Here is a 228,636-nt window from a genome sequence, read left to right as displayed (position 1 = left end):
CCGCGGCCGGGCCGCGCCACTGCGCATCGCTGAGCATGATGCGGCCGGGGCAGGGCGGATAGCCGAAGTCGGCCAGCGCGTCCGAGAAGCGCTGGCACAGCGCCGGCAGGTCGTCCGGTGCAGGCCAGCCATCGGCCAGCAGCAGGCCGTTGTCCTGGTCGGTCTTGAGCAGCTGTTCGCCACGGCCTTCGCTGCCCATCACGAACAGGCAGCTGTGGTCCACCAGCGCGTCCGGCGCGATGAGCCGCCAGGCGCGGTCGAACAGCCGGGCGCTCAAGGCCTGCACCTGCAGCGCGATGCCGCCCACCGGCTGGCCGGCGTCGTGCAGCCGTTCCACCAGCAGGTCGATGCCCGCGGCCGCCTGCGCCAGTTCACCCAGCGTGGTGGCCCGCGCCATGGCCTGCGCCAGGGCCGGCCCGGAGCCGGGCGCCGGGGTGGAGGGCGGGCCGCCGGACGCGGCATCGGTGCTGCTGGACATGGCGTCGTGGCGCGTATGCAGCCGATTCTGTGGCGCGGTATCGAGGTGAGTCTTGTCCTGCCTCAGAAAGCATGCAGGGCGCGGCCAGAATGCCGGCCGCGGGCACCGGGCCCGCGCCACGACGAGGAGAACACCGCATGACCGCACGCACCCTGAACCGCGCGCCGGCCGCCATCGCCCTGCTGGCCGCCGGCCTGGCAGCACTGGCCACGCCGGCCCGTGCCGAGCTGTACTGGGACTTCGCCTACAGCGGCACCGGGGTATCGGCCAGCGGCATCCTAATCACGCAGGACGTGCCCGACGGCAGCGGCTACTACCTAGCCACCGGCATCCTGGGCCAGCGCAACGGCAGCACCATCACCGGCCTGCAGCCCACGGGTACCGCCATCCCGTTGAACGATCCTTTCGAGGTCGACAACCTGGTGCGCGCCGACGGCCGGCTGAGCAGCCACGGCCTGGGCTTTGCCACCGCGTCGGGCGAGTACGCCAACCTGTTCCGTGCCAGCTGGCTTTCGCCCGCGCGCACGGTGGAGTTCGCCTCACGGCCGGCGCTGAACCGCACCACCGAGGAGGTGGTGAGCTGGCAGTTCAGTGCCCGCACCGAGCCGCTGCCGGCGGTGCCGGAGCCGGCCTCCGCCGCGCTGCTGCTGGCCGGCGTGGCCCTGGTGGGCACCATGGCCGCACGCCGCCGCGCCGGCTAGGATCGGCCATGCGCCCCGGCTTCAACTACAAGCACCTGCACTACTTCTGGGTGGTCGCCAAGGAAGGCGGCATGGCCCGGGCGGCCGACCGGCTGGACGTGGCGGTGCAGACGGTGAGTGCGCAGGTGCGCGAGCTGGAGCAGGCGCTGGGCCATGCGCTGCTGAAGCCCGCCGGCCGCGGCCTGGCATTGACGGAGGCCGGCGAGGCCGCGCTGCGCCATGCCGACCAGATCTTCCAGCTCGGCGAGCAGCTGCCCGACGTGGTGCGCGATGCCGCCACGCAGCCGGCGCTGCGGCTGGCGGTGGGCATCAGCGACGGCTTGCCCAAGCTGGTGGTGCACCGGCTGATGACGCCGGTGCTGGCCGAGCCCGGCCTGCGGCTGCTGTGCCATGAAGGCGGCTTCGACGAACTGCTGGCCGAGCTGGCGTTGCACAAGCTGGACCTGGTGCTCGCCGACCGGCCGGCGCCGGTGAGCGCCAACCTGAAGCTCTACAGCCATGCGCTGGGCGGCTCCGACCTGGGCTGGTATGCGCCGCCCGCGCTGCTGGCCGCGGCCCGCAAGGGCTTTCCGCAATCACTGGCCAGGGTGCCGGTGCTGCTGCCCACCGCGCATGCCATCGTGCGCATCCAGATCGATGCCTGGTTCGCGCGGCACGAGGTGCGGCCCAACGTGGTGGGCGAATTCGAGGACAGCGCCCTGCTCAAGACCTTCGGGGCCCACGGCATGGGCGTGTTCCCGGCCGCGCTGCTGGTGCATGACGACCTGCTGGAGCACTACCGGGTGCGGCCGGTCGGCAGCTGTGACGGCGTGCGGGAACCGTTCTACGCCATCGGCACCGAGCGGCGGGTACAGCATCCCCTGATCCGCCGCGTGGTGGACGGCGCGGCCACGACCTGAGGCGGCCGCTGCCGGTCAATGCACGTCGTCGTCGTGGCGCGGTGACTCCACCCCCAGCAGCTCATGCAGGCGCGGGCTGGTGGTGGTGTATTGCAGGTGCACCGGCTTGTCGGGGAACACATGCCGCACCGCACCGAAGGCGGCCAGCGTGGCCTCGTGGAAGCCGCACAGGATCAGCTTCTTCTTGCCGGGATAGGTGTTGACGTCACCCACCGCGAAGATGCCGGGCTCGCTGGTCTCGAACTTCTCGGTGTCAACCACCACCTGCTTGCGCTCGATGGCCAGGCCCCATTCGGCGATCGGGCCCAGCCGCGGGCTCAGGCCCTGGAACACCAATAGGTGGTCCAGCGGCATCAGCCGGGTGACGCCGTCGCCGCCCAGCACCTTGATGGCGGACAGCATGCCGTCGGCCGACTGCCCGATGCCACTGACCTGGCCGGCCGCGAAGTGCAGGCGGTGCGCCGCGCACAGCGCGCGCATGCGGGCCACCTCGGCGGCCGGCGCCTGGAAGGCATCGCGCCGGTGCAGCAGGGTGACGCTGGCTGCGGCCAGTGGTCCGGCTGCTTCGGCAAAGTGGTTGGCCCAGTGCAGAGCGGCATCGCCGCCGCCCACCACCACGAGGTGGCGGCCGGCGAAGCGCGATGGCTGGTCCACGCGGTAGTGCAGCTGCGTGCCTTCGAAGGCGGCCAGGCCCTCCACCCGCAGCGGCTTGGGCTGGAAGGCGCCCACGCCGCCGGCGATGAACACCGTCCTGGCGAGGAAGCGCAGCCCGCGCCGCGTCTCGACCAAGAAGCGGCCGTCGGGCTGGCGCTGCACCGCGCTCACTTCCTGGTCGAGGTGCAGCGGCGCGTTGAAGGGCTGGATCTGCTGCAGCAGCCGGTCCACCAGCTCGCGCCCGCTGGTCGCGGGGATGCCGGGGATGTCGTAGATCGGCTTGTCGGGGTACAGCTCGATGCACTGGCCGCCGGGCTGGGGCAGCGAATCGACGACATGCGCGCCGATTTCCAGCAGGCCCAGCTCGAACACCTGGAACAGCCCGACAGGGCCCGCACCGACGATCAGCGCGTCGGTCTCGATCATGGGTTCAGCGGATCAGCTCGGACAGCTTGTCCGTGCGGTCCTTCCACTCTTCGGCGTCGGGCAGCGAGGCCTTGCGCTTGGTGATGCTGGGCCACTTCTTGGCCAGGTCGGCATTCAGCTGGATGAAGTGCTGCTGGTCGCCCGGCACGTCTTCTTCCGGCAGGATGGCATTGACCGGGCACTCGGGGATGCACACGGCGCAGTCGATGCACTCGTCGGGGTCGATCGTCAGGAAGTTCGGGCCCTCGCGGAAACAATCAACGGGGCAGACGTCGACGCAATCGGTGTACTTGCAGCGAATGCATGCTTCGGTGACGACGTGGGTCATGGGGCTTCAGCCTGAAGGAAATGTTGAGTGCGGCCGCGCCGGGGATTCATGTGGCGGCCGCTCCATGAAGAACGCGGGATTCTAAGGCGTGGGGGTTTCCACGGACGCTGTGCGGCCAGAGGGCACCGCCAGCACCTCCGTCGCGGCCTCGGCCGACACCGGCCGGGCGCCCGCGCCGACGGTGACGATGGCCGGCCGGCCCGCATGCAGCATGCTGGCCGCGGCCAGCGTGTCCAGGCGGTGGTCGCTGGCGCGCTGGTCGGGCGTGCCGGCCTGCGAGACCACCATCACCGGCGTGTCCGTGGGCCAGCCCGCGGCCAGCAACCGCCGGCCCAAAGCGGCCAGTTGGCGGCCGGCCATGTAGAACACCTCGGTGTCGGCGCTGGGCGGCGTGGCCTCGGCCAGGCTGCCTTCCTTCGTCATCGCGGTGGACAGGCTCACGCTGCGGCCGCGACCGCGGCGGGTGAGCGGGCGCTGGGTGGCGGCCGCGGCGGCGATGGCGGCGGTGACGCCGGGCACCACCTCGCAGCCGATGCCGGCTTCGGCCAGCGCCAGCAGCTCTTCCTCCAGCCGGCCGAAGATGCTGGGGTCGCCACCCTTGAGCCGCACCACGCGGCGGTACTCGTGGGCGCAGCGCACCAGCACCGCATTGATCTCGGTCTGCTTGGGTGCATGGCAAAAGCCGCGCTTGCCCACGTCGATCCAGCGGGCGTTCGGGGCCAGCTCGCGCAGCGCGGGGTCGGTCAGCGCGTCGAACAGCACCACCTCGGCCTCGGTCAGGCGGCGGGCGCCGCGCACCGTGATCAGGTCGGCCGCGCCCGGGCCGGCGCCGATGAACACCACGTGGCCGAGTGCGGGTGCCGAATTCACGCCGCTTCCTTGACCAGCAGCGCGCCGCTGGTGCGGTTGCTGGTGGCGTCGACCACGATCAGCGCGCCGCCCACTCGGTTGCTGCCGTAGGGCTCCACCGGCAGCGGCTGCTGGGTCTCTACCGTCACCTCGCCGATCTCGTTGACGGCCAGTTCATGCGCCTCGCTGGCGGCCAGGGTGTGGATGTCCAGCCGGTGCTCGATGCTGCTGATGCGCGCCTGCACCCAGCGGTTGCCGTGGCGCACCCAGTACTTGCGGCCGACGACGGCGGGCTCGGTGTCCAGCCAGGCCAGCGTGGCGCTGAACTTCTGCGTGGCTTGCAGGCTCCTGGGCGTGGCGATCCAGTCGCCACGCGAGACGTCGAGCTGGCGGTCCAGGACGATGCCGGCCGACTGGCCCGCGCGCGCCGCCGCCACCACCTCGCCGGCCAGGCGCACCTGGGCCACGACGGCGGTTTCGCCGCTCGGGAAGACCTGCACCGTGTCGCCGGCCTTCACGCCGCCGTGGGCGATGCGGCCCCACAGCGTGCGCGGCTGGTGGCCCACGCCTTCGCCGTCGTCGCGGGCGACGTACTGCACCGGCTGCAGCAGCTCGCCTTCGGTGCGCTCCTGCGTGGTGGGCAGGCTTTCCAGCACCTGCAGCAGCGAGGGGCCGCCGTACCAGGCGCAGGCCAGCGGCTGCGTCACGTTGTCGCCGCGCAGGGCCGAGACGGGGATGATGCCCGCCACCTCCACGCCGGCTTCCTGCGCGAAGGCGCGCAGCGCCTGGCTCACCGCCTCGAAGGCGGGGCGGATGTCGTCGATGGCGTCGATCTTGTTCACCGCGAACACGATGCTCGGCACGCGCAGCAGTTTGGCCAGCAGCGTGTGGCGGCGCGTCTGCGGCAGCAGCTGCACCGGCTGCGCCTGCCAGTCGATCTTGGTGATGTCGACCAGCACCACCGCGGCGTCGCTGCCGGCGGCGGCCGTCACCATGTTGCGGGTGTACTGCTCATGGCCCGGGGCGTCGGCGATGATGAACTTGCGCTGCTTGGTCGCGAAGTAGCGGTAGGCCACGTCGATGGTGATGCCCTGCTCGCGCTCGGCCTCCAGGCCGTCGGTCAGCAGCGAGAGGTCGATCGGCTGGCCGGCGGCGCGCTTTTCCAGCGTGTCGAGCTGGTCGGCCAGGATGGCGCGGCTGTCGTACAGCAGGCGGCCGATCAGCGTGCTCTTGCCGTCGTCCACGCTGCCGGCGGTCAGGAAGCGCAGGGCGCGGTGGTCGGCGCAGACGGTGGTGGCCGCGGTGGTGTCCACGGTCGTTGCGGTGCTCATCAGAAGTAGCCCTCTTTCTTGCGGCGCTCCATCGAAGCGTCCGAGGTGCGGTCGTCCATGCGGGTGGCGCCGCGTTCGCTCACGGTGACGGTCAGCGTCTCGGCCACGATGTCGGTGGCGTTGGCGGCCGGGCTTTCCACCGGGCAGGTGCAGGTCATGTCGCCCACGGTGCGGAAGCGCACCTGCGCGGTCTCCACCGTCTCGCCGGCTTCCGGCGGCGTCACCTCGGTCACCGGCACCAGCAGGCCCTTGCGGCGGATCACCTGGCGGTCGTGCGCGAAGTACAGGTTGGGCAGCGGAATCTGCTCGCGGGCGATGTACAGCCACACGTCCAGCTCGGTCCAGTTGCTGATCGGGAAGGCGCGGAAGTGCTCGCCCGGCTTGTGGCGGGTGTTGAACAGCGTCCACAGCTCGGGCCGCTGCTCCTTCGGCTGCCATTGGCCGAAGCTGTCGCGGTGGCTGAAGATGCGTTCCTTGGCGCGGGCCTTCTCTTCATCGCGCCGGGCGCCGCCGATCAGGCAGTCGAAGCGGTGCTCCTCGATGGCTTCCAGCAGCGTCACGGTCTGGTGGCCATTGCGCGACTCCAGCGGATGGGCCAGGCGGATGGTGCCGCGCTTGATGCTGTCTTCCAGGTGCCCCACCACCAGCCGCTCGCCCATCTCGGCCACGCGGCGGTCGCGGAACTCGATCACCTCGGGGAAGTTGTGGCCGGTGTCCACATGCAGCAGCGGAAAGGGCAGCTTGCCCTTGAACTCATTGGGCTGGCTGGCATCGGGGCGCAGCTTGAAGGCCTTTTCGGCCAGCCGCAGCACCACGCAGGAGTCCTTGCCGCCGGAGAACAGCAGGGCGGGCCGCTCGAAGCTGGCCGCCACCTCGCGCAGGATGAAGATGGCCTCTTCCTCGAGGTGGTCGAGGTGGGCGTTGTCGAGCTGCGGCAGCAACTGGTCGACGGAGAGCGGGGCGTTCATCGGTGTAGGGCTCATCGGTTCAACAGGGTCGACACCTCGCCGGGCGAAGCATCCTCGTGCACGTGCAGGCCGCATTCCTTGGCGCCGTCCTGCTCCCACCACCAGCGGCCGGCGCGGAAGTCCTCGCCGAGCGCCACGGCGCGGGTGCAGGGCGCGCAGCCGATGCTGGGGTAGAACTGGTCGTGCAGCGGGTTGTAGGGCACGGCGTGCAGGCCGATGTAGTGCCACACGTCACCCCACGTCCATTCGGCCAGCGGGCTGTACTTGGTGCGGCCGTTGGGCTCGTGCTCGACGAACTCCACCGCCGCGCGGTCGTTGGACTGCTCGCGGCGCAGGCCGGTGATCCAGGCGTCGCGCCCGGCCATCATGCGCCCCAGCGGTTCCAGCTTGCGCACGGCGCAGCAGGCCTTGCGCAGCTCGATGCTCTCGTACATGGCCTTCGGGCCATGCAGGGCGACGAAATGGATCACCGCCTCCTGCGGCGGGCTGAACACCTCCACCGGCACGCCGTAGTGCTGCTCGATGCGGCCGATCAGCGCCACCGTCTCGTCGTGCAGCGCCTTGGTGTCCAGCGTGGCCAGCGCGATGGGCAGCTGGTGGCGGGCGATCAGGTCGGTGATGACCATGTCCTCGGCGCCCAGGCTGGTGCCCTGCACCACCCGGCCCGGATGGTCGGCCGCGGCCTGCCGCAGCACGGCCAGCGTGCGGGCCAGCTTGCCTTCGAAGTCGGCGCTGGCGCGGGCGTTGAGGTCGATCGCGCCCATCAGGCCACCTGCGGCTTGTGCGTGCGGGCGAACAGCGGCTGGTGCTCCACCACGTCGCCCTGGTAGTGCTGCGGGAAGAAGGACAGCGCGCGCTGCGCATGCTCGATCTTCTGGTCGCCACGCAGCACCACGGCGTCGAAGCCGGTGCGCTGCAGCAGCGGCAGCATGTCCACCACCACGTCGCCGGTGGCGCGCACCTCGCCGGCAAAGCGGTAGCGGCGGCGCAGGATGCGGGCCTGGCTGTAGGCGCGGCCGTCCACCCATTTGGGGAACTGCAGCACCACCAGGCCCAGGCGCGGCAGGCAGGCTTCCAGCTGCTCGATGTCGGCGTCGTTGGGCACGATCACGCCGGCCTTCACGTCGGCGGGCCAATGCTCGCGCACGGCGTGCCACTGCTCCAGCGTCAGCAGGCGGTTGGGGGCGGGGTTGGGGTGCGGCATCGGGCCGTCCTCGCCGACGACGGTGTGCCAGGCATCGCGATGGGGATCGATGAATTTCATGGTCTTGATCCTCCGGGGGTCAGGCCGCGCGGGCGGTGCTGCGGCGCACGGCATCGGCCGCGGCGCGGAAGGGCGGCACGCCCAGGCGGCGGGCGGTGTCGATGAAGCGCTCGCCGGGGGCGCGCTCGCGCTTGTAGGTGGTGATCACGGCTTCCACCGCGTCGGCGATCTCGTCGGCCGCGAAGGAGGGGCCGATCACCTTGCCCGGCGTGGCGGCGCCGCTCAGCGTGCTGCCGTCGGAGCCGGCCACGGTCAGCTGGTACCACTCGGCACCGTCCTTGTCCACGCCCAGCACGCCGATGTGGCCGCTGTGGTGGTGGCCGCAGCTGTTGATGCAGCCGCTGATGTGCAGGTCGATGTCGCCGATGTCGTGCAGCTCGTCCAGGTCCTGGTAGCGCTCGGTCAGCTCCTCGGCCAGCGGGATGGAGCGCGCATTGGCCAGCGCGCAGAAGTCGCCGCCCGGGCAGGCGATCATGTCGGTCAGGTAGCCGATGTTGGGCGAGGCGAAGCCGGCCGCCTTGGCGGCCTGGAACAGCGCCGGCAGCTCGCTCTGGCGCACCCAGGGCAGCAGCAGGTTCTGGTCGTGCGTGACGCGCAGCTCGCCGTGGCTGAAGCGGTCGGCCAGGTCGGCGGCCAGGTCCATCTGGCTGCCGGTGGCATCCCCCGGCGCCTGGCCGGGGCGCTTGAGCGACAGCTGCACCGCGCGGTAGCCCGGCACCCGGTGCGCCACCACGTTGCGCTGCAGCCAGCGGTCGAACCCCGGGGCCGCATCAGCCGGCAGCGCGACCTCGTCGGCCGGGGCCACGCCGGCCGGCACCACGAAGTTGGCGGCCACGCGGTCGAACTCGGCCTGGGGAATGATCTGCGCGTCGCCATCGGTGTCGCGGTCCAGGATGGCCTGGAACTCGGCATTCACCGCATCGAAGAACTTCTGGCCCTCGGCCTTCACCAGGATCTTGATGCGGGCCTTGTACATGTTGTCCCGGCGGCCGTAGCGGTTGTAGACCCGCACGATGGCCTCCAGGTACACCAGGATCTGCTGCCAGGGCACGAAGGTGTTGATCAGGCTGCCGATCACGGGCGTGCGGCCCATGCCGCCGCCGACGAACACCTTGAAGCCGACCTCGCCGGCCTCGTTCTTCAGCACGTGCAGGCCAACGTCGTGCCACAGCGTGGCGGCGCGGTCCTCCACCGCGCCGGTGACGGCGATCTTGAACTTGCGCGGCAGGAAGGCGAACTCGGGGTGCAGCGTGCTCCACTGGCGCAGCAGCTCGCAGTAGGGGCGCGGGTCGACGATCTCGTCCTGCGCGATGCCGGCCAGCGCGTCGCTGGTGATGTTGCGGATGCAGTTGCCGCTGGTCTGGATGCCGTGCATGTCGACCTCGGCCAGCAGGTCCATCACGTCGGCGCCCTTGTCCAGAGGAATCCAGTTGTATTGCAGGTTCTGCCGGGTGGTGAAGTGGCCGTAGTCGCGGTCGTATTCGCGCGCGATGCGGGCCAGCTGGCGCAGCTGGCGGCTGGCCAGCTCGCCGTAGGGCACGGCCACCCGCAGCATCGGCGCGTGGCGCTGGATGTACCAGCCGTTCTGCAGCCGCAGCGGGCGGAACTCGTCGTCGCCCAGCTCGCCGCGCAGGTTGCGCTCGAGCTGGTCGCGGAACTGCGCGGCACGCGCGTGGACGAACTGGCGATCGAAGTCGGTGTACTGGTACATGCTGGGTTCAATGAATCACTTGGAAGCCCGCGGTGCCGCACGCTGCAGGCCGCTGCGTGCGCACCCGGCGTTCGGGCATGGAGGTGATGAGCCTGGCGCCGGGCCCGGAGGCCGGCAGGAAGCCGATGAGCGTGGCGGCCGTCCGCGCCGCATCGACCGGGCCGGGTGCCGGACGGCCGCCGCCGGCTGCCCGGACGGCTGCCACCGCCTGGGCGATGCCGGTGCCCGCCAGCCGATGCGCGGGGAGGGAAGGATAAGCCAGGGGCGCCGCGAGCACGGCGCGGCCCGCGCTGGCCCGTCCGTCGAGGGCGCCGGCGCCGAAGCCGCTGAGCACTGCCATCCCGTCCATCGAGTCCTTGCGCCTTGCGCGTGTCCAATAGCATGCACGGGCCCCTCCCGTGCACCAGTGGGCACTTTATGGACCGCATATATATTTGAGAAGAACGAATAAGTTGCTTGCTAATGCCCATCCAGAATTAAGCGGCCGTCGCCGGCTGCTGGCGTTGCTGGCCGCCAGTGCCCTCGCCGGCTGTGCCACCGCACCGCCACCGTCGCCACCCGCGCCGCCACCGCCGCCGGCCGCACCCCCGCCGCCACCGCGCCCGCCGCGCATCGGCCTGGCGCTGGGTGGCGGGGCCACCCGGGGCTTCGCCCACATCGGCGTGATCCAGGTGCTGGAGGAAGCCGGCATCAAGCCCGACCTGGTGGCCGGCACCTCCGCGGGCAGCCTGGTGGCGACCATGTATGCGGCCGGCCGCAGCGGCGCCGAGCTGGCCAAGGTGGCGCTGGCGATGGACGAATCGGCCATCACCGACTGGGCCTTCCCCGGCCGTGGGCTGATCCGCGGCGAGGCGCTGGCCCGCTACGTGCGCCAGCAGGCGTCCAACCGGCCGATCGAGCAGCTGCCCATGCCACTGGGCGTGGTGGCCACTGACCTGGACAGCGGGGAGCCGGTGCTGTTCCGCCGCGGCGATGCCGGCACGGCGGTGCGGGCCTCCAGCGCGGTGCCGGCCGTGTTCCAGCCGGTGACGATCAACGGCCGCGAGTACGTGGACGGCGGCCTGGCCTCTCCGGTGCCCGTGCGCTTTGCCCGTCAGATGGGCGCGGAGCTGGTGATCGCGGTGGACATCTCGATGCCGCCCGATGGCAACCCCACCGGCGACCCGATGCGCATGCTGCTGCAGACCTTCGCCATCATGAGCCGCAGCATCAATACTTTCGAGCTGCGCGATGCCGACGTGGTGGTGCGGCCGCGCCTGGTGGGCGTGTCGAGCGCCGACTTCACCGTGCGCCGCCAGGCCATCGCGGCCGGGCGCGAGGCGGCGCTGGCGGCCCTGCCGGCGCTGCGGCAGAAGATCGCGCTGGCCACGCGCTGAGCGCTTCGTGCGCCCCAAAAGAAAGAGGCCCGGCAGAGCCGGGCCTTTTGAACGGTACGCCGGCCTGCGCCGGAAGGTACCGAGGAGACATCCAGAAGATCAGGCGGTCGCGCGCTTGGCCTTGGTGGCGGTGGTGGAAGCGGCCTTGACGGCGGTGTTGGTCAGCGCGGTCAGGTTGGCTTCGGCCACGTCGGCGGCTTGCTTGGCGGCCTTGTGCACGCTTTCGAAGGCGTTGTTGGCGGCGGCCACGGCCGACTTCACCAGGGCCACGGCGTTTTCGCTGCCGGCGGGGGCGTTCTTGGCGGCGGTGTCGACCACGGTCATGAACTTGCGCTGGGCATCGGCCATCTGCGTCTCGGCGACCTTGGTCACTTCGGCGCTGGTGGCGGCAGCGATGTCGTACACATGGCGGCTGTAGGCAGCGGCCTTCTCGGCGACCGGTTGCAGCAGCGAGGTCTGCAGGGCGATCAGCTCCTGGGCGTCCTTCACCGACAGGGCGGCGGAGGTGGTCTCGGCGGCTTCGCCCAGGGCGGTCTTGGCCACTTGCAGGTTCAGCTCGACCAGCTTCTCGACGCCTTCGAAGGCCTTGTTGGTCAGGCCGAACAGGGTTTCCAGGTTGGCCTTGTGGGCGGCGAGCATTTGTTCAGGGGTCAGCATGTGAAATCTCCGTCTTGATAAGGGAACTTGCTGGTGCCCGGGAAGCGTTTGCTGCACTGCACCATGAACCGAAGTATAGGGACGTGAGCCTCCATTGCAAGCCATTTTGTTGCGCTGCAACAATTCTAGGGAGCGCTTCCTAGAAGGCCGCCGGGGCGCTTGGCGGCCGGGTCCCCGCCACAATGGGTCGCGATGCAGGCGTATTACTCCGACCACTTCGTGCTGCCGTTGCCCAGCGGCCACCGGTTCCCGATGCCCAAGTACCGGCTGCTGCGCAATCGCGTGGAGGCCGAGGCAGCCGGGGTGGTGCTGGCGGAGGCCATTGCCGCCACCGACGGCGAGCTGGCGCTGGCGCACACGCCGCACTACGTGACCTCGGTGGTCGAGGGCCTGCTGTCCGCTGCCGAGCAGCGGGAGATCGGCTTTCCCTGGTCGCCGGCGATGGTGGAGCGGGCCCGCCGCTCGGTGGGCGCCACCATCTGCGCCGCCCGCACCGCGCTGCGCGAAGGCGTGGCCGCGCAGCTGGCCGGCGGCACCCACCATGCCTATGCGCACAAGGGCAGCGGCTTCTGCGTGTTCAACGATGCGGCGGTGGCCGCCCGGCTGATGCAGGCCGAGGAGCACCGCCACCACCGGCGGCTGCTGCGCGTGGCGGTGATCGACCTGGACGTGCACCAGGGCAACGGCACTGCGTCCATCTTTGCCGACGACGACAGCGTGTTCACCCTGTCGCTGCACGGCGCGCGCAACTTCCCCTTCCGCAAGGAGGCCAGCGACCTGGACGTGGAACTGCCCGACGGCTGCGCCGACGACGAATACCTCGCCGCGCTGGACAGTGCGCTGGCCACGCTGTGGCAGCGCCACCAGGCCGCCCTGCCGGGCCTGGTGTTTTACCTGGCCGGCGCCGACCCGCACGAAGGCGACCGCCTGGGCCGCCTGAAGATCAGCGCCGCCGGCCTGGCCGAGCGGGACCGCCGGGTGCTCACCGCCTGTCGTGAACGTGGCGTGCCGGTGGCCATCAGCATGGCGGGCGGCTACGGCCGGGTGATCGACGACTCGGTGGCGGTGCACCTGCAGACGCTGCGCGAAGCCCAGCGCCAGTGGCAGGCCTGGCAGGCCGACCGCCGGGCCGAGCCGATGGAAGAATGCACCGGATGAGCGAAACAGCCCGCCCCCAGCCGCAGCCGCGCGGCGCCTACCGCCACTTCACCGAGGTGCCCACCCGCTGGATGGACAACGACGTGTACGGCCACGTCAACAACGTCGTGTACTACAGCTACTTCGACACCGCGGTGAACCGCTACCTCATCGAGGCCGGCGCGCTCGATCCGCAGGCCGGCGAGTCGATCGGGCTGGTGATCGAGACGCACTGCAACTACTTCGCCTCGCTCAGCTTTCCGCAGGTGGTGGAAGCCGGCATGCGGGTGGCCAGCGTGGGCCGCAGCAGCGTGCGCTACGAGATCGGCCTGTTCGGCCAGGGGGAGCCGTTGTGCGCCGCCGCCGGCCACTTCGTGCATGTGTACGTCGACCGATTGAACCGCCGGCCGATGGCCTTGCCGCCCGCGCTGCTGGCCGCGCTGCAGCCGCTGCGGGTGGACGCATGACGGCCGACGAGGCCATCACCAGCCGGCGTTCGATCCGCCGCTTCCTGCCCACGCCGGTGCCACGCCCGGTGATCGAGGACATCCTGCAGGTGGCCGCGCAGGCGCCCTCCGGCTCCAATGTGCAGCCCTGGAAGGTGTACGTGCTGACCGGCGAGCCGCTGGCCACGTTGTGCGGCAAGCTGGTCGCCGCCCACGATGACCCGCAGGCCCGCGCCGAGCACCAGGCCGAATACGCCTACTACCCCACCGACTGGTTCCCGCCCTACATCGAGCGGCGCCGCGCCACCGGCTGGGGCCTGTACGGCCTGCTGGGCATTGGCAAGGCCGACCGCGAGCGCATGCACCAGCAGCATGGCCGCAACTACCTGTTCTTCGATGCGCCGGTGGGCCTGATCTTCACCATCGACCGCCGCATGGAGCAGGGCAGCTGGCTGGACTACGGCATGTTCCTGCAGAACATCATGATCGCCGCCCGCGCCCGCGGCCTGGACACCTGCCCGCAGGCCGCCTTCATCGAGTGGCACCGCCTCATCCTGCCGCATGTGGGCGCACCCGCCAACGAGGCACTGGTGTGCGGCATGGCGCTGGGCCATGCCGATCCTGCGGCCATCGAGAACAGCCTGCGCACCGCCCGCGAGCCGGTGGCGGGCTTCACCCGTTTCCTTGATTGATCGAACCTCACCAGAAAGGCGCAGCCATGCAGTCCGTGCTCGTCACCCGAGAGATCTTCCCCGAGACCCTGCAGCGCCTGGCGCAGCACTTCCAGGTCACGCCCAACGAGGGCGACGTGCAGCATCCACCCGGTGCGCTGGCGGGCCAGCTCGCCGGCCACGAGGGCGTGCTGGTGGCCGGCGGCGAGCGCATCGACGCCGCGCTGTTGGACGCCAATCCGCAGCTCAAGGCGGTGTGCAACATGGCCGTGGGCTACAACAACATCGACGTGCCGGCCTGCACCGCGCGCGGCGTGCTGGTGACCAACACGCCCGACGTGCTCACCGAGACCACCGCCGACTTCGGCTTCGCGCTGATGATGGCCACCGCCCGCCGCATCGCCGAGGGCGAGCACTACCTGCGCGACGGCCGCTGGACGCGCTGGTCCTACAACCTGCTGACCGGCAGCGACGTGCACGGCGCGACGCTGGGCATCCTCGGCATGGGCCGCATCGGCCAGGGCATTGCCAGGCGCGGCGCGCTGGGCTTCGGCATGAACGTGATCTATCACAACCGCAGCCGCCTGCCGGCCGAGCAGGAAGCGCCGATCAACGCCCGCTACGTGAGCAAGGAGGAACTGCTGCGCGAGGCCGACCACCTGGTGCTGGTGCTGCCGTATTCGGCGGCCAGCCACCATGCCATCGGTGCTGCCGAGCTGGCGCTGATGAAGCCCACCGCCACGCTGACCAACATCGCCCGCGGCGGCATCGTGGACGACGAGGCGCTGGCCGAGGCGCTGAAGCGCGGCACCCTCGCCGCCGCCGGGCTGGACGTTTTCGAGGGCGAGCCCAACGTGCACCCCGCGCTGCTGACCGTGCCCAACGTGGTGCTCACGCCGCACATCGCCAGCGCCACCGTGCGCACCCGGCGTGCGATGGCCGACCTGGCGGCCGACAACCTGATCGCCGCGCTGACGGGCCAGCGCGCGCCCACGCCCGTCAACCCCGAGGTGATCCGGTGAGCCGCAGCGGCGCATCCGAGCACCGCGCCGAGGTGCGCTGGCAGCGCGGCGAGGCCGATGCCTTCACCGACAACCGCTACAGCCGCCGCCATGCCTGGCGCTTCGATGGCGGGGCCGAGGTGGCGGCGTCGTCGTCGCCGCATGCGGTGCGCGTGCCGTTCTCCGATCCATCGGCGGTCGATCCGGAGGAGGCCTTCGTCGCCTCGCTGTCCAGCTGCCACATGCTGTGGTTCCTGTCCATCGCGGCGCAGCGCGGCTTCCGCGTGGACAGCTACCGCGACGACGCGGTGGGCACCATGCAGCAGAACGCAGCGGGCAAGGTGTCCATCACCCAGGTCACGCTGAAGCCCGAGGTGCGCTTTTCCGGTGATCGCCTGCCCAGCGCGCAGGAGCTGGCGGAGATGCACCACGAGGCGCATGAGCAATGCTTCATCGCCAACTCGGTGACCTCGGAAGTGATCTGCGAGCCGGTGCAGCCCAACCAACCGGACTGAAGCGCTGGCCGAGAATGGCGGCATGCCCGCCATCGAAACGCTTGTCCTCGCGCTGCTCGTCGTCACCCTCGTCGTGCTGATCCTGCTGGTGGTGCTGCTGCTGCGCGGCGATGGCCGACGGCTGGTGAGCGATCTGCGCGACGAGGTGGACCGCAGCGCCAGCAGCACCCGCCAGGAGTTGAGCCGCGCCTTGCTGGCCGGCCGCGAGGCGCAGGACACCGCGCTGCGCCGCTTCGGCGACACCCTGGGCGCGCAGCTGCGGCTGATGTCCGAGGCCACCGACAAGCGCTTGCTGGACGTTCGGCAGACGGTGGACGCCCGCCTGGCCACGATCCAGCAGGACAACGAACGCAAGCTGGAGCAGATGCGCGCCACGGTCGACGAGAAGCTGCACGCCACGCTGGAGCAGCGCCTGGGCGAGAGCTTCAAGCAGGTGGCCGAGCGGCTGGAGCAGGTGCACAAGGGCCTGGGCGAGATGCAGGCGCTGGCGCGCGACGTGGGCTCGCTGCACCGGGTGCTCACCAACGTGAAGACCCGCGGCATCTTCGGCGAGGTGCAGCTGGCCGGCCTGCTGGAGCAGGTGTTCACGCCCGAGCAGTACGCCACCAACGTGGAGACCATCGCCGGCAGCGGCGCGCGGGTGGAGTTCGCGATCCGACTGCCCGGCCGCCGCGACGACGGCGCGCCCCTGTGGCTGCCCATCGACGCCAAGTTCCCGCGCGAGGACTACGAGCGCCTGCTGCAGGCCCAGGAGCGGGCCGACCCGGTGGCGGTGGAAGCTGCGGCCAAGGGCATCGAGCTGCAACTGCGTCGCGAGGCCCGCAGCATCCGCGAGAAGTACGTGGCGCCGCCGCACACCACCGACTTCGGCATCCTCTTCGTGCCCACCGAAGGCCTGTATGCCGAGGCGCTGCGCCGGCCGGGCCTGGTGGAGGCGCTGCAGCGCGACCACCGGGTGATGCTGGCCGGCCCCACCACGCTGCTGGCCACGCTGAGCAGCCTGCAGATGGGCTTCCGCACCATGGCGCTGGAAAAGCGCAGTGCCGAGGTGTGGGAGGTGCTGGGCGCGGTGAAGACCGAGTTCACCAAGTTCGGCGACGTGCTGGCCAAGACCAAGAAGAAGCTGGACGAAGCCAGCAGCACCATCGACCAGGCCCATGTGCGTACCCGCGCGATGGCGCGCCAACTCAAGAGCGTGGAGGCGATGCCCGAGGCGCTGGCACGGCAGCTGCTGCCCGGCACGCTGGAGTTCGACGACGAAGCCACGCCCAATGCCTGAGGCGGCGCAGGCATCGTCCACCGACCAGCCCGCCGGCCTGCCGCCGCGGGCGCTGCTGGCCCTGATCGGCGGCCAGATCGGCCTGCACGGCGCGATGGCCGGCGTGCGGCTGGCCGCGCCGCTGCAGCTGCTGCAGCAAGGCGGCAGCGCGCTGTCCGTGGGCCTGCTGATGGCGCTCTTCGCCGTCTCGGCGGTGCTGCTGGCGCTGGCGGCCGGGCGCATGGCCGACCGCCATGGCTACCACCGGCCGATGCGGGCGGCGGTGGCCATGACCGCGCTGGGTGCCGGCCTGCCGGTGCTGGGCACCTGGCTAGCGCCCGGCGCACTCCAGTGGTTGCTGCTGGGGCTGGCGGCGGTGCTGTGCGGCGGCGGCGCCAACGTCGGGCTGATCACCATCCAGCGCACCGCCGGGCGCAATGCCGGCAATGCGGTGGAGCGCATGCGGGTGTTCAGCTGGCTGGGCCTGGCGCCGGCCTTGTCGAACGTGGTGGGCGCGGTCTCGGCCGGGGCCCTGATCGACCTGGCCGGCTTCCGCGCGGCCTACCTGTTCCTGTTTGCGCTGCCGCTGTGCGCCGCGGTGCTGGCCCGCAGCGTGCCGCGCGAGACGCCGCCGCCGCGGCCCCGCGATGCAGGCCGCCGCAAGGCCTGGGACCTGCTGCGACTGCCCGGCATCGGCAGCCTGCTGGGTATCAACTGGCTGCTGTCGGCATGCTGGGACGTGCACAGCTTCGCGGTGCCCATCCTGGGCCATGAACGCGGGTTCAGCGCTTCGACCATCGGGCTGATCCTGGGCGTGTTCCCGCTGGCCGTCACCGGCGTGCGGGTGCTCATCCCCTTGATGGCGGCGCGGCTGCAGCCGGCGGTGGTGCTGCGCGCGGCCATGCTGTCCACGGGCGCGGTGTTCATGCTGTACCCGTTCATCCACTCGCCCTGGCTGATGGGCGCCTGCGCCACCGTGCTGGGGCTGACGCTGGGCTGCGTGCAGCCGATGATCATGTCGACCCTGCATGCGCTGACGCCGCACGACCGCCACGGCGAAGCCCTGGCGTTGCGCTCGATGACCATCAATGCCGCCAGCACGCTGATGCCGCTGCTGTTCGGCGCCACCGGCGCCGCGCTGGGCGTGGCGCCGGTGTTCTGGGTGATGGGGGCGGCGGTGGGCCTGGGCGCGCGGTTGACGCGGCGGCTTTGACCGCCCGCTGAATACCCCTGATGGGGTAAGTCCGCCATGTGGCGGCGGGTGTCGTGACGTCCTGCAGCGTTGGTGGCGTTGGCTTTCATGGCAACGCGCCATGGGGCGGATGCGGCCTCCATCGCAGGATCGTTCGGCCGATTTCATCCATGCCTTTGATGCTGTGTCGGTGAAGTCGGACATCTGTCCGCTTGCAGGGCGACGCCATCGGCACGCCGGCTCTATCCGGCGACCTATCGACCGTGTGCACATTCAGATGTGGCGCCTCCGTCATGCAGAAAGCCTGTGGCTCGAGATGGTCTGGAAGGCGAGCATTCGGCTGGCTAATCTCAACGCAACAATTCATGAAAGCAAGGCGGGCGTCATGTACATCTACCAGCAAGTAGAACTTTTGCAGAAGATCACTCAGGTCATGAGCCAGTCCGCAGAATTTGATTATGAGGAGATGACGTGCGAATTCGATTACTACATTGAAGACGGTGACTGGTCCGTGGGTTCAACATTTTCTTTTGTTCGTGGTGGTCGTTTGTGCCAATCGGTGCTGGAAGATCCAGCGAGAGATGTATCCCGACTCGTGCGCCGGCTGCACGATTTGATGCTGGACCACACAGGTGGTAACTGGAAGACTTTCGAGATTGTTGTGGATCGAAGCGGGAAAGCGAAGACCCATTTTGGCTACTAGGCCATCAAGCGCCAGCGATCCGAGTGCATTGCAATTGACACAATTCGACAGCAGAAGATAGCCGCTCCTGGTCGCCTCTGAATTGGATCGTGCAATTGTTCCAGATTGCCATTGCTTGACGTCAGGTGGAGCATGCGCACTCCGCATCGGTTGCATATCATTTCAATCGATCAAACGCCACCCGCGATCGAGTGATCGATCGACAGGGCGTGCAATTCGCGAGTGTTGGTGCGACCTGCGTCGCACGTCCTGCCGCCCACGCAGCACGCCCATGGCCGCACGTCAGGCCGCTTTCGGTGCGTCGTCCTTGTGCGCATGGTCCGGCGCTGCATTCGCCTGAGCCGTACGCGGCTGTCCTCCGAAGTTAATCACCCGCTGGTCGCCGTCGTTGCCCATGTCCGTTGGCATATCCCCGGCTGCAGCCATCGTCCACGCCGCCTTGGTCACTGAACTCCACACGAAAGGGGGTCGCAGATGTCATGGAACAACGCGCAGCCATCGGAGCGTTCCGCGTCGGCAGCGTCCGCCAGCGCAAGGGCGCGGACAACCCCGGGCTGGTGGGTCGTCCTGTTGGTGGTGGGTTGGCCGGCCATGGGCCTGTGTGCGCAGGACGTGGGTGCCAGCGTCGACGAAGGCTTGCGCCGCCAGGCGGAGCGCGACCGGGCCCAGCAGGCGTCGCAGGTGCCGAAGGCCGATGTGCTCAGGCCCGCTGGCAGCAGCCTGTCGCCACCGGACCTGCCCGTCGAGCAACCCTGCTTCCCCATCACGAACTTCAAACTCGACGGCCCGGATTCCGACCGCCTGCGCTGGCTGCTGGCGGCCACCGAGCGCTATCGGGGCCTGTGCATCGGTGCGGCCGGCCTGGGCTTGATCGCCGGCCACCTGGATGCGCTGTTGATCGAGCAGGGTTACGTGACGAGCCGCGTCTCGTTGGGGCCGCAGACGCTGCAGCATGGCGAGGTCCGGTTCACGCTGCATGCCGGGCGCATCGCCGAGATCCGGTTCGTGGATGCGGACAGCCCCGAGGGCGGCCCCGACATGCGTTGGGGGAGCTGGCGCAACGCATTTCCCACCGGCCACGGCCGCCTGCTCGACAGCCGCGACCTGGAGCAGGGTGTCGAGCAGATGAAGCGGCTGCCCAGCCAGACGGTGACCACCACGCTGGCGCCGGGTGAGCAGCCCGATACCAGCGTGGTCACCATCCTGCGGCGCGTCGGGCCCTGGCGTGATCGGCTGCGGGGCGGGCTGACGCTGGACAACGCCGGTGGGCGGCCCATGGGGCGTACCCAGCTCTCCGTCAATACGGCGCTCGACAATCCGACGGGCTTGAACGACGTGCTCAGCCTCGGCTTCAACAGCAATGCCGAATCCCCCGGGCCGAGCCGCCGCAGCATGGGCAGCAGCATCAGCTACAGCCTGCCGTGGGGCTACAACACCTTCAGCCTGAGCCTGTCGCGCAGCCGCTTCGCGCAGCGCATCCGGCTCACGTCTGCCGCGCCACTGTCGCGTGGTGAATCGCGGTCCGCGGAACTGCGCTGGCAGCACACGGTGTGGCGCACGGCGGCCAGCAAGACGGGGCTACATGCAGCGCTGTCGAGCCGCCGTGCGCACAGCCATCTGGACGACGTCGAATTGGTCACCGCCCAGCGTCGCACCACGGCCCTGGAAACCGGTTTGAGCTGGCAGTTGCTATTCGGCCAAACCGGTCGCGTCGAGCTGGAACTTGGCTACCGGCGCGGCATGCCCTGGCTGCGGGCCCAACCCGACCTGATCCACTTGGCACGCGACGCTGACGGGCTGCCGATACCCACGCTGCGCCCGCGCATCTGGCTGCTGAACGCCAGCGCGGCGCTGCCGGAGCTACAGGCCGGCGGCGCGGCCGACTCGCCCCGCCGGTGGCAGCTGCACACCAGCATGAAGGCGCAGTTCAACCGCGACTACAGCACCAGCATCGACCAGTTCGCCATCGGCAACCGGGCCAGCGTGCGGGGCTTCGATGGGGATGCGGTGCTGATGGCTGAGAGCGGCTGGGTGTGGCGCAACGAACTGACGACCCCGGTGCAGGCTTGGGGCCGTGACTTCCAGGCTGTCGCCGCCCTGGACATGGGGCGCGTCTGGGGCCCCAGCGATGCCAGCCTGCCGGGGCACCGACTGACGGGCGCGGCCCTCGGCGTGCGCGCGCGGCTGAGCCAATGGCAGTTCGACTTCACGTTGGCAAAGCCGCTCAAGCGCCCCGAGGGCTTCAAGACGGCGCGCACCAGCGCTTACGCCAGCGCGACTTACGCCTTCTGAGTCAGGCAGTTCCATCCGCGCGCGGCGCCAGTGCCCGCGCATCCCTACGCCGCTGCATTGCCGGGCGGACCTGTCCACGCCCAAGGGGGTGTCATGAACAGCCAGCTGCACCGCGTCGTCTTTAACCGTACCCGTGGCAACTACATGGTCGTGCAGGAAACGGCGGCCAGCGCGTCGGGTCGCACCGGCCAGACGCGCCGCCGGCGCGCTGTGCAACCGCCCGCCCTGACCAACGCGCTGCGCGCCGTGACTTGCGCGGCGGCTCTGTTCGTCGGGTCGATCGGCTCCCTGCACGACGCCCAGGCCCAGACGCTGCCGCTCACCCCACACGCAGGCGCGCCCGCAGGTCAGCGGCCCCTGATGGACGCGGCGGCCAATGGCGTGCCCATCGTGCACATCGCGCCGCCCAGCGCGGCAGGTGTCAGCCGCAACCTCTACACCGACTTCAATGTCGAGCGCCGCGGCCTGATCTTCAACAACTCGGCCGGCAGTACCCAGACGCAGCTTGGCGGCTGGGTGGCCGGCAATCCGCAGCTGGGTTACGTGCCCGCGAAGGTCATCGTCAACGAAGTCCTGGGCACACAGCGCAGCCAGTTGCTGGGGGCCATCGAGGTGGCGGGGCGCAAGGCCGATCTGGTGATCGCAAACCCCAACGGCCTGGTCGTCGACGGGCTGGCTTTCATCAACACCGACCGGGCCGTGCTCGGCACGGGGGTGCCGCAGTACGGGGCGCAAGGAGCCCTGCAGGGCATCAAGATCCGCACCGGCCTGATCGAGGTCGGCGCCCAGGGCCTGGATGCCACGTCGCTGGAACAGCTGGACCTTCTTGCGCGCGGCTTAGCCATCGGCGGCGAGGTGTGGGCGCGCCGGCTGCACGTGGTCGCCGGGGGCAACGACGTCGGTTATGCGAGGCTGGGCCAGGCACCCGAGGTCACGCCGAGCAGCGCGGCCGACGGCAGCGCCGCGCCGATGTTCGCGGTCGACGTCAAGCAGCTCGGGGCCATGTTCGCAGGGCAGGTGTACCTGCTGGCCACCGAGCGCGGGCTGGGTGTCAATTCCACCGGCCGGCTGGCCGCCTTGCAGGGCAACCTGACGCTGTCGGTCGATGGCCAGCTGAGCCTGGCGGACAGCCACGGCGCGCTCGGCGTGAACCTGGCGAGCACGGGCGACATGGTGCTCGGCGGCAGCGTGTCGACGGCCATGCAGGTGGATGGCAGTCGGCCCGGCGACATCGTGCTGAACAGCGGCGGTGTGCTGCGCCAGGCGGGCAAGCTGGACGCGGCGGGCACCCTCAGCCTGGAGGCCGCCGAACTGCACCATACGGGATCCACCGTCCAGCGGGACCCTATGGGTTCCTTGAGCCTGACCGTTGCCGGTGCGGCCCACACCAGCGGGGTGCTGCACAGCACGGGCTCGCTGAACATGGTTGCTGGTCATCTGCACGATACGTCGGGGCGGTGGCAGGCGCAGCGCAGTTTGCGGATCGAAGCCGGCGAGCTCCAGCTCGATGGCAGTGAGATCACTTCGGCTGCCGATGCCCGGCTGGTGGCTCGCGACGGTGAGCTTCATTCAAAGACAGTTCAGGTCGTGGCGCAGGGGCCGCTGAACGTCGTTGCCGCCGGACGTTGGACCAACATGGCCGGCGCATGGCAAGCCCGTGCGGGCATCACAGCCCGAGCCGCTGACATACGCAATGCAGGCGGCACGGTGGTCACGAGCGGACTGCTTGACCTGGCCGCAACAGGGCAACTTGACAACAGCGAGGGTCAGCTTCTGGGGGCTGCCGGGGTGAGCATCCGGGCCGGCCTGCTGCGCAATGAAGGCACCGCCGGTCGGCCAGCAGAAGTCTCTAGCGACGCCGACGTGCGCCTATCGCTGGATGGCGCGATGAGCAACCGCGATGGTCTGGTGTCAGCCAAGCGCTCGATCGACGTGGTGTTGACCGATGGCCTGCTCGACAACAGCGGCGGGGCACTCCTGTCCGACGGCACGCTGTCCCTGCAGGCGGCGTCGGTCGTCAACCGCAGTGGGCAGATCGTGTCGACGCTGACGCCTGCTGCAGCAGCAGCGGCCGGCATTGCGACAGGGGTGACGTTGCAGGCAGGCAGCTTGGACAACAGCCAGGGCCTCGTCTCGTCCGCATCGGACGTGACGGTGCTGGCGCGGCAAGGCTTGATCAACACACAAGGTCTCGTCGTGGGTGACGGTGCCGTCAGCGTGGATGCGGCCGCGGGGCGGCTGGACAACGCCGGGGGCACGATTGCCGCCGGGAGGGCCCTGCGGCTCAACGCTGACGAGTTGCTGAATCGGCGTGACGCTGCAGGACGAAGTGCGATGCTGTCGGCGGGAACGGATCTTCTGGCCACGGCTGGGCGGATCGAAAACGACGGTTCGGGCATGACCGCGCAGCACTCGCTGCAGTTGCAAGGCAGCTCACAAGGCCTGTCGAATCTGGATGGCACGCTCGCGGCAGGTGGTGCGCTGAGCTTGCTTGCGACGCAGATCGACAACCAGCGCGGCAACATCCTCAGCAACCAGGCGGTCAGCCTCACCGCCGCTGGCCTGGGCAACCAGGCGGGCCGGATCAGCGCACCGCAGGTGCGGATTGCACTGGGCCAAGGTCTCCTCGACAACGAACAGGGCAGTCTCATCGCGGGTGGGGACCTGACGCCAGCCGAGCCGCGCAGCCTCTGGCTGACGCAGGGCCGAGTGAACAACCGTGGCGGCGTCATCACCACCGGCGGGGCGCTCAGCCTCGACACACAAGGTCGCGAGTTCGACAACGCTGGTGGCCTCGTGCGAGCAGCGGGCATGCTAGATGTGGTTGTCGGAACCCTGATCAACAGCGGCGGGCTGATCGACGGCCGTAGCGATGTCCGCGTCAACGCCATTCGATTGCAAGGAGCGGGCGGCAGGGTTCAAGCGGGTGCCGATGGGGATGTGACTGTTCAGGGCGATCTGTTGCTCGACGGCGGATCCCTCCAGGCGGGCCGCGATCTGCGGGTGGAGGGCGCCAGCCTGCGTCAATCCAAGTCAGGGCTCATCGTGGCTGGCCGCGAAGTTAGGGTGAGTGCCCGGCAACTGGTTAACCACGGTGCAGACATCATCGGCGGCGGCAGCGTCACGCTGGCAGGCTTGGAGGGCCCCAGTGCCGTGGCGTTGGTGCTGGACAACCGAGAAGGCAGGGTCTTCGCGCGGGAGTCGTTGAGGATCGATGCCGCATCGCTGGTCAACGACTTTGGGCGCATTGAAGCCGGCACAACCCTGCGCCTGGATAGCGGCTCGCTCAGCAACCTAGGCGGCACGATCACGGCCGCGGGGCCGACCGATGTGGTCTCGCGCGGGGTGGTCTCCAATGCGGGGGGCGAAATCTCCAGCGCCAGCACGCTCAGGCTCGACACGGGCGGCGCAGCATTGGACAACCGCGCTGGTCGGCTGATCGCCGACCAAGCTCTGCAGTTGGCCGCCGGCATGGTGGACAACACGCAGGGTGCCATTGCCAGCACCGAGGGCGCATTGCACTTGCGCGCTACCCGGATGTCCAACACTGCAGGCGTGGTGAGCGCTGGTCAGGCGCTCGACCTCGGCCTTGCCCAAGCGCTCGACAACCGGGGCGGCATGATCGGTGCGGGCGGTGATCTGCGCGTGGATGCGGGTGCCGGTGGCGTCGACAACACCAGCGGGCGACTTCAGGCAGGGGTGGGGCGTGAGGAGGCCACGGGCTCGCTGGTGCTCGATACCCGCGGACTGCTGCTGAACGTTGACACCGGCCGCATTGTGGCTGGTCGCGATGCCCGCATCCAGGCCGCCAGCATACGCAACAGCGGCGTGGTGAGCTCGAGTGGCCGAACCCACCTTATGACCGGCGACCTTGCCAACAGCGGTCTGTTTCAGGCCGTCGGCTCGCTGACGTTGGCCCTGTCGGGCGCGCTGGACAACCAGGGCTTGCTGCAAAGCGGCGACGCTCTAGGCATCAGTGCATCAGCGCTACGCAACCACCGGCCACCGTCTGCTGCGCCGGCAGGCAGTGCGACGTTCGCTCAGGGCCTGATCGCGTCGAACGGGGCAATGGAGCTGGGCATTCGTGGCGAGCTCCTGAACGAGGGAGCAGAAGTCGCGGCCCAGGCGGCGCTGACCCTGCGGGCCGATGCCGTGCGAAACGAGGCCGGCAGCATTGGCGCCAATGGGCCGCTGCTTGTCAGTACGGTGCACGCGATCGTCAATACCCATCGTGCCGACCTGCAGAGCCTGGCTGACGTGCGAATCGAGGCGGGACGTGTCGAGAACATCGGCGCGAGCCGCATGCTTGCAGGAGGTGCCCTGCAGTTGCAGGCCTCAGGCGAATGGGTCAACGACCAGAGCACGCTGGCGTCGGTGGGGGCTTTGTCAGCCCGTGGCAGCGCCATCAGCAATCGCACAGGCGAAATCGTCGGGCAGGGTGGGGTCGATCTCCGTTCGGCACGCCTGGACAATGCTGCAGGCCGCATTGCTGCCGGCCGCTCGGGTGACGTACCGCAGCTTGCCGATCTGCGCATCGACACCGCTGGCCAGGCGCTGGTCAACGACGGCGGTACCTTGCGCGCTACGGGCAACGTGCGGTTGCTGGCCGGTCCGCTGATCAACCGCGGTGGTCATGTGCTGGCCGGGCGTGCACTGGAAATCGATGCCTCAGGTACTGACAACGACGTCGGCGTGCTGGTAGCCGGCGGCGCAGCCATGCTGCGCAGCGGCGCTTTGCGCAATGAAGGCGGCGAAATTCATGCCGAGCGTCTGCTGATCGACACGCTCGGCCCGGCGCCTGCGCAGTCCGGGGCAGGCGTTCTGGACAACACCCGAGGCCGCATCGTCGGCAGCGGCGCGCTGAGCCTGTCCGCTGGCGAGCTGATCAACGTCCAAGGCCTGGTCACGAGCCATGGCCGCACGGTGCTGCGCACCGGCGTCTTTACCAACGACGACGGTGCACTCGCCGCTCAGGCGCTTGACCTTCATGCGAGCGGGCAGCTCGTCAATGCAGGCGGGCTCATTCAAAGCGGCAGCGATCTCACGCTGCGCGCAGAAGGTTTGAGCAACCGGCGCAGCACCAAGCGGAAGAGCTCGGAGGCCGGCAAGACGCCGGGCTTGATCAAGGCGACGGGTGATGCCGACATCGTGGTCAGCCAGACTGCGACCAATCACGGTGGGCAGATCCTGGCAGGCGGCACGCTGCACTTGCAGGCAGAACGCCTGAGCAACGATGCTGGCGTGTTGCAGGCCGAAGGCGCGACGGATGCTCGGCTCATCCTGGCGGTGCGCGATGCCGTCAGCAACCAAGCAGGCGGGCTGATTCAGGCGCAGCATGGGCTGCAGCTGCAGACCGGGATCGTCAGCAACGCTGGCGGATCAGTGGCCAGCCCGGGCACCGCAACGCTGGTGGTGGGCAGCTGGTTCAACGGCGACGGTGCATTGCAGGCGGCCGATGTCAGCCTCGGCGCCAGCGGCGTCGTCGCCAATGCCGGCGGCAGCATCGGCGCCAGCCGCGACCTGACGCTGACGGCGCAATCGTTGTACAGCACTGCCTCCGATCTGGGCGTGCAATCTCAAGTGCTGGCTGGGCGCGACCTTACCTTGACGGTGGCAGACCAGATGACCACCGTGCAGACACTCGTGCGCGGCGAACGGACTGTGAAGATCGAAGCCGGCGGGCTGGTCAACGACCAGGGCCAGATCGAGAGCATGGGCAGCCTGAACGTCGCGGTGCAGGGCACCCTCAGCAATCGCGAGGGAATCATCCGCACCGAGGTGCCCCAGTCATCCGCAGCATCGCTCTCCGGTGCGCCGTCGAGCACGTTGGCAATGCGTGCCGGCAAGGTCGACAACGCAGGCGGGCTGCTCGATGCGGCGACCGACTTGGACATGCACACGGGGCAGCTCGTCAATACGGGTGGGCGCATGCAGGCCCGCGGGGCTTCGTTCGTGCTGGATGCGGGGCACACCTCGAACGTGGGCGGCGCCATGGTCAGCGCTGGCCACCTGCGCGCCACGACATTGAGCTTCGACAACAGCGGCGGCAGCCTCAGTGCGTCGCAGGCGCTCCACCTCGACACGCAGGCGCACACCTTGACGAACCGAGCAACGGCGGGTGGTTCAGCGACCATCGTGGCCGGTGGCGACGCGTTGCTGTCAGTCGCCACGTTGGACAACCTGCAGGATGCCGGCGCGCAGGCGACGGTCGCGGCGCAGGCGCTGAGTCTGCGCGCAATTGCCCTCAACAACACCGGCTCGATTTTGGCGGGCCGCATCGGCCGCGACGGTACGCTGGACCTGCAGACGGCAGGCACGCTCGATAACGACGGCGGCTTGTTGTCCGCCTTCGGCCAGCTCAACGTCAGTGCAGGCGAGCTGCTCAATCGCGGCGGGGCATTGCTCGCGGCCACTGGCAACGGCGGCTCCCGGCCTTCGCTGGTGCTGAGCGCGGCACGTGTGGACAACGGTGCAGGCGGCCGCATCTCGGCGCTGCATGGCAACGCCTCGATCGTGACCGGCACGGGCGACTACCTCAACCGTGCAGGCCTCACGTCGGCGGCCGGTGATCTTGATTTGCTCGTCGGTCTGCTGGACAACACTGCCTCTGCGACCCTGCAGGCCGGCGGTGTGCTGCATGCCACGACGATGGCACTGCACAACGGCGAGGGCGGCTGGATCCACGGCAACGACGTCACGCTTGACACCCGCGGTTGGACGCTTCGCAACGCGTCCGGAGCATTGGGCTCCGCGGGCGGCCTCACGATGCTTGCAGGCGGGCTGGACAACCGCGGTGGCTCGGTTGCAGCGCTCGGGCAGCTCGCGCTGACGATCGGCGGCACCGTCGACAACACCCGCGGAATGCTGTCCGGCGCGCAGGGCCTGCGGATCGATGCCGCCGCGCAGCAGGTGCTCAACACCGGCGGCACCGTCAAGAGTGCAGCGGGCTCGGTGGCCGTGGCGGCCGCGCGCATCGACAACGACGCTGGCGCGCTGGTGGCCGCACACGACATGACGCTGGCTGCGACGCAGTCGATCAGCAACCGGGCGACCGTGCTGGACGGCAGCAGTGTTGCAGGCCGCATTGCAGGCCGTGACCTTGAAGTCGCCAGCCCCTTGCTGGACAACCACGGTGGCAGGATGGCCGCCGACCGCGATGCAGTGCTGCACACGCAGGCCACCGACAACACCGGCGGCGACATCTCCGCCCGCCGCAACCTGAGCCTGTCGGCTCCCACGCTGATCAACACAGGCGGCACGGTCACCGCCGATGGCCTGCTGGCGCTGAGCACGGCCAGCGGCAACCCGGGGGGCACGATCAGCGGCACCAGCTTGTCCGTCGATCTCGACGGCGACTACAGCAATGGGGGCACGCTCAGCGCGCGCCAGGATCTCACGCTTCGTGCGCACCACATCGTCAACACGGGTGTCTTGAACGCCGCAGGCACCTTGCGTGCGCAAAGCACCGCCGCCATCACCAACACCGGTGAGATCAGTGGCGGTAACGTGGTCCTCGATGCCGGCGCTCACCTGAGCAACGTCGGGCTGATCAGCAGCGCAGCACCGGGTGGCCATACGCGGCTGTCCTCTCCAGTGATCGCCAATACCGGGCGGATCTATGGCGACTTCATCGCACTGCAGGCCGGCAGCGTGAGCAACAGCGCAGCGGGCACCATGGCGGCGCGGCAGCGGCTGGACATCGGCGCGGGCAACATTAGCAACAGTGGTGTCGACGCGCTGCTCTACAGCCTGGGCGGCCTGTCCATCGGTGGCCTGCTGGATACGAGTGCTTGGCAGGCGACGGCTCGGGCGCAGAGCCTGAACAACACCGCGGGGCGCATCGAAGCGGCAGGCGACATGACGCTGCGGTCCGACGCGATCTTGAATGCCAACAGCGGCGTCAGCACCGTCATGGGGGCGGTGACGGCAGGACCGGCCAGCGCTTATCTCGTGCCCGATGGCAGCACCCGGCGCTATGACCTGGCGCAGTGTTCCGGCGTCGAAAACCGCTCCATGTATGCAACCTGCATCGTGCGGCCGGAGCTGTACGGCAGGCGTCAGAACATGCTGCCGATCTTCAGCCGGTCGAGCAACTGCGACTACAGCGAAGCCGGCGGCAACTGCGTCGATGTCATCACATGGAACTACACGTGGGATTCCGACGCCTACCAGCGCTTCGGCATCGCGCGGATGGATCGGCCGCGGCCAGCAGAGCCCGGTGCGGGCTGCACGGTGTCGCAGGAGACGGAAAGCGCTGGCATGTCCGTCGCCGACGTGCAGTCGCCCGAGTGCAACCACTGGCGAGCCCTGACACAGGCGTGGGATGCGGAATACCACGTCAAACGCGACCAGCTTGGCGCAGCCCTTAACGAATACAACGCGGAAGTCGACTACGAGAACGAAGTCGACTCGGTCGGGGACTACACCGTCTTCAGAGTGACGTCGTCGGTCCAGCGCGAGCAGATTGTGAACAGCGAGCCGGGGCGCATCCTGTCGGGCGGCAGCATGACGATCGACGGCGTCGATATCACCAACCGTGACAGCCGGATCGTCGCCGGCGGCGATCTGATGGTGAACGGCTTGGCCGACGACGACGGGATTCGCGCAGCCGTGCGCAACCTGGCGACCCAGGGCCAGCAGATCACCACGTATGCCGGCACGTCGCAGCATTCGAATCTGACGGAGGGTGGATTCGGTTCCGGCCGCCGCCGCCGCCTGGACCCGGAGCAGCCGTTCAATCCGGCACCCACCGTCATCACGGTGGATGTCGAAACCAGCGTCGTGGTGCGGCATGCTGCCGCCTTGCAGGGCGGCGCCACCACCGCCATCGGTAGCGGATACGGTGGCGCTGCGGCCTCGGGCGCAGGCAGCGTGGTCGGCCAGCCCGTTGACCCACGGGCTGTGTCAGGTGCGCTGCCTGCAGGCGTCGAGCGACCGGGCGCGGCGCCGGTCGGCGCTGGAGCGTCCAGGATCGGGACGACGCACGTGCCGGCATGGTCATCGATCGAGTCGCTGAGCAATGACGGCGCAGACGAAGCACAGGAACGTCCGTCCCCGCCGGCAGAGGGCGCGGCACAGATGGCGCAGTCGCAGCCCGCCCCTTTGTTGCAGCAGCAGCAGGCCTGGACTGTCAGCCGCGTGGATCGCCGGGCCGGCAGCGTGTCGGAACGCGCGCCCGGTATTCGGCAAGGCATGCCGCCGGGCGCCTCGGCCGCCGCCGTGCGGGCGGAGGGCGCTGCACAGGTGCCCGTGGCCCTGCGGTACGAGGTGCGCGACGCTTCGGCCAGGCCGCAGGCTGTGGTGCTGACGCTGGCGCCGCGCCTGAGCGCGCCAGCTGGCAGCCTGTTCGTGCTGAACACAAGACCTGCCGCGAGCTACCTGGTCGAGACGGATCCGGCCTTCACGAACTACCGCAGCTTCCTTTCCAGTGAGCACTTCCAGCGGCAGTTGGCGCTCGATCCGCAGCGCCAGCACAAGCGTTACGGGGACGGCTTCAGCGAGCAGCAGCTGGTCAACGACCAGATCCTCGCGTTGACCGGGCGACGCTTCCTCGCCGGCTATGGCGATACCGAGTCGGAATATCTATCGCTGATGAATGCCGGGGCCGCCTTCGGCCATCGGTATCAACTGACCCCCGGCATTGCGCTGACCGGCGAACAGATGGCGCTGCTGAGCACCGACATCGTGTGGCTGGTGGAGCAGGACGTGCGGCTGCCCGACGGGAGCACGCAGCGCGTGTTGGTGCCCCAGGTCTATCTTCGCCGGTCTTTGTCCGGCGACCTGCTGCCCACCGGGACGCTGATGGCGGGCGGCAGCGTGAGCGTCGTCACGCCGGGAAGCTTGACCAACAGCGGCACGCTGTCCGGTGACTGGATCGAAGCCTCTTCCGGCAACGACCTGGAAAATAGCGGCCGCATCCAGGCGACGCAGAGCGTGCTGCTGAGCGCCGAGCGCGACCTGGTGAACACCTCCGGCAGCGTGGCCGCGCTCGCCGGGAGCGTTGACCTCTCGGCGGGCCGGGATGTCGTACTGCAGACGCGCACGGTGCAGACGCACCAGAGCGCCGCCAACCGCCGCGGCGTGGTGCAGAGCGAACGCATGGCGGCGGACCGCATCGCGACGATCCAGGCCGGCCAGGATCTGCTGGTGTCTGCTGGCCGGGACCTCACCGTGACGGGTGCTTCACTGCGGAGCGCCGAAGGTGACCTGCAGGCGCTGGCGGGCCGCAGCATCACGGTCAGCGCCGTGCAAGGCGAGTACCGGCTTGAAAGCCATGTGACCCAGGGGCGCAGCGTTCGTGGCCGCACCGGCTTCGTGGAAGAAGCCCACACCACGCAGGTCGCCAGCGAACTCGACGCTGCTGGCAACCTGGTGCTCTTGGCCGGACGCAATTCCGCGCAAGCCGCAGGCTCGGGCGGACGCCTGCACCTGAGTGGCAGCACGCTGGCCGCCCAGGGCGACATCCGATTGCAGGGCGACCAGGTCAGCATCGCTGCGGCCACGGCGTCGGAGAGCACGGACATCCAGGCGGTGGGGCGTCGCGCCTTCAACCGTGCCAGTAGCCGCAGCGAGTCGGTGGTCGGCGGCAGCGTGTCGGCCCAGGGCAGCCTGCTGGTGCGCGCGACCGGGCCGGCCGATCAGGGAGAGGGGGACGTGCATTTGGTCGGCGCCCACCTCAGCGCCCAGCAAGGCGCCACGGTGATCGAAGCAGACAGGGATGTCCGCGTCGAATCCATGTCGACCGCCCAGAACAGCTTCACGGAGGGCTACCGCAAGTCGAGTTCGCTGCTCAGCAGCACGACCCGCACGCGCACCAGCCGCGAAGAGACGACCCACGTCGAGGGCAGCGTGATCGAGGGGCAGTCGGTGCTGGTGCGCGCCGGGCAGGACGTCGTCGTCCAGGGCAGCCAGGTGGTGGCGGATCAAGGCTTGAGGATCGACGCAGGCCGCGACCTGAAGGTGATTGCCGCGCAGGAGCACAGCGAAGGCCAAGCCGCCAGCAGCCGCACCAAGAGCGGCATCTTCGGCACGGGTGGCGGCCTGACGGCGGGCAAGCAGCAGCTGCAGCAGGCGTCCCGCTCCGACGCGACCATCCCGGTAGGCAGCCAGATTGGCAGCTTGTCCGGCAACGTCGCGCTCGTCGCAGGTGGCGCGTACTTGCAGACCGGGAGTGACGTCGTCAGCCCGGCAGGCGACATTGACATCCAGGCTGAGCAGGTCCTGATCCAGGAAGCGCGGGAGACGACGGCTCAGAGCGCCGTGTCCAGGTCCAGGCAAAGCGGCGTCAGCTTTACGATCAGCAGCCCGGTGCTCAGCGCCTTGCAGGCCGCGCAAGGCCAACTCCAAGCCGCCAGCAACACCCGCAGCAGCCGCCTTCAGGCCCTTGCAGGCGCCAACGCTGCACTGCAGGTCAACGCGGCGCTCGATGCACTGGCTGCAGGGCAGGGCGACGCACAGGGCCGGGTGCCTACTGACCAGACGAGCGCGGACGGCTCGGCGGTACGGGTCGATGGCAACGCAGCAGACAAGGTCGGCGGCCTCAGCGTCAGCCTCAGCGTGGGCGGCACCAGCAGCCGCAGCCAGCAGCACAGCCAGGCCGATACGAGCCGGGGCAGCACGGTCGTGGCCGGCGGCGACGTGCGCATCCGGGCCACTGGCGGCGGCGCGGCCAGCGACGCAGTGGTCCAGGGCAGCGATGTCGTGGCCGGGGGCCGGGTGGCGATCAGTGCCGACGACGCCGTGCGGCTGCTGGCTTCGCAGAACACCAGCACCGAGCGCAGCAGCAACAGCAGCAAGAGCGGCAGCATCGGCCTGGGGATGAGCCTGGGCAACGCAGGCAGTGGCAGCAGCGTAGGCATCACGGTAAGCGCCAGCACCGGCAAGGGCGAGGGCGCGGGCAACAGCACTACCTTCGACAACAGCCGCGTCGTTGGCGCTTCGGTGCACATCGAATCGGGTGGTAACACCGAGCTCATGGGCGCGGTGGTGCGGGGCGATCAGGTGTCGGCGCAGGTGGGCGGCGACCTGGTCATCGAGAGCCTGCAGGACCAGGCGCGCTACCGGGAGCGCAGCCGCAGCGCAGGTGGCAGCGTCACCTTCGGCCCAGCGCCCGGGGGCAGCGTACAGATCGGCGCCACCCGCATCCGCAGCGACTTCCTCAGCGTCGGCGAACAGAGTGCCTTGCGTGCGGGGGACGGCGGCTTCCAGGTGGAGGTGGCGGGCCAGGTCGATCTCACAGGGGCGCAGATCACCAGCACGCAGGCGGCCATCGACGCGGGCAAGAACCGCTATGAAGCCCAAGGCGGCACCACCACCACCGACCTGCAGAACAGTGCGAGCTACAGCGCGAAGAGCGTGAGCGTCGGCATGGGGGCGGGCGGCGGCTCATCCGGCGGCCGGCCCGGCGCGGGCTTGGGTGCCGTTGGCATCGGCACCGATGCCGACTCGGCCCGCTCCGAAAGCAAGGCCGCCATTTCCGGGGTAGCAGGCGATGTCGACGCGCGCACCGGCGATCGCGAAGTAGGGCTGGCGCAGCTCTTCAACAAGGAGAAAGTCAAGGCCGAGGTCGCGGCGCAAGTGGCGATCACGGCGGAGTTCGGCCGGCAGGCGATCAAGGTGGTGGGGAAGTTTGCCGACGACAAGCTGGCCGAGGCCAACCGCAAGGACGTGCAGTCGCTGGACGAGGCGCTCGCCAGCGGGCTGACTGCACTGGTCAGCACTGCTGCGGGCGCGGCGGTGGGTGGTGGGGCCGGCGGCGCAGCGGCATTCAACGAGGTGGTCAACAACTACCTGAGCAAGCCCGATGCCGTCCGCAACCCACAAGTGCGCCAGCGAATCGTCAATGCAGGCAAAGACTGCCGGGGCGTAGCCAGCTGCGAAAGCATGGTGGCGGGCATGGAAGCCCAGGTCGCGCTGTTGAGCGACGACAGGATCGCGGCCATGTGCGGCGCTGACGTGCAGTGCGTGGCGGACCGCAAGGATGAACGCAGCTTGTATGCGCAAGTGCGCGATGAAGCAGCCAGCAAGCTCACACCAGAGGCGGCGGCAACCGCCTATCTGATTCGCCAGGCTGATTCGCCCTTCAGCAAGCAGGACTTGGCTGCAGCGGTGACTCGCCTGCAGTCGAACGAGTCCGACCCCGGCAAGCCTGTTGACCAATACGTCCGCGACACGTTGCTGGCGGACCCGGCGATGTTCGCTGCTGTTATGGGTGTGGGGCTGTTGGACTCTGATTCGGGTGGGGGCGGCAAAGGGGGTGGGCGGCTTGGGCAAACAGGCTCTCGAGCAGGCGGGGCCAAGGTGCATGGCTCTGCCACCCCAGAAGCACAGCGGACTATTATTGAGCTCGACGCGTCGGGTGTGACGCGAGGCGATGCTGCATACAAAATACTAAATGACCCACCCCCGAACTCAATCGTTAGACTAAGCAACGGGATCGAGTTTAGGACAAACGAAGGCGGTTTGGTCGATGAGCTTAGCTACATTCCTTCCCTGTCAAGGGGAGTACGTGATGCGCGGCAGACTGCAGTCGGAAAGGAGGGGCTTCCGACTGATGTCGGGGGTCATATTCAGGCTTGCCAGTTTGGTGGGACGTGTGATCGGTTTAATATTTTTCCTCAGGATGGGAATTTTAACAATTCTGCTTTCAAGCGCTGGGAGAACGAGATTAAGGCGGCGTTGGTTAACGGGGACGAGGTCGGCCGAGTGATCGTAAGATTCAATAGAATTGATGCTTTTTCACCTCGCCCGGACAGTGTCAGGATTGACTATGAAATCAATGGCATAATAATGAGGAAGTTTTTTAGGAATGAGGCGGGACAATGAGTGTAGAACAGCAGGTTCTAGTTCTGAATCAGATTCTTGAGATGATGCACCGGTCTGCAGGGAGCAAATACGATACGATGCGCTGCGAGTTCAAATACGAGACTTACGACGGGGGGTGGTCGGTCGATCTGAAGTACTCTCTAGTGCGGAATGGCGTATTTGTCAGTAAGTTCCTGGACGATCCTGAAGATAGGGTTCCACAATTGGTACATGAATTGCACGAATTAATGGAGGCTCACACCGGCGGTCGCTGGCATGGATTTGTTCTCGCTTTGGATGAGAATGGAAGGGCAAACAGTAGCTTTGATTATTAGGCTATTCGTCGCAGTTGTCTCTCACGTTATTTTTCCGGCAGAGCGAAACGGGATACAGCTGTTTTGACTGTTGATAGGTATCTTGGTGTATCAATGAGCCGCCAAGAACACTCGGCGCGGTATTGAACATTTGGTCAGTTGGATGCAAACCGACGACCCACTACGCTTTCGAGCGTTGAATTCAGTTGCGGTAAGCGGCATAGGCTCGCGCTCTGGCCCTTGATGGCGTTTCCAGGGACTGCGTGATTCCTGCCATGAGTTCTGGCTTTCAAGACGATGACCTCGGGGGCATGAACCAGTTTGCCTACTTGTTGGTCAAGTGCGGATCACGCTCGACCGTGGCAGGAAGACCATCGTCACCACGCATGAGTTTGCGCGCCTGCAGATGCACCGTGCGCTGACGCAGCAATGGCCAGCGCTTGCTGAGGACTGCGAGCGTGCCCTGGCGCAGCCGGATCTGTTCAAGCGTCATTTGCGCCCCCGGCTGGTGATCTTCGAGTTCTTGCTGGCGCTGGCCCGCGGTGACGAGGCCACGATGCGCAGCAAGCTGCTCGACCGCTACAGCCCGCGGCAGCGGGCCCGCAGCTTCCAGTTCGAGTCAGGCTTGACCAACCATTTCATCGTGGCGTACGCGACCCTGTACGCAAAGATGGCCTGGCGCGCGGGCTACGAACTCGACCTCGACACGCCGTGGATCCCGCGGGACTGGCTCCCGGTGCGGCCACTGCCGCATGACGACGAGCCTTGGCCCTTCATGAAGGACTTCGACATCTGGCAGCCCTTCAAGGGCGAGTACGCCGCCTGGTCGCCCCGGGGGCCCGCTCCCTAGAACCTGATCGCGGGCACCGGCACGCCGGTGTCCGTGGCCGCGGGCGCAGGCGCCGCGGGCACCGGCGCTGGTGTGGCCGGGGGTGTCGCGGGTTCACCCGCCGTCGTCCCGCTCGACCCCGGCCGCGCCACTGCCACCGGCCCCACCGGCGGTGCCTGGTAGTTCGGCGGCAGCCTGCTGTCGCGCGGGTAGCCGGCCACGTCCAGGTACTCGCCCCAGGTGTCCGGCGCGAAGCCGCGCAGCATCTGCGTGCCGATGCTGACGGCCGGTGCCTCGGGCGCGCCCACCACGCGCTGCCAGGCTTCGCGGTCGGCGTCGGTGCTGGCCAGGCGTTCGCGGAAGGGGATGCCGCGCTGGCGCAGGTACTCCCGGCCGCGGTCGCAGGGTACGCAGTCGGTGGCGGTGAACAGCGTCACCGGAAATCTTGTGGCCACGCCGCGCAGGGCCACCGGCAGGGTGGCGATGCTGTCGTCGATGGGGGCGCCGGCCACGCCGTTGCCGCCCACCGGCGACACGCGGCCGGTGCTGTTGGTGATCGGCCGGTCGGTGTAGGTGATGCGGCCGTCGGGCTCGACGATCTTGTAGAGCGTGGGCTGCGCGCCCGCGCTGCCGGCCAGCAGGGCAGCGCTGGCCAGCAGGCAGGGCAGGGCGCGAGGACGTGCGGCAGGGCGGGGGCTCATGCGGCGCAATCTACCGCATGCAGCCCGGGGCTCACACCATGCCCTGATGGCGCATCAGCGCGTCGATCGACGGCTCACGGCCGCGGAAGGCCTTGAAGTTGTCCATCGCCGGGCGGCTGCCGCCGACTTCCAGCACCTCGCGGCGCAGGCGGCGCCCCGTCTCGACGTCCAGCGGGCCGGTTTCCTCGAAGGCGCCCCAGGCGTCGGCCGACAGCACCTCGGCCCACTTGTAGCTGTAGTAGCCCGCCGCATAACCGCCTGCGAAGATGTGCGAGAAGGTGTGCTGCGAGCGGTTGAAGGGCGTGGCCTCCAGGACCGCCACCTCGCGCCGCACTTCATCCAGCACCTGCTGCACCTGGGTGGCTGCGCCGGGCTCGTGGTGCAGGCGCATGTCGAACAGCGCGAACTCGATCTGCCGCAGCGTGGCCATGCCGCTCTGGAAGTTCTTGGCCGCGATCATCTTGTCGAACAGCGCGCGCGGCAGCGGCTCGCCGGTGTCCACGTGGGCGGTCAGGCGCTGCAGCACCTCCCATTCCCAGGTGAAGTTCTCCATGAACTGGCTGGGCAGCTCCACCGCGTCCCATTCCACGCCCGACAGGCCCGACACGCCGATGTCGGCCACCTGCGTGAGCATCAGGTGCAGGCCGTGGCCGAACTCGTGGAACAGGGTGATGACGTCGTCGTGCGTGAGCAGCGCGGGCCGGCCCGGCTGCGGCGACGGGAAGTTGCACACCAGGTGCGCCACCGGCGTCTGCAGCGTGCCCTCGGGCCGCGCCCAGCGCACGCGCACGTCGTCCATCCAGGCGCCGCCCTGCTTGCCCTGGCGGGCATAGGGGTCGAGGTAGAACTGCGCCAGCAGCGTGCCCTCGCGCTCCACGCGGAAAAAGCGCACATGCTCGTGCCACACCGGCGCGGTGTCGGGGCGGATCTGCACCTCGAACACGGTCTCGATGATGCGGAACAGGCCGTCCAGCACCTTGGGTTCGGTGAAGTACTGCTTCACCTCGTTGTCGCTGAAGGCGTAGCGCGCCTGCTTCAGCCGCTCGCTGGCGAAGGCGGTGTCCCAGGGCTTGAGGTCGGTCAGGCCCAGCTCGTCGGCCGCGAACCGGCGCAGTTCGGCCAGGTCGCGCTCGGCATAGGGGCGGGCGCGGGCGGCCAGGTCGGCCAGGAAGCCGCGCACCTGGTCCGGCGATTCGGCCATCTTGGGCACGAGGGACACGTCGGCATAGCTGCCGTAGCCCAGCAGCTGCGCTTCCTCTTGGCGCAGCTGCAGCAGCTCGGTCATCACCGCGCTGTTGTCGCGCTCGGGCGGGCCCAGTTCGCTGGCGCGGGTGACGTAGGCGGTGTAGATCTTCTCGCGCAGCGAACGGTCGCTGGCGTACTGCATCACCGGGTAGTAGCTCGGGAACTGCAGCGTGATCTTGTAGCCTTCCTTCTCGTCGGCCGCGGCGGCGTTGCGTGCGGCCTCGCGCACGTCTTCCGGCACGCCGGCCATCTCGGCGTCGCTGGCGTAGTAGCTGAAGGCGTCGGTGGCATCCAGCACATGCTCGCGGTACTGCTGGCTCAGCTCCGACAGCCGCTCCTGGATCTTGGCGAAGCGGGCCTTGGCCTCGCCCTGCAGCTCGGCGCCCGACAGCACGAAGTCGCGCATCGCATTGGCCAGCGCCTTGCGGCGTGGCGCGCTCAGCTGCGCGGCCTCGGGCGCGTTGGCGATGGCCTTGTACTTGGCGTAGAGCCGCTCGTCGGCGCCCAGCCGGGTGTAGAACTCGCTGATCTTGGGCAGGTTCTCGGTGTAGGCCGCGCGCAGAGCGGGCGTGTCCATCACATGGCTCAGGTGGCTGACGGCGCCCCAGCTGGTGCCCAGGCGCTCGGTGGCCACGTCCAGCACCGCGGACATCGCCTCGTAGGTGGCAGGCACCTCGTCGCTCACCGCGCGTTCCAGCGCGGCGGAGGCATCGGCCAGCAGCTGGTCCACGGCCGGGCCCACATGCTCGGGCTGGATGGCGTCGAAGGCGGGCAGGCCGCCGGTCTTGAGCAGGGGATTGGTCGAGAGGTCGGTCATGCGAGTTCCTTGTGGATGGCCCGTTTTACCGCGCCGCGGCGGCCCGTGCGGCTTCCAGGGTGTTCACCAGCAGCATCGCGATCGTCATCGGCCCCACGCCGCCCGGCACCGGGCTGATGAAACCGGCCACTTCCTTGACCGCCGCGAAGTCGACGTCGCCGCAGAGCTTGCCTTCCTCGTTGCGGTTGATGCCCACGTCGATGACGATGGCGCCGGGCTTGACCATGTCGGCCGTCAGCGTGTTGCGGCGGCCGGTGGCGGCCACCACGATGTCGGCCAGCCGGGTGTGCGCGCCCAGGTCGGGCGTGCCGCTGTGGCAGATGGTGACGGTGGCATGCGCCTGCAGCAGCAGCAGCGCCATCGGCTTGCCCACCGTGTTGCTGCGGCCGATGACGACCGCATGCTTGCCCTTGATCGGCACGCCGGTGCTTTCGATCAGCTTCATGCAGCCGTAGGGCGTGGCCGGGCGCAGGCCGGGCAGCCCGCTCATCAGCTCACCCGCGCTACGCACCGAGAAGCCGTCCACGTCCTTCTCGGGCGCGATGGCCTCGATCACCTTGTGCGGGTCGATGTGCCGGGGCACGGGCATCTGCACCAGGATGCCGTGGATGGCCTCGTCCGCGTTCAGCGCGGCGATGCGCGCCAGCAGCTCGGCCTCGGTCAGCGAGGCGGGGTACTGCTCCAGCACCGAATGCAGGCCGTTGTCGTTGCAGGCCTTGACCTTGTTGCGCACGTACACGGCGCTGGCCGGGTCGTCGCCCACCAGGATGACGGCCAGCCCCGGCTTGCGGCCCTGCTGCTGTGCCAGCGCGGCGGCTTCCACCGCCACCTGGGCGCGAACTTGGTTGGAGAGGGCGGTGCCGTCGATGATCTGGGCGGTCATGGGTGGGGTCCGGAAAGTAAACAGGCCGCTGGAGGGCGGCCTGGTGGGTGGCGAGTGATCGTTGGGCGCCGCCGGCGCCGCCAAGCCGTGCGCTGCCTAGGCCTTCGATTGCGCGCCGAGCGCGATCTTCAGCAGGTCGGCCACGGTGTTGGCATTGAGCTTTTCCATGATGTTGGCGCGGTGCGCCTCCACCGTCTTGATGCTGATGCCCAGGTCGTCGGCGATCTGCTTGTTCAGGCGGCCGGCCACGATGCGTTCCAGCACCTGGGCCTCGCGCGTGGTCAGGCGGGCCAGCAGCGCGCCGCGGCTGGCTTCTTCCTGGTGCTGCGAGAAGGCAGCACGGGCCGAATCGAGCATGCGCTCCACCAGGTTCAGCAGTTCCTCTTCCTTGAACGGCTTCTCGATGAAGTCCATCGCGCCCTTCTTCATCGTGGTGACGGCCATGGGCACGTCGCCATGGCCGGTGATGAAGGTGATGGGCAGCGGCGAGCGGCGTTCCTTCAGGCGGTCCTGCAGCTCCAGGCCGCTCATGCCGTCCATGCGGATGTCGGCGATCAGGCAGGCCACTTCGCGCGGATCGAAGCGCGAGAGGAACGACTCGGCGGAGTCGAAGCACTTCACGCGGTAGTCCTTGCCCTCGAGCAGCCACTGCAGCGAATCGCGCACGGCCTCGTCGTCATCGACGACATACACGGTACCCTTTTTGGGAATCAAACTCATGAGGCAACGGTGTTGTTGGCAGGGGCTGAGGGCGCCGCCGCAGGGGGGAATTCACTGCGGGGCAGGGCGGTGTCGACAGGGAGCGTGAAGACGAATCTGCAGCCCACGACCGACTCTCCATTGTAGAGGTTCTGCGCCTTGATCCGCCCCCGGTGGCTCTCGACGATGGACCGGCACAGACCGAGGCCGATGCCCAGTCCGTCGGCCTTGGTGGAGAAGAAGGCCTCGTACATGCGCGACAGCACGTCCTCCTTCATGCCCGGGCCCATGTCGGTCACGCTGAATTCGATCACACCGCCTTCCTCGGGCGTGTGGCGCGGCACCACGCGCAGCTCGATGTGGCGGCGCTGCGGCGGCATCTGCGCCACGTCGATGGCCTCGGCCGCGTTCTTCACCAGGTTGAGCACCACCTGCTCGATCAGGATGGGGTCGCACATCAGCGGCGGCAGGCGCTGCGCCACGTAGGTGTGCAGCTCCACGTTGCGGCGGCGCAGCTCGATGTTGGCCAGCTCCACCGCCTCGTCGATGATGGTGCGGGCCTCGGCACGCTGGCGCTGCGGCTCGCTGCGTTTCACGAAGCTGCGGATGCGGTGGATGATCTGCCCGGCCCGCTGCGCCTGGCGCGATGTCTTCTCCAGCGCGGCGATCAGGTCGTCCTTCTGGATGGCGTCATTCTTCACCCGGCTGACCATGCCGTTGCAGTAGTTGGCGATGGCGGTCAGCGGCTGGTTCAGCTCATGCGCCACCGATGAAGCCATCTCGCCCATGGTCACCAGCCGGCTGGTCACCTGCGCCTTCTCGGCCTGGCGCGAGGCCTGTTCCTCCGCCCGGCGGCGGGCGGTGATGTCGGTGGCGATCAGCATCTGCGCCAGCCGGCCGTCGGTCCACTGCAGGTAGCGGCTGCGCACGTCGAACCACTTGTTGAGCGACTCGACGTACACCTCGCGTGGGTCGGAGCCGGCTTCGGTCAGCTCCTCGGTGGGCAGGCCCGAGAGGCTGTCCACCATGTCGTCCTGGTCGGCCAGGAAGCGCAGCGCGGCGTTGGGCCCGGCCAGCAGGTCGTGGCCGCGCGCCTCGGCGCCGAACCACAGCCGGTACGAGCGGTTGGCGAACAGCAGCTCGCTCTGCTGCACCGACAGCACCGACACCGCGGCGTCCAGGCCTTCCAGCACGGTGGTGAAGCGCTCGTGCGAGGCCGAGAGCTGGTCGCGGATGCGCTTGGCCTCGGTGATGTTGGTCATCGAGGTCATCCAGCCGGTCTGGTGGCCCTTGCTGTCGATCAGCGGCGAGACGTACATGCGCGCATCGAACTGCGTGCCGTCCTTGCGCATCACCTTCACCTCGATGCCGCCGGCCGGGCTGCGGCCCTGCAGTTCCTGCTGCAGCAGCCGCATGTTCTCGTCGATCAGCGTGGGCGGCCAGTGCGGGAAGGGCGGGCGCGCGCCGATCAGGTCGGCCTCGGAGAAGCCGGTCATCGCGCAGAACGCGGGGTTCACGTAGGTGATGCGGCCTTCCATGTCGAGTGCGCGCATGCCGGTGAGCATGGAGTTCTCCATCGCGCGGCGGAAGTTGGTCTCCTGCACCAGCGCGCCCTGGATCTGCCCGCGGCGGCGCATGTGGCGCCAGGTGGCCAGCAGCATCCACACCGTCAGGCCCGACAGCGCCACCACCATCCAGAACAGCGTGTTGCTGATCAGGCCGATGGAAGTGCGCCAGCCCTGGCCACGTACCACCAGGCCGTTGGCGGTGGGCGCCAGCGGCGCGTCGTGCACGATGGGCGCGCGCGGAATGATCTGGCTGCGGCGCGATGACTCGCTGCTGGCCACCTCGCGCGCCTGGTCGTCCAGCACGGCGATGGTGTGGCGCTTGATCACCACGTCCGGCACGGCCAGGCGCAGCAGCGTCTCCACCGAATACTCGGCCAGCAGCACGCCCGCGAAGCGGCTGCCGTCGAACAGCGGCACCTGCAGCTGGAACACCGGCGCGGCCGCGGGGTTCACGAACGCGCGCGAGTACACCGGCTGGCGCAGGTCGCGCGCCACGCCGAAGGCACGCTCGGGCTCGCTGGCGCGGCCCAGCGCGGGCAGCGAGGGATCGAGCGCCGGATTGGCCTCCACCGGATAGCCGGAGACCGAGTGGCTGGCCTTGCGCTCACGCTCGGCGGTCACCCACGCGATCTGCGTGATCTCGGGCCGTTCGCGGCCCAGCGTGGCGGCCTGGTCGATGAAGTCGGCGGCGTCGATCGGGCGGCGGGTCATCTGCCCGGCCAGCCGGATCATCTGCTCCTGGCTCTCGATCAGGCGCAGGCGGATCTGCTGCTGGACGATCTCGGTGTCGCGCCGCACCGACTCGATCTCGCGCTCGATCTCTTCGTTGCGCAGGTACCAGAAGGCCGAGATGATGGCCGCGAGGAAGAGCAGCACCGACACCAGCGGCCCGATGGTGACGAAGCGGTCCTGCCGCGCTGGCGACTGCCGCCGCCACCAGCGGTTGAGCAAGCGCTGCCCCCGGGTGAACGAAGTACTTCCTGAGGCAAACAGATCGTGGCGGGGCTGCATCGGCGGATTATCGGAGCGCGGGAAGCAGGATTTCGCGGCACGGACTCCCTCCTAAACCCTCTGAAATTTCACATTACAAAACGAACTCTCACTGTTTGAAAATTGGTGGAGTTGTGCGAAACTGCCGCCCGTTTTACCCCCGCCCCATCGACCACCTCGGTAAAAAACCAGGAGACAACGCATGTCTGCAGTGCCCGAATCCTTCTCCGGCGGCGCGGCCGCCAACGATTCCGACAGCCAGGAAACCCGCGAGTGGCTGGACGCCCTCTCTGCAGTCATCGGCGCCGAAGGCGGTGAGCGAGCGCATTTCCTGCTCGAGCAGCTGATCGACCACGCGCGTCAGGCCGGCATCGACGTGCCGTTCTCGGCCACCACCGCCTACGTCAACACCATTCCCACCGACCAGGAAGAGCGCTGCGGCGGCAACCTGGAGATCGAGGAGCGCCTGCGCGCGTACATGCGCTGGAATGCCATGGCGATGGTGGTCAAGGCCAACCGCCTGCATCCGGTGGACGGTGGCGACCTGGGCGGCCACATCTCCAGCTTCGCCTCGCTGGCCACGATGTTCGGCGCGGGCTTCAACCACTTCTGGCACGGCGACGACGGCGTGCACGGCGGCGACCTGCTCTACATCCAGGGCCACTCGGCGCCCGGCATCTATGCCCGCGCCTTCCTGGAAGGCCGCATCACCGAGGAGCAGCTGCTCAACTTCCGCCAGGAAGTGGACGGCAAGGGCATCTCCAGCTATCCGCATCCGAAGCTGATGCCGGAGTTCTGGCAGTTCCCCACGGTGTCGATGGGTCTGGGCCCGCTGATGGGCATCTACCAGGCGCGTTTCCTGAAGTACCTGCATGCCCGCGGCATCGCCGACACGAGCCAGCGCAAGGTGTGGGTGTTCTGCGGCGACGGCGAAATGGACGAGCCGGAAAGCCTGGGCGCCATCGGCCTGGCCGCGCGCGAGAAGCTCGACAACCTGATCTTCGTCATCAACTGCAACCTGCAGCGGCTGGACGGCCCGGTGCGCGGCAACGGCAAGATCATCCAGGAGCTGGAGGGCGAGTTCCGCGGCTCGGGCTGGAACGTCATCAAGCTGCTGTGGGGCAGCTACTGGGATCCGCTGCTGGCCCGCGACAAGGACGGTGCGCTGCGCAAGGTGATGATGGACACCGTCGACGGCGACTACCAGGCCATGAAGGCCAACGACGGTGCCTTCGTGCGCAAGAACTTCTTCGGCCGCGACCCCAAGCTGCTTGAGATGGTCGCCAAGATGAGCGACGACGACATCTGGCGCCTGCAGCGCGGCGGCCATGACCCGCAGAAGGTGTACGCCGCCTACCACCGCGCCGTGAACCACAAGGGCCAGCCGACCCTGCTGCTGATCAAGACCGTCAAGGGCTTCGGCATGGGCAAGATCGGCGAGGGCAAGAACACCGCCCACCAGACCAAGAAGCTGGTGGACGAGGACGTGAAGGCCTTCCGCGACCGCTTCAACATCCCCATCCCCGACGACAAGCTGGCGGAGATTCCGTTCTACAAGCCGGCCGACGACACGCCGGAGATGAAGTACCTGCACGAGCGCCGCCAGGCCCTCGGCGGCTACCTGCCGCAGCGCCGCACCAAGGCCGAAGAGTCGTTCGCCATTCCGCCGATCGAAACCTTCAAGGCCGTGCTCGAGCCGACGGCCGAAGGCCGCGAGATCAGCACCACGCAAGCCTTCGTGCGCTTCCTGACGCAGCTGCTGCGCGACAAGGACCTGGGCCCGCGCACCGTGCCCATCCTGGTGGACGAGGCGCGCACCTTCGGCATGGAAGGCCTGTTCCGCCAGATCGGCATCTACAACCCCGCGGGGCAGCAGTACACGCCGGTCGACAAGGACCAGGTCATGTATTACAAGGAAGACAAGGCCGGCCAGATCCTGCAGGAAGGCATCAACGAGGCCGGCGGCATGGCCAGCTGGATCGCCGCGGCGACGTCGTATTCGACGAACAACCGCATCATGGTGCCGTTCTACATCTACTACTCGATGTTCGGCTTCCAGCGCATCGGCGACCTGGCCTGGGCCGCCGGCGACATGCAGGCCCGTGGCTTCCTGCTGGGCGGCACCTCGGGCCGCACCACGCTGAACGGCGAAGGCCTGCAGCACGAGGACGGCCACAGCCACATCCTGGCCGGCACCATCCCCAACTGCATCAGCTACGACCCGACCTTCGCGCACGAGGTGGGCGTGATCCTGCACCATGGCCTGAAGCGCATGGTCGAGAAGCAGGACAACGTCTACTTCTACCTGACGCTGCTCAACGAGAACTACCCGATGCCGGGCCTGAAGGCCGGCACCGAGGAGCAGATCATCAAGGGCATGTACCTGCTGGAAGAAGGCGCCGCACCGGCCGCCGGTGCGCCGCGGGTCAACCTGCTGGGCAGCGGCACCATCCTGCGCGAGAGCATCGCCGCCAAGGAACTGCTGGCCGCCGACTGGGGCGTGGCGGCCAACATCTGGAGCTGCCCGAGCTTCAACGAGCTCACCCGCGACGGCCAGGACGCCGAGCGCTGGAACCTGCTGCACCCGACCGAGACGCCGCGCGTGCCCTACGTGACGGAGCAGCTGGGCGCGCATGCGGGCCCGGTGATCGCCAGCACCGACTACATGAAGAACTACGCGGAGCAGATCCGCGCCTTCATTCCCAAGGGCCGCAGCTACAAGGTGCTGGGCACCGACGGCTTCGGCCGCAGCGACTTCCGCAGCAAGCTGCGCGAGCACTTCGAGGTGAACCGCCACTACGTGGTGGTGGCGGCGCTCAAGGCGCTTGCCGACGACGGCGCGGTGCCCGTGAGCAAGGTGGCCGAGGCCATCCAGAAGTACGGCATCAACCCCGACAAGATCAACCCGCTGTACGCATAAAAGGCAGACGGAGACAACCTCATGGCATTGATCGAAGTGAAGGTCCCCGACATCGGGGACTTCAAGGAAGTCGAGATCATCGAGCTGATGGTTCAGCCCGGCGACACCATCAAGGCGGAACAGAGCCTCATCACCGTCGAGAGCGACAAGGCCTCGATGGAGATCCCCTCGTCGCACGGCGGCGTGGTGAAGGAGCTCAAGGTCAAGGTGGGCGACAAGGTCAGCGAAGGCACGCTGGTGCTGATGCTGGAATCGGCCGACGCAGGCGCTGCGGCGCCGGCCCCGGCTCCCGCAGCAGCGCCCGCGGCCGCTGCGGCGCCGGCGTCTGCTGCTGCCGCTCCGGCCCCGGCGCCCGCGCCGGCTCCGGCCCCGGCGCCCGCGCCGGCTGCGGCCGCCGGCCCGATCGAGGTCACCGTGCCCGACATCGGCGACTTTGACGAAGTGGCCGTGATCGAGGTGATGGTCAAGCCCGGCGACAGCGTGAAGGTGGAGCAGAGCCTCATCACCGTCGAGAGCGACAAGGCCTCGATGGAGATCCCGTCGTCGCATGCCGGCGTGGTGAAGGACCTGAAGGTGAAGGTGGGCGACAAGGTGTCCAAGGGCACGCTGATCGCGGTGCTGGAAGGCGCCGCCGGTGCTGCGGCGCCGGCCGCTGCCCCGTCGCCTGCCGCCGCCGCCCCGGCACCCGCAGCGGCTGCGCCCGCCCCGACGCCGGCCGCCGCTTCGGCGCCCGCGCCCGAGCGCACTTCGCCCACCGCGGCGCTGCCGGCCCACGAGCCCGGCACGCCCAAGGGCAACCTGCCGCATGCGTCGCCCTCCATCCGCCGCTTTGCCCGCGAACTGGGCGTGCCGCTGGAAGAAGTGAAGGGCTCCGGCCCCAAGGGCCGCATCACGCAGGAGGACGTGCAGTCCTTCGTCAAGAGCGTGATGAACGGCAGCGCGCAGACGAAGGCGGCCGCCGCCGCCAAGCCGGCAGCCGCTGCTGCGGCGGGCGGCGGTGCCTTCCCGGGCTTGCTGCCCTGGCCGACGGTGGACTTCACCAAGTTCGGCCCGGTCGAGCGCAAGGACCTCTCGCGCATCAAGAAGATCAGCGGTGCCAACCTGCATCGCAACTGGGTGGTGATCCCGCACGTCACCAACCACGACGATGCTGACATCACCGAGCTGGAGGCCTTCCGCGTGGCCACCAACAAGGAGAACGAGAAGTCGGGCATCAAGGTCACGATGCTGGCCTTCATGATCAAGGCGGCCGTGGCGGCGCTGAAGAAGTTCCCCGAGTTCAACAGCTCGCTCGACGGCGACCAGCTGGTGCTGAAGAACTACTTCCACATCGGCTTCGCGGCGGACACGCCCAATGGCCTGGTGGTGCCGGTGATCAAGGACGCCGACAAGAAGGGCATCTTCCAGATCAGCCAGGAGATGGGCGATCTGGCCAAGAAGGCGCGCGACGGCAAGCTGGGCCCGGCCGACATGAGCGGCGGCTGCTTCTCGATCAGCTCGCTGGGCGGCATCGGCGGCAAGTACTTCACGCCGATCATCAACGCGCCCGAGGTGGCCATCATGGGCGTGTGCAAGAGCACCATGGAGCCGCGCTGGGATGGCAAGCAGTTCGTGCCGCGGCTCATCCTGCCGCTGAGCCTGAGCTGGGACCACCGCGTGATCGACGGCGCGGCCGCGGCCCGCTTCAACGTGTATTTCGCTTCGCTGCTGGCTGATTTCCGCCGCATCGTCCTCTGACCGGAAGGATCACGACATGGCATTGATCGAAGTGAAGGTTCCGGACATCGGCGACTTCAGCGAAGTGGCGGTGATCGAGTTGCTGGTCAAGCCCGGCGACACGGTGAAGGCCGAGCAGAGCCTGGTGACGGTGGAGAGCGACAAGGCCTCGATGGAGATTCCGTCGTCGGCCGCCGGCGTGGTCAAGGAGCTGAAGGTGGCCATCGGCGACAAGGTCAGCGAAGGCAGCCTGCTGCTGATGCTGGAAGCCGAAGGCGCTGCGGCGCCGGCCGCTGCCGCGCCCGCACCGGCCCCGACCCCGGCCCCTGCGCCGGCCGCGGCACCTGCTGCCGCCGCAGCCCCGGCCCCCGCCGCCGGCAGCTATGCCGGCGGTGCCGACATCGAGTGCGACATGCTCGTGCTCGGCGCCGGCCCCGGCGGTTATTCGGCCGCCTTCCGCGCCGCCGACCTGGGCATGAAGACGGTGATCGTCGAGCGCTATCCCACCCTGGGCGGCGTGTGCCTGAACGTGGGCTGCATCCCCAGCAAGGCGCTGCTGCACGTGGCTTCGGTGATGGACGAGGTCAAGCACTTTGCCGACCTCGGCGTCACCTATGCCGAGCCGCAGGTGGACCCGGCCAAGCTGCTGGCGCACAAGAATAAGGTGGTGGGCAAGCTCACCGGCGGCCTCACCGCCATGGCCAAGATGCGCAAGGTGACGGTGGTCCGCGGCAACGGCCAGTTCGTCGACCCGCACCATCTGCAGGTCGAGGAAACGACCGGCACCGGCCGTGAAGGCACGGGCAAGACGCAGACCATCAGGTTCAAGCAGTGCATCATCGCCGCCGGCTCGCAGGCGGTGCACCTGCCCTTCTTCCCGAAGGACCCGCGCATCGTCGACTCCACCGGCGCGCTGGAGCTGCGCCAGACGCCCAAGCGCATGCTGCTGGTGGGCGGCGGCATCATCGGCCTGGAAATGGGCACGGTGTACTCCGCCACTGTCGGCGCGCGGCTGGACGTGGTCGAGATGCTCGACGGCCTGATGCAGGGCGCCGACCGCGACTTGGTCAAGGTGTGGCAGAAGATGAATGCCAAGCGCTTCGACAACATCATGCTCAAGACCAAGACCGTGGGCGCCGAGGCCACGGCCGAGGGCATCCGCGTGAGCTTCGAAGGCGAGGGCGCGCCCAAGGAACCGCAGCTCTATGACCTGGTGCTGCAGGCCGTGGGCCGCACGCCCAACGGCAAGAAGATCGGCGCCGAGAAGGCCGGCGTGATCGTGGGCGAGCGTGGCTACATCCCGGTGGACGTGCAGATGCGCACCAACGTGCCCCACATCTTCGCCATCGGCGACATCGTCGGCCAGCCGATGCTGGCGCACAAGGCGGTGCATGAGGGTCATGTGGCGGCGGAAGTCGCCTCCGGCGACACCAAGGTGCAGTTCGACGCCCGGGTGATCCCCAGCGTGGCCTACACCGACCCCGAGGTGGCCTGGGTGGGCCTGACCGAGGACGAGGCCAAGGCCAAGGGCATCAAGGTCAAGAAGGGCCTGTTCCCGTGGACGGCCTCGGGCCGCGCCATCGCCAACGGCCGCGACGAGGGCTTCACCAAGCTGCTGTTCGATGCCGAGACGCACCGCATCCTAGGCGGCGGCATCGTCGGCACGCATGCCGGCGACATGATCGGCGAGGTGGCCCTGGCCATCGAGATGGGCGCCGACGAGGTGGACATCGGCAAGACCATCCACCCGCACCCCACGCTGGGCGAGAGCATCGGCATGGCCGCCGAAGTGGCCCACGGCAGCTGCACCGACCTGCCGCCGCAGAAGCGCTGACCGGCCTCACCGCCGCGCGGGCCGCCCTTGGGCGGCCTTTTTCATGCCGCCGCGCGAAGTGGCCGCGGCTCAAGTCGGCGGGGTGGATGACGAAACAGAAGGCACGAGCCGCCCGCGTCGGGCTGGCGCCCGCGTTGTCTGCCGCCACCCGTGCCTTCCGCCTTCCGCTCCTGCGTGCCCGCAGCGTGTCCGGCGCCGCTGCTGCGACGCGGGGCCCGCTGGCTGCTGGCCGCGCTGCTGGCCGGCGCGGCGCTCGTGGCCGGCACGCTGCACGCCGCGCCGTGGGACGACGACCGCATGGCCATCGCCGCCCAGCTGCTGGGCCCGGCGGCCGTGGCCGCGTTGCCCGCGCTGCGGCCGGCGCTGGTGCAGGCCGCGGAGATGCAGGAGGAGGACCGCCTGCGCTTCGTCAACGACTTCTTCAACCGCCGTATCCGCTTCCGGGAGGACACCGTGGTGTGGAACCAGATCGACTACTGGGCCAGCCCGCTGGAAACGCTGGCGCGTGGCGAGGGCGATTGCGAGGACTTCGCCATCGCCAAGTACTTCAGCCTGGTGGCCGCAGGCACGCCCGTGTCCCGATTGCGATTGGTGTATGTCCGGGCCCAACTCGGGGGAGGCGGGCCGCCGCAAGCGCACATGGTGCTTGCCTACCATGCCTCGCCACAGGCCGATCCGCTGATCCTCGACAACCTGGTGCCCGATGTGCGCCCGGCCACACGGCGCCCGGATCTGGTGCCTGTTTTCAGCTTCAACGGCGAGGGCTTGTGGCAGGGTGTCGGGGCGGAACGTGCCGGTGATCCGGTGGCGCGCCTGTCGCGCTGGCGCGAGGTGCTGGGCAAGGCCCGCGCCGAAGGTTTTTGAGAGAAGGATCCGTTTTCCATGTCGTTGATACGCCAACTCTGGTTGTTGCTGGCCGCGGTGCTGCTGCTCGCGATCGGCGGCGCCGTGAGCGTCAACCTGCTGTCCACCCGGGCCGTGCTGCAGACGCAGCTGGCCATGAAGAACAACGACACCGCCCAGGCGCTGGCGCTGGTGCTGTCGCAGCAGGGCGGCGACGACGAACTGATGAAGCTGGTGGTGGCCGCGCAGGCCGACACGGGCTTCTACCGGCGCATCGCGCTGGCGCGTGCCGATGGCGGCACCGGCATCGTCAGCGAGACGCCGGCCGGGCCGCTGCGGGCGCCGGGCTGGTTCACGGCACTGCTGCCCATCAGCTCCTCGCCGGGCGTCGCGCAGGTGTCGGACGGCTGGCGTTCGCTGGGGACGGTCACCGTGGTGTCGCACGACAGCTATGCCTACGACGAGCTGTGGCGCGGCGGCGTGCGGGCCAGCCTGGTGATGCTGGGCGTGGGCCTGGTGGCGGCGCTGCTGTCGCTGATGGTGGTGCGGCGCATCCGCGCGCCGCTGGAAGCCACCGTGCGGCAGGCGCAGGCGCTGGAGGACGGTCGCTACGTCATCGTGGACGAACCCAGCATGCCCGACCTGCGCCGCGTGGCCTCGGCCATGAACGGCATGGTGGTGCGGATGAAGGCGCTGTTCGAGGCGCAGGCCGCACGGGCGGAGGCGCTGCGCCGCCAGGCCCATTGCGACCCGCTGACCGGCCTGCCGCACCGCTCGCATTTTCTCGGCCAGCTCGGCGCGCTGCAGCAGCGCGAGGACGGCGCCGACGGCGGTGGCCTGGTGCTGGTGCGGCTGGCCGACGTCACCGGCCTGAACCGGGCGGTGGGCCGCGACACCACCGACCGGGTGCTGGAGACCATCGCCCAGGTGCTGAGCACCTATCCCGAGCGGGTGGACGGCTGCCTGGCCGGCCGGCTGAACGGGTCGGACTTCGCGCTGGCGCTGCCCACGCCCGGCCTGGCGGCCGAGACGGCGGAATCCATCGCCGCGGCACTGCGCAGCAGCCTGCCCACCTACAGCGGCGCGGTGCGGGCTTTCATCGGCGCGGTGGAATGGCCGCGCGAAGCCAGCCCGGGCGCCCTGATGTCGCAGGCCGACCTGGCGCTGGCCCGGGCCGAGGCCGGCAAGCCCTACCACGCCGAGGTGCTGGACGGCAGCGCCGGCGCCGGCGGCCTGGGCGAGGGCGAACGGGCCTGGCGCGTGCAGCTGCTGTCCGCCATCGAGGACAAGGCCGGCCGCCTGCGCCTGGTGGCTTTCCCGGTGGTGGACCGCATGGGCCGGCGCCTGCACCTGGAGTGCCCGCTGCGGGTGCAGCTGCAGCCCGGTGGTGCTTACGAGCCGGCCGCGCGCTGGCTGCCGCTGGCGATGCGCAACCGGCTCACCGCGCTGTTCGATGCGGAGGCGGTGTCGCTGGCGCTGGCCGGCATCCAGGAAGACGGCGCGGCGCGGGCGGTCAACATCGCACCGGCCTCGGTGGCCGACAGCGGCTTCGTCGCCCACCTGCGCCAGCTGCTGGAAGACCGGCCACGCTCGGCCGGCCAGCTGTGGCTGGAGCTGCCGGAGGCGGCGGCCGCCGACCAGTTCGATGCGGTGCAGGCCTTCGGCCGCACCGTGCGGCCGCTGGGCGTGCGGCTGGGGCTGGAGCATGCCGGCGAGCGGCTGCACCGCATCGACCGGCTGTACGAGCTGGGGCTGGACTATGTGAAGCTGGATGCCTCGGTGTGCGCCGGCGTGGCCCACAGCGAGGCGGCGCAGGAGTTCCTGCGCAGCACCGTCGCGCTGCTGCATGCGATGTCGATGCAGGTGCAGGCCGAAGGCGTGGCCGACGACGCCGACGTGCGCACGCTGTGGCAATGCGGCGTGGACGGCGTCACCGGCCCTTGGGCGAGCCAGCAGGCCCCGGTCTAGATGTCGGCCGTGTGCAGGCCGAAGGCACCGGCGCGGCGGTCCTCGAAGTAGCGCTTGAGCGTCTCCCGCACGGTGCGGAAGGCGATCTCGTCCCAGGGGATCTCATCCTCGCGGAACAGCCGGGCCTCGATGCTTTCCGGGCCCGGGTTGAAAACCGTGTCGGTCAGCCGCGCCAGGTAGTACATGTGCACCTGGCCCACCCGCATCACGTTCATCACGCTGAACAGCGGGCCCATCTCGATGTGGGCGCCGGCCTCTTCGTCCGTCTCCCGGGCGGCGCCTTGGGCGGTGGTCTCGCCCAGCTCCATGAAGCCGGCCGGCAGCGTCCAGAAGCCGTAGCGCGGCTCGATGTTGCGCTTGCACAGCAGCACCTGGTCGGCCCAGTAGGGCACGGTGCCCACCACGTTCAGCGGGTTCTCGTAGTGAACCGTGCCGCAGGACGGGCACACCGCGCGTTCGCGGTTGTCGTCGGGCGGAATGAGGTAGTTCACCGCGCTGCCGCAGGCGCGGCAGTGCTTGATCTTGTCGCGCTCGGTCAGCAGCATGGCGGCGGAGTTTAGCCGTGGGCAGTGGCATCATCCGGCGCTTCCCTTCGCAGCATCACAGCAAGGACATCATGGACTTTGTCGTACCTGCACCGGCCATCGCGGCCGTGCCCGTGGCCGGTGGCGGCCTGTTTCCGGTGCACCGCATCTACTGCGTGGGCCGCAACTATGCCGAGCATGCCCAGGAGATGGGCTTCAGCGGCCGCGAGCCGCCGTTCTTCTTCATGAAGCCCGCCGACGCCGTGGTGCCGGTGGCCGACGGCGAGACCGGCCAGGTCGAGTACCCCACGCTCACCGGCAACCTGCACCATGAGATCGAGTTGGTGGTGGCCATCGGCACCGGCGGGCGCGACATCGCCGCGGCCGATGCGGTCAAGCACATCTACGGCTATGCGGTGGGCCTGGACATGACCCGGCGCGACCTGCAGAACGAGATGAAGAAGCAGGGCCGGCCCTGGAGCATCGGCAAGGGCTTCGAGCAGTCGGCGCCCATCGGCCCCATCCATCCCATCGCCCGCACCGGCGAACTGCTGAAGGGCGCGATCACCCTGCAGGTGAACGGCCAGCCGCGGCAGAAGGGCGACCTCACCGAGCTGATCTGGAGCGTGGCCGAGACCATCGAGACGCTGTCCAAGGCCTGGACCCTGCAGCCCGGCGACCTGATCTTCACCGGCACGCCTGCCGGCGTGGGCGCCGTGGTGCGCGGCGACCTGATCGAGGGCAGCGTCGAGGGCCTGGGCAGCCTGCGGGTGCAGATCCGATGAGCGACGCGGCGCGTCCGGTCGACCTGGCGCTCTACGGCTACTTCCGCTCTTCGGCCTCGTACCGGGTGCGCATCGCGCTGGGGCTCAAGGGCCTGCCCTACGACTACCGGGCGGTGCACCTGGTGCGCAACGAGCAGCAAGGCCCCGCCTATGCAGCCCTGGCGCCCTCGCGCCTGGTGCCGGCGCTGTGCGCGGGCGACGCCACGCTCACCCAGTCGCTGGCCATTATCGAGTACCTGGACGAGACGCATCCGGAGCCGCCGCTGCTGCCGCGCGATGCGCTGGGCCGCGCGCGGGTGCGCTCGCTGGCGTTGGACGTGGCCTGCGAGATCCACCCCATCAACAACCTGAAGGTGCTGCGCTACCTGGTGCACGAGCTGAAGGTATCGGAGGACGACAAGCTGCGCTGGATCCGCCACTGGGTGGAAACCGGCCTGCAGGCGGTGGAGCAGCAGCTGGCCGGCCACCCGGCCACCGGCCGCTTCTGCCACGGCGACACCCCCACGATGGCCGACTGCACCCTGGTGCCCCAGATCTTCAATGCGCAGCGCTTCGGCTGCCGGCTGGACCACGTGCCCACGGTGATGCGGGTGCACGAGGCCTGCATGCAGCTGCCCGCCTTCGACCAGGCGCAGCCGGGAAACTGCCCCGATGCGGAGTGACCTGCTGGCCACCGGCCTGACGCCGGACTGGCCGGTGCCGCCCGGCGTCGGCGCCTGGATGAGCAGCCGCGAGGGCGGCGTCAGCCACGGGCCGTGGCAGGGCCTGAACCTGGGCATGGCGGTGGGCGACGACCCGGCGGCGGTGGCCGAGAACCGCCGCCGCTTCGCCGAGGCCATCGGCGCGGCGCCGGTGTTCCTGCGCCAGGTGCATGGCCGCACCGTGCTGCGGCTGACCGCCGCGGACGCCCGGCGCAGCGAGCCGCTGGAAGCCGATGCCGCCTTCACAACGGAACCCGGCGTGGCCTGCACGGTGCAGGTGGCCGATTGCCTGCCGGTGCTGTTCGCCGCACCGCACGGCCGCGGCGTGGCGGCCGCGCATGCCGGCTGGCGCGGCCTGGCCGGCGGGGTGCTCGATGCCACCGTGGCCGCCTTGTGCGACGCTGCCGGGTGCGGGCCGGACGCGCTTCAGGCCTGGCTGGGCCCGTGCATCGGGCCGCGGCAGTTCGAGGTGGGCGCGGAGGTGCTGCAGGCCTTCGGCGGCGACCCCGCCGGCGACCGCCGCTTCATCCCGCGCCGCCGGCCCGACGGCGAGCTGCGCTGGCTGGCCGACCTGCCCGCCCTGGCGCGGGAGCGACTGGCGGCATGTGGCGTCGCCGCCACGACCGGCGGTGCCTGGTGCACTGTCGAAACACCGTTAAGGTTCTTTTCGTACCGGCGGGACGGCGTCACCGGCCGCCTGGCCGCGGCCATCTGGCTGCGCTGACGGCGCCCCGCCGTCGGTCCCTGCCGCTGCGGGCGGCACCTCTTCCTGCAACGCAGTCTCCTGCAACGCCGCCTCCTGCGCGGCGGCCTGCGCCTCCCGCGCCAGCCGGGCCTGGCGCCGCATCGGCGTGCCCATCAGGTACATGACGATGGACAGTGGCAGCGCGCCGTAGAGCACGAAGGTGACCAGCGCGCCGAGCACCGTGCCCTGACTGCTGGTGGCCTCGGCGACCGCCATCATCAAGACGACGTACATCCAGGCAATCGCGACGAGGTACATATTAAGTAAACCTGCGTATTTCAGTAAGTGAAAAGTAAGCTCATCATGCAGAATTCTGAGGGTTCTGGAAGGGTGCGTTCGGTCACGAACCACCGGCCCCAACCCCCACAATCCAGCGATTGCAGTCGCTTCCCGACGGGTGGAGTCGTCGGGCCACCATGACGGAGACAAGACGATGGCAAAGCCTACCCCGACCCTGCCCCAACCCGTGGAGGGCGCGCAGGCGTTCGGGCACGCCCTGGGCGAGATCTGGAAGTCGATGTCCGGCCTCAAGCTGCCGGCCGACCGCATCAACCAGGTGCAGTCCGACTACCTGAAGCAGGCCACCGAGCTGTGGAACGACACGCTCACCCGCATGAACAGCGGCCTGGCCACCGCGGCGGCCGCCGCTGGGGATGCCGCGGCCAACCCGGCCGGCACGCTGGCCGCGCTGCGCGACCGCCGCTTCGCCGCCACCGAATGGGCCAAGAGCCCCGCGGCCGCCTACATCGCCCAGACCTACCTGCTGAATGCCCGCACGCTGATGCAGATGGCCGAGGCGGTGGAAGGCGACGCCAAGACCAAGGCCCGCCTGCGCTTCGCCGTGCAGCAGTGGATCGACGCGGCCGCGCCCAGCAACTGCCTGCCGCTGAATCCGGAGGCGCTGCGCAAGGCCATCGACTCGCAGGGCGAGAGCATCGCCACCGGCCTGCGGCAGCTGTGGAACGACGTGCGCCAGGGGCATGTGTCGCAGACGGATGAAAGTGCTTTCGAGGTGGGCCGCAACGTGGCCACCAGCGAGGGCGCCGTCGTCTACGAGAACGAGTTCTTCCAGCTGCTCGAGTACAAGCCGCTGACGGCCAAGGTGTATGAGCGGCCGATGCTGTTCGTGCCGCCGTGCATCAACAAGTTCTACATCCTGGACCTGCAGCCCGAGAATTCGCTGATCCGCTACTCGGTGGAGCAGGGCCACCGCACCTTCGTGATGAGCTGGCGCAATCCGGATGCGTCGCTGGCCGCCAAGACCTGGGACGACTACATCGAGCATGGCGCGCTGGCCGCCATCGCCGCGGTGCAGGACATCACCGGCGCCGACACCTTCGACATGCTGGGCTTCTGCGTCGGCGGCACCATCCTCAGCACCGCGCTGGCGGTGCTCGCCGCGCGGGGCGAGCAACCCGCCGCCAGCCTCACGCTGCTGACCACGCTGCTGGACTTCAGCGACACCGGCGTGCTCGACCTCTTCGTCGACGAGGCCGCGGTGCAGCTGCGCGAGCTGACGCTGGGCGAGGCCGCACCCGCCGGCCCCAAGCTCCTGAAGGGCCAGGAGCTGGCCACCACCTTCAGCTTCCTGCGGCCGAACGACCTGGTATGGAACTACGTGGTGGGCAACTACCTCAAGGGAGAAGCCCCGCCGCCGTTCGACCTGCTGTACTGGAACAGCGACTCCACCAACCTGCCCGGCCCGATGTACTGCTGGTACCTGCGCCACACCTACCTGCAGGACGAGCTGAAGGTGCCCGGCAAGCTCACCGTGTGTGGCGAGCAGATCGACCTCGGCCGCATCGAGGCGCCGGTGTACGTCTACGGCTCTCGCGAGGACCACATCGTGCCGTGGACCTCCGCCTTCCAGTCCCTCAAGATCCTTTCCGGCCCGAAGCGATTCGTCCTTGGCGCATCGGGCCACATCGCCGGCGTCATCAACCCGCCGGCCAAGAAGAAGCGCAGCCACTGGATCGGCAGTACGGATCCGGTGCCCGCCAGCGCGGACGACTGGTTCGCCGACGCCCAGGAGCACCCGGGCAGCTGGTGGACCGACTGGTCCGCCTGGCTCGCGCAGCACGCTGGCAAACAAGTTGCAGCACCGAAGTCCTACGGCAGCCGCACCCACAAGGTCATCGAACCTGCCCCCGGCCGCTACGTCAAGCAAAAGGCCTGACGGCGCCCGGTTCCAGCATTCCATCCACACCGGTCCATACAGGAGACATCCCATGACCGACATCGTCATCGTCGCCGCCGCCCGAACTGCCGTGGGCAAGTTCGGTGGTTCCCTCTCGAAGATCGCCGCGCCCGAACTCGGCGCCACGGTGATCGCCGCCCTGCTGGAGCGTGCGCGCCTGGCCGGCGACCAGATCAACGAAGTGATCCTCGGCCAGGTGCTGACCGCCGGCTCGGGGCAGAACCCGGCGCGCCAGAGCGTGATCAAGGGCGGCCTGCCGCAGAGCGTGCCGGCCCTCACCATCAACGCCGTGTGCGGCTCCGGCCTGAAGGCCGTGATGCTGGGCGCGCAGGCCATCCGCGACGGTGATTCCGAGATCGTCATCGCCGGCGGCCAGGAGAACATGAGCGCGTCGCCGCACGTGCTGATGGGCTCGCGCGACGGCCAGCGCATGGGCGACTGGAAGATGGTCGACACCATGATCAACGATGGCCTGTTCGACGTGTACAACCGGTACCACATGGGCATCACCGCCGAGAACGTGGCCAAGAAGTATGAGATCAGCCGCGAGAAGCAGGACGCCTTCGCCCTGGCCTCGCAGCAGAAGGCCGTGGCCGCGCAGGAAGCCGGCAAGTTCAAGGACGAGATCGTGCCGGTGAGCATCCCGCAGAAGAAGGGCGACCCGGTGCTGTTCGATGCCGACGAGTTCATCAACAAGAAGACCACCGCCGAAGCCCTGGCCGGCCTGCGTCCCGCCTTCGACAAGGCCGGCTCGGTGACCGCCGGCAATGCCTCGGGCATCAACGACGGCGCCGCCGGCGTGGTGCTGATGACGGCCAAGAAGGCCGAGCAGCTGGGCCTGACGCCGCTGGCCCGCCTGGCCAGCTACGCCACCGTGGCGCTGGACCCGGCCTACATGGGCATGGGCCCGGTGCCCGCCTCGCAGAAGGCGCTGCAGCGCGCCGGCTGGAAGGCCCAGGACCTCGACCTGCTGGAGATCAACGAAGCCTTCGCTGCACAGGCCTGCGCCGTCAACAATGAGATGGGCTGGGACCTGAGCAAGGTCAACGTCAATGGCGGCGCCATCGCCATCGGCCACCCGATCGGTGCGTCAGGCTGCCGCATCCTGGTGACGCTACTGCACGAGATGCAGCGCCGCAACGCGAAGAAGGGCATCGCCAGCCTGTGCATCGGCGGCGGCATGGGCGTGGCCCTGACGGTCGAGCGCTGAAACACGGGTAAGCCCGGGATGTCGCCCGGGCGACAACGGACATAGTGATGCATCGGCGGACGATGCAAGAGGAGATATCGAATGGCAGCACAGAAAGTGGCGTACGTGACGGGTGGCATGGGTGGCATCGGCACCTCGATGTGCCAGCGCCTGCACAAGGACGGCTTCAAGGTCATCGCCGGCTGCGGCCCGAGCCGTGACTTCAAGAAGTGGCTCGATGAGCAGGCCGCGCTGGGCTACACCTTCTACGCCTCGGTGGGCAACGTGGCCGACTGGGATTCCACCGTCGCCGCATTCGACAAGGTGAAGGCCGAGCACGGCCAGATCAGCGTGCTGGTGAACAACGCCGGCATCACCCGCGACGGCCAGTTCCGCAAGATGAGCCTGGCCGACTGGCAGGCGGTGATGTCCACCAACCTCGACAGCATGTTCAACGTCACCAAGCAGGTGATCGACGGCATGCTGGACCAGGGCTGGGGCCGCATCATCAACATCTCGTCGGTCAATGGCGAGAAGGGCCAGTTCGGCCAGACCAATTACTCGGCGGCCAAGGCCGGCATGCACGGCTTCACCATGGCGCTGGCGCAGGAGGTGGCTTCCAAGGGCGTAACGGTGAACACCGTGAGCCCGGGCTACATCGCCACCGACATGGTCAAGGCCATCCGCCAGGACGTGCTGGACAAGATCATCAGCACCATCCCCATCAAGCGCCTGGGCACGCCGGAGGAAATCGCCTCCATCGTGGCCTGGCTGGCGGGCGAGGAGTCCGGCTTTGCCACCGGCGCCGACTTCAGCTGCAACGGCGGCCTGCACATGGGCTGAGCCATTGACAAGGCGCGGGCGCCAGGGCCCGCGGTTTGCCAAGCAAGCCCGCCAAGTGCGGGCTTTTTCAATGGCGCCTGCCAGCTCATTCAACCAGGAGTACCGCGATGAAGCCCCGCCCGCATGAAGAACAGGACGTGCCGCCGAACCAGCCTGGCTCACCCCCGGTGGAGCCCGACGACGGCCAGGTGCCGATGCCCAACGACCCGGCCGAACCGGAGTTCGACCCGCAGCACCCGGAGCCCTGAGCTTCAGGCGATCAACCGCCGCGGTGCGAGGTAGGCCTGTCGGTAGATCTCGAACGGCATCGTGTCGGCCGCCTCGATGGCCTTCTGCTCCTCCACCGACTGCTCGGCCAGGGCGCGGAAGTGCGCCGCCATCTCCGGCGGATAGGGCAGGGCCAGCATGGCCCGCTGCGTCCGCAGCGACTGGGCGCGGGCGAAGCCGATGAACGAGCCGTCGTGCTCCTGGCGCAGGGCCTGCAGCACCCGGGCCGAAGGCAGTGAATCGGGCTGCGACCAGGCGGTGACGGCGGCAGCCACCGCATCCCGGTAGGCGCTGCCGGCGCCGGTGGCAGCGTCCAGCGCCTGGGCGATGGGGCCGCACTCGGCCAGCACCTCGTCGCCCCAGTCGGCCAGTTTCACCTCGCGGCCGCCGCGCTCCAGCGTCAGCCCCGGCTCGCGGCCGCGGGCCGCCGTGCGGTGCTGGTTGCGCGCCAGCGCGGCGATCTCGTCGGGCGTGTCGTTCGGGCTGTCCTGCAGCAGGCAGTGCATCAGGAACACGTCCAGGAAGCGCGCGGTGGCCGCATCGATGCCGGCGGGCAAGAACGGATCGAGGTCCATGCAGCGCACTTCCACGTACTCCACGCCGCGCTCGCGCAGCGCATGCAGCGGTCGCTCGCCCGGGAAGATCACGCGCTTGGGCCGGATGGTGCCGTAGAACTCGTTCTCGATCTGCAGCAGCGTAGTGGCCAGCTGGTTGTAGTCGCCGCCCGGGTTGCGGATGCCCACCGCCTCGTACGCAGGGTAGGGCTTGGTCAGCGCCTCCTGCAGGCTGGCGCCGTAGCCTTCCAGCGAGTTGTAGCTCACCGACAGCGACGCCTGCGCGTCGCTCTGGTAGCCCAGCCGGCCCATGCGCAGCGAGGTGCCATGGGGCATGTGCAGCGTGCGCTCGGTCAGCGGCTGCAGCTCGTGCTGGCGGCCTTCCACGAAGCTGGCGCACACCGCGGGCGAGGCGCCGAACAGCACCAGCAGCACGAAGGACTGGCGGCGGAAGTTGCGGATCAGCGCGAAGTACTCGTCGTTGCTCAGGCCCGGCAGCGACCAGTTGTAGTGGATGCCCGAGATGGTCTGCATGCGCCGGCCGTAGCGGTGGCCCAGGCCCATGCGGTAGACGCTCTTGGCACGGCCGACGTTGCTGCTGCCGTAGCGGCCCAGCGGAATCGTCTCGTCGGTGGGCAGGCCGCAGGGCATGCTGGAGACCCACATCATCTCGTCGCCCGCCTCCGCCATCACGTGGTAGGTGAACTGGTGGATGCGGGTGAGCTCGTCGATGGCGGCCTGGGCGTCCTGGTGCACGCCGGTCACCAGCTCCAGTTGCGACTCGCTGAAGTCGGTGGTGATGTGCGGATTGGTCAGCGCCGAACCCAGCCCGGCCGGGTGGGGCGTGAGCGCCAGGGCCCCGTCGGGCTGCGCGCGCAGGCTCTCTTTTTCGATGCCGCGCTTGATGGCCGCCAGGCGGGCAGGCGCGATGTCCTGCAGGCGTTGTTGCAGTCGGTTCATGGGCGGTCCGTTGTTGTTCGTGGGCTGGCGCGGTGGCCCGGCTCAGGTCGGCAGGGGCGCCACCGCATCGAGCAGTTCGCTTTCGATCTGCAACTGTGCCTTGGATCGCTGCAACGCGCTGCCGTCCACCAGAAAGGTGTCTTCCACGCGCTCGCCCAGGGTGCTGATCTTGGCCAGCTGCAGGTTGATCTGGTGGCGCGCCAGCACCCGGGCGATGGCATACAGCAGGCCCGAGCGGTCGCTGGTGCTGACGGACAGCAGCCAGCGCTGCGCGCGCTCGTCGGGCCGCAGCGAGACCCGCGGCACGATGGGAAAGCTCTTGACCCGGCGCGACACCCGGCCGCGGCTGGGCTCGGGCAGCTGGCCGGTGCTCTGCAGCGCCTTCATCAGCTGCACCTCCACCAGCGAGATCAGGTCGCGGTAGCTGGAAGGCGTGTTGTCCATCTGCGGATGCACCACCTGGAAGGTGTCCAGCGCATAGCCGCTGCGCGTGGTGTGCACCTTGGCGTCCTGGATGTTGAAGCCGGCGCCGTCGAAGTAGCCGCAGATGCGGGCGAAGAGGTCGGCCCGGTCGGGGGCGTACACCAGCACCTGCAGGCCTTCGCCCACCGACGAGGCCCTGGCCCGCACCACCGGATCGGTGGCGGCCAGGTGGCGCCACAGCATGCGCGCATGCCAGGCGATGTCGATGGCGTCGTGGCGGGTGAAGTAGCCGAGGTCCAGCGTGGCCCACAGCGGTGCCTCGGTCTCGGGCAGCTGCGAGGCCAGGGCCAGCAGCGCGCGGGCCTCCGCCTTGCGCGCCTCGATCTCCGCGTCCACGTTGGGCTTGGCGCCGCCCAGCGCCCGCAGCGTGAAGCGGTAGCAGTCCTCCAGCAGCTTGCCCTTCCAGGCGTTCCACACCTTGGGGCTGGTGCCGCGGATGTCGGCCACCGTCAGCAGGTACAGCGCGGTGAGGGTGCGCTCGTCGCGCACCAGCGCCGCGAAGCGCTGGATCACGTCGGGGTCGGACAGGTCTTCCTTCTGCGCGGTGCGGCTGAGTGTCAGGTGGTGCTTGACCAGGAACTCGATCAGCTGGGCGTCATGGCGCTCGATGCCGTGGTCGCGGCAGAAGCGCCGCACCTCCACCGCGCCCAGGTCGGAGTGGTCGCCGCCGCGGCCCTTGGCCACGTCGTGGAACAGCGCGGCCACGTACAGCACCCAGGGCCGGTCGAACTGCGAGGCCAGCTGCGAGCAGAACGGGTACTCGTGGGCATGCTCGGGGATGAAGAAGCGCCGCACGTTGCGCAGCACCATCAGGATGTGCTGGTCGACCGTGTACACATGGAACAGGTCGTGCTGCATCTGGCCGACGATGCGGCGGAACACCCACAGGTAGCGGCCCAGCACCGAGGTCTGGTTCATCAGCCGGAAGGCATGCGTCTGGCCGCCCGGCTCGCGCAGGATCTGCATGAAGCGCGTGCGGTTCACCGGGTCGTGCCGGAAGGCCGTGTTCATCACGTTGCGCGCGTTGTACAGCGCCCGCAGCGTGCGGGCCGACAGGCCCTTGACGCCCACCGTCTGCTGGTAGACCAGGAAGGTCTCCAGCACCGCATGCGGGTCGCGCAGGTAGAGGTCGTCGCTGGCCACTTCCAGCATGCCGGCGCGGTCGAAGAAGCGGCCGTTGATCGGTCGCATCGGCAGGTCTTCCGAGCCGTTGATGCGCTCCTCGATGTTCAGCATCAGGATCTGGCTGAGCTGGCTCACCGCCTTGGCCGCCCAGTAGTAGCGGCGCATCAGCACTTCCGAGGCGCGCTGCCCGCCCGAGGAGCGATAGCCGAAGCTCTCGGCCACGGCCGTCTGCAGGTCGAACACCAGCCGGTCCTCGCGCCGGCCCGCCACCACGTGCAGCCGCGCGCGGATCAGCTTGAGCAGGCCTTCGTTGCGCTGCAGCTGCTTCACCTCGAAGGGCGTGATCAGGCCGTTGGCCGCCAGCTCGCTCCAGGTGCGGCCCAGGCCGGCCGCGCGGGCCACCCACACCACCATCTGCAGGTCCCGCAGGCCGCCCGGGCTTTCCTTGCAGTTGGGCTCCAGCGAGTAGGGCGTGTCCTCGTACTTCACATGCCGCTGCTGCATCTCCAGCGACTTGGCGCGCAGGAAGGCCTTGGGCTCCATCGCCGTGCCGATGTCGGTGCGGAAGGCCTGGAACAGCCGCTTGGCGCCGCACACGTAGCGCGACTCCAGCAGCGCCGTCTGCACCGTCACGTCGCGCGCGGCCTCGGCCACGCATTCCGCCACCGTGCGCACCGACGAGCCGATCTCCAGCCCGATGTCCCAGCAGGCGGTGATGAAGCCTTCCACCGACGAGCGCAGCGCATCGTTGGCGCCCAGTGCACTGTCGGCCGGCAGCAGCACCAGCACGTCCACGTCGGAGTAGGGGAACAGCTCGCCGCGGCCATAGCCGCCCACGGCCACCAGCGTGGCGCCCGGCGGCATGCCGGCATGCAGCCACAGGTCGGCCAGCGTGGCATCGGCATGGCGGGTGAGGCCGCGGATCAACCGCATGGCCGCGGGCGTGGTGGCCCGCGACTGGCGGAAGTGCTCGATCAACTGCTGCTTGGTGTCGCGGAAGCGTTGCCGCAGTGCGCCGACCCCGCCCGGCGCCGGCGCTGCGTTCAAGCGGGCGGACATGCGGTCAGGCCGAGACGGCCTTGGCTTCCGTGATGAAGGCCGGCGGCGGCGGCGTGCCGGCGGACTGCGTGAGGATCTCGTAGCCGGTCTCGGTGACCAGCACCGTGTGCTCCCACTGCGCGGACAGCGAGCGGTCCTTGGTGACGATGGTCCAGCCGTCGCCCATCTCGCGGATCTCGCGCTTGCCGGCGTTGATCATCGGCTCGATGGTGAAGATCATGCCGGCCTTCAGCTCTTCCAGCGTGCCCGGGCGGCCATAGTGCAGCACCTGCGGCTCCTCGTGGAACTTGCTGCCGATGCCGTGGCCGCAGAACTCGCGCACGATGGAGAAGCCCTGGTTCTCGGCGAAGGTCTGGATGGCGTGGCCGATGTCGCCCAGCCGCGCGCCGGGCCTGACCTTGGCGATGCCCTTCCACATGGCGTCGAAGGTGATGCTGCACAGCCGCTTGGCCGCGATGGAGCCTTCGCCCACGATGAACATGCGGCTGGTGTCGCCGTGCCAGCCGTCCTTGATGACGGTGACGTCGATGTTGACGATGTCCCCGTTCTTCAGCGGCCGGTCGTTCGGGATGCCGTGGCACACCTGGTGGTTGATCGAGGTGCAGATCGACTTCGGGTAGGGCGTGTAGCCCGGCGGCGCATAGTTCAGCGGCGCGGGGATGGCCCCCTGCACGTTCACGATGTGGTCGTGCGCCAGCTTGTCCAGGTGTTCGGTGGACACGCCCGGCTTGACGTGCTCGGTGAGCATGTCCAGCACCTCGGAGGCCAGGCGCCCGGCGATGCGCATGCCTTCGATGTCGGCGCCGGTTTTGAGGGTGATCGTCATGGCGCGGGATTATCCCATCGAGCTTCTAGAATCGCCGGCTCGCTTCCAGTCCCCCTGCCGCCGCCCCTGGCGCACTCACATGGCTGCCGTCTTGCCCACTTCTTCCAAGCATCTTTTGCATTTCGAGGGCGGCAACGCCTTGTCGCCCTTCCGTGCACAAGCGTTGCTGGCCCGGCTTTCGGCCATCAGCCCGCGCATCACCGGCGTGGCCGCGCGCCATGTGCACTGGGTGTGGAGCGATGCGCCGCTGGACGCCGCCACGCAGGACAAGCTGGCCGCGCTGCTGACCTATGGCGATGCCTACGCCGGCCCGGCAGACCGCGGCAGCGAGGGCCCGGCCATCGTGGTGATGCCGCGGCTGGGCACCGTCAGCCCCTGGGCCAGCAAGGCCACCGACATCGCGCACAACTGCGGCATCGCCATCCACCGGGTGGAGCGTGTCACCGAATACCGGCTGACGCTGAAGACCGGCCTGCTCGGCGGCAGCAAGCCGCTGACCGAGGCCGAACTGCAGTCCGCTGCCGCGCTGCTGCACGACCGCATGACCGAGAACGTGGCCTTCGAGCGTGAGGCCGCCGCCCACCTGTTCGACGAGCAGCCGGCCAAGCCGCTGGTGCACGTGGACGTGCTGGGCGCCGGGCGCGGCGCGCTGGTGCAGGCCAACGGCGAGTTCGGCCTGGCGCTGTCGGACGACGAGATCGACTACCTGGTCAACGCCTTCCAGAACCTCGGCCGCAACCCCAGCGACGTCGAGCTGATGATGTTCGCGCAGGCCAACTCCGAGCACTGCCGCCACAAGATCTTCAATGCCGACTTCACCATCGACGGCGAGCGCCAGCCGGTGTCGATGTTCGGCATGATCCGCCACACCGAGAAGACCAGCCCGCAGGCCACCGTCATCGCCTACAACGACAACGCGGCGGTGATGGAAGGCGGCGAGATCGAGCGCTGGGCGCCCGAGGGCTACACCAACGCACCGCAGTACACCGCACGCCGCGAGCTGTCGCATGTGCTGATGAAGGTGGAGACGCACAACCATCCGACGGCCATCTCGCCCTTCCCGGGTGCGTCCACCGGCGCCGGCGGCGAGATCCGCGACGAAGGCGCCACCGGCCGCGGCGCCAAGCCCAAGGCCGGCCTCACCGGCTTCTCGGTCAGCAACCTGAACCTGCCCGAGACCGACGAGCCCTGGGAACGCCAGCCCTACGGCAAGCCCGAGCACATCGCCAGCGCACTCGACATCATGATCGAGGGTCCGCTGGGCGGCGCCGCCTTCAACAACGAGTTCGGCCGGCCCGCGCTGGGCGGCTACTTCCGTGTGTACGAGCAGACGGTGGACGGCCTGCGCCGCGGCTACCACAAGCCCATCATGATCGCCGGCGGCCTGGGCGCCATCCGCGCCGACCAGACGAAGAAGCTGCCCTTCGGCCCCGGCACGCTGCTGATCCAGCTGGGCGGCCCGGGCATGCGCATCGGCATGGGCGGCGGTGCCGCCAGCTCGATGGCGGCGGGCACCAACGTGGCCGCGCTGGACTTCGATTCGGTGCAGCGCGGCAACCCGGAGATCGAGCGCCGCGCGCAGGAAGTGATCAACCATTGCTGGGCCCTGGGCGACAGCAACCCGATCATGGCCATCCACGACGTGGGCGCGGGCGGCATCAGCAATGCCTTCCCCGAGCTGGTGGACGGCGCGGGCCAGGGCGCCACCTTCGACCTGCGCAAGGTGCCGCTGGAAGAAACCGGCCTGGCGCCCAAGGAAGTGTGGTGCAACGAGAGCCAGGAGCGCTACGTCATCGCGCTGGACCCCGCCGGCCTGCCGCTGTTCGAGGCGATGGCCGAGCGTGAGCGCTGCCCGTTCGCCGTGGTGGGCGTGGCCACCAGCGACCGCGAACTGGTGCTGGAAGACGGCCCCGGCGGCGAGCGTGTGATCGACATGCCGATGGACGTGCTGCTGGGCAAGCCGCCCAAGATGCACCGCGACGTGCAGCGCGTGGCGCGCACGCTCGCCCCGCTGGACCTGGGCGCCGTGACGCTGGAACAGGCCGCGCTGGACGTGTTGCGTCACCCCACCGTGGCCAGCAAGCGCTTCCTCATCACCATCGGCGACCGCACGGTCGGCGGCCTGAGCCATCGCGACCAGATGGTCGGCCCCTGGCAGGTGCCGGTGGCCGACTGCGCGGTGACGCTGGCCGACTACGCCGGCTTCCGCGGCGAGGCGATGGCCATGGGCGAGCGCACGCCGCTGGCCGCGCTGGACGCACCGGCCTCCGGCCGCATGGCGGTGGCCGAGGCCATCACCAACCTGCTGGCCGCGCCGCTCGACCTGCCGCGCGTCAAGCTGAGCTGCAACTGGATGGCCGCCTGCGGCGAGCCGGGCGAAGACGCCGCGCTGTACGACACCGTCAAGGCCGTGGGCCTGGAGTTGTGCCCCGCGCTGGGCATCGGCGTGCCGGTGGGCAAGGATTCGCTGTCGATGCGCACCCGCTGGAGCGAGGGCGGGCAGGGCAAGCAGGTGGTGGCGCCGGTGTCGCTGGTGGTCACCGCCTTCGCCACGCTGGACGACGTGCGGGGCACGCTCACGCCGCAGCTGCAGCCGGGCGACACCACCCTGATCCTGGTCGACCTGGGCCAGGGCCGGCGCCGCATGGGCGGCAGCATCCTGGCGCAGACGCTGCAGCAGTTCGGCGATGCGGTGCCCGACGTGGACGACCCGGCCCAGCTCAAGGCGCTGGTGGCTGCCATCAATGCGCTGCGGGCCGACGGCAAGCTGCTGGCCTACCACGACCGCAGCGACGGCGGCCTGTGGGCCGCGGCCTGCGAGATGGCCTTCGCCGGCCACCTGGGCCTGAGCCTGAACGTCGACCTGCTGGTGACCGAAGGCGACGGCATCTCCGACAGCCGCGCCGAATACGGCGACTCGAAGAACTGGGCCACGCAGGTCAGCGCGCGCCGCACCGAGCTGACGCTGCAGGCGCTGTTCAACGAGGAGCTGGGCGCCGTCATCCAGGTGAAGACCGAGGACCGCGACGCGGTGATGGCCACGCTGCGCGCCCACGGCCTGAGCCGCCACAGCCATGTGATCGGCAAGCCCAACACCAAGGGCGTGGTGGAGGTGTACCGCGATGCCAAGGCGGTGTTCAGCGCGCCGCTGCAGCAGCTGCACCAGGCCTGGGACGAGGTGAGCTGGCGCATCGCCCGCCTGCGCGACAACCCGGCCTGCGCCGATGCCGAGCATGCGGCTGTTGGCGCGCCCGACGACGCCGGCCTGAGCCAGCACCTGACCTTCGACCCGGTCGAGGCCGTGACGCAGATGGCGCCGCTGGTGGGCATCGGCGGCGCGAAGCCGAAGATGGCCATCCTGCGCGAGCAGGGCGTCAACAGCCACGTCGAGATGAGCTATGCGATGTCGCTGGCCGGCTTCGATACCTTCGACGTGCACATGAGCGACCTGCAGTCCGGCCGCGCGCGGCTCGACCAGTTCCAGGGCTTCGTGGCCTGCGGCGGCTTCAGCTACGGCGACACGCTGGGTGCCGGCGAAGGCTGGGCACGCTCCATCCTGTTCAATCCGCAGCTGGCCGAGGCCTTCGCGGCCTTCTTCGGCCGCACCGACACGCTGGCGCTGGGCGTGTGCAACGGCTGCCAGATGCTGGCGGCGCTGTCGTCCATCATCCCAGGCGCCGATGCCTGGCCCAAGTTCACCCGCAACAAGAGCGAGCAGTTCGAGGCGCGGCTGTCGATGGTGGAGGTGCTGCAGAGCCCCAGCGTGTTCTTCACCGGCATGGCCGGCAGCAAGCTGCCGATCGTGGTGTCGCACGGCGAGGGATTTGCCGACTTCTCGCAGCGCGGCGACGCGGCGCGGGTGCAGCGCGCGATGCGCTTCATCGATGCCCAGGGCCAGCCGACCGAGGCCTACCCGGCCAACCCCAATGGCAGCCCCGACGGCCTGACCTCGGTGACCACGCCGGACGGCCGCTTCACCGCGCTGATGCCGCATCCGGAGCGGGTGTTCCGCAACGTGCAGATGAGCTGGACGCCCGGCGACGTGTCGGCGCACAGCCCGTGGCTGCGGATGTTCCACAACGCGCGCAGGGCGCTCGGCTAGACGGCGGCCCGCAAAGCGCGCTGCGCTTGCGGGCCCCTCGGGCGGGCAGTCAGCCCTTGGCCACGGCCTCGAAGCGGCCGCTGGCCGCCGAGGCGAACAGGGCGTCGATGATGCGCATGCCGGCCTCGGCTTCGTCCAGGCCGGCGGCGGTGGGCGCCTCGGCCTGCACCGCGCGGGAGAAGGCCTCCATCTGCAGCAGGTACTGGTCGGCCGGCGGCAGGTCGATCGTGCGCAGGCCGGCCGCATCCTCCAGCCAGTAGCGGGTGGGCGCGCCCTGCGCCGCGTTGAACGGCATCTCCACCTCCAGCCGGCCGGCGCTGCCCACCAGGTGCAGCCGCTGGTAGCGGTGGGCCTGGGTGCTGACGCTGAACACCATCTGCCCGCCTGGGCCGAAGTCGAGCACGCCGCTGGACAGGCGATCGGTGCCGAAGGCGGGGTCGCGTTCCATGGCGCACACCACACGCTCGGGCTCGCGCTCGAAGCACCAGCGCGCCGCGGCGATCGCATAGCAGCCGATGTCGTACAGCGCGCCGCCGCCGGTGGCCGCGATGTTGCGGATGTTGGCCGCGTCGTCGTTGAAGTAGGCGAAGGGCACCTGCATGAAGCGCAGGGTGCCGATGGCACCGCCGCGCAGCGCCTGCCGCACTGCCGTCCATTGGGGATGGTGGCGCACCATGAAGGCTTCTCGGATGTGCACCCGGCTGGCATGGGGGCGCAGCACCGCCAGCTCGGCGGCGTTCATCGAGAACGGCTTCTCGCACAGCACATGCTTGCCGGCCTGCACCGCGGCCAGGGTCAGCGGCACATGCAGGTGGTTGGGCAGCGGGTTGTAGATCGCGTCGACCTGCGGGTCGGCCAGCAGGTCCTCATAGCTGCCGTGGGCCACCGGAATGCCGTGCGCCTGGGCCGCCGCGTCGGCAGCGGCCTGGCTGCGCGAGGCGATGGCCTGCAGCTGCATCAGCCCGGGGTTCTGCCGCAGCACCGGCACGATGCGCCGCAGGCCGATGCTGGCCGTGGAGAGGATGCCCCAGCGCACCGGGCGTGGTTCAGTCGGTAAATGAGTCGATGCCATGTCAGGCGCCTCCGAACATGCCCACCAGCGCGCCCAGGGCCACCATCCAGATGGGGCTCAGCCGGGTACGCCACATCACCAGCACGGTGACGGCCACCAGCGCCATCGCGCCCGCGCTGCCGCGTGAGGGCTCGGTGAGCACCCAGCCGGTGGACAACAGCAGGCCGAGCGTCACCGGCGACATGCCGGCCACGAAGGCGCGCACGCCGCGGCTTTCACGTCGGCGTGCGCCCCAGCGGGTGGCGGTGAGGGCCAGCGTGGTGCTGGGAATCAGGCTGCCCAGCAGCATCACCGCCGCGCCCAGCAGGCCGCCCACGCCGTAGCCCAGCACCGGAATGAACAGCACGTTGGGACCCGGCGCCGCCTGCGCCAGGGCGATGGACGAGGTGAACTGCGCGTCGGTCAGCCAGCCGTGCTCGTTGACCAGGTAGCGGTGCATTTCCGGCGCGGTGGCGATGGCACCGCCGATGGCCAGCATCGACAGCAGCAGGAATTGCGTGAACAGGCCCAGCCAGTCGGCCCAGGCCAGCGCGTGCGGTCCGATCAGGAAGGTCATGGTGCGCGCCGCCCCAGCACCCACCAGGCCCAGGCGCAGGCGCCGCCGCCGATGAGCGCGATGACCCAGACCATCGGCACCCGCCAGCCGGCGATGGCGGCCACCGTGGCCACCGCCACCAGGCCGCAGGCGGTGCGGCCCATCGGGTTCTTCTTCAGCGCCGGAAGCAGCTTGACCGCGGTGGACAGCACCAGCCCGGCCGACACCGCGCCCATGCCGCGCAGCGCCCCGGCCACCATCGGCTGGCTGGCGAAGCCCACATACAGCACCGCCAGGGTCATGACCAGCAGCAAGGGCACGCCCAGCATGCCGCCGACCGCGGCGGCGGCGCCGCGCCAGCCAAAGAAGCGGTCGCCCACCATCAGCGCCACGTTGACGACGTTGGGGCCGGGCAGCACCTGGCCGATGGACAGCATCTCGACGAACTCCTCCCGCGTCAGCCAGCCCAGGCGCTCCACCAGCTCATGCTGGGCGATGGGCAGCACGCCGCCGAAGCCCATCAGGCTCATCCGGGTGAAGGCGCGGAACAGGTCGCGCGGGCTGGCAGGCTCAGCCATCGCGGCGCATCCGGTGCGTGGCCCAGGCGCTCAGCGCCAGCGCCGCCAGCAGCCACGCCAGCCCGATGCGGTGGAAGCCGCCGAAGGCAGCGGCGCCGGCCTGGCCCGCATGCGCGGCCACCAGCGCGCCGCCACCGGCCGCGCCCACCGCCTGACCCAGGTAGATGGCGGAGGTGTTGAGCGCCATCAGCGCGCCGGCCCAGGCCGGCGCGGCCTGGCCCAGCCGGGCCTGCTGCGCCGAGTTGCTGGAGAAGCAGCCCAGCGCCCACGGCACCAGCAGCGCGGCCATGGTCCCCAGGCTGGTGCCCAGCGGCCACAGCAGCATGGACAGCGCCATCAGCCCCAGGGCCAGGGCCACCGCGCGCGAGGCGCCGAAACGGTCCACATGGCGCGACAGCAGCACGTTGCCCAGCAGCCCGAAGGCGCCGAACCAGAGGAACAGCAGGCTGGTCTGCGCGCCGGTGGCGCCCAGCACCTGCCGGTAGTAGGGCGCGAAGTAGGAGAACACGGTGAACTGGCCGGCCGCCGAGAGCGCCGTCACCAGCACCATGGCCATCAGCGCCGGATGGGTGAACACCTCGCGCCAGGAGCGCAGGCTCATCGCCGGCGGGCGCACGCCGTCGGGCACCACGCGCCACACCCAGGCCGCGGCCACCAGCGCCAGCAGCGCCACCACGCCGAAGGCATAGCGCCAGCCGAAGGTCTCGCCGATGTAGCTGTGCACTGGCATGCCCACCACGCTGGCCACCGACCAACCCAGGAAGATGAAGGTGATGAGCCGCCCGCGCTCGGCCGGCGTGGCCAGCCAGGCGGCGGTGGCCGCGGCCTGCGGGGTGAACACCGCCGCGGCCAGCACACTGGCAGCACGCACCGGCACCAGGGCGGCGTAGCCCGGCATCAGCGCGGACAGCGCATGGCCGATCGCGTACCAGGCCAGCGCGAAGGTCAGCAGGCGGCGGCGGTCGAAGCCGCCCACGGCGGCGGCCAGCAGCGGCGCGCCGAAGGCCATGACCACCGCGGCGATGGTGATCAGCTGCCCGCCCACCGCCACGCTCACCTGCAGCGACCGGGTGAGGTCGTTCAGCGAGCCGGCGGTGACCATCACGCCGCAGCCGATCGCGAAGTTGCCGAACAACAGGGCCCACCGCAGCGCCGCCGTGGCCTGGACTGCGCCTGCGGCCTGCGGCACGGCCGTCACCGGTGCACCCGCAGCGCTTCAGGGTTCAGCAGGTTGGTGGGCTGCTGGTTGACGAAGTTGACGACGTTCTGGAAAGCGGCGCCGAAGTACAGCTCGTAGCTGTCCTGTTCCACGTAACCGATGTGCGGCGTGCATACCGCGTTCTCCAGTCGCAGCAGCGGATGGCCCTGCAGGATGGGCTCGCTCTCGAACACGTCCACCGCGGCCAGGCCCGGCCGGCCCTTGTTCAGGCCGGACACCAGCGCGTTCTCCTCCACCAGCTCGGCGCGCGAGGTGTTGACGAACAGCGAGGTGGGCTTCATGCGCGACAGGTCTTCCAGCGTGACGATGCCGCGGGTGGCGTCGTTCAGCCGCAGGTGCACCGTCAGCACGTCGCAGGTCTCGAAGAAGAATTCCTTGCTGACGGCGGTGGCCAGGCCGTCGGCCCGGGCGCGCTCCAGCGAAGGCTCGCGGCCCCACACCAGCACCTGCATGCCGAAGGCGCGGCCGAAGCCCGCCACCAGCTGCCCGATGCGGCCATAGCCCCAGATGCCCAGCGTCTTGCCGCGCAGCACCTGGCCGACGCCGAAGTTGGGCGGCATGCCCGCCGCCTTCAGGCCCGACTGCTGCCACGCGCCGTGCTTCAGGTTGCCGATGTACTGCGGCAGCCGGCGCATGGCGGCCATGATCAGCGCCCAGGTCAGCTCGGCCGGGGCCACCGGCGAGCCCGTGCCTTCCGCCACCGCGATGCCCAGCCGGGTGCAGGCTTCCACGTCGATGTGCGAGCCCACCTTGCCGGTCTGCGAGATCAGCTTCAGTTTGGGCAGTTTTTCCAGCAGTTGGCGCGGGAAGGCGGTGCGTTCGCGGATGAGCACCAGCACATCGGCGTCACGCAGGCGCACCGACAGCTGGCCGATGCCCTTGACCGTGTTGGTGAACACCTTCGCATTGAGCGGTTCGAGCAGCGACGCGCACTTGAGCTTGCGCACCGCATCCTGGTAGTCGTCGAGGATGATGATGTTCATGTGGCCGGGCATTGTGCCTCGGCCGCCCGCACGGCTTCAGAGCGTGGTGAAGCTGCTGGCCATGTAGGTGCCGGGCAGCACGCCGTCCAGGCTGCGGCGCAGGGCTTCGCGCAGGCGGGCGCCGTTGTGCGGGTCGCTGCGAAGCGCGTCGAATACCGCGGAGCGCAACAGCCACAGATCTTCCGGCATCTGCGCGCTGCGGACCTGTTTGCGCAGCCATTCCACGTTGGCGTCGGTGCTCTCGATGCCGGCCAGCACCTGCATGAACACCAGCTTGGTATCGACGAAGGCCTTGCGCGCGGTGATGCGGGCGTTCTGCTCGCTGGCCACGCCGCGCAGGCCGGCCACGGTGTAGTTGCGCGGCTGGCCCGGGGCCGCCGGCGTGAAGCGTCGGTCGCTCATGCGTCCAGCGCGCCGAAGCCCGAGCGCGGCGAGCGCGTGGGAAAGTGGTGGTTCAGGCGTTCCAGCCGGCGCTGGGCCTCGCTCTGGCTGTGGTGCAGCGACACCAGCTGGAACACCGCCGAACGCAGGTGCCACAGCTCGCGAGGCGAGCGCGCCACATGCACCCGGTCGATCAGCGTGGAGGCCTGCGGCGTGCCGATGTCCTTCAGGCTGGCCACGAAGTCGTCCTTGGTGCGCTGCAGCCGGCGGCCGCCGGGCGGCGTGAGGGCCGCCTGCCATGGCGCGGGTGCGGACACCCAGCGCATCAGCCGCGACCACACCGGATCGACCGGGCTGAGCACGGCCGGAGGGCAGACCTCCACCCGCGCGCTGCCGCTCGCCCGCAGGCGCCGCACTTGGAACAGGAGGTCGTTCAACATGGTCTCCGGGATATCGGCGCATGGCTTCGTGAATGAAGTCATTCTTTGCGGGTGCACGCACACGCAAAACGCCGATAAGGCGCGGGGAACCGGGCTTGTTGGGCCTTGGCCGAGAGGCCTGGGCGGCCGTGTCAGTGCGCGTCGATCTGCCCGTACAGCAGCTTGCGTTGGGCGGTGTAGGTCCACCACGGCGCCGCCGCGGCGCCGCGCATGAAGTCGGTGGCCGCCATGAAGGTGTCCAGCACGCAGGGATCCTGGCGCTTGCCGGTCTTGGCGCACAGCGCCTGGTACAGCACGAAGGCGTCGCGGCCCACGAGATCGCGCGGCGCATGGATGCCGATCAGCCGCAGGTCGGCCGCCAGGGCGGGGCCGATGTTGGGCAGCTGTTCCAGCGTCTGGCAGGCCGCGGCGCAGTCGGCCTTCGGCGCCTTGACCAGCGACTTGACCTGCGTGCGGGGCATCACATCAGCATCGTGTTGCGCACCAGGCCCACGGCCAGGCCTTCGAGCGTGAAGCTCTCGTCGGCCGACACGTCGATCGGTGCGAAATCGGGGTTTTCGGGCAGCAGGCGGATGCTGCTGCCCTTGCGCTCGAAGCGCTTGACGGTCACTTCGTCGCCCAGCCGGGCCACGACGATCTGGCCGTTGCGGGCTTCGCTGGCTTTCTGCACCGCCAGCAGGTCGCCGTCAAGGATGCCGATGTCGCGCATGCTCATGCCGCGCACGCGCAGCAGGTAGTCGGGCCGCCTGGCGAAGAGGCTGGCCTCCATCACGTAGGTCTGGTCGATGTGTTCCTGCGCCAGGATGGGGCTGCCGGCGGCCACGCGGCCGATCAGCGGGAGCGTGAGCTGGGCCAGGCTAGCCAGCGGCAGGCTGAACTGCCGGCCGCGGGCTTCGCGGGCCTCGTTCACTGCCTGCAGCATGCCGGTGGGCAGGCGGATGCCGCGCGAAGTACCGCCCACCAGCTCGATCACGCCCTTGCGCGCCAGGGCCTGCAGATGCTCTTCCGCGGCGTTGGCCGACTTGAAGCCGAGCTGCCGGGCAATTTCCGCCCGCGTGGGCGGCGCACCGGTGGTTTCGATGGCCGTGCGGACAAGATCGAAAATCTGCTGCTGGCGTTCGGTGAGCTTCGGGCGATCGGCCATCGGGGTTCCTGTGAATTCGTCCAGTGCCTGTATTCTTATCCAGCTTCCAAACAAATGCAAAACGCGCAAAACGCACTCGACACCGTCGTGATCCTCGGTACTGGCGGCACCATCGCCGGCACGGCGGCGCATGCAGCCGACACGGTGGGCTACACCGCCGGGCAGATCGGCGTCGAGCAGCTGGTGGCGGCGGTGCCGGACCTTGCCGGTCAGCCGCTGGAGGCCGAGCAGGTGGCCCAGCTGGACAGCAAGGACATGGGCTACGAGGTTTGGCTGCAGCTGGCCGCGCGCCTGGCGCACCACCTGTCACGGCCGGAGGTGGCCGGCGTGGTGGTCACCCACGGCACCGACACGCTGGAGGAAACCGCGTTCTTCCTGCAGCAAGTGCTGTCGCCGTCCAAGCCGGTGGTGCTGGTGGCGGCGATGCGGCCCGCCACCGCGCTCATGGCCGACGGCCCGCAGAACCTGCTGGATGCGGTGCTGCTGGCGCGAACGCCCGGCTGCCATGGCGTGCTGGCGCTGCTGGCCGGCACCGTGCATGCGGGTCACGAGGTGCGCAAGACGCACACCTATCGGCTGGACGCCTTCGGCTCCGGCGATGCCGGCCCGCTGGCCTATGTGGAAGCGGGTCAGGTGAGGGCGCTGCGGCCCTGGCCGGCGCCGCGAGAGGGCGCTGCCGAGCGCCTGGCCGCGCTGCAGGCGGTGCCGCAACCATGGCCCTGGATCGAGATCCTGACCAGTGCGGCCGGCGTCGACGGCCGGGCGGTGCAGGCGCTGAGCGCCGCCGGCGTGGCCGGCCTGGTGGTGGCCGGCACCGGCAACGGCACGCTGCACGAGGCGCTGGAAGCAGCGCTGCGCACCGCCGTGGCCGATGGCGTGCCGGTGCTGCGCTGCAGCCGCTGCCTGGCCGGCGGCGTGATCGAGGTGACCGGCGCGTTGCCCTCGGCCGGCCTGCTCACCCCGGCGCAGGCCCGGGTGCGCATGCTGCTGGGCCTGCTCGGCGTCGATTGACCGACGCCGTGTCGGCTCAGACCGCTACGTTCAGCGTGACGTCGATGTTGCCGCGGGTGGCGTTGGAGTACGGGCACACCTGGTGCGCCGCGTCCACCAGTTCCTGCGCCTTGGCCTGTTCCCAGCCGGGGATGGTGATGTTGAGCACGGCGCTGATGCCGAAGCCCACCTTGCCACCGGCCAGCGGGCCGATGCCCACTTCGGCGGCGATCTGCGTGTCGGCCGGCAGCGAGGCCTTCTGTTGCCCGGCGACGAACTTCATGGCGCCCAGGAAGCAGGCCGAATAGCCGGCGGCGAACAGCTGCTCCGGGTTGGTGCCTTCGCCGTTGCCGCCCATTTCCTTCGGCGGGGCCAGCTTCACTTCCAGCTTGCCGTCGTCGCTCTTGGACTTGCCGTCGCGGCCGCCGGTGGAGGTGGCACGTGCGGTGTACAGGGTCTTCTCGATCGCCATGGTGTGTTGCCTTTCTGTGGTTCGTGCGGATCAGGCCGCCGCACGTTCGGCTTCTTGGTTCAGGCTGTCGCGCAGCGCCTGCAGGCGCCGGGTGAGCGACACCAGTTCTTCCAGCGCGCAGCCGCTGGCGCAAGCCACCGCCTGCGGCACCTGCAGTGCCCGCTCGCGCATCGCACGGCCGGTGGTGGTGAGTTGCACGCGCACGCGGCGCTCGTCTTCGCGGTCGCGCAGGCGGTGGACGAAGCCGGACGCCTCCAGCCGCTTGAGCAGCGGCGTGAGCGTGCCGGAATCCAGCGACAGCCGCTGCCCCAGCTCGCCCACGCTGGCGCCATCGGCCTCCCACAGCGCCAGCATCACCAGGTACTGCGGATAGGTGAGGCCCAGCGGCTCCAGCAGCGGCTTGTACAGCTTGGTCATCGCCAGCGAGGACGAGTACAACGCGAAGCACAGCTGCCGGTCCAAGGCCAGCCAGCCGGCATCGGCCGTCGGGGCGGCGGTGGAGGCGGGACGGTTGGAGCGCATGGGATTAATGTAGCGCGCAATTCAATTGCACACAATGAAAGTGGATTTGGAAAGGGCCGCGCATGAGCATGTCATGGGCGGCCCGGTGCGTCGCGGTCGTGCGGATCAACCCGCCGCGGCTTGCAGGCTCTCGATCTCGCTGCTCAGCTCCAGCCAGCGTTCCTCCAGCATCGTCACCTCGGCGTTGATGTGGTTGAGCTTGCGGCCCAGCTCGGCGATCTCACTACCCGGCAGCGTGCCGGCGGCCAGTTGCGCCTCGCACTGCGTACGCTCCTTGGCCAGGGCGGCCATGCGCTTGTCGATCTGCTCGATCTCGATGCGCAGCGGCCGCGTGCGCTCCGCCACTTTGGCGCGGGCCTGCGCCTGGGCCTTCTTGTCTTCACGGCGGGCGGGGCCCTGCTGCACGGCCGGTGCGGGCGCGGCGCCCGGCTTGCCCGCAGGCTTACCGGTCGCCGCCGCAGGCGCCGCGGGTGCCGCCTTCGGCTCCTCCGGCCGCGGCGATGCGGTGTACTTCTCGCCCTTGGCGGCCGCCCGCTGCACCGCGCGCGACTGCTCCAGCAGCCAGCGCTGGTAGTCGTCCAGGTCGCCGTCGAATTCCTGCAGGCCACCGGCGGTGACCAGCCAGAACTCGTCGCACACCTCGCGCAGCAGTGCGCGGTCGTGGCTGACCAGCATCACCGAGCCTTCGAACTCGTTGAGCGCCATGGACAGCGCCTCGCGCGTCGTCAGGTCCAGGTGGTTGGTGGGTTCGTCCAGCAGCAGCAGGTTGGGCCGCTGCCACACCAGGCTGGCCAGCACCAGCCGCGCCTTCTCGCCGCCCGACAGCGAGCCGATGCGCTGCTGCACCATGTCGCCGGTGAAGCGGAACTTGCCGAGGAAGTCGCGCAGCTCCTGCTCGCGTGCCTCGGGCCCGACGGTGCGCGCCAGCCGCACCATGTGCTGCAGCGGCGCGTCGTCGGCATGCAGCAGGTCCATCTCCTGCTGCGCGAAGTAGCCGATGGCCAGGCCCTTGCCCTCGGTGATCTCGCCAGCCAGCGCCGGATGCTCCCGCGCGATGGTCTTGACCACGGTCGACTTGCCCTGGCCGTTGGCGCCCAGGATGCCGATGCGCTGACCGGCCAGCACCGTGCGCGTCACGTTGTGGACGATGGGCTTGGGCACCAGCGCTGCCTCGTCCTCGGCGGGGCCGCCGCCGGGCCGCCCCAAGGCGGCTCCGCCAGCCCCCTCGGGGGGCGGGCCGCCGTACTCGGCGGACGGGGGCACCATGTACCCACACACGACCTCGCGCATCGCCAGCATGGGGTTCGGCAGGCTCACCGGCTCCTTGAACTCGAAGCTGAAGTCGCTGGCCGTGAGCACCGGGGCCAGCTTTTCCATGCGGTCGAGCGCCTTCACGCGGCTTTGCGCTTGCTTGGCCTTGCTGGCCTTGGCCTTGAAGCGGTCGATGAAGCGCTGCAGGTGCGCGATGCGTTCCTGCTGCTTGACGAAGGCCGTGGCCTGCTGGCTCATGCGCTCGGCGCGCATCTCCTCGAAGGTGGTGTAGTTGCCGCCATAACGCGTGAGCTTGGCTTCGTCCAGGTGCAGCGTCACCTTGGTGATCGCGTCGAGGAATTCGCGGTCGTGGCTGATGACGATCATCGTGCCGGTGAAGCGCTGCAGCCAGCCTTCCAGCCACACCAGCGCGTCCAGGTCCAGGTGGTTGGTGGGCTCGTCCAGCAGCATCAGGTCGGCCGGGCACATCAGCGCGCGGGCGAGCTGCAGCCGCATGCGCCAGCCACCCGAGAAGCTGTTCACCGGCGCGTCCAGCTGCTGCACCTTGAAGCCCAGGCCCAGCAGCAGCGCCTGCGCCCGCGATCGCGCGTCGAAGCCGCCGGCCTCCTCGATGCCCATGTGCGCATCGGCAATCGCGTTGCCGTCGTCGCTGGCCTCGGCCGCGGCCAGCACGGCCTGCGCCTCCATCAGCGGGATGTCGCCCTGCAGCACGAAGTCGGTGGCGCCGTCGCTGGTCTCGGGCATGTTCTGCGCGACTTCGCCCAGCCGCCAGCGCGGCGGGATCTCGGCGTCGCCGCCGTCGGCCTGCAGCCGGCCGGCCAGCAGCGCGAACAGGCTGGACTTGCCGGCGCCGTTGCGCCCGACCAGGCCGATCTTCTCGCCCGGGTTGAGCGTGACGCTGGCACTGTCGAGCACGACCTTGGTGCCGCGGCGGAGGGTGAGGTTGCGAAGGGTGATCATGGGCAAGCAGCTGAAAGCGGGGCCCGGCCGCGATACGCGGCGGGCAGGGCGCGGGCAGGGAAGCCGTCGCGCGCAACCGGTGATTGTCGTCGGCCCGGCGCAAGGCCGTGCCGCCGTGGCCGATCAGCCGAGCGAGGCCAGCGCTTCGCGGTCCAGAAGCAGCACCTGGTCGTCGCCGGCGCTGGTGGGCAACCACACGGCTTCCAGCGTGGGGAAGGCGGCTTCAAAGTGCTCGCGCTCGTGGCCGATCTCGAGCACCAGCACGCCGCTGGGCGACAGCCGCTGCGGCAGATCGGCCAGCAGGCGCCGGATGAAGTCCATGCCGTCGGCGCCGCCGGCCAGCGCCAGTTCGGGCTCGGCGCGGTACTCGGCGGGCAATGCCGCCATCGAGGCACTGTTGACGTAGGGCGGGTTGCACAGCACCAGGTCATACGGCCCGGGCAGCGCCGCCAGTCCGTCGCTCTCCACCAGCCGGATGCGTTCGGCCAGGCCATGCCGGTCCACGTTGATGCGGGCCACGGCCAGCGCGTCGGTGCTGATGTCGGCGGCGTCCACCGCCACCTCGGGCCAGGCCATCGCGGCCAGCACCGCCAGGCTGCCGTTGCCGGTGCACAGGTCCAGCACGCGGGTGGTGGCGTCGCTCAGCCAGGCGTCCAGCGTGCCGTCGGCCAGGGCCTCGGCGATCAGCGAGCGCGGCACGATGGCGCGCTCGTCCACGTAGAAGCTCACGCCCTGCAGCCAGGCTTCCTTCGTCAGGTAGGCGGCCGGGCGGCGGGTGGCGATGCGCTCGCCCACCAGCGCGTCGATGGCGGCCTGCTCGTCGGCGGACAGCGCGCGCCCGGCCACCGCGTCCAGCTCGTCCAGCGGCAGGCCCAGGCGCCACAGCACCAGCCACACGGCCTCGTCGAAGGCGTTGGTGGTGCCGTGGCCGAAGCTCACGCCGGCGGCCTCCAGCCGCGCGGCCGCAGCCTCGATGGCCTGCATCAGCGTCATGCCAGCACCTTGTGCAGCAGGCCGCGGTAGATGTTCTTCAGCCGCTCGATGTCGGCGGCGATCACGTGTTCGTCGATCTTGTGGATGCTGGCGTTGATCGGGCCGAACTCCATCACCTGCGGGCAGTGCCTGGCGATGAAGCGGCCGTCGGAGGTGCCGCCGGTGGTGGACAGCGCCGCGGTGACGCCGGTTTCCTCGCGGATGGCCGCGCCCAGCGCCTCGGTGAGCGTGCCCACCGGCGTGAGGAAGGGCTCGCCGCCCAGCGTCCAGTCCAGCGTGTACTGCAGGCCGTGGCGGTCCAGCACCTCGGCCACGCGGGCCTTCAGGCCTTCGGGCGTGCTCTCGGTGCTGAAGCGGAAGTTGAAGTCGACCACCACCTCGCCCGGAATCACGTTGGTGGCGCCGGTGCCGCCGTGGATGTTCGACACCTGCCAACTGGTGGGCGGGAAGTACTCGTTGCCACGGTCCCACTCGATGGTGGCCAGCTCGGCCAATGCCGGCGCGAACTGGTGGATCGGGTTGCGCGCCAGCTGCGGATAGGCGATGTGGCCCTGCACGCCGGCCACCCGCAGCTTGCCCGAAAGCGACCCGCGGCGGCCGTTCTTCACCATGTCGCCCAGGGTGTCCACGCAGGTGGGCTCGCCCACGATGCACATGTCCAGCCGCTCGCCGCGGGCGGCCAGCAGGTCGACCACCTTCACCGTGCCGTCCAGCGCCGGGCCTTCCTCGTCGCTGGTCAGCAGCAGCGCGATGGCGCCGGCATGCTGCGGCTGCGCGGCGACGAATTCCTCGGCGGCCACCACCATGGCGGCGATGCTGCTCTTCATGTCGGCGGCGCCGCGGCCGTAGAGCTTGCCGTCGCGGTGGGTGGGCATGAACGGGTCGCTCGACCACTGCTCCAGCGGGCCGGTGGGCACCACGTCGGTGTGGCCGGCCAGCACCAGCGTGGGCCCGGGCCGGGTGCCGCTGCGCTTGGCCCACAGGTTGGTGACGCGGAAGTCGGCCGGGCCGCTTTCGATCGTCTCGCAGGTGAAGCCGATGGCGGCCAGCCGGCCGGCGATGAGCGCCTGGCAGCCGGCGTCCGCGGGCGTGGTGGAGTTGCGCGCGATCAGCGCTTCGGCCAGGTGCAGGGCGGCGGTCATCAGGTGCGGGGCAGGGTGGGGAAGGTGGCCGGTGCACTGCCCGCGCCAAAGGGCGAGGGTGGCGGTGGCGCCAGCGTGGGGGCGGGCACGTCCATCGTCACCTCGGTGTACACGGCCACGTCGGACTCCTCGGCCCGGGCCACCGGCCGCGCGGCCTGCACGGCGGCGTTCTGCAGCCGCCACAGCAGGTTGGTGGGCGAGTCGGCATTGGCCAGCGCCTCGTCGCGGGTGACGGTACCTTCGTTCACCAGCCGGGCCAGGTCCTGCTCGAAGGTCTGCGAGCCTTCGGCCAGCGACTTCTCCATCGCCTCCTTCACGCCGTGCATGTCGCCCTTCTCGATCAGCTCGGCCACCAGCTGGGTGTTGAGCATCACCTCGATGGCCGGCACACGGCCGCCCGACGTGGCGCGCAGCAGCCGCTGCGACACCACCGCGCGCAGCCCGGCGGCCAGGTCGGCCAGCAGCGAGCCGCGCGACTCCGGCGTGAACAGCGACAGGATGCGGCCCAGCGCGTGGTAGCTGTTGTTGGCATGCAGCGTGGCCAGCACCAGGTGGCCCGACAGCGCATACGACAGCGCCAGCGACATCGTCTCGCGGTCGCGTATCTCGCCGATCAGGATGCAGTCGGGCGCCTGCCGCAGCGCATTGCGCAGCGCCACCTGCAGGCTTTGCGTGTCGCGGCCGATCTCGCGCTGGTTGATGACCGACTTCTTGTTGTTGAACAGGAACTCGATCGGGTCCTCGATGGTGAGGATGTGGCCCGTCATGCGCTGGTTGCGCAGCTCCAGCATCGAGGCCAGCGTGGTGCTCTTGCCGCTGCCGGTGGCGCCCACCATCAGGATCAGGCCGCGCTTTTCCAGCACGATCTGCGACAGCACGTCGGGCACACCCAGGGTGTCGATCGGCGGGATGTTGAACGGGATGCAGCGGAATACCGCCGCCACCGAGCCGCGCTGCTTGAAGGCCGACAGCCGGAAGCTGCCGACCCCGGGCACGGCCACCGCGGCATTCAGCTCGCTGGTGGCGTCCAGCTCGGCCAGCTGCTCGTCGGTGAGCATCTCGGCCAGCAGCTGGCGCGGCTGCGCGGGGGTGAGCGGCTGGTCGGACAGCTGCATCATCTGCCCGTTCACCTTGATCAGGATCGGCGTCTTGGCCGAGATGTACACGTCCGACGCCGACCGCTCGGCCATCAGCCGCAGCACGCGCTCCAGGTTGCCGCCGCTCATCTTGGCTGGGCGCTGCGGGTCAGGCGCGCAGCAGGTCGTTCAAGCTGGTCTTGGCGCGCGTCTGCGCATCGACCTTCTTGACGATGACCGCGCAGTACAGGCTGTACTTGCCGTCGGCGCTGGGCAGGTTGCCGCTGACGACCACCGAGCCGGCCGGCACGCGGCCATAGTGGATCTCGCCCGTCTCGCGGTCGTAGATCTTGGTGCTCTGGCCGATGTACACGCCCATGGAGATGACCGAGTTCTCCTCGACGATCACGCCTTCCACCACTTCGGAGCGGGCGCCGATGAAGCAGTTGTCCTCGATGATGGTGGGATTGGCCTGCAGCGGCTCCAGCACGCCGCCGATGCCCACGCCGCCCGAGAGGTGCACGTTCTTGCCGATCTGCGCGCAGCTGCCGACGGTGGCCCAGGTGTCCACCATCGTGCCTTCGTCGACGTAGGCGCCGATGTTCACGTAGCTGGGCATCAGCACCACGTTCCTGGCCATGTAGCTGCCGCGGCGGGCCACGGCGGGCGGCACCACGCGAACGCCGGTGGCGCGCATTTCCTCTTCGGTCAGGTGCGTGAACTTGGTGGGCACCTTGTCGAAGAAGGCCAGCTCGCCGGCATGCATCGGCTTGTTGTCGTTCAGGCGGAAGCTCAGCAGCACCGCCTTCTTCACCCACTGGTTCACCGTCCACTGACCCACGGCCTGGCGCTCAGCCACGCGCAGGCGGCCGGTGTTGAGCTGGCCGATCACCTCCTCCACGGCTTCACGCACCGCGGGCGCGTTCAGCGCCGTGATGTCGGAGCGGGCTTCCCACGCGAGTTCGATGGTGGATTGCAGTTCTGCTGTCATGGGGGGTCTCACAAGGACTTGACGTAGGAGGCGATGCGTTGCGCCGCCTCGAGGCATTCGGCCACTTCGGCCACCAGCGCCAGGCGCACCCGCCCGGCGCCGGGGTTGCTGCCATGCGCGCTGCGTGCGAGCAGGCTGCCCGGCAGCACCGAAACATTGTATTGAGCGAGCAGCCCGCGGGCGAAGGCCACGTCGTCGCCGTTGAAAGCCGACGGCACGCCGGCCCACAGGTAGAAGCTGGCATCGGGCAGGGCCACGTCCAGCACTTCTTCCAGCACCGGCGTGACCTGGGCGAACTTGGTGCGGTACAGCTCGCGGTTGGCCACCACATGCGCCTCGTCGCCCCAGGCGGCCAGGCTGGCGGACTGCACGATGGGGCTCATCGCGCTGCCGTGGTAGGTGCGGTAGAGCAGGAACTGCTTCATCACCTCGGCATCGCCGGCCACGAAGCCCGAGCGCATGCCCGGCACGTTGCTGCGCTTGCTCAGGCTGGTCAGCATCACCAGGCGGCGGAAGTCACTGCGGCCCAGCGCCTGCGCGGCCTGCAGGCCGCCCAGCGGAGGCTCGTCGCGGAAGTAGATCTCGGAATAACACTCGTCGCTGGCGATGACGAAGCCATGGCGGTCCGACAACTCGAACAGCGTGCGCCACTCGTCCAGCGGCATCACCGCGCCGGTGGGGTTGCCCGGCGAACATACATAGACAAGCTGCGTGCGGGCCCAGGTGGCCTCGTCGATCTGCGACCAGTCGGGTGCGAAGTTGCGCGCGGGATCGCTGTTGGCGAAGGCCACCTCGGCGCCCGACAGCAGGGCCGCGCCTTCGTAGATCTGGTAGAACGGATTCGGGCACACCACAGTGGCGCCCGGCCGCGTGGGGTCGATCACCGATTGCGCCAGCGAGAACAGCGCCTCGCGCGAGCCGTTGACCGGCAGCACCTGCGTGGCCGCATCCACCGCCACGCCATAACGCCGGCGCAGCCAGCCGGCCATCGCCTCGCGCAGCTTCGGGTCGCCCGCGGTGGCGGGGTAGCTCGACAAGCCCTTCAGCGACGAGGTCAGCGCATCCTCGATCAGCTTGGGCGTGGCATGGCGCGGCTCCCCCAGCCCCAGGCTGATCGGCCGCAGCGCCGGGTTCGGCACGATGTCTCGGGTGAGTTGCCGCAGGCGCTCGAACGGGTAGGGCTGCAGGCGGTTCAGCAAAGGGTTCATCGGGCGATTATCGCGAAGCAGTCTGCCGCGCATCCGTGCGGCCAGCGACCGGATGAACTGCCGATGCCGAACGGCCGGGCCGCCAGGGTGCGCCTAAAGTCGCAGCCTCCAGCAGTCATCGGAAAGCCCACCGCCATGAGCCTGTACGCCGGATACCAGGAACTCCGCATTCCCACCGCCGACGGCGTGCAGATCGCCTGCGTGACCGGCGGCAAGGGCCCGCCGCTGCTGCTGCTGCACGGCCATCCGCAGACCCGCGCCATCTGGCACAAGGTGGCGCCGGCGCTGGCCGAGCGCTTCACGCTGGTGGTCGCCGACCTGCGCGGCTATGGCGATTCATCCAAGCCCGCGGGCGATGCCGAGCACCGGCTGTATGCCAAGCGCACGATGGCCCAGGACATGCTGGCCGTGATGCGGCATCTTGGCCATAAGCGCTTCGGCGTGCTGGCCCACGACCGCGGCGCCCGCGTGGCGCACCGGCTGGCCGCCGACCATCCGCAGGCGGTGCAGCGCCTGGTGGTGCTGGACATCGCGCCCACGCTGGCCATGTACGAGCAGACCAACGAGGCCTTCGCCCGCGCCTACTGGCACTGGTTCTTCCTCATCCAGCCGTCAACGCTGCCCGAGCGCCTGATCGAGGCCGACCCCGCCGCCTACCTGCATGATGTGATGGGCCGCCGCAGCGCCGGCCTGTCGCCCTTCGCGCCCGAGGCCTGGGCCGAATACGAGCGCTGCATCGCGCTGCCCGGTGCCGCCCATGCGATGTGCGAGGACTACCGCGCCGCCGCGTGCATCGACCTGCAGCACGACCGCGAGGACCGCGACGCCGGCCGCAGGCTGGCGATGCCGCTGCTGGCGCTCTGGGGCGCGCAGGGCATCGTGCAGCGCTGCTTCGATCCGCTGGCCGAATGGCGGCGTGTCGCCACCGACGTGCAGGGCAGCGCATTGCCCTGCGGCCACTACATCGCCGAAGAGGCGCCCGAACGGCTGCTGGAAGCAGCGCTGCCGTTTCTCAACCAAGCAGGAGATTGAACCCATGAGCATGAAGCACCGCATCGCCGTGATGGCCGGCGACGGCATCGGCAAGGAAGTGATGCCCGAAGGCCTGCGCGTGATGGACGCCGCGGCCACCCGCTTCGGCATCGAGTGGCAGTGGGACGAGTTCGACTGGAGCTGCGAGCGCTACCTGAAGGAGGGCGCGATGATGCCCCCCGACTGGAAGGCGCAGATCGGCGGCCACGACGCCATCTTCTTCGGCGCGGTGGGCTGGCCGGCGACGGTGCCCGACCATGTGTCGCTGTGGGGCTCGCTGCTGCTGTTCCGCCGCGAGTTCGACCAGTACGTGAACCTGCGTCCTGCGCGGCTGATGCCCGGCGTGAAGAGCCCGCTGGCCGGCCGCCAGGTGGGCGACATCGACTTCTACATCGTGCGCGAGAACACCGAGGGCGAGTACAGCAGCGTCGGCGGCAAGATGTTCGAGGGCACCGACCGCGAGATCGTGCTGCAGGAAAGCGTGTTCAGCCGCCAGGGCACCGACCGCATCATGAAGTTCGCGTTCGAGCTGGCGATGAAGCGGCCCAAGCGCCACCTCACCTCGGCCACCAAGAGCAACGGCATCTCGATCTCGATGCCCTACTGGGACGAGCGCTTCGCCGAGATCGCCAAGGCCTACCCCGGCGTGCGCACCGACAAGTACCACATCGACATCCTGACCGCGCACTTCGTGCAGCACCCGGACTGGTTCGACGTGGTGGTGGCCAGCAACCTGTTCGGCGACATCCTGTCCGACCTGGGCCCGGCCTGCACCGGCACCATCGGCATTGCGCCCTCGGCCAACCTCAACCCGGAGCGCAAGTTCCCGTCGCTGTTCGAGCCGGTGCACGGCTCGGCGCCCGACATCTACGGCAAGGGCATCGCCAACCCGATCGGCCAGATCTGGGCCGGCTCGATGATGCTGGAGCACCTGGGCCACCCGGAAGCCGGCGCCGCGGTGCTGCAGGCGATCGAGACGGTGCTGCAGGACGGCGGGCCCCGCACGCCCGACCTGGGCGGCAAGGCCACGACGGCCGAGGTGGGCAAGGCGATCGCGGAGGTGGTGGCGGCGCAGGGGCAGTGAGCTACAGCCGCCCCACGCACCCCACCGCGCCGCAGCGGCATTCCAGCTTGCCTTCGTGGTGCGTCTCGCCGTAGTTCACCGTCACCTCGTCGCCCACGGCGATGGGCTTGACGGCATAGAACTCGATGCGGCCGTCGCGGATCACCAGGCGGGCATTGGGCTGGCAGGAGTGGTTGGTGAAGCGCATCGGGTCGGTGCTCTTGGAGGCATCGATCGCCGTCTTGTGCGACACCTCCACGATCATGATGCGCTGCTGGCCTTCGGCCCGGCGGCGCGCCTCGGCCACGCTGATGGCCTCGCCCCGGATTTCGCCGATCTTCAGCCGCGGCGGGATCGGCTCGGCCGCGAAGCAGCCGAAGCCGTCGATGCGGCTGCGCGCCACGCGCACGTCGAACTTCTGGTATGGCGGGCGTTCGGCCAGCGGCATCGTCAGAGCAGCCCGGATTCGGCGGCGTGCTTCGGCAGCTCCACCACCGGCTGCGGCTGCCAGCCCTTTTGCCGGTGCTCGGCCACCACGTTGGTGTAGATGCCGCCGCGCACGTACCACTTGGCGGTGATGCGCACGAAGCGCGGGTCGGTGGCCTTCACGATGTCGTCGAGGATGGTGTTGGTCACCTTCTCGTGGAACGCGCCTTCGTTGCGATAGCTCCAGAAGTACATCTTGAGGCTCTTGAGCTCGATGCACTGCTGGTCAGCAATCATGTCGATCGTGAAGTGGGCGAAGTCGGGCTGGCCTGTCAGCGGGCAGTGGCAGGTGAACTCGGGCACCTGGAACTGGATGACGTAGTCGCGCTCGGGCGCCGGATTGGGGAACACATGCAGTTCCTTGCTCGGCGCGCTGGGCGGGTTGGGCGGCATCTGGCGCTGGGGCGCGGCGGTGGCGACGGGCGCCGTGGCCACGGGTTCGGACTTCGATTTCTTGGCGTTCTTGGCCATGGCAGCAGGAGGCGGCGCCGTGCGCGCCGCGGGTGCAACAAGGGGTTGCGCGCCCGGGAAGGGGCCCGGGAACGAGGGGGCGCGATGGTATCATCCGGCCCCGTTCCTGCCCCCGCGCACGAACAAAAAACCCTTCTGAATCAACACCTTGGCGCGCTCCAGGGCACGCGCTCATGCGGCTCAACCAGATCAAGCTCTCGGGCTTCAAGTCCTTCGCGGAACCCACCACCTTCCAGTTGCCCGGCCAGTTGGTCGGCGTCGTCGGGCCCAATGGCTGCGGCAAGTCCAACATCATGGATGCGGTGCGCTGGGTGCTCGGTGAAAGCAAGGCCAGCGAGCTGCGCGGCGAGTCGATGCAGGACGTGATCTTCAACGGCTCCGGCAACCGCAAGCCGGCCAGCCGCGCCAGCGTGGAGCTGGTGTTCAGCAACGAGGATGCACGCGCCGGCGGCCAGTGGAACCAGTTCGCCGAGATCGCCGTCAAGCGCGTGCTCACGCGCGACGGCACCAGCAGCTACTACATCAACAACCAGCCGGTGCGCCGCCGCGACGTGCAGGACGTGTTCCTGGGCACCGGGCTGGGCCCGCGGGCCTACGCCATCATCGGCCAGGGCACCATCAGCCGCATCATCGAGAGCAAGCCCGAAGAGCTGCGCATGTTCCTCGAGGAAGCGGCCGGCGTCAGCAAGTACAAGGAACGCCGGCGCGAGACCGAGAACCGGCTGAAGGACACGCGCGAGAACCTCACGCGGGTGGAAGACATCCTGCGCGAGCTGAACGCCAACCTCGAGAAGCTGGAGAAGCAGGCCGAGGTGGCCACCCAGTACCACGGCCTGCAGGAGCGCGGCACGCTGCGGCTGCACCAGCTCTGGTTCCTGAAGCACCGCGACGCGGCCACGGAAGAGCAGCGCATCAAGACCGCCGCCGCCGAGGCCACCAACGCCCTGGAAGCCCGCCTGGCCGAGCTGCGCCACCTGGAAGCCGGGCTGGAAACCATCCGCCAGGCGCACTACGCCGCCAGCGATGGCCTGCACATCGCGCAAGGTGCGCTGGCCGAGGCCTCGCTGGAGGTCAGCCGGCTGGAGGAGCGCATCCGCTACGTGGTGGAAGGCCGCAACCGCGCGCAGCAGCGGCTGGCCGAGCTGCAGGCGCAAATCGCGCAATGGGCCGACCGCGGCGCGCAGGCCGAGGCCGAGCTGGAGACCATCGCCGGGCAGATCGCCGCCGCCGACGAGCAGGCCGAGGTGCTTGCGGCGCAGGCCGAGGAGCAGGCCGGCGCGCTGCCCACGCTGGAAGATGCGGTGCGCGCCGCGCAGGCGCGGGCCAACGAGCAGCGCGGGCTGGTCACGCAGGTGCAGCAGCAGATCCAGCTGCTGGCCGCCGACAGCCGCAACATCGAGGAGCAGACCCGCGCGCTGCGCGGCCGCCGCGAACGCCTGTCCGCCGAGCGCCAGGGCCTGGCCGCGCCGGATGCCGGCCGCCTGGAAGAGCTGCGCGCGCAAAGCGAGGACGCGGCCGAGGCCCAGGCCATCGCCGACGAGCGCCTGCATGAGCTCACCGAGCAGGTGCCGCAGCTCGACGAGCAGCGCCGCGCCCAGCAGGCCACCGTCAACCGCGAGACGGCGCACCATGCCGAGCTGTCGGCCCGCCTGGAAGCGCTGCGCACGCTGCAGGAGAAGGTGCAGACCGAAGGCAAGCTCAAGCCCTGGCTGGCCAAGCATGGGCTGGACGGCCTGCCCGGCCTGTGGACGCAGGTGCACATCGAGACCGGCTGGGAGACCGCGCTGGAATCGGTGCTGCGCGAGCGGCTGAGCGCGCTGGAAGTCGGCCGGGTCGACACGGTGAAGGCCTTCGCCGCCGATGCACCGCCGGCCAAGCTGGCCTTCTTCACCAAGCCGTCGGCTGCGGTGCAGGACCTGCACCGCACGCTGCCGCGGCTGTCCGACCTGCTGCGGCTGCAGGACACCGGCCTCAAGGCACTGATGACCGATTGGCTGGAAGGCGTGTACACCGCGCCTTCGCTGGACGAGGCGCTGGCCTCGCGCGGCCAGCTCACCCATGGCGAGATCATCGTCACGCGCGAGGGCCATGCGGTGTCGCAGTTCGCGGTGGCCTTCTATGCGCCGGATTCGGAGCAGGCCGGCATGCTGGCCCGCGCGCAGGAGATCGAGAACCTGGCGCTGGAGCTGCGCGCGCAGTCGCTGATCACCGAGGAAAGCAAGACCGCCGCGGTGCGCAGCGAAGCCGCGTACGCCGAGGCCGCCAGCCGCCTGGCCGCGGTGCGTCGCGAGGCCGCCGAGGCGCAGACCCGCGCCCACCAGCTGCAGGTGGAGCTGATGCGGCTGCAGCAGCAGAGCGAAGCCGCCCAGTCGCGCCGCAGCCAGCTGCAGGAAGAGCTGGCCGAGATCGACGGCCAGATGGAAGAGCTGGCCGAGCGCCGCGTGACCGGCGAGGCCCGCTTCGAGGAACTGGACCTGCAACTGGCCAACACCCAGGAGCGCCATGCCGAGCTGGACGAAGCGGTGATCGGTGCCGAGCGCAAGCTGGCGGATGCCCGCGAGCAGTTGCGCGCGCTGGAACGCCAGGCCCAGGAGGCGCAGTTCTCGGCCCGCTCGCTGGCTGCGCGCCGGGGCGAGCTGCAGCGTGCGATCGAGACCGCCGCGCAGCAGGCCGCCAGCAATGAGCAGGCGGCCGGACAACTGCAGCAGGAGCTGGCCGGCTTCGACGATGCGGCTGCGCAGGCCGGCCTGCAGGATGCCTTGGCGCTGCGGGTGGAACGCGAGAAGGCGCTGGCCGCCCAGCGCAGCGAATATGACGAGTTGTCCATGCAGCTGCGCCGGTCGGACGAGCAGCGGCTGACGCTGGAACGCAGCCTGGAGCCGCTGCGGGAGAGCATCAACAAGCTGCAGCTGGAGCAGCAGGCCGCCTCGCTGGGCGGCGCCCAGTACATGGAGCAGCTCACGGCCGCGGCGGTCGACCTGGCGCAACTGGCCGCCGGCATCGAGGCCGATGGCGTGAAGCTGCACGGCCTGCAGAGCGAGATCGACCGCATCAACCGCGAGATCGCTGCACTGGGCGCGGTGAACCTGGCCGCACTGGACGAGCTGGCCAGCGCGCGTGAGCGCAAGAGCTTCCTGGATGCGCAGAACGCCGACCTGCTGGAGGCCATCGGCACGCTGGAAGGCGCGATCCACAAGATCGACCTGGAAACCCGCGACCTGCTGAACAACACCTTCAACCAGGTGAACGAAGGCTTCGGACGCATGTTCCCCAGCCTGTTCGGCGGCGGCAATGCGCGGCTGGTGATGACGGGCGACGAGATCCTGGACGCGGGCGTGCAGGTGATGGCGCAGCCGCCGGGCAAGAAGAACAGCACCATCCACCTGCTGTCGGGCGGCGAGAAGGCGCTCACCGCCATCGCGCTGGTCTTCGCCATCTTCCAGCTCAACCCGGCTCCCTTCTGCCTGCTGGACGAGGTGGACGCACCGCTGGACGACGCCAACACCGAGCGCTACGCCAAGCTGGTGACGCAGATGAGCGAGGGCACGCAGTTCCTCTTCATCAGCCACAACAAGATCGCGATGGAAATGGCACGGCAGCTCATCGGCGTGACGATGCAGGAGCAGGGCGTGTCGCGCATCGTCGCGGTGGACATGGAAACCGCGGTCGGCATGGTCGAAGCGGCTTGAGGACGGGACGACGATGACCTTGACGATGGCTTTGACGATCGTGGCGGTGCTGGTGGTGCTGGCCCTGGTGGCCCACAGCATCTGGACCGCGCGCCATGCGGGCCCGCGCCGCGCCGATGGCGAACTGCCCGGCCATGCGCGGGTGGAACCCGGCCTGGAAGGCGCCGCCGCGGCCGAGCCCGCGGTGCCTTCGGTCGAGCCGGACCCGGCCATCGAGGTGTTGCCCGAGCTGCGGGTGCCGCCGGTGGGCGGACGCCGGCTGGCGCGCATCGATCCGCTGATCGACGCCATCGTGCCGCTGACGCTGGAGTCGCCGGTCAGCGGCGACATGGTGCTGGCCCACATGCCGCCTTCGCGCCGCGCCGGCACCAAGCCCTTCCACATCGAGGGCCTGAACGTCGAGACCGGCGACTGGGAAGCGCCCGCGCCGGGCCGCCGCTACAACGAGCTGCAGGCCGGCGTGCAGCTGGCCAACCGAAGCGGCGCGCTCAACGAGATCGAGTATTCGGAGTTCGTGCAGAAGGTGCAGGCCTTTGCCGAGGCGGTGGGCGCGATGCCCGACTTCCCCGACATGCTGGAAGTGGCCGCCCGCGCCCGCGAGCTGGACGGCTTTGCCAGTCCGCACGATGCGCAGCTGAGCATGGTGCTGCGCGCCAACAGCGCGGCCTGGTCGGTGGGCTTCATCCAGCAAAGCGCGGCACGCCAGGGCTTCGTGCCCGGCAGCCTGCCGGGCCGGCTGGTACTGCCGTCGCCCGAGCCGGGCGCGCCGCCGGTGCTGGTGCTGGGCTTCGACCCCCAGGCCGCGCTGGCCGAAGACCCGGCCGCCGCCGCGCTGCGCGACGTCACCCTCAGCCTGGACGTGCCGCAGACACCCGAATCGGCCGAGCCCTTCGCCGCCTGGCAGGAAGTGGCCCGCGCCCTGGCCACCAGCATGGACGGCACGCTGGTGGACGACCGCGGCTGGCCGATCACGCTGCAGCATTTCACCGGCATCGCCGGCGACCTGAAGACGCTGTACGCGCAGCTTGCCCAACGCGACCTCACCGCCGGCTCGGCGGCGGCGCGGCGGTTGTTCAGCTGAACAACCTGCCAGCGGCTTCCTAGGCGCCCGGCTTCACCACCCGCGCCGGCTGCCTCATCAGCACGAACTCTTCGGCCGACGTCGGGTGCACCGCCACCGTGCGGTCGAACTGGGCCTTGGTGGCGCCGCAGGTGAGGGCCACGGCCAGGCTCTGCACGATCTCCGGTGCGTCGGCGCCCAGCATGTGCACCGCCAGCACGCGGTCGGTGTCGGCGTCCACCAGCAGCTTCATGTAGCTGCGCTCGGCGCCGCCGATGAAGGTCTGCTTCATCGGCCGGAAATCGGCCTCGAACACCTTCAGCGTGTGGCCGGCCGCCAGCGCGTCGGCCTCGCTGGGGCCGATGGTGCCCAGCGGCGGCAGGGTGAACACCGCGGTGGCGATCTGGCTGAAGTCGGGCAGGCGGGCGGCGCCCGCCTCGCCGCCGAACAGCGCTTCGGCCCAGGCGCGGCCTTCGGCGATGGCCACCGGCGTCAGGTTGAGCTTGTTGGTCACGTCGCCGATGGCATGCACGCCCGGCACCGGCGTCTCGAAGCGCTCGTTCACCGGCACCGCGCCCGCCGCGTCGGTCTGCAGGCCGATGGTCTCCAGGCCCAGGCCCGCGGTGTGTGGCCGGCGGCCGGTGGCGTTCAGCACGAAGGGAAAGCGGTGCGTCATGCCGCTGGCCATGTGCAGCTGGTAGCAGTCGTCCTGCTTGTCCACGCGCTGCGGCGCCTGGCCTGCATGCAGCACGATGCCGGCGGCCTCCAGCGCCTGGGCCACGCGGGTGCGCAAGTCCTCGTCGAAGCCGCGCAGCGGCTGGCGGTCGCGGTAGAACAGCTGCACCTTGGCGCCCAGCCGCGCCAGGATGCTGGCGAACTCCACCGCGATGTAGCCGCCACCGACGATGCCGACCTCGGCCGGCAGGTGCTGCAGGTCGAGCACGTCGTCCGAGGTGGGCCAGTCGCCGATGCCCTCGATACTGTCGCGCACCGGCCGGCCGCCGGTGGCGATCAGCAGGTGCCGGGCGGTGATGCGGCGCTGGCCCACCACCACGGTGTTCGGGCCGTCGATGCGGCCCCAGCCGTCCAGCACCTCCACGCCCGATCCGTTGAGCAGCTGGCGGTACAAGCCTTCCAGCCGGCGGATCTCGGAGGCCTTTTGCGCGGCCCAGGGCGCCATGTCGAACGTCGCCGCCTCCACCGCCCACCCGTAGCCGCGGGCCTCGTGGATGGCGTCGCCCAGCTGCGCCGCATACATCATCAGCTTCTTGGGCACGCAGCCGCGGATCACGCAGGTGCCGCCCACGCGGCTGCCTTCGATGATGGCCACCTTGGCGCCGAGCGCCGCGGCGCGGCGGGAAGCGGCCACGCCGCCGGAGCCGGCGCCGAGGGTGATGAGGTCGTAGTCGAATGAGGTCATGGGGCGAAAGGGCTGCAGCGCGGAGGAATGCACTGTGTCACAGCCTGCCTACACTGGCGCCATGCCCCGAACGGAAGACCCCGCCCACCGCGCCGCCGAACTGCGTGGCCTGCTCGAAGCGCATGCCCATGCCTACTATGTGCTGGACGCGCCGACGATTCCCGATGCCGAGTACGACAAGCTGTTCCAGGAACTGCAGGCCATCGAGGCCGCGCATCCCGAACTGCTGACGCCCGATTCGCCCACGCAGCGCGTGATCGGCGCGGTGCTGGAAGGCCTGATGCCAGTGCGGCACACGGTGCCGATGCTGTCGATCAAGACCGAGACCGACACCACGCCGGCCGGCGCGCTGAAGTTCGACACCTCGGTGCGCAATGCGCTCAAGCTCGCCGAGGCCGACCCGCCGGTGCGCTACAACGCCGAGCTGAAGTTCGACGGCCTGGCCGTGAACCTGCGCTACGAAGGCGGCACGCTGGTGCAGGCCGCCACCCGCGGCGACGGCGAGACGGGCGAGGACGTGACCCACACCATCCGCACCATCGGCGTCATCCCCAAGCGGCTCAAGCGCTGCAATGCGCCTGTGCTGGAAGTGCGCGGCGAGGTGTTCATGCGCCGCGACGCGTTCGAGGCACTGAACGAGCGCCAGCGCGAGGCCGGCGGCAAGACCTTCGTCAACCCGCGCAATGCCGCGGCCGGCGTGGTGCGCCAGCTGGACGCCAACATCGCCAAGCAGCGGCCGCTGGACTTCTTCGCCTATGGCCTGGGCGACGTGCAGGGCTGGGACGTGCCGCCCAGCCATTCGGCCACGCTGGATGCGCTGGCCAGGATGGGCCTGCCGGTCAACGCCGACCGCGCGGTGGTGGAGGGGGCCGACGGCCTGGCCGGCTTCCATGAACGCATCGCGGCGCAGCGGGATGCATTGCCCTTCGACATCGACGGCGTGGTCTACAAGGTGGACGACCGCGCGCTGCAGCAGCAGCTGGGCTTCAAGACCCGCGAGCCGCGCTGGGCGGTGGCGCACAAGTACCCGGCGCAGGAGCAGGTGACGGTGCTGCGCGCCATCGACATCCAGGTGGGCCGCACCGGCAAGCTCACGCCGGTGGCCAAGCTGGAGCCGGTGTTCGTCGGCGGCACGACGGTGAGCAATGCGACGCTGCACAACGTGTTCGAGCTGCGCCGCAAGGGCGTGCGCATCGGCGACAAGGTGATCGTGCGCCGCGCCGGCGACGTGATCCCGGAGGTGGTGGGCCGCGTGCCCGGCCCGCGCGCGGGCTACGTGCCCAACTTCCGCATGCCGCGCCATTGCCCGGTGTGCGGCAGCGACGTGCTGCGGGAGCGCGGCGGCATCGACCACCGCTGCACCGGCGGCCTCTTCTGCGCGGCGCAGCGCAAGCAGGCGCTGCTGCACTTTGCCGGCCGCCGCGCGATGGACATCGAAGGCCTGGGCGACAAGCTGGTGGACCAGCTGGTGGACGGCGGTTTGATCCGCACCCTGCCCGAGCTGTACACCCTGGGCATCGCCAAGCTGTCGGCACTCGAGCGCATGGCCGACAAGAGCGCCGCCAACCTGGTGCAGGCGCTGGACAAGAGCAAGCACACCACGCTGCCGCGCTTCCTGTACGCGCTCGGCATCCGCCACGTGGGTGAAACCACCGCCAAGGACCTGGCCCGGCACTTCGGCCAGCTCGACGCGGTGATGGACGCCACCTGCGAGCAGCTGCTGGAGGTGCCCGACGTGGGCCCGGTGGTGGCGCAGAGCATCCGCGCCTTCTTCGAGCAGCCGCACAACCGCGAGGTGGCCGAGCAGCTGCGTGCCGCCGGCGTCACCTGGCCCGAGCATGAAGGCGCCGAGCGCGCCGCGCCCAAGCCGCTGGCCGGCCAGACCTTCGTGCTCACCGGCACGCTGCCCACCATGAGCCGCGACGAGGCCAAGGACCTGCTGGAAGCGGCCGGCGCCAAGGTGGCGGGCTCGGTGTCGAAGAAGACGAACTACGTGGTGGCCGGCGCCGAGGCGGGCAGCAAGCTGGAGAAGGCCCAGCAGCTGGGCATCACCATCCTGGACGAAGCCGGCCTGCAGGCCCTGCTGGCCGGGGCCGGCGCATCCGCAACCTGAACGAGACGAACCGATGGCAGTACGAGAAATCCTGAAGATGGGCGACCCCCGCCTGCTGCGCGTGGCGCCGCCCGTGACCGAGTTCGACACGCCGGAGCTGCATGCGCTGATCGCCGACATGTTCGACACCATGGCAGCGGCCAACGGCGCCGGCCTGGCCGCGCCGCAGATCGGCGTCGACCTGCAGCTGGTGATCTTTGGCTTCGACCGCAACGAGCGCTACCCCGAGGCGCCGCCGGTGCCCAAGACGGTGCTCATCAACCCGGTGATCACGCCGCTGGACGACGTGATGGTCGAAGGCTGGGAAGGCTGCCTGTCGGTGCCCGGGCTGCGCGGCGTGGTGCCGCGCGCCCAGCGCATCCGTTACACCGGTGTCGACCCGCAAGGGCGGCCGATCGAGCGCGAGGCCGAGGGCTTCCACGCCCGCGTGGTGCAGCATGAATGCGACCATCTGATCGGCCGGCTGTATCCCACCCGCATGACGGACCTGACGCGGCTGGGCTTCACCAGCGTGCTGTTCCCCGAGATGGATCCGAACGCGGACGATTGAACGCGGCGCAAGAGCTGGCAGCAGTTGTAAGCCGGGGTGAACCAAGTCGGCCGCCGGGGGCCGAAAAGCGTTGAACAGGGCAGGAGACTGCTGCATGAGAACCATTGCTTCACCGCTGGCCGGCTGGCTGCTGGCCGGGCTGATGTGCCTGGCAGGCCCGGCACAGGCCCAGGAAGACGCACCCGGCCGGGTGGGCCGCGTGGGCGACACCCAGGGCACCGTGTGGCTGCTGGACCGCCAGGACAACGAATGGGTGGCCGCCGAGCGCAATCGCCCGCTGACCCGTGGCGACCGCCTGGCCACCGACGCCGGCGGCCGCGCCGAGCTGCAGATCGGCTCCACCACGCTGCGCCTGGACGGCCAGACCGAGGTGACCCTGCGCGAGCTGGACGATGCGCAGGTGCAGGTGGCCGTCGACCGCGGCACGCTGGCGCTGCGCGTGCGCTCCAGCGAGGTGGCGCGCGAGCTGCAGGTGGTGTCCGATGCCGGCCGCGTGCTGCCGCAGGTGGCCGGCCATTACCGGGTGGACGTGGACGCGCCCAGCATGGTGCTGGGCGTGTGGTCCGGCAGCGCCCGCTTCGACGCACCCGACAGCGCGCTGGACGTGCGCGCCGGCCAGCGCGCCGAGTTCTGGCGCGAGGGCGGGGCGACGCACTACACCTGGTCCTCTCCCGCGCAGGACCCGTTCAGCGACTGGGTGCTGGCGCAGGACCGCGCCGACGACCAGCGCCTGGCCGCACTGGACCGCGAGGTGTCGCCGGAGATGACCGGCGTGGACGACCTGGCCCGCTATGGCCGCTGGGACAACCATCCCGAATACGGCGCCATCTGGGCACCCACCAGCGTGGCCGCGGGCTGGGCGCCGTACCGCTACGGCCGCTGGAGCTGGATCTCGCCCTGGGGCTGGACCTGGGTGGACGATGCGCCCTGGGGCTTCGCGCCCTTCCATTACGGCCGCTGGGTGCAGTGGAACGGCCGCTGGGGCTGGGCGCCGGGGCGCTATGCAGTGCGGCCGGTGTATTCGCCCGGCCTGGTGGCATGGATCGGCGGCGGCAACGTGAGCGTGGGCGTGACCGTCGGCGGGCCGCCCTATGTGGGCTGGGTGCCGCTGTCGCCGCGTGAGCGTTACGTGCCGGGTTACCGCATCGCGCCGCGCTGGCGCGACCACCTCGACCCGTACTACGGCCCCGGTCCGCGGCCGCCCGGCTGGCGCCTGCCCGACCGCGGCCACGGCACGCCCTGGGTGAACGAGCGCCTGCCGGGCGGCATCACCGTCGTGCCGTCGGACATCCTGCGCCGGCGCGAGCGCATCGGCGACCGCGTGATCACCGACCCGCGTGGCAACCGCGACTTCTGGGACCACCGCCGCGACGGCTGGCGCCCGCCACCGCCCACCGCCGGCCTGCTGCCGCGGCCCGATGACCGCAATCCGCGTCCGTGGCCCGACCGCCGGCGCGACGATGCGCCGCCTTCCCGCGTGATCGACAGCGGCAACCCGCCCGGCTCGATCGGCAGGCCCTGGCCCGGCCGCACGGTGGACACCGGCCGCGACTTCGACCGCGACCGCGACAACAACGGGCGCGACGACCGCATCGACCGGGAACTGCTGGAACGCCAGCGCGGCAACGACCGCAACGCCGACGGCGTGCCCGACCACTGGCGTGGCGTCAATCCCGGCGGCGGCCTGCGCAACCGCGACGGCAGCCCCGCGGCGCCGGTGGTGCGCCCGCCTTCGGAGCGGGTGGTGCCGGTGCAGCCGCAGTGGCAGCGTCCGCCGCAGGGCGGGGGCCAGCCGCAGCCCCAGCCACGAGGCATGCCAGAGCAGCGGGCCGTGCCCGTGCCGCGGCCGATGCCGGCCCAGCCCGCGCCGGCCCCGCGCATGGAAGCCCCGCGCATGGAAGCCCCGCGCATGCCGATGGGCGGCCCCGGCCGCGACAAGTCGGGTGCCGAACGGGCCGAGCGGGCCGACCGCGGCCCGCGCCAGAACGAGCGCTGACGCCGCGGCGGGCGGCAGCCTGCTACTTGAGCAGCGGCCGCAGCACCGGCCAGACGTTGTCCAGCATCGTCGGGTGCGCGGCCTCGCGCGGGTGGATGCGGTCGGGCTGGAACAGCGCCTCGGCATTCGGCACGTCGGCCACGCCCTTCAGCAGGAAGGGCACCAGCGCCGTGCCCTCGGCCTTGGCCACGGTGGCGAACAGCGCGGCGAAGTCGTCGCTGTACTTGCGGCCGTAGTTGGGCGGCACCTGCATGCCGGCCACCAGCACCTGGGCGCCGGCAGCCTTGCTGGCGCGTGCCATCTCGGCCAGGTTGGCCTGCGTCATCGCCAGCGGCAGGCCGCGCAGCGCGTCGTTGCCGCCCAGCTCCAGGATCACGTGCGTGGGCTTGTGCTGGGCCAGCAGCGCCGGCAGGCGGGAGCGCCCGCCGGAAGTGGTGTCGCCGCTGATGCTGGCATTCACCACCCGCGCCTGCACACGCTGCTGGGCCAGCCGGCGCTCCAGCAGCGCCACCCAGCCGCTGCCGCGCGGCAGGCCGTATTCGGCGGAAAGGCTGTCGCCCACCACCAGGATCACCGGCGTGGCGGGCGCTGCCAGCGCCGCCACGGGCAGCATCCCGCCCAGCCCGAAGGCCAGCCCCAGCGCGCTACAGTGCAACAGCACCTGCCGCCGTTGCGCGGTCAGCCTTCCACCCGTCCGTTCCAAGCTCGACTCCATCTTCATGCAGCAACCCATCATCGAAGTCGACCGCGTCAGCAAAGAGGTACGCGACTCGACCGGTGTTCTGACGATTCTCCATGGCATCGAGTTCACTCTGCGTGCGCAGGAATCGGTGGCCATCGTCGGCGCGTCCGGTTCCGGCAAGAGCACGCTGCTGTCCATCCTGGCCGGGCTGGACGTGCCCACGCAGGGCACGGTGCGCCTGGCCGGCACCGACCTCTTCGCGCTGGACGAGGACGCCCGCGCCGCGGTGCGGGCGCAGAAGGTGGGCTTCGTGTTCCAGAGCTTCCAGCTGCTGGGCAACCTCACGGCGCTGGAGAACGTGATGCTGCCGCTGGAGCTGATGGGCCGCAACGACGCCCGCGCCGCGGCCACCGAGATGCTCGGCCGCGTCGGCCTGGGCGCCCGGCTGGGCCACTATCCGCGGGTGCTGTCGGGCGGCGAGCAGCAGCGCGTGGCGCTGGCCCGGGCCTTCGTGGTGCGGCCGGCCGTGCTGCTGGCCGACGAGCCCACCGGCAGCCTGGATTTCGCCACCGGCGAAACCGTGATGCAGCTGATCTTCGAGCTGAACCGCGAGGCCGGCACCACGCTCGTGCTGGTCACGCACGACCGGGCCATCGCCCGTCGCTGCGACCGCCAGCTGGTCATCGAGGCCGGGCGCCTGGTGGCTTCGGCGGAGCCGGCCGAAGCCGGCTGACCGCCTGCGCGGGCCGGGCGGGCGGCGCCGCCCGGCATCTCAAGTCCGCTGCCGCTTGTTCCGATATGTGACCCAGACCCGGGTCAAGAGCTGTACGAACCGTGGGCCTATTCGTCGAAGTGTCTTGGAGCACGCGAGATGTCAGGTCAGTACAGCCTTGCCGGCGCCGCCACGGGTGCCAAGCGCGCCTTCCCCGGCCTTGACCGGGGCGCGGCCCGGTGCCCGCTGCGCGCGCCGCGCCGGCCGGCCGCCCATCCCCGCGCGCTCTGGCCACCGCCCTCCGGCGCCCCGCGCCCATTCCCGAACCGCAGCCCGCGCGCCCGTCTTCCCGGCGTGATGGCGCTGCCGCATGCACCGCAGCCGGCGGCCACGCCGGCCGCATCCATGCCGTTTCCTTCTTGAACGCCGTCACGCACGGCAGGAAGCCAACCATGTTCAACAACCTCAAAGTGGCCACCCGGCTGGGCCTGGGCTTTGGCGCCGTCGTGGCGCTGATGCTGGCGCTGGCCGCGCTCGGCATCAGCCGGCTGTCGGAGATGAACGAGCGCACCTCGCTCATCGTCGACGACCGCGTGGCCAAGGCCATGATGGCCAAGGAGATGCAGACCCTCACCGTGGACAACGGGCGGCAGCTGCGGGCCATCCTGCTGGCGCCGGCCGGCTTCAACGTCGAGCCCTTCAAGGCCCGGGTGGCGGCCAACCGTGCGCGCGACGAGACGCTGGTGAGCCAGTTCGATGCCATGGTCAACACCGACCGCGGCCGCGAACTGATGGCCGCGGTGAAGGACCGGCGGGCCACGCTGGCCGCCAAGTACCCGTCGCTGTACGCGCTGATGGACGGCGACCGCGAGCAGGCCGCCGCCTTCGTGCGCGACGACTTCGCGCCTGCCAATGCGCGGCTGGAGGCCGCGCTGGACGAGATGGCCGACTTCCAGGTGCAGCTGATGCAGTCGACGGTGAAGGAGGCCGCCGCCGGCTACCTGCACACCCGCGACCTGATGCTGGGCCTGTCGGCCGGCGCGGTGCTCATCGCGGCGGTGATGGGCGTGCTCATCACCCGCGGCCTGCTGCGGCTGCTGGGCGGCGAGCCGGCCTATGCGGCCGAGGTCATCCGGCGCGTGGCGCAGGGCGACCTGACGGTGGAGGTGCGCACCCGCGCCGGCGACGAGCGCAGCATGCTGGCCGCGGTGCGCGACATGGTGGCCCGCCTGACCAACGTGGTGCGCGAGGTGAACGACGGTGCCGAGAGCCTGGCCACCGCTTCGGAGCAGGTGAGCGCCACCTCGCAGGTGCTGTCGCAGGCCGCCAGCGAACAGGCCGCCAGCGTGGAGCAGACCAGCGCCTCCATCGAGGAGATGACGGCCTCCATCGCGCAGAACACCGACAACGCCAAGGTCACCGATGGCATGGCCGGCAAGGCCGCCGGCGAGGCGAGGGAGGGCGGCGAGGCGGTGTCGGCCACGGTCTCGGCCATGAAGCAGATCGCCCGCAAGATCGTCATCATCGATGACATCGCCTACCAGACCAACCTGCTGGCGCTGAATGCGGCCATCGAGGCTGCACGCGCCGGCGAGCACGGCAAGGGTTTCGCGGTGGTGGCCGCCGAGGTGCGCAAGCTGGCCGAGCGCAGCCAGGTGGCGGCCGAGGAGATCGGCAACGTGGCCAGCGAGAGCGTGCAGCTGGCCGAGCGCGCGGGCGAGCTGCTCACCGCCATGGTGCCCAGCATCAGCAAGACCTCCGACCTGGTGCAGGAGATCACCGCGGCCAGCGAGGAGCAGTCGGCCGGCGTGGCGCAGATCAATGCCGCGGTGGGCCAGCTCAGCCAGGCGATGCAGCAGAACGCCTCCAGCTCCGAGGAACTGGCCGCCACCTCGGCCGAGATGAGCGCGCAGGCCGAGGCGCTGCAGCAGACCATGGGCTTCTTCCGCCTGGCCACCGGCGGCGTCGCCGAACCCGAGGCGGCCGGCCCCGCCCGCCGTGCGCTGGGCCTGGCGCGCTCGGCCGCGCGGCATGGCTCGCCTTCCGCCAAGCGGCCAGCGGCCGCACCAGCCCGCCAGCGGGCGGACGACACCGTCGATGAGTCCTCCTTCACTTCCTTCTGATCGACCGCAGGCCGCGCGCGACGTGGTGCTGGTGGTCGACGACAGCCTGGTGCAGCGGCAGCATGCGGTGTCGCTGTGCCGCGCCCTGGGCGTGAGCGAAGTGCACGAGGCGCAGGACGGCGAGGATGCGCTGCGCCGGCTGGCCGGGCTGCCGCTGCCGCCCACGCTGATGGTCATCGACCTGGAGATGCCGGTGATGGACGGCTTCGAGCTGATCCAGCACCTGGGGCGCCACGGCGTGCGCTCGCCCTTCGTGGTGGCCAGCAGCCGCGAAGGCGCCTTGATGCGGGCGGTGGAGGCCATGGCCGCCACCTTGTCGATGCGGCTGCTGGCCGGCGTGGCCAAGCCGCTGACCTCGGAAGTGATGGCCGCCGCGCTGGAAGCGAGCCAGCAGATGCAGGCCAGCGGCGAAGCGCCCAGCCTGCCCAGCGTGCCGCAGCCCATCGCTCCCGATGTGCTGGCGCTGGCGGTGGCGCAGGGGCGGGTGACGCCGCAGTTCCAGCCCAAGGTGGACATCCGCACCGGGCTGGTCCGCGGCGTGGAGGCGCTGGCGCGCTGGACCGATCCGGTGCTGGGCATGGTGCCGCCGGACCGCTTCATCGCCACCGCCGAGCAGCACGGGATCATCGGCGACCTGACTCGCTCCGTGATGGACCAGAGCCTCGCGCAGCTGGCGCGCTGGAGTGCGCGCGGCCTGCGGCTGTCCATGGCGGTGAACCTGTCGCCGCTGTCGCTGCAGACGCCCGGGCTGGTGGAGGGGGTCACCGCGCTGCTGGCACGGCATGGGGTGGCGCCTTCGCAGCTGGTGCTGGAAATCACCGAGAGCGCGGCGGTGGCCTCCGATGCCGCCACGCTGAGCGTGCTGGCCCGGCTGCGCATGCGCGGCGTGGGGCTGTCGATCGACGACTACGGCACCGGCTTCTCGTCGATGCAGCAGCTGGCGCGGGTGCCCTGCACCGAGCTGAAGATCGACCGTTCCTTCGTGCACGGCGCGCACCGCAGCCCGCACCTGAAGACGCTGCTGCAGTCGGCGCTGGAGATGGCGGGCCGGCTCGGCCTGGTGTCGGTGGCCGAGGGCGTGGAGACGATGGAGGACTGGCGGCTGCTGCAGCAATCAGGCTGCAACGTGGGGCAGGGCTACCTGGTGGCCCGGCCGATGCCCGGCGATGCCGTGGCCCGCTGGCTGGGCAGCCACGAGGCGCGGCTGCCCGATCTGCGCCGCCCGGAGTGAGCGGCGCGTGTCGCTCACTCCTGGAACTTGTAGTCCGTCTTGGCCTTGGCGCGCAGGTCCTGCTGGAACTGCTGCAGCTTGACCTGCGTCAGGCGCTGCTGGATCTGCGGCTTCACTTCCTCGAAGGCCGGGAACTGCGCCTCGCGCGTGTCTTCCAGCTTGATGATGTGGTAGCCGAACTGGGTCTTCACCGGCGTCTCGGTCATCTCGCCCTTCTTCAGCGCGGCCAGGGCCTGGCCGAACTCCGGCACGTAGGCGTCGGGCTTGGCGAAGTCCAGGTCGCCGCCGTTCTCGCCGGAGCCCGGGTCCTTGGAGTTCTTCTTGGCGATTTCCTCGAAGTTGCCGCCGGCCTTGATCTCGGCGATCAGCGCCTTGGCCTGGTCCTCGGTCTCCACCAGGATGTGGCGGGCGCGGAATTCCTGGCCGGCCGACTGGGCCTTGAACTTGTCGTACTCGGCCTTGGCATCGGCGTCGGACACCACGTTCTTCTTCTGGAAGTCGGTGAACAGCTCGCGGATCAGGATGCTCTGGCGCGCCAGTTCCATCTGGCTCTTGTAGTCGGCCGTCTGCGCCATGCCGCGCTTCTCGGCTTCCTGCGCGAAGATCTCGCGCAGCACCACTTCCTCCTTCACCCGCGCTTCCAGCTCGGGCGTGCGCGGCTGTTCACCGCCGCGGGTGGCCTGGGTCATCAGGGCTTCGACGCGGGCCTTGGGCACGGCCTTGCCGTTGACGATGGCGACGTTCTGCGCGCCGGCCACCATCGGCAGGGCGACCAGTGCGGCGGCAAGCAGGGAAAGCTGGGTCTTCATGGGCAAGGGCCTCTCGGGATGCTGCGGTAGGTGCAGGCTGGGGGTGAAGGGCGTGGCCACGGGGGGGCAATCCAGGGCCGCGTGAAGGGGGTTGGGGCGTCAGCCGGCCTCTTCGGGCGTGCGGGCCTCGATGGCCAGCGCATGGATGCCCTGCGGGATCAGGGCCTGCAGGGCACTGTACACGAGGCGGTGCCGCGCCACCCGGCTGGTGCCGGCGAAGCGGGCGCTGGTGATGCGCACGGTGAAATGCCGGCCCTCGCGGGCGCCGGCATGCCCGGCATGCAGGTGGCTGTCGTCCTGCACCTGCAGCGCGGTGGGCGCCAGCGCCTCGCGCAGGCAGGCTTCGATGTCGGTGGCGGAAACGCTCATGGCGGCTACTTGCCCGGTGCCTCGGCCTCGGCCACGGGTTCTTCCTGCACATGGCGGCTCAGGTACACGCCCTGGGCCAGCGTGAACAGCAGCATCAGGCCGATGCCGCCGAAGAGCTTGAAGTTGACCCAGGCGTCGGTGGAGAAGCTGTAGGCCACCCACAGGTTGAGCACGCCCATCACCGCGAAGAAGGCCACCCAGGCCAGGTTCAGCCGCTGCCAGGCGTAGTCCGGCAGTTTCAGCTGCTCACCCAGCAGCAGGCGCAGCAGGTTCTTGCGCAGCAGCAGCTCGCTCAGCAGGAAGGAGGCACCCATCACCCAGTACAGCACGCTGGGCTTCCACTTGATGAAGGTCTCGTTGTGGAACCAGATGGTTGCGCCGCCGAGCACCACCACCAGCACCAGGCTGACCCACAGCATGGTGTCCACCTTCTTGCCGCGGGCCATGACCCAGGCCACCTGGGCCAGCGTGGCCACGATCACCACCACGGTGGACAGCAGCACCGGCGCCTCGGCCGTGCCCACCACCCCGCCGGAGACCATGAAGCCGAAGTGCTCGGAAGCGAAGGCGGCGGCCCATTCCTTGTGGTTCTCGGCGTACTTGAAGGCGCCGAAGAACAGGATGATCGGCAGGAAATCGAACAACAGCTTCATTTGGGCGCGAAGTCTATCGCTGCCGAATTGATGCAGAAGCGTTCGCCGGTGGGCTCGGGTCCGTCCTCGAACACATGGCCCAGGTGGGAGCCGCAGTTGTTGCAGCGCACCTCCACCCGCAGCATGCCGTGCGAGCGGTCGATCACGCGTTCCACCACCTCGCTGTTGATCGGCTCGTAGTAGCTCGGCCAGCCGCAGCCGGCGTCGAACTTGGTGCTGGAATCGAACAGCGGCGTGCCGCAGCCCACGCAGTTGTACTGGCCGCGGTCGGTGTGGTCCCAGTACTTGCCGGTGAAGGCGCGCTCGGTGGCCGCATGCCGCGCCACCTGGTACTGCATCGGGTCCAGCTCGGCACGCCATTGCGCGTCGGTCTTGTGGACGGGGTACTTCGGGTCGTCGTGGTCGTGGCTCATGCGCGGGAGTCTAGCCACCGGCCCGGCCGCTTGCCGGTGGCTGCCCCAATGGCCCTGTGTTCAGTTGTAGCGCGTCAGGCTGTCCTTGAAGCTGCCGTCCGGCATCCGGTAGCGCAGCTGGATGCTGCGCCCGGCGCTGCCGTCGGCGGCCAGCGGCATGAAGCGTTCACCCGCCTCGCAGGTCAGGCCGGTGGTGGGCGCGGTCGCGGTCACCGTGGTGATGCGGTGTGCCACCGGCACCGTGCCCTGGTTGACGCTGCGCCCGCCGGCGAAGCTGTACACGCCCACGCTGCGCACCGGCTCAGCATAGGGGTCGGCCTGCCAGCCGATCTGCAGGCTGGCCTGGGCGCCGCCGGCCGGTTGCGCCGGGTCCAGCGCCTGCAGGGTGGCCGCATCCAGCGCATGCCAGCGCAGCGAGGCCCCGGCCGTGGCCGGCATCACCGGCGTGAGCGTGGTGCGGGTGAGCGTGTGGCGGGCCGCTGTTTCGCCTTCGTAAAAAACTTCGAAGGTGTACGCCGCATGGGCGCGCAGTTGGCCGAAGTCCACATAGGCGGTGCTGCCGGGCGGCTGGCCGTAGTCCAGCGGATGGGCCCAGATCACGTTGCTGTTGTCGGCCGTGCCGGCATTCGGGTTGGCCCGCACCGTGGTGGCCTGCGCGCCTGCCAGCCCTTGGGTGCGCTGCAGCCGGAAGATGTTGCCGTTGTCCGGCGCGGGCAGGGCCACGGCGGGATCGACGTTGCCGTCCTTGCTGAACAGGTTGAGCCAGTTCTGGCTGGTACAGATGCTGGCGCGCGGCGGCGTGTACACCAGGCCGGCGGTGGGCAGGCCGGGTCCCTTGACCCGGGCCGCGCGCATGCCCCGGCTGCCCGGGCCCTTCATGTTGATGAAGATGTTGAGCCCGCTCTCGTAGCGGCTGGCGCCCGCATTGGCGAACGGCGGCGTGCCGGGGCTGGGCGCCAGCTGTTCGTTGCGGCGGATGGACGCCGTGATGCTGGCCTCCACCGGCGCCTGGTTGCCATGCAGCCACCAGTCGGTGGCATGGCCGGCGGTGGCGGTGCCGGCCAGCCGCCGCGCCACGGTGATGAAGTTGCCGGCCACGCCGGCGGCGTCCCGGTAGTGCATGTTGACGACCGCGGCGTCGCGGTCGGCCGCGCTGGTGTCGTCGATGTAGCGCAGCACCTGCGGCGGGTCGAAGGTGGCGCCGGTCATGTCTGCGCGCGTCATCAGGCCGTGGAAGGCTTGCTGGGCGGTGTAGCCCTGGTGCAGGTAGTCGTCGGCCGCGATGTCCTCGCAGGCTGGCGCCACCGACAGCAGCCACGGGCCGCCGTCGGCGGGATCGACGTTCTCTTCGGTGGCCAGCACCCGCTGGGCCAGCGGCAGCGCGAAGCAGCGAGTGAACGCCTGGCTGGAGAGCTTGAGCGCGCTGGCCAGGTCCAGTGCCGCGGCCGGCGGCGCGGCCAGCGTGGGCGCCGGCTGCACGCCATCGGCCATCGCCACCGGCGCGTCGGACCGGTCGACGGTGCTGATCATCGGCACGCCGTTGACCTGGGTGATGCGCAGCACGTCGATCAGCTGGTCGGCCGCATTGCCCGCGGTGCTGGCGGTGGCGGCCACCAGCGGCGTGCTGAAGGGGTTGAAGCCCGCCGGCAGCTGCAGGCTGGCCAGCACCGGGCCCAGCTGCGCCACCACGGCCTGGGTGACGGCTTCCAGCCGCGCGGTGTCGACCAGCGACGGCGTGGCCACCACCGACAGCGCACTGCGGTCGGGCGCCAGCTGGCCGACGATGGCCGTGGTCAGCGGCGTCACGTTGGTGACCGCCTCGCTGCCCGGGGCCGGCAGCGTGGGCAGCACCGCCACCATCGGCGCATGGCCGCCGGCCGGGTCGGTGGCCACCACCAGCAGCGGCGCCTGGGCAGCGGGCGCCAGGCTGCAGCTGTATTCGCCGCCGGCAGTGGTGGGCGCCAGCTCGCCGCTGCAGGCGGCGGCACCGGCGCGGTCGCTGATGGTGAGCTGCGCGCCGGCGAGTGCGGCACCCACGGCGACCGTGCCACGCAGCACGGCGGCAGCCGGCTCGTCCGGCGTGTTGTCGTCATCGCCATCACCGCCGCAGCCGGCGGCCATCAATGCGGCCGCCAGCGCGGCCAGGAGCGGCGTGGCGGCCGTCGGCGGGCGGCGGCGCAAGGTCGGGCTGCGGCTGGCGGCGGGCCGGGGTTGCGAAGGGGCGTGATGCATGGGGCACTCCTCGTTGTGGCGGCCGCAGCATCGCCAGCCCGGCCCGCGCCCACATCCCACAACTTCAGGAGCCGCCCGGTGCGGCGGCATCAGGGAAAACCGCCAGCCGGCGCCCGGTGCCCCCATTCCTATCATCCAGCGTGAATCCCGACCATCCCGGTTGGTGCGAGAGAGGAAACCACCATGTCCCTGATGGGCCAGATGATGCACATGCCCCTGCTGATCTCGTCGCTGCTGACGCATGCGGCGCGGCACAGCGGCGATACCGAGATCGTCAGCAAGCGGGTGGAGGGCGACATCCACCGCACCACCTGGGGCGAGGTGGCGCTGCGCGCGCGCAAGGTGGCGCAGGCGCTGGCGCGGCTGGGCTGCCAGCCGGGCGACCGCGTCGGCACGCTGGCCTGGAACGGCTACCGCCACCTAGAGCTGTACTACGGCACCTCGGGCTCGCAGCTGGTGTGCCACACCATCAACCCGCGGCTGTTCCCGGAGCAGATCGCCTGGATCGTGGGCGATGCGCAGGACAAGGTGCTGTGCTTCGAGATCAACTTCCTGCCGCTGGTGGAGAAGCTGCTGCCGCACCTGGGCGCGGTGCAGCACTTCGTGCTGCTGGCCGGGCGCAGCCACATGCCGGCTTCCACCGCCATTCCCAACCTGCTGAGCTACGAGGAACTGGTGGAGGCCGAGGACGGCCACTACGTGTGGCCGGAGTTCGACGAGAACACCGCCTCCAGCATCTGCTACACCTCGGGCACCACCGGCAACCCCAAGGGCGCCGTGTACAGCCACCGCTCCACGCTGCTGCATGCCTTCGGTGCGGCGCTGCCCGACGCCATGGATTGTTCGGCGCGCGACGTGATCCTGCCGGTGGTGCCGATGTTCCACGTCAATGCCTGGGGGCTGCCGTATTCCAGCGCGCTGGTGGGCGCCAAGGTGGTGTTCCCGGGGCCGCACCTGGACGGCAAGTCGCTGTACGAGCTGTTCGAGCAGGAGAAGGTGACCTTCAGCGCCGGCGTGCCCACGGTGTGGCTGGGCCTGCTCACCTACGTCAAGCAGAACGACCTGAAGTTCAGCACCTTCAAGCGCACGGTGATCGGCGGCTCGGCCTGCCCGCCGGCGATGATCCGCACGTTGGAGGACGACTACGGCGTGGAGGTGATCCATGCCTGGGGCATGACCGAGATGTCGCCGCTGGGCACGCTGTGCAAGCTCAAGAGCAAGCACGATGCGCTGGACGCCGACAGCAAGCGCCGCATCCTCGAGAAGCAGGGCAAGGTGATCTACGGCGTGGACATGGAGATCATCGACGACGACCACCAGCCGCTGCCCTGGGACGGCAAGGCCGCCGGCAACCTGGTGGTGCGCGGCCACTGGGTGATCGACCGCTACTACCGCAGCGACGCCTCGCCGCTGGTGCAGGTGCCCGGCCGCGACGGCCAGTGGTTCCCCACCGGCGACGTGGCCGCGATCGACGAGGACGCCTACATGCAGATCACCGACCGCAGCAAGGACGTGATCAAGTCCGGCGGCGAGTGGATCAGCTCCATCGAACTGGAGAACATCGCCATGGCGCATCCGGCGGTGCACGAGGCCGCGGTGATCGCCTGCGCCCATCCGAAGTGGGACGAGCGGCCGCTGCTGGTGGTGGTGAAGAAGCCGGGCGCGGAGGTGACGCGCGAGGAGGTGCTGGGCTTCTTCGAAGGCCGCATCGCCAAGTGGCAGATCCCGGACGACGTGGCCTTCGTCGACGAGCTGCCCCACACCGCCACCGGCAAGCTGCAGAAGCTCAAGCTGCGCGAGCAGTTCCGCGGCCACAAGCTGCCTTCCTGAGCACCATGCCGGGCGCTGCGGCGCGGTGTCGCCGCAGCGACAGGGAACACCCTCCTACCGCTGCCCTTGTTCATCCATTAACTTGCGGCCGGCCGTTGCAGTGCAGCGGCGCAGGTGATGGCTCTCAAGGAGACAAGCGGATGAATACCGGATCGATCAACACGTCGCGTCGTTTGCTCACCCTCGGCCTGGGTGCCGCCATGGCGGCGGGCTCGGCAGGGGTGTGGGCGCAGGCCAAGCCGCTGGCGGGGCAGACCGTCAAGCTCATGTGGATCGACCCGCTGTCGGGCCTGATGGGCCCGGTGGGCACCAACCAGCTCAAGAGCCTGCAGTTCTTCGCCGAGAAGTTCAGCGCCACCAACCCGGCCGGCGTGAAGTTCGAGGTGATCGGCATGGACAACAAGCTGAGCCCGACCGAGAGCCTGAACCACCTGAAGGCGGCCATCGACCAGGGCATCCGCTATGTGCTGCAGGGCAACGGCTCGTCGGTGGCCATTCCGCTGATCGACGCCATCAACAAGCACAACGAGCGCAACCCGGGCAAGGAGATCATCTTCCTCAACACCGCCGCGGTGGACCCGGACCTGACCAACAGCAAGTGCAGCTACTGGCACTTCCGGTATGACGCCGACACCTCGATGAAGATCGAGGCGATGACCACCTTCATCAAGGGCCAGGCCGACATCAAGAAGGTGTTCCTGCTCAACCAGAACTACTCGCACGGCCAGCAGGTGGCGCGCTACGCGAAGGATGCGCTCAAGCGCAAGCGCCCGGATATCGAGATCGTCGGCGAGGACCTGCATCCGCTGGCCCAGGTGCGCGACTTCGCGCCCTACATCGCCAAGATCAAGGCCTCGGGCGCCGACAGCGTGATCACCGGCAACTGGGGCTCCGACCTGTCTCTGCTGGTCAAGGCCGCCACCGAAGGCGGCTACAACGGCAAGTTCTACACGTACTACGCCGGCGTCACCGGCACGCCCACCGCACTGGGCAACAACGGCGCCGGCCGCGTGTACCAGGTGGGCTACAACCACTACAACATGGGTGGCCAGATCGACGCCTGGATGAAGGAGTTCCAGACCAAGTTCAGCGACGACTTCTACACCGGCTCCATCATCCGCATCTACGAGACGCTGGGCGCCGCGATGGCCAAGGCCAAGAGCACCGACCCGGTGAAGGTGGCCCCGGCGCTGGAAGGCCTGAAGCTCACCAGCGCCTTCGGCGGCGAGGTGGAGATGCGCAAGGCCGACCACCAGCTGCAGCAGACGCTGTACATCACCGTGTGGCAGAAGGCGGACAACAAGTTCCCGTATGCGCCCGAGAAGACCGGCATGACGCTGGCGCCGGTGGCCGAGTTCGCGCCCTATGTGTCGAGCACGCCCACCAGCTGCCAGATGAACCGGCCTTCCTGACGTCGTCGTCGTCCTCCCGCCGTGCCGGCCCCGGGTGGCCGTGCGCCGACCCTGAACCGACACTGCGCCGATGGAACTGTTCACGATATCGATGCTCAACGGGCTGAGCTACGGGCTGCTGCTGTTCATGCTCAGCTCCGGGCTCACCCTCATCTTCAGCATGATGGGCGTGCTCAACTTCGCGCACGCCAGCTTCTACATGCTGGGCGCCTACGTGGCGTACTCCATCGCGCGGCTGGTGGGCTTCTGGCCCGGGCTGGTGCTGGCGCCGCTGGCGGTGGGCGTGCTGGGTGCGCTGTTCGAGCGCACCTGCCTGCGCAAGGTGCACAAGTTCGGCCATGTGCCGGAGCTGCTCACCACCTTCGGCCTGTCGTACGTGATCCTGGAGCTGGTGCAGCTGGTGTGGGGCCGCACGGCGGTGGAGTTCACGCCGCCGCCCGCGCTGCAGGGCCCGGCCTTCACGCTGGTGAATTCGTCGGTCCAGGGCATGAGCGTCGTGTGGGGCGCCGCGCCCGAGGCGATGTGCCGTGCCGCCGACGCAGCGGTACGGGTGGTGTGCTCGCCGTTCCCGGCCACCCGCGGCTTCATGATGGTGGTGGCCCTGGCCATGCTGGTGAGCCTGTGGCTGCTGCTCACCCGCACCCGTGTCGGCCTGGTGATCCAGAGCGCGCTCACGCATCCCGAGATGGTGGAGGCGCTGGGCCACAACGTGCCGCGGGTGTTCATGCTGGTGTTCGGCGCCGGCTCGGCGCTGGCAGGACTGGCCGGCGTCATCGGCGGCAGCACCTTCGTCACCGAGCCGGCGATGGCCGCCACCGTGGGCTCGGTGATCTTCGTGGTGGTGGTGGTGGGCGGCATGGGCTCGCTAGCGGGGGCCTTCGTCGCCTCGCTGCTCATCGGCGTCATCCAGACCTTCGCGGTGGCCATCGACGTCTCGGTGCTCGACGTGGTGCGGCTCGTGGGCCTGCAGCCGGGCGACCAGGCGGCCAACCATTCCCTGTTGCGATTGACCATCTCCCAAGTGGCGCCCATCCTGCCTTACCTGTTCCTGGTGCTCATCCTGATCTTCCGGCCCAAGGGCCTGCTGGGCACGCGGGAGGGTTGAATGGGCCAGCGTCAATTCCATTTCCGGCCCTACAACGTCGGCCGGTGGTTCGTGTGGGGCGGCTTCGCGCTGCTGCTGCTGGTGCTGCCCAAGCTGTTCGTCAGCAGCCTGGCCGTCACCATCCTGTCGCAGATCGGCATCGCGGTGGTGGCCTGCCTGTCCTACAACATGCTGCTGGGCCAGGGCGGCATGCTCAGCTTCGGCCATGCGGTGTACACCGGGCTGGGCGCCTTCGTGGCCATCCATGCGCTCAATGCCATCTCGGGCGGCAGCCTGCCCATCCCGGTGAGCCTGCTGCCGCTGGTGGGCGGCGTGGCCGGCATGTTCTTCGCGGTGCTGCTGGGCTGGGTGACCACGCGCAAGTCGGGCACGCCGTTCGCGATGATCACGCTGGGCCTCGCCGAGCTGGTCTTCGCGATGAGCCTGATGGTGCCGGAGTTCTTCGGCGGCGAAGCCGGCGTGGCCGGCAACCGCGTGGTGGGCAAGCCGGTGTGGGGCATCAGCTTCGGGCCGCAGATCCAGGTGTACTACCTGCTGGCGTTCTACACCTTCGTGTGCACCGCGCTCATGTTCGCCTTCACCCACACGCCGCTGGGCCGCATGCTCAATGCGGTGCGCGACAACGCCGAGCGCGTGGCCTTCATCGGCTACAACCCGCAGCGGGTGCGCTACACCGCCTTCATCATCGCGGGCTTCTTCGCGGGCGTGTCGGGCGGCATGTACGCGCTCAACTTCGAGATCGCCACCGCCGAGGTGGTGGGCGCGGGCCGCTCGGGCGCCTACCTGCTGTTCACCTTCCTGGGCGGGGCCACCTTCTTCTTCGGTCCCATCATCGGCGCGGTGCTGATGGTGCTGGCCACGGTGCTGCTGTCGGAGTTCACCAAGGCCTGGCTGCTGTACCTGGGCCTCGTCTTCCTGTTCATGGTGATGTATGCGCCGGGCGGCATCGCCAGCCTGCTGATGATGAACCTGCGCGTGGCCGCCTTCGGCAAGCTGCGCGCGCTGTGGACGGCCTACCTGGCCCTGGGCGGCACCGCGCTGGTGGTGCTGGCGGGCGCGGGCGCCATCGTCGAGATGATCTACCACCTGCAGCTGGATGCGGCCCTGGGGCCCACCGTCAAGTACCTGGGGGCCACGCTCAACATCGAGCACTTCGACACCTGGTTCGGCGCGGTGTTCGTGATGGCCGTGGGCATCGCGCTGTTCGAGCTGAGCCGCCGGCAGTTCAAGCACGAATGGGCCGAGGTGCAGACCGACATCGAGCGCACGCTGCGCCGCCGCGAGGAGGCACTGTGATGGCCGCCGCTGCCGCACACCCGGCCGTGCAGGGCGCGGGCCCCGCGCTGGAGCTGGTGGACCTGCACAAGTCCTTCGGCAAGACGGCCATCATCCGCGGCGCCAGCCTGGCGGTGCAGCCGGGCGAGCGGGTGGCCATCATCGGCCCCAACGGCGCGGGCAAGAGCACGCTGTTCAACCTGATCAGCGGCCGCTTCGGCGCCAGCAGCGGGCAGATCCGGCTGCATGGCCAGCGCATCGACGGGCTGGAGCCCTACGAGATCAACCGCCGCGGGCTGGCGCGCAGCTTCCAGGTGAGCAACCTGTTCAACCGGTTGAGCGTGTTCGAGAACCTGCGCTGCGCGGTGCTGTGGTCGCAGGGCCACCGCTATGCCTTCTGGAAGGCGCTGAGCCGGCTGCGCGATGCCAACGAGCGCGCCGAGCAGCTGATGGAGATGATCCGGCTGCACAAGAAGCGCGACACGCTGGCGATGAACCTCACCTATGCCGAGCAGCGTGCGCTGGAGATCGGCATCACCATCGCCGGCGGGGCCGACGTGGTGCTGCTGGACGAGCCCACCGCCGGCATGAGCAAGAGCGAGACCAAGCGCTTCATCGAGCTGATCCGCGAGGTGACGGTGGGCAAGACGCTGCTGACGGTGGAGCACGACATGGGCGTGGTGTTCGGCCTGGCCGACAAGATCGCGGTGCTGGTGTACGGCGAGGTGATCGCCTTCGACACGCCGGATGCGGTGCGGGCCAATGCCCGCGTGCAGGAGGCCTACCTCGGCTCGGTGCTGGCCGAGACGCAGGCCGCGGAGGCCAAGGCATGCTGAAGCTGACCGACCTGCATGCCTTCTACGGCAAGAGCCATGTGCTGCATGGCGTGAACTTCGAGGTGCGGCCCGGCGAGATCGTCAGCCTGCTGGGGCGCAACGGCTCGGGCCGCTCCACCACCGTCAAGGCCATCATGGGCCTGGTGGATGCGGCCGGCAGCATCACCTGGCGCGACCAGCCGCTGATCGGCAGGAAGGCCTTCGAGATCGCGCACCTGGGCATCGGCTACGTGCCGGAGAACCGGGACATCTTCCCCAAGCTCACGGTGCACCAGAACCTGATGCTGGGCGAGAAGCGCGGTGGCGGCGGCAAGAAGCCGCGCTGGAGCTTCGACGACATGTACGCCATGTTCCCGCGGCTGAAGGAACGCCAGCACACCGAGGCCGGCGTGCTGTCGGGCGGCGAGCAGCAGATGCTGACGCTGTGCCGCACGCTGATGGGCGACCCCGACCTGATCATGATCGACGAGCCCACGGAAGGGCTGGCGCCCAAGATCGTGGAACTGGTGGCCGAGTACCTGCGCGAGCTCAAGCGCCGCGGCATCTCGGTGCTGCTGGTGGAGCAGAAGCTCACCATCGCGCTGGAAGTTTCCGAGCGGTGCTTCGTGATGGGCCACGGGCAGATCGTGTTCGAGGGGACGCCTGCTGCATTGAAGGCCGACAACTACGTCCGCAAGGAGTGGTTGGAAGTTTGATGGGGCATCCGGTCCCGCGGGTACACGGTCCCACCCGCCGAGCGGGTTGCGCGGCCGCCCTGGGGCGGCCCGGCGTCGGCCGCGGGCGTGCGCGTCGCTAGGGTATCCACGGGGGTCTGGCAAGGCCCCTTGTCACGGCAGGGACAGGATTTTTGCTGCACCGCTTCCTAGAATCGAACGATCGTTCTTTTTCCGCGCTTCCTGAGGAGACACCCCCATGACAGCCAGCTACGAGGTCCGCGGCCATGTCGCCGTGATCACGCTGAACAACCCGCCGGTCAACGGCCTGGGCTACGAGACCCGCAAGGCCACGGCCGAGGGCATCGATCGGGCCAACGCCGATGCGGCGGTGCAGGCCATCGTGATCACCGGCGCCGGCAAGGCCTTCTCGGGCGGCGCGGACATCCGCGAGTTCGGCTCGCCGAAAGCGCTGGCCGAGCCCAACCTGCTGTCGCTCATCAAGGTGGTGGAGAACAGCGACAAGCCGGTGATCGCGGCCATCCACAGCGTGTGCATGGGCGGCGGGCTGGAACTGGCGCTGGGCTGCCACTACCGCGTGGTGGCACCGGGCACGCAGGTGGCGCTGCCCGAGGTCAAGCTGGGCCTGGTGCCCGGTGCCGGCGGCACGCAGCGCCTGCCGCGGGTGCTGGGCGTGGAAGTGGCGCTCAACATGATCGTCAAGGGCGATCCGGTCAAGAGCGAGGTGCTGGCCGCGCTGCCGGGCCAGAAGCTGTTCGACAAGGTCGCCGAGGGCGATGTGCTGGAAGCCGCGCTGGCGCTGGCCGAACAGGTGGCCACGGTGCGGCCGCTGCCGCTGGTGCGCAACCTCAAGGCCCGCCATCCCGAGGGCGATGCCTACTTCCAGTTCGCGCGCAACACCGTCAAGGCGATGGCGAAGAACTTCCCCGCACCGGCGCGCTGCGTCGATTGCGTGGAGCAGGCCACCAAGGCCCGCAACCTGGACGACGGCCTGGCCTATGAGCGAGAGGCCTTCATCGCGTTGATGATGACGCCCGAGAGCAAGGCCCTGCGCCATGCCTTCTTCGCCGAGCGCGCGGCCAGCAAGATCCCCGACGTGCCCGAGGACACGCCGCAGCGCAAGATCGAGAAGGTGGCGGTCATCGGCGCCGGCACCATGGGCGGCGGCATCTCGATGAACTTCCTGAACGCCGGCATCCCGGTGACCATCCTCGAGACCAAGCAGGAAGCGCTGGACCGCGGCGTGGCCACCATCCGCAAGAACTACGAGGCCCAGGTCAAGAAGGGCAAGCTCAAGCAGGACAAGTACGACCAGCGCATGTCGCTGCTGAGCACCACGCTGGACTACGGCGACATCAAGGATGCCGACCTGGTGATCGAGGCGGTGTTCGAGGAACTGGGCGTCAAGGAGAAGGTGTTCGGCACGCTGGATGAAGTGATGAAGCCCGGTGCCATCCTGGCCTCCAACACCTCCACGCTGGACGTCGACAAGATCGCCAGCTTCACCCGGCGGCCGCAGGACGTGGTGGGCATGCATTTCTTCAGCCCGGCCAACGTGATGAAGCTGCTGGAGGTGGTGCGCGGCAAGGAGACGGCCAAGGACGTGCTGGCCACGGTGATGTCGCTGGCCAAGAAGATCAAGAAGACCGCGGTCGTGTCCGGCGTGTGCGACGGCTTCATCGGCAACCGCATGATCGAGCAGTACAGCCGCCAGGCCGGTTTCCTGCTGGAAGAAGGCGCCACGCCGCAGCAGGTGGACAAGGCGGTGGAGCGCTTCGGCTTCGCGATGGGCCCGTTCCGCATGGGCGACCTGGCCGGCAACGACATCGGCTGGGCCATCCGCAAGCGCCGCTATGTCGAGAAGCCCGACATGCGCTACAGCAAGACCGCCGACCTGCTGTGCGAGATGGGCCGCTACGGCCAGAAGACCGGCGCCGGCTGGTACGACTACGTGCCGGGCAAGCGCGATGCGATCCCGTCGCCCGTGGTCAACGAGATGATCGAGAAGCACCGCGCCGAGCTGGGCATCACCCCGCGCAAGATCAGCGACGAGGAGATCGTGCACCGGCTGGTGTATTCACTGGTGAACGAGGGCGCCAAGATCGTCGACGAGGGCATCGCCAGCAAGGCCAGCGACGTGGACATGGTCTACCTCACCGGCTACGGCTTCCCGCTGCACCGCGGCGGCCCGATGAACTATGCCGACACGCAGGGCCTGTTCAACGTGGTGCAGACGATGAAGCGCTTTGCCAAGAACCCGCACGACGATGCCTCGTTCTGGGAGCCGGCGCCGCTGCTGGCGCGCCTGGCCGCCGAAGGCAAGAGCTTCAACTGAACAAGACGGGGAGAACCACATGACTTCCGCACTGATCGTCTCCACCGCCCGCACGCCCCTGGCCAAGAGCTGGAAGGGCAGCTTCAACATGACCCACGGCGCCACGCTGGGCGGCCATGCGGTGGCCGCGGCCGTCGAACGCGCGGGCATCGAGCCCGGCGTGATCGAGGACGTGCTGATGGGCTGCGCCAACCCCGAAGGCGCCACGGGCGCCAACATCGCCCGGCAGATCGCGCTGCGCGCCGGGCTGCCGCTCACCGTCTCGGGCGTCACCGTCAACCGCTTCTGCTCCAGCGGCCTGCAGACCATCGCGATGGCCTCGCAGCGGGTGATCGCCGGCGAGGGCGATGCCTACGTGGCCGGTGGCGTGGAAAGCATCTCCTGCGTGCAGCAGGAGATGAACAAGCACATGCTGGCCGAGCGCTGGCTGAGCGAGAACAAGCCTGCCATCTACATGACGATGCTGGAAACCGCCGAGACGGTGGCCAAGCGCTACGGCATCCCCAAGCAGCGCATGGACGAATACGGCGCCGCCAGCCAGCAGAAGGCCACCGCCGCGCGCGAGGCCGGCCGCTTCTCCGACGAGATCGCGCCGATCACCGTCACTGCCGGTGTCGCCGATCCGGTGATGGGCCTGACGACCAGGCAGGTCACCGTCGGCACCGACGAGGGCATCCGCCCCGGCACCACGCTGGAGGCGGTGCAGGGCATCCGCAGCGCACTGCCGGGCGGCGTGATCACCGCCGGCAATGCCAGCCAGTTCAGCGACGGCGCCGGTGCCTGCGTGGTGGTCAGCGAGCGCCATGCCGAGCAGAAGAGCCTGAAGCCGCTGGGCCGCTTCCTCGGCTTTGCGGTGGCCGGCTGCGAGCCCGACGAGATGGGCATCGGCCCGGTCTATGCCGTGCCCAAGGTGCTGGCCCGCCTGGGCCTGACCGTGGACGACATCGACCTGTGGGAGCTGAACGAGGCCTTCGCGGTGCAGGTGCTGTACTGCGCCGACAAGCTGGGCATCCCGATGGACCGGCTGAACGTCAACGGCGGCGCCATCGCGCTGGGCCACCCCTACGGCGTGAGCGGCCAGCGCCTGACCGGCCATGCGCTGATCGAAGGCAAGCGCCGCGGCGCCAAGAAGGTGTGCGTCACCATGTGCATCGGCGGCGGCATGGGCGCGGCCGGCGTGTTCGAGGTGCTGTGACGTCCTGCCCGGCATGAAGACCTACCGCGACACGCTGGACTTCCTGCTGCAGCACTGGCTGCAGCTGGATGCGCTGTTCACCCGCGAGCGTTTTGCCGACCATTCGGCCGAGACCGTCACCTCGGTGCTGGACACCTGCGAGCGGCTGGCGCGCGAGAAACTCGCGCCCTTCAACCGCCTGGCCGACACCGAGGAGCCGCACTTCGACGGCGAGCGGGTGCACCTGCCGCGGGCCACGCACGAGGCGGCGATGGCCTATGCCGACAGCGGCATGATCGCCGCGGCGCAGCCCTATGAGTTCGGCGGCATGCAGCTGCCCTTCGTGGTGCAGCTGGCCGCGGCCGGCTTCTTCAAGCTGGGCAGCGTGGCGATGAGCGCCTACGGCATGCTCACCGCCGGCAATGCCAACCTGCTGATGGCGCACGGCACGCCGCTGCAGCGCGAGGTGTTCGCCAAGAACGAATTCGCCGGCCGCTGGTTCGGCACCATGTGCCTGTCGGAGCCGCAGGCCGGTTCCAGCCTGAGCGACATCGCCACCCGTGCGGTGCCCGATGGCGAAGGCTTCGAGGCCGATCCGCTGGGCCCGCGCTACCGGCTCACCGGCAACAAGATGTGGATCTCGGGCGGCGAGCACGAGATCACCGAGAACATCGTGCACCTGGTGCTGGCCAAGATCCCCGGCCCCGACGGCAAGCTGCTGCCCGGCACCCGCGGCATCTCCCTTTTCATCGTGCCCAAGCGGCTGGTCGACCCCCAAGGCCAGTTGACCGGCGAGCGCAACGACGTTGTGCTGGCCGGCCTGAACCACAAGCTCGGGTATCGCGGCACGACCAACACCTTGCTCAACTTCGGCGAGGGCAAGCACATGCCGGGCGGCGCGGCCGGCGCCATCGGCTACCGCGTGGGCGAGGCCGGGCAGGGCCTGCGCTGCATGTTCCACATGATGAACGAGGCGCGCATCGGCGTGGGCTTCGGCGCCGCGATGCTGGGCAGCGCGGGCTACGAGGCCAGCCTGGACTACGCCCGCAACCGCAGCCAGGGTCGCCCGATGGGCCCGGCCGGCAAGGACGCCACGCAGCCGCCGGTGCGGCTGATCGAGCATGCCGACGTCAAGCGCATGCTGCTGGCGCAGAAGGCCTATGTGGAAGGCAGCATCGCGCTCGGCCTGTACTGCGCCCGCCTGGTGGACGAGCAGCACACCGGCAGCGTGCAGGCCGCCGACGAGGCCCGGCTGCTGCTGGAGGTGCTCACGCCCATCGCCAAGAGCTGGCCCAGCGAATGGGGCCTGGAGGCCAACAGCCTGGCCATACAAGTGCATGGCGGCTATGGCTACACCCGCGACTTCCCGGTGGAGCAGCACTGGCGCGACAACCGCCTGAACATGATCCACGAGGGCACCCACGGCATCCAGGGCCTGGACCTGCTGGGCCGCAAGGTGGTGATGGACGGCGGCGCGGGCCTGAAGCTGCTGGCAGGCCGCATCAGCGACACCGCCCAGCGCGCCGGCCACGTGGCCGGGCTGGCCGCGCGCGGCAATGCGCTGGGCGCGGCGCTGCAGCGAGTGGGCGCGGCCACCAAGTCGGCCTGGGCGTCGGGCGTGCCGGAAGACGCGCTGGCCAATGCCACGCCCTACCTGCAGGCCTTCGGCCACCTGGTGCTGGCCTGGCTGTGGCTGGACGTGGCGGTGGCCGCGCAGGCCGCCGGCCCCGGCCTGGCCGAGCCGCGACGGCAGGGCACACTGTCGGCCATGCATTACTTCTTCGACTTCGAGCTGCCGAAGATCGACGCCTGGCTGGCGCCGGTCGCTGCCCGCAACACGCTCACGCGCGAGATGCGCGACGACTGGTTCTGACCCTGGGGCTGCCGATGAAGCCCCAGACGATGGAGAAGCTGGCGTGGGTGCTGCTGTACGGCGGCATCATCCTCGCCACCCTGGGTTATTTCGTGGCCCGCACCGACGAGAACACCGGCCTGCTGATGCAGGCCTGCGGCGGCGTGGCCGTGGCCGGCGGCGTGCTGCTGATCTGGCTGCGCTCGCGCATCCGTGGGCAGTAGCCTGTCTAGACAAGTGAGGAGAACGTGATGAGCACACCCGTGATGAAGCTGTTCGACCTGACCGGCCAGGTGGCCCTGGTCACCGGCGGCTCGCGCGGCCTGGGGCTGCAGATCGCCGAGGCCCTGGGCGAGGCCGGTGCCAAGATCATGATCACCTCCCGCAAGGCGGCCGACCTGGAGGAGGCCGCCGCCCACCTGCAGGCCAGGGGCATCGACACGCGCTGGATCGCCGGCGACGCCGCCAAGCCAGAAGACGTGCAGAAGGTGGTCGACGAGACCATGGCCCGCATGGGCCGCATCGACATCCTGGTGAACAACGCCGGCGCCACCTGGGGTGCCCCGGCCGAGGAGCATCCGCTCGAAGCCTGGGACAAGGTGATGAACCTGAACGTGCGCAGCCTGTTCATGTTCGCCCAGGCCGTGGGACGCGCCAGCATGATCCCGCGCAAGTCGGGCCGCATCATCAACGTGGCCTCCATCGCCGGCCTGGCCGGCAACCCGCCGACGATGAAGACGGTGGCCTACAACGCCAGCAAGGGCGCGGCGGTGAACTTCACCCGCGTGCTGGCGGGCGAGTGGGGCGCGCACGGCATCAACGTGAATGCGCTGGCGCCGGGTTTCTTCCCCAGCCGCATGACGCACGGCCTGCTGGCCGCGGTGGGCGCCGAGAAGATGGCCGCCGCCGCGCCGCTGAACCGCCTGGGCGACGACGACGACCTCAAGGGCGCCGCGCTGCTGCTGGCCTCGGCCGCGGGCAAGCACATCACCGGGCAGGTGATCGCGGTGGACGGCGGCGTCAGCGCCATCTTCGGCGGATGACCACGCCCGCCGCGGGCCTGCCTTCGCTGGCCCACATCCCCTTCCTGGCACACCTGGGCTGCGAGCTGCTTCGCTTCGACGGCGGCCATTCCGAACTGACCCTGACGCTGAGCCAGCAGCTGACCAACGCCTGGGGCATGGCCCATGGCGGCGTGACGATGACGCTGCTCGACGCCGCCATGGGCCATGCTGCCCGCAGCCCCGACGAGCCCGGTGGCGAGCCGCGCACCGGCGTCGTCACCATCGAGATGAAGACCACCTTCATGCGGCCCGGCCTGGGCCGCCTGCGGGTGCAGGGCCGGGTGATGCACCGCACCCTGACGATGTCGTTCTGCGAAGCCAGCGTGCTGGACGACAAGGGCGCGCTTGTCGCGCACGGCACCGGCACCTTCAAGCACCTGAAGTCCCTCACCGTCGGCGGCATGAAGGTCCGCCGCGGCGGCGCGTCGGACTGACGCTCGCCCACCCCACAGGAGAAGACCATGACCACGATCAACCGCCAGATCCACCTCGTCTCGCGCCCCACCGGCGAGGCCACCGTCGACAACTTCAAGCTGGTGGAGGCCACCGTGCCCGACGAGCTGGCCGATGGCCAGGTGCTGGTGCGCAACCATTACCTGAGCCTGGACCCGTACATGCGCGGCCGCATGAACGACACCAAGAGCTATACCGCGCCGCAGGCCCTGAATGAGGTGATGGGCGGCGGCACCGTGGGCGAGGTGGTGGCCTCGAAGAACTCGGGCTTTGCCGTCGGCGACAAGGTGGTGGGCATGGGTGGCTGGCAGGAGTACCAGCTGCTGAACGGCGACACCCGGGGCGCACTGCGCAAGGTAAGCACCGAGCATGTGCCGCTGCAGGCCTACCTGGGCGCGGTGGGCATGCCCGGCGTGACCGCCTGGTACGGCCTGACGCAGATCATTGCACCGAAGGAAGGCAACACCGTGCTGGTGAGCGCGGCCAGCGGCGCCGTGGGCAGCGTGGTGGGCCAGCTGGCGAAGGCCCGTGGCGCCCGCGCGGTGGGCATTGCCGGCGGGCCCGAGAAGTGTGCCTTCGTCATCGACGAACTGGGTTTCGACGCCTGCGTCGACTACAAGCAGCACACCGACCTGAAGAGCCTGTCGCAGGCGCTGAAGCAGGCCGCACCGGACGGCATCGACGGCGTCTTCGAGAACGTCGGCGGCCTGGGCCTGGACGCCGCGCTGCAGCGCATGAACGCCTTCGGCCGCATCGCCCTGTGCGGCATGATCGCCGGCTACAACGGCGAGCCGATCCCGCTGCAGCAGCCGCAGCTGCTGCTGACCAACCGGCTGCGGGTGGAAGGCTTCATCGTCAGCGAGCACATGGAGTTGTGGCCGCAGGCGCTGACCGAGCTGGCCACGCTGGTGGGCACCGGCAAGCTGAAGTACCGCGAAAGCATTGCCGAAGGCCTGGCCTCCGCGCCCGAGGCCTTCCTCGGCCTGCTGAAGGGCCGCAACTTCGGCAAGCAACTGGTCAAGCTGGTCTGATGGCCACGCTGGGCTGGACCTGGACCCGCTTCGAAGGCCTGGGGCTGCAGCCGCTGTACGACCTGCTGGCGCTGCGTGCGCGGGTTTTCGTGGTGGAGCAGCAATGCGCCTACCTCGACCCCGACGGCCTGGACGACCAGTGCTGGCACCTGCTGGGCCATGACGCACAAGGCCGGTTGCTGGCCTACCTGCGGTTGGTGGACCCGGGCGTGAAGTACGAAGAGCCGTCGATCGGCCGCGTCATCACCGCGCCCGAGGTGCGTGGCACCGGCGCCGGCCTGGCGCTGATGTGCGAGGGCCTGGCCCGCTGCCAGGACACCTGGCCCGGCCGCGCGGTGCGCATCAGCGCGCAGGCGCGCCTGCAGCGCTTCTACGGCTCGCTCGGCTTCCAGGCGGTGGGCGAGCCCTACCTGGAAGACAACATTCCCCACATCGAGATGCTCTGCCCGGCCGAGCACCACTCAGGAGTACAGCGATGAAGGACTTGCCCGGCCGCACGGCCGTGATCACCGGCGCGGCCTCGGGCTTCGGCCTGGAAACCTCGCGCCTGGCCGCCCAGGCCGGCATGAACGTGGTGATGGCCGATGTGCAGGCCGAAGCACTGCAGCGCGCCGCCGAAGAGATCCAGGCGCTGGGCGTGGACGTGCTGCCCTACCGGCTCGATGTCTCCAAGGCCGCCGAGGTCGAAGCGATGGGTGCCGCGGTGCAGCAGCGCTTCGGCGCGCCGCACCTGGTGTTCAACAACGCCGGCGTGGGCAGCGGCGGGCTGATCTGGGAGCACAGCGCCAAGGACTGGGAATGGGTGCTGGGCGTCAACCTGATGGGCGTGGTGCACGGCGTGCGTGTGTTCACGCCGATGATGCTGGCAGCCGCCCAGGCCGACCCGCAATGGCAGGGCCACATCGTCAACACCGCGTCGATGGCCGGCATGGTGAACATGCCCAACATGGGCGTGTACAACGTCAGCAAGCATGCGGTGGTGTCGCTGAGCGAAACCCTCTACCAGGACCTGTCGTTGGTGACCGACCAGGTCAGCGCCTCGGTGCTGTGCCCGTTCTTCGTGCCCACTGGCATCCACCTCAGCGAACGCAATCGCCCGGCCGATCTGGCGGACGAAGCCCAACGACAGACGGTGAGCCAGAAGATATCGCGCGCCATGTCGGCCAAGGCCGTGAGCAGCGGCAAGGTGACCGCCGCCCACATCGCCCAGAAGGTGATGGATGCGGTGCGCGAGCGGCAGTTCTACGTCTTCAGCCACCCGCATGCGTTGAAGACGGTGCAGCAGCGCATGGACGACGTGCTGCAGCATCGCAACCCCAGCGACCCCTTCGCCGACCGGCCCGACATCGGCGCCACGCTGAGGGCTTCGTTGCGGGGGTGAGTCGAGCCCCCAAGCTCGCTGCGCTCGCGGCCCCCCGGGGGGGCGCTCAAGTCCTTGGGGCGGCCCGGCGGACTTGAATCGGCCCCCAGTTCGCTGCGCCCCGGGGCGGCTGCAACAATGCCGCCATGCTCATCGTCCACAACACCCTGCACCGGCAGCATGCCGGCCGCCACGAGATGTTCCGCGGCCGGCTGGTGCCCTGCCATGAGTCGCCCGACCGGTTGGACCATCTGCTGGCGGAGCTGCACAAGCGCCCGGTCGGCACGATCACCGAACCCGGCCCGCTGGACGAAGCGCTGCTGGCGCGCATCCACAGCCCGCGCTACCTGCAGTTCCTGGCTGGCGCCTGGGATGAATGGGTGGCGCTGGACCCGGCCAACGCCGAGCTGGACGCGCTGCCTTCCGTGTGGCCGGTGCGGGGCTTCCGCGCCGATGTGCTGCCCGCCAACTTCGCGGCACGCATGGGGCTGTTTTCGTTCGATGCCGGCACGCCGCTCACCGCCGGCAGCTGGACCGCGGCGCGCCAGGGCGCAGCCTGTGCCGTGGCCGCCGCGCAGGCGGTGGCCTCGGGCAGCACGCGCAGCGCCTTCGCACTGACCCGCCCGCCCGGGCACCACGCGGGCGCCGACTTCTTCGGCGGCTACTGCTTCCTCAACAACGCGGCGCTGGCCGCGCAGGCACTGCGGGACGGCGGCTTCGAGCGGGTGGCGGTGCTGGACGTGGACTACCACCACGGCAACGGCACGCAGAGCATCTTCTACGCGCGCGGCGATGTGCTCACCGTGTCCCTCCACGGCGACCCGTCTACCGAGTACCCGTTCTACCTGGGCTACGCCGACGAGCGTGGCGAAGGCGAGGGCGCCGGCTGCAACCTGAACCTGCCGCTGCCACGCGGCACCGGCTTCGCCGATTGGCGCGCCGCACTCGGCCGCGGGCTGGACGAAGTCAAGCGCTTCGGCGCGCAGGCCCTGGTGGTGCCGCTGGGCGTGGACACCTTCGAGGGCGACCCGATCTCCGCCTTCACGCTGCGCAGTGCCGACTACTTCGACATCGGCCGCGACCTGGCTTCGGCCGGGCTGCCCACCGTCTTCACTTTCGAAGGCGGGTATGCGGTGGCCGAGGTGGGCATCAATGCCGTCAACGTGCTGGAAGGGTTTGGGTCGTGAACGCCGATACCGTGGTCATCGGCGGCGGCCCCGCCGGCCTGATGGCGGCCGAGGCCCTGGCCGCCGCCGGCCGCCAGGTGGACCTCTATGACGCCATGCCATCGGTCGGCCGCAAGTTCCTGCTGGCCGGCAAGGGCGGCTTGAACCTCACGCACAGCGAGCCCATCGAGCCCTTCACCGAGCGCTACGGCCCGCGGGCCGCCGAGGTGGCGCCGTGGCTGGCCGACTTCAGTCCGCAGGCCATGCGCGACTGGGCCGCGGGCCTGGGCATCGAGACCTTCGTCGGCAGCTCGGGCCGTGTGTTTCCGGTGGACATGAAGGCCGCGCCGCTGCTGCGCGCCTGGCTGCACCGGCTGCGCATGGCCGGCGTGCGCTTCCACCAGCGCCACCGCTGGCTGGGCTGGACCGACGATGGCAGCGCGCTGCGGCTGCAGGGCCCGGCGGGTGAGCTCACGGTGCAGCCGCAGGCCACGGTGCTGGCGCTGGGCGGCGCAAGCTGGCCGCAGCTGGGCTCCGACGGCCGCTGGGTGCCGCTGCTGCAGGCCCAGGGGGTGGACGTGGTAGCGCTGCAGCCGGCCAACTGCGGCTTCGAGATCGCGCGGCCCGACGGCGAGCGTGGCTGGAGCGAGCACCTGCGCAGCCGCTTCGCCGGCGCGCCGATCAAGCCGGCCGCGTTGCGCTTCACCGCGCACGATGGGCGCCGCTTCGAGCGGGCCGGTGAGTTCGTGCTGAGCGACTACGGCGTGGAAGGCAGCCTGGTGTATGCGGTGTCGGCGCTGCTGCGGGACACCGTGGCGGCGCAGGGCAGCGCCCTGCTGCACATCGACCTGTTGCCCACCTTCGATGCCGAGCGTGTGCTGGCCGAGGTGAAGCGACCGCGCGGCACCCGCAGCCTGGCCACGCACCTGAAGAGCCGGCTGGGCCTCGCCGGCGCCAAGGTGTCGCTGCTGCATGAACTCCTGCCACGGGCGCAGCTCGACGACGCGGCCGCGCTGGCCACCGCGCTCAAGGCCCTGCCGCTGACCGTGGTGGCGCCGCGTCCGGTGGCCGAGGCGATCAGCACCGCCGGCGGGGTGGCGCTGCAGGCGCTGGACGAGCGGCTGATGCTGCAGGCCCGCCCAGGCATCTTCATCGCCGGCGAGATGCTGGACTGGGAAGCACCCACCGGCGGCTACCTGCTGCAGGCCACGATGGCCAGCGGCTTGCGCGCAGGCCGCGGCGCTGCCGCCTGGCGCCGGGCCGGCTGACGCATCCCCCAGAGGTAGGAAAACGCCGTGCGCGGCCGCGCGGCGGCTTGAAACGGCCGGCCTGCGGTCGAAGTCCTTCCCACGTCGGATGCTCCGCCGCGGGGAACCTCACATGCACACACCTGCCGCATTCCTGTCGCTGGGCCGTCGCCTGGCGCTGGCCTTCGGGCTGCTGGTCCTGATCAACGGTGCGCTGGGCGCGATGGCGCTCTACCAGATGTCCCGGCTGGACGGGGCGGTGCAGGTCATCGTCGGCCGATGGGTGCCCAAGGGCCAGCTGCTGCTGGAGATCCGGACGCTCACCTCCGACCTGCGGCGGGTGGAACTGGGCCATGTCATCAGCCCCGACGCCGCGTACATGGACACGCTGGAGGACTACCGCGTGCGCATGCGCGCGGCCATGGCCAAGGCGGCCGAGCGCTATGAGCCGATGATCGACAGCCCGCAGGAGCGCGCCGAATGGACCCGCTTCCAGCAGGCTTGGCAGGTCTACAGCGCCGAGCAGGACAAGGTGATGAGCCTGTCGCGCAGCGGCCAGAAGGAGCCGGCCCGGCTGCTGCTGGCGGGTGCCGGCTACGAGGCCATCGGCACGGCGCAGAAGGCGCTGGTGGCGCTGGTGGACCAGGTGGGCCGCGGCGCCAGCGAAGCTTCGGGCGCCGCCGAGCGCGACCATGCGGTGGGCCGCTGGGCCATGCTGGCATTGCTGGGGGTGGCGGCAGTGGCGGGGCTGGCGGTGTCGGTGCTCACCACGCGCTGCATCACCCGGCAGGTGGGCGGCGAGCCGCATGACGTGGTGCAGGCGGCCGAGCGCATCGCCCGCGGCGACCTGGCCCATCCGCTGCCCGTGCGCCGGGGCGACGAGCGCAGCATCGTCGCGTCCATGGCCCGCATGAGCGCCAGCCTGGCCACGCTGGTGGGCCAGGTGCGCCAGAGCGTCGACAGCATCGCCACCGGCTCGGCCGAGATCGCCAGCGGCAATGCCGACCTGAGCCAGCGCAACGAGGTGCAGGCCGGCAGCGTGCAGCAGACGGCCAGCGCCATGAACGAGCTGAGCAGCACCGTGCAGCTCAATGCGCAGACGGCCGAGCAGGCGCGCATGCTGGCCGCGGCCACCTCGCAGGCGGCGCAGGAGGGCGGCGCCACCATGTCGCAGGTGGTGCGCACCATGCAGCAGATCGCCGGTTCGTCCAAGAAGATCGGCGAGATCATCGGCACCATCGACGGCATCGCCTTCCAGACCAACATCCTGGCCCTGAATGCGGCGGTGGAGGCGGCCCGGGCCGGCGAGCAGGGCCGTGGCTTCGCGGTGGTGGCCAGCGAGGTGCGGCAGCTGGCGCAGCGCTCGTCGGAGGCGGCGCGCGAGATCAAGTCGCTGATCCAGGCCAGCGGCGAGCGGGTGGACGCCGGCAACCGCCAGGTGGAGGATGCCGGCCAGGCGATGGCCGGCATCGTGGACAAGGTGCAGCAGGTGTCGATGCTGATCAACGACATCTCCGCCGCCACCGCGGCCCAGGCCGCCGGGGTGGCCCATGTGCATGGCGCGGTGGCCGGTTTCGACCACAGCACGCAGCAGAACTCGGCCCTGGTGGAGCAGAGCGCGGCCGCCGCCGACAGCCTGCGCCGCCAGGCCGAGACGCTGTCGCGCCTGGTGGCCGGCTTCCAGCTGGCCGCTACAGCGCGTGCGTGACGAGCTTGAAGTCCGGGTCCTCCGCGAACGGTTTCACCTCGAAGCCCAGCCCGCGCATCAGCTTGAGCATGCCCGGGTTGTTGGTCAGCACCAGGCCCTCGATCTCCGACAGGCCCTTCTCGCGGGCCACGTCCATGATGCATTCCATCAGCCGTGAGCCGATGCCCTTGCCCGCATAGGCATCGGCCACCACCAGCGAGAACTCGCAGCTCGACTGGTCCGGGTTGGTCACGTAGCGCGACACGCCGATGATGCGTTCGGTCTCGACGATGGTGCCGTCGGTGGCGGCCTCGCGCTGCTTGTGCACCGCCACCAGCGCCATCTCGCGGTCGTAGTCGATCAGCGTGAAGCGCGCCAGCATCGGCGGCGGCAGCTGCGTCATCGAGCTGACGAAGCGGAAGTAGCGGCTCTCGGGCGACAGGCTCTGCACCAGGTCCTGCAGCATCTGCGCGTCGTTGGGGTGGATGGGCCGCACCGTGTATTCGCCGCCCCCGCGCATCGGCCACACCTGCTCGTAGCGCGCCGGGTAAGGCAGGATGGCCAGGTGGTTGTAGGGGCTGGGCCCGCTGCCCATGCCCACGCCCTGCGACGCGCTGTCGACGATGATGCGGGCGTCCACCGCCACCGCGCCCGACTCGTCCACGATGATCGGGTTGATGTCCATCTGGCGCAGCTGCGGCAGCTCGCACACCATCTCCGACACCCTCAGCAGCACACGCTCCAGCGCGTCCATGTCCACCGGGCTGGCGCCGCGCCATTCCACCAGCGTCTCGGCCACGCGGGAGCGTTCGATCAGCCGGCGGGCCAGGAACTTGTTCAGCGGCGGCAGTTCCATCGCGCGGTCGCGGATCAGCTCGATCATCGTGCCGCCGGCGCCGAACATGATCACCGGGCCGAAGGGCTCGTCGCTCACCAGGCCGATGCAGATCTCGCGGCCGCGCTGGGCCCGCGCCATCTTCTGCACCGTCACGCCATTGAGCCGCGCGCCGGGCTGCAGCCGCTTCACCCGCTCCACCATGTCGTTGTAGGTGTCGCGCACGCCCGCGCCGTTGAGGATGTTCAGCGCCACGCCCTGCACGTCGCTCTTATGCAGGATGTCGGGCGAGTCGATCTTCAGCGCCACCGGAAAGCCCAGCTGCGTGGCGATCATCATCGCCTCGTTGGCGTTGCGCGCCAGGATGGTGTTGGTCACCGGGATGTGGAAGGCCGACAGCAGCGTCTTCGACTCCATCTCGGTGAGCACCTTGCGGCGCTCGGCCAGCACGCTCTCGATCACCAGCCGCGCGCCTTCAATGTCGGGCTTGGCCAGCGTGGACAGCGGCGGCGGCGTCTGCTGCAGCAGCAGCTGGTTCTGATAGAACGAGGCGATGTTGCCGAAGGCGCCCACCGCGGCCTCGGGCGTGCGGAAGTTGGGAATGGCCGCCTCGTTCAACTGCTGGCGCGCATTGCCCACCGAGGCATCGCCCATCCAGCAGGCCAGCAGCGGCTTGCTGAGGCTGCGCTTGACGTCCACCAGCGCCGCGGCCACGTCGCCCGAATCACCGCCGGCCTTGGTGGAATAGATGGCCAGCACGCCGTCGATGCCGCGGTCGCGCGAGGCGGCCTCGATGGCCGCGCGGTAGTGCGCGGCGGTGGCTTCTTCCGACAGGTCGATCAGGTCGGCCAGCGAAGCCTGCTCCGGCAGCAGCGGCTTCAGTGCCGTGGCAGATTCCACCGACAGCTTGCCCATCTGCAGGAAGATCTCGTTGACCCAGTCGGCCGCCAGCACACCCGGCCCGCCGCCGTTGGTCACGATGGCCAGCCGCCTGCCCACCGGCCGGTAGCGCGAGGCCAGGCACTTGGCCGCCGAGAACAGCTCGACGAAGGAGCGCACGCGCACCGCGCCGGCGCGGCGCAGCGCCGCATCGAACACGTCGTCGGCACCGACGATGGTGCCGCTGTGCGTGTGCGCGGCCTCGTTGCCCGCGGGCCGGCGGCCGGCCTTCAGCACCACCACCGGCTTGGCGTTGGCCGCCGAGCGCAGCGCGCTCATGAAGCGGCGCGCATTGGAGATGCCTTCCAGGTACACGATGATGCTGTGGGTGTGCTGGTCGTTGGCCAGGAAGTCCAGCACCTGCGCGATGTCCACCGCGGTGTTCGGCCCCAGCGAGACCACCGACGAGAAGCCCACCGCGTTGTTGCGCGCCCAGTCCAGCATGGAAGAGGTGAGCGCGCCCGACTGCGACACCAGTGCCAGCGAGCCGGTGCGCGCCAGCGGCCCCAGGGCGCTGGCATTGAGCTGCAGCCGCGGCCGCTGCAGGCCCAGGCCGTTCGGCCCCAGCAGGTGCACGCCTTCGCGGCGGGCGATGCGCTTGAGCTCCGCCGCCAGCGCGCCGTCGATGCCGGCCGAGATGATCAGCGCCGAGCGGCAGTGGATGCGGCCGGCCACCTCCAGCGCCGCGGCCACGTCCTGCCGGGGCAGGGCGATGATGGCCAGGTCGGCGCGTGTCTGTGCCAGGTCGGCCAGCGTGCCGCTGGTGTGGATGTCCAGGAAGGCGAGGGTGCCGCTGAAGCGCTGGGCCCGCAGCGCCTCGTGCAACGTGCGGGCCTGCGGCGTCAGGCTTTCGGGCGCATCGGCATCGCCGGCCAGCACCACGATGGATTCGGGGGAGAACAGGGGCGAGAGGTAATGCTTGTCCATGGGGTGCCGGTGGGGCCGGATCAGTCTGCGCCAATCAGCACTTTGACATGCGCCGCCGCGCTGCGGGCCAGCGGGCTCAGCACATAGCCGCCTTCCAGGCAGGAAACGATGCGCCCGCCGCAGTGGCGCTGGGCCACCGCCAGCAGCTGCCGCGTGACCCATTCGTAGTCGGCTTCCACCAGGCCGAGGTTGCCCATGTCGTCCTCCCGGTGGGCGTCGAAGCCGGCGGAGACGTAGATGAGCTGCGGCTGGAAGGCCTCCAGCGCCGGCAGCCAGCGGTCCGCCACCGCGGCGCGGAAGGCCTCGCTGCCCGAGCGGCTGGGCAGGCCCACGTTCACCATGTTCGGGCCGGCGGCCTTGTCGCCGCTGAAGGGATAGAGGCCGCGCTCGAAGATGGAGCACATCAGCACCCGTTCGTCGCCGCGGAAGATGTCCTCGCTGCCGTTGCCGTGGTGCACGTCGAAGTCGATCAGCGCCACCCGCTGCAGGCCGTGCACGTCCAGCGCATGGCGGATGCCCACCGCCACATTATTGAAGAAGCAGAAGCCCATCGCCGCCGCACGCTCCGCATGGTGGCCGGGCGGCCGCACGCAGCAGAAGGCGGCAGGGGCCTGGCCGCCCAGCACCAGGTCGGTGGCCTGCACCGCCGCACCCGCGGCCCGCAGCGCGGCCTGCACGGTGTGGGGGCACATGGCGGTGTCGGGGTCCACCTGGCGATGGCCTTCGGCGGGACCGCTGGCCAGCAGCTCCTGCACGTACATGGCCGAATGGGCGCGGGCCAGCTGCTGCGGCGTGGCCAGCGGGGCGTCGTAGGGGCACATGTAGTCCAGCAGGCCCTTGATGAGCAGGTGGTCCTGGATGGCGGCCAGGCGCTCCGGGCATTCAGGGTGCTGCGGGCCCATCTCGTGGCGGGCGCAATCGGCGTGGGTGATGAAGGCGGCTAACACGGCGTTGTCTCCTCGACCGGCCCCCGGCGCTGCGGTCGGGTGGATGGGGCCAGTCTAGGAGCCGATGCCCGCCACTTTCCTGACATGGCACAAAGCACCGCTTTTCAGCGGATTGCGCAGGCGGCGGGCAACCAACACTGCAGACAGCCCGGCAAATGCCGAAGGCAAGGGGGCAGCCCGACGCTGCATCAAGGAGAAAGCGCATGTCCTGGTCGTCACTGGTGTCCTCCGATGCGCCCGCCGAGCGCCACCCTCTGGCCACCTGCGGTGGCGGCAACCGCTTGGAGCGCCACTTCGCGGTGGCCATGGCGCTGACCACGATGCTGGTCGGCGCGGCTTTCGCACTGTTCTAGGCGGCCGGTCCGGGCCCGGTCCGCCGGGCCGGCGGTGGCACACTTCGGGCCCTTTCCCGTGGTTTCCCGTGCCTGCCTTGGACAAGATCCTGTTGCAAATCGCCGCCGAACTGCAGGTTCGGCCGGCCCAAGTCAAAGCCGCCGTCGACCTGCTGGACGGCGGTGCCACCGTCCCCTTCATCGCCCGCTACCGCAAGGAAGCCACCGACGGCCTGGACGACACCCAGCTGCGTGACCTGGAAGCCCGCCTGGGCTACCTGCGCGAGCTGGAGGAACGCCGCGCCGCGGTGCTCAAGAGCATCGACGAGCAAGGCAAGCTCACGCCCGAGCTGCGCGCCGCCATCGAGGCCGCGCCCACCAAGCAGGAACTGGAAGACCTGTACCTGCCCTTCAAGCCCAAGCGGCGCACCAAGGGCATGATCGCCCGCGAGGCCGGCATCGAGCCGCTGGCCGACAAGCTGTTCGCCGATCCGTCGCTGGACCCGATGGCCGAGGCCGCCGCCTTCATCAATGCGGAAGGCGGCTTCGCCGATGCGTTTGCGGTGCTGGACGGCGTGCGCGACATCCTCTCCGAGCGCTGGGCCGAGGACGCCGCGCTGGTGGGCCCGCTGCGCGAATGGCTGTGGTCCGAGGGCCTGTTCACCAGCAAGCTGATGGACGGCAAGGACGAGCAGAACGCCGACGTCGCCAAGTTCCGCGACTACTTCGACTATGCCGAGCCGATCCGCACCGTGCCCTCCCACCGCGCGCTGGCGGTGTTCCGCGGCCGCACGCTGGAGCTGCTGGAAGCCAAGCTGAAGCTGGATGAAGTGCCGGTGCCCGGCCAGCCCAGCATCGCCGAAGGCCGCATCGCCCGCCACCTGGGCTGGAGCCATGCCAGGCGCCCGGCCGACGACCTGATCCGCAAGGCCATCGGCTGGACCTGGAAGGTCAAGCTCAGCCTGAGCATCGAGCGCGACCTGTTCACCCGCCTGCGCGAGAACGCCGAGGCCACCGCCATCAAGGTGTTTGCCGAGAACCTGCGCGACCTGCTGCTGGCCGCACCCGCCGGCAAGCGGGTGGTGATGGGGCTGGACCCCGGCATCCGCACCGGCGTGAAGGTGGCGGTGGTCAGCGAGACCGGCAAGGTGCTGGACACCTCCACCGTCTACCCGCACGAGCCGCGGCGCGACTGGGAGGGCTCGCTGCACACGCTGGGCCGGCTGGTGGCGCAGCATGGCGTGAACCTGATCGCCATCGGCAACGGCACCGCCAGCCGCGAGACCGACAAGCTGGCCGCCGACCTGATCAAGCGCGTGGAATCGCTGGCGCCCGACGTCAAGATCACCAAGGTGGTGGTGAGCGAGGCGGGCGCCTCGGTGTATTCGGCCAGCGAGTTCGCGAGCAAGGAACTGCCCGATCTGGACGTGAGCCTGCGCGGCGCGGTGAGCATCGCCCGCCGGCTGCAGGACCCGCTGGCCGAGCTGGTGAAGATCGACCCCAAGAGCATCGGCGTGGGCCAGTACCAGCACGACGTGAACCAGAGCGAGCTGGCCCGCACGCTGGACGCGGTGGTGGAAGACTGTGTGAACTCGGTGGGCGTGGACCTCAACACCGCCTCGGCGCCGCTGCTGGCGCAGGTGTCGGGGCTGTCGAATGCGGTGGCGCAGAGCATCGTGCGCTGGCGCGATGCGCACGGCGCCTTCCGCAACCGGCAGCAGCTGCTCGATGTGTCCGGCCTGGGTGCCAAGACCTTCGAGCAGGCGGCAGGCTTCTTGCGCATCCGCGACGGCGACAACCCGCTGGACCAGTCGGGCGTGCACCCCGAGACCTATCCGGTGGTGGAGAAGATCATCCGCAGCACCGGCCGGCCGATCGCCGAGCTGGTGGGCAATGCCGACGTGATCCGCAAGCTCAAGCCCGAGGCGCTGGCCGACGAACGCTTCGGCGCCATCACCGTCAAGGACATCCTGGCCGAGCTGGAAAAGCCCGGCCGCGACCCGCGCCCGGACTTCAAGGTGGCCCGCTTCAATGAAGGCGTGGAGGACATCAAGGACCTGCAGCCCGGCATGCAGCTGGAAGGCACGGTCAGCAACGTGGCGCAGTTCGGTGCCTTCGTCGACCTGGGCGTGCACCAGGACGGCCTGGTGCACGTGAGCCAGCTCAGCAACAAGTTCGTCAACGATGCGCGCGAGGTGGTCAAGACCGGCGACATCGTCAAGGTGAAGGTGCTGGAGGTGGACCTGGCGCGCGGCCGCATCTCGCTGACGATGAAGCTGGAGACCGCCGTGCCGGCCAAGGGCGCCGATGCCGGCGGCTACCGCCCGCCCACGCGCGACCAGCGCGCACCACGTGGCCGCGGCGCGCCCGAGCCGGCAGCGGCCGGCGGCGCGATGGCAGCGGCCTTTGCCAAGCTGCAAGGCCGCAAGTGACGGCCAGCGGGCAGGCGCCCCGGCGCGTGGTGATGGTGGCGCACAGCCACATCCTCGGCGGCATGGAGCGCCGCGTCGTCTCCACCTCGGCCGCGCTGGCCGAACGCGGCCACCAGGTGGCCTTCGCCGGTCCGCTGGACGGCTGGATGGGCGAGCGCATGCGGGCCGACGGCCACACCTGCCTGCATGTGCCGATGCACGGCATGTACGACCCGCTGTCGGCCTGGAAGCTGGCGCGCTTCGCCCGCCGCTGGCGGGCCGACGTGCTGCACGGCCAGGCGCAGCGCGGCGGGCGTTATGCCGACTGGGCCTCGCGCTGGAGCGGCGTGGCCGCGGTGGCCAGCGCCAATTCGATGATCTCGTGGCGCTGGTTCCCTCCCGAGATGAAGCTGCTGGCCGTCTCCAATGCGGTGCGCGACCACCTGATGCAGCACGGCCTGCCGGCGGCGCAGGTGTCGGTGGTGTATTCCGCGGTGCCCGACATCGGCATGCAGCCCGCGCGGCAGGCGGGGCCCACGCCCGAACAGCCGCTGCAGCTGCTGATGAACTCGCGCCTGGTGGACGTGAAGGCGCACGACGTGGCGCTGGACGCACTGGCGCTGCTGCCGGCCACGCTGCCGGTGCACCTGGCCATCACCGGCGCCACCGACACGCCCTGGGCCGCGCAGATCCGCGCGCAGGCCGAGCGCCTGGGCCTGGCCGGGCGCGTCAGCTTCCTGGGCCAGAGCCAGGACATCCCCGAGCTGCTGGCCGCCTGCGACGTGGTGCTGGCGCCCTCGCGCCACGAGGCGCTGTCGCTCACGCTGATGGAAACCTGCGCCGCCGGCCGGCCGGCCATCGCCACCGCGGTGGGCGGCAATGCGGAGATCATTGCCGAGGGGGCGAGTGGGTTGCTCGTGCCGTCGGAGAATGCACAGGCGCTGGCGGACGCGATCGTCCGCCTGGGCAGCGACAGCGCGCTGCGGGTGGCGATGGGCCGGACGGCCCGCGACATCTACGAGCGGCGCTTCACTGCCGACATCATGGTGCGCAACACGGTGGCGGCCTACGACGAGGCGCGCGCCGCGCGGCGCGGCCGGGCGGCCTGAGCCGCCATCCACCCGAGGAAGCAGCCCGATGCCCGGCATTTCGATCTTCATGTACCACCAGGTCGGCAAGTTCCCGCCGATGAAGGCGCACCGCGCCGGCTACTGTGACGTCGACAAGTTCCGCGCGCAGATGAGGGCGCTGAAGTGGGCGGGCGTGAAGGTGCTGTCGATGACCGACGCACTGGCCGCGCTGCAGGGCCGCGCGCCCATGCCCGAGCGGGCCGCGGTGCTCACCTTCGACGACGGCTGCGAGAACTTCTACGAGCATGCGGTGCCGGTGCTGCAGGACTTCGGCTATCCGGCCGTGTCGTACGCGGTGGCAGGCGAGGCGGGCGGTGGCGCCAGCTGGCTGGCCGGCCACGGCCGCGGCACGCCGCCGTTGATGAGCTACGCCCGCCTGCGCGAGATCGCCGGCCTGGGCATCGAGGTGGGCAGCCATGCCTTCCGCCACATCCGCCTGGCCGAGCAGCCGGTGGAGGTGCAGCGGGCCGAGATGCTGGACAGCCGCCAGCGGCTGCAGCAGGAGCTGGGCCGCGAGGTGCCGCATGTGTGCTACCCCTACGGCTCCCACACGGTGGACACGCTGAAGGCCGCGGCCGAGGCCGGCTACAGCAGCGGCGTGACCTGCCAGCGCGGCGCCGCCACCGCCCAGTTCGATCCGCTGGCCCTGCCGCGCAAGGCCATTTCCTATGGCGACAACACCCTGGGCTTTCTCTGGAAGCTCTACCTGAAGGACACGCCCAAGGGCGAGGCCCTGGCCCGCCCGGGCCATACGGCGATGGCGCCGGCCTGACGACAGCCGGCGGTCCCCGGCGCAGGCCCGGCCTTTGCCGGCTGCTTCATCCAACACACAGGAGAAGCCGATGACCCCGATGTCTCGATCCACCGCCTTCCACGCCCTGGCCGCCAGCGCCGCCGCGGCCCTGCTGGCCGGCTGCGCCGGCGGTGGCATGCATGGCCACCATGGCATGGCCGGCACCCAGGGCAGCCCGGTGGCCGTGGCCCAACTGGCGCCCACGCAGGGCAGCACCACCACCGGCACGGTGCAGTTCTTCCGCGAAGGCGAGCATGTCATGGCGGTGGCCCGTGTCAGCGGCCTGAAGCCCGGCGCCGAGCACGGCTTCCATGTGCATGAGAAGGGCGACTGCAGCGCCAGCGACGCGATGAGCGCCGGCGGTCACTTCAACCCGGAGGGCCATCCGCATGGCGCGCGTGGCAGCGGCGGCGCCCACCATGCCGGCGACATGCCCAACCTGAAGGCCGATGCGGCCGGCGAGGCCGAACTGCGGGTGCACCTGCCCGGCCTGGGCATCGGCAGCGGCGCCGCCGACATCCTGGGCAAGGCGGTCATCGTGCATGCCAATGCCGACGACTACCGTTCGCAGCCCACCGGCAATGCCGGCGCCCGCCTGGCCTGCGGCGTGATCGCGGCCCGCTGACCGGCACGGCTCCAAGAAAGACGGCGCCCCGCGGGGCGCCGTCTTCGTTCCAGCCGCGGCTGGAGGGCCGATCAGCTGTCGGCCACCGATTCGTCGGTGACCACCGCCGGCGGCAGCACGGCCGCGGGGCTGGTCATCTTGCTGCGCACATCCACCCGCACGGCGGCAGTGCGCACCGGGCGCTTGGCGGGCACGCGCTCGGCATAGCGGGTGTCCATCTCGGCCACCACACGCGGCGGTTCCGGGCTGGTGGCCAGCGGTTGCGGCGCCAGCACGGCCGTGGCCATCACTGCCGGCACGAAGGCCAGCGCCACCTTGGTCGGCCAGCGGCCGATCGCACGGGCCGGGGCCAGCGTCACGCCTGCCGTGGCCGCGGGCGAGGGCAGGGCCGGGCGGCGGCTGGCACGGCCGGCGCTGGCCGGCGCCATCAGGCCCAGGCGAACCTGCACCGCATGTTCCACCGGGGTCAGCAGCGTGCGCGGCAGGCGGCCGTCGGCGGCTTCCTGTTCACGGCTGCCGTACACCACCAGCGGCGTGGCCAGCAGCAGCGGCACCAGCATCCAGCTCACGTTGGCATCCACCAGCATCGCGGCGCCGAACAGGGCCAGCGCCGGCAGCAGCATCGGCGCCAGGCGGGTGAAGGCGTCCTTCCAGCCCAGGCTCTCGGCGTCACGCGGGGGCGACTTCCACTGCAGCTTCAGGCCGGTCAGGCCACCGATCACGAACATGGTGTGCGCCAGCATGCGCACCGGCGCCTGCAGGGCGGACAGGAACAGCTCCACCACCGAACTGCGCAGCAGCTGCGCCGTGCCGCCGAACAGGGCCTGCTCCTTGCGCAGCAGCACGCCCACCACGCCCAGCAGGCGAGGCAGCAGCAGCAGGGTCAGCGTCAGCGCCCACAGCGCGGCGGCCTCGCCACCGGCGGCGGCCAGCAGGCCGGGCATGCTCGCATCCACCTCGGGCTGGGTGGCGGCACGCCACACCCCGGCCGCCACGAAGGCCAGCCACACCGGCGCGGTGATGTACGACAGCGCACCGGTGAAGAACATGGCACGGTGCACCGGCTGCCAGCCCGGTTCGGCGATCAGGCGGAAGTTCTGCAGGTTGCCCTGGCACCAGCGGCGGTCGCGGCCCAGCTCGTCCAGCAGGTTGGTCGGCTGCTGCTCGAAGCTGCCTTCCAGGTTGGGTGCCAGCCACACCTCGTAGCCGGCACGGCGCATCAGCGCGGCTTCCACGAAGTCGTGCGACAGGATCTCGCCCGACAGGCCGCCACGGCCTTCCAGCGGCGCCAATGCGCAATGCTTCATGAAGGGCTCGATGCGCAGGATCGCGTTGTGGCCCCAGTAGTGCGATTCACCCAGCTGCCAGTAGGCCAGGCCCAGCGCGAAGAGCCGGCCGGTGACGGCCGAGGCGAACTGCTGGGTGCGGGCGTGCAGCGTGCTGTGGCCCTGGGTGCGCGGCAGCGTCTGCAGGATGCCGGTCTTCGGGTGCGCTTCCATCATGCGCACCATCTGCACCAGCGTCTCGCCGGTCATGGTGGAGTCGGCGTCCAGCACCACCATGTAGCGGTAGTTGTTGCCCCAGCGGCGGCAGAAGTCGGCCACGTTGCCGGCCTTGCGCTTGGTGCGGCGCTTGCGCCAGCGGTAGAAGATGCGGCCTTCGCCGGCCAGCGGCTCGCCGTCGTCGCCCAGGGTGCGGCGCAGTTGCTTCCAGGCTTCCACCTCGGCGGCCTGGATGGCGGGGTCGGAGCTGTCGCTCAGCACGTAGACGTCGAACAGCTTCAGCGCGCCGGTGGCCGCCAGCGATTCGCAGGTCTTGCGCAGGCCGGTGAACACCGTGTCGATGTCCTCGTTGCAGATCGGCATGATCAACGCGGTGCGGGCCGTGGGGTCCAGCGGCATGCGCTCGTCGGGCAGCGTCAGCGCATGCTTGTCGCCGAACAGCGCCACCTTGAACCCCATCATCGCGGTGATGAAGCCGGCCGACAGCCAGCCGAACAGCAGCGCGAACAGGCCCGTCTGCACGATCTCCACCGCGGTCATGTCGCCGTCGGTGGCGGGCAGCAGCCAGGTGGCCACGCCGCTGACCAGCAGCACCGTCCACAGGAAGATGGTGCGGCGGCGGTCGGCCGCAGCGCGCCAGGGGCTGCTGCGGTCCTTCGGGAATCTGGGCACCCCGGGCATCAGCGCCAGCGCCAGTCCACGGAGCACGCCAAACCAGGGGCGCGGCGGCATCGAGCCGCGGCGCAGCGGGGGCGCGGAAGCCGCGCGGTGCTGTGTATCGGAATCTGCCATGGTGGTGATGTGGTGGTTCAGTGTTGAGCGGGGTGCGCAGCGAGTCTGGGGGTTAGCCCAGGTCCCCGCTGTAGGAGCGCACCTTCAGAATGCGTGGGAGGCACAACGTTCCGTCGGCGGATGCGGACGGACAACGGTTGCAGCTTGTCTTGAATGTTGCGGGCGCGTTCATGGATGACAACGCGCCGCAGGGCCGGTGGGCCGCTGTGCCTGCTTGCCAACTTCGCGCACGCTGATGTTGTTGCCGCGCGACACTCCGGTCGCACGGCGCAGGCCAGCCAGCCTGCCGCAGACCGCGCCGCCCCGTTCGACGGGTGCACCTGCACCGCTCCCGCAAGGGGCGGCGCACGTCACCGTGCGAGGGGAAAGAGGCTGCGGCTGCATGAGTGACGCCACTGTGGACCGAAGTGCGAGTGCGTGGTGGTCGATAGCGTATCCAACAATGTCGCGGTGCAACAATCCTTGCGTACAACCGGTTGGCCGCCCGGCCGCCATACGGAATGACTGCGCTTCAGATCTGGGCGGGCCCGCGGGCCCGCCAACACCTGCAGGAACACGGCCTGCAGCCGGCCGACGTGCGGGTGATGCCAGCGGCTGCCGGCGGCCCCAAGGGCCTGGCGCTGAACCCGCTCGACCGTTACCTCTTCGGACATTGGTTGCCCGGCGGCGGCGCGCAGCCGGTGCACCTGCTGGGCGCGTCCATCGGCGCCTGGCGCATGGCATCGGCCTGCCTCGCGGACTCGGACGCCGCGCTGGCGCGCCTGGCGGAGGACTACATCACCCAGACCTACGAGCACCGGCCCGGCAAGCCGCCGCTGCCCGCGCACGTCAGCGAGGTGTTCGGCGCCAAGCTGGCGGAGCATTTCGCAGGACGTGAAGCCGAGGTGCTGCAGCACCCGCGCTACCGCCTGCATGTGTTCACCAGCCGCGGCCACCATCCGCTGCTGCGCCGCGAAGGCCGCTGGCGCACGCCGCTCGGCTACCTGGGCGCCTTCGCCAGCAATGCCGTCAGCCGCAGCGCGATGGGTGGCTGGCTGGAGCGCGTGGTGTTCCAGGATGCGCGCGATGCGCTGCCGGTGCCGCTGACCGACTTCCGCACCCATGCCGTGGCGCTGTCGCCCGTCAATCTGCGTCCCAGCGTGCTGGCCAGCTGCTCCATCCCCTTCTGGCTGCAGGCGGTGCGCGACATCCCCGGCGCCCCGCCCGGCGCCTACTGGGACGGCGGCATCACCGACTACCACCTGCACCTGGACTACGCCGCGATGGCCGAGGGCCTGGTGCTCTACCCGCACTTCCAGTCCAGCCTGGTGCCCGGCTGGCTGGACAAGGCCTGGCGCAGCCGCCATCGGGCCAGCCACCGGCTGGACAACGTGGTGGTGCTGGCGCCCGACCCGCACTGGGTGGCGCAGTCGCTGCCGGGCGGCAAGCTGCCCGACCGCACCGACTTCCAGCGCCTGGCGCACGACGTGCCCGCGCGGGTGCGGCTGTGGCGGCGGGCGCTGGCCGAGTCGCAGCGGCTGGCGGACGATTTCGCGGCGCTGGCCGCTCGACCCAGCATCGAGGCGCGGCCGCTGGTGTAGCCGGCCGCGGGCGGCGCCTGTTTCGCCGCGGTGTCCGAAACGTGAATCCGATGTCGGCAAGCCTGCGTACAGCCCAGCAGACGGCAGCGGCACAGCCCCTCGCCGTCCCGCCACCGGGCCCTTGCCGGCCCGGCTGTCTAGGAGATGCCGAGGATGACCATGACACCCCACACCGCCCCGCAGGTCCGCCTGCTCCCCCTCGTCGCCGCGCTTGCCAGCGGCCTGCTGCTCGCCACCGCCGCGCAGGCGTCCAGCCACCGGGAGGCGCCGTCCATCACCGGCACGCCGAAGGTGGATGCGACCGACTTCTACATGTTCTCCAGCTACGAGCCCAACCGCACCGGCTACGTGACGCTGATCGCCGACTACCTGCCGCTGCAGGATCCGTACGGCGGGCCCAACTACTTCTCGATGGACCCGAACGCGCTGTACGAGATCCACATCGACAACAACGGCGATGCGAAGGAGGACATCACCTTCGCCTTCCGCTTCCAGAACACGCTCAAGGGCACGGCGCTGCCCATCGGCGGCAAGAACGTGCCGATCCCGCTGATCCAGTCGGGCACGGTGAGCGATCCGCGCGCGGCCACGCTCAACCTCAACGAGAGCTTCACGCTCGAGGTGGTGCGCGGCGACCGCCGCGGCGGCACCCGGGCGGCCGTCACCCAGGCCAGCGGCGGCGCCACGCGCTTCGACAAGCCGGTGGACAACATCGGCGCCAAGACGATCGCCGACTACGCGGCCTATGCCGGCAAGCACATCTACACCGTCACCGTGCCGGGCTGCGCGCAGCCGGCGCGGGTGTTCGTCGGCCAGCGCAAGGACCCGTTCGCGGTGAACCTGGGCACGATCTTCGACCTGGTGAATGCGCCGGTGGGCGTCATCACCGACCCCGCCAACATCAATGCCGGCCGCGACGACCTGGCCAACAAGAACGTCACTTCGCTGGCCCTGGAGGTGCACCGCAGCTGCCTGACCGCCGGCGCGGAGCCGGTCATCGGCGGCTGGACCACCGCCAGCCTGCGTCAGGGCAGCCTGCTCGACCCGGCGCCGGCCAAGGGCCACGGCACCGCCGCCAAGTCCGGTGGCGCCTGGACGCAGGTGTCGCGCCTGGGCATGCCGCTGGTCAATGAGGTGGTGATCGGCCTGCCCGACAAGGACCGCTTCAACGCCAGCAAGCCGAAGGACGATGCGCAGTTCGCCGACTACGTGACCCATCCGACGCTGCCCGCGCTGCTGGAAGTGGTGCTGCCGGCCGCCGGTGCCGCGCCGAAGAACCTGCCGCGCACCGACCTGGTCACCACCTTCCTCACCGGCATCGCCGGCGTCAACCAGCCGGCCGGCGTGGTGCCTTCGGAGATGCTGCGGCTGAACACCAGCACCCCGCCCACGCCCGAGGCGCAGCAGAACCGGCTCGGCCTGGCCGGCGGCGATGCGGCGGGCTATCCCAACGGCCGCCGCCTGCGCGACGACGTGGTGGACATCTCGCTGGTGGCGGTGATGGGTGGTCTGTGCATGCTCAATGGCGATGCCAATGCGCTGAAGCTGGGCGCCGACTGCAAGCCGGCCAACGTGCCGCTGGGCGCCACGTCGCTCAGGCTGCACGACGCCGTCGACCAGGCCCGCGTGACGCTGCTGCCCAGCTTCCCCTATGCCGACACGCCGCTGCCCGGCAGCCGCTGAAAGGAGCCGCACCATGACCCGCAATGCAAAGCTTTGCACCGTGGCCGTGCTGGCCGCCTGCACGCTGGTGCTGGCGGGCTGCTTCGGCGGCTCCGACGGCGACGGTGACGATGGCGGTCCCGGCAATGCCGGCGGTCCGCTGGACGGCGTGCCCGCCAGCGCCAGCGCCGACAGCGCCGGCTTCGTCGCCTACCTGCGCTCGCTGGTGGCACTGCAGCCCGAGGACCGGGAGCCGGTGGGCATCGAGGCGGTGACGCCGCCCACGCCCGAAGGCACCGAGCCCGAGCCGCTGGGCTGAGCGATGAGGCGGCTGCGCTTCATCGCCGTCCGCGCCGCGCTGCCGGCGCTGCTGCTGGCCGCGGCCGGCACGGCAGCGGCCGCGCCGTGGCGGCCGGCCAGCGACGCCGAGCTGGTCGAGTCGCTGCCGGCACGCCGGGCGCCGGCCGGGCCGGCGTTGGCCGCCGACCCGACGCTGGCGGTGCATGAAGCGGGCGCCTTCATGGCCCAGGCCCATGCGGAAGGCGACCCGCGCTTCGCCGGGCGGGCGCTGGCCCTGCTGCAGCCCTGGGCGGCCGATGCCCAGGCACCGGCGCCGGTGGTGCTGGCGCTGGCCTCCGCCGAGCAGTCGATCCACCGCTTCGACAGCGCCCAGGCGCGGCTGCAGGCCCTGCTGGCGCGGGACGCCCGGCAGCCTCAGGCCTGGCTCACCCTGGCCACGCTGCACCGGCTGCGCGGCCGTTATGCGGACTCCGACGCCGCCTGCACCGCCTTGCAGCAGCAGGCCGTCGCCCGGCTGCATGCGCAGGCCTGCCTGGCCGAAAACCAGGCCCTGCGGGGCGACGCCACCGCGGCCCGCCAACAGCTGCTGGGCCTGCTGCCGCAGACCCGGGACGCCGGCACCCGCGGCTGGCTGCTCACCACGCTGGGCGAGCTGGAACAGCGCGCCGGCCGGCCGCAACCCGCCGAGCAGGCGCTGCGGGCCGCGCTGCAGGCCGATCCGCAGGACCGTTATGCGGCACTGGCCCTGGCCGACCTGCTGATCGACGCGGCCCGCCCGCAGGAGGCGCTCCGACTGCTGGACGGCCAGCCGCGCAGCAATCCGGTGCTGCTGCGCCGCGTGGCGGCCGGCGGCGGTCCTGCCGACGCAGCCGAGCTGCGCCAGCGCTACGAGCAGGCCGCGCAGCGCCCCGGCGGCCAGGACGGCCACCTGCGCGAGCTGGCCCTGTACGCCTGGTGGGTGCAGCGCGACCTGCCCGCCGCCGTGCGCCATGCGCAGGCCAACCTTGCCACCCAGCGCGAGCCTTTCGACCTGCTGCTGCTGGCCCGCGTGGCCACCGCCGCGCAGGATGCCGCGGCCCTGCAGCAGGCCCGCCAGACCACCCAAGCGATGGGACTCCATGACCAACGCCTGCAAGCCCTGCTGCATGCGCAGCCTTGAGCGCCTGCGCGCGCTGCCCGGCCTCCTGCTGCTGTGGCTGGCGCTGGCCGGCAGCGCACTGGCTCACCAATCCAGCGATGCCTACCTCGTGTTCCAGGCGTCGCCGCAGGGCGGTACCGAGCTGCGCTGGGACATTGCCCTGCGTGACCTGGATGCCGCCTTGCCCGCGCTGGACGCCGACGGCGACCGCCGGCTCACCTGGGGCGAGGTGCGCCAGGCCTGGCCGGCCATCACCGCCCATGTGCTGCCGCGGCTGCAGGTGGCGGGCTGCGATTGGCAGCCTGTCGCCGGCCCCCTGCTGGAACGCCGGGCCGACGGCGCCTATGCGGTGCTGCAGTTCACCGCGCCCTGCAGCGTGGCGGCCGAGGCGCCCATGAGCTACACGCTGCTGGCCGAGGTCGATCCCACCCACCGCGGCATCGCCAAGCTGGTGGCGGCCGATGGCCGTACCACGCCGCGCCTGCTGGACCCCACCGCGGCGCCGCACCAGGCCGCGCCGGCCTCCTTCCTGGCCGAGGGCGTGCACCACATCGTCACCGGGTACGACCACCTGCTGTTTCTGCTGTGCCTGATCCTGCCGGCCGTGCTGCGTCGCACGCCAGGCCAGGCGCCGGGCTGGGCGCCGGTGGCGCACTGGCGCGAGGCGGCGCTGCCGGTGGTGGGCGTGGTCACGCTGTTCACCCTGGCCCACTCCATCACGCTGGCGCTGGCCGCGCTCGGGCTGGTGAGCCTGCCCGGCTGGTTCGTGGAGCCGGCCATCGCCGTGACCATCGCCATCGCCGCCATCGACAACCTGAGGCCGCTGTTCGGCCGCCGGCGCGGGCTGGTCACCTTCGTCTTCGGCCTGGTGCATGGCTTCGGCTTCGCTGGCGTCCTGGGCGAGCTGGACCTGCCGGCGGCCGAGTTCGGCTGGGCGCTGCTGCGCTTCAACCTCGGGCTTGAGCTGGGCCAGCTGGCCATCGTGGCCGCGGTGGTGCCGCTGCTGTACCTGCTGCGCCGGGCGGCGCTGTATGTGCCCGCGGTGCTGCGTGGCGGCTCCGCGGCGGCCATCGGCGTGGCGGCCTGGTGGCTGGTCCAGCGCACGGCGCTGGCCTGATCTAGAATCCGGCCCTCATTCAAGCCCCCACAAGAGCGAGAAAGGCATGACGGTTATGACACCGCGAACTAGGAGCATGGCCCCCACAGGCTAGCCGCCGCGCTGTCACGTCCCTTTCTGCCTGCACCCGGGTGCACGCACACTGAACGAATCGAGCGCGGCTTGTCCCGCGCTTTTTTCATTTCCGGAGCATTCTTTCCATGATCGCCATCCAACTGCCCGACGGCTCGAAACGCGAGTTCCCGGGTCCGGTCTCCGTGGCCGAAGTCGCCCAGTCCATCGGCCCGGGCCTGGCCAAGGTCACCGTCGCCGGCAAGGTGGACGGCAAGCTGGTGGACGCCAGCGACCGCATCGACCACGACGCCAAGCTGCAGATCATCACGCCGAAGGACGAGGAGGGCGTCGAGATCATCCGCCACTCCACGGCCCACCTGGTCGGCCATGCGGTCAAGCAGCTGTATCCCACGGCCAAGATGGTGATCGGCCCGGTGATCGAGGAGGGCTTCTACTACGACATCTCGTACGAGCGCCCCTTCACGCCGGAGGACATGGCCGCCATCGAGGCGCGCATGCGCGAGCTCATCGCCAAGGACTACGACGTCATCAAGCGCATGACGCCGCGCGCCGAAGTGATCGAGGTGTTCAAGTCGCGCGGCGAGGACTACAAGCTCCGTCTCATCGACGACATGCCCGACGAGACGGCGATGGGCCTGTACTACCACGAGGAATACGTGGACATGTGCCGCGGCCCGCACGTGCCGAACACGCGCTTCCTGAAGAACTTCAAGCTCACGCGGCTGTCGGGCGCGTATTGGCGCGGCGACGCGAAGAACGAGCAGCTGCAGCGCATCTACGGCACCGCCTGGGCCGACAAGAAGCAGCTCGACGACTACATCAAGCGCATCGAGGAAGCCGAGAAGCGCGACCACCGCAAGCTCGGCCGCGAACTCGACCTGTTCCACCTGGACGAGCATTCGCCCGGCACGGTGTTCTGGCACCCCAAGGGCTGGACCATCTGGCAGCAGGTGGAGCAGTACATGCGCGCCGTCTACCGCGACAACGGCTACCAGGAGGTCAAGGGCCCGCAGATCCTGGACAAGACGCTGTGGGAGAAAACGGGTCATTGGGACAAGTACCGCGACAACATGTTCGTCACGGAATCGGAGAAGCGCGACTACGCGCTGAAGCCGATGAACTGTCCCGGCCACATCCTGATCTTCAAGCAGGGCATCAAGAGCTACCGCGACCTGCCGTTGCGCTACGGCGAGTTCGGCCAGTGCCACCGCAACGAGCCCACGGGCGGGCTGCACGGCATCATGCGGGTGCGCGGCTTCACGCAGGACGACGGCCACATCTTCTGCACCGAGGACATGATCCTCGACGAATGCGTGGCCTACACGGCGCTGCTGCAGAAGGTGTATGCCGACTTCGGCTTCACCGACATCATCTACAAGGTGGCCACGCGGCCAGACGCCCGCATCGGTTCCGACGAGATCTGGGACAAGGCCGAGTACGCGCTGATGGAAAGCCTGCGCCGCTCTGGCGTCGACTTCCGCATCGCCCCGGGCGACGGCGCCTTCTACGGCCCCAAGATCGAGTACACGCTGAAGGACGCGCTGGGCCGCCAGTGGCAGTGCGGCACGATGCAGGTCGATTTCTCGATGGCCGAGCGCCTGGGCGCCGAGTACGTGGCCGAGTCGGGCGAGCGCAAGACGCCGGTCATGCTGCACCGCGCCATCGTCGGCAGCCTCGAGCGTTTCATCGGCATCCTGATCGAGCAGCACGCCGGCGCGATGCCCGCCTGGCTCGCGCCGGTGCAGGTTGTTGTCACAAACATCACCGACGGCCAGGCCGAATACGCCTCCGATATTGCGAAAACGCTGCAAAAACAAGGGGTTAGAACCTTGGTCGATTTGCGCAACGAGAAGATCACCTATAAAATCCGCGAGCATTCCATGCAGAAGGTTCCGTTCATCCTTGTCGTTGGCGACAAGGAGAAGGCAAGCGGGGCCGTTGCCGTGCGTGCACGTGGCAACCAGGATCTCGGCGTGATGCCCCTCGACAACTTCGTCCAGAAGCTCGTGGCGGACATCACCGGCAAGGTCTGAGTTCCCCCGTGAACGCACCGTCATCACTGTCGAGCCGTTGCTTGCCTTGGGCTCGTTTGAAGGTCTGAACCATCGCTACTTTCCTTGACCGTCGCACTCCCAATGCGGAGCGCAAGCACCGGCTGAACCGCGAAATCATGGCGCCCGAAGTGCGCCTGAACGGGGTGAACAACGAGCCGCTGGGCATCGTGAGCATCCAGGAGGCTTTGCGGATGTCGGGCGAGCTGGACGTCGATCTGGTAGAGATCGCCGCCACCGCCGACCCCCCGGTGTGCCGCTTGATGGACTACGGCAAGTTCAAGTACCAGGAACAGAAGAAGGCCGCCGAAGCCAAGAGCAAGCAGAAGGTCATCGAGATCAAGGAAGTCAAGTTCCGTCCCGGTACGGACGAAGGCGACTACGCGATCAAGATGCGCAACCTGCGGCGCTTCATCGCCGAGGACGGCGACAAGGGCAAGGTCACGCTGCGCTACCGCGGCCGCGAGATCACCCACCAGGACATCGGCATGCGGCTGCTGGAACGCATCCGCGACGAGCTGGCCGACGTGGCCGTCGTCGAGAACATGCCCAAGCTCGAAGGCCGCCAGATGATCATGGTGCTGGCGCCCAAGAGGAAGTAAGTACGAGATTCGGCCCTGCGGTCTGGTCACCGCAGGGTTTGAAGAGAAGCCGCTGACAGGCCAACAAGCACTGCAAGTCCATTGCAGTCGCCTGCAGGGGTCACTAAGAAGGAGCAGTCATGCCCAAGATGAAGACCAAGAAGAGCGCGGCCAAGCGGTTCCGCGTTCGCCCGGGTGGCACCGTCAAGCGCGGTCAGGCGTTCAAGCGCCACATCCTCACGAAGAAGTCGACCAAGAACAAGCGCCACCTGCGTGGCGCCGTCAACGTGCACGAGACCAACATGGGCCACATGGCTCAGATGTTGCCGTTCGCGGGTCTTTAAGATTTCTGAGTAAGGAGAAAAACCATGCCTCGCGTCAAACGTGGTGTAACCGCACGCGCTCGTCACAAGAAGATCCTGGCTCTTGCCAAGGGTTTCCGCGGCCGTCGCAAGAACGTCTTCCGCATCGCCAAGCAGGCGGTGATGAAGGCCGGGCAATATGCCTACCGTGACCGTCGTACCCGCAAGCGCGTGTTCCGTCAGCTCTGGATTGCCCGTATCAACGCGGCCAGCCGTGAGCTCGGCGTGACGTACAGCAAGTTCATGGCCGGCCTGAAGAAGGCGAACATCGGCATCGACCGCAAGGTCCTGGCCGATCTCGCCGTCAACGACCCCGCTGCTTTTGGCAGCATCGTCGACAAGGTGAAGGCCCAGCTCGCTTGATCCGGCGCGCGCCGTTCGCGCGGCGCGTCGCCCCAAGCTTCAAGGCCGTCACCTTGGTGGCGGCCTTTTTCATTTCCGAATCAAGATGAACGATCTCGACTCCCTGGTGCAGGCGGCGCAAGAGCAGTTCGCGCAGGCCGCGACGCCCGCCGACCTGGAGAACGCCAAGGCGCGTTTCCTCGGCAAGGCCGGCCGCGTGACCGAGCTGCTGAAGTCGCTGGCCCAGCTGCCGCCCGACGAGAAGAAGGCCCGCGGGGCCGAGATCAACGCCACCAAGCAGCGCATCGAAGCCGCGCTGACCGAGCGCCGCCAGGCGCTGGCCGATGCCGAGCTGCAGGCGCAGCTGAAGGCCGAGTCGCTGGACGTGACGCTGCCCGGCCGCAGCCGCGGCACCGGCGGCCTGCACCCGGTGTCGCGCACGCTGGAGCGCATCGAGGCCATCTTCGGCTCGATGGGCTTCGACGTGGCCGACGGCCCGGAGATCGAGAACGACTGGTTCAACTTCACCGCGCTGAACACGCCGGCCGACCACCCCGCGCGCTCGATGCATGACACCTTCTATGTGGATGCAAAGGGCGCCAGCGGCGGCTACCTGCTGCGCACGCACACCAGTCCGATGCAGGTGCGCTACGCGATGCAGCATGTGAAGGCGCACGAGGGCAAGGCGACGATGCCGGAGATCCGCGTGATCGCGCCGGGCCGCACCTACCGCGTGGACAGCGACGCCACCCACTCGCCGATGTTCCACCAGTGCGAAGGCCTGTGGATCGGCGAGAACGTGAGCTTCAAGGACCTGAAGTCGGTATTCACCGATTTCTTCCGCACCTTCTTCGAGACCGATGACCTGACGCTGCGCTTCCGCCCCAGCTTCTTCCCGTTCACCGAGCCGTCGGCCGAGGTGGACATCGCCTTCTCGTCCGGCCCGCTGAAGGGCCGCTGGCTGGAGGTGGCCGGCTCGGGCCAGGTGCATCCCAACGTGGTCCGCAACTTCGGGCTCGACCCCGAGCGCTACATCGGCTTTGCCTTCGGCATGGGCCCCGACCGCCTGACCATGCTGCGCTACGGCGTGAATGACCTGCGGCTGTTCTTCGACGGCGACCTGCGCTTCCTGAGCCAGTTCCAGTAAGCGCCGCCCCCGAAGAACCCTGGAAGAGAAGCGACGACATGCAATTCCCTGAATCCTGGCTGCGCGAGTTCTGCAACCCGCCGCTGAGCACCGAGCAACTGGCCGACACGCTGACGATGGCCGGCCTGGAAGTCGAAGAGATGCGGCCGGTGGCGCCGCCGTTCTCGCGCATCGTGGTCGGCCGCATCCTGGAGGCCACGCAGCACCCGAACGCCGACCGCCTGCGGGTGTGCAGCGTCGATGCCGGCGAGCATTCGAAGGACGGCCCGCTGCAGATCGTCTGCGGTGCACCCAACGCCCGCGCCGGCATCAAGGTGCCGCTGGCGCTGGTAGGCGCCGAGCTGCCCCCGGGCGACGACGGCAAGCCGTTCGAGATCAAGGTGGGCAAGCTGCGCGGCGTGGAGAGCTTCGGCATGCTGTGCTCGGCGCGTGAGCTGAAGCTGTCGGAAGACCACGGAGGCCTGCTGGAACTGGCTGACGACGCGCCGGTGGGCGTGGACGTGCGCGAGGTGCTGAAGCTCGACGACACCATCTTCACGCTCAAGCTCACGCCCAACCTGGCGCATTGCCTGAGCGTGTACGGCGTGGCGCGCGAGCTGTCGGCGTTGACCGGTGCGCCGCTGCGGAAGCCCGAATTTCCGCCGGTGCCTCCTTCGCACGACGACAAGCTGCCGGTGTCGGTGGAAGCGCCCGACCTGTGCGGTCGCTTCTCCGGCCGCATCGTGCGCAACGTCAACACGCAGGCGAAGACGCCGGCCTGGATGGTCGACCGCCTGGCGCGCTGCGGCCAACGCTCGGTCACCGCGCTGGTCGACATCTCGAACTACGTGATGTTCGAGTACGGCCGGCCTTCGCACATCTTCGACCGAGACAAGATCCACGGCGGCCTGGTGGTGCGCTGGGGCCGCGCGGGCGAATCGCTGAAGCTGCTGAACGGCAACACCATCACGCTCGACGACCAGGTGGGCGTGATCGCCGATGCGCAGGCGGTGGAATCGCTGGCCGGCATCATGGGCGGCGACGCCACCGCGGTGTCCGACGAGACGAAGAACGTGTACGTGGAGGCCGCGTTCTGGTGGCCCAAGGCCGTGGCCGGCCGTTCGCGCCGCTTCAACTTCTCGACGGACGCCGGCCACCGCTTCGAGCGCGGCGTCGACCCGGCGCTGACGGTGGAGCACATCGAGCACATCACGCGCCTGATAATCGACATCTGCGGCGGCGAGGCGGGCCCGATCGACGACCAGCAGCCCCGCATGCCGCAGCGTGAAGCGGTGCAGCTGCGCGTGGCGCGCGCCGCCAAGGTCATCGGCATGCCGGTGACGCAGGCGCAATGCGCCGACGTGCTGCGTCGCCTGGGCCTGCCGTTCACCGAGGCCGAAGGCGTGCTGACGGTGACGCCGCCCAGCCACCGGTTCGATTTGCAGATCGAGGAAGACCTGATCGAGGAAGTGATCAAGGTCCTGGGCTACACGCAGCTGCCGGACACGCCGCCGCTGGCGCCGGTGACCGCCCGCGTGCGGCCTGAGGCCCGCCGCGGCAGCCACGCCCTGCGCCGCGCGGTGGCTGCGCTGGGCTACCAGGAGACGATCAACTTCAGCTTTGTCGAAGCGCGCTGGGAGCAGGAGCTGGCCGGCAATGCCGATCCGATCCCGGTGCTGAACCCGATCGCCTCGCCGCTGTCGGTGATGCGGTCCAGCCTGATCGGCAGTCTGGTGGCGGTGCTGCAATACAACCTTGCGCGTCGTGCGCAGCGGGTGCGCATCTTCGAACTGGGCCGTGTGTTCCGCCGCGATGCCTCGGTGACGGACACGCTCACCACCGTGGCCGGCGTGTCGCAGCCGATGCGGCTGAGCGGCCTGGCCTATGGCCCGGCGCAGCCGCTGCAATGGGGTGTGGCCGAGCGGGCGGTGGACTTCTTCGACGTCAAGGCCGACGTCGAGGCGCTGCTGGCGCCGCGCCGCGCCACCTTTGTCGCCGCCGAGCATCCGGCCTTGCATCCGGGCCGCAGTGCGCGCATCGAGCTGGACGGCCAGCCCATCGGCTGGATCGGTGAACTGCACCCCAAGTGGCGCCAGGGCTATGACCTGCCGCAGGCGCCGGTGCTGTTCGAGCTGGATGCCGAGGCGCTGGCTGCCCAGGTGGTGCCCAGCTTCCAGTCGATCCCACGCCAGCAGTCCGTGTGGCGCGACCTCGCGTTGGTGGTGAAGGACACGGTGGCCCACGACGCGCTGATCGGCGCCATCACCGACGACGCCTCCGGCCTGGTGCGCCATGCGCAGCTGTTCGACATCTACAAGCCCAAGGCGCCCACCGCCGACATCGCTGCCGACGAGCGCAGCATGGCCGTTCGTGTGGAACTGCTCGATGACAGCGCCACGCTGACTGACGAACGTGTCGATACCGTGGTGGCCGGCATCGTCGAGCGCCTGGGCAGCCGCCTGCAGGCGAGGTTGCGCGGCTGATGGAGGAGAAACCTGCGATGGACCGCGTGATCCTGCCGACCCTCGAGACGCCGACCCTCACCAAGGCTGAACTGGCCGACCTGCTGTTCGAGCGGCTGGGGCTGAACAAGCGCGAGTCGAAGGACATGGTCGAAGCCTTCTTCGACATCATCCACGCCGCGCTGGTGAAGGGCGACGACGTGAAGCTGTCGGGCTTCGGCAACTTCAACATCCGGCGCAAGGCGCCCCGGCCCGGCCGCAATCCGCGCACGGGTGAGTCGATCCCGATCGCCGCGCGCAACGTGGTGACCTTCCACGCCAGTCATAAACTGAAGGGCCTGGTGCAGGGCGACATCCCGAGCCCGGACGAGTTCGAGTAAAGTTTGAGCGCCAACCCGTGGAGCGTTGATTTCTATGGAAAAAGCGCTTCCCGCGATCCCTGCCAAACGCTACTTCACCATCGGTGAGGTGAGCGAACTCTGCGGCGTGAAGCCCTATGTGCTGCGCTACTGGGAACAGGAGTTCACGCAGCTCAAGCCGATGAAGCGCCGCGGCAACCGGCGCTACTACCAGCACCACGAGGTGCTGCTGATCCGCCGCATCCGCGAGCTGCTGTACGACCAGGGCTTCACCATCAGCGGCGCCCGCAACCGTTTGGCCGAGATGCAGGGCCTGGGCCGCCACGGCGCAGCCCATCCAGCGCATGAAGCCGAGCTGCACGGGCCGGATGACGAACCCCATGACCTGTTGCAGGCCGACGAACTGCACCACCTCGACGACGAAACTGACGGCACGTTGGCGCCGCATGAAGCGGTGTCGCTCGACCAACTGCGCATTGAATTGCTTTCGATTCGCAGCCTGCTCACCATTTGAGAAAACTTCAGGCTATACTGCTTGGCTCAGTCGGGGCGTAGCGCAGCCTGGTAGCGCACTTGCATGGGGTGCAAGGGGTCGCGAGTTCGAATCCCGCCGCCCCGACCATTGAAAAAGCCGAAGCCCGGTGCCGCAAGGTACCGGGCTTTTTGCTGTCTGCGGCAAGCTACGGCGGGGCCGGGCGCGGCATCAGGTTGGGCTGCACACCTCGGGCGCTCAGCGTGTGTGCCAGGGCGGCGCGCACGAAGGCATTGCTGGCATAGCGCGTCACGCGGCTGTAGTAGTGCTCGGACAGGCGAGCCACCATCGCGCCCCAGGCCTCGTGCAGGCTTTCGTCGAGCTGGAAATCGTCGTAGTTGACGATGGCCGGCACCTTGCGGCGCAGCGGTGACAGCAGCCGGGCCACTTCGTCCTCCACCCGCTGGATATCTTCCAGGCGCCGGATCGCCAGGCGCGAGAAGTCGATGTACAGCACGCCCTGCTCGGCCTGCCAGCGCAGCCGGTCATTCATCGGCTGGGCAGTGAGCTGTTCGCGCAGCGCCATCGGCCCGGGCCGGAAGATGCGGCCATCCATGCGCCGCGGCATGCCGCGCAGCAACGGCGCAAAGCCCATGTGTGCCAGCACGTCGCGCTCCAGGTCCACGCCGGGTGCCAGTTCGGTGAGCACCAGGCCCTGGGGCGTCAGTTCGAACACGCAGCGCTCGGTGACATACAGCACCGGCTGTCCGCGCGCGGCGGCCTGCTGGCCGGCGAAAGTGCGCTGCTCCACCGCGTGCACGAACTTGGCCTGCGTGCCGGCCATGAAGCTGCCGACAAACACCACCTTCTTCGCGTTCTGCGAGATGTTGATGAAGCCACCCGCGCCAGCAAGCCGAGGCCCGAAGCGGGACACGTTCACGTTGCCTTCGCGATCGGCCTGCGCCAGGCCCAGGAAGGCCAGGTCCAGCCCGCCGCCGTCGTAGAAGTCGAACTGGCTGGGCTGGTCGATCACCGCCTGGGTGTTGACCGCCGCGCCGAAGTCCAGGCCGGAGGCCGGCACGCCGCCGATGACGCCCGGTTCGGCCGTCAGGGTGATGAGGTCGGTGATGCGCTCTTCGGCAGCCACGCGGGCGATGCCCTCCGGCATGCCGATGCCCAGGTTCACCACGCTGCCGGCCAGCAGCTCCAGGGCGGCGCGGCGGGCGATGACCTGTCGGTCTCCGGCCGGCATCGGCTCGGCCTCGTGCAGCGGCACGCGCAGCTCGCCCGCAAAGGCGGGGCTGTAGGCGGTGGCGAAGGTCTGGGTGTGGTATTCGGGGCGCTCGGCCACCACCACGCAGTCCACCAGCACGCCGGGGATCTTCACCTGGCGTGGCGGCAGGCTGCCGCGCTCGGCCACGCGTTCCACCTGCACGATGACGATGCCGCCGCAGTTGTGCGCCGCGGTCGCGATGGCCAGGGTCTCCAGCGTGAGCGCCTCGCGCTCCATGGTGACGTTGCCGTCCGCATCGGCGGTGGTGCCGCGCACCAGCGCCACGTGGATCGGGAAGGCCTTGTAGAACAGGTATTCCTCGCCTTCGTATGGCCACAGCATCACCAGGTCTTGCGTGGTGCGGCTGTTGACCTTGCCGCCGCCGTGTCGCGGGTCGACGAAGGTGCCCAGGCCCACGCGCGAGAGATGGCCCGGCTTGCCGGCCGCGATGTCGCGGAACAGGTGCGAGATGACGCCCTGCGGCAGGTTGTAGGCCTCGATGACATTGTTGACGGCCAGTGCCTGCAGCCGCGGCACCAGGCCCCAATGGCCGGCGATCACGCGCCGCAGCAGGCCGGCGTGCCCCAGGTGGTTGAGGCCACGCTCCTTGCCGTCGCCCTGGCCGGCAGCGCACACCAGCGTGAGGTTGCGCGGCTTGCCCAGGCCGGGACTGTGTTCGTCTGCGCCCGCGGCGTCGTCGGCCAGGAAGGCTTGCTCCAGCGCCACCGCCAGGTTCTCCGGAAAGCCGATACCCACGAAGCCGCCCGTGGCCACCGTGTCGCCGTCGCGGATCAGGCGCACGGCATCGTGGGCCGAGACGATCTTGCCGTGCCGTGCGGCAATGAGGTCGCGCAGCGCGTCGCGTGCGCGGGGGCTGTCGTGGCCGGCCTGCAGTGTCATCGTGCGCTCCTGTCCCGGTGCGGGCGACACGATGCTAAGACGACTGCGCTCGGAAAGCGCCCATGAAAAAGCCGACCCGGGGGTCGGCTTGTTCGCTTGAGCTTCTGGTGCCGGTGAAAGGAGTCGAACCCTCGACCTTCGCATTACGAATGCGCTGCTCTACCAACTGAGCTACACCGGCAACAGCCCAACAGTATAGCCCGAAATCACTGCTTAGCTTCCAGGTGGTAGCGCGTCACACGTTCCACTTCGTTCTTGGAGCCCAGCACCACGCTCACGCGTTCATGCAGCTTGCCGGGCTGCAGGTCGAGGATGCGCTCCCGGCCGTTGGTGGCGGCGCCGCCGGCCTGCTCGATCAGGAAGGCCATCGGGTTGGCCTCGTACATCAGCCGCAGCTTGCCGGGCTTCTCGGGCTCGCGCTTGTCCCACGGGTACAGGAAGATGCCGCCGCGGCTGAGGATGCGGTGCACGTCGGCCACCATGCTGGCGATCCAGCGCATGTTGAAGTCCTTGCCGCGCGGGCCCTCGCTGCCGGCCAGGCATTCGTCGATGTAGCGCGTCACCGGGGCGTCCCAGTGGCGCTTGTTGCTCATGTTGATCGCGAATTCCTTGGTGTCCTCGGGGATGCGCACGTTCTCGGCCGTCAGCACCCAGGAGCCTTGCTCGCGGTCGAGCGTGAACATGGCCACGCCGTCGCCCACCGTCAGCACCAGCGTGGTCTGCGGGCCGTAGACGCAATAGCCGGCGGCGGCCTGGCGGCTGCCCGGCTGCATGAAGTCGCGCTCGCCCACGCTCTCGTGGTCGCCCAGCTTGCGCAGCACCGAGAAGATGGTGCCGATGCTGACGTTCACGTCGATGTTGCTGGAGCCGTCGAGCGGATCGAACAGCAGCAGGTATTCGCCCTGCGGATAGCGGTTGGGCACCACGTGGATGGAGTCCATCTCCTCGCTGGCCATCGCGGCCAGCGCGCCGCCCCATTCGTTGGCCTCGATCAGCACCTCGTTGGCGATGATGTCCAGCTTCTTCTGCACCTCGCCCTGCACGTTCTCGCTGCCGGCGCTGCCCAGCACTTCGCCCAGCGCGCCCTTGTTGACGGAAATGGCGATGCGCTTGCAGGTGCGGGCCACCACCTCCAGCAACAGCCGCAGCTGCCCCGGGATGTGGCCGTGCTTGCGCTGCTGCTCGACCAGGTATTGCGTAAGACTGATGCGTTTTTCCATGGTTCAGCTTTCCAGTGCGCGGGACACGACTTCGCGGGTGTCGTCGCTGAGGTTGGGTTTGGCGGCCACGCGGGCCAGGGCTTCGCGGGCCGCGGTCTGCCAGGGCTCGGCCAGGCGGCGCCAGCGTTCCATCATCCGGGCCAGGCGTGACGCCAGCTGCGGGTTGGCGGCGTCGATGTCGGTGACCAGGGCCTCCCACAGCGCATAACCGGCCGCATCGCTGCGGTGGAAGGCGGCGGGATTGGACGACATCAGCGTGAACACCAGGCTGCGTGCGCGATTGGGGTTCTTCAGCGAGAAGTCGGGGTGCTTCATCAGCGCCTTGATGCGCTCGAACACCCGCCCCGCCTGCGGGCCCACCGGCTCGGGCGCGCCGGCCTGCAACGCGAACCACTTGTCGATGACCAGGGCCTCGTCCTTGAACATTTCGTAGAAGCGCTGCAGCGCCGGCTCGGCCAGCGGTGCATGGGCCTCCACCAGCGCCTGCAGCGCACCCAGGCGCTCGGTCATGTTGCCGGCGTCCTTGAAGCGGCCATAGGCCTTGCCCTGCCACACCTCGTCGCCGGTGGCCACCGCATGGCGCACCAGCATCTGCAGCGCGCGGTTGGCCAGCGCGCGGCGGCCGCTCTGCAGCGCATCGGGGCGGTAGCCGTCGGTGACCTGGTGGTGCTCCCAGGCCCACACCCAGTCGTCATGCAGCTGCGCGGCCAGCTGGTCGCGCATGGCCTCGTGCACCACGTGGATGCGCTGCGGGTCCGAGACCTCGAACTGCTCGGCCACGTAGCGCTCGCTGGGCAGCGTGAGCACCAGTTCCTTGAAGGCGGCGTCCAGCGACGGGTCGCGCAGCACGTTGCGCAGGGCGTCGACGATGGCGTCGTCCAGCGCCGGTGCGGCGTCCGACTGCGTGGCGGCCATCATGTTGGACAGCGCCAGCCGCTGGCCGGCCTCCCAGCGGTTGAAGGGGTCGCTGTCGTGCTTGAGCAGCGTCAGCAGCTCGGCATTGCTCAGGCCGTCGTCCAGCCGCACCGGCGCCGAGAAGCCGCGCAGCAGCGAAGGCACCGGCCGCACGTCGACGTTGATGAAGGTGAGGTCGATGCGGTAGTCGTCCAGCACCAGCACACGCTCGGTGGAGGCGCTGGGGTACTCGCCGTCGAGCTGCACCGGCAGCGCCTGGCCATCGGGGCCGATCAGGCCCATCAGCACCGGGATGACGTAGGGCCGCTTGTTCGGCTGGCCGGGGCTGGGCGCGCTCCATTGCTCCAGCGTCAACGTGTAGCTGCGCTGCTCGGCGTCGTAGCGGCCGCGGGCCTTCAGGTTCGGCGTGCCGGCCTGGGCATACCAGTTCTTGAACTTGTCCAGGCGCGTGGACAGCATGCTGCCCGGGTTGGCATCGGCGATGGCCTGGGCGAAGTCGTCGCAGGTGACGGCATAGCCGTCATGCCGCTCGAAGTACAGCGTCATGCCGCGCTCGAAGCCTTCACGGCCCACCAGCGTCTGCATCATGCGCACGACTTCGGCGCCCTTCTCGTACACCGTGGCGGTGTAGAAGTTGTTGATCGCCTGGTACTCGTCGGGCCGCACCGGGTGCGCCATCGGGCCGGCGTCTTCGGGGAACTGCACCTGGCGCAGGCCGCGCACGTCCTCGATGCGCTTGACGGCCTTGGCGCTGACGCCGCCGGCCATGTCCATGCTGAATTCCTGGTCGCGGAAGACGGTCAGGCCTTCCTTCAGGCTCAGCTGGAACCAGTCGCGGCAGGTGATGCGGTTGCCGGTCCAGTTGTGGAAGTACTCGTGGCCGACGACGCTTTCCACGCCGGCGAAATCGACGTCGGTGGCGGTGGCCGGGCTGGCCAGAACGAACTTCGTGTTGAAGATGTTCAGGCCCTTGTTCTCCATCGCGCCCATGTTGAAGTCGCCCACCGCGACGATCATGAAGCGTTCCAGGTCCAGCGGCAGCTTGAAGCGGGCCTCGTCCCACACCACCGAGGCGATGAGCGAGTTCATCGCATGCTCGGTCTTGTCCAGGTCGCCGCGGCGCACGTACACCTGCAGCAGGTGGTCGCGGCCCGAGCGGGTGCGGATGTGCTGCTCACGCGCCACCAGGTCGGCGGCCACCACGGCGAACAGGTAGCTCGGCTTGCGGAAGGGGTCGTGCCACTTCGCGTAGTGGCGGCCGTTGTCCAGATCGCCCTGTTCCAGCAGGTTGCCGTTGGACAGCAGCACCGGATAGCGCTTCTTGTCGGCCCGCAGCAGCACCGTGTAGACGGCCATCACGTCGGGCCGGTCCAGGAAGTAGGTGATGCGGCGGAAGCCCTCGGCCTCGCACTGCGTGAACAGCCCGCTGTCCGACGAGAACAGGCCCGACAGCTGGGTGTTCTTGTCCGGGCAGCAGGTGTTGCGGATGTCCAGCGTGAAGTGGTCGCCGGGCGGGTTGTCGATCACCAGCAGGCCCGGCTCGTGGCGGAAGCTCACGCTTTCGCCATTGGCCTGCACGCGCAGCAGCGTGATGTCTTCGCCGTGCAGCTTCAGCGGCTGCGGCGCCACCGACAGGTTGCGCTCGATCACCAGCCGGCTGCTGACGATGGTCTTGGCGGGGTCGAGGTCGAAGGTGAGCTCGACGCTGCGGATCCAGTACGCGGGCTCGGTGTAGTCCGAGCGGCGCACAGTGAGGGCGGGTCCTTCGCGCATGTGTGACTTCTCCGTTGGAGCTGAAAGGGCTAAAGGGCCAGGGCGCCGAGATCGAAGCCGTTGAGGTCGGGCACGATGGCCACGACGTTGGCGAAGCCGGTGAAGGCCTCGCGCGGCATGGTGGTGGTGAGCGCCACCGCGCGCATGCCGGCACGCTGCGCGGCCTCGATGCCCAGCGGCGCGTCCTCGAACACCACGCAGGCCTCGGGCGCCACGCCCAGGCGGCGCGCGGCCTCGAGGAAGATGTCCGGATGCGGCTTGCCGCGCAGGCCGTCGGCCGGGCTGGTGACGGTGTCGATCCACTCGCCGATGCCGAAGCGCTCGAACGCCAGCTGCATGTTGAGCAGGCCCGAGGCGGTGCACACCGCCAGCTTCAGGCCCTGCGCGCGGGCCTGCGTGGCCAGCTCGGCCGCGCCGCCGATGAGCTGCAGCGCCGGGCGTGCCAGCTCGCGGTAGATCGCCTCCTTCTCCTCGGCCAGGGCGTCGATCGCCTGGGCGTCGAGATCGGGCAGCAGGTCGGACAGGATCTCCGCATTCGCGCGGCCGGCCGTCGCGGCGAAGAAGCCCGCTTCGTCCATCGGATGGCCATGGCGCCGGTGCCACTCGATCCAGGCGCCGTGGTGGTGCGGCATGCTGTCGATCAGCGTGCCGTCGAGGTCGAAAAGCAGTGCTTCGGTCACTCAGACTCCCTGCTTCAGGCTGGCTTCGATGAAGGGATCCAGGTCCCCGTCGAGCACCTTCTGCGTGTTGCTGATCTCCACGTTGGTGCGCAGGTCCTTGATGCGGCTCTGGTCCAGCACGTAGCTGCGGATCTGGTGGCCCCAGCCCACGTCGGTCTTGGTGTCCTCCAGCTTCTGCTGCTCGGCCATGCGGATGCGCATCTCGTGCTCGTACATGCGCGAGCGAAGCATCTGCCATGCCTCGTCGCGGTTGCGGTGCTGCGAACGGTCGTTCTGGCACTGCACGACGATGCCGGTGGGGATGTGCGTCAGCCGCACCGCCGAGTCGGTCTTGTTGATGTGCTGGCCGCCCGCGCCGCTGGCGCGGAAGGTGTCGGTGCGCACGTCGGCGGGGTTGATGTCGATCTCGATCGAGTCGTCCACCTCGGGATAGACGAACAGGCTCGCGAACGAGGTGTGACGGCCGCCGGCCGAGTCGAACGGGCTCTTGCGCACCAGGCGATGCACGCCGGTCTCGGTGCGCAGCAGGCCGAAGGCGTAGTCGCCTTCCACCTTGATGGTGGCCGAGCGGATGCCGGCGACGTCGCCTTCCGTCTCTTCCATCACCTCGGTCTTGAAGCCCTTGCGCTCGCAGTACTTGAGGTACTGGCGCAGCAGCATGCTGGCCCAGTCGCAGGCCTCGGTGCCGCCGGCGCCGGCCTGGATGTCGATGAAGCAGTTGCTGGGGTCGGCCGGGTTGTTGAACATCCGGCGGAACTCGAGCTGCTCGACGGTTTCCTGCAGCTTGCGCGCATCCATCTCGATGGAGGCGATGCTGTCGAAGTCGCTCTCGGCCTTGGCCATGTCGAACAGCTCGGTGCTGTCGGCCAGGCTGCTGGTCAGGTGGTTGATGGTCTCGACCACCGTGTCGAGCGTGCGCTTCTCGCGGCCCAGTTCCTGGGCGCGCTTGGGCTCGTTCCAGACGTTGGGATTCTCGAGCGCCGCGTTGACTTCGTTGAGTCTCAGTGCTTTGCGGTCGTAGTCAAAGATACCCCCGTAGCGCTTCGGTGCGCGTGGTGAGGTCCGCCAGGAGGGCGCCGATCTCGTTGACCTTTTCGTTGTCCATGCTTGCCATTCCTCTTGAAGGGGAGCGATTTTCGCATGGCCCCCGGCATGGCGCCCGGTGGACGAACTGCCGGCTATGCGTCCAGGAAACGCTCGATGTACGCGGCCAGGGCGTCGGGCTCGTCGTGGTGCAGCATGTGGCCGCTGGCCGGCAGCCGCGCGCGGGTGATCGGGGCGCGCAGCGTGGCCAGCCGGGTCTCGAATTCCTCGCGGGTGTAGCGGGTGCCCCAGATCGCGGCCAGGTCGGTCAGCGCGCCGTCCACCCACAGCACCGGCGCGGCGATGCGCTGCCACAGCGCCAACGCCTCTTCCACCTGGTACAGCGTGGGCGACACGCCCTTGTGCGCCGGATCGGCCCGCAGGTGCCAGCGGCCGTCGGCCTGCGGGGCCGACCAGTGGCCGGCCAGCCAGGCGGCCTTGTCGGCGGGCAGGCGCGGGTTGTTCTTCATCAGCCGGCGCATCACGCCTTCCGGGCCTTCGTAGCTCACCAGCGCGGGCGGCGTGCGCAGCTGGTCCAGCCACTGCAGCAGCCGCTTGGGCGCGTCCTCGGGCCGGGTGCGCGGCATGCCGAAGCCTTCCAGGTTCACCAGCTTGCGGATGCGCTCGGGCCGCAGGCCGGCATACACCATCGCCACGTTGCCGCCCATGCTGTGACCCAGCAGGTCGATCGTGCGGCCGGGCAGCAGGGCTTCCAGCAGCGCATCCAGGTCACCGACGTAGTCGGGGAACCAGTAGGTGTCGGTGGCCGGGCCTTCGGTCAGGCCGAAGCCGCGCCAGTCAGGCGCGACGATGGCGCGGCCGTCGGCCATCGCATCGACCATGAACTGGAACGAGGCGCCCACGTCCATCCAGCCGTGCAGCAGCACCAGCGGCCGCTTGTCGCCGTCGGCTTGCGGGTCGCCCCAGCAACGCAGGTGGTAGCGCAGGCCGCGCACGCTGACGAAGCGGCTGGTGGCCTCGCGGCGCGGCAGGTAGGCGGTGGCGGGCAGGGGGGCAATGTCGGCGGGCTGCATGCGGCCGACTGTAAGGGGCCTGCGGGCACGCCGCTGTCACCTGCGCAGCCGGGAAACCGCGGGCCGGGCGGCCGCCGGCGCGCTGCCAGAATCGGCCGCATGAACACATCCTTCGTCCTGCGCGCGGCCGAGCCGCGCGACGTGCCGGCCATCGTCGGCCTGATCGGCGAGCTGGCCGACTTCGAGAAGCTCACGCACCTGATGCAGGCCACGCCCGAGACGCTGCATCCGCACCTGTTCGGCGACAAGCCGGCCGCCGAATGCCAGGTGGCCGAGGTGGAAGGCCGCGTGGTGGCCTTCGCGCTGTTCTTCACCAACTTCTCCACCTTCCTGGCCAAGCCCGGGTTGTACCTGGAGGACTTGTATGTACAACCTGCGCACCGCGGCAGCGGGCTGGGCAAGGCGCTGCTCACGCGGCTGGCGGGCATCGCGGCCGAGCGCGGCTACGGCCGCTTCGAGTGGTGCGTGCTGGACTGGAACGAGAACGCCATCGCCTTCTACCAGCGCATGGGTGCGACGGTGATGCCGGACTGGCGGCTGTGCCGCATCACCGGTCCGGCGCTGCAGGCCTTCGGCACAGCGGGGTCCGCCCCGGGCAACGAGGGCTGAGCCGCCATGCCGCGCCGCAGTCCGGGCGCCGGCCCGCAAGCCGACCCTTCGACCGACCGCCACGCCCGCATCCATGCCGAGTTCCGCTGGCAGGTGCCGGCCCGCTTTAACCTGGCCGAGGTGTGTTGCGGCCGCTGGGCGCGCGACACGCCCGAGGCCATCGCGGTGCACCACGAGCGCGACAGCGGCGAGCGCAGCGCCTACACCTTCGCGCGGCTGCAGGCCGATGTGAACCGGCTGGCCAACCTGCTGCAGCGCCTGGGGGTGCAGCGCGGCGACCGCGTGGCCATCGTGATGCCGCAGCGCTACGAGACGGTGGTGTCGCACATGGCGATCTACCAGCTGGGTGCGGTGGCCATGCCGCTGTCGATGCTGTTCGGCCCCGAGGCGCTGGCCTATCGGCTGCAGGACAGCGAGGCCGGCGTGGCGATCGCCGACGAGAGCGCAATGGCTTCGCTGCAGGCCGCACGCGCCGAATGCCCGGCGCTGCGCCACGTGCTGGCGGTGGGCGCCGCCGAAGGGCAGGGCGATGGCGACTGGCGCGCCGGCCTGGCGGGCAGCGACAACCGCTTCACGCCGGTGGACACCGCGGCCGACGATGCGGCCATCCTCATCTACACCAGCGGCACCACGGGCCCGCCCAAGGGCGCACTGCTGCCGCACCGGGCGCTGATCGGCAACCTGCCGGGCTTCGTCTGCAGCCACAACGGCTTCACCGCGCCCGACGGCGGGCCGGTGCTGTGGAGCCCGGCCGACTGGGCCTGGACCGGCGGCCTGATCGACGTGCTGCTGCCCACGCTGTACTTCGGCCGGCCGCTGGTGGGCTACACCGGCCGCTTCGACCCGGTGACCGCCTTCGGCCTGATGCAGCGCCACGGCGTGACGCACACCTTCCTCTTCCCCACCGCGCTGAAGGCGATGATGAAGGCGGTGCCCGACCCGCGGGCGCGCTTTCCCAAGCTGCGGCTGCAGTCGGTGATGGCCGCCGGCGAGCCGGTGGGCGACGCGGTGTTCGCCTGGTGCCGCGACGTGCTGGGCGTGCCGATGAACGAGATGTTCGGCCAGACCGAGATGAACTACATCGTCGGCAACTGCGCCAGCCTGCCGCTGCCGGGGGGCGGCACCGCGCCAGGCTGGCCGGCGCGACCCGGCAGCATGGGCCGGGCGTACCCGGGCCACCGCATCGCCGTGATCGATGACGAAGGCAACGAATGCCCGCGCGGCACGCCGGGCGACGTGGCGCTGCACCGGCGCGACGTGCATGGCGACCCGGACCCCATCTTCTTCCTGGGCTACTGGAACAACCCGCGCGCCACCGCCGCCAAGTTCACCGGCGACCCGGCCGACAGCTGGTGCCGCACCGGCGACACCGCGGTGATGGACGAGGCTGGCTACCTCTGGTACCAGGGTCGCAGCGACGACGTGTTCAAGGCCGCGGGCTACCGCATCGGGCCCAGCGAGATCGAGAACTGCCTGGTGAAGCATCCGGCGGTGCTCAACGCCGCCGTGGTGCCCAAGCCCGACGCCGAGCGCGGCGCGGTGGTCAAGGCCTACGTGGTGCTGGCGCCCGGCTTCGCGGGCGACGACGGCCTGGCCGCCGAGCTGCAGGCCCACGTGCGCGGCCGGCTGGCGCCGTATGAATACCCCAAGGAGATCGAGTTCGCCGACAGCCTGCCGATGACCGTCACCGGCAAGGTGCAGCGGCGCGTGCTGCGGCTGCAGGAGGAAGAGCGCGCGAGGGCCGCCGGCTCAGTCGCATGAGCCGACGCTGCGCGGCGCGGTCTTGGCATGTTCGCTGAACGGGTCGAGCTGCGATCCGCGGGTGGCCTTGGCGAGCAGGCATCCGTCGCCGCGGCGCAGGCGCACGCTGCCGTCGGACTGCACCTCCTCGCTCACGCGGGTGTCCAGTCGGCGGGCCAGGCGCGCTTCCCAGGTGGGCCGTGGTGCGTTGGCGCGCGGGTCGGCCAGGGCTTCGGCGGCCGGTGAGGGCGGCGCGGCGTACGCGGCCCGGGCGGGCAGGCGCAGGTCGAGCAGCGGCCCGGCCCGCGGTGGGGCACTGGCCGGCGGCTCGGCCACGGGAGCTGGCGTGGCCAGGCCTGCGGCGGGCAGGGTGATGGCCTGGCCCACCGGCCGCGGCGCCGGCGGGACGGGCTGAACCGCCGCCGGCGCACTGCGTGGCGGCACGGACAGGCGTGGCGCCGCCGGCGTGGCGACCGCACCGGTCGGCGAAGGCCACAGCAGCCGCAGCACCGTCGGCTGCCGCACCGGCCGCGCCATCTCCCGCGGCATGGCCGGCTGCCGCGGCCAGGCCAGGTACAGCAGCGCATGCAGGCCCAGCACCGCCAGCAGCACGGGCGTGCGGCCCGGTGGCGGCCAGGCGGAGTGGATCGGCATGCCGGCACTGTAGGCGCAGCTCAGCCACGGGCCGGCCGCCGGTATCGTCCAGTATTTGCCGGGGCCGGCCGCCAAGCCCGTGGCCCGTCCGGGGCGCACGGCCTGCGGCACACTTGGCCGCATGAGCATCACCTCCTCCTCCGACTTCCACGTGCGGCTGGGCCGCAGCGACCTGCAGGCCACGCGCATCTGCCTGGGCACCATGACCTTCGGCGAGCAGGTCGACGAGGCCACGGCCTATTCCATCCTCGACCGGTCGGTCGAACGCGGCGTCACCTTCCTCGACACCGCCGAGATGTACCCGGTGCCGCCCTCGGCCGCCCGCTACACGCTGACCGAGAGCATCATCGGCCGCTGGATCGCGGCGCGGCCCGGCGTGCGCGACCGGCTGCTGCTGGCCACCAAGGTGGCGGGCCCGGCGCGCGGCTACGACTGGATCCGCAACGCCAGCGGCGACCTCACCGGCCAGGACATCATCGCCGCCTGCGAAGCCAGCCTGCGCCGGCTGCAGACCGACGTGATCGACCTCTACCAGATCCACTGGCCGGCCCGCAACGTGCCGTCCTTCGGCAGCATCTACTTCGACCCCGCCAAGGAGCAGCCGGTGACGCCGATCCAGCCGCAGCTGGAAGCGCTGGGCAAGCTGGTGCAGGCCGGCAAGGTGAAGACCATCGGCCTGAGCAACGAGACGCCTTGGGGCGTGCATGAGTTCGTGCGGCTGGCCGAGCAACACGGCCTGCCGCGCGTGGCCACGGTGCAGAACCCGTACACCCTGGTCAACCGCAGCGTGGACAACGCGCTGGACGAGACGCTGTTCCGCGAGCAGGTGTCGCTGCTGGCCTATTCGCCGCTGGCCTTTGGCCTGCTGACCGGCAAGTACGACGAGAAGGGCCTGGAGGACGACAGCCGCCCCGGCCGCATGGCCATGTTCGAGACGATGAAGAAGCAGCGCTGGGGCCGTCCGGAATCGCTGGCCGCGGCTCGTCTATACAACCAGCTGGCGCGCGACCACGGCTTCACGCCCACCCAGCTGGCGCTGGCCTTCTGCTACCGCAGCCCGCGGGTGGCCAGCACCATCATCGGCGTCACCTCGGTGGCGCAGCTGGACGAGAACATCGATGCCTGGAGCCTGCCGCTGTCGCCCGAGGTGCTGGCCGAGATCGACCGCATCCGCTGGCAGCACCGCGACCCGGCCCAGTAAGCAGGCAGCGCCATGGCGAAGAAGGAGCACAAGCACGTCAGCGAGACGCCGGCCACGCAGTGGCTGCGCCAGCACGGCGTGCCGTTCACCGAGCATGTGTACGAGTACGTCGACCATGGCGGCACCACCGAGTCGTCGCGCCAGCTCGGCGTGGACGAGCATGCGGTCGTCAAGACGCTGGTGATGCAGGACGAGAAGGCGCAGCCGTTGATCGTGCTGATGCATGGCGACCGCCAGGTGAGCACCAAGAACCTGGCGCGGGCGATCGGTGCCAAGGGCATCGAGCCCTGCAAGCCCGAGGTGGCGCAGCGCCACAGCGGCTTCCTGGTGGGCGGCACCTCGCCCTTCGGTACCCGCAAGGCGATGCCGGTGTACGTGGAAGAGACGGTGCTGCAGCTGCCGAGGATCCTGATCAACGGCGGCCGCCGTGGCTTCCTGGTGGGCATCGAGCCGGCGGTGCTCACCGGCCCGCTGGGCGCCAGGCCCGTGCACTGCGCCATCTGAGCAGCGGCCACCGGGCGGCATACACTGGCCGGCTGACAAGAACACGGTGGAGCGCGTTGCGATGGAGTGGTCGAGCCTGTTGGCGGTGGCATTGGCATATGCCATCGGGTCGCTGTCGTTCGCGGTGATCATCAGCCGCGCGATGGGCCTGTCGGACCCGCGCAGCTACGGCTCGGGCAACCCGGGCGCCACCAACGTGCTGCGCTCGGGCAACAAGAAGGCCGCGCTGCTCACGCTGGTGTTCGATGCGCTCAAGGGCTATGTGCCGGTAGTGGCGGCGCTGCTGCTGGCGCGGCGCTTCGGCTGGGGCGAGACCACCGTCGCGGCGGTGGGCCTGGCGGCCTTCGTCGGCCACCTGTGGCCGGTGTTCTTCCGCTTCCAGGGCGGCAAGGGCGTGGCCACCGCGGCGGGCGTGCTGCTGGCGCTCAATCCCTACCTGGGCGCGGCCACGCTGCTCACCTGGCTCATCATCGCCTACTTCTTCCGCTATTCGTCGCTGGCCTCGATCGTGGCCGCGGCCTTCGCACCCTTCTACCAGCTGCTGATCTGGGGCCCCGGCGCCATGGCCATCGCCATCGCGGTGATGAGCCTGCTGCTGGTGTGGCGCCATGCCGGCAACATCCGCAAGCTGATGGCCGGCACCGAATCCAAGATCGGCAGCAAGGCGGCGCCGCCCGCCAGGAAGCACGCATCCCAACACCACGGAGTGAAGAAATGATGGTTCAACGATTCGACGTCGGCACGCGCCTGTCGGAGATGGCGGTGCACAACGGCACCGTGTGGCTGGCCGGCCAGGTGCCGTCCGACGCCACCCAGGACATGGCCGGCCAGGCGCGCCAGGTGCTGGAGGCCATCGACGCGCTGCTGGCCCGCGCCGGCACCGACAAGTCGAAGATCGTGATGGCGCAGGTGTTCGTCACCGACCTGGCCGAGTTCCCCGCCTTCAACGCCGTGTGGGACGCCTGGGTAGCCCCGGGCAATGCGCCCCCGCGCGCCACCGTGCAGGCCGCCCTGGCCAAGCCCGAGTGGAAGGTGGAAGTGGTCGTCACCGCCGTCGTCTGAGCGGCTGCGCAGGCACGCCTCCATGGCCGGCAGCCGTCCTTCCGCCAAGTCGCTGCTGGGCCTGGTGCTGCTGATCGCGGCGGTCAGCGGCGCCAGCCAGTGGTGGCATGCCACGGCGCAGCAGCGCGCGGCCGAACGCCTGGTGGCCATTGCCCGGCCGGGCGACATCCGGTTGATCTCGTCGGTGACCTGCGCCTACTGCACCCAGGCCCGGCTGTGGCTGGAGAAGCACCGCGTTCCCTTCGAGGAATGCTTCATCGAACGGGACGCGGCCTGCCAGGCCACCTTCCAGGCGCACATGGCGCCGGGCACGCCGCTGGTGCTGGCCGGCGGCAAGCCGCTGCTGGGCTTTGATCCGCAGCAGGTGCTGCAGGCGCTCAATCGAAGCTGAGGCCCAGGCGGGACGGGTCGCCGCTGCCCAGGCGCACCAGCCTCGGCTCCGCATCGTCGGTCAGGTCGATCACCGTGGTGGGCTGCATCGGGCAGGCGCCGGCATCCACCACCGCCTGCAGCATCTTCTGGAAGCGTTCGCGGATGTCCGCGGGGTCGTTCATCGGATCGGTCTCGCCGGGCGGTATCAGCGTGGTGGCCAGCAGCGGCTGGCCATGCGCCTCCAGCAACGCCTGCGTCACCTTGTGGTCGGGCACGCGCAGGCCGATGGTGCGGCGCGACGGATGGCTGACGCGCCGCGGCACTTCCTTCGTCGCTTCCAGGATGAAGGTGAAGGGGCCGGGCGTGCCCAGCTTCAGCAGCCGGTACTGCTTGTTGTCCACGCGCGCGTAGCTGGCCAGCTCGCTCAGGTCGCGGCACAGCAGCGTGAGGTGGTGCTTCTCGTCCACCTCGCGGATGCGGCGCAGCTGCTCCACGGCGGACTTGTCGTCCAGCTGGCACACCAGCGCATAGCTGGAGTCGGTGGGGATCGCCACGACGCCGCCTTGCTGCAGCAGCTGCGCGGCCTGCTTGAGCAGGCGGGGCTGAGGGTTGTCGGGGTGGACTTCGAAATACTGGGACATGGGCCCGATTGTCCGGCGCCCGGTGGTCGGATGCCTGACGGCGTGGCGCCGCCGCGTCAGGCACGTGGGGGTTCGCCGGCGCGGCCGAACAAGGTGTCCAGCGCGCCGAGCAGGGCCGGCAGCTCGATGGGCTTGGTCCAGTAGTCAGTGAAACCGGCGGCCAGTGCCCGCTGGATGTCGTCGGACATCACGTTGGCCGACAGCGCGATGCACGGCAGGTGCGCCGTGCGCGGGTCGGCCCGCAGCGCTTTCAGCACGGCATGGCCATCGGTGTCGGGCAACTGCATGTCCAGCAGCACGAGGTCCGGGCACGATGTGCCGGCAAGCCGTATGCCGGACGTGCCGTCCACCGCCACCTGCAGCTGGATCAGCGGCCGGTGCGCCATGGAGGCCTGCACGATCATCGCGTTGATCGGGTTGTCCTCGATGTAGAGCACGCTGCCGGTGCCGTCGCTGCGCAGGCGTGGCAGCGGCCGGCGCAGGTCGTCGGCCCGGCTGGGCGTGCCGGGCGGTGCCGGCGTGGCGGGCGGCAGGCCGGCTTCGTCGGCCGTCTGCGCCTGCTGGAGCCACACCTCGAAGGTGCTGCCCTCGCCGGGCGAGCTGTGCACCTGCACCCAGCCGCCCATGCTGCCGGCCAGCGCCTTCACGATGGCCAGGCCGATGCCGGTGCCTTCCACCTCGTCATGCTCGCGGCCCAGGCGGTTGAAGGGCTGGAACAGCTGGCCGATCTGCTCGGGCCGGATGCCGGGCCCGGTGTCGGCCACCGACAGCACCACATGGCCCACCTTCTCATGCCCCTCGGGCACCTGGTCCGCGGCCACGGCACGGGTGGCGATGCGCACGCTGCCCTGCGGCCGGTTGTACTTGATGGCGTTGGACAGCAGGTTCACCAGCACCTGGCGCAGCCGGGTGGCGTCGCCGCGCGGCGGCGGTGGTGGCGGGCCGGCGGCCGGGCCTTCGATGGTGATGCCGCGCTGCTGCGCCGCCGAGGCCAGCAGCGAGACGGACTGCGCCACCACCGCCGACAGGTCCACCGGCCGCAGCGCCAGGCGCATCTCGCCGCCTTCGTAGGCCGACAGGTCGAGCACGCCGTCGATCAGCGCCAGCAGGTGTCGGCTGGCCGACTGCACCTGCTCCAGCTGGCGCTGGCGCTGCGCGGGGTCGGGCGTGCCGGCGGCCATCAGCATCAGCTGGGTGACGCCCAGGATGGCATTGAGCGGCGTGCGCAGTTCGTGGCTGATGCGCGCCAGCAGCCGCGACTTGGCCTGGCTTTCGCGCAGCGCCGCTTCGCGCTCGCGCTGGGCCAGCTCGGCCATCTTGTTGTCGGTGATGTCCCAGTTGACGCCGATGCGGCGCATCTCGCGGCCATGGGCGTCGGGCAGCGGACGGGAGCGGGAGGCCAGCCAGCGCACGCGGCCATCGGGCAGCACCACGCGGAATTCATAGGTGGGCGACATCGCCATGCCCTCGGACGACGGGTGGTAGCACGCCATCGCCTCGCGGTCGTCGGGGTGCACCACCGCCAGCCGCGCGGCGGTGTCGGGCGCGGGCACCTGCATCGGCATCTCCCGCAGGCGAAACATCTGCTCGTCCCACAGCACGGTGCCGTCTGCGCGCCGCTCCCAGGTGCCGATGCCCACGCCGCGCGTGGCGAGCTCGGCCCGCTCCACCGCGGCCTGCAGGCGCTGCAGCGACAGATGGCGGTCGGTCACGTCCATCACCACCGCGAACAGCTGCCGGTCGTCGGGCGCATCGCCGCGCACGGACAGCCAGCGCGGCCCGTCGCCGGGCGGCGTGCGGGTGCGGAACTGCAGGTCCAGCGGGCCGCTCGGCCGGCGCAGCCAGCGGCTGATCACGCCCTGCACCAGCATCGCATCGTCCTCGTGCACACAGTGGCGTACCCACTCCGACAGCCGCAACGGCGGACGCCTGCCGGCGGGCCAGGCCGACAGCGCATGCATCTGCGCATTCCAGGTGATGTGCCAGCGGCGGTGGCGGCGGCCCCGGCGCTCCAGCGCGCAGATGCCCAGGCCGGTGGCGCGGGCCGCGGCCTCCAGCGTGCGGGCCAGGGCCAGCGCGCGCTCGGCGTCGGCCGCCTGGCCGCTGACGTCGAAGGCCACGCCCAGCAAGGCCACCACGCGGCCCTGCTCGTCGCGCTGGGCCACGCGACGGGTGAGCAGCATGCGCCAGCTGCCGTCCGGGCCGCGGTAGCGGGCCTGCAGGTCCGTCGGCTCGGTGCCGCGACGGGCCTGCGCCAGGTCGGCCTGCACCCGCGGCAGGTCGGCCGGGTGCACCGCGGCCAGCCAGTCGGCATGGGCGAAGTCGGCGTCGCCGGGCGGCAGCGCGGCCAGACTGCGCATCTGCGGATTGCAGGCCACGCTGTCGTTGCGCAGGTCGTGCCGCCAGATGGCGATGCTGCCCAGCTCCAGGGCCAGAGACAGGTGGGTGCTGGTGTCCTCGAAGGACCGCACCAGCTCGGCCAGGTCGGTGGCGTCGCGCAGGATGCCCAGTACCCGGCGCGGCAGGCCGTCGGCGCCGGGCTGCACCCGCCACTGCGAATGCAGGTGCCGCACGCCGCCTTCGCGGTCATGCAGGCGGAAGCGCGCCGAGTAATCGCCCGGCGCCAGCAGCGAGCGCCGGTAGCGGCCGATGAAGTCGTCGTCGGGATGGATCCGGCGGGCCAGCTGTTCCAGCGTGGGCGGCTGCGGGCCGGGCGGCTGGCCGGCCAGGCGGAAGGTCTGGCGGTCCCAGCGGCTGTCCTGCGTGCGCGCGTCGCATTCCCACAGGCCGATGCCGGCCAGTTGCTGCACCACGTCCAGCTGCTCGCGCAACTGCTCGTTGTGCTGCCGCAGGCGATGCGCCTCGGTCACGTCGGCCAGCGTGGCCAGCAGGTAGTGGCCGCCGGGGTCGGGCGCCACGCTCAGGCGACCGACCCAGGGCCGGCCGTCGGTGTGCAGGCCGGGCAGTTCCATGCCGTCGATGCGCTGGCCGGCGGCCAGCCGATGGGCGATGGACAGCGGCTGTGGCGCGCCGCTGGTGGCCGAGCCGGCGCTGTGCAGCACCGCCGCCAGGTGCAGGCCCTGCAGCGCGCCCGGCGGGCGGCCGATCAGGGTGGTGAAGGCGCTGTTCTGCCAGAGCATGCAGCCGCTGGTATCGAGCACGGCCATGGCGCAGTCCGACACCTCGAGCAGTGCGGTGCTCTCACGGCCCAGCAGGGGCCACGGGGAGTCGTGCAGTTGAGCCACCAACCCAGTCTAGGCAAACTGGCTAGAAATGGCAGTAAATTAGAGTCAAGTGATAAAAGTCACCGGAGTGAAACTTGACCTGTGTCAACCCCGGGAATGAGAGTCGGCGTCCGCCGACGCCAGCGGCAGGCGCAGCGCCTGCCGGGCCGCGCCGATCACCGCATCGGCCTGCTGGCCGTCCTGCGCCTCCGTCACCTTGGTGCGCACCACCACGCGGTTGCGACCGGCGGCCTTGGCCGCGTACAGGGCCTCGTCGGCCCGACGCAGCATCGTGCTCAGGTCGTCCCCGGGCTCGGTCAGCGTCAGGCCCACGCTGGTGGTGATCTCGGTGCCCGAACCCAGGCTCCAAGGCGCCGCGTCAATGGCCTGCACCCGGCGGCGCAGGTCTTCCGCCACCTCGGCGGCGCGCATCACGTCGGCGCGCGGCAGCACCACGACGAATTCCTCGCCACCCAGGCGGCCCACCGCGGCCGGCGGGCGCACCGCCTGGCGCAGCACGTCGGCCACGGCGCGCAGGACCTCGTCGCCGATCAGGTGGCCGCGCTCGTCGTTGAAGCGCTTGAAATGGTCCAGGTCGACGATGAGCAGCGCACCGCCACCGGCGCCGGGCGCCAGCAGGGCTTCCAGCCGCGCCAGCACATGGCGGCGGTTGGGCAGGGCGGTCAGCTCGTCGGTCATCGCCAGCTTCTGCATCGTGCGGCCGCTGCGCCGCTGGCGCCAGGCCAGCGCGGCCAGCACCACCACCAGCGCGGTGGCCAGCAGCATGACCACCAGCTTCAGGCGGCCCACCCGCCGTTCCTGGGCCAGCGCGGCATCGGCGGCGCTCTTCTCACGCTGCAGCAGCGCGTTCTCCTTGTCCTTGGCGGCGCTGTCGAACTCGATCTTCAGCGTGGCGAAGCGCTGGTCCAGCTGGCGGCGCAGCAGCGTGTCGGAGGCTTCCTTGAAGGCGGCATGGTGGGTGAAGGCGGCGCGCCAGTCGCCGCTGTCCTTCAGCGCTGCGGCCAGCTCGCCACCGGCGGCCACCTGCTCGGCCAGCGAATCCGCGCGGCGGAAGATTTCCATCGCCTGCTGCAGCAGTTCCACTGCCTCGGCCGGCCGGTGCAGCTGGCGCAGCGCGATGCCCCGCTGCAGCAGGAACTGGCCGCGCAGCCGCTCGTCCGGCGTGTCCTGCTGGATCTGCGAGGCCAGGTCGAGCAGCGCCAGCGCCTCCGAGGGCGCCTGCCGCGCATTGCGCACGCTGGCCAGGCCGCGCAATGCATAGGCCTCGCCGCGCGGGTAGTGGATCCGGCGGGCCAGGTGCAGCGCCTCCTCGAAGGCCTTGTGCGCGGCGGGCCAGTCGGCCATGCCTTCCAGCGTGCGGCCCAGGTTGTGCAGCGTCACCAGTTCCTCGCGGGACATGCCGGAGGCCCGCTGCAGCTTGAGCGAGGCCTCGAAGTAGTGCCGCGCCTGCGCATGGTCGCCCATGCGGTTGTAGAGGATGGCGATGCCGCTGAGCGCGTTCTGCGCCTGCTGCGGTTGCTGCAGCTTCTCGTACAGCGACATGGCGCGGCGCATGTCGGTGAGGCCGGCCGCCAGCTCGCCTTGCACGCCGCGCAGGTAGGCACGCTGGAACAGGGCGTCGGCCATCAGCTCGTCGTCCCCGCCGGCGGCCGCGGTGGACACCGCACGGTCGAACAGCGCGAGCGCACGCCGGCTGTCGCCGCGGGCTTCCTGGGCCACGCCTTCGCACAGCAGGACGGCGGCCTCCGCGCCGCCGCGGCGGGTGGCCGGCAGCAGCGCGCGCATCGCCTGCGCCTGCTGCTCGGCGGCGGCCAGGTCGCGTTCGGCGAAGTAGTCGCACAGCAGCAGGCGGGCACGCAGGTGCACGTCCGCATCGGGGCGGCGGGCCAGGGCTTCCAGCGCGCGTCCGGCCAGCGCGCGGCTGGCCTCGGGGTCGGCGCCCAGGGCCTGGCGGCCGGAAAGGACGAGCTCCGCCGGCGTCTGCGCCTGCAGCCAGGGCGCGTGGAGCGCCAGCACGATGACGAGGATGCGGTGCTTGATGGACATCGAACGGTGCCGCAAGGGTGACCGATTGTGCCGTGACGGCGGTGTACGCCGGCCGGTTATCCTCGGTGCACCATGTTGCAGCCTCCCATCACCCCACCCGCGCAAGTCGACGCGGCCATGCAACGCCAGGGCCATGCGGTGCTCGATGCCGCCGGCCTGTGCCACAGCCTCCAGGCCACGCCCGAGGCCCTGGCGCGCTGGCTGCCCTTCTGGGACCGCCTGCCGCCCGACGAGCACCTGCGCGATGGTGGCCGCTACCGCCGCCGGCGCCATGGCTGCTTCGTGGTGGAAGGCGAGGCGGTGGCCCTGATGCCGCACCGCGCGCATTGGCAGCCGGTGGAATACAACGCGCTGCACGGCGGCATCGAGCGCTGGTTCGAGCCCATCGAGCCGGCGCTGGTGGGCGATCCGCTGTGGCACCGCCTGCTGTGCATGCTGGCCGGGCGCGCCAGCGCACTGCGCGGCAGCCAGCCCTGGTACATCGAGGCGCATCCCTTCCGCATCGACACCCAGGGCGGCATCGGGCGGCCCACGCCTGAAGGCGCGCACCGCGACGGCGTGGACCTGGTGGCGGTGATGCTGGTGCAGCGCCACCATGTGAAGGGCGGCGAGACCCGCGTGTTCGAGGCCGATGGCCCGCACGGCCTGCGCTTCACGATGACCCAGCCCTGGACCACGCTGCTGTTGGATGATGCGCGCGTGATCCACGAAAGCACGCCCATCCAGCCCGACGGCGACCAGGGCCACCGGGACACCCTGGTCATCACGCTGCGCGCCGGCGGCTTTCAGGGCCCCTGACGCACCGGCGCCGCGGCGCCCAGGTGCTGGGCCGAGGTGAGGCCCATCGACACGTAGATGCTGGTCACCGCGTCGATGCCGATGTCGGCGCGCACCACCCATTCCTCCGGCACGTACAGCAGCCCGCCGCCGATGGGCACCGGCGAGGTGGGCACCATCACCGCCAGGTAGCGGCGGCCTTCGAGCAGCACCGGCTCCGGGCTGCCCAGCAGTGCCAGCGCGGCCGCGCCGCCCACGCCGCCGAAGTGGCACCACACCGGGCTCATCGAGCGCAGGCTGTCGTCCTGCCCGGGTGCGAACAGGCCCACCATCTTGCGCACCATGTCGTACACCGTGCGCACCACGGGGATGCGCAGCATCACGCCATCCACCAGCCGGGCCAGGCCACGCTGCAGGCCGGTTTCCACCAGCAGGCCGAGCGCGAACAGCCCGGCGCAGACGAAGGCGATGCCCAGCAGGTAGCCCAGCACCGCGGTGCCGCCCAGGCCGAAGCCCAGCGCCACGAACACGCTGCCCAGCAGGCTGCCCGGGCCCACCCACTGCAGCAGCAGCTGCACCAGCCACACCAGGATGGCCAGCGTGGCGGCCAGCGGCAGGGCGGCCAGCAGCCCGGTGAGGAAGACACGAACCAGTGGGCGGTGGGAGCCGGTCATGGCAAAGGGATCCTGAACTGAAAGCGGAAACGGGTGCCGCACTGTAGCGAGGCGGCGCAGCCGGTCGGTCTGCACGGCAGCTCGCACCGCCGTGGCGGCGGTTCGTCGCACGCCGCTGGTTGCGCAGCCGGCGGCTTTGCACACTGACCCCGTCAGCAGCCAGGAGTACCGCCATGAACATGCAACGCCCGCTTCGCACCACCGTGCTCGTGATGAGCGCCGCCATCGCCGCCGCCGCCGGCCTGGCGGCCGCACCCGCCGCCCAGGCTGGCGAGCCGGTGCAGCGCGTGGTGGTGGTGGGCAAGCGCCTGCCGCCGCCGGCGGTGGAGCCTCAGGGCGTGCAGCAGGTGGTGGTGATCGGCCGCCGTGCCTCGCTGCAGGAAAGCCAGGAAGCCGCGGCCGCGCCGGCGCAGCCGGTGCAGCCGGTGCAGCGGGTGGAGGTGATCGGCCGCCGCGCGCTGTCCACCGCCAAGGCGTCGGAGGCGCTGGCCACGCGCTTCAACTGACGGCGCGCTGCAGCACGGGGCGCTACAGCACCCGGTGGAACCACAGCAGCGACAGCGCCGCTGCGGCCACCGCCAGCGCTGCGCCCAGGCCGGCGAACAGCGCGGTGATCTCGGTCTCCTTCTTCTGCGCCGTCAGCCGCGAGCCCAGCGACTGGTACACCTTCTTCAGGTCCTCGGCGGTGCCGGCGTAGAAGTACTCGGCGCGGGTGGCGGAGGCCACGTTCTTCAGCGTCTCCTCGTCCAGCCGCACCCGCATCGACCAGCCTTCGAAGCCGATGGTCTCGCCTTCCTTGGTGCCGATGCCCACGGTGTACACCTTCACGCCGCGGTCGGCGGCCATGCGGGCAGCGTCGATGGAATCGGGGCCGGTGGTGCGCTGGCCGTCGGTCAGCAGGATGATGGCGGCCGAGTTGTAGGAGCCGGGCTCCACCGGCGCGGTGCCCGGGTCGGCCTTCTTCTCGTCCAGCCCGCCGGGCATCGGCCGCTGGCCGGTGACCTGCGACAGGTCGATGTTGGCATCCGGGAAGATGGTGGCCAGCGACAGCACGATGCCGCTGCCGATGGCGGTGCCCCGCTGCAGCTGGAAGCGGTCGATGGCGGCGGCCACGTCGTCCCGGCTGGTGGTGGGCGGCTGCACCACGGCGGCGGTGCCGGCAAAGCTCACCACGCCCACGCGCACCTGGCGCGGCAGGTCGGCGATGAAGCTCTTGGCCGCGTTCTGGGCGGCCACCAAGCGGTTGGGCTCCACGTCGGCCGCGCGCATGCTGCCCGACACGTCGATGGCCAGCACGATGGTCTGCTCCACCAGCGGCAGCGTGATCTTGGCCGCCGGCCGCGCGATGGCCAGCAGCAGCGACACCAGCGCGGCCAGGAACAGCAGCGGCGGCACATGGCGGCGCCAGGCGTTGCCGCGGCCCACCGCCTCCTTCACGATGCCCAGGCTGGCCCAGGCCACCGCGCTGCGCTTGCGGCGCTTGAGCAGCCACAGGTACAGCAGCACCAGCAGCGGCACCGCCAGCAGCAGCCACAGCAGGTCGGGCCAGAGGAAATTGAATCCGTTCATCATGCAAACCTCCGGGTGCCGACGGCCCCCGCTGCAAGTCGGCTGCGCTGCTTGCGGGCATCGACGAAGCGCAGCAGCGAATCGGCCAGGTCGTCCTCGGTGGACAGCTCCAGCGTGTCCACGCCGGCGCGCGCCAGGCCGTCCAGCAGCGCGGCCTCGCGTTCGGCGGCGATCTTCTCGAAGCGCTGGCGGAAGCCGCGCGCGCCGGTGTCGACGAACATCTGCTCGCCGGTCTCGGCATCCTGCATCAGCACCATGCCCAGGTCGGGGATCTTCATCTCCAGCGGGTCATACAGGCGCACGGCCACCACGTCATGGCGGCGGGCCAGCTGCGCCAGCGGCTTGTCCCAGCCGGGCTCGCTGATGAAGTCGGACACCACGAACACGCTGGAGCGCCGCGGAATCGCGCCGGCCGCCCGCTGCAGCAGGTCGGCCAGCCGGGTGCCGGTGCCCAGCTTGGCCGCGGGCCGCGACTGCAGCCGGTGCAGCAGGTGCAGCACATGGCGGCGGCCGCCGCGCGCGGGGATCACCGCGTCCACCTGGCTGCCGTAGAGCAGGGCGCCCACGCGATTGCCGTGGCGGGTGAGGCCGCGTGCCATCGCGCCGACGAAGTGGGTGGACAGCGTGCGCTTGCGCACCCGGGCGCCGAAGTCGATGGACGGGCTGAGGTCCAGCAGGAACCAGGCGCTCAGCTCCCGGTCCTCGGTGAACTCGCGCACATGCGGCTGCTGCAGCCGGGCGGTGACGTTCCAGTCGATGTGGCGCACGTCGTCGTGGTGCTGGTACTCGCGCAGGTCGGCCAGGTCCAGGCCGTTGCCGCGCATCAGCGTGCGGTAGTCGCCCTGCAGCCAGCCGTCCAGGCGGCGCAGCACGGTCCATTCCAGCTGCGTCAGCAGCGCCTCGACGCCGCCGGGCGGGGTTTCGGTGGCTTGCATGGTGGCGTGCCGGCTCAGCCGTTGACGACCTTGGCGTCCTGGTGCTCCAGCGGCCGCGCCGGCGCGGGCACCTTCTGCAGGATCTGCGAGACGATCTGCTCGGCGGTGATGCCGTCGCTCAGCGCCTCGTAGCTCAGCGACAGGCGGTGGCGCAGCACATCGGCAGCCAGGTCGCTCACGTCCTCCGGCAGCGCATAGTTGCGGCCCCGCAGGAAGCCCAGCGCCCGCGCGCCTTCGATCAGGTTGATGGTGGCCCGCGGGCTGGCGCCGAAGGTGATGTACTTCGCCAGGTCGGGCAGGCCGAAGCGGCCGGGCTCGCGGGTGGCGGCCACCAGCTTGACCGCGTAGTTGATCAGCGACGGATCGACGTACGAGCGTCGGCACTCCTGCTGCAGCGCGGCCAGCTGGTCGGTGGTGGCCACCGGCACCACGTCCACCGGCGCGCCGGTCACCCGCTGCACGATGACGAACTCTTCCTCGTCGGTGGGGTAGCCGACGATCACCTTCATCATGAACCGGTCCACCTGCGCCTCGGGCAGCGGGTAGGTGCCTTCGGTCTCGATCGGGTTCTGCGTGGCCATCACCAGGAAGGGCTTGGGCACCGGGTAGCTGTGACCGGCGATGGTCACCTGCCGCTCCTGCATCACCTCCAGCAGCGCGCTCTGCACCTTGGCCGGCGCGCGGTTGATCTCGTCGGCCAGCAGCAGGTTGGCGAACACCGGCCCCAGCGAGGTGCTGAAGTCGCCGCTCTTCTGGTTGTAGATGCGCGTGCCCACCAGGTCGGCCGGGACCAGGTCGGGCGTGAACTGGATGCGCTTGAACTGGCCCGACACCGCCTTGGCCAGCGTGTTGACCGTCAGCGTCTTGGCCAGGCCGGGCACGCCTTCGACCAGCAGGTGGCCCTGCGCCAGCATGGCCACCATCACCCGCTCGAGGAAGCGGTCCTGGCCCACCACCACCCGCTTGACCTCGTAGAGCACCTGCTCCATCAAGGTGCTGACGTCGGCGGCGCTGCGTTGGTTATCCATCGATGGAACTCCTGGTGAACTGGAAACAGGACAGGCTGTGCCTAGAACGGGTGCATGCCGGCGCCGGCCGCGGCGTTCTCGATGGGCACGGCAAAGCCGATGCCCACGAAGAAGCGCTGCTGCACCGGGTTGAGGATGGCGGTGACGATGCCCACCACCTCGCCTTCGTCGGTGACCAGCGGGCCGCCCGAATTGCCCGGGTTGGCCGCGGCGTCGAACTGGATGAGGTTGGTGAGAACCTGCTTGCCTTCGGGCGAGCGGAACTCGCGCTTCAGCCCCGAGACCACGCCGTGCGACACCGAAGGCCCGATGCCGAACGGAAAGCCCACCGCCGTCACCCGGTCGCCGGGGCGCAGGTCGCCGGTGGAGCGCATGGTGGCGGGCACCAGGTCGTCGGGCAGCTTCTGCGCCTGCAGCACCGCCAGGTCGTTCTCGGGCTGCACGTTGATCACCTGCGCGTCGGCCTCGGTGCCGTCGGCAAACGTGACCTTCACCCGGCGCGAGCCCGCCACCACATGCAGGTTGGTGAGGATCACGCCGCGGTCGGTGATGACCACGCCGCTGCCCACGCCGCCCTCATCGTCGTCCTTGGCCTCGGCATCGCTGGGGCTGGACAGGCCCACCACCCGCACCACCGATGGCCGAACGATGTCGGCCGCCTTGGTGGACAGCTGCGGCAGCGGCTTGGTGTTGAGGGTGTGCAGCACCGCCTTGTCGATGTCCTTCTGCGTCAGCCGCTGGCCGGGCGGCTGCAGCATCAACAGCGCCACGGTGGCCACGCACAGGCCCACCAGCGCACCGCCGCCCGCGAAGGCCCAGCGGCCTGCCCGGGTGGAAGTGCCGCGCGGCGGCCGTGGCGCACCTGCACCGGCGCTTGCCTCGGGCGGTCCATGCGCCGACGCTTCTCCGGGCGATGGGCCCGGCGCGGCGCTGCGCCGTGCGGCCTCGGTCGGCGCCGTGGGCACCGGAGGAGCGGCCTGCCGCGAGCGGCTGGCCGCGCTGTAGAGCGGAGTTCGTTTCATGACGCCCCTGAACAGTCAAGAAGACTCAAGACGACAGTAGCACGGCATGCGGGTTTGCGCAGCAAGCCGGGACTTCGGGCTTGCTGCGGCATGATCCATGCCATGTCCTGGATCGACACCCACATCCATCTCGACGCGCCCGAATTCGACGCCGACCGCGGCGAAGTGGTGGCCCGGGCCCGTGCGGCAGGGGTTGGCATGCTGGTGCTGCCGGCGGTGCTGGTGAAGCATTTCGATACGGTTCGCACGCTGGCGCACCAGCATGGCCTGGCCTATGCCTGGGGCATCCATCCGCTGTACGTGGGCCAGTCGGCCGACGAGGACCTCGACCGCATGGCCCAGGCGCTGCGCGAACATGCGGACGACCCGCGGCTGGTGGCGGTGGGCGAGATCGGCCTCGACCTCTTCGTGCCCGGGCTGGATGTCGCGCGGCAGGAGCGCTTCTATGCGGCCCAGCTCAAGCTGGCGCGGGATGCCGGCCTGCCGGTCATCGTGCATGTGCGGCGCTCGGCCGACCTGCTGCTCAAGCACCTGCGCCGCATCGAGGTGCCCGGCGGCATCGTGCATGCGTTCAACGGCAGCGACGCGCAGGCCGCGCAGTTCGTGGACCGCGGCTTTCGCCTGGGCTTCGGCGGTGCGATGACCTTCGAGCGCGCACGGCAGATCCGCCACCTGGCCGCCAGCGTGCCGGACCATGTGCCGGTGCTGGAGACCGACGCGCCGGACATCCCGCCGCACTGGCTCTACCGCACCGCCGACACCCGCGCCCAGGGCGAGGCCAGCGGCCGCAACGAGGCGGCCGAGCTGCCGCGCATCGCCCGCACGTTGGCCGAGCTGCGCGGCTGGACGCTGGAGCACACCGCCCGCCGCACGGCCGACAATGCGCGCGCCGCGCTGCCGCGGTTGTCGGCACTCGCTGCATGACCGGGCCGCTGCCCGTGCTCACCGGCCTGGCGCCGGTCATCGCCTCCCACACCCGGCTGGTGGTGCTGGGCAGCTTTCCCGGTGCGCGGTCGTTGGTGGCGCAGCAGTACTACGCCCATCCCCGCAATCATTTCTGGCCGATCCTGTCGGCCCTCTGGGAGATCGACCTGCGTTCCCTGACTTATGAAGCGCGCCTGCAGGAAGTGCGCGACCGCGGCCTCGGACTGTGGGATGTGTATGCGGCCTGCCGCCGCTCCGGCAGCCTGGACAGCGCGATCAAGGCCGCCGAGCCCAACGACCTGCCCGACCTGCTGCGGCACGCACCCGGCCTGCGCGGCATCGCGCACAACGGCGCCGAATCGGCCCGCTCCATGCGCGTGACTGCGGCGCTCGGTTTGCCGGTGTGGCGCCTGCCATCCACCAGCCCGGCCAACGCGAGCTGGTCCTTCGAGCGCAAGCTGGCCGCCTGGCGCGAGGCCTTCGTGGCCGCCGGGGTGGCCGCATGAAGGCGGCCTCCCTGCCCGAGGTCACGCTGTCGGAGCTGGACGGCGTGCGCTACCTGCACCTCGAATCGGTCTGGGTGCAGGGCGCCATGCGCATCGCCAAGCCACGTGCGCTGGAGCTGGAATACATCCAGCGCATGATGGCCTGGATGCTGTGGCGCCCCACCGACGAACTCACGCAGGGCCATGCGGTGCAGCTGGGGCTGGGCGCGGCGGCCATCACCCGCTTCTGCCACCAGGTGCTGCGCATGCGGACCACGGCGGTGGAGATCAACCCGGCCGTCATCGCCGCCTGCCGCATGCGCTTCCGGCTGGGTGACGACGACGAGCGGCTGACGGTGCTGAACCAGGACGCAGGCGCCTGGGTGCGCAGCGCGGCCCACACGCAGACGGTGCAGGTGCTCAACGTCGACCTGTACGACCACGAGGCTGCCGCGCCGGTGCTGGACGACGAGCGCTTCTACGCCGACTGCCATCGCGTGCTGGCCCATGGCGGGCTGATGACGGTCAACCTGTTCGGCCGCCATGCCAGCTTCCTGGCGAGCGCCGAGCGCATCGCCGCCGCCTTCGGTCGCGACCAGGTGTGGAGCCTGCGGCCCACGCGCGAAGGCAACACCGTGGTGGTGGCCGCGCGCGGCGTGGTGGTGCCGGATCGTGAAGAACTCATTGCCCGCGCCGATAACATCGAAAAGCGGTTCGGCCCGCTGGGCGTGCCGGCCCGCAAGTGGCTGCGCATGGTGCGCCCGCTGCCGCTGCCGGCCGCCGCCGCCTGATCCCCGCCGAACCGCCCGCCGCAGTACACGCCCGCATGAATCCAGCCGCTTCCTCCCCTGCGCAGCGCGCAATCGCCGACGCACCTGCCGGCCGGCTCGACTGGCGGGCCCTGCTGCAGTGGCTGCAGGCCGATGGCTGGATCGCCGCGGAGGAGGCCGAGCGCGTGGCCCGCCGCTTCGGCGCCGGCGACAGCCGCCAGCATCCGCTGGTGCGCCTGGGCGCCGCCGGCCTGGTGCGCCAGGGCATTGGCAAGCCGCTGGACACCGAGGCCCTGACCGAATGGCTGGCCGGCCACCTCGGCATGCCTTATGTGCGCATCGACCCGCTGAAGGTGGACGTGGGCCGCGTGGCCGACGTCATGTCCATCCACTATGCCGAATCGCGCCGCGCGTTGCCGCTGAACGTCGGGCTGGTGGAAGTGACCGTGGCCACCAGCGAGCCGCTGGACACCGGCTGGCTGTCCGAGATCGAGGGCCACACCCGCAAGAAGCTCAAGCTGGTGCTGGCCAACCCGGTGGACGTGCAGCGCTACACCACCGAGTTCTACACGCTGGCGCGGTCGGTCAAGGCCGCGGCCCGGAGCGGCGAGACCTCGGCCATCGCCAGCTTCGAGCAGCTGGTGGAGCTGGGCAAGGCCAACAAGCAGCTGGACGCCAACGACCAGGGCGTGGTGCAGGTGGTGGACTGGTTGTGGCAGTACGCCTTCGACCAGCGTGCCAGCGACATCCACCTGGAGCCGCGGCGCGACATGGGCGCCATCCGCTTCCGCATCGACGGCGTGCTGCATACCGTCTACCAGCTGCCGGCCTCGGTGATGACCGCGATGACCGCGCGCATCAAGCTGCTGGGCCGCATGGACGTGGTGGAGCGCCGCCGCCCGCAGGACGGCCGCATCAAGACCATCCGCCCCGAGGTGGGCGGCGTGCCCGGCGGCGAGGTGGAGATGCGGCTGTCCACGCTGCCCACGGCCTTCGGCGAGAAGATGGTGATGCGCATCTTCGACCCCGACACCGTGGTCAAGAGCATCGAGGCGCTGGGCTTCGGCGCCAACGAGGCGCAGCGCTGGCAGGAGCTGACCGGCCGCGCGCACGGCATCATCCTGGTGACCGGGCCCACCGGCAGCGGCAAGACCACCACGCTGTATTCCACGCTGAAGAAGCTGGCCACCGACGAGGTGAACGTCTGCACGATCGAAGACCCGATCGAGATGGTGGAGCCCGCGCTCAACCAGACGCAGGTGCAGACCGCGCTGGACCTGGGCTTTGCCGAAGGCCTTCGCGCGTTGATGCGGCAGGACCCGGACATCATCATGGTGGGCGAGATACGCGACCTGGCCACCGCCGAGATGGCCATCCAGGCCGCGCTCACCGGCCACCTGGTGTTCAGCACGCTGCACACCAACGACGCCGCCAGCGCCATCACCCGGCTGGCCGACCTGGGCGTGCCGCCGTACCTCATCAGCGCCACCGTCATCGGCGTGCTGGCGCAGCGGCTGGCGCGCACGCTGTGCCCGGCCTGCAAGGTGCGCGACGAGGGCGCCACCCGCGAAACGCTGGATGCCGCCGCCCATCCGTGGCGGCTGAAGGGCGCGGTGCGGGCCTACCGGCCGGTGGGCTGCCTGGAATGCCGCATGACGGGCTTCCGCGGCCGCGCCGGCCTGTACGAGCTGATGGTGATGAGCGACGCGGCCCGCGCCGCCGTGCATCCGGTGCTGGACCCGGCCGCCCTGCGCCGCCAGGCCCTGGCCGACGGCATGCACCCGCTGCGCCTGGCCGGCGTGATGAAGGTCGCCGACGGCAGCACCACGATCGAGGAAGTGCTGCGCACCACGCCCAAGTGGAGCGAGACCGGCTGACCTTCTAGGGACAGGGGCCGGCCACCATGCCACGGGCGCGGTCATACTGGTGGCGGATGTCCAGCACCGACGATCACCCGATGGGCAGCCCCGGGGAGCGCACTGCGCAAGCGGCCCCGCCACCGCCCCCAGAGGTCGCCGCCCAGGTGACCACCGAACAGCTGCGCATGCTGTTCGCCCACACCACGCTGGGCACCCTGGTGGCCACCGGCTTCGCGATGGTGCTGGCGCTGCATGTCTACGGCCGGGTGGAGCCGCAGCTGCTGTGGACCTGGGTGGCGCTGAAGATCGGCGTGGCCGTGCCGCGCATGGTGCAGGCCCAGGTGTACCGGCTGCGCGGGCGGCCTGGCACCGAAGGCTGGTTGCGCTGGACGGTGGCGCTGCTGGCGGTGGATGGCGCGGTATGGGGCCTGGGCGGCGCCTGGCTGATGCGCTCGCCCGACGAGGAGATCGTCGCCGTGATCGCGGCCAGCCTGTGCAGCGTGGCCGCGGTGGCCACCTTCGGACTGCAGGTGCGCCAGCAGGCGACGCTGGCCTACGTGCTGCCGATGATCCTGCCCACCGCGCTGGCGATGATCTGGCGCGGCGACCGCATCGGCCTGACCGGCGGCATCGGCCTGCTGCTGTTCCTGGGCCTGCTGCTGGCCACCGCGCGGCGATCGGAGCTGCGGCTGGCCGAGGTGTTCCGGCTGCGCTTCCTCACCGCCCGCATCGCGGAGGAGCGTGCGCTGGCGCTGGCCCTGGCGCAGCGGGAAAGCCGCGTGAAGACACGCTTCCTGGCCACCATGAGCCATGAGCTGCGCACGCCGCTGCACGGCATTCTGGGGCTGGCGCGCATGCTGGCCGCCGAGCATCCCGATCCGCAGGTGCGCCACCGGCTGGGCCTGATCGAGCATTCGGGCGAGCACCTGCTGCAGATCATCAACGACCTGCTCGACCTCTCCCGCATCGAGGCCGGCCGGGTGGAGCTCAAGCCCGCGCCCTTCTACCTGCTGGCCGACCTGGAGGAGCTGGTGGACATCTACCTGGTGCGCTGCCAGGAGCGTGGCATCGGCTTCCATGCGGCGCTGGACATCGATCCCGAGACCCAGGTCATCGCCGATGCCACCCGCCTGCGCCAGGTGCTGCACAACCTGCTGGGCAATGCGGTGAAGTTCACCGAGCATGGCGAGGTGCGGCTGTCCGCCGACTGGTGCGACGAGGGCCTGCGCATCACCGTGGCCGATACCGGCCCCGGCATCGCCGAGGCCGACCTGCCGCACATCTTCGACGCCTTCACGCAGGCGCGGCGGCCCGGCACGGTGCCCGGGGCCGGCGTGGGCCTGGGCCTGAACATCGCACGCGAGATCACCCAGGCCATGCGCGGGCGGCTGCGCTGCGACAGCCGGGTGGGCCAGGGCAGCCGGTTCGAGCTGGTGCTGCCGCTGCAGCCGCTGCAGCCCGCCGTGCCGCAGCCGCCGCAAGGTGCCGGCCTGCGCGCGGTGGGCCTGCCGCACAAGGTGCTGCTGGCCGAGGACAACGAGGTGAACGCGATGCTGGCCGAGGCCATGCTGCAGCGGCTGCGCTGCCAGGTCACGCATGTGCGCGACGGCCTGGCGGCGGTGGCCGCGGCCGCCGGTGCGCCGCAGCAGCGGCCGGACCTGGTGCTGATGGATTGCCAGATGCCGGTGCTGGATGGCCTGGAGGCCACGCGCCGCATCCGCGAGGCCGAGCGGCAGGCGGGGCTGCCGCGTCTGCCGGTGGTGGCGCTCACGGCCAACAGCGCGCTGGAGGACCGCCAGCGCTGTGCCGATGCCGGCATGGATGCCTTCCTCAGCAAGCCCTTCACCGAGGAGGAGCTGAAGGCGGTGATGGCTTCGGTGACCGGCGGGCGCCGACCGCCCGATGGCTGCTTCGCGGACTCAGGCCGCTAGCGCCTGCAGGCCGGCCGCGGGCACCGCCTGCTGCTGCGGCAGCGGCGTGATGTCGGGGTGCTGCTGCTCGATCATGAAGCCGTAGAACGGATGCTGCGCGGCCTGCCAGTCGGCACGTGCGGTGCGCACGTTGAAGGCCAGCACCCGGTGCGGCAGGTTGCCCGCATGGGCCAGCGGCACCATCTCGCCGCGCGGCAGGGCATCGGTGAAGCCCAGGCGCTGGTAGCCGCGCACCAGGCTGGGCAGGCGCGCGCCGATCACCATCCACTCCACGCTGCGTGCCAGCGCCGCCTGGTACACCGCCTTCATCAGCGCCAGCTTGATGGCCGGATCGTCCTGGCCGGGCAGGATGGCCAGCCGCGTGATCTCGGCATTGCGGGTGCCCAGGTAGGCCGCGGGCAGGGCGGCGCTGCCTTCGATCTGCAGCGGCCGCTGGTGGTTGGTGGCCAGGCGCACCGTGCCGATGGCCTCGCCGGTGGCCTTGCTGAAGGCCGCGAACACGATGACGCCAGGCTGGCGGTCCAGCTCGTCCGGCTCGCACCACAGGCTCACCACGTTGGGCAGGCGGCGGCCGTAGGCGGTGGCCCGCACCGCACAGGCTGCTCTCAGTTCCGCTTCGTCGGCAACCGGACGGACGGTGAAGTGCAGCAGGTGGGTGCGCATGGCGTGGGACCTTTCTTGGCGGCGAGGGACAGTTTCAAGATGTAGTTTCGGCGGCCCCCGCCATCGCTAAACCCTTGTCAGCGCTTGTTTCCCCGGCCTGGTCGAGTGGCGTTGCGCCGCTCATCTGTGATAAGGCATTACGTGGAATCCACAGGGGCCGTGCCGACCCCCCTGCCTAGAATCCGCCGCCATCAACGCATCGCAAGGAGACAGCGTGAAGATCAAGAGCCAGAAAGATTTCTGGTCGGGGCTGATGTTCGTGGTCGTGGGCATCGCGTTCGCCTGGGGAGCGACCAGCTACAGCTTCGGCGCCTCGGCGCGGCCGGGTCCCGGCTACTTCCCGTTCGGCCTCGGCATCCTGATGGCCGTCCTGGGCGCCATCGTGCTGTTCCAGGCCCTGACCATCGAGACCGAGACCGGCGACCCGATCGGCAAGTGGGCGTGGAAGCCGCTGATCATCGTTGTGGGTGCCGTGGCCGCCTTCGGCTGGCTGCTGCCGCACATGGGCATGGTCATCGCGCTGCCGCTGCTGGTGCTCATCTCGGCCTCGGCCAGCGACGAGTTCCGCCTGCGCGAGGCGCTCATCAACGCCATCGTGCTCACCGTCTTCTCCTGGCTCATCTTCATCAAGGGGCTCAGCCTCGTGATCCCGCTGTGGCCTTCCTTCATGGCCACCGGCGGCTGAGGTTCCTGACATGGACTTGTTGACCAATCTGTCCACCGGCTTCGCGGTGGCATTCACGATCGAGAACCTGCTGTACGCCTTCGGCGGCGCGGTGCTCGGCACGCTGATCGGCGTGCTGCCGGGCCTGGGCCCGGTGGCTACCATCGCGATGCTGCTGCCCTCGGTCTATGCACTCGACGCCACGCCGGCGCTCATCATGCTGGCGGGCATCTACTACGGCGCGCAGTACGGCGGCTCCACCACCGCCATCCTGATCAACGTGCCGGGTGAATCCAGCTCGGTGGTCACGGCCATCGACGGCTACCAGATGGCGCGCCAGGGGCGGGCCGGATCGGCACTGGCGGCCGCGGGCCTGGGCTCCTTCTTCGCCGGCTGCGTGGGCACCATCGTCATCGCGGCCTTCGCGCCGCCGCTGACGGAGCTGGCCTTCAAGTTCGGCCCGGCAGAGTACTTCTCGCTGATGGTGCTGGGCCTGATCGGTGCCGTGGTGCTGGCCTCGGGCTCGCTGCTCAAGGCCATCTCGATGATCATCCTGGGCCTGCTGCTGGGCCAGGTGAACACCGACGTCATCTCGGGCACGCCGCGCTTCTCGTTCGACATCCCCGAGCTCACCGACGGCATCAACTTCGTGGCCATCGCCATGGGCGTGTTCGGCTTCGGCGAGATCATCGCCAACCTGGGCCAGCCGGCCGAGAGCCGCGAGGTCTTCACCAAGAACGTGAAGGGCCTGTGGCCCACGAAGGAAGACTTCAGGATGGCCGCGCCGGCCGTGCTGCGCGGCACCGCGCTGGGCTCCATCCTGGGCGTGCTGCCCGGCGGTGGCGCACTGCTGTCGTCCTTCGCCTCGTACACGATGGAGAAGAAGCTGGCCGGTGCCAGCGGGCGCTTCGGCAAGGGCGACATCCGCGGCGTGGCGGGCCCCGAGTCGGCCAACAACGCCGGCGCGCAGACCTCCTTCATCCCGATGCTGACGCTGGGCATCCCGCCCAACGCGGTGATGGCGCTGATGGTGGGTGCGATGACCATCAAGGGCATCCAGCCCGGCCCGCAGGTGATGAGCAGCAACCCCGACCTCTTCTGGGGCCTGATCGCCTCGATGTGGATCGGCAACCTGATGCTGATCATCCTGAACCTGCCGCTGATCGGCATCTGGATCAAGCTGCTGACGGTGCCCTACCGCTTCCTGTTCCCGGCCATCATGTGCTTCTGCTGCATTGGCCTCTACACGCTGAACAACAACGCGTTCGACGTGTACATGGGCGCCGGCTTCGCGGTGGTGGGCTACATCTTCTACAAGCTGGGCTGCGAGCCCGCGCCGTTGCTGCTGGGCTTCATCCTGGGCCCGATGATGGAAGAGAACCTGCGGCGCGCACTGCTGCTGTCGCGCGGCGACTGGAGCACCTTCATGACGCGTCCGCTGTCGGCCGGCCTGCTGATCGCCGCCGCGCTGATGGTCGTCATCGTGCTGCTGCCTTCGGTCAAGAAGAAGCGCGAGGAAGCCTTCCAGGAAGAGTGACCGCGCGGCGCGCAGGTCATGCACAAGGGGCTGCTTCGGCAGCCCTTTTCCATGGCGGCCTGCAGCCTTCGCGATGCGGCAAGGCCTGCGGCGCATCCGGCTGCGCGCGTCTATAGTGCCCGGCCGATGTCCACGCCCCCTGCCGCCCCTGCCGTTCCCCAGCCCGCCGCTGCCGCGCCGGTGTGGCCCGGGCTGGCGCTGGCCAGTGCGGGTGCCATCGCGTTCTCCGGCAAGGCCATCGTGGCCAAGCTGATGTACCGCCACGGCGTGGATGCGGTGCAGGTGCTGTTCTTCCGCATGCTCATCGCGCTGCCGCTGTTCATGCTGCTGGCCTGGTGGGCCGGGCGTGGCAAGCCAGCGCTGTCGCGCCGCGACTGGGGCACGGTGGGTCTGCTGGGCTTCACCGGCTACTACCTGGCCAGCTTCCTCGACTTCATCGGGTTGCAGTACATCAGCGCCAGCCTGGAGCGGCTGATCCTGTACCTCAACCCCACCATCGTGCTGCTGATCGGCTGGCTGGTGTACCGCCGCCGCGTCAGCGGCAAGCAGGCGCTGGCACTGGCCGTGGGCTATGCGGGCGTGGCGCTGGTGTTCGGCCGTGAACTCAGCTTCGAGGGACCGCGCGCCGCGCTGGGCGCCGGCCTGGTGTTTGCCAGCGCGGTGAGCTATGCGGTGTACCTGGTGCTCAGCGGCGAGGCGGTGCGCCGCCTGGGCTCGGCCCGCCTGAGCGGCCTGGCCAGCAGCGTGGCCTGCCTGCTGTGCATCGCGCAGTTCTTCGTGCTGAAGCCGGTGGCCGCGCTGCAGGTGCCCGACGCGGTGCTGTGGATGAGCCTGCTGAACGCCACCGTGTGCACGGTGGCGCCGGTGCTGATGGTGATGATGGCCATCGAGCGCATTGGCGCATCGATGGCTTCGCAGGTGGGCATGATCGGGCCGATGAGCACGCTCGCGATGGGCGTGCTGATACTGGACGAGCCGTTCACACCCTGGCTGGCCGTGGGCACGGGCCTGGTGCTGGGCGGGGTATGGTTGTTGACGCGTTGGAGGCAGTAGCGATGGATCTGGGTGTGGCAGGCAAGTGGGCGCTGGTGTGCGCCGCCAGCAAGGGGCTGGGCAAGGGATGCGCCGAGGCGCTGGTGCGCGAAGGCGTCAACGTCACCATCACCGCACGCGGCGAGGAGGCATTGCAGGACACGGCGGCCGCGCTGCGTGCGCTGAATCCGCAGGTGGAGGTGCGCGCGGTGGCCGGCGACATCGCCACCGCCGACGGCCGGGCCGAGGCGCTGGCCGCCTGCCCGCAGGTCGACATCCTGGTGAACAACGCCGGCGGCCCGCCGCCCGGCGACTTCCGCAGCTGGGACCGCGAGGCCTGGATCGCCGCGCTGGATGCCAACATGCTCACGCCGATCGAGCTGATCAAGGCCACGGTGGACGGCATGGCCGAGCGCGGCTTCGGCCGCGTGGTCAACATCACCTCGGGCGCGGTGAAGGCACCCATCGACGTGCTGGGCCTGTCCAACGGCGCGCGCAGCGGGCTCACCGGCTTCGTGGCAGGACTGGCGCGGCAGGGCCGGCTGGCCTCGCGCAACGTCACCATCAACAACTTGCTGCCGGGCGCGTTCGATACCGACCGGCTGCGCAAGACCATGCAGGCCGGCGCCGCCAAGAGCGGCGTGGGCGTGGACGAGCTGGCCGATCGCCGGCGCATGGGCATTCCGGCGCAGCGCTTCGGCAGCGCCGAAGAGTTCGGCGCGGTGTGTGCCTTCCTGTGCAGCATGCAGGCCGGCTACCTGACGGGCCAGAACATCCTGCTCGACGGTGGCGCCTACCCGGGCACCTTCTGAGGCGCGCAAGGCGCGGGGAGCGCGACGATGGACCACGAAGCAAGCTGTGTGCTGTATGGCTATGACGGCAGCGGGTCGGCCGCGGTGGAAGCCGCGCTGGAGCTGGCCGGCCAGCCCTACCGGCGGGTGGATGCGGCCACCTGGGACGAGGCCTCCGCGCTGGAAGAGCTGCGCGGCGTCAACCGGCTGCAGCAGATCCCGGCGCTGCGCTGGCCCGATGGCAGCGTGATGAGCGAAAGCGCCGCCATCCTTGCCGAGCTGGGCCTGCGCCACCCGGACAGCGGCCTGCTGCCGCAGGCGCCGGCCGCCCGCGCGCAATCGCTGCGCGGGCTGGTCTACATCGTGGCCAACTGCTATGCGGCCATCGGCATCATCGACTACCCCGAGCGCTGGTGCAGCCCGGCCGAGCCGGCCCACTGCGATGCGTTGAAGGCCGGCGCACGGCAGCGCCTGCATGCGCTGTGGGAGGTGTTTGCCGACAGCTTCGAGGCCACGCCCTGGCTGGCCGGCGGGCAGCTCGGCGCGCTCGACCTGCTGGCCGCGGTGGTGTCCAAGTGGTCGGGCGCCCGCGCCCATCTGGCCACGCACCGGCCGGCCTTCGCGGCGCTGATGCAGCGGGTGGATGCGCATCCGGTGGTGGCGCCGGTGTTCGCGCGGCACTGGCCCGGCTAGCCGGGGCGGCACAGCGGCCGGTCAGGCGGCGGAGATCGACGCCCTTTCCGCCAGCACGTCCTGGACGACGCGCATCGCATTGAGCGCCGCCGGAAAGCCGGCATAGGCGGCGACCTGGATCACCACCTCCACCAGCTGCTCCGGCGTGCCGCCCACGTTCAGCAGGCCGTGTGCATGCACCCGCAGCTGCGGCGCGGCATGGCCCAGCGCACTGAGCATGGCCACCGTGGCCAGCTCGCGCTGCAGCAGGTCGAGCCCGCCGCGGGTGTAGACGTCGCCGAAGGCGAACTCGACGATGAAGCGGCCCAGGTAGGGCGCCACGCCGGCCAGCGACGCCACGACCTGCGTGCCCGCGCTGCCGTCGATGCGGCACAGCGCTTCCCATCCGGCCCGGTAGCGGTCGGCCGCGGCGGCGCCTGCGCCGGCCGGCGGGGCCGGCTGGTGCGGCACGCCCCGCTCGGTGAACACTTCCTGGGCGGCGAACATGCCGTTCAGGCCGGCAGGAAAGCCGGCATACACCACCAGGTGGATCATCAGCTCCACGATCTCCTGGCTGCTGCAGCCGGCATTCAGGGCGCCAGCGATGTGGAACTTGAGCTGCGGCCTGGCATGGCCCATCGCCGCCAGCGCGGCAACGGTGACGAGCTGGCGCTGCGGCAGCGCCAGCTGCGGCCGCGCGAGGACCTCGCCGTAGACGAAGCCGATGGCCAGCCGCGCCAGGTCGGGCGCCACGTCGCCGAGCGCCTCGACCAGGGACGGTGGCTCGCGGCCCTCCAGGCGCTGCAGCAGGGCCAGGCCCCGGTCGTACGGGGTGGGTGGGGGAAGGGTGTGAGGTGATGTCATGCCGCCACCGTAGCGCCGCCGCCAACAGGGCGCCAATGCCTTTTGCCTGATACCTTTGCGGCATCACCCCTTCGACGGAGCAGCATGTGGCACAGCCGCCCAGCCTCAGGCAGTTGCGGTATTTCGTGGCCGTGGCCGAGGAACTGAACTTCCGGCGCGCAGCGGAGCGGCTGTTCATCACCCAGCCGCCGTTGAGCCGGCAGATCCAGGCGCTGGAAGCGATGCTGGGCGCCCGGCTGCTCGACCGCGACCGGCGCGGCGTCCGGCTCACGGAGGCCGGCGAACGCTTCCTGGAGCAGGCACGTGCGCTCGTGCGCGGCCTCGACCAGGCGGTCAGCCGCTTCCAGCCCGCCGCCGGCCGCAGTGCGCTGCGGCTGGGCATCACCACCGTGGTGGACGTGAGCCTGTTCGCCGGCATCGGCGATGCCTTCGAGTCGGAATGGCCCGGCCTGCCGCTGCGCATCCGGCGGCAGCTCTCGTCGCAGCTGATCCGCGACCTGCACCGCGGTGCGCTCGACGCCGCCGTCATCGGCCTGCCTTCGGCCACGCAGGGCCTGGTCACCGAACACCTGGGCGACGACCCGCTGGTGGTGTGCCTGTCGTCGGCCCACCGCCTGGCGCGGCGTCGGCGCATCCGGCTGCTGGACCTGGCGCAGGACACGCTGTTCTGGTTCGACCGCAAGCTCAACCCTGCCTACTTCGAGCATTGCGAGCAGGTGTTCGCGCGGCTGGGGTTCGATCCGCCGCGCCTGGCCGAACCCGCGGAGCATCCGGTGCTGCTGGGCCTGATCGCCCAAGGCCGCGGCTTTGCGTTGGTGCCCCAGTCCCTGAACACCGTCCGGCGCCAGGGGGTGGTGTTCCGCCGCCTGGAAGAGGAGTCGGCGCTGTGCATACGCCTGGCCGCGGCCCGGCCCGCCGGTCCCGTGGCGCCCGAGGTGCAGGCGCTGGTGGCGGCCCTGAAACGGGTGTTTCCCAAGGCCGGGGCCGGCGCCGGTGCCTGAAGCCGCCCGCGGCGGCCGCGCTATCGCCTGGACGACACCACGATGCCCGCCACGATCAGCGCGAAGGCCAGCGCGTGGTAGGCCTGCGGCGGCACGCCCAGCAGCAGCGCCTGCAGCAGCGCGGCGAACAGCGGCGTCAGGTTGATGAAGAAGCCCGCGGTGGAAGGGCCCACCGCCGCCACGCCGCGGCCCCAGCACAGGTAGGCCAGGATCGAGGGACCCAGCGCGATGTACACCAGCGTGAGCGCGGTGGCCAGGCTCCAGTGCACCTGCGTGGGCACCAGCGCGGCTTCCAGCAGCGCGGCACCGCCGGCCCAGCCCAGGCCGAACAGCGTCTGGATCAGCATGAAGCCCCACCAATCCCAGGCCGGGCGCTGGTCGCCGGCCATGGAGGCCGGCGGCTTGGCCAGCATCCAGCTGTAGAAGGCCCAGCTCAGCATGGCCAGCAGCATCAGCAGGTCGCCCGGCACGAACTGGATGCCGGCCAGCGATGCCAGCTCGCCGCGGGCCAGCACCAGGGCCACGCCCAGCAGCGACAACGCCGCGCCCAGCAGGCCGCGGCCGGTGGGGCGCTGGCCGTAGAACAGCGCGCCGACGATCATCATGCACACCGGCGAGCTGGCCGTGATGAGCGTGACGTTGAGCGGCGTGGAGGTGGTGAGCGCCACGTACTGCAGCGCGTTGTAGGCGCCCACGCCGGTCAGCCCCAGCAGGGCCAGCGGCTTCCAGCGCGCCAGCACCTGGGCCCGCGCGGCCGGGGTGCCGATGGCCTGCCAGCCCAGCGGCAGCAGCACCATCAGGGCCAGGATCCAGCGCGCCGCATTGATCATCACCGGCGGCACGATGCCCACCAGCATGCGACCGGCGACCGCATTGCTGGCCCACAGCAGGGGAGGTAGCGTCAGGAGGAGGGCGGTGCGGACATTCAGGGACTGCGCGGTCATGCCGGCATCATCGCACCGCAGTTCCAGCACTGTTCGAAGCCGCCTTCGATGGACTCGCCACAGCCGCGGCAATGCCAGTGGCGGCTGGGCCGGGCGCGCAGTTCGGCCAGCAGCGCGCGGGCCCGGTCGTAGTGGCTGTCGTCGGTCAGCCAGACCTCGGGCAGGGCCTGGTCGGGCGGGATCTCGCCGGCAATGCCGCTGGTGAAGGCGCGCTGCACCGTGGCCGGTATGCCGCCCTGGCAGAGCCAGTCGGCCCACAGCGTGGCGATGGCGAGGTTGGGTGCAAGGTCGAGTCTGCGCATGGCCTGCAGGGTACGTGCAAGCGCGGCAAGATGGCGCTCCTTGTCCCACAGACGTATCGAGGAGACCGCCTTGCCCACCACCGCCCCTGCCATCCAGATCACCGAGTACGGTGGCCCCGAGGTCATGAAGCTGGTCGACGTGAGCGTCGGCGAGCCCGGCCCCGGCGAGCTGCGCATCCGCCACCAGGCCTGCGGCCTGAACTTCATCGACGTCTACCAGCGCACCGGCCTGTACAACAACCCGCTGCCGCTGACGCTGGGCATGGAAGGCGCGGGCATCGTGGAGGCGGTGGGCGAGGGCGTCACCCACCTGCGGCCCGGTGACCGCGCGGCCTACGCCAGCCAGCCGCCCGGTGCCTACAGCCTGCTGCGGGTGATGCCGGCCAAGTGCGTGGTGAAGCTGCCGGAGGCCATCAGCTTCGAGGAAGGCGCGGCCATGATGCTCAAGGGGCTGACGGTGCAGTACCTGCTGCGCAAGACGCAGCCGGCGGGCGGCCTGCAGCCGGGCGACCATGTGCTGTTCCATGCGGCGGCCGGCGGCGTGGGCCTGATCGCCTGCCAATGGGCCAAGGCCATGGGCCTGCAGCTGATCGGCACCGCCGGCAGCGACGAGAAGTGCCAGCTGGCGCTGGACCACGGCGCGGCCCATGCCATCAACTACCGCAGCGAGGATTTCGTTGAGCGCGTCAAGCAGATCACCGGCGGCGCCGGCGTGAAGGTGGTGTACGACTCGGTGGGCAAGGACACTTTCGTGCGCTCGATGGACGTGCTGCGGCCTTTCGGCCTGCTGGCCAACTTCGGCAATGCCTCGGGCAAGGCGCCGCCGGTGGACCTGGGCATGCTGGCGGCCAAGGGCTCGCTGTACGTCACGCGGCCCACGGTGTTCACCCACCTGGCCACGCGCGAATCCACCCAGGCCATGGCCGACGACCTGTTCGACATGGTGGCCCGCGGCGCGGTCAAGGTGCCCATCGACCAGCGCTATCCGCTGGCCGAGGCCGCGCAGGCGCACCGCGAGCTGGAATCGCGCGCCACCACCGGCTGCAGCATCCTGCTGCCCTGAGGCGGCCCGCCCCGGCGCTCAGGTGTAGGTGGCCCACCCGGCGCAGTCCGGGTGCTCGAAGTGCGGCAGGCCGTTGTAGCTCAGCAGCATGTGGCGCCTGGGCGTGAAGGCGAACTCGGTCACCGAGCAGTTGCGGATGCGCAGGTTCAGCTCGATGGTGGTCTCGGCCGAGGTACCCAGCACATGGCCCACCGCGGTGGCGATGGGCCCGCCGCTGGACACCAGCAGCACGTCGCCGGCGTACTGGCTGCGCACATGGTCCAGGGCGCTGGTCACGCCTTGCAGGAAGTCGGCATAGCTCGGCATGCCCACCGGCTGCGTCTGCCCGCGCATCCAGCGCGCCAGGCCGTCGCGCAACAACCGGAAGTGGTGGCGGATCAACTCCGGCGTGTCGGGCACGGCCAGCGGCTGGGTGTGGAAGGCGCCGATCACCGCGGCGGCGTCGTACTCGTTCAATCCTGGCCAGGCCAGCGGCTGCAACGGCGCCTCCAGGCCTTCGACGATCCCTTCGAAGGTCTGTACATGCCGGCGCAACGTGCCCACCAGCGCCGCCTCGAAGCTGATGCCCTTGGCACGGAAGTATTCGCCCAGGCGCACCGCCTGCCGGCGGCCCAGCGGGCTCAGCTGGTCGTAGTCGTCGGCGCCGAAGGACGCCTGGCCGTGCCGGATGAGGTGGAGGGTGCCCATGCGCCGATTCTGCGGCGGCTGCGCGCGGGCGCGCGTCGCGAAAGTGTCAGGACCTCCCAGCTCGCTGCGCTCGCGGCCCCAAGGGCGGGTGGATCAGCGGCTGCTTCTCACCCGGCGCAGCTCATCCACGATCAGGCTGATGGCGCCCAGCGTGATCGCGCTGTCGGCGATGTTGAAGCTGGGGAAGTACTTGCCGCCGGCATGCACCTGGATGAAGTCGACCACATAGCCGTGCAGGGCGCGGTCCACCACGTTGCCGATGGCGCCGCCCAGGATCATGGCCAGCGCGAAGCAGAACAGCTTCTGCCCCGGGTGCTTCTTCAGCATCACCAAGATGAAGACCGACACCACGCTGGCCAGTCCGATGAAGAACCAGCGCTGCCAGCCCGAAGCCCCAGCCAGGAAGCTGAATGCCGCGCCGGTGTTGTGCACCCGGACCACGTTGAAGAAGGATGTGACGGTGCGGCTGTCACCCAGCTGGAAGTAGCCGAGGATGAGCGTCTTGGTGAACTGGTCCAGCAGGATGATGACCACCGCCAGCCCCAGCCAGACGGCCAGGCTGGGGGCGGACGAGGACGACGACTTGGAGACGGCGGGGGAACGTTTGGCGGCCATGTTCAATGTGATGTCAGGCGGCCGAACACCTTGGCCGGATCCTGCGCGGTGTGAAAGACGAGCAGCACGGTGAGCAGCCGATCGTCCGCAGTGAAGTACGCGTGGTACGGAAAGCGGCGGACCACCACACGACGGAAGCGGCCCTCCAGCAGTGGAAAGCTTTCGGGTGAATGCAGCGCGGGCAGCAAGGCTGCCTCCACCGCTGACTCCAGCTGCGCACCCAGGCCGGCGCGACGAGCGTCGTACCAGCGGCAGGCGCGGCGCAGGTCGTCGAATGCCTCGGGCGTGAAGACCAGCGCCCTCATCGAGCCGCTTGCAGCCGCCGTTTCACCTCGTCCCAGGGAACGGCCGCGCCAGGATCGGCTTCATGCTTGCGGAGCCGATCCTGCAGCTCGGCGCCGATGGCCGGGTGCAGCGGCGCATCTGCGGTGCTGTCGGCCACGCTGTCCCAGAGCTGTTCGATGAGCGCCAGCCGGTCAGCGACCGGCAGGTTCAACAACGCGCTGTAGTCGGCAGGCTGTCGCATGGCAATTCCTTCGAGCAGATCACGCAACTGTACGACGCTCACCCTCGCCATACAGGTTGCTCGTGCAGCGCCCGCAGATCGTCGGGTGGGCCGTGTCGACGCCGACGTCGTCGCGCCAGTGCCAGCAGCGCTCGCACTTGGTGGCGGTGGACGGCGTCACTTGTATGGACAACTCGTCGGCCGCCGCCAGCACGGCTTCGGACGTGATGAACACGAACTTCAGGTCGTCGCCCAGTGACGCCAGGATGGCATGGTCCTCGGCGGGCGCGCCCACCGTCACCGTGGCCTGCAGCGACGAGCCCACCGCGCCTTCGGCCCGCACCGCCTCGATCGCCTTGTTCACTGCGTCGCGCACCGCATGCACCCGGTTCCACTTGGCGATGAGGCCTTCGTCGGCCTGCGGCAGCGACCAGTAGTGCTCCACGAAGATGGTTTGCTTGCCGCCGAACACGCGCCACGCTTCCTCGGCCGTGAAGCTGAGGAAAGGCGCCATCCAGCGCAGCATCGCCTGGGTGATGTGCCACAGCGCGGTCTGCGCGCTGCGCCGGGCAAGGCTGTCGGGCGCGCTGGTGTACAGGCGGTCCTTCAGCACGTCGAGGTAGAAGGCGCCCAGGTCTTCGCTGCAATACACCTGCAGCTTGGCCACCACCGGATGGAACTCGTACTTCTCGTAGTGGGCCAGGATCTCGGCCTGGAACTGCGAGGCACGCGCCAGCGCATAGCGGTCCACCTCCAGCATCCGCTCCAGCGGCACGGCCTGCGTGGCGGCGTCGAAGTCCGACACGTTGGCCAGGAGGAAGCGCAGCGTGTTGCGGATGCGCCGGTAGGCATCCACCACGCGGGCCAGGATCTTGTCGTCGCCGGCGATGTCACCGGAGTAGTCGCTCGCGGCCACCCACAGCCGGATGATCTCGGCGCCCAGCTTCTTGGTGATGTCCTGCGGGTCGATGCCGTTGCCCAGCGACTTGCTCATCTTGCGGCCCTTGCTGTCCACGGTGAAGCCGTGGGTCAGCAGGCCGCGGTAGGGCGCGCGGTCGAACAGCGCGCAGGCCAGCAGCAGCGACGAATGGAACCAGCCGCGGTGCTGGTCGTGGCCTTCCAGGTACAGGTCGGCCTCGGGGCCGCTCTGGTGGTGGCCCGGATGCTCGGCGGTGCCCTGGTGGGTGCCGCGCAGCACGTGGAAGAAGGTGCTGCCGGAGTCGAACCACACTTCCAGGATGTCGCTGCTCTTGGCGTAGTGCGGTGCGTCGTCGGCGCCCAGCATCTCCTCGGGCGTGACGCGGCTCCAGGCCTCGATGCCGCCGGCCTCGACGATGGCCGCGGCCTGGTCCAGGATCTCCATCGTGCGCGGGTGCAGCTCGCCGGTCACCTTGTGCAGGAAGAACGGGATCGGCACGCCCCAGCTGCGCTGGCGGCTGATGCACCAGTCGGGCCGGTTGGCGATCATGTCGTGCAGGCGGGCGCGGCCGTTCTCCGGGTAGAACTGGGTCTGCTCGATCGCGTCGAGCGCCAGCTGGCGCAGCGTCTTCGGCGCCTTGTCCTGGGTGAACACGCCTTCGCCTTCGTCCATGCGGATGAACCACTGCGCCGCGGCGCGGTAGATCACCGGCGTCTTGTGGCGCCAGCAGTGCGGGTAGCTGTGGGTGATGTCGTGCGTGACCAGCAGGTGGCCGGCATCCTTCAGCGCCTGGATGATGTTCGGCACTGCCTTCCAGATGTGCTGGCCGCCGAACAGCGGGAAATCGGCCGCGTACACGCCGTTGCCCTGCACCGGGTTGAGGATGTCCTCCACCTTCACGCCGTGGGCCAGGCAGGAGTTGAAGTCGTCCAGGCCGTAGGCGGGCGACGAGTGCACGATGCCGGTGCCGTCGTCGGCGGTGGCGTAGTCGGCCAGGTACACCGGGCTCAGCCGGTCGTAGCCCGGGTGCACCGCGGCCAGCGGATGGCGGAACTGCAGGCCGTCGAGCGCGCGGCCCTTCACGGTGGCCAGCACCGTGCCGTGCAGGCCGTAGCGTTCCATGCACTTGTCGACCAGGGCCGAGGCCAGCAGCAGCACGCCGCGCTCGGTGTCCACCAGGCTGTAGTCCAGCTCGGGGTTGAGGTTGAGCGCCTGATTGGCCGGGATGGTCCACGCGGTGGTGGTCCAGATGACGACGAAGGCCGGCTTGGGCAGCGCCGACAGGCCGAAGGCCGCGGCCAGCGCGGCCGGGTCGGCGGCCGGGAAGGCCACGTCGATGGTGCTGCTCTTCTTGTCGGCGTATTCGATCTCGAACTCGGCCAGCGACGAGCCGCAGTCGAAGCACCAGTACACCGGCTTCTGGCCGCGGTAGACGAAGCCGCGCTCGATCACGCGCTTGAAGGCGCGGATCTCGCCGGCCTCGTTCGCGAAGTCCATCGTGCGGTAGGGGCGCTCCCAGGTGCCCAGCACGCCCAGGCGCTTGAAGTCGGTGCGCTGCTGGTCGATCTGTTCGGTGGCATAGGCACGGCTCTTGGCCTGCATCTCGTCACGGCTGAGGTTGCGGCCGAACTTCTTCTCGATCGCGTTTTCGATCGGCAGGCCGTGGCAGTCCCAGCCGGGCACGTACTGAGCGTCGAAGCCGGCCAGCTGCCGCGCCTTGACGATCATGTCCTTCAGGATCTTGTTGACCGCATGGCCCATGTGCAGCTGGCCGTTGGCGTACGGCGGGCCGTCATGCAGCACGAACAGCGGCGCGCCGCAGCGGGCATCGCGCAGCTGCTTGTAGGTGCCTTCCTCGTCCCAGGCCTTGACCCAGCCCGGCTCGCGCTTGGGCAGGTCGCCACGCATGGGGAAGGGCGTGTCGGGCAGGTTGAGGGTGGCGCGGTAGTCCGTGGCGGCTGCCGCGGCGGTGGAGTTGTCGGTCTTGTCGGTCATGGCGCTTGCCGCACCCGTGCTGCGGGTGCGCTCGTGGCATCAGGGCAAAGTGGGGCGGTGCCACCGGGGCAGGTCGCTGGCCGGCAGGGGTGCGGCAGCAGCGGCCGCGGCCACGGTAGCGGCGGCAGGATCAGCGCGCGCGCCGAATTCGGTCGCGCGTGGTCTGCCGGCGGCCGGCGGCATGCCAGCGCAGCAGATCGAGCAAAGTCCGGTCGGTGGCCATCGGGGGATTCTAGGTGGCAAGCCGGAACCAGGCCCGCGCATCGGCTTCGTCGCGGGCGATGCCGGCCTTCAGGGCCTCGAGCGACTCGTACTTGCGCTCGTCGTGCAGCTTGTGCAGCAGCTCCACGCGGATCACGCGGCCGTAGCCTTCGTCCAGGTCGAGCGGCCATTCCAGGCAGTGGGTTTCCAGCAGCACGCGGCCGGCGTCCTCCACCGTGGGCCGCACGCCCAGGCTGGCCACGCCGGCCAGCGGGCCGCGGCCCAGGCCGTGCACCCGCACGACGAAGATGCCGGCGGCGGCCGGCAGCCGGTGGCCGAAGCGCAGGTTCAGCGTGCGGAAGCCCAGCTCGCGGCCCAGCTTGCGGCCGTGCACCACGTGGCCGCTGATGCTGTAGGGGCGGCCCAGCAGCGCGGCGGCGCGCGCCATGTCGCCGGCGGCCAGCGCCAGCCGCACGGCCGAGCTGCTCACGCGCAGGCCGTGCACCTCGTAGCTCTGCATGCGCGCCACGTCGAAGCCCAGTTGCGGGCCGGCGGCGTCCAGCATGGCGTAGTCGCCGGCGCGGCGGGCGCCGAAGCGGAAATCGTCGCCCACCAGCACGTAGCGGGCATGCAGGCCGTCGGCCAGCACGTCGTGCATGAAGGCTTGCGGCGGCTGCGCGGCGAAGCCTTCGTCGAAGCGCAGCACCACCGCCTGCTCGATGCCGCAGCGCTCCAGCTCGGAGAGCTTGTCGCGCAGCGTGGCGATGCGCGCCGGCGCCTTCTCGGGCGTGCCGGCCTTCATCGCGAAGAAGTCGCGCGGATGCGGCTCGAAGGTGAGCACGCAGCTGGGCACGCCGCGGTGGCGGGCCTCGTTGTTCAGCAGGGCCAGCATCGCCTGGTGGCCGCGGTGCACGCCGTCGAAGTTGCCGACGGTCAGCGCACAGGCGGGGGCGATGTCGGGGTGGTGAAAACCGCGGAAAACGCGCATGGCCGGGATTATCGCGGTGCCAGCAGCGCGGCGCGTTCCTCGCTGGACACCCAGCGCCACAGGCCGGCGGCCGGCCCGTCGGCCAGCGTCAGGCCGCCGATGGCGCTGCGATGCAGGCCCTCGCAGCGGTTGCCCACCGCGGCCAGCATGCGCTTGACCTGGTGGTACTTGCCTTCGGTCAGCGTCAGCCGCAGCGCGTGTTCGCCGGTGGCTTCGCAGGCGGCGGCGCGCACCGGCTGGGGGTCGTCGTCCAGCACCACGCCGGCCAGCAGCTTGTTGACCTGCGCTTCGTCCACCGGGTGCCTGGCCGTCACCTCGTACACCTTGGGCACATGGTGCTTGGGCGAGGTGAGCTTGTGGATCAGCGTGCCGTCGTCGGTGAGCAGCAGCACGCCGGTGGTGTCCTCGTCCAGCCGGCCGACGGGCTGCAGGCCCCGGGTGCGCAGCGGCGCGGGCAGCAGGCTCAGCACGCTGGGGTGGTGCTTGGGCTTCTGCGAGCATTCGTAACCCGCCGGCTTGTTCAGCAGCACCAGGGCGCTGGCGTGGAACTGCCACTCGCGGCCCTGGACGGAAAAGCGCAGGCCGTCGGTGTCCACGTCTTCGTCGGGATCGTCGGCCACCCGCCCGCCGATGGACACCAGGCCCTGGCCGATCAGGCCCGCGCACACCCGCCGGGTGCCGAAGCCTTGCGTGAACAACACCTGAGCCAAGCGCACAGCATCTCCTTGCGGCCCGCCGCGGAGCCCAACATGCATGAGGGGCGGGAGTGTAGCCAGCGGTTTCATCCGACATCCGCCGGGGCAAAACCTGCGTACGCTCCGGCAGGTACGCAGTAACGCAGTGGAAGAGGACGTGATGGCCGAACAGGCAGGTGGCAAGTCGACGGGATCTTCGCAACAGCAGCCGGACGACTTCACCGCGGCCATCGAGGCTTTGATGTCCCGCGTGGCTGCCGCCGCGCGCGCCGACGACGGCCGGGCCCAGGCCGGTGCGGCAGAACTGAAGGTGGACCTGGCGGTGGACGCCGAGGGCCGCGTGGCCGGTCAGGCCAGGCCCGCGGAGCCGACGACGGACATGGTGCAACTGGCACCGCTGCAGCCCGCGCCGGATGCGGCGGCGCAGGCCCGGGCCGCGCAGGACGAGGCGCACCGGGCCCAGGCAGCCCGGAAGGCGCATGCCGAGCGGGAAGCCGAGGAGGCGCGTCGGGCCGAGGCGTCGAAGGCCGAGCAGGCGGCGCGTGAGGCTCGGCGGGTCAAGGCCGAGCAGGACGCGCAGGCCGCCAGGGCGGCCGAAGCAGCGCGCAAGGCCGAGGCCGAGATGGCCGCACAGGCTGAAGTGCAACGCAGGGCGCGCCTGGCGCAGGAGGCAGAAGCCGCCCGGCAGGCAGAAGTCCTGAAGGCCGAGCACGCCGCGCAGGAAGCCCGGCGGATCGAGGCCGAGCAGGAGGCCCGGGCCGCCAAGGCGGCCGACGAAGCGCGCAGGGCCGAGGCCGCCAGGGCCGAAAGGGCGGAGGCAGAGCGCCAGGCCCGCGCCGCGCGGGAGGCTGAAGAAGCCCGCCGAGCGGAGGCGCTGAAGGCCGAGCAAGCTGCGCGAGAGGCCGAGCGGGCCAGGGCGGAGCAGGAAGCGCGAGCTGCCAAGGCGGCCGAGGAAGCCCGCCAGGCCGAGGCCGCAAAGGCTGCGCAGGTGGAAGCAGAACGCAGGGCACGCCTGGCGCAGGAGGCGGAAGCCGCTCGCCGGGCGGAGGCGTTGAAGGCCGAGCAAGCTGCGCGCGAGGCCGAGCGGGCCAGGGCCGAGCAGGAAGCCCGAGCTGCCAAGGCGGCCGAGGAAGCCCGCCAGGCCGAGGCCGCAAAGGCTGCGCACGTGGAAGCGGAACGCAGGGCACGCCTGGCGCAGGAGGCGGAAGCCGCTCGCCGGGCGGAGGCGTTGAAGGCCGAGCAAGCTGCGCGCGAGGCCGAGCGGGCCAGGGCCGAGCAGGAAGCCCGAGCTGCCAAGGCGGCCGAGGAAGCCCGCCAGGCCGAGGCCGCAAAGGCTGCGCAGGTGGAAGCAGAACGCAGGGCACGCCTGGCGCAGGAGGCGGAAGCCGCTCGCCGGGCGGAGGCGTTGAAGGCCGAGCAAGCTGCGCGCGAGGCCGAGCGGGCCAGGGCCGAGCAGGAAGCCCGAGCTGCCAAGGCGGCCGAGGAAGCCCGCCAGGCCGAGGCCGCCCGGGCCGAAAAGGCCGAGGCAGAGCGCAGAGCCCGCGCGGCGCAGGAGGCCGAAGAGGCCCGCCGAGCAGAGGCGCTGAAAGCCGAGCAGGCCGCGCAAGAGGCCCGGCGGGTGAAGGCCGAACTGCAAGCGCAGGCTGCAGCGCGCGAGGCCGAGGCTGCCAAGGCCGTGCAGGCTGAAGCGGAACGCAAAGCCCGCGCGGCGCAGGAAGCTGAACGGGCCCGCCAGGACCAGGCCCGGCGAGACGAGCAGGCCGCGCAAGAGGCCCAGGCCGCCCAGGCAGCCCACGCCGCCGAGCCCCGCCTGCTGCCCGATCCGCCAGCCGGCGCCTCGCGCGCAGCCGGACACAAGCCGGTCTTCCGCGCGCCGCCGTCCGGGCCTGCGCCAGCCTCGCCGCCAACCGGGCGCCACACGGGCTGGCAGCGCTGGACGGCGGTGCCTGTGGCAGCGGTGGCGCTGGGCATCGCCTTCTGGCTGTGGCCGTCGCCGCCGGGTACTTCCACCGATCCCATGGACGGCCTGGAAGCGCCCAGCGCCGGATTGCCGGCGGCCCCGCCGCCGGTGCCGAATCCCGCGCCGGCCGTCACACCGCCGGCGCCCGCGCCGGCCGCCCTGGCGCCGCCGCTGGAGGTGCTGGCCGATGCCGATGCCTCCACCGACCAACGCATGGCTGCCGAGCTGGGCCGCGCGCTGGCGGCCGAGGGGCTGGCGCCGGGCGCGGCGCCGCTGGCCATCGTGCGCTATGACGCGCTGCAGATCGCTCCCGCCGCCTGGCGGGTGGTGGCGCCGCTGCATCTGCAGCCGGTGCTGGCCCTGGTGCGGGCGGATTCGCCGCTGCGCAACCTGCAGGCGCTGCGCGGCCAGCGCATCAACACCGGGCTGCTGGATGGCGCGCGGGCGCAGTCGTCGCTGGTGCTGTACCGCCGGCTGTTCGGCGAGGAGCTGCCGCTGTCGGCCGTCACCTCGCTGGGCCGTGACGCCGCCATGGTGGCGCTGGCCCAGGGCAAGCTGGACGCGGTGCTGCTGATGGACGGCCAGCCGTCGGCCTGGCTGGCGTCGCTGCCTTCGGGCACCGCCGCCGGCCTGCGCCTGCTGCCGCTGGACAGCGCCAGCGACGCCGGACGCCGCGCGCTGAAGACCTACCTGCCCACCGAGGCGGCGCTGCCCGGCGGCGGCGCGCCGGTGCCTACGCTGGGCGTGATGTCGTACCTGGTGGCCACCGACGCGGCCGCCTCGCCCGAGGCGCTGGCCGCCGTGGCGCGCGGCCTGTGCGCCCGCCTGCCTCAGCTGCAGCGCGAAGGCCATGCCAAGTGGCGCGAGGTGCGCCCCGGCCTCGACCTGCCCGCGCCGCGGCCCATGCCGCCCGCCGTGCGCGCCGCCTGGCGTGCCTGCAGCGGCGGCCCCGACAGCAGCGCCGCCCGCCCCGCACCTGCTTCGACAGCCTCTCCAGGAGCCCGCTCATGACCCTGCCCGCCCAACGTCCCGCTCTCCAGCGCCGGTCCCGCCTGCGCGCCGCGGCCGCCGCCTGCTGCTGCAGCCTGCTCGCCGCCGCGGCCTTCGCCGCCGATCCCCCGGCCGGCCCGGTGGAAAAGGTGGCGGTCAAGGCCGTCGCCCGCTTCCACTTCGACCGCACCGATGTGCTGCCCGCCGACCAGCAGACGCTGCTGGCCGAGGTGGCCAAGATGAAGGACGTGACCTGGCAGAGCGTCTCGGCCCGCGGCTACACCGACAACGTGGGCACCGACGCCTACAACGAGAAGCTCTCCCAGCGCCGGGCCGATGCGGTCAAGCGCTTCCTGGTGGGCAAGGGACTGGAACCCGGGATGATTGCCACCGAAGGCCTGGGGCCGCAGTCGCCCGTGGCCGACAACGCCAGCGCCGCCGGCCGGGCGCAGAACCGCCGCACCGAGGTCACCTTCGAAGGCGTGCGGCCCACCTCCGTCGCCGGCCGCTGAGCCGGCGCTTCAGCCCAGCTCGCGCCAGGCCGGCAGGCCCGGCAGGCCGGTGGCGGCGCGCACCGCGTTGAGCACCGCCCGGGCCACCACCTCGGCCGCCAGCGTGCCCAGCACCGACATCGGCGGGGCGGCGGCGGCGGTGCCGGTGGCCAGCGCGAACAGCGTGTCGCCGTCGCTGGCGGTGTGCACCGGGTTGATGCTGCGCGCCAGCCCGTCGTGCGCCACGGTCGCCAGCCGGTTGGCCTGAGGCTTGGTCAACACCGCATCGGTGGCCACGATGCCCAGCGTGGTGGCACTGCCGGTGGCTGGCACCTGCACCGCCAGGCCTTCGACGATGCTGCGCGCGCTGTGCTGCAGCGCCATGCCGTCGCCGGTGCGTGCGCCAGCCAGCGGCTGGCCGGTGGCCGGATCGATGACGTCACCGATGGCATTGACCGCCACCATCGCCGCGACCGTCACGCCATGCGCCTGCAGCGATGCACTGCCGATGCCGCCCTTCATCGCGCGGCCGATACCGAACAGCTTGCCCACCGTGGCGCCGGTGCCGGCGCCCACGCAGCCTTCGGCCTCCGGCTGGGATGAGGCCGCCTCGCAGGCTGCCCAGCCGGCCGCCGCATCGGGCCGCGCCGTGGGCGCCAGCCACAGGTCGAACAGCACCGCGGCCGGCACGATGGGCACGCGCGCCGGACCCACCGGCAGGCCGTGGCCCTGGGCTTCCAGCCAGCGCATCACGCCGCCGGCCGCATCCAGGCCGAAGGCGCTGCCACCGGACAGCAGCAGCGCATGCACCCGGTCGACCAGGTTGTCGGAGTGCAGCAGGTCGGTCTCGCGGGTACCGGGGGCGGCGCCCCGCACGTCGGCCCCGCATACCGCGCCGCCGGGCGGGCACAGCACCACGCTGCAGCCGGTGGGGGCGCCTGGCAGCGTGTGGTGGCCGACCCGCAGGCCGGCCACGTCGGTCAGGTGACCGGGAAAACGCTCGATCAGGCGTGGGACGGCTTCAGGCATGCGGCCACTGTAGCGGCGCGCTGGCGACGCCGCGCGGCCACGCCCAGGCCGGCCAGGCCCAGCGCCATCAGCGCATAGGTCTGCGGTTCGGGCACCGAGGCCACGTAGGCCTGCACGCCGGCCACGGCCAGGTCGGGGTAGTTGCTGAACACGCCGTCCATGCCCATTTCCAGGTAGCGCTGGTACTCGGCGGCGGCCAGGGCCTTGTCGGGCTGGCCGAAGGTCCAACCGTGCACTTCCAGGCCGGCGGCGTGGGCCTGGTCGATGAAGGCCTTGCTCAGCGGCGCGGCCGCATAGTTGATGACCATGCCGATGCCGTCGGCAAAGCTCGCCACTTCGGCCAGCGACAGCATCTGCACGCTGCCGCCCGCGCCGAACACGCCCACTCGCGCCACGCCGTCGCCGCCGGTCAGTGCCGCGCCCAGCAGCACCAGCTTCATGTCCTGGCCCTGGGCCTGCTGCTTGGCCTCGATGCTGCGCAGCGTGCCGTCGCTGAAGGACTGGATGTACACCTTGTCGGCGGCGCGGCCGTAGCCGTTGGCCGTCAGCGTGGACAGGATCTGGTCCTCCATCACCGGGTCGGCCTGCTTGGCCTCGGGGTAGATGCCCACGGTGCGGCCGACCAGCGCGCTCTGCTGCTTGGCGAAGCTGATCACCTCCTGGAAGGTGGGCACGTCATAGCGCGGGTTGGCCGGCGTGAAGCCCGGGTACACCGACTTGGCGGTGCCACCGGCCGGCGGCACCACCGTCAGCGTCTTGATCTCGGCCAGCGTGAAGTCGCTGACCTTGTAGCCGCCGTTGCGCGGCACGAACCACGAGGCCACGTTGGTGGTGCGGTGCAGCGTGTCGTCGTGCAGCGCCACCAGCTGGCCGTCCTTGGTCAGCTGCAGGTCGGGCTCGATGTAGTCGGCGCCCATCTTGATGGCCAGCTCGTAGGCGGCCAGCGTGTGCTCGGGCAGGTAACCGCTGGCGCCGCGGTGGGCGATGACGATGGGGTTGGCGGCCTGCGCGGCGGGCGCGATGGCCAGCAGCGCGGCCAGCGTGAGGCCGGCGAGCACGAAGCCCTGGCGGATGGTGACGTTCATGGGGTACTCCTGGCGATCTTGTGGCTGTGCAATGCAAACAGGCCCGCTTTGGGCGGGCCTGCCGGCAGCTTGCCTAGACAAGATGACGCGGCCATGAACCTCGCCGCCGGTGATCCCGCTATGCAAACACGCCGGCCGTGTCCTGCATGCGGGCCGACACTTCGCCCAGGTGGTGCATCGTGTCGCCGTAGGCCATTTCCAGCATCGTCAGGCGCTTGAAGTAGTGGCTGGCCACGTACTCGTCCGTCACGCCGATGCCGCCGTGCAGCTGCACGCACTGCTGGCCGACGAAGCGCATGCTGTGGCCCAGCTGCACCTTGGCCTGCGACAGCGCGCGCCGGCGCTGCTCCTGCGGCTCGCCGAGCTTGAGCGTGGCGTAGTAGCTCATCGATCGACCCAGCTCCACCTGCATCTTCACGTCGGCCACGCGGTGGCGCAGCGCCTGGAAGGTGGCGATGGTCACGCCGAACTGCTTGCGCTGGTTCATGTACTCGACGGTGATGGCCAGCAGCCGGTCCATCAGGCCGACGGCCTCGGCGCACACCGCGGCGATGCCCACGTCGGTGGCATGCATCAGCGCCGGCAGGCCATCCTGCGCCACCAGCGCGGCGGCAGCGTTGTCGAACGTGACCTCGGCCGCCCGCGCGCCGTCCTGCGTGGGATAGCCGCGCACCTGCGCCGCGGCCTTGTCCACCAGGAAGAGGCCGATGCCGCCCGCATGCCGCGCGCTCACCACGAAGGCATCTGCCTCGTCGCCCGCGGCCACCACGCTCTTGGCGCCGCTCACGGTCCATCCTTCGCCGGCCTGCGTCGCGGTGGCCTGCACGTCGTCCAGCCGGTAGCGGCTGCGGCGCTCCTGCAGCGCCGGCACCACCAGGGCCGAGCCGTCGGCGATCCTCGGCAGCCACTCGGCCTGCAGCGCCTCGGGTGCAGCGGACAACAAGGCCGGGGCCACCAGCGCGGCCTCGGTGTAGGGCGCGTTGACCAGGCCGCGGCCCAGTTCCTCCATCACCACCATGGCCTCGACCGGGCCGAAGTTCATGCCGCCGTGCGCCTCCGGCACGGCCAGGCCGGCCAGGCCCAGCTCGGCCAGTTCGGCATATACCGCGCGCGTGGCGCCGCCGGCCTTGGCCAGGCCATGGCGGCGGTCGAAGGAGAAGCCTTTTTCCACCCAGCGCTGCACCGCGTCGCGCAGCGAGGCCTGGTCTTCCGTGAAGTCGAAGTTCATGTCAGCTCCCGAGCACGGTTTGCGCAACGATGTTGCGTTGCACTTCGTTCGAGCCACCGTAGATGGTGGTCTTGCGCATGTTGAAGTAGGTGCCGGACAGCGGCGCCAGGTAGGCCGCGCCGACGTGGTCGCCCTGCCAGCCGGCTTCCATGGCCTCGTGCACATAGGGCCGGGCGAAGGGCCCGGCGGCCAGCATCATCAGCTCGGTGTAGCGCTGCTGGATCTCGCTGCCGCGGATCTTCAGCAGGCCGGCCACGTCCAGGCTGCTCTTGCCGCTGGTCTCGGCGCTCAGCACCCGCAGCACCATCATCTCCAGCGCCACGATGTCCACTTCCAGCAGCGCGATCTGGTCGCGGAAGCGGGCGTCGTCGTACACGCCCTCGGCCTTGGCGATGCGCTTGAGCCGTTCCAGCTCGCGCTTGGCACGGTTCACGTCGGCGATGTTGGTGCGCTCGTGCGCCAGCAGGTACTTGGCGTAGGTCCAGCCCTTGTTCTCCTCGCCCACCAGGTTCTCGGCCGGCACCTCGACGTTGTCGAAGAACACCTCGTTGACCTCGTGCTCGCCGTCCAGCGTGATGATGGGCCGCACGGTGATGCCGGGGCTCTTCATGTCGATCAGCAGGAAGCTGATGCCCGTTTGCGGCTTGCCTTCGGTGCTGGTGCGCACCAGGCAGAAGATCCAGTCGCCGTACTGGCCGAGCGTTGTCCAGGTCTTCTGGCCGTTGACGATGTACTTGTCGCCCTGGCGCACCGCCCGCGTCTTGACCGAGGCCAGGTCGGAGCCGGAGCCCGGCTCGCTGTAGCCCTGGCTCCACCACACCTCGCCACTCATGATGCCGGGCAAGTGCTTCTTCTGCTGCTCGGGCGTGCCGAAGGCCATGATCACCGGGGCCACCATCACCGGGCCGAAGGGCACCACGCGCGGTGCGCCGGCCAGCGCGGTCTCTTCCTCGAACAGGTGGCGCTGGATGGCGTTCCAGCCCGGGCCGCCGAACTGCTTGGGCCAGGCCCAGCCGTGCCAGCCCTGCTTGCCGAGGATCTTGGCCCAGCGCTGCAGGTCGTCCTTGCTCAGGCGCAGGGCGTTGTGCACCTTGTGGCTGATGTCCTGCGGCAGGTGGGCGGCCACCCACTGCCGGATCTCTTGGCGGAACGCTTGCTCTTCCGCGGTGAAGTTGAGGTCCATCGATGTGTCTCCTGGGGGATCGCGCGTTTTAGCACGGTCGTTCGATTCGGCTTTGTCGCTGGTGCGACAGGCCCGCACCGGGATAATCCACGGCATGCCCGCCGCTGTCCATCCGCGTTGATGTCGAGTGCCATCGATGCCCTGCTTGCCGACCCGCGCCGCATGCGCGTGGCCGATGCCGACGTGCTGTCGCTGGCCTTCATCGACGCGCGCAACCGCACGCTGCGCTGGCTGGCGCTGTTCGAGGGCGCGCCCGACACCCGCCGCCTGCCCACCGCCGATGCCGCGGTGCTGGCGCCGGCCCGCTGGCTGGCCGGCCATGCGGCCTGGTATCAGGAGCGCTGGATCGCCCGCAACCTGCAGCGCGCCCGCGGCCCGCAGGCCGACCGCGGCCGTGCGCCGCTGGCCAGCATCGACCCCGGCGCCGACGGCTGGTGGAACCCTGACGCCGTGGGCGGCGCCGCCCGCTGGCACATGGCGCTGCCCGACTTCGGCGCCACCCGGGCCTACCTGGCCGACACGCTGGATGTCACGGTGGAGTTGCTGGCCGGCGAGGACGACGACGACCTGCACTGGTTCCGCGATGCGCTGATGTACGAGGACGCGCTGGTCGAGCGCTTTGCCGCGCTGGCCCAGGCGCTGGGTCTGGAGGGCGCCGCCACGCTGGCCGTCGCGGCGCCGGTGCTGCCGCTGCGCCAGCCGCTGCTGTTCGGCGCGCAGCGCTTTCCGCTCGGGTCGCAGCCGGGCGGCTACGTGCCGCCGTCCGAGCAGTGGGCGCATGAGGAGGCGGTGCCCGAGTTCGAGATCGACGCCCAGCCGGTGAGCTGGTCGCAGTTCGCCGAGTTCGTGGAGGACGGCGGCTACGACGAGGCCCGCTGGTGGCATGCCGACGGCTGGGCCTGGGTGGAACGAGAGAGCCGGCGCAGCCCGCGCGACGTGGAGCAGCTGCGCAACGGCGTGCTGCTGCGCCGCTTCGGCCGGCTGCAGCGCGCCGCGGCCGCGCAGCCGGTGCTGCATGTCAACTGGTACGAGGCCGATGCCTGGTGCCGCTGGGCCGGCCGCCGGCTGCCCACCGAGGTGGAATGGGAACTGGCCGCGATGCAGGGCGGCGCGCGCGGCTGGGCCTGGGGCGGCGTGCGCGAATGGGTGGCCGGCCATGCCCGCGCCTGGCCGGGCGGCGCGGCCAGCGGCGTCGATGGCCGGCTGCGGGTGCTGCGCGGCGTGGCGGCGCTGGAGCCACACCGCATCGCCCACCCCAAGGCGCGGCGTTTTGCCGCGGCCGAGCGGGACGAGGGCTTCACCGGTTTCCGCAGCGCGGCCTTGTAACCGCGGGTGGCGGCACGGCGCTTGCCGCATGCGCCGCCATGAATCAAAGCGAACTGATCGACTGGTTTGGCGTCACCCGGCTGGGCGGCGTGCCCTTGAGCAACCTGCTGTGGGGCCTGCTGGCGGCCTGCATCGCCTACCTGGTGCTGACCACCGCGCTGCGCTTCGCCGTCTCACGCGCGGGCAAGGTGGCGCAGCACACCGCCACGCGCATCGACGACTTCCTGGTCAACGTGCTGGCCGGCACCAACCGCTGGCTGATCCTGGTGGCCTCGGTGCTCATCGGCGTGGGCGTGCTGGACCTGCCGGACCGCTGGCACAGCCGGGTGGAGCACCTGTGGTTCCTGGCGCTGGCGGTGCAGATGGGCCTGTGGATGAACCGCGCGGTGCAGGCCGGCCTGGCCGCCTACCACCAGCGCCACACGGCGGGAAGCGCCAATCCGCAGCAGGTGAGCGCCGCCGGAACCTTGATGGCCTGGGGCGCCAGCACGCTGGTATGGGCGGTGGTGCTGCTGTCCATCCTGGCCAACCTGGGCGTGAACATCACCGCCTTCGTGGCCAGCCTGGGCGTGGGCGGCATCGCCATCGCGCTGGCGGTGCAGAACATCCTGGGCGACCTGTTCGCCAGCGTCTCCATCGCGGTGGACAAGCCCTTCGAGGTGGGCGACTTCATCGTCATCGGCAGCACCGCCGGCACGGTGGAGCGCATCGGCCTGAAGACCACGCGCATCCGCAGCCTGCAGGGCGAGCAGATCGTGATGTCGAACACCGAGCTGCTGAAGCAGACGATCAACAACTACAAGCGGCTGCAGACCCGGCGCATCGTCTTCACCTTCGGCATCACCTACGACGCCACGCCCGAGCAGGCCGAGCAGGTGCCCGGCATCGTGCAGCGCATCGTGCAGGCCAGCGATCGGCTGAAGTTCGACCGGGCGCACTTCAAGGGCTTCGGCGAAAGCTCGCTGGACTACGAGGTGGTCTACATCGTCCAGGACCCGGGTTTCAACGTCTACATGGACGAGCAGCAGCGCATCAACCTGGCGCTGATGCGCGAGCTGGCCGGCATCGGCGTGCAGTTCGCGTTCCCGACCCGTACGCTGATCGTGCAGGGGCCGGTGCCGATCGACATGCCGGTGTCCGACGGGCCCGCGGCTGGCGGGCGCGGGGCGTCTTCGGCTTTGAACTGACTGCGGTGCTGATGGCTGATGGGGCGGGGCTCAATGCCTATCGCTGACGATGTGCCTGCAGCACGTAGCTTCGGGGTGATGTGTTCCGCTCGAGGCGGCAGCGAGGCCCACGCGGGAGGGTGGGGTGCTGGGCGCAGGGACATAAGAGGAGGAGGTCCCAGCCCTAGGATGGGGCCGGGGGACAGTCCCGGAGGCCAGTGCCCCGCCCTCCCGCGGCGTCCAAGCACCTATGGCCTCCCCCCGCCAAGAACTCAAATCCGCTTCAACAACTCCGCCTTCTTCGCCGCGAATTCCTCGTCGCTCAGGATGCCCTTGGACCGCAGGTCGGCCAGGCGCTCGATGGTGGCGAAGACGTCGCCTTGCTCGCCCGGCGACGATGACGATGGCGACGAAGTCGACGAGAACGAGGCCGACGACGCCGCGGCCGGCTGCTGCTGCTGAGTGTCCGACGACCACACCACGGGCAGCGTGGCCACGTCGATCAGGCCGTACTGGCTGTTGAAGCTCAGCGTGCCGCTGCCCGACTGCTGCTGGCCGAAGCCGCCGATGTTGTGGTCCTGCGTGTCGTACACCGTCACGCGGCCGCCCACGTCAATGGCCAGGCGGTGGGCCTGGGCGAAGTAGGCATAGCGCACGTTGTTCTGCGCACCGGTGCTGTTGGGCCAGCGCAGGTCGTCGGGCCACCAGTCGCCGCTGCCGCCGCCCGACGCCGCCGGCACGAACAGGCTGGCCTGGCCGAAGCTGTTGCGGTCGTTGCTCTGCACGCCGCCTTGGCCGCCGCTGTGCTGCTGCTGGCCGTAGCCGCCGCCCTGGCTTTGCGATTGAAAGCTGCCGCTGCGCACCAGGTCGGGCTGGCTGGACACCAGCTCGGCCAGCTCGGCGCACAGGCTGTCCACCCGGCTCTTGAGCTGGTTGTTGAACATGTCCGACACCATCGTCATGCCGCCGCGCATCCACTGGCCGGAGCCGGCGAACTCGGGATGGCTGAACTGGGCCATGCCGCCGTTGCCGTTGATCACGGCTTCCAGCATGTGCGTCACCGCATCGGCGCTGAAGCCGTGCCGCTGGGCGATGCCGTTGACTGCGTCCTGGCCGGCAGGAGAAAGTTGTCGCATGGAAGGCCTCGTCGCTCGTGGGCTGTGAAACCCGCGATTCTGAGGCCTTGCCATGTCAGGTGTTGCTCGTGGCGCGCACTTCCTCGATGGTGGTCAGGCCCTGCAGCACCTTCTCGATGCCGTCCTGGCGCAGGGTGCGCATGCCTTCGGCCAGCCCGGTGTTGAGGATCTCCTCCACGCGGCCGCCGGTCTGCACCAGCCGGCGCAGTTCGCGTGACATGGACAGCAGCTCATGCAGGCCCACCCGGCCCTTGAAGCCGCTGTCGTCGCAGTGCTTGCAGCCCGGCGCGTGGTAGTGCATCAGCTTGCCATTGCTGCCGAAGCGCGCGGTCCAGTCCGCCAGCAGCGCCTCCTCCGTCTCGCCGGCAAAGCGCTCGTCCTGCGGCGGGAACACATGCAGGTAGTCGTGCAGCAGCTCGGCCACCTGCTGCTCGGTGGCGGGGCTCGCCACGCGGCAGTGGGCGCAGATGCGGCGCACCAGCCGCTGGGCCAGCACCGCCAGCAGCGCATCGGCGAAGTTGAACGGGTCCATGCCCATGTCCAGCAGCCGCGTCACCGTCTCCGGCGCGCTGTTGGTGTGCAGGGTGCTGAACACCAGGTGGCCAGTGAGCGAGGCCTCCACCGCCATGTGCGCCGTCTCGCCGTCGCGGATCTCGCCCACCATGATGACGTCCGGGTCGGCGCGCAGGAAGGCGCGCAGCGCCTTGGCGAAGGTCCAGTCGATCTTGGCATTCACCTGCACCTGCCGCAGGCCGGCCTGGGTGATTTCCACCGGGTCCTCGGCCGTCCAGATCTTGCGCTCGGGCGTGTTGATCTTGGCCAGCGCCGAATGCAGCGTGGTGGTCTTGCCGCTGCCGGTGGGGCCCACGCACAGCACCATGCCGTAGGGGCGGCCCACGGCCTCGGTCAGGCGCTTGTAGTTGCGCTCCGAGACGCCCAGCTTCTCCAGCGGCAGCGGCTTGGCCGAGGCCAGCAGCCGCATCACCACGTCTTCCAGGCTGTTGTTGGTGGGAATGGTGGCGATGCGCAGCTCCAGCTTGTGCTGGGGGCTGAACTTGGCGAAGTTGATCTTGCCGTCCTGCGGCTTGCGGCGCTCGGAGATGTCGAGGTCGCACATGATCTTGATGCGCGCGATCAGCGCCGCGCGGTAGGTGTGCGGCAGCTCCAGGTAGGCACGCAGCACGCCGTCCTTGCGGAAGCGGATCTTCAGCTTCTCGCGGCCGGGGTAGGTCTCGATGTGGATGTCGGACACGCCCTGGTTGTGGGCGTCGATGATCATCTGGTTGATCAGCCGCACCAGCGAGTTGTCCGACTGCTCGATCGGCTGGTCGTCGTCGCTTTCCTTGGCGGCGCTGGAATGCTGCAGTTCCAGCGTCTCCACCAGCTTGCTGGCGTCCTGCGGCTCGAACTCGATGGCGGCGCTGGGGTCGTCGTTGCGGGCGCCCGAGGTGTCCATGCCGAAGCGCTCGTACACGCCGGGCAGCGCCCGCTGCACCTGCGCGGCAGTGGCCAGCGTGGGCACCACCTTCAGCTGCGAGACGAATTCCAGCTCCTCGATCACCGCCCGGCGCGAGGGATCCTCCAGCGCCACGATCAGGCGGCCGCCGCGCAGCAGCAGCGGCAGCGTGGTCAGCCGCGTGGCCACCGCGAACGGCAGCTTGCGCACCGCTTCCTGTTCCACCGGGAAGTGGGCGACGTCCACCACGGGGTAGCCCATCTTGCGGGCCAGCGCGGTCTGCAGGTCCTGGCGCGAGACCAGGCCCTGGCGCACCAGCATCTCGCCCAGCGGCACCGAGCGGTCGTGCTTCTGCTGCGCCAGCGCGTCGTCCAGCTGCTGGCCGGTGATCAGGCCCAGCGCGGTGAGCGCCTCGCCGATGCGCACCATCGGCATCTTGGCCTGCTGCTCGATGGCTTCCAGCAGCTGGTCGGCGGTGACGATCTGGCGGGTGACGAGGATGTCGCCCAGCTTCTGGGAGCGCATGCGCGACTGTTCTTCCACCGCCTGCTCGATCTGCGCCGGCGTGGCGGCCTGCTGTTCCACCAGCAGCTCGCCCAGGCGGGTGCCGAACTCCACCTCGCTGTAGGCCTCGCGCGGGATGAAGCTGCGCAGCACGGTGCCGGCGTCGTCCACCGGCTCGAAGATGAACACGCCGTAGGCCGCATCCACATGGCCGATGGTCAGGCCTTCGGTGGCGGTGCCGTCGCGCCAGATGATGCGGAAGGGCACCGCCGGCCGGTGGTCGACGATGGCCGCATGCGGGTCGTTGTGGGCCGAGCCCAGCGTGGGCAGCGGCGCCTTCAGCGTGAGGCGGCGGAACTGGTCGAAGCGCAGCGGGATGGCGGCGCGCGCGGGCAGCACCTTGACATGCGCGATGCCGGCTTCGGGCGTGAGCGACATCAGCTTGCCGGGGCGGGCCTTGCCGCTCAGGCCTTCCAGGTCGCAGTCCTCGGGGCGGCTCTGGCGCACCGGCTCCGGGTAGCTGGCATAGGGCGGCGTGGGCCACTTGAACGGATCGTAGGCCGGCCCGCGGTCGGGGCCGAGGTCGGCCGGGACCGTGTCCTGCATCGAGAACTCGAGCGGCGGCAAGGAAAGATCAGACATCAGGTGTCCTCGTGGCACGTGGGAAGCGCCGGAACAGACACACCGGCACGCCCCTGCATGCTAGGCAGGCGCGCCGATCCAGAAAGGCCGATAAGCCGGGCCGCCGGCCCTCAATTGGTGCCCGGCGGCGCCACCACCGGATCGGCTCCCATCACCGCATCGGGCAGCCATGTAACAAGCTGGGGGAATACCGTGACGAGCACGATGCACACCACCAGGCAGCCGAAGAAGGGCAGGGCGGCGCGGGCGATGGTGTTGCTGTCCTTGCCGGTCATGTTCTGCAGCACGAAGAGGTTGAATCCCACCGGCGGCGTGACCTCGGCGATCTCCACCAGCAGCACCACGAAGATGCCGAACCACACCAGGTCGAAGCCGGCCTTCTGGATCATCGGCAGCACCACGGCCGAGGTGAGCACGATCATCGAGATGCCGTCCAGCGCGGTGCCCAGCACCAGGTACACGCCCACCAGCACCGCGATCAGCGCATAGGGGCTGAGCTGCAGGCTGTCCACCCACTCGGCCAGCTCGCGCGGAATGCCGGTGAAGGCCATGGTCTTGGTGAGGAAGGAGGCCCCGGCCAGGATGAACATGATCATGCAGCTGGTGCGGGTGGCGCTCATCAGTCCTTCGACGAAGTTGCGCCAGGTCAGGCTGCGGCCCCAGGCGGCCAGCGCCAGCGCGCCGGCCACGCCGTAGGCCGCGCATTCGGTGGCGGTGGCGTAGCCGGCGATGAGCACCCAGCAGATGAAGACGATGAGCGCCGCGCAGGGGATGAGCTGGCCCGAGCGGCGGATCTTCTCCATGAAAGAGGTGGGCGCATCCGGCGGCGGCACCTGGGCCGGGTGGCGGATGCTCCACCAGGCGATGTAGCCCGAGAACAGTGCCATCAGCACCGCACTGGGAATGAAGCCGGCCAGGAAGATGCGGATGATGGAGGCATCGGCCGCCACCGCGTACACCACCATGGTGATCGATGGCGGGATGAGGATGCCCAGCGTGCCGGCGGTGGCCAGCGAGCCCAGCGCGAGCCGCTCGGAGTAGCCGCGGCGCTGCAGCTCGGGCAGGGCCACCTTGGCGATGGTGGCGCAGGTGGCGGCCGACGAGCCCGAGACCGAGCCGAAGATGCCGCAGCCCAGCACCGTGGTGTGCATCAGCCGGCCCGGCACGCGGTTGAGCCAGGGCCGCAGGCCCTCGAACATCTCCTCCGACAGCCGGGTGCGGAACAGGATCTCGCCCATCCAGATGAACAGCGGCAGCGCCGCCAGCTCCCACGAGGCGTTGGACTCCCAGAAGGCGGAGAACAGGTTCTTGGCCGGCTGCGTGCTGGTGAAGAACGCCTGCCCCACCCAGCCCACGATCGCCAGCGTCATCGCGATCCACACGCCGCCGGCCAGCAGCACCAGCATCAGCACGAGCAGGATCGCGCCCATCGTCAGGATGTCCATCGTCGCGTCGGTCCCGGGTTCGTCAGATGTCGGAAGAAAAATCGCCCTGCGCGTGCCGCTGCTCCACGGCCACCACGAAGCTGGGCCGGCCGCCGCGCAGCACGATCACCAGCTCGTCCACCACCGCGATCCACAGCAGCACCGAGCCGATGGCAAAGCCCAGCTGCGGAATCCACAGCGGCATCGGCAGCAGGCCGGTGGCGATGTCGTTGAACTCCCAGCTCTCGTAGGTGAACGACACGGCAGCCCACATCAGGTAGCTGGCGGCGGCGGTGCCGATCAGCAGCGACACCAGCTCCAGCACGCGCCGCACCCGGGGCGACACATGCTCCAGCAGCAGGGTCACGCGCACGAAGTCGCCATGCTTGAAGGCATGGGCCATCGCGAAGAAGCCGGCCGCCGCGCAGCACCAGGCCACCACGTCGGGCACGGCGCCGGTGCGCACGCCCAGGCCGCGCAGCACGCTCTGGCCGATCATCAGCAGCGCGATCAGCGCCACGAAGCTCGCGGCCACCACGCCGGCCGCGAAGTACAGCCCGTCCAGCAGACGGCGCATCACTTGCGGAAGGCGCTGATCACCGCATCCCCGTCAGGCCCGGCCTTCTTCTGCCAGTCGGCCAGCATGATGCCGCCCACCTGCTTCAGGTCGGCCACCAGCTTGGGCGAAGGCGTCATGATCTTCATGCCCTTGTCGGTCAGCGCCTTCTTGTACCAGGCGTTCTTCTCCTCGCTGATCTTCCAGCCGCGGGCCTCGGCATCGGCGGCGGCCTTGAGCAGCGCGTCCTGCGTGGGCTTGTCCAGCGCGTCGAAGGCCTTCTTGTTGACCAGGATGCCGTTCTTGGGCAGCCAGGCCTGGGTGTCGTACCAGTACTTGATGCTCTCGTAGGTCTTGCTGTCGTAGCCGGTGGAGCCGCTGGACATGTAGCTCTCCACCACGCCGGTGGCCAGCGCCTGCGAGAGCTCGGCCGCCTGGATGGTGACCGGCTGCGCACCGATCAGCTCGGCCACCTTGGCCGTGGCCGGGCTGTAGGCGCGCCACTTCAGCCCGCGCATGTCGGCCACCGAGGCGATCTCCTTCTTCACGTAGATGCCCTGCGGCGGCCACGGCACGGCGTACAGCAGCATCATGCCCTGCGAGGCCAGCAGCTTCTGCAGCACCGGCTTCTGCGCCTCGGCGAGCTTCTTCGACTCGGCATAGCTGGTGGCCAGGAAGGGAATGCCGTCCACGCCGTAGATCGGGTTCTCGTTCTCGAAGTTGGCCAGCAGCACCTCGCCGATGGGCGCCTGGCCGCCTTGCACCGCGCGCTTGATCTCGTTGGCCTTGAACAGCGAGGCGTTGGCATGCACGGTGATCTTGAGCTTGCCGCCGGTGGCCTTGTCCACGTCGGCCGCGAACTGGGTCAGGTTCTCGGTGTGGAAGTTGGTGGCGGGGTAGGCGGCGGGCAGGTCCCACTTGGTCTGGGCCTGGCTGGCCATCACCGCGCCCAGCGTCAGCAGCGTGGCGGCCAGGGTGGTGGGCATCGAAGGGACACGGGTCACAGGCATGAGGTCGCTCCAGCAAAGAGGTGTGCGAACTGTCGCACCGAAAACGGGCATGGCTAGCACGGTGCGTGCCGGGGCTTACCCGGAGGTGCCTGGCAGCCGCATTGCCGGGGCCACGGCTTTGCGATAAAACGTCGATGTTTTCTCAGCAACTTGCCGACATGACGCAGGCAACCCGCATGCAAAAACGCGCGACTCCCAGCGCCGCCCCGGCCGGCTCGCACCGGCGCGGCAAGCCGGGCGCGGGCATCGTCAGCTCGGCGCACCTGGTGTCGCCGCGCAGCGCGGAGCTGTCGGAGTTCGAGTTCGGCCTCATCGTCGCCTTCAATGCCTTCTCCCGCTGGGCGGTGCGTTGCATGGCCGCGGCCGGGCAGGGCGAGTTCACCTTCACCGACGTGCTGCTGCTGCACCACGTGGCCCACCGTGCGCGCCACAAGAAGCTGGCCGACATCTGCTTCGTGCTGAACTACGAGGACACCCATGTGGTGGCCTATTCGCTGAAGAAGCTGGTGGCCGCCGGGCTGCTGGAGGCCAGCAGGCAGGGCAAGGAGGTGTTCTACCAGCCCACCCCCGCCGGCGAAGCCGCGGTGCAGGCCTACCGCGCGGTGCGCGAGCAGTGCCTGCTGCAAAGCCTGGACACCGAGCTGAATGCCCCGGTGGGCGAGCTGGCCCGGCTGCTGCGCACCATGAGCGGCATGTACGACCAGGCCGCCCGCTCGGCCGGCTCGCTGTGATGGCCGCGCCGTTCCTCGGCATCCTGATGCTGCAGACCCGCTTTCCGCGCCTGCCGGGCGACATCGGCCATCCGCACACCTTCGCCTTCCCGGTGCGGCGCCGGGTGGTGGCCGGTGCCAGCCCGCAGCGCGTGGTGCGGGAGCAGGCGGCCGGGCTGCTGCAGCCCTTCGTCGATGCCGCGCGGCAGCTGGTGGACGAGGGCGCGGCCGCCATCGCCACCAGCTGCGGCTTTCTCGCCATGTTCCAGCCGCAGCTGCAGGCGGCGCTGCCGGTGCCGGTGTGGACGTCCAGCCTGCTGAAGCTGGCCGAGCTGCCGCCCGGCAGTGCCGGCGTGGTGACGGTGGATGCGCAGGCCCTGGGCACCGCCCACCTGCGGGCCGTGGGCGCGGACGTGGCCACGCCGGTGGCCGGCCTGCCGCCCGGCTGCCGGCTGCAGCGCACGCTGGTCGACGACCTGCCGATGCTGGACGAAGCCGATGCGCAGGCCGAGGTGGTGCAGGCCGCGCTGCGCCTGCTGCAGCAGGCCGGGCCGCTGCAGCACATCGTGCTGGAATGCACCAACATGCCGCCCTATGCGGCCGCCGTGCACGCCGCCACCGGCGCCACGGTGCACGACATCACCACCGTGCTGACCGAACGCTGGTCGGCGCTTTCCCTGACCGAGTGAGCAAGCCCATGGACCCACGCTGGCAGTTCTGGATCGACCGCGGCGGCACCTTCACCGACATCGTGGGCCGTGCGCCCGGCGGCGTGCTGCACACCCTGAAGCTGCTGAGCGAGGACCCCGGCCGTTATGACGACGCGGCGGTCGAGGGCATCCGCCGGCTGCTGCAGCTGGAGCCCGACGAGCCGGTGACGCCGGAGCTGGTGGGCTGCGTGAAGATGGGCACCACCGTGGCCACCAATGCGCTGCTGGAGCGCAAGGGCGACCGCACGGTGCTGGTCACCACCCGCGGCTTCCGCGATGCGCTGCGCATCGCCTACCAGGCGCGGCCGCGGCTGTTCGACCGCCGCATCCTGCTGCCCGAGCTGCTGCATGAGCGGGTGATCGAGGCCGACGAACGCATCGGCGCCGACGGCAGCGTGGTGCAGCCGCTGGACGAGGCCGCGCTGCGCACCCGGCTGCAGCAGGCCTTCGACAGCGGCATACGCGCCTGCGCAGTGGTGTTCATGCACGGCTGGCGCTTCACCGCGCACGAGGCCGCGGCCGGCGCGCTGGCGCGCGAGATCGGCTTCACCCAGGTGTCCATCTCGCACGAGGTGAGCCCGCTCATCAAGCTGGTGCCGCGCGGCGACACCACGGTGGTGGATGCCTACCTGAGCCCCATCCTGCGCCGCTACGTGGACCGCGTGGCCGCGCAGATGCCGGGCGTGCGGCTGCTGTTCATGCAGAGCTCGGGCGGCCTGGCCGAGGCCCGCCGGTTCCAGGGCAAGGACGCCATCCTCTCCGGCCCGGCCGGCGGCATCGTGGGCATGGTGCGCACCGCCGCGGCGGCCGGCCATGCCAAGGTCATCGGCTTCGACATGGGCGGCACCTCCACCGACGTGTCGCACTATGCCGGGGAGTTCGAGCGCGCCTTCGAGACGCAGGTGGCCGGCGTGCGCATGCGCGCGCCGATGATGAGCATCCACACCGTGGCCGCCGGCGGCGGCTCCATCATCCGCTTCGACGGGGCGCGGCTGCGCGTGGGGCCGGAATCGGCCGGCGCCCATCCCGGGCCGGCCAGCTACCGCCGCGGCGGCCCGCTGGCCACCACCGATGCCAACGTGATGCTGGGCCGCATCCAGCCGGCGCACTTCCCCGCGCTGTTCGGGCCGCGCGGCAACCAGCCGCTGGACCGTGCCGAGGTGCTGCACCGCTTCGAGGCCATCGCCGAGCAGATGCAGCAGGCCGGCGGCCGCAGCGTGCATGCGGAGGACGTGGCCGCCGGCGCACTGCAGATCGCGGTGGCCAACATGGCCAATGCCATCAAGCGCATCTCGGTGGCACGCGGCTACGACGTCACCGCCTACACGCTGCAGTGCTTTGGCGGCGCGGGTGGCCAGCATGCCTGCGCGGTGGCCGATGCCCTGGGCATGCGCACGGTGTACGTGCATCCGCTCGCCGGCGTGCTGAGTGCCTACGGCATGGGCCTGGCCGACCAGATCGTGATGCGCGAAGCCTCGGTGGAACAGGCGTTGGACGCTGCAGGCCTGGCCGCCGCGCAGGCCCTGGCCGCCACGCTGGAAGCGGCCGCGCGCCAGGAGCTGGCCGCCCAGGCCGGCGAGGCGACCGGCGAGCCGGCCGGCATGCAGCTGCAGGCCCGGGCCCAGCTGCGCCTGCGCGGCACCGACACCGCGCTGCAGGTGGCGCTGACCGAGCCGGAGCGCATGCGCGCGGACTTCGAGGCCGCCTACCGCCAGCGCTTCGCCTTCCTGCCGCCGGACAAGCCGCTGGAAATCGAATCGGTGTCGGTGGAAGCGGTGCTGCCCGGCGACCGCATCGCCACGCCGGGCGCCGGCGCGGCGCCCCTGCACACCGTGCCGCGGGCCGAGGCGGTGCGCATGTACTGCCTGGCCGACGACCAGCCGGCCGGCTGGCGCGATGCCTGGCTGTTCCAGCGCGAGCAGCTGCCGCCCGGCGCGCATGTGGACGGCCCGGCCATCCTGGCCGAGCGCAATGCCACCACCGTGGTGGAGCCCGGCTGGCAGGCCCGGCTGCTGGCCGGCGGCGCGGTGGAGCTGCACCGGGTGCGGCCACGCGCCGGCACCGTGGCAGTGGGCACCCAGGCCGACCCGGTGATGCTGGAGGTGTTCAACAACCTCTTCATGAACATCGCCGAGCAGATGGGCCTGCGGCTGCAGAACACCGCGCACTCGGTGAACATCAAGGAGCGGCTGGACTTCTCCTGCGCGCTGTTCGACAGCGCCGGCAACCTCATCGCCAATGCGCCGCACATGCCGGTGCATCTGGGCTCGATGAGCGAATCCATCAAGAGCGTGATCGCGCGCAACCCGGGCATGAAGCGGGGCGAGGTGTTCGTTCTGAACGACCCGTACCACGGCGGCACCCACCTGCCCGACATCACCGTGGTGACGCCGGTGTTCCTCGACGAGGCCAGCGGCGCCGATGCCACGCGGCCCGCCTTCTACGTGGCCTCGCGCGGCCACCATGCCGACGTGGGCGGCAGCACGCCGGGCTCGATGCCGCCGTTCTCGCAGACCATCGCCGACGAAGGCGTGCTGATCGACAACATGAAGCTGGTGGAGGTGGGCCCGCAGGGCCCGGTGCTGCGCGAGCAGGCGTTGCTGGCGCTGCTGGCCAGCGGCCCCTGGCCGGCGCGCAACCCGGCGCAGAACCTGGCCGACCTGCAGGCGCAGATCGCGGCCAACGAGAAGGGCGTGCAGGAGCTGCATGCGATGGTGGCGCAGTACGGCCTGCCCACCGTGGCCGCTTACATGGGCCATGTGCAGGACAACGCGGAGGAATCGGTGCGCCGCGTGATCACCGCGCTGAAGGACGGGCGCTTCGAGCTGCCGCTGGACAACGGTGCCTGCATCCGGGTGCAGGTGCAGGTGGATGCGGCCGCGCGGGCGGCCACCATCGACTTCACCGGCACCAGTGGGCAGCTGCCCAATAACTTCAATGCGCCGAAGGCGGTGACCATGGCCGCGGTGCTGTACGTCTTCCGCACGCTGGTGGACGACGACATCCCGCTCAACGCCGGCTGCCTGAAGCCGCTGCAGGTCATCGTGCCCGAGGGGTGCATGCTCAACCCGCGTCCGCCGGCGGCGGTGGTGGCCGGCAACGTGGAGACCTCCACCTGCGTGACCAATGCGCTGTATGGCGCGCTGGGCGTGATGGCGGCCGGCCAGTGCACGATGAACAACTTCACCTTCGGCAATGCGCGCCACCAGTACTACGAGACGGTGTCCGGCGGCTCCGGCGCGGGCGAGGGTTTCGACGGCACCAGCGTCGTGCAGACGCACATGACCAACTCCCGCCTGACCGATCCCGAGGTGCTGGAGTTCCGCTTCCCGGTGCGGCTGGAAGGCTATGAGATCCGTGCCGGCTCCGGCGGCGCCGGCCGCTGGAAGGGCGGCGATGGCGGCACCCGCCGCATCCGCTTCCTGGAGCCGATGACGGCCAGCATCCTGAGCAACGGCCGCCTCCATGGCGCCTTCGGGCTGCAGGGCGGCCGGCCGGGCCAGGTGGGCAGCAACCATGTGCAAAGAGCCGATGGCCGCGTGGAGACGCTGGGGCACATCGGCTCGGCCGAACTGCAGCCCGGCGACGTGTTCGTGCTGAACACGCCGGGCGGCGGCGGCTGGGGGGACCCTGCCGCTTAGCTGTTGGCCACCTGCAGCTTGTTCACCACCGAGGTGACGCCGATCACGGTGGAGGCCACCTGTTCGGCCTTGGTCTTCTCGTTGGCGTTCTTCACCTCGCCATTGAGCGTGACCACGCCGTTGGCGGTGTCCACGTCGATGTTGAGCGAACCCAGGTCGGGCGCGGTGATCAGTGCGGTCTTCACCTTCGCCGTGAGGCTGGCGTCGCCGGTGGCGCTGGCCACGTTGCCGGCGGCGTTCTCGGCGGCATTGCCCAGGCTGCGGGCCGCATCGCCCACGTTGTCCATGGTGCTGCCGGTGTTGCCGCTGCCCGCCGTGGTGGTCGTCGAGTCGGTGGTGGTGGCCGGCGGCGTGGTCGAGGGCGTGGTGGGCACCGGTGCGGGCTCGGTGCTGGCCACCGTGCCGCCGGCGGTGCCGGTGGCGGCGGTGTCGTCGCTGCGCGGGCTGCAGGCCGTCAGCAGGGTGAGGGCGGCGGCCGAGGCCACGATCGCGAGCCGGTTGCGGTGGGTCGCTTGCATCGTTCGAACTCCTGTGCAGATGCGCCTGGGCGCGATACGGAAACTGTAGGCAGCGCTGCGCGGCGCGCCTGTCGGGCCGGCTCGGCAATGCCTGTAGTCATGTTCCGACGCCTGTGAAGAGGTGTACGCGGCGGGCCAGAATGCAGCGATGCACAGCAGTCAAGCCCTTCCCACGGTGCTCGTCACCGGCTTTGAGCCCTTCGGCGGCATGCCGCTCAACCCCAGTGGCGCGGTGGCGCAGGCGCTGCACGGCCGCCAGCTGGAGTTGCCCGGCGGCCCGGCGGCGCAGGTGGTCGGCGTGGTGCTGCCCTGCGTGTTCGGCCAGTCGTTGCGGGCGCTGGATGAAGCACTGGCCCTGCATCGGCCCCGGCTGGTGCTGGCCCTGGGCCAGGCCGACGGCCGCACCGACCTGTCGGTGGAGCGCGTGGCCATCAACGTCGACGACGCGCGCATCCCCGACAACGCCGGCGCGCAGCCGGTGGACCTGCCGGTGGTGGCGGATGGGCCGGCGGCCTACTTCAGCACCCTGCCCATCAAGGCCATCGTGGCGGCGCTGAAGGCGGCGGGCCATCCGGCATCGGTGTCGCAGACCGCCGGCACCTTCGTCTGCAACCATGTGTTCTACGGGCTGCAGCACCGGCTGGCCGGCAGCGGCGTGCGCAGCGGCTTCGTGCATGTGCCGCTGCTGCCGCAGCAGGCGGCGCTGGCAGCCGCGGGCGTGTCGCCGCCCAGCCTGGCGCTCGTGCTGCAGATCGAGGCCGTGGTGCTGGCGCTGCAGGTGGCGCTGGGCTGGCAGGGGCAGGACCTGCAGCGCGGCGGCGGCGCGCTGGATTGAGGCGTCGTGGGCCTTGCGGCCGGGCGGTCAGTCGTGCGGCCGCCTGGGCAGCGGCGGATCGGCCGGGCCGTCCCGGCCGGCGCGCCACTGCTTCATGGCCTCGCGCATCACGAGCACCTGCGCCGAGAAATGCGTGCAGCCGTGGCATGCCATCAGGTGCAGGCGCACGCCGATGCGCTCGCCCAGCCGCAGGCGGCGGTCTTCGCCGGCCAGCACCAGGCGGGTGGTTTCGCGGCAGTTGGGCATCAGCTTCATGGGTGTCGTCGCAACATCAGGCGGGGCGGCTGGCACGTTGGAACCAGCGCAGGTCCAGGCACTCGCGCAGCCGCAGCCGCGCGCGGTGCAGCAGCACCCAGAGGTTGGTCGGGGTGATGCGCAATTCCTTGCAGATTTCTTCGCTGTCCAGCTCCAGCCACTCGCGCATCATGAACACGCGGCCCTGGGCGGGCGGCAGATGCTGCACGCAGGCTTCCAGCACCTCGAGGAACTGGCGCTCGCCCAGCGAGGCCTCCGGGCTGGCCCAGGCCGCCGGTGGCTCGCGCCAATGGCCCTGGGGCGTGAACAGCAGCTCGTCCAGGTCCTCGCCGTCCTCGTCCACCAGCACCGTGGCTTCGCGTGCATGGCGTCGCAGCTGGTCCACCACCTTGTGCTTGAGGATGCCCACCAGCCAGGTCTTGAGCTGCGACTGGCCACCGAAGGCCTGCGGCCGTTCCAGCGCAGCCAGCAAGGTGTCGGATACCGCATCCTCGGCCCAGGCCTCGTTGCGCAACTGCGTGCGGGCAAAGCGCAGCAGCTGGGGACGCAGGCTTTCGACCTGACGCGCGAAATCACTCATGGGCACGAAGGAAAGTTTTTTGTCGGCCGCAGTGTAATTAGCGGTGGGTACCGTCGACTGAAGCAGGCCGGCAGCGTTGCCGGTATGCCGGTCCTCGACGACCATCCCAACTTCCTTCAGTCCTTCAACGGAGCATCCTCATGAACCACCGCCTCATCGCCTCTTCCGCCCTTGCCTCGGTGCTGGCCCTCGGCCTGGCCGGCCACGCCGCCGCGCAGGACAAGGGCAAGGAGAAGTGCTACGGCATCGCCAAGGCCGGCCAGAACGATTGCGCCAACCTCAGCAAGACCCACAGCTGCGCCGGCCAGGCCAAGACCGACAACGCACCGGACGAATGGAAGTACGTGGCCAAGGGCACCTGCAAGGACATGAAGGGCATGACCGCCGAGGAAGCGGCCAAGGCCAAGAGCTGAGCGCACGAACCCTGACCGCCCGCGCCATGCATTCCACGCCTGCACCCGCCGCCGGCATCGGCTGGCGCCAGCCGCACGAGGCCGAGCTGCTGCAGCGCCGGCCGGCGCTGGGCTTCATCGAGGTGCATTCGGAGAACTACTTCGCCGAAGGCGGTGCCGCGCTGGCGGTGCTGGCGCGGGCCCGCGAGGCCTATGCGCTGAGCCTGCATGGCGTGGGCCTGGCGCTGGGCTCGGCGGCCGGTCTGGATGCCTGGCACCTGGACCGGCTGGCCATGCTGGCGCAGCGCATGCAGCCGGTGCGCGTGTCCGACCATGCCTGCTTCGCCCGCGCGCCGCAGGCGGCCGGCGGGCCGGTGGTGCATGGCAACGACCTGCTGCCGCTGGGCTTCAACGATGAATCGCTGCGCATCCTGTGCAGCAACGTGCAGCGGGTGCAGGAGCGGCTGCGCCGGCCCATCGGCGTGGAGAACCTGGCCGCGTACCTGGGCTGGGCCGACGACACGCTGGCCGAGCCGCAGTTCTTCAATGAGCTGGCCCGCCGTACCGGCTGCTGGCTGCTGCTGGACCTGAACAACATCGCCGTCAATGCGTTGAATGCGGGCCTCGATCCGCTGGCCGAAGGCCGGGCCTGGGTCGATGCGCTGGACGCGCGGCAGGTGGGCGAGATCCACCTGGCCGGCTACGACGACAGCGGCGACATCGTGGTGGACGACCATGGCAGCCGGGTGCATCCGCCGGTGTGGCAGCTGTATGCCCATGCGGTGCGGCGCCTGGGCCCCGTGCCCACGCTGATCGAATGGGACACCGATCTGCCTGCGCTGGACGTGCTGCTGGAAGAAGCCGCGCGGGCCGATGCGCTGCAGCGCCAGGAGGCGGGCCTGTGAGCGCCGCCGATACCTCCGGCCGCGAGGCGGCGCGGCAGGCCGCGCTGCTGGGCGCGGTGCAGCCTGGCGGCCATGTGCCGGGCCCGGGGCTGGCACTGCGGGCGCCGCAGGCCGGCCTGGCGCGCGGCCTGCAGGTCTACCAGGCCAATGCCGGCGCGGCGGCCGAACGTGCGCTGGCCGCGGCGTATCCCACCGTGGCCGCGCTCATCGGCGGCGAATCGATGGCCGCGCTGGCGCGGGTGTTCTGGCGCGCCCAGCCCCCCAGGCGGGGCGACCTCGGTGAATTGGGGTCCGGCTTGCCGGCCTTCATCGCCGACAGCCCCACGCTGGCCAGCGAGCCCTACCTGCCCGACGTGGCCCGGCTGGACTGGCTGGTGCACCAGGCTGCACGCGCGGCCGATGCGCCGGCCACGGTGCAGGCCCTGGAGCGGCTGGGCGACACCGATCCCGACCGGCTGCAGCTGCTGCTGGTGCCCGGCGCGGCACTGCTGCGCTCTCGCTGGCCGGTGGTGGCCATCTGGCAGGCGCACCAGCCGCTGCCCGCGGGCCAGCCGCAGCCGGCGGACCGCTTCGCCGACGTGCGCGCCGCGATGGCCGTGCGGCGTGGCGAAGCGGCCGCGGTGTGGCGACAGGGCTGGCATGTGCGCGTGGCGGCGCTGGGCCCGGCGGCCAGCGACTTCACGCAGGCACTGCTGGCCGGGCAGGTGCTGTCCGAGGCGCTGGATGCAGCGCCCGATCTCGACTTCGCCAGCTGGCTGGGCGAGGCATTGCAACAAGACCGGTTGGCCGGCGTGCGGGTGTTGCCGCCGGTGGCGCCGGAAGGAGAGTCCCCATGAACAGCATCACTCCCGCCACGGCCCTGCAGGCCTGGCAGCGCCGCATCGTCGGCGCGCTCGAAGCGGCCCAGCCGCTGGCCCAGCTGGCCGCCCGGCTGTACCTGGCCCAGGTGTTCTTCCTGTCCGGCCTGACCAAGCTGCGCGACTGGGAGATCACCGTCGCGCTGTTCACCGACGAATACCGCGTGCCACTGCTGCCGCCGGAAGTGGCTGC

The 228,636-nt window shown here is 70.1% G+C and carries 197 protein-coding genes and 2 tRNA genes (2 of these 199 running past the window's edge); 109 read left to right on the top strand and 90 right to left on the bottom strand.

Annotated features, from left to right (window positions below):
• Positions 1-478: the beginning of a DUF294 nucleotidyltransferase-like domain-containing protein gene (locus tag VO99_RS08515; RefSeq protein WP_052736194.1), read on the bottom strand. The gene continues 596 nt to the left of window position 1, outside the view; the window shows 478 of its 1,074 coding nt (coding positions 1-478); it begins with the start codon at positions 476-478; its stop codon lies beyond the left edge, outside the window.
• A 137-nt stretch (positions 479-615) separates the two neighbouring features.
• Here VO99_RS08515 and VO99_RS08510 point away from each other — a divergent pair, with 137 nt between their 5' ends.
• Positions 616-1,179, top strand: coding sequence for a PEP-CTERM sorting domain-containing protein (locus VO99_RS08510; RefSeq protein ID WP_052736193.1), 564 nt, complete (start codon positions 616-618; stop codon positions 1,177-1,179).
• Positions 1,180-1,187: 8 nt separating this feature from the next.
• Entirely contained in the window at positions 1,188-2,078 is an 891-nt protein-coding gene (locus VO99_RS08505; RefSeq protein ID WP_046112380.1) for a LysR family transcriptional regulator, read from the top strand.
• A 15-nt stretch (positions 2,079-2,093) separates the two neighbouring features.
• Here VO99_RS08505 and VO99_RS08500 read toward each other — a convergent pair whose 3' ends face one another.
• The 9 genes from VO99_RS08500 to VO99_RS08460 form a co-directional block, all read right to left on the bottom strand.
• Entirely contained in the window at positions 2,094-3,158 is a 1,065-nt protein-coding gene (locus VO99_RS08500) for an NAD(P)/FAD-dependent oxidoreductase (protein ID WP_046112379.1), read from the bottom strand.
• 4 nt (positions 3,159-3,162) lie between these two features.
• Entirely contained in the window at positions 3,163-3,486 is a 324-nt protein-coding gene (fdxA, locus tag VO99_RS08495; protein WP_046112378.1) for a ferredoxin FdxA, read from the bottom strand.
• Between the two features lie 81 nt (positions 3,487-3,567).
• On the bottom strand, positions 3,568-4,356 hold the full coding sequence (gene cobA, locus VO99_RS08490) for a uroporphyrinogen-III C-methyltransferase (protein WP_046112377.1): 789 nt from the start codon (positions 4,354-4,356) through the stop codon (positions 3,568-3,570).
• Positions 4,353-5,666: a sulfate adenylyltransferase subunit 1 gene (locus VO99_RS08485; RefSeq protein WP_046112376.1), complete on the bottom strand. Its 1,314-nt coding sequence runs from the start codon at positions 5,664-5,666 to the stop codon at positions 4,353-4,355. Before VO99_RS08485 ends, cobA begins: the two co-directional genes overlap by 4 nt.
• Positions 5,666-6,634: a sulfate adenylyltransferase subunit CysD gene (gene cysD, locus VO99_RS08480; protein WP_046112375.1), complete on the bottom strand. Its 969-nt coding sequence runs from the start codon at positions 6,632-6,634 to the stop codon at positions 5,666-5,668. Before cysD ends, VO99_RS08485 begins: the two co-directional genes overlap by 1 nt.
• An 11-nt stretch (positions 6,635-6,645) precedes the next feature.
• A complete protein-coding gene (locus VO99_RS08475; RefSeq protein ID WP_046112374.1) occupies positions 6,646-7,398 on the bottom strand; it encodes a phosphoadenylyl-sulfate reductase in 753 nt (250 codons plus the stop codon).
• Positions 7,398-7,898 (bottom strand): DUF934 domain-containing protein, encoded by a 501-nt coding sequence (locus VO99_RS08470; RefSeq protein ID WP_083440450.1) that lies wholly within the window; start codon positions 7,896-7,898, stop codon positions 7,398-7,400. Before VO99_RS08470 ends, VO99_RS08475 begins: the two co-directional genes overlap by 1 nt.
• A gap of 19 nt (positions 7,899-7,917) precedes the next feature.
• Positions 7,918-9,609 carry a nitrite/sulfite reductase gene (locus VO99_RS08465; protein ID WP_046112373.1) on the bottom strand — a complete coding sequence of 564 codons (1,692 nt, stop codon included), beginning with the start codon at positions 9,607-9,609 and terminating at the stop codon, positions 7,918-7,920.
• Between the two features lie 7 nt (positions 9,610-9,616).
• Positions 9,617-9,949, bottom strand: coding sequence for a hypothetical protein (locus VO99_RS08460; protein WP_052736192.1), 333 nt, complete (start codon positions 9,947-9,949; stop codon positions 9,617-9,619).
• A 157-nt stretch (positions 9,950-10,106) separates the two neighbouring features.
• Here VO99_RS08460 and VO99_RS08455 point away from each other — a divergent pair, with 157 nt between their 5' ends.
• Positions 10,107-10,985 carry a patatin-like phospholipase family protein gene (locus tag VO99_RS08455; RefSeq protein ID WP_083440454.1) on the top strand — a complete coding sequence of 293 codons (879 nt, stop codon included), beginning with the start codon at positions 10,107-10,109 and terminating at the stop codon, positions 10,983-10,985.
• Positions 10,986-11,084: 99 nt separating this feature from the next.
• On the opposite strand, the gene phaP is transcribed toward VO99_RS08455, so the two are convergent.
• Positions 11,085-11,642: a TIGR01841 family phasin gene (gene phaP / locus VO99_RS08450; protein ID WP_046112371.1), complete on the bottom strand. Its 558-nt coding sequence runs from the start codon at positions 11,640-11,642 to the stop codon at positions 11,085-11,087.
• A 192-nt stretch (positions 11,643-11,834) separates the two neighbouring features.
• Between phaP and VO99_RS08445 the strand changes: the two genes are divergently transcribed.
• The 11 genes from VO99_RS08445 to VO99_RS30175 all read left to right on the top strand — a co-directional run bounded on the left by VO99_RS08445 (position 11,835) and on the right by VO99_RS30175 (position 34,995).
• Positions 11,835-12,800, top strand: a complete 966-nt coding sequence (locus tag VO99_RS08445) for a histone deacetylase family protein (protein ID WP_046112370.1) — start codon at positions 11,835-11,837, stop codon at positions 12,798-12,800.
• Positions 12,797-13,246 carry an acyl-CoA thioesterase gene (locus VO99_RS08440; protein WP_375136385.1) on the top strand — a complete coding sequence of 150 codons (450 nt, stop codon included), beginning with the start codon at positions 12,797-12,799 and terminating at the stop codon, positions 13,244-13,246. Before VO99_RS08445 ends, VO99_RS08440 begins: the two co-directional genes overlap by 4 nt.
• Complete coding sequence (locus VO99_RS08435; protein WP_046112368.1) at positions 13,243-13,917, top strand: nitroreductase; 675 nt, start codon at positions 13,243-13,245, stop codon at positions 13,915-13,917. Before VO99_RS08440 ends, VO99_RS08435 begins: the two co-directional genes overlap by 4 nt.
• A 26-nt stretch (positions 13,918-13,943) precedes the next feature.
• Positions 13,944-14,918, top strand: a complete 975-nt coding sequence (locus tag VO99_RS08430) for a 2-hydroxyacid dehydrogenase (protein ID WP_046112367.1) — start codon at positions 13,944-13,946, stop codon at positions 14,916-14,918.
• Positions 14,915-15,412 carry an OsmC family protein gene (locus VO99_RS08425; RefSeq protein ID WP_046112366.1) on the top strand — a complete coding sequence of 166 codons (498 nt, stop codon included), beginning with the start codon at positions 14,915-14,917 and terminating at the stop codon, positions 15,410-15,412. Before VO99_RS08430 ends, VO99_RS08425 begins: the two co-directional genes overlap by 4 nt.
• 22 nt (positions 15,413-15,434) lie before the next feature.
• Positions 15,435-16,691 (top strand): DNA recombination protein RmuC, encoded by a 1,257-nt coding sequence (locus VO99_RS08420; protein WP_046112365.1) that lies wholly within the window; start codon positions 15,435-15,437, stop codon positions 16,689-16,691.
• The gene (locus VO99_RS08415; protein ID WP_046112364.1) at positions 16,684-17,883 is read left to right on the top strand and encodes an MFS transporter; all 1,200 of its coding nucleotides are present in this window, start codon (positions 16,684-16,686) and stop codon (positions 17,881-17,883) included. Before VO99_RS08420 ends, VO99_RS08415 begins: the two co-directional genes overlap by 8 nt.
• Before the next feature lie 169 nt (positions 17,884-18,052).
• Positions 18,053-18,565 (top strand): hypothetical protein, encoded by a 513-nt coding sequence (locus tag VO99_RS30185; protein ID WP_198156896.1) that lies wholly within the window; start codon positions 18,053-18,055, stop codon positions 18,563-18,565.
• A gap of 474 nt (positions 18,566-19,039) precedes the next feature.
• Positions 19,040-20,857: a ShlB/FhaC/HecB family hemolysin secretion/activation protein gene (locus VO99_RS08410; protein ID WP_083440449.1), complete on the top strand. Its 1,818-nt coding sequence runs from the start codon at positions 19,040-19,042 to the stop codon at positions 20,855-20,857.
• A 93-nt stretch (positions 20,858-20,950) separates the two neighbouring features.
• Positions 20,951-34,681 (top strand): hemagglutinin repeat-containing protein, encoded by a 13,731-nt coding sequence (locus tag VO99_RS30180; protein WP_046112363.1) that lies wholly within the window; start codon positions 20,951-20,953, stop codon positions 34,679-34,681.
• Complete coding sequence (locus VO99_RS30175) at positions 34,678-34,995, top strand: hypothetical protein (RefSeq protein WP_157039494.1); 318 nt, start codon at positions 34,678-34,680, stop codon at positions 34,993-34,995. Before VO99_RS30180 ends, VO99_RS30175 begins: the two co-directional genes overlap by 4 nt.
• A gap of 304 nt (positions 34,996-35,299) precedes the next feature.
• Here the strand turns inward: VO99_RS30175 and VO99_RS31225 are convergent, their stop codons facing one another.
• Positions 35,300-35,467, bottom strand: coding sequence for a hypothetical protein (locus tag VO99_RS31225; protein ID WP_232315305.1), 168 nt, complete (start codon positions 35,465-35,467; stop codon positions 35,300-35,302).
• A gap of 15 nt (positions 35,468-35,482) precedes the next feature.
• Here VO99_RS31225 and VO99_RS08400 point away from each other — a divergent pair, with 15 nt between their 5' ends.
• Positions 35,483-35,824, top strand: a complete 342-nt coding sequence (locus tag VO99_RS08400; protein ID WP_375136384.1) for a hypothetical protein — start codon at positions 35,483-35,485, stop codon at positions 35,822-35,824.
• Here VO99_RS08400 and VO99_RS08395 read toward each other — a convergent pair.
• From VO99_RS08395 to VO99_RS08375, 5 genes are all read right to left on the bottom strand, one after another.
• Positions 35,821-36,504 (bottom strand): glutaredoxin family protein, encoded by a 684-nt coding sequence (locus tag VO99_RS08395; protein WP_046112362.1) that lies wholly within the window; start codon positions 36,502-36,504, stop codon positions 35,821-35,823. The genes VO99_RS08400 and VO99_RS08395 overlap by 4 nt on opposite strands.
• Before the next feature lie 31 nt (positions 36,505-36,535).
• A complete protein-coding gene (locus VO99_RS08390) occupies positions 36,536-38,566 on the bottom strand; it encodes a M3 family metallopeptidase (protein ID WP_046112361.1) in 2,031 nt (676 codons plus the stop codon).
• 25 nt (positions 38,567-38,591) lie between these two features.
• Positions 38,592-39,449: a bifunctional methylenetetrahydrofolate dehydrogenase/methenyltetrahydrofolate cyclohydrolase FolD gene (gene folD, locus VO99_RS08385; RefSeq protein WP_046112360.1), complete on the bottom strand. Its 858-nt coding sequence runs from the start codon at positions 39,447-39,449 to the stop codon at positions 38,592-38,594.
• A 96-nt stretch (positions 39,450-39,545) separates the two neighbouring features.
• A complete protein-coding gene (locus tag VO99_RS08380; RefSeq protein ID WP_046112359.1) occupies positions 39,546-40,169 on the bottom strand; it encodes a response regulator transcription factor in 624 nt (207 codons plus the stop codon).
• Complete coding sequence (locus VO99_RS08375; RefSeq protein WP_046112358.1) at positions 40,166-42,727, bottom strand: PAS domain-containing sensor histidine kinase; 2,562 nt, start codon at positions 42,725-42,727, stop codon at positions 40,166-40,168. The genes VO99_RS08380 and VO99_RS08375 overlap by 4 nt, the downstream gene beginning before the upstream one ends.
• 181 nt (positions 42,728-42,908) lie before the next feature.
• Here VO99_RS08375 and aceE point away from each other — a divergent pair, with 181 nt between their 5' ends.
• From aceE to VO99_RS08350, 5 genes are all read left to right on the top strand, one after another.
• Complete coding sequence (aceE, locus tag VO99_RS08370; protein ID WP_046112357.1) at positions 42,909-45,626, top strand: pyruvate dehydrogenase (acetyl-transferring), homodimeric type; 2,718 nt, start codon at positions 42,909-42,911, stop codon at positions 45,624-45,626.
• A 21-nt stretch (positions 45,627-45,647) separates the two neighbouring features.
• Complete coding sequence (gene aceF / locus VO99_RS08365; RefSeq protein ID WP_046112356.1) at positions 45,648-47,363, top strand: dihydrolipoyllysine-residue acetyltransferase; 1,716 nt, start codon at positions 45,648-45,650, stop codon at positions 47,361-47,363.
• Between the two features lie 16 nt (positions 47,364-47,379).
• Positions 47,380-49,176: a dihydrolipoyl dehydrogenase gene (gene lpdA, locus VO99_RS08360; RefSeq protein ID WP_046112355.1), complete on the top strand. Its 1,797-nt coding sequence runs from the start codon at positions 47,380-47,382 to the stop codon at positions 49,174-49,176.
• Between the two features lie 174 nt (positions 49,177-49,350).
• The gene (locus VO99_RS08355; protein ID WP_232315303.1) at positions 49,351-50,040 is read left to right on the top strand and encodes a transglutaminase-like cysteine peptidase; all 690 of its coding nucleotides are present in this window, start codon (positions 49,351-49,353) and stop codon (positions 50,038-50,040) included.
• Positions 50,041-50,058: 18 nt separating this feature from the next.
• Positions 50,059-51,987, top strand: coding sequence for a bifunctional diguanylate cyclase/phosphodiesterase (locus VO99_RS08350; RefSeq protein ID WP_083440448.1), 1,929 nt, complete (start codon positions 50,059-50,061; stop codon positions 51,985-51,987).
• On the opposite strand, the gene VO99_RS08345 is transcribed toward VO99_RS08350, so the two are convergent.
• Positions 51,984-52,526 (bottom strand): NUDIX hydrolase, encoded by a 543-nt coding sequence (locus VO99_RS08345; protein WP_046112428.1) that lies wholly within the window; start codon positions 52,524-52,526, stop codon positions 51,984-51,986. The two genes, VO99_RS08350 and VO99_RS08345, sit on opposite strands and share 4 nt — an antisense overlap.
• Positions 52,527-52,603: 77 nt before the next feature.
• Here VO99_RS08345 and VO99_RS08340 point away from each other — a divergent pair, with 77 nt between their 5' ends.
• Genes VO99_RS08340 through pgeF form a run of 3 tightly spaced genes read left to right on the top strand, consistent with a single transcriptional unit; the run spans position 52,604 to position 54,721 of the window.
• A complete protein-coding gene (locus tag VO99_RS08340) occupies positions 52,604-53,296 on the top strand; it encodes a fumarylacetoacetate hydrolase family protein (protein WP_046112427.1) in 693 nt (230 codons plus the stop codon).
• Between the two features lie 23 nt (positions 53,297-53,319).
• Positions 53,320-53,958, top strand: coding sequence for a maleylacetoacetate isomerase (gene maiA / locus VO99_RS08335; protein ID WP_046112426.1), 639 nt, complete (start codon positions 53,320-53,322; stop codon positions 53,956-53,958).
• Positions 53,948-54,721, top strand: coding sequence for a peptidoglycan editing factor PgeF (gene pgeF / locus VO99_RS08330; RefSeq protein ID WP_046112353.1), 774 nt, complete (start codon positions 53,948-53,950; stop codon positions 54,719-54,721). The genes maiA and pgeF overlap by 11 nt, the downstream gene beginning before the upstream one ends.
• Here the strand turns inward: pgeF and VO99_RS08325 are convergent.
• Positions 54,653-55,000, bottom strand: coding sequence for a hypothetical protein (locus VO99_RS08325; protein WP_046112352.1), 348 nt, complete (start codon positions 54,998-55,000; stop codon positions 54,653-54,655). The two genes, pgeF and VO99_RS08325, sit on opposite strands and share 69 nt — an antisense overlap.
• Positions 55,001-55,175: 175 nt before the next feature.
• Between VO99_RS08325 and phaC the strand changes: the two genes are divergently transcribed.
• The 4 genes from phaC to VO99_RS30170 all read left to right on the top strand — a co-directional run bounded on the left by phaC (position 55,176) and on the right by VO99_RS30170 (position 59,219).
• Positions 55,176-56,918, top strand: a complete 1,743-nt coding sequence (gene phaC, locus VO99_RS08320; protein WP_046112351.1) for a class I poly(R)-hydroxyalkanoic acid synthase — start codon at positions 55,176-55,178, stop codon at positions 56,916-56,918.
• Between the two features lie 52 nt (positions 56,919-56,970).
• The gene (locus tag VO99_RS08315; RefSeq protein WP_046112350.1) at positions 56,971-58,149 is read left to right on the top strand and encodes an acetyl-CoA C-acetyltransferase; all 1,179 of its coding nucleotides are present in this window, start codon (positions 56,971-56,973) and stop codon (positions 58,147-58,149) included.
• Positions 58,150-58,230: 81 nt separating this feature from the next.
• Positions 58,231-58,971 carry an acetoacetyl-CoA reductase gene (phbB, locus tag VO99_RS08310; RefSeq protein WP_046112349.1) on the top strand — a complete coding sequence of 247 codons (741 nt, stop codon included), beginning with the start codon at positions 58,231-58,233 and terminating at the stop codon, positions 58,969-58,971.
• 107 nt (positions 58,972-59,078) lie between these two features.
• Positions 59,079-59,219: a hypothetical protein gene (locus VO99_RS30170; RefSeq protein WP_157039493.1), complete on the top strand. Its 141-nt coding sequence runs from the start codon at positions 59,079-59,081 to the stop codon at positions 59,217-59,219.
• A 3-nt stretch (positions 59,220-59,222) separates the two neighbouring features.
• On the opposite strand, the gene gshA is transcribed toward VO99_RS30170, so the two are convergent.
• Genes gshA through map form a run of 3 tightly spaced genes read right to left on the bottom strand, consistent with a single transcriptional unit; the run spans position 59,223 to position 64,245 of the window.
• The gene (gene gshA, locus VO99_RS08305; protein ID WP_046112348.1) at positions 59,223-60,752 is read right to left on the bottom strand and encodes a glutamate--cysteine ligase; all 1,530 of its coding nucleotides are present in this window, start codon (positions 60,750-60,752) and stop codon (positions 59,223-59,225) included.
• A 42-nt stretch (positions 60,753-60,794) separates the two neighbouring features.
• Positions 60,795-63,419, bottom strand: a complete 2,625-nt coding sequence (locus VO99_RS08300) for a [protein-PII] uridylyltransferase (protein WP_046112347.1) — start codon at positions 63,417-63,419, stop codon at positions 60,795-60,797.
• A 4-nt stretch (positions 63,420-63,423) separates the two neighbouring features.
• Complete coding sequence (gene map, locus VO99_RS08295; RefSeq protein ID WP_046112346.1) at positions 63,424-64,245, bottom strand: type I methionyl aminopeptidase; 822 nt, start codon at positions 64,243-64,245, stop codon at positions 63,424-63,426.
• 79 nt (positions 64,246-64,324) lie between these two features.
• On the opposite strand from map, the gene purL reads away from it, so the two are divergent.
• Positions 64,325-68,347, top strand: a complete 4,023-nt coding sequence (gene purL, locus VO99_RS08290; RefSeq protein WP_046112345.1) for a phosphoribosylformylglycinamidine synthase — start codon at positions 64,325-64,327, stop codon at positions 68,345-68,347.
• A 49-nt stretch (positions 68,348-68,396) separates the two neighbouring features.
• Here the strand turns inward: purL and VO99_RS08285 are convergent, their stop codons facing one another.
• The 9 genes from VO99_RS08285 to lexA form a co-directional block, all read right to left on the bottom strand.
• Positions 68,397-69,383 carry a Gfo/Idh/MocA family protein gene (locus VO99_RS08285; RefSeq protein WP_232315302.1) on the bottom strand — a complete coding sequence of 329 codons (987 nt, stop codon included), beginning with the start codon at positions 69,381-69,383 and terminating at the stop codon, positions 68,397-68,399.
• A 37-nt stretch (positions 69,384-69,420) separates the two neighbouring features.
• A complete protein-coding gene (locus tag VO99_RS08280) occupies positions 69,421-69,975 on the bottom strand; it encodes a chromate transporter (protein ID WP_046112343.1) in 555 nt (184 codons plus the stop codon).
• Positions 69,972-70,532: a chromate transporter gene (locus tag VO99_RS08275; protein ID WP_046112342.1), complete on the bottom strand. Its 561-nt coding sequence runs from the start codon at positions 70,530-70,532 to the stop codon at positions 69,972-69,974. The genes VO99_RS08280 and VO99_RS08275 overlap by 4 nt, the downstream gene beginning before the upstream one ends.
• Positions 70,525-71,730 (bottom strand): MFS transporter, encoded by a 1,206-nt coding sequence (locus tag VO99_RS08270; protein ID WP_083440447.1) that lies wholly within the window; start codon positions 71,728-71,730, stop codon positions 70,525-70,527. The genes VO99_RS08275 and VO99_RS08270 overlap by 8 nt, the downstream gene beginning before the upstream one ends.
• Entirely contained in the window at positions 71,727-72,734 is a 1,008-nt protein-coding gene (locus tag VO99_RS08265) for a D-2-hydroxyacid dehydrogenase family protein (RefSeq protein WP_046112341.1), read from the bottom strand. The genes VO99_RS08270 and VO99_RS08265 overlap by 4 nt, the downstream gene beginning before the upstream one ends.
• A gap of 36 nt (positions 72,735-72,770) precedes the next feature.
• Positions 72,771-73,136 carry a hypothetical protein gene (locus VO99_RS08260; protein ID WP_052736189.1) on the bottom strand — a complete coding sequence of 122 codons (366 nt, stop codon included), beginning with the start codon at positions 73,134-73,136 and terminating at the stop codon, positions 72,771-72,773.
• Positions 73,133-73,555: a hypothetical protein gene (locus tag VO99_RS08255; RefSeq protein WP_052736188.1), complete on the bottom strand. Its 423-nt coding sequence runs from the start codon at positions 73,553-73,555 to the stop codon at positions 73,133-73,135. The genes VO99_RS08260 and VO99_RS08255 overlap by 4 nt, the downstream gene beginning before the upstream one ends.
• Before the next feature lie 131 nt (positions 73,556-73,686).
• Complete coding sequence (locus VO99_RS08250; protein ID WP_083440446.1) at positions 73,687-74,016, bottom strand: helix-hairpin-helix domain-containing protein; 330 nt, start codon at positions 74,014-74,016, stop codon at positions 73,687-73,689.
• The gene (lexA, locus tag VO99_RS08245) at positions 74,016-74,699 is read right to left on the bottom strand and encodes a transcriptional repressor LexA (RefSeq protein WP_046112340.1); all 684 of its coding nucleotides are present in this window, start codon (positions 74,697-74,699) and stop codon (positions 74,016-74,018) included. Before lexA ends, VO99_RS08250 begins: the two co-directional genes overlap by 1 nt.
• 54 nt (positions 74,700-74,753) lie before the next feature.
• On the opposite strand from lexA, the gene VO99_RS08240 reads away from it, so the two are divergent.
• Positions 74,754-75,710: an asparaginase gene (locus VO99_RS08240; protein ID WP_046112339.1), complete on the top strand. Its 957-nt coding sequence runs from the start codon at positions 74,754-74,756 to the stop codon at positions 75,708-75,710.
• Positions 75,711-75,726: 16 nt separating this feature from the next.
• On the opposite strand, the gene VO99_RS08235 is transcribed toward VO99_RS08240, so the two are convergent.
• The 8 genes from VO99_RS08235 to dapC form a co-directional block, all read right to left on the bottom strand.
• The gene (locus tag VO99_RS08235) at positions 75,727-76,161 is read right to left on the bottom strand and encodes an organic hydroperoxide resistance protein (RefSeq protein WP_046112338.1); all 435 of its coding nucleotides are present in this window, start codon (positions 76,159-76,161) and stop codon (positions 75,727-75,729) included.
• Positions 76,162-76,191: 30 nt separating this feature from the next.
• The gene (locus VO99_RS08230; RefSeq protein WP_046112337.1) at positions 76,192-76,683 is read right to left on the bottom strand and encodes a MarR family winged helix-turn-helix transcriptional regulator; all 492 of its coding nucleotides are present in this window, start codon (positions 76,681-76,683) and stop codon (positions 76,192-76,194) included.
• A gap of 105 nt (positions 76,684-76,788) precedes the next feature.
• A complete protein-coding gene (locus VO99_RS08225; RefSeq protein WP_046112336.1) occupies positions 76,789-78,915 on the bottom strand; it encodes an ABC-F family ATP-binding cassette domain-containing protein in 2,127 nt (708 codons plus the stop codon).
• Positions 78,916-79,038: 123 nt separating this feature from the next.
• Entirely contained in the window at positions 79,039-79,908 is an 870-nt protein-coding gene (gene prmB / locus VO99_RS08220; protein ID WP_046112335.1) for a 50S ribosomal protein L3 N(5)-glutamine methyltransferase, read from the bottom strand.
• The gene (dapE, locus tag VO99_RS08215) at positions 79,905-81,050 is read right to left on the bottom strand and encodes a succinyl-diaminopimelate desuccinylase (protein ID WP_046112334.1); all 1,146 of its coding nucleotides are present in this window, start codon (positions 81,048-81,050) and stop codon (positions 79,905-79,907) included. Before dapE ends, prmB begins: the two co-directional genes overlap by 4 nt.
• Positions 81,050-82,276, bottom strand: a complete 1,227-nt coding sequence (locus VO99_RS08210; protein ID WP_083440445.1) for a PilT/PilU family type 4a pilus ATPase — start codon at positions 82,274-82,276, stop codon at positions 81,050-81,052. Before VO99_RS08210 ends, dapE begins: the two co-directional genes overlap by 1 nt.
• Before the next feature lie 19 nt (positions 82,277-82,295).
• Complete coding sequence (dapD, locus tag VO99_RS08205; RefSeq protein ID WP_046112333.1) at positions 82,296-83,117, bottom strand: 2,3,4,5-tetrahydropyridine-2,6-dicarboxylate N-succinyltransferase; 822 nt, start codon at positions 83,115-83,117, stop codon at positions 82,296-82,298.
• Between the two features lie 8 nt (positions 83,118-83,125).
• Complete coding sequence (gene dapC / locus VO99_RS08200) at positions 83,126-84,325, bottom strand: succinyldiaminopimelate transaminase (RefSeq protein WP_046112332.1); 1,200 nt, start codon at positions 84,323-84,325, stop codon at positions 83,126-83,128.
• Between the two features lie 135 nt (positions 84,326-84,460).
• On the opposite strand from dapC, the gene VO99_RS08195 reads away from it, so the two are divergent.
• Both VO99_RS08195 and VO99_RS08190 read left to right on the top strand, forming a co-directional pair.
• The gene (locus VO99_RS08195; RefSeq protein WP_046112331.1) at positions 84,461-85,357 is read left to right on the top strand and encodes an alpha/beta fold hydrolase; all 897 of its coding nucleotides are present in this window, start codon (positions 84,461-84,463) and stop codon (positions 85,355-85,357) included.
• A gap of 4 nt (positions 85,358-85,361) precedes the next feature.
• On the top strand, positions 85,362-86,441 hold the full coding sequence (locus tag VO99_RS08190) for a tartrate dehydrogenase (protein ID WP_046112330.1): 1,080 nt from the start codon (positions 85,362-85,364) through the stop codon (positions 86,439-86,441).
• A gap of 1 nt (position 86,442) precedes the next feature.
• Here the strand turns inward: VO99_RS08190 and VO99_RS08185 are convergent, their stop codons facing one another.
• Entirely contained in the window at positions 86,443-86,868 is a 426-nt protein-coding gene (locus VO99_RS08185; RefSeq protein WP_157039492.1) for an SET domain-containing protein, read from the bottom strand.
• A gap of 2 nt (positions 86,869-86,870) precedes the next feature.
• Positions 86,871-87,299: a preQ(1) synthase gene (gene queF, locus VO99_RS08180; RefSeq protein WP_046112419.1), complete on the bottom strand. Its 429-nt coding sequence runs from the start codon at positions 87,297-87,299 to the stop codon at positions 86,871-86,873.
• Between the two features lie 251 nt (positions 87,300-87,550).
• On the opposite strand from queF, the gene smc reads away from it, so the two are divergent.
• On the top strand, positions 87,551-91,066 hold the full coding sequence (gene smc, locus VO99_RS08175) for a chromosome segregation protein SMC (protein WP_046112329.1): 3,516 nt from the start codon (positions 87,551-87,553) through the stop codon (positions 91,064-91,066).
• 25 nt (positions 91,067-91,091) lie between these two features.
• Positions 91,092-92,147: a cell division protein ZipA C-terminal FtsZ-binding domain-containing protein gene (locus VO99_RS08170; RefSeq protein ID WP_232315301.1), complete on the top strand. Its 1,056-nt coding sequence runs from the start codon at positions 91,092-91,094 to the stop codon at positions 92,145-92,147.
• Positions 92,148-92,166: 19 nt separating this feature from the next.
• Here the strand turns inward: VO99_RS08170 and gorA are convergent, their stop codons facing one another.
• Entirely contained in the window at positions 92,167-93,546 is a 1,380-nt protein-coding gene (gene gorA, locus VO99_RS08165; protein WP_046112327.1) for a glutathione-disulfide reductase, read from the bottom strand.
• Positions 93,547-93,607: 61 nt separating this feature from the next.
• Here gorA and ligA point away from each other — a divergent pair, with 61 nt between their 5' ends.
• From ligA to VO99_RS28705, 3 genes are all read left to right on the top strand, one after another.
• A complete protein-coding gene (ligA, locus tag VO99_RS08160; protein WP_046112326.1) occupies positions 93,608-95,659 on the top strand; it encodes an NAD-dependent DNA ligase LigA in 2,052 nt (683 codons plus the stop codon).
• Between the two features lie 13 nt (positions 95,660-95,672).
• Positions 95,673-96,209 carry a peptide deformylase gene (gene def / locus VO99_RS08155; RefSeq protein ID WP_046112325.1) on the top strand — a complete coding sequence of 179 codons (537 nt, stop codon included), beginning with the start codon at positions 95,673-95,675 and terminating at the stop codon, positions 96,207-96,209.
• Positions 96,210-96,303: 94 nt separating this feature from the next.
• A complete protein-coding gene (locus tag VO99_RS28705; RefSeq protein ID WP_052736187.1) occupies positions 96,304-98,205 on the top strand; it encodes a DUF6600 domain-containing protein in 1,902 nt (633 codons plus the stop codon).
• Between the two features lie 22 nt (positions 98,206-98,227).
• Here the strand turns inward: VO99_RS28705 and VO99_RS08145 are convergent, their stop codons facing one another.
• Positions 98,228-98,920 (bottom strand): arylesterase, encoded by a 693-nt coding sequence (locus VO99_RS08145; protein ID WP_046112417.1) that lies wholly within the window; start codon positions 98,918-98,920, stop codon positions 98,228-98,230.
• A 4-nt stretch (positions 98,921-98,924) separates the two neighbouring features.
• Between VO99_RS08145 and VO99_RS08140 the strand changes: the two genes are divergently transcribed.
• From VO99_RS08140 to VO99_RS30775, 3 genes are all read left to right on the top strand, one after another.
• A complete protein-coding gene (locus tag VO99_RS08140; RefSeq protein ID WP_046112324.1) occupies positions 98,925-99,620 on the top strand; it encodes an ABC transporter ATP-binding protein in 696 nt (231 codons plus the stop codon).
• A gap of 431 nt (positions 99,621-100,051) precedes the next feature.
• Complete coding sequence (locus tag VO99_RS30780) at positions 100,052-101,722, top strand: methyl-accepting chemotaxis protein (protein WP_046112323.1); 1,671 nt, start codon at positions 100,052-100,054, stop codon at positions 101,720-101,722.
• Positions 101,697-102,953, top strand: coding sequence for an EAL domain-containing response regulator (locus tag VO99_RS30775; protein WP_046112322.1), 1,257 nt, complete (start codon positions 101,697-101,699; stop codon positions 102,951-102,953). Before VO99_RS30780 ends, VO99_RS30775 begins: the two co-directional genes overlap by 26 nt.
• Before the next feature lie 14 nt (positions 102,954-102,967).
• Here the strand turns inward: VO99_RS30775 and VO99_RS08125 are convergent, their stop codons facing one another.
• The 5 genes from VO99_RS08125 to VO99_RS08105 all read right to left on the bottom strand — a co-directional run bounded on the left by VO99_RS08125 (position 102,968) and on the right by VO99_RS08105 (position 107,429).
• Positions 102,968-103,762, bottom strand: a complete 795-nt coding sequence (locus tag VO99_RS08125) for a peptidylprolyl isomerase (RefSeq protein WP_046112321.1) — start codon at positions 103,760-103,762, stop codon at positions 102,968-102,970.
• A gap of 99 nt (positions 103,763-103,861) precedes the next feature.
• A complete protein-coding gene (locus VO99_RS08120) occupies positions 103,862-104,131 on the bottom strand; it encodes a BolA family protein (RefSeq protein ID WP_046112320.1) in 270 nt (89 codons plus the stop codon).
• 5 nt (positions 104,132-104,136) lie between these two features.
• Complete coding sequence (locus tag VO99_RS08115) at positions 104,137-104,784, bottom strand: septation protein A (RefSeq protein WP_046112319.1); 648 nt, start codon at positions 104,782-104,784, stop codon at positions 104,137-104,139.
• Positions 104,781-105,197 (bottom strand): peptide-methionine (R)-S-oxide reductase MsrB, encoded by a 417-nt coding sequence (gene msrB, locus VO99_RS08110; RefSeq protein WP_046112318.1) that lies wholly within the window; start codon positions 105,195-105,197, stop codon positions 104,781-104,783. Before msrB ends, VO99_RS08115 begins: the two co-directional genes overlap by 4 nt.
• 60 nt (positions 105,198-105,257) lie before the next feature.
• Entirely contained in the window at positions 105,258-107,429 is a 2,172-nt protein-coding gene (locus VO99_RS08105; RefSeq protein ID WP_157039491.1) for a hypothetical protein, read from the bottom strand.
• A 183-nt stretch (positions 107,430-107,612) separates the two neighbouring features.
• On the opposite strand from VO99_RS08105, the gene VO99_RS08100 reads away from it, so the two are divergent.
• The 18 genes from VO99_RS08100 (at position 107,613) to VO99_RS31815 (ending at position 127,951) form a co-directional block, all read left to right on the top strand.
• Positions 107,613-109,259, top strand: a complete 1,647-nt coding sequence (locus VO99_RS08100) for a 3-(methylthio)propionyl-CoA ligase (RefSeq protein WP_046112316.1) — start codon at positions 107,613-107,615, stop codon at positions 109,257-109,259.
• A gap of 140 nt (positions 109,260-109,399) precedes the next feature.
• The gene (locus tag VO99_RS08095; protein WP_046112315.1) at positions 109,400-110,671 is read left to right on the top strand and encodes a branched-chain amino acid ABC transporter substrate-binding protein; all 1,272 of its coding nucleotides are present in this window, start codon (positions 109,400-109,402) and stop codon (positions 110,669-110,671) included.
• Positions 110,672-110,741: 70 nt separating this feature from the next.
• The gene (locus tag VO99_RS08090; protein ID WP_046112314.1) at positions 110,742-111,776 is read left to right on the top strand and encodes a branched-chain amino acid ABC transporter permease; all 1,035 of its coding nucleotides are present in this window, start codon (positions 110,742-110,744) and stop codon (positions 111,774-111,776) included.
• Entirely contained in the window at positions 111,777-113,072 is a 1,296-nt protein-coding gene (locus tag VO99_RS08085; RefSeq protein ID WP_046112313.1) for a branched-chain amino acid ABC transporter permease, read from the top strand. It abuts the gene before it with no gap.
• Complete coding sequence (locus VO99_RS08080) at positions 113,072-113,887, top strand: ABC transporter ATP-binding protein (protein WP_046112312.1); 816 nt, start codon at positions 113,072-113,074, stop codon at positions 113,885-113,887. Before VO99_RS08085 ends, VO99_RS08080 begins: the two co-directional genes overlap by 1 nt.
• Positions 113,881-114,582, top strand: a complete 702-nt coding sequence (locus VO99_RS08075) for an ABC transporter ATP-binding protein (RefSeq protein WP_046112311.1) — start codon at positions 113,881-113,883, stop codon at positions 114,580-114,582. The genes VO99_RS08080 and VO99_RS08075 overlap by 7 nt, the downstream gene beginning before the upstream one ends.
• Before the next feature lie 217 nt (positions 114,583-114,799).
• Positions 114,800-116,896, top strand: a complete 2,097-nt coding sequence (locus VO99_RS08070; protein WP_046112310.1) for a 3-hydroxyacyl-CoA dehydrogenase NAD-binding domain-containing protein — start codon at positions 114,800-114,802, stop codon at positions 116,894-116,896.
• 19 nt (positions 116,897-116,915) lie between these two features.
• Entirely contained in the window at positions 116,916-118,091 is a 1,176-nt protein-coding gene (locus tag VO99_RS08065) for an acetyl-CoA C-acyltransferase (protein WP_046112309.1), read from the top strand.
• A gap of 13 nt (positions 118,092-118,104) precedes the next feature.
• Positions 118,105-119,943, top strand: a complete 1,839-nt coding sequence (locus VO99_RS08060) for an acyl-CoA dehydrogenase (protein WP_046112308.1) — start codon at positions 118,105-118,107, stop codon at positions 119,941-119,943.
• A 14-nt stretch (positions 119,944-119,957) separates the two neighbouring features.
• Complete coding sequence (locus tag VO99_RS30165; protein ID WP_046112307.1) at positions 119,958-120,146, top strand: hypothetical protein; 189 nt, start codon at positions 119,958-119,960, stop codon at positions 120,144-120,146.
• A gap of 27 nt (positions 120,147-120,173) precedes the next feature.
• A complete protein-coding gene (locus tag VO99_RS08050; RefSeq protein ID WP_046112306.1) occupies positions 120,174-120,965 on the top strand; it encodes an SDR family oxidoreductase in 792 nt (263 codons plus the stop codon).
• Positions 120,962-121,420, top strand: coding sequence for a PaaI family thioesterase (locus VO99_RS08045; RefSeq protein ID WP_046112305.1), 459 nt, complete (start codon positions 120,962-120,964; stop codon positions 121,418-121,420). The genes VO99_RS08050 and VO99_RS08045 overlap by 4 nt, the downstream gene beginning before the upstream one ends.
• A 27-nt stretch (positions 121,421-121,447) precedes the next feature.
• Positions 121,448-122,470: an NADP-dependent oxidoreductase gene (locus VO99_RS08040; RefSeq protein WP_046112304.1), complete on the top strand. Its 1,023-nt coding sequence runs from the start codon at positions 121,448-121,450 to the stop codon at positions 122,468-122,470.
• Positions 122,470-122,949 carry a GNAT family N-acetyltransferase gene (locus VO99_RS08035; protein WP_083440442.1) on the top strand — a complete coding sequence of 160 codons (480 nt, stop codon included), beginning with the start codon at positions 122,470-122,472 and terminating at the stop codon, positions 122,947-122,949. Before VO99_RS08040 ends, VO99_RS08035 begins: the two co-directional genes overlap by 1 nt.
• Positions 122,946-123,851: an SDR family oxidoreductase gene (locus tag VO99_RS08030; protein WP_046112303.1), complete on the top strand. Its 906-nt coding sequence runs from the start codon at positions 122,946-122,948 to the stop codon at positions 123,849-123,851. Before VO99_RS08035 ends, VO99_RS08030 begins: the two co-directional genes overlap by 4 nt.
• A 125-nt stretch (positions 123,852-123,976) precedes the next feature.
• Entirely contained in the window at positions 123,977-125,017 is a 1,041-nt protein-coding gene (locus tag VO99_RS08025) for a histone deacetylase family protein (RefSeq protein ID WP_046112302.1), read from the top strand.
• On the top strand, positions 125,014-126,264 hold the full coding sequence (locus tag VO99_RS08020) for a TIGR03862 family flavoprotein (RefSeq protein ID WP_083440441.1): 1,251 nt from the start codon (positions 125,014-125,016) through the stop codon (positions 126,262-126,264). Before VO99_RS08025 ends, VO99_RS08020 begins: the two co-directional genes overlap by 4 nt.
• 112 nt (positions 126,265-126,376) lie before the next feature.
• The gene (locus tag VO99_RS31815; RefSeq protein ID WP_046112301.1) at positions 126,377-127,951 is read left to right on the top strand and encodes a methyl-accepting chemotaxis protein; all 1,575 of its coding nucleotides are present in this window, start codon (positions 126,377-126,379) and stop codon (positions 127,949-127,951) included.
• On the opposite strand, the gene VO99_RS08010 is transcribed toward VO99_RS31815, so the two are convergent.
• Entirely contained in the window at positions 127,935-130,631 is a 2,697-nt protein-coding gene (locus tag VO99_RS08010) for a bifunctional acetate--CoA ligase family protein/GNAT family N-acetyltransferase (RefSeq protein WP_046112300.1), read from the bottom strand. The genes VO99_RS31815 and VO99_RS08010 overlap by 17 nt on opposite strands.
• Before the next feature lie 20 nt (positions 130,632-130,651).
• On the bottom strand, positions 130,652-131,578 hold the full coding sequence (locus VO99_RS08005; protein ID WP_046112299.1) for a histone deacetylase family protein: 927 nt from the start codon (positions 131,576-131,578) through the stop codon (positions 130,652-130,654).
• Positions 131,579-131,781: 203 nt separating this feature from the next.
• Between VO99_RS08005 and VO99_RS30160 the strand changes: the two genes are divergently transcribed.
• The 5 genes from VO99_RS30160 (at position 131,782) to VO99_RS07985 (ending at position 136,869) form a co-directional block, all read left to right on the top strand.
• A complete protein-coding gene (locus tag VO99_RS30160; RefSeq protein WP_157039490.1) occupies positions 131,782-131,931 on the top strand; it encodes a hypothetical protein in 150 nt (49 codons plus the stop codon).
• A 77-nt stretch (positions 131,932-132,008) separates the two neighbouring features.
• The gene (locus VO99_RS08000) at positions 132,009-134,342 is read left to right on the top strand and encodes a Tex family protein (RefSeq protein ID WP_046112298.1); all 2,334 of its coding nucleotides are present in this window, start codon (positions 132,009-132,011) and stop codon (positions 134,340-134,342) included.
• On the top strand, positions 134,339-135,430 hold the full coding sequence (locus tag VO99_RS07995) for a glycosyltransferase family 4 protein (RefSeq protein ID WP_046112297.1): 1,092 nt from the start codon (positions 134,339-134,341) through the stop codon (positions 135,428-135,430). Before VO99_RS08000 ends, VO99_RS07995 begins: the two co-directional genes overlap by 4 nt.
• A gap of 28 nt (positions 135,431-135,458) precedes the next feature.
• Positions 135,459-136,223 (top strand): polysaccharide deacetylase family protein, encoded by a 765-nt coding sequence (locus tag VO99_RS07990; protein ID WP_046112296.1) that lies wholly within the window; start codon positions 135,459-135,461, stop codon positions 136,221-136,223.
• Positions 136,224-136,293: 70 nt separating this feature from the next.
• On the top strand, positions 136,294-136,869 hold the full coding sequence (locus VO99_RS07985) for a superoxide dismutase family protein (RefSeq protein ID WP_232315300.1): 576 nt from the start codon (positions 136,294-136,296) through the stop codon (positions 136,867-136,869).
• Positions 136,870-136,940: 71 nt separating this feature from the next.
• Here VO99_RS07985 and mdoH read toward each other — a convergent pair whose 3' ends face one another.
• On the bottom strand, positions 136,941-139,163 hold the full coding sequence (gene mdoH, locus VO99_RS07980) for a glucans biosynthesis glucosyltransferase MdoH (RefSeq protein ID WP_083440439.1): 2,223 nt from the start codon (positions 139,161-139,163) through the stop codon (positions 136,941-136,943).
• Between the two features lie 500 nt (positions 139,164-139,663).
• On the opposite strand from mdoH, the gene VO99_RS07975 reads away from it, so the two are divergent.
• From VO99_RS07975 to VO99_RS07910, 14 genes are all read left to right on the top strand, one after another.
• Entirely contained in the window at positions 139,664-140,743 is a 1,080-nt protein-coding gene (locus tag VO99_RS07975) for a patatin-like phospholipase family protein (RefSeq protein WP_046112295.1), read from the top strand.
• Between the two features lie 159 nt (positions 140,744-140,902).
• On the top strand, positions 140,903-142,426 hold the full coding sequence (locus tag VO99_RS07970; RefSeq protein WP_052736198.1) for a DUF4331 domain-containing protein: 1,524 nt from the start codon (positions 140,903-140,905) through the stop codon (positions 142,424-142,426).
• 13 nt (positions 142,427-142,439) lie between these two features.
• Positions 142,440-142,724, top strand: a complete 285-nt coding sequence (locus VO99_RS07965; protein WP_046112293.1) for a hypothetical protein — start codon at positions 142,440-142,442, stop codon at positions 142,722-142,724.
• 3 nt (positions 142,725-142,727) lie between these two features.
• Positions 142,728-143,864 carry a tetratricopeptide repeat protein gene (locus VO99_RS07960; protein WP_046112292.1) on the top strand — a complete coding sequence of 379 codons (1,137 nt, stop codon included), beginning with the start codon at positions 142,728-142,730 and terminating at the stop codon, positions 143,862-143,864.
• The gene (locus VO99_RS07955; protein WP_046112412.1) at positions 143,851-144,960 is read left to right on the top strand and encodes a HupE/UreJ family protein; all 1,110 of its coding nucleotides are present in this window, start codon (positions 143,851-143,853) and stop codon (positions 144,958-144,960) included. Before VO99_RS07960 ends, VO99_RS07955 begins: the two co-directional genes overlap by 14 nt.
• 200 nt (positions 144,961-145,160) lie before the next feature.
• On the top strand, positions 145,161-147,068 hold the full coding sequence (thrS, locus tag VO99_RS07950) for a threonine--tRNA ligase (protein ID WP_046112291.1): 1,908 nt from the start codon (positions 145,161-145,163) through the stop codon (positions 147,066-147,068).
• Between the two features lie 71 nt (positions 147,069-147,139).
• Complete coding sequence (infC, locus tag VO99_RS07945) at positions 147,140-147,688, top strand: translation initiation factor IF-3 (RefSeq protein WP_083440438.1); 549 nt, start codon at positions 147,140-147,142, stop codon at positions 147,686-147,688.
• Positions 147,689-147,807: 119 nt separating this feature from the next.
• Complete coding sequence (rpmI, locus tag VO99_RS07940) at positions 147,808-148,011, top strand: 50S ribosomal protein L35 (protein WP_046112289.1); 204 nt, start codon at positions 147,808-147,810, stop codon at positions 148,009-148,011.
• A 24-nt stretch (positions 148,012-148,035) separates the two neighbouring features.
• Positions 148,036-148,392, top strand: a complete 357-nt coding sequence (rplT, locus tag VO99_RS07935; RefSeq protein WP_046112288.1) for a 50S ribosomal protein L20 — start codon at positions 148,036-148,038, stop codon at positions 148,390-148,392.
• A gap of 85 nt (positions 148,393-148,477) precedes the next feature.
• A complete protein-coding gene (gene pheS, locus VO99_RS07930) occupies positions 148,478-149,518 on the top strand; it encodes a phenylalanine--tRNA ligase subunit alpha (RefSeq protein WP_046112287.1) in 1,041 nt (346 codons plus the stop codon).
• A gap of 38 nt (positions 149,519-149,556) precedes the next feature.
• Positions 149,557-151,980, top strand: coding sequence for a phenylalanine--tRNA ligase subunit beta (gene pheT, locus VO99_RS07925; RefSeq protein ID WP_046112286.1), 2,424 nt, complete (start codon positions 149,557-149,559; stop codon positions 151,978-151,980).
• A 17-nt stretch (positions 151,981-151,997) separates the two neighbouring features.
• Complete coding sequence (locus VO99_RS07920) at positions 151,998-152,339, top strand: integration host factor subunit alpha (protein ID WP_083440437.1); 342 nt, start codon at positions 151,998-152,000, stop codon at positions 152,337-152,339.
• Between the two features lie 34 nt (positions 152,340-152,373).
• Complete coding sequence (locus tag VO99_RS07915) at positions 152,374-152,832, top strand: MerR family transcriptional regulator (RefSeq protein WP_046112284.1); 459 nt, start codon at positions 152,374-152,376, stop codon at positions 152,830-152,832.
• Positions 152,833-152,863: 31 nt separating this feature from the next.
• Positions 152,864-152,940 (top strand) — tRNA-Pro (locus VO99_RS07910).
• Between the two features lie 58 nt (positions 152,941-152,998).
• Here VO99_RS07910 and VO99_RS07905 read toward each other — a convergent pair.
• The 7 genes from VO99_RS07905 to VO99_RS07875 all read right to left on the bottom strand — a co-directional run bounded on the left by VO99_RS07905 (position 152,999) and on the right by VO99_RS07875 (position 161,668).
• Entirely contained in the window at positions 152,999-154,963 is a 1,965-nt protein-coding gene (locus VO99_RS07905) for an acyl CoA:acetate/3-ketoacid CoA transferase (RefSeq protein WP_046112283.1), read from the bottom strand.
• A 105-nt stretch (positions 154,964-155,068) separates the two neighbouring features.
• Positions 155,069-155,144, bottom strand: a tRNA-Thr gene (locus VO99_RS07900).
• A 25-nt stretch (positions 155,145-155,169) separates the two neighbouring features.
• A complete protein-coding gene (locus VO99_RS07895) occupies positions 155,170-156,183 on the bottom strand; it encodes a class 1 fructose-bisphosphatase (protein WP_046112282.1) in 1,014 nt (337 codons plus the stop codon).
• Between the two features lie 3 nt (positions 156,184-156,186).
• Entirely contained in the window at positions 156,187-158,871 is a 2,685-nt protein-coding gene (gene pepN, locus VO99_RS07890; protein ID WP_046112281.1) for an aminopeptidase N, read from the bottom strand.
• A gap of 29 nt (positions 158,872-158,900) precedes the next feature.
• A complete protein-coding gene (locus VO99_RS07885; protein ID WP_232315299.1) occupies positions 158,901-159,551 on the bottom strand; it encodes an HAD family hydrolase in 651 nt (216 codons plus the stop codon).
• A protein-coding gene (gene prfB, locus VO99_RS30155; protein ID WP_157039489.1) for a peptide chain release factor 2 occupies positions 159,552-160,656 on the bottom strand; the annotation gives its coding sequence in 2 pieces (ribosomal slippage) (positions 159,552-160,574 and positions 160,576-160,656; 1,104 coding nt in all).
• 73 nt (positions 160,657-160,729) lie between these two features.
• Entirely contained in the window at positions 160,730-161,668 is a 939-nt protein-coding gene (locus tag VO99_RS07875) for an alpha/beta fold hydrolase (protein ID WP_046112279.1), read from the bottom strand.
• Between the two features lie 99 nt (positions 161,669-161,767).
• Here VO99_RS07875 and VO99_RS07870 point away from each other — a divergent pair, with 99 nt between their 5' ends.
• Both VO99_RS07870 and VO99_RS07865 read left to right on the top strand, forming a co-directional pair.
• Entirely contained in the window at positions 161,768-162,277 is a 510-nt protein-coding gene (locus VO99_RS07870; protein ID WP_046112278.1) for a GNAT family N-acetyltransferase, read from the top strand.
• Between the two features lie 6 nt (positions 162,278-162,283).
• On the top strand, positions 162,284-164,038 hold the full coding sequence (locus tag VO99_RS07865; protein ID WP_046112277.1) for an acetate--CoA ligase: 1,755 nt from the start codon (positions 162,284-162,286) through the stop codon (positions 164,036-164,038).
• Here the strand turns inward: VO99_RS07865 and VO99_RS07860 are convergent.
• The gene (locus VO99_RS07860; RefSeq protein ID WP_157039488.1) at positions 164,027-164,671 is read right to left on the bottom strand and encodes a hypothetical protein; all 645 of its coding nucleotides are present in this window, start codon (positions 164,669-164,671) and stop codon (positions 164,027-164,029) included. The two genes, VO99_RS07865 and VO99_RS07860, sit on opposite strands and share 12 nt — an antisense overlap.
• Before the next feature lie 121 nt (positions 164,672-164,792).
• Here VO99_RS07860 and VO99_RS07855 point away from each other — a divergent pair, with 121 nt between their 5' ends.
• The 5 genes from VO99_RS07855 (at position 164,793) to VO99_RS07835 (ending at position 167,829) form a co-directional block, all read left to right on the top strand.
• On the top strand, positions 164,793-165,872 hold the full coding sequence (locus VO99_RS07855; RefSeq protein WP_046112275.1) for an aldo/keto reductase: 1,080 nt from the start codon (positions 164,793-164,795) through the stop codon (positions 165,870-165,872).
• Between the two features lie 12 nt (positions 165,873-165,884).
• Positions 165,885-166,376, top strand: a complete 492-nt coding sequence (ybaK, locus tag VO99_RS07850) for a Cys-tRNA(Pro) deacylase (protein ID WP_046112274.1) — start codon at positions 165,885-165,887, stop codon at positions 166,374-166,376.
• Positions 166,377-166,437: 61 nt separating this feature from the next.
• Positions 166,438-167,094 (top strand): glycerol-3-phosphate 1-O-acyltransferase PlsY, encoded by a 657-nt coding sequence (plsY, locus tag VO99_RS07845; protein WP_046112273.1) that lies wholly within the window; start codon positions 166,438-166,440, stop codon positions 167,092-167,094.
• Entirely contained in the window at positions 167,094-167,438 is a 345-nt protein-coding gene (locus tag VO99_RS07840) for a RidA family protein (protein ID WP_046112410.1), read from the top strand. The genes plsY and VO99_RS07840 overlap by 1 nt, the downstream gene beginning before the upstream one ends.
• Positions 167,439-167,460: 22 nt before the next feature.
• Complete coding sequence (locus VO99_RS07835) at positions 167,461-167,829, top strand: glutaredoxin family protein (protein WP_046112272.1); 369 nt, start codon at positions 167,461-167,463, stop codon at positions 167,827-167,829.
• On the opposite strand, the gene VO99_RS07830 is transcribed toward VO99_RS07835, so the two are convergent.
• The 3 genes from VO99_RS07830 to VO99_RS07820 all read right to left on the bottom strand — a co-directional run bounded on the left by VO99_RS07830 (position 167,816) and on the right by VO99_RS07820 (position 173,742).
• The gene (locus VO99_RS07830; RefSeq protein WP_046112271.1) at positions 167,816-168,451 is read right to left on the bottom strand and encodes an L-threonylcarbamoyladenylate synthase; all 636 of its coding nucleotides are present in this window, start codon (positions 168,449-168,451) and stop codon (positions 167,816-167,818) included. The two genes, VO99_RS07835 and VO99_RS07830, sit on opposite strands and share 14 nt — an antisense overlap.
• Before the next feature lie 56 nt (positions 168,452-168,507).
• Positions 168,508-171,633, bottom strand: coding sequence for a PAS domain-containing protein (locus VO99_RS07825; protein ID WP_259374791.1), 3,126 nt, complete (start codon positions 171,631-171,633; stop codon positions 168,508-168,510).
• A gap of 147 nt (positions 171,634-171,780) precedes the next feature.
• Entirely contained in the window at positions 171,781-173,742 is a 1,962-nt protein-coding gene (locus VO99_RS07820; RefSeq protein ID WP_046112270.1) for a tetratricopeptide repeat-containing diguanylate cyclase, read from the bottom strand.
• A gap of 72 nt (positions 173,743-173,814) precedes the next feature.
• Between VO99_RS07820 and VO99_RS07815 the strand changes: the two genes are divergently transcribed.
• Positions 173,815-174,540: a 2OG-Fe dioxygenase family protein gene (locus tag VO99_RS07815; protein WP_046112269.1), complete on the top strand. Its 726-nt coding sequence runs from the start codon at positions 173,815-173,817 to the stop codon at positions 174,538-174,540.
• Here the strand turns inward: VO99_RS07815 and VO99_RS07810 are convergent.
• Positions 174,528-175,193, bottom strand: coding sequence for a DUF502 domain-containing protein (locus VO99_RS07810; RefSeq protein ID WP_046112268.1), 666 nt, complete (start codon positions 175,191-175,193; stop codon positions 174,528-174,530). The genes VO99_RS07815 and VO99_RS07810 overlap by 13 nt on opposite strands.
• A 173-nt stretch (positions 175,194-175,366) precedes the next feature.
• On the opposite strand from VO99_RS07810, the gene VO99_RS07805 reads away from it, so the two are divergent.
• On the top strand, positions 175,367-175,699 hold the full coding sequence (locus VO99_RS07805; RefSeq protein ID WP_046112267.1) for a hypothetical protein: 333 nt from the start codon (positions 175,367-175,369) through the stop codon (positions 175,697-175,699).
• Positions 175,700-175,721: 22 nt separating this feature from the next.
• Here the strand turns inward: VO99_RS07805 and VO99_RS07800 are convergent, their stop codons facing one another.
• From VO99_RS07800 to VO99_RS07785, 4 genes are read right to left on the bottom strand one after another with little or no spacing between them, the layout of a single operon-like run.
• The gene (locus VO99_RS07800; RefSeq protein WP_046112266.1) at positions 175,722-176,762 is read right to left on the bottom strand and encodes a VWA domain-containing protein; all 1,041 of its coding nucleotides are present in this window, start codon (positions 176,760-176,762) and stop codon (positions 175,722-175,724) included.
• Positions 176,762-177,697 carry a DUF58 domain-containing protein gene (locus VO99_RS07795; protein ID WP_046112265.1) on the bottom strand — a complete coding sequence of 312 codons (936 nt, stop codon included), beginning with the start codon at positions 177,695-177,697 and terminating at the stop codon, positions 176,762-176,764. The genes VO99_RS07800 and VO99_RS07795 overlap by 1 nt, the downstream gene beginning before the upstream one ends.
• Positions 177,698-177,711: 14 nt before the next feature.
• Positions 177,712-178,725 carry an AAA family ATPase gene (locus VO99_RS07790; protein WP_046112264.1) on the bottom strand — a complete coding sequence of 338 codons (1,014 nt, stop codon included), beginning with the start codon at positions 178,723-178,725 and terminating at the stop codon, positions 177,712-177,714.
• 41 nt (positions 178,726-178,766) lie between these two features.
• The gene (locus VO99_RS07785; protein ID WP_046112263.1) at positions 178,767-179,747 is read right to left on the bottom strand and encodes a S1C family serine protease; all 981 of its coding nucleotides are present in this window, start codon (positions 179,745-179,747) and stop codon (positions 178,767-178,769) included.
• Between the two features lie 102 nt (positions 179,748-179,849).
• Between VO99_RS07785 and VO99_RS07780 the strand changes: the two genes are divergently transcribed.
• From VO99_RS07780 to VO99_RS07760, 5 genes are all read left to right on the top strand, one after another.
• Positions 179,850-180,671 (top strand): TatD family hydrolase, encoded by an 822-nt coding sequence (locus VO99_RS07780; RefSeq protein ID WP_157039484.1) that lies wholly within the window; start codon positions 179,850-179,852, stop codon positions 180,669-180,671.
• On the top strand, positions 180,668-181,177 hold the full coding sequence (locus tag VO99_RS07775; RefSeq protein ID WP_046112261.1) for a DNA-deoxyinosine glycosylase: 510 nt from the start codon (positions 180,668-180,670) through the stop codon (positions 181,175-181,177). Before VO99_RS07780 ends, VO99_RS07775 begins: the two co-directional genes overlap by 4 nt.
• Entirely contained in the window at positions 181,174-181,947 is a 774-nt protein-coding gene (locus VO99_RS07770; protein WP_046112260.1) for a spermine/spermidine synthase domain-containing protein, read from the top strand. The genes VO99_RS07775 and VO99_RS07770 overlap by 4 nt, the downstream gene beginning before the upstream one ends.
• A gap of 35 nt (positions 181,948-181,982) precedes the next feature.
• Positions 181,983-183,803: a GspE/PulE family protein gene (locus tag VO99_RS07765; RefSeq protein WP_046112408.1), complete on the top strand. Its 1,821-nt coding sequence runs from the start codon at positions 181,983-181,985 to the stop codon at positions 183,801-183,803.
• Between the two features lie 146 nt (positions 183,804-183,949).
• Positions 183,950-185,716: an ATP-binding protein gene (locus VO99_RS07760; protein WP_052736184.1), complete on the top strand. Its 1,767-nt coding sequence runs from the start codon at positions 183,950-183,952 to the stop codon at positions 185,714-185,716.
• On the opposite strand, the gene VO99_RS07755 is transcribed toward VO99_RS07760, so the two are convergent.
• Positions 185,705-186,379, bottom strand: coding sequence for an N-acyl amino acid synthase FeeM domain-containing protein (locus tag VO99_RS07755; protein ID WP_046112259.1), 675 nt, complete (start codon positions 186,377-186,379; stop codon positions 185,705-185,707). The genes VO99_RS07760 and VO99_RS07755 overlap by 12 nt on opposite strands.
• Positions 186,380-186,593: 214 nt before the next feature.
• Here VO99_RS07755 and VO99_RS07750 point away from each other — a divergent pair, with 214 nt between their 5' ends.
• The 5 genes from VO99_RS07750 to VO99_RS07730 all read left to right on the top strand — a co-directional run bounded on the left by VO99_RS07750 (position 186,594) and on the right by VO99_RS07730 (position 191,096).
• Positions 186,594-187,064, top strand: a complete 471-nt coding sequence (locus tag VO99_RS07750; protein WP_046112258.1) for a tripartite tricarboxylate transporter TctB family protein — start codon at positions 186,594-186,596, stop codon at positions 187,062-187,064.
• Between the two features lie 10 nt (positions 187,065-187,074).
• Positions 187,075-188,580 carry a tripartite tricarboxylate transporter permease gene (locus VO99_RS07745; RefSeq protein ID WP_046112257.1) on the top strand — a complete coding sequence of 502 codons (1,506 nt, stop codon included), beginning with the start codon at positions 187,075-187,077 and terminating at the stop codon, positions 188,578-188,580.
• A 126-nt stretch (positions 188,581-188,706) separates the two neighbouring features.
• Complete coding sequence (locus VO99_RS07740) at positions 188,707-189,633, top strand: DMT family transporter (protein WP_046112256.1); 927 nt, start codon at positions 188,707-188,709, stop codon at positions 189,631-189,633.
• Positions 189,634-189,635: 2 nt separating this feature from the next.
• Positions 189,636-190,424 (top strand): SDR family oxidoreductase, encoded by a 789-nt coding sequence (locus tag VO99_RS07735; RefSeq protein ID WP_046112255.1) that lies wholly within the window; start codon positions 189,636-189,638, stop codon positions 190,422-190,424.
• A 27-nt stretch (positions 190,425-190,451) separates the two neighbouring features.
• A complete protein-coding gene (locus VO99_RS07730) occupies positions 190,452-191,096 on the top strand; it encodes a glutathione S-transferase N-terminal domain-containing protein (RefSeq protein WP_046112254.1) in 645 nt (214 codons plus the stop codon).
• A gap of 21 nt (positions 191,097-191,117) precedes the next feature.
• Here the strand turns inward: VO99_RS07730 and VO99_RS07725 are convergent, their stop codons facing one another.
• Positions 191,118-191,939: a carboxymuconolactone decarboxylase family protein gene (locus VO99_RS07725; RefSeq protein WP_046112253.1), complete on the bottom strand. Its 822-nt coding sequence runs from the start codon at positions 191,937-191,939 to the stop codon at positions 191,118-191,120.
• Positions 191,940-192,025: 86 nt separating this feature from the next.
• Between VO99_RS07725 and VO99_RS07720 the strand changes: the two genes are divergently transcribed.
• A complete protein-coding gene (locus VO99_RS07720) occupies positions 192,026-192,940 on the top strand; it encodes a LysR family transcriptional regulator (RefSeq protein ID WP_046112252.1) in 915 nt (304 codons plus the stop codon).
• Between the two features lie 20 nt (positions 192,941-192,960).
• On the opposite strand, the gene VO99_RS07715 is transcribed toward VO99_RS07720, so the two are convergent.
• Positions 192,961-193,884, bottom strand: coding sequence for a DMT family transporter (locus VO99_RS07715; RefSeq protein WP_046112251.1), 924 nt, complete (start codon positions 193,882-193,884; stop codon positions 192,961-192,963).
• Entirely contained in the window at positions 193,881-194,186 is a 306-nt protein-coding gene (locus VO99_RS07710; protein ID WP_046112250.1) for a putative signal transducing protein, read from the bottom strand. The genes VO99_RS07715 and VO99_RS07710 overlap by 4 nt, the downstream gene beginning before the upstream one ends.
• Positions 194,187-194,256: 70 nt before the next feature.
• Here VO99_RS07710 and VO99_RS07705 point away from each other — a divergent pair, with 70 nt between their 5' ends.
• Positions 194,257-195,249, top strand: a complete 993-nt coding sequence (locus tag VO99_RS07705; protein WP_257799100.1) for a quinone oxidoreductase family protein — start codon at positions 194,257-194,259, stop codon at positions 195,247-195,249.
• A gap of 18 nt (positions 195,250-195,267) precedes the next feature.
• On the opposite strand, the gene VO99_RS07700 is transcribed toward VO99_RS07705, so the two are convergent.
• The 7 genes from VO99_RS07700 to VO99_RS07670 all read right to left on the bottom strand — a co-directional run bounded on the left by VO99_RS07700 (position 195,268) and on the right by VO99_RS07670 (position 201,875).
• Positions 195,268-195,936 carry a histidine phosphatase family protein gene (locus VO99_RS07700; RefSeq protein ID WP_046112249.1) on the bottom strand — a complete coding sequence of 223 codons (669 nt, stop codon included), beginning with the start codon at positions 195,934-195,936 and terminating at the stop codon, positions 195,268-195,270.
• 93 nt (positions 195,937-196,029) lie between these two features.
• A complete protein-coding gene (lspA, locus tag VO99_RS07695) occupies positions 196,030-196,551 on the bottom strand; it encodes a signal peptidase II (protein WP_046112248.1) in 522 nt (173 codons plus the stop codon).
• A 2-nt stretch (positions 196,552-196,553) separates the two neighbouring features.
• The gene (locus tag VO99_RS07690) at positions 196,554-196,856 is read right to left on the bottom strand and encodes a type II toxin-antitoxin system RelE/ParE family toxin (RefSeq protein WP_046112247.1); all 303 of its coding nucleotides are present in this window, start codon (positions 196,854-196,856) and stop codon (positions 196,554-196,556) included.
• The gene (locus VO99_RS07685) at positions 196,853-197,077 is read right to left on the bottom strand and encodes an addiction module protein (protein WP_046112246.1); all 225 of its coding nucleotides are present in this window, start codon (positions 197,075-197,077) and stop codon (positions 196,853-196,855) included. The genes VO99_RS07690 and VO99_RS07685 overlap by 4 nt, the downstream gene beginning before the upstream one ends.
• A gap of 19 nt (positions 197,078-197,096) precedes the next feature.
• The gene (gene ileS, locus VO99_RS07680; protein ID WP_046112245.1) at positions 197,097-199,970 is read right to left on the bottom strand and encodes an isoleucine--tRNA ligase; all 2,874 of its coding nucleotides are present in this window, start codon (positions 199,968-199,970) and stop codon (positions 197,097-197,099) included.
• 232 nt (positions 199,971-200,202) lie between these two features.
• Positions 200,203-201,159 (bottom strand): bifunctional riboflavin kinase/FAD synthetase, encoded by a 957-nt coding sequence (locus VO99_RS07675; protein ID WP_046112244.1) that lies wholly within the window; start codon positions 201,157-201,159, stop codon positions 200,203-200,205.
• 8 nt (positions 201,160-201,167) lie between these two features.
• Positions 201,168-201,875 carry a 16S rRNA pseudouridine(516) synthase gene (locus tag VO99_RS07670; protein ID WP_046112243.1) on the bottom strand — a complete coding sequence of 236 codons (708 nt, stop codon included), beginning with the start codon at positions 201,873-201,875 and terminating at the stop codon, positions 201,168-201,170.
• Positions 201,876-202,014: 139 nt separating this feature from the next.
• On the opposite strand from VO99_RS07670, the gene VO99_RS28700 reads away from it, so the two are divergent.
• Together VO99_RS28700 and VO99_RS07660 are read left to right on the top strand one after the other, a co-directional pair.
• The gene (locus VO99_RS28700) at positions 202,015-204,825 is read left to right on the top strand and encodes a TAXI family TRAP transporter solute-binding subunit (protein WP_052736183.1); all 2,811 of its coding nucleotides are present in this window, start codon (positions 202,015-202,017) and stop codon (positions 204,823-204,825) included.
• A complete protein-coding gene (locus tag VO99_RS07660; protein WP_052736182.1) occupies positions 204,822-205,316 on the top strand; it encodes an OmpA family protein in 495 nt (164 codons plus the stop codon). The genes VO99_RS28700 and VO99_RS07660 overlap by 4 nt, the downstream gene beginning before the upstream one ends.
• A 9-nt stretch (positions 205,317-205,325) precedes the next feature.
• On the opposite strand, the gene VO99_RS07655 is transcribed toward VO99_RS07660, so the two are convergent.
• From VO99_RS07655 to VO99_RS07640, 4 genes are all read right to left on the bottom strand, one after another.
• The gene (locus VO99_RS07655) at positions 205,326-206,324 is read right to left on the bottom strand and encodes a P1 family peptidase (protein WP_046112242.1); all 999 of its coding nucleotides are present in this window, start codon (positions 206,322-206,324) and stop codon (positions 205,326-205,328) included.
• Entirely contained in the window at positions 206,300-207,409 is a 1,110-nt protein-coding gene (locus VO99_RS07650; protein WP_052736181.1) for a glycerophosphodiester phosphodiesterase family protein, read from the bottom strand. Before VO99_RS07650 ends, VO99_RS07655 begins: the two co-directional genes overlap by 25 nt.
• Before the next feature lie 118 nt (positions 207,410-207,527).
• The gene (locus VO99_RS07645) at positions 207,528-208,637 is read right to left on the bottom strand and encodes an acyl-CoA dehydrogenase family protein (protein WP_046112241.1); all 1,110 of its coding nucleotides are present in this window, start codon (positions 208,635-208,637) and stop codon (positions 207,528-207,530) included.
• Position 208,638: 1 nt separating this feature from the next.
• On the bottom strand, positions 208,639-209,820 hold the full coding sequence (locus VO99_RS07640; RefSeq protein WP_046112240.1) for an acyl-CoA dehydrogenase family protein: 1,182 nt from the start codon (positions 209,818-209,820) through the stop codon (positions 208,639-208,641).
• 120 nt (positions 209,821-209,940) lie between these two features.
• Between VO99_RS07640 and VO99_RS07635 the strand changes: the two genes are divergently transcribed.
• Entirely contained in the window at positions 209,941-211,146 is a 1,206-nt protein-coding gene (locus tag VO99_RS07635) for an SUMF1/EgtB/PvdO family nonheme iron enzyme (RefSeq protein ID WP_046112239.1), read from the top strand.
• Positions 211,147-211,184: 38 nt separating this feature from the next.
• A complete protein-coding gene (locus VO99_RS07630) occupies positions 211,185-212,333 on the top strand; it encodes a mechanosensitive ion channel family protein (RefSeq protein ID WP_046112238.1) in 1,149 nt (382 codons plus the stop codon).
• Positions 212,334-212,584: 251 nt separating this feature from the next.
• On the opposite strand, the gene VO99_RS07625 is transcribed toward VO99_RS07630, so the two are convergent.
• The 5 genes from VO99_RS07625 to VO99_RS07605 all read right to left on the bottom strand — a co-directional run bounded on the left by VO99_RS07625 (position 212,585) and on the right by VO99_RS07605 (position 219,016).
• Positions 212,585-213,448 carry an SHOCT domain-containing protein gene (locus tag VO99_RS07625; protein WP_046112237.1) on the bottom strand — a complete coding sequence of 288 codons (864 nt, stop codon included), beginning with the start codon at positions 213,446-213,448 and terminating at the stop codon, positions 212,585-212,587.
• 55 nt (positions 213,449-213,503) lie between these two features.
• Positions 213,504-216,050 (bottom strand): GspE/PulE family protein, encoded by a 2,547-nt coding sequence (locus tag VO99_RS07620; RefSeq protein WP_083440434.1) that lies wholly within the window; start codon positions 216,048-216,050, stop codon positions 213,504-213,506.
• A gap of 110 nt (positions 216,051-216,160) precedes the next feature.
• The gene (locus VO99_RS07615; protein ID WP_046112236.1) at positions 216,161-217,495 is read right to left on the bottom strand and encodes a TRAP transporter large permease; all 1,335 of its coding nucleotides are present in this window, start codon (positions 217,493-217,495) and stop codon (positions 216,161-216,163) included.
• Positions 217,496-217,517: 22 nt separating this feature from the next.
• On the bottom strand, positions 217,518-218,051 hold the full coding sequence (locus VO99_RS07610; RefSeq protein ID WP_046112235.1) for a TRAP transporter small permease: 534 nt from the start codon (positions 218,049-218,051) through the stop codon (positions 217,518-217,520).
• A complete protein-coding gene (locus tag VO99_RS07605; protein WP_046112234.1) occupies positions 218,051-219,016 on the bottom strand; it encodes a TRAP transporter substrate-binding protein in 966 nt (321 codons plus the stop codon). The genes VO99_RS07610 and VO99_RS07605 overlap by 1 nt, the downstream gene beginning before the upstream one ends.
• Before the next feature lie 182 nt (positions 219,017-219,198).
• On the opposite strand from VO99_RS07605, the gene VO99_RS07600 reads away from it, so the two are divergent.
• Genes VO99_RS07600 through VO99_RS07590 form a run of 3 tightly spaced genes read left to right on the top strand, consistent with a single transcriptional unit; the run spans position 219,199 to position 224,101 of the window.
• Positions 219,199-219,771: a winged helix DNA-binding protein gene (locus VO99_RS07600; RefSeq protein WP_083440433.1), complete on the top strand. Its 573-nt coding sequence runs from the start codon at positions 219,199-219,201 to the stop codon at positions 219,769-219,771.
• A complete protein-coding gene (locus tag VO99_RS07595; RefSeq protein ID WP_046112233.1) occupies positions 219,771-220,439 on the top strand; it encodes an aspartate/glutamate racemase family protein in 669 nt (222 codons plus the stop codon). The genes VO99_RS07600 and VO99_RS07595 overlap by 1 nt, the downstream gene beginning before the upstream one ends.
• An 8-nt stretch (positions 220,440-220,447) precedes the next feature.
• Positions 220,448-224,101: a hydantoinase B/oxoprolinase family protein gene (locus tag VO99_RS07590; RefSeq protein WP_046112232.1), complete on the top strand. Its 3,654-nt coding sequence runs from the start codon at positions 220,448-220,450 to the stop codon at positions 224,099-224,101.
• Here VO99_RS07590 and VO99_RS28695 read toward each other — a convergent pair.
• A complete protein-coding gene (locus tag VO99_RS28695) occupies positions 224,098-224,619 on the bottom strand; it encodes a BON domain-containing protein (RefSeq protein ID WP_052736180.1) in 522 nt (173 codons plus the stop codon). The genes VO99_RS07590 and VO99_RS28695 overlap by 4 nt on opposite strands.
• A 148-nt stretch (positions 224,620-224,767) precedes the next feature.
• On the opposite strand from VO99_RS28695, the gene pcp reads away from it, so the two are divergent.
• Positions 224,768-225,454: a pyroglutamyl-peptidase I gene (pcp, locus tag VO99_RS07580; RefSeq protein WP_046112231.1), complete on the top strand. Its 687-nt coding sequence runs from the start codon at positions 224,768-224,770 to the stop codon at positions 225,452-225,454.
• 27 nt (positions 225,455-225,481) lie between these two features.
• On the opposite strand, the gene VO99_RS07575 is transcribed toward pcp, so the two are convergent.
• Entirely contained in the window at positions 225,482-225,709 is a 228-nt protein-coding gene (locus VO99_RS07575; protein WP_046112230.1) for an anti-sigma factor family protein, read from the bottom strand.
• A 16-nt stretch (positions 225,710-225,725) separates the two neighbouring features.
• Positions 225,726-226,289, bottom strand: coding sequence for a sigma-70 family RNA polymerase sigma factor (locus VO99_RS07570; protein WP_046112229.1), 564 nt, complete (start codon positions 226,287-226,289; stop codon positions 225,726-225,728).
• Between the two features lie 140 nt (positions 226,290-226,429).
• Between VO99_RS07570 and VO99_RS07565 the strand changes: the two genes are divergently transcribed.
• The 4 genes in view from VO99_RS07565 to VO99_RS07550 are tightly spaced (at most 26 nt apart) and all read left to right on the top strand, a layout consistent with a single transcriptional unit that may run on beyond the window.
• Positions 226,430-226,702, top strand: coding sequence for a BufA1 family periplasmic bufferin-type metallophore (locus VO99_RS07565; RefSeq protein WP_046112228.1), 273 nt, complete (start codon positions 226,430-226,432; stop codon positions 226,700-226,702).
• Positions 226,703-226,728: 26 nt separating this feature from the next.
• Positions 226,729-227,586, top strand: a complete 858-nt coding sequence (locus VO99_RS07560; protein WP_046112227.1) for an MbnB/TglH/ChrH family RiPP precursor modification enzyme — start codon at positions 226,729-226,731, stop codon at positions 227,584-227,586.
• Entirely contained in the window at positions 227,583-228,422 is an 840-nt protein-coding gene (locus VO99_RS07555; protein WP_052736179.1) for an HvfC/BufC family peptide modification chaperone, read from the top strand. The genes VO99_RS07560 and VO99_RS07555 overlap by 4 nt, the downstream gene beginning before the upstream one ends.
• A protein-coding gene (locus VO99_RS07550; protein ID WP_046112226.1) for a DoxX family protein crosses the window boundary here: on the top strand, positions 228,419-228,636 show its 5' portion. The gene runs 238 nt beyond the window's last position; the window shows 218 of its 456 coding nt (coding positions 1-218); it begins with the start codon at positions 228,419-228,421; its stop codon lies off the right edge, out of view. Before VO99_RS07555 ends, VO99_RS07550 begins: the two co-directional genes overlap by 4 nt.

Origin of the sequence: Aquincola tertiaricarbonis (assembly GCF_000969605.1) — a bacterium.
GTDB classification, from domain to species: domain Bacteria; phylum Pseudomonadota; class Gammaproteobacteria; order Burkholderiales; family Burkholderiaceae_C; genus Aquincola; species Aquincola tertiaricarbonis.
This window is presented reverse-complemented; position numbering and strand designations above follow the sequence as displayed.

Excerpts from the sequence above, each read along its gene's own strand:
- VO99_RS08510 (WP_052736193.1), top strand. The coding sequence starts at position 616 with ATGACCGCACGCACCCTGAACCGCGCGCCGGCCGCCATCGCCCTGCTG.
- VO99_RS08505 (WP_046112380.1), top strand. The coding sequence starts at position 1,188 with ATGCGCCCCGGCTTCAACTACAAGCACCTGCACTACTTCTGGGTGGTC.
- VO99_RS08500 (WP_046112379.1), bottom strand. The coding sequence starts at position 3,158 with ATGATCGAGACCGACGCGCTGATCGTCGGTGCGGGCCCTGTCGGGCTG.
- fdxA (WP_046112378.1), bottom strand. The coding sequence starts at position 3,486 with ATGACCCACGTCGTCACCGAAGCATGCATTCGCTGCAAGTACACCGAT.
- VO99_RS08485 (WP_046112376.1), bottom strand. The coding sequence starts at position 5,666 with ATGAGCACCGCAACGACCGTGGACACCACCGCGGCCACCACCGTCTGC.
- cysD (WP_046112375.1), bottom strand. The coding sequence starts at position 6,634 with ATGAACGCCCCGCTCTCCGTCGACCAGTTGCTGCCGCAGCTCGACAAC.
- VO99_RS08475 (WP_046112374.1), bottom strand. The coding sequence starts at position 7,398 with ATGGGCGCGATCGACCTCAACGCCCGCGCCAGCGCCGACTTCGAAGGC.
- VO99_RS08470 (WP_083440450.1), bottom strand. The coding sequence starts at position 7,898 with ATGAAATTCATCGATCCCCATCGCGATGCCTGGCACACCGTCGTCGGC.
- VO99_RS08465 (WP_046112373.1), bottom strand. The coding sequence starts at position 9,609 with ATGTACCAGTACACCGACTTCGATCGCCAGTTCGTCCACGCGCGTGCC.
- VO99_RS08460 (WP_052736192.1), bottom strand. The coding sequence starts at position 9,949 with ATGGCAGTGCTCAGCGGCTTCGGCGCCGGCGCCCTCGACGGACGGGCC.
- phaP (WP_046112371.1), bottom strand. The coding sequence starts at position 11,642 with ATGCTGACCCCTGAACAAATGCTCGCCGCCCACAAGGCCAACCTGGAA.
- VO99_RS08445 (WP_046112370.1), top strand. The coding sequence starts at position 11,835 with ATGCAGGCGTATTACTCCGACCACTTCGTGCTGCCGTTGCCCAGCGGC.
- VO99_RS08440 (WP_375136385.1), top strand. The coding sequence starts at position 12,797 with ATGAGCGAAACAGCCCGCCCCCAGCCGCAGCCGCGCGGCGCCTACCGC.
- VO99_RS08435 (WP_046112368.1), top strand. The coding sequence starts at position 13,243 with ATGACGGCCGACGAGGCCATCACCAGCCGGCGTTCGATCCGCCGCTTC.
- VO99_RS08430 (WP_046112367.1), top strand. The coding sequence starts at position 13,944 with ATGCAGTCCGTGCTCGTCACCCGAGAGATCTTCCCCGAGACCCTGCAG.
- VO99_RS08420 (WP_046112365.1), top strand. The coding sequence starts at position 15,435 with ATGCCCGCCATCGAAACGCTTGTCCTCGCGCTGCTCGTCGTCACCCTC.
- VO99_RS08415 (WP_046112364.1), top strand. The coding sequence starts at position 16,684 with ATGCCTGAGGCGGCGCAGGCATCGTCCACCGACCAGCCCGCCGGCCTG.
- VO99_RS08410 (WP_083440449.1), top strand. The coding sequence starts at position 19,040 with ATGTCATGGAACAACGCGCAGCCATCGGAGCGTTCCGCGTCGGCAGCG.
- VO99_RS30180 (WP_046112363.1), top strand. The coding sequence starts at position 20,951 with ATGAACAGCCAGCTGCACCGCGTCGTCTTTAACCGTACCCGTGGCAAC.
- VO99_RS30175 (WP_157039494.1), top strand. The coding sequence starts at position 34,678 with ATGAGTGTAGAACAGCAGGTTCTAGTTCTGAATCAGATTCTTGAGATG.
- VO99_RS31225 (WP_232315305.1), bottom strand. The coding sequence starts at position 35,467 with ATGACGCTTGAACAGATCCGGCTGCGCCAGGGCACGCTCGCAGTCCTC.
- VO99_RS08395 (WP_046112362.1), bottom strand. The coding sequence starts at position 36,504 with ATGAGCCCCCGCCCTGCCGCACGTCCTCGCGCCCTGCCCTGCCTGCTG.
- VO99_RS08390 (WP_046112361.1), bottom strand. The coding sequence starts at position 38,566 with ATGACCGACCTCTCGACCAATCCCCTGCTCAAGACCGGCGGCCTGCCC.
- folD (WP_046112360.1), bottom strand. The coding sequence starts at position 39,449 with ATGACCGCCCAGATCATCGACGGCACCGCCCTCTCCAACCAAGTTCGC.
- VO99_RS08380 (WP_046112359.1), bottom strand. The coding sequence starts at position 40,169 with ATGAGTTTGATTCCCAAAAAGGGTACCGTGTATGTCGTCGATGACGAC.
- VO99_RS08375 (WP_046112358.1), bottom strand. The coding sequence starts at position 42,727 with ATGCAGCCCCGCCACGATCTGTTTGCCTCAGGAAGTACTTCGTTCACC.
- aceE (WP_046112357.1), top strand. The coding sequence starts at position 42,909 with ATGTCTGCAGTGCCCGAATCCTTCTCCGGCGGCGCGGCCGCCAACGAT.
- aceF (WP_046112356.1), top strand. The coding sequence starts at position 45,648 with ATGGCATTGATCGAAGTGAAGGTCCCCGACATCGGGGACTTCAAGGAA.
- lpdA (WP_046112355.1), top strand. The coding sequence starts at position 47,380 with ATGGCATTGATCGAAGTGAAGGTTCCGGACATCGGCGACTTCAGCGAA.
- VO99_RS08350 (WP_083440448.1), top strand. The coding sequence starts at position 50,059 with ATGTCGTTGATACGCCAACTCTGGTTGTTGCTGGCCGCGGTGCTGCTG.
- VO99_RS08340 (WP_046112427.1), top strand. The coding sequence starts at position 52,604 with ATGGACTTTGTCGTACCTGCACCGGCCATCGCGGCCGTGCCCGTGGCC.
- pgeF (WP_046112353.1), top strand. The coding sequence starts at position 53,948 with ATGCGGAGTGACCTGCTGGCCACCGGCCTGACGCCGGACTGGCCGGTG.
- VO99_RS08325 (WP_046112352.1), bottom strand. The coding sequence starts at position 55,000 with ATGTACCTCGTCGCGATTGCCTGGATGTACGTCGTCTTGATGATGGCG.
- phaC (WP_046112351.1), top strand. The coding sequence starts at position 55,176 with ATGGCAAAGCCTACCCCGACCCTGCCCCAACCCGTGGAGGGCGCGCAG.
- VO99_RS08315 (WP_046112350.1), top strand. The coding sequence starts at position 56,971 with ATGACCGACATCGTCATCGTCGCCGCCGCCCGAACTGCCGTGGGCAAG.
- phbB (WP_046112349.1), top strand. The coding sequence starts at position 58,231 with ATGGCAGCACAGAAAGTGGCGTACGTGACGGGTGGCATGGGTGGCATC.
- VO99_RS30170 (WP_157039493.1), top strand. The coding sequence starts at position 59,079 with ATGAAGCCCCGCCCGCATGAAGAACAGGACGTGCCGCCGAACCAGCCT.
- gshA (WP_046112348.1), bottom strand. The coding sequence starts at position 60,752 with ATGAACCGACTGCAACAACGCCTGCAGGACATCGCGCCTGCCCGCCTG.
- VO99_RS08300 (WP_046112347.1), bottom strand. The coding sequence starts at position 63,419 with ATGTCCGCCCGCTTGAACGCAGCGCCGGCGCCGGGCGGGGTCGGCGCA.
- map (WP_046112346.1), bottom strand. The coding sequence starts at position 64,245 with ATGACGATCACCCTCAAAACCGGCGCCGACATCGAAGGCATGCGCATC.
- purL (WP_046112345.1), top strand. The coding sequence starts at position 64,325 with ATGGCTGCCGTCTTGCCCACTTCTTCCAAGCATCTTTTGCATTTCGAG.
- VO99_RS08280 (WP_046112343.1), bottom strand. The coding sequence starts at position 69,975 with ATGACCTTCCTGATCGGACCGCACGCGCTGGCCTGGGCCGACTGGCTG.
- VO99_RS08275 (WP_046112342.1), bottom strand. The coding sequence starts at position 70,532 with ATGGCTGAGCCTGCCAGCCCGCGCGACCTGTTCCGCGCCTTCACCCGG.
- VO99_RS08265 (WP_046112341.1), bottom strand. The coding sequence starts at position 72,734 with ATGAACATCATCATCCTCGACGACTACCAGGATGCGGTGCGCAAGCTC.
- VO99_RS08260 (WP_052736189.1), bottom strand. The coding sequence starts at position 73,136 with ATGAGCGACCGACGCTTCACGCCGGCGGCCCCGGGCCAGCCGCGCAAC.
- VO99_RS08255 (WP_052736188.1), bottom strand. The coding sequence starts at position 73,555 with ATGTTGAACGACCTCCTGTTCCAAGTGCGGCGCCTGCGGGCGAGCGGC.
- VO99_RS08250 (WP_083440446.1), bottom strand. The coding sequence starts at position 74,016 with ATGCCCCGCACGCAGGTCAAGTCGCTGGTCAAGGCGCCGAAGGCCGAC.
- lexA (WP_046112340.1), bottom strand. The coding sequence starts at position 74,699 with ATGGCCGATCGCCCGAAGCTCACCGAACGCCAGCAGCAGATTTTCGAT.
- VO99_RS08240 (WP_046112339.1), top strand. The coding sequence starts at position 74,754 with ATGCAAAACGCGCAAAACGCACTCGACACCGTCGTGATCCTCGGTACT.
- VO99_RS08235 (WP_046112338.1), bottom strand. The coding sequence starts at position 76,161 with ATGGCGATCGAGAAGACCCTGTACACCGCACGTGCCACCTCCACCGGC.
- VO99_RS08230 (WP_046112337.1), bottom strand. The coding sequence starts at position 76,683 with ATGCGCTCCAACCGTCCCGCCTCCACCGCCGCCCCGACGGCCGATGCC.
- VO99_RS08225 (WP_046112336.1), bottom strand. The coding sequence starts at position 78,915 with ATGATCACCCTTCGCAACCTCACCCTCCGCCGCGGCACCAAGGTCGTG.
- prmB (WP_046112335.1), bottom strand. The coding sequence starts at position 79,908 with ATGACGCTGATGCAGGCCATCGAGGCTGCGGCCGCGCGGCTGGAGGCC.
- dapE (WP_046112334.1), bottom strand. The coding sequence starts at position 81,050 with ATGACCGCCGCCCTGCACCTGGCCGAAGCGCTGATCGCGCGCAACTCC.
- VO99_RS08210 (WP_083440445.1), bottom strand. The coding sequence starts at position 82,276 with ATGAGCGGCGGCAACCTGGAGCGCGTGCTGCGGCTGATGGCCGAGCGG.
- dapD (WP_046112333.1), bottom strand. The coding sequence starts at position 83,117 with ATGACAGCAGAACTGCAATCCACCATCGAACTCGCGTGGGAAGCCCGC.
- dapC (WP_046112332.1), bottom strand. The coding sequence starts at position 84,325 with ATGAACCCTTTGCTGAACCGCCTGCAGCCCTACCCGTTCGAGCGCCTG.
- VO99_RS08195 (WP_046112331.1), top strand. The coding sequence starts at position 84,461 with ATGAGCCTGTACGCCGGATACCAGGAACTCCGCATTCCCACCGCCGAC.
- VO99_RS08190 (WP_046112330.1), top strand. The coding sequence starts at position 85,362 with ATGAGCATGAAGCACCGCATCGCCGTGATGGCCGGCGACGGCATCGGC.
- VO99_RS08185 (WP_157039492.1), bottom strand. The coding sequence starts at position 86,868 with ATGCCGCTGGCCGAACGCCCGCCATACCAGAAGTTCGACGTGCGCGTG.
- queF (WP_046112419.1), bottom strand. The coding sequence starts at position 87,299 with ATGCCGCCCAACCCGCCCAGCGCGCCGAGCAAGGAACTGCATGTGTTC.
- smc (WP_046112329.1), top strand. The coding sequence starts at position 87,551 with ATGCGGCTCAACCAGATCAAGCTCTCGGGCTTCAAGTCCTTCGCGGAA.
- VO99_RS08170 (WP_232315301.1), top strand. The coding sequence starts at position 91,092 with ATGGCTTTGACGATCGTGGCGGTGCTGGTGGTGCTGGCCCTGGTGGCC.
- gorA (WP_046112327.1), bottom strand. The coding sequence starts at position 93,546 with ATGACCTCATTCGACTACGACCTCATCACCCTCGGCGCCGGCTCCGGC.
- ligA (WP_046112326.1), top strand. The coding sequence starts at position 93,608 with ATGCCCCGAACGGAAGACCCCGCCCACCGCGCCGCCGAACTGCGTGGC.
- def (WP_046112325.1), top strand. The coding sequence starts at position 95,673 with ATGGCAGTACGAGAAATCCTGAAGATGGGCGACCCCCGCCTGCTGCGC.
- VO99_RS28705 (WP_052736187.1), top strand. The coding sequence starts at position 96,304 with ATGAGAACCATTGCTTCACCGCTGGCCGGCTGGCTGCTGGCCGGGCTG.
- VO99_RS08145 (WP_046112417.1), bottom strand. The coding sequence starts at position 98,920 with ATGGAGTCGAGCTTGGAACGGACGGGTGGAAGGCTGACCGCGCAACGG.
- VO99_RS08140 (WP_046112324.1), top strand. The coding sequence starts at position 98,925 with ATGCAGCAACCCATCATCGAAGTCGACCGCGTCAGCAAAGAGGTACGC.
- VO99_RS30780 (WP_046112323.1), top strand. The coding sequence starts at position 100,052 with ATGTTCAACAACCTCAAAGTGGCCACCCGGCTGGGCCTGGGCTTTGGC.
- VO99_RS30775 (WP_046112322.1), top strand. The coding sequence starts at position 101,697 with ATGAGTCCTCCTTCACTTCCTTCTGATCGACCGCAGGCCGCGCGCGAC.
- VO99_RS08125 (WP_046112321.1), bottom strand. The coding sequence starts at position 103,762 with ATGAAGACCCAGCTTTCCCTGCTTGCCGCCGCACTGGTCGCCCTGCCG.
- VO99_RS08120 (WP_046112320.1), bottom strand. The coding sequence starts at position 104,131 with ATGAGCGTTTCCGCCACCGACATCGAAGCCTGCCTGCGCGAGGCGCTG.
- VO99_RS08115 (WP_046112319.1), bottom strand. The coding sequence starts at position 104,784 with ATGAAGCTGTTGTTCGATTTCCTGCCGATCATCCTGTTCTTCGGCGCC.
- msrB (WP_046112318.1), bottom strand. The coding sequence starts at position 105,197 with ATGAGCCACGACCACGACGACCCGAAGTACCCCGTCCACAAGACCGAC.
- VO99_RS08105 (WP_157039491.1), bottom strand. The coding sequence starts at position 107,429 with ATGCATCACGCCCCTTCGCAACCCCGGCCCGCCGCCAGCCGCAGCCCG.
- VO99_RS08100 (WP_046112316.1), top strand. The coding sequence starts at position 107,613 with ATGTCCCTGATGGGCCAGATGATGCACATGCCCCTGCTGATCTCGTCG.
- VO99_RS08095 (WP_046112315.1), top strand. The coding sequence starts at position 109,400 with ATGAATACCGGATCGATCAACACGTCGCGTCGTTTGCTCACCCTCGGC.
- VO99_RS08090 (WP_046112314.1), top strand. The coding sequence starts at position 110,742 with ATGGAACTGTTCACGATATCGATGCTCAACGGGCTGAGCTACGGGCTG.
- VO99_RS08085 (WP_046112313.1), top strand. The coding sequence starts at position 111,777 with ATGGGCCAGCGTCAATTCCATTTCCGGCCCTACAACGTCGGCCGGTGG.
- VO99_RS08080 (WP_046112312.1), top strand. The coding sequence starts at position 113,072 with ATGGCCGCCGCTGCCGCACACCCGGCCGTGCAGGGCGCGGGCCCCGCG.
- VO99_RS08075 (WP_046112311.1), top strand. The coding sequence starts at position 113,881 with ATGCTGAAGCTGACCGACCTGCATGCCTTCTACGGCAAGAGCCATGTG.
- VO99_RS08070 (WP_046112310.1), top strand. The coding sequence starts at position 114,800 with ATGACAGCCAGCTACGAGGTCCGCGGCCATGTCGCCGTGATCACGCTG.
- VO99_RS08065 (WP_046112309.1), top strand. The coding sequence starts at position 116,916 with ATGACTTCCGCACTGATCGTCTCCACCGCCCGCACGCCCCTGGCCAAG.
- VO99_RS08060 (WP_046112308.1), top strand. The coding sequence starts at position 118,105 with ATGAAGACCTACCGCGACACGCTGGACTTCCTGCTGCAGCACTGGCTG.
- VO99_RS30165 (WP_046112307.1), top strand. The coding sequence starts at position 119,958 with ATGAAGCCCCAGACGATGGAGAAGCTGGCGTGGGTGCTGCTGTACGGC.
- VO99_RS08050 (WP_046112306.1), top strand. The coding sequence starts at position 120,174 with ATGAGCACACCCGTGATGAAGCTGTTCGACCTGACCGGCCAGGTGGCC.
- VO99_RS08045 (WP_046112305.1), top strand. The coding sequence starts at position 120,962 with ATGACCACGCCCGCCGCGGGCCTGCCTTCGCTGGCCCACATCCCCTTC.
- VO99_RS08040 (WP_046112304.1), top strand. The coding sequence starts at position 121,448 with ATGACCACGATCAACCGCCAGATCCACCTCGTCTCGCGCCCCACCGGC.
- VO99_RS08035 (WP_083440442.1), top strand. The coding sequence starts at position 122,470 with ATGGCCACGCTGGGCTGGACCTGGACCCGCTTCGAAGGCCTGGGGCTG.
- VO99_RS08030 (WP_046112303.1), top strand. The coding sequence starts at position 122,946 with ATGAAGGACTTGCCCGGCCGCACGGCCGTGATCACCGGCGCGGCCTCG.
- VO99_RS08025 (WP_046112302.1), top strand. The coding sequence starts at position 123,977 with ATGCTCATCGTCCACAACACCCTGCACCGGCAGCATGCCGGCCGCCAC.
- VO99_RS31815 (WP_046112301.1), top strand. The coding sequence starts at position 126,377 with ATGCACACACCTGCCGCATTCCTGTCGCTGGGCCGTCGCCTGGCGCTG.
- VO99_RS08010 (WP_046112300.1), bottom strand. The coding sequence starts at position 130,631 with ATGGACAAGCATTACCTCTCGCCCCTGTTCTCCCCCGAATCCATCGTG.
- VO99_RS30160 (WP_157039490.1), top strand. The coding sequence starts at position 131,782 with ATGTCCTGGTCGTCACTGGTGTCCTCCGATGCGCCCGCCGAGCGCCAC.
- VO99_RS07990 (WP_046112296.1), top strand. The coding sequence starts at position 135,459 with ATGCCCGGCATTTCGATCTTCATGTACCACCAGGTCGGCAAGTTCCCG.
- VO99_RS07985 (WP_232315300.1), top strand. The coding sequence starts at position 136,294 with ATGACCCCGATGTCTCGATCCACCGCCTTCCACGCCCTGGCCGCCAGC.
- mdoH (WP_083440439.1), bottom strand. The coding sequence starts at position 139,163 with ATGGCAGATTCCGATACACAGCACCGCGCGGCTTCCGCGCCCCCGCTG.
- VO99_RS07975 (WP_046112295.1), top strand. The coding sequence starts at position 139,664 with ATGACTGCGCTTCAGATCTGGGCGGGCCCGCGGGCCCGCCAACACCTG.
- VO99_RS07970 (WP_052736198.1), top strand. The coding sequence starts at position 140,903 with ATGACACCCCACACCGCCCCGCAGGTCCGCCTGCTCCCCCTCGTCGCC.
- VO99_RS07965 (WP_046112293.1), top strand. The coding sequence starts at position 142,440 with ATGACCCGCAATGCAAAGCTTTGCACCGTGGCCGTGCTGGCCGCCTGC.
- VO99_RS07960 (WP_046112292.1), top strand. The coding sequence starts at position 142,728 with ATGAGGCGGCTGCGCTTCATCGCCGTCCGCGCCGCGCTGCCGGCGCTG.
- VO99_RS07955 (WP_046112412.1), top strand. The coding sequence starts at position 143,851 with ATGCGCAGCCTTGAGCGCCTGCGCGCGCTGCCCGGCCTCCTGCTGCTG.
- thrS (WP_046112291.1), top strand. The coding sequence starts at position 145,161 with ATGATCGCCATCCAACTGCCCGACGGCTCGAAACGCGAGTTCCCGGGT.
- rpmI (WP_046112289.1), top strand. The coding sequence starts at position 147,808 with ATGCCCAAGATGAAGACCAAGAAGAGCGCGGCCAAGCGGTTCCGCGTT.
- rplT (WP_046112288.1), top strand. The coding sequence starts at position 148,036 with ATGCCTCGCGTCAAACGTGGTGTAACCGCACGCGCTCGTCACAAGAAG.
- pheS (WP_046112287.1), top strand. The coding sequence starts at position 148,478 with ATGAACGATCTCGACTCCCTGGTGCAGGCGGCGCAAGAGCAGTTCGCG.
- pheT (WP_046112286.1), top strand. The coding sequence starts at position 149,557 with ATGCAATTCCCTGAATCCTGGCTGCGCGAGTTCTGCAACCCGCCGCTG.
- VO99_RS07920 (WP_083440437.1), top strand. The coding sequence starts at position 151,998 with ATGGACCGCGTGATCCTGCCGACCCTCGAGACGCCGACCCTCACCAAG.
- VO99_RS07915 (WP_046112284.1), top strand. The coding sequence starts at position 152,374 with ATGGAAAAAGCGCTTCCCGCGATCCCTGCCAAACGCTACTTCACCATC.
- VO99_RS07905 (WP_046112283.1), bottom strand. The coding sequence starts at position 154,963 with ATGACACTGCAGGCCGGCCACGACAGCCCCCGCGCACGCGACGCGCTG.
- VO99_RS07895 (WP_046112282.1), bottom strand. The coding sequence starts at position 156,183 with ATGGAAAAACGCATCAGTCTTACGCAATACCTGGTCGAGCAGCAGCGC.
- pepN (WP_046112281.1), bottom strand. The coding sequence starts at position 158,871 with ATGCGCGAAGGACCCGCCCTCACTGTGCGCCGCTCGGACTACACCGAG.
- VO99_RS07875 (WP_046112279.1), bottom strand. The coding sequence starts at position 161,668 with ATGCAGCCCGCCGACATTGCCCCCCTGCCCGCCACCGCCTACCTGCCG.
- VO99_RS07870 (WP_046112278.1), top strand. The coding sequence starts at position 161,768 with ATGAACACATCCTTCGTCCTGCGCGCGGCCGAGCCGCGCGACGTGCCG.
- VO99_RS07865 (WP_046112277.1), top strand. The coding sequence starts at position 162,284 with ATGCCGCGCCGCAGTCCGGGCGCCGGCCCGCAAGCCGACCCTTCGACC.
- VO99_RS07860 (WP_157039488.1), bottom strand. The coding sequence starts at position 164,671 with ATGCCGATCCACTCCGCCTGGCCGCCACCGGGCCGCACGCCCGTGCTG.
- VO99_RS07855 (WP_046112275.1), top strand. The coding sequence starts at position 164,793 with ATGAGCATCACCTCCTCCTCCGACTTCCACGTGCGGCTGGGCCGCAGC.
- ybaK (WP_046112274.1), top strand. The coding sequence starts at position 165,885 with ATGGCGAAGAAGGAGCACAAGCACGTCAGCGAGACGCCGGCCACGCAG.
- plsY (WP_046112273.1), top strand. The coding sequence starts at position 166,438 with ATGGAGTGGTCGAGCCTGTTGGCGGTGGCATTGGCATATGCCATCGGG.
- VO99_RS07840 (WP_046112410.1), top strand. The coding sequence starts at position 167,094 with ATGGTTCAACGATTCGACGTCGGCACGCGCCTGTCGGAGATGGCGGTG.
- VO99_RS07835 (WP_046112272.1), top strand. The coding sequence starts at position 167,461 with ATGGCCGGCAGCCGTCCTTCCGCCAAGTCGCTGCTGGGCCTGGTGCTG.
- VO99_RS07830 (WP_046112271.1), bottom strand. The coding sequence starts at position 168,451 with ATGTCCCAGTATTTCGAAGTCCACCCCGACAACCCTCAGCCCCGCCTG.
- VO99_RS07820 (WP_046112270.1), bottom strand. The coding sequence starts at position 173,742 with ATGTCCATCAAGCACCGCATCCTCGTCATCGTGCTGGCGCTCCACGCG.
- VO99_RS07815 (WP_046112269.1), top strand. The coding sequence starts at position 173,815 with ATGTTGCAGCCTCCCATCACCCCACCCGCGCAAGTCGACGCGGCCATG.
- VO99_RS07810 (WP_046112268.1), bottom strand. The coding sequence starts at position 175,193 with ATGACCGGCTCCCACCGCCCACTGGTTCGTGTCTTCCTCACCGGGCTG.
- VO99_RS07805 (WP_046112267.1), top strand. The coding sequence starts at position 175,367 with ATGAACATGCAACGCCCGCTTCGCACCACCGTGCTCGTGATGAGCGCC.
- VO99_RS07800 (WP_046112266.1), bottom strand. The coding sequence starts at position 176,762 with ATGAACGGATTCAATTTCCTCTGGCCCGACCTGCTGTGGCTGCTGCTG.
- VO99_RS07795 (WP_046112265.1), bottom strand. The coding sequence starts at position 177,697 with ATGCAAGCCACCGAAACCCCGCCCGGCGGCGTCGAGGCGCTGCTGACG.
- VO99_RS07790 (WP_046112264.1), bottom strand. The coding sequence starts at position 178,725 with ATGGATAACCAACGCAGCGCCGCCGACGTCAGCACCTTGATGGAGCAG.
- VO99_RS07785 (WP_046112263.1), bottom strand. The coding sequence starts at position 179,747 with ATGAAACGAACTCCGCTCTACAGCGCGGCCAGCCGCTCGCGGCAGGCC.
- VO99_RS07780 (WP_157039484.1), top strand. The coding sequence starts at position 179,850 with ATGTCCTGGATCGACACCCACATCCATCTCGACGCGCCCGAATTCGAC.
- VO99_RS07775 (WP_046112261.1), top strand. The coding sequence starts at position 180,668 with ATGACCGGGCCGCTGCCCGTGCTCACCGGCCTGGCGCCGGTCATCGCC.
- VO99_RS07770 (WP_046112260.1), top strand. The coding sequence starts at position 181,174 with ATGAAGGCGGCCTCCCTGCCCGAGGTCACGCTGTCGGAGCTGGACGGC.
- VO99_RS07765 (WP_046112408.1), top strand. The coding sequence starts at position 181,983 with ATGAATCCAGCCGCTTCCTCCCCTGCGCAGCGCGCAATCGCCGACGCA.
- VO99_RS07755 (WP_046112259.1), bottom strand. The coding sequence starts at position 186,379 with ATGCGCACCCACCTGCTGCACTTCACCGTCCGTCCGGTTGCCGACGAA.
- VO99_RS07745 (WP_046112257.1), top strand. The coding sequence starts at position 187,075 with ATGGACTTGTTGACCAATCTGTCCACCGGCTTCGCGGTGGCATTCACG.
- VO99_RS07740 (WP_046112256.1), top strand. The coding sequence starts at position 188,707 with ATGTCCACGCCCCCTGCCGCCCCTGCCGTTCCCCAGCCCGCCGCTGCC.
- VO99_RS07735 (WP_046112255.1), top strand. The coding sequence starts at position 189,636 with ATGGATCTGGGTGTGGCAGGCAAGTGGGCGCTGGTGTGCGCCGCCAGC.
- VO99_RS07730 (WP_046112254.1), top strand. The coding sequence starts at position 190,452 with ATGGACCACGAAGCAAGCTGTGTGCTGTATGGCTATGACGGCAGCGGG.
- VO99_RS07725 (WP_046112253.1), bottom strand. The coding sequence starts at position 191,939 with ATGACATCACCTCACACCCTTCCCCCACCCACCCCGTACGACCGGGGC.
- VO99_RS07715 (WP_046112251.1), bottom strand. The coding sequence starts at position 193,884 with ATGACCGCGCAGTCCCTGAATGTCCGCACCGCCCTCCTCCTGACGCTA.
- VO99_RS07710 (WP_046112250.1), bottom strand. The coding sequence starts at position 194,186 with ATGCGCAGACTCGACCTTGCACCCAACCTCGCCATCGCCACGCTGTGG.
- VO99_RS07700 (WP_046112249.1), bottom strand. The coding sequence starts at position 195,936 with ATGGGCACCCTCCACCTCATCCGGCACGGCCAGGCGTCCTTCGGCGCC.
- lspA (WP_046112248.1), bottom strand. The coding sequence starts at position 196,551 with ATGGCCGCCAAACGTTCCCCCGCCGTCTCCAAGTCGTCGTCCTCGTCC.
- VO99_RS07690 (WP_046112247.1), bottom strand. The coding sequence starts at position 196,856 with ATGAGGGCGCTGGTCTTCACGCCCGAGGCATTCGACGACCTGCGCCGC.
- VO99_RS07685 (WP_046112246.1), bottom strand. The coding sequence starts at position 197,077 with ATGCGACAGCCTGCCGACTACAGCGCGTTGTTGAACCTGCCGGTCGCT.
- ileS (WP_046112245.1), bottom strand. The coding sequence starts at position 199,970 with ATGACCGACAAGACCGACAACTCCACCGCCGCGGCAGCCGCCACGGAC.
- VO99_RS07675 (WP_046112244.1), bottom strand. The coding sequence starts at position 201,159 with ATGCGCGTTTTCCGCGGTTTTCACCACCCCGACATCGCCCCCGCCTGT.
- VO99_RS28700 (WP_052736183.1), top strand. The coding sequence starts at position 202,015 with ATGGCCGAACAGGCAGGTGGCAAGTCGACGGGATCTTCGCAACAGCAG.
- VO99_RS07660 (WP_052736182.1), top strand. The coding sequence starts at position 204,822 with ATGACCCTGCCCGCCCAACGTCCCGCTCTCCAGCGCCGGTCCCGCCTG.
- VO99_RS07655 (WP_046112242.1), bottom strand. The coding sequence starts at position 206,324 with ATGCCTGAAGCCGTCCCACGCCTGATCGAGCGTTTTCCCGGTCACCTG.
- VO99_RS07650 (WP_052736181.1), bottom strand. The coding sequence starts at position 207,409 with ATGAACGTCACCATCCGCCAGGGCTTCGTGCTCGCCGGCCTCACGCTG.
- VO99_RS07645 (WP_046112241.1), bottom strand. The coding sequence starts at position 208,637 with ATGAACTTCGACTTCACGGAAGACCAGGCCTCGCTGCGCGACGCGGTG.
- VO99_RS07640 (WP_046112240.1), bottom strand. The coding sequence starts at position 209,820 with ATGGACCTCAACTTCACCGCGGAAGAGCAAGCGTTCCGCCAAGAGATC.
- VO99_RS07635 (WP_046112239.1), top strand. The coding sequence starts at position 209,941 with ATGTCGAGTGCCATCGATGCCCTGCTTGCCGACCCGCGCCGCATGCGC.
- VO99_RS07630 (WP_046112238.1), top strand. The coding sequence starts at position 211,185 with ATGAATCAAAGCGAACTGATCGACTGGTTTGGCGTCACCCGGCTGGGC.
- VO99_RS07625 (WP_046112237.1), bottom strand. The coding sequence starts at position 213,448 with ATGCGACAACTTTCTCCTGCCGGCCAGGACGCAGTCAACGGCATCGCC.
- VO99_RS07620 (WP_083440434.1), bottom strand. The coding sequence starts at position 216,050 with ATGTCTGATCTTTCCTTGCCGCCGCTCGAGTTCTCGATGCAGGACACG.
- VO99_RS07615 (WP_046112236.1), bottom strand. The coding sequence starts at position 217,495 with ATGGACATCCTGACGATGGGCGCGATCCTGCTCGTGCTGATGCTGGTG.
- VO99_RS07610 (WP_046112235.1), bottom strand. The coding sequence starts at position 218,051 with ATGCGCCGTCTGCTGGACGGGCTGTACTTCGCGGCCGGCGTGGTGGCC.
- VO99_RS07605 (WP_046112234.1), bottom strand. The coding sequence starts at position 219,016 with ATGCCCACCACCCTGGCCGCCACGCTGCTGACGCTGGGCGCGGTGATG.
- VO99_RS07600 (WP_083440433.1), top strand. The coding sequence starts at position 219,199 with ATGACGCAGGCAACCCGCATGCAAAAACGCGCGACTCCCAGCGCCGCC.
- VO99_RS07595 (WP_046112233.1), top strand. The coding sequence starts at position 219,771 with ATGGCCGCGCCGTTCCTCGGCATCCTGATGCTGCAGACCCGCTTTCCG.
- VO99_RS07590 (WP_046112232.1), top strand. The coding sequence starts at position 220,448 with ATGGACCCACGCTGGCAGTTCTGGATCGACCGCGGCGGCACCTTCACC.
- VO99_RS28695 (WP_052736180.1), bottom strand. The coding sequence starts at position 224,619 with ATGCAAGCGACCCACCGCAACCGGCTCGCGATCGTGGCCTCGGCCGCC.
- pcp (WP_046112231.1), top strand. The coding sequence starts at position 224,768 with ATGCACAGCAGTCAAGCCCTTCCCACGGTGCTCGTCACCGGCTTTGAG.
- VO99_RS07575 (WP_046112230.1), bottom strand. The coding sequence starts at position 225,709 with ATGAAGCTGATGCCCAACTGCCGCGAAACCACCCGCCTGGTGCTGGCC.
- VO99_RS07570 (WP_046112229.1), bottom strand. The coding sequence starts at position 226,289 with ATGAGTGATTTCGCGCGTCAGGTCGAAAGCCTGCGTCCCCAGCTGCTG.
- VO99_RS07565 (WP_046112228.1), top strand. The coding sequence starts at position 226,430 with ATGAACCACCGCCTCATCGCCTCTTCCGCCCTTGCCTCGGTGCTGGCC.
- VO99_RS07560 (WP_046112227.1), top strand. The coding sequence starts at position 226,729 with ATGCATTCCACGCCTGCACCCGCCGCCGGCATCGGCTGGCGCCAGCCG.